The organism is Stenotrophomonas sp. ZAC14D2_NAIMI4_6 (assembly GCF_003086875.1).
Taxonomy (GTDB): domain Bacteria; phylum Pseudomonadota; class Gammaproteobacteria; order Xanthomonadales; family Xanthomonadaceae; genus Stenotrophomonas.
In genome coordinates, this window is record NZ_CP025996.1 from 3,349,940 (window position 1) to 3,580,625 (window position 230,686).

At 67.3% G+C, this 230,686-nt stretch carries 196 protein-coding genes, 1 tRNA gene, 1 other RNA gene, 1 pseudogene and 1 riboswitch (1 of these 200 only partly in view); of the genes and pseudogenes, 83 read left to right on the plus strand and 116 right to left on the minus strand.

Annotated elements, in window-relative coordinates:
- From C1933_RS15390 to C1933_RS15410, 5 genes are all read left to right on the plus strand, one after another.
- Positions 1-132: integrase core domain-containing protein (locus C1933_RS15390; protein ID WP_159094004.1), on the plus strand; the 132-nt coding region annotated here is incomplete at its 5' end.
- Between the two features lie 181 nt (positions 133-313).
- Positions 314-1,072, plus strand: a complete 759-nt coding sequence (gene otsB / locus C1933_RS15395; protein ID WP_108753952.1) for a trehalose-phosphatase — start codon at positions 314-316, stop codon at positions 1,070-1,072.
- Positions 1,073-1,111: 39 nt separating this feature from the next.
- Complete coding sequence (locus C1933_RS15400; RefSeq protein WP_108753953.1) at positions 1,112-2,893, plus strand: glycoside hydrolase family 15 protein; 1,782 nt, start codon at positions 1,112-1,114, stop codon at positions 2,891-2,893.
- A complete protein-coding gene (otsA, locus tag C1933_RS15405; RefSeq protein WP_108753954.1) occupies positions 2,890-4,254 on the plus strand; it encodes an alpha,alpha-trehalose-phosphate synthase (UDP-forming) in 1,365 nt (454 codons plus the stop codon). Before C1933_RS15400 ends, otsA begins: the two co-directional genes overlap by 4 nt.
- A 279-nt stretch (positions 4,255-4,533) precedes the next feature.
- On the plus strand, positions 4,534-5,838 hold the full coding sequence (locus C1933_RS15410; RefSeq protein WP_108753955.1) for an OmpA family protein: 1,305 nt from the start codon (positions 4,534-4,536) through the stop codon (positions 5,836-5,838).
- A 151-nt stretch (positions 5,839-5,989) separates the two neighbouring features.
- On the opposite strand, the gene C1933_RS15415 is transcribed toward C1933_RS15410, so the two are convergent.
- The 3 genes from C1933_RS15415 to rluD form a co-directional block, all read right to left on the minus strand.
- Complete coding sequence (locus tag C1933_RS15415; protein WP_234414739.1) at positions 5,990-6,388, minus strand: thiol-disulfide oxidoreductase DCC family protein; 399 nt, start codon at positions 6,386-6,388, stop codon at positions 5,990-5,992.
- 110 nt (positions 6,389-6,498) lie between these two features.
- Positions 6,499-7,266 (minus strand): peptidoglycan editing factor PgeF, encoded by a 768-nt coding sequence (gene pgeF / locus C1933_RS15420; RefSeq protein WP_108753957.1) that lies wholly within the window; start codon positions 7,264-7,266, stop codon positions 6,499-6,501.
- The gene (rluD, locus tag C1933_RS15425; protein WP_108753958.1) at positions 7,266-8,255 is read right to left on the minus strand and encodes a 23S rRNA pseudouridine(1911/1915/1917) synthase RluD; all 990 of its coding nucleotides are present in this window, start codon (positions 8,253-8,255) and stop codon (positions 7,266-7,268) included. Before rluD ends, pgeF begins: the two co-directional genes overlap by 1 nt.
- A 112-nt stretch (positions 8,256-8,367) precedes the next feature.
- Between rluD and C1933_RS15430 the strand changes: the two genes are divergently transcribed.
- Complete coding sequence (locus C1933_RS15430; RefSeq protein WP_108753959.1) at positions 8,368-9,255, plus strand: outer membrane protein assembly factor BamD; 888 nt, start codon at positions 8,368-8,370, stop codon at positions 9,253-9,255.
- 184 nt (positions 9,256-9,439) lie between these two features.
- Here the strand turns inward: C1933_RS15430 and C1933_RS15435 are convergent, their stop codons facing one another.
- The 3 genes from C1933_RS15435 to sucC all read right to left on the minus strand — a co-directional run bounded on the left by C1933_RS15435 (position 9,440) and on the right by sucC (position 13,325).
- Positions 9,440-11,074: an NAD+ synthase gene (locus C1933_RS15435; RefSeq protein WP_108753960.1), complete on the minus strand. Its 1,635-nt coding sequence runs from the start codon at positions 11,072-11,074 to the stop codon at positions 9,440-9,442.
- Between the two features lie 184 nt (positions 11,075-11,258).
- The gene (gene sucD, locus C1933_RS15440) at positions 11,259-12,134 is read right to left on the minus strand and encodes a succinate--CoA ligase subunit alpha (protein ID WP_005410793.1); all 876 of its coding nucleotides are present in this window, start codon (positions 12,132-12,134) and stop codon (positions 11,259-11,261) included.
- A 21-nt stretch (positions 12,135-12,155) separates the two neighbouring features.
- Positions 12,156-13,325 (minus strand): ADP-forming succinate--CoA ligase subunit beta, encoded by a 1,170-nt coding sequence (sucC, locus tag C1933_RS15445; protein WP_108750894.1) that lies wholly within the window; start codon positions 13,323-13,325, stop codon positions 12,156-12,158.
- Positions 13,326-13,788: 463 nt separating this feature from the next.
- Here sucC and C1933_RS15450 point away from each other — a divergent pair, with 463 nt between their 5' ends.
- Positions 13,789-15,402 carry an ATP-binding protein gene (locus C1933_RS15450; RefSeq protein ID WP_108753961.1) on the plus strand — a complete coding sequence of 538 codons (1,614 nt, stop codon included), beginning with the start codon at positions 13,789-13,791 and terminating at the stop codon, positions 15,400-15,402.
- A gap of 53 nt (positions 15,403-15,455) precedes the next feature.
- Positions 15,456-16,838: a sigma-54 dependent transcriptional regulator gene (locus tag C1933_RS15455; RefSeq protein ID WP_108753962.1), complete on the plus strand. Its 1,383-nt coding sequence runs from the start codon at positions 15,456-15,458 to the stop codon at positions 16,836-16,838.
- 104 nt (positions 16,839-16,942) lie between these two features.
- Here C1933_RS15455 and pilB read toward each other — a convergent pair whose 3' ends face one another.
- From pilB to C1933_RS15470, 3 genes are all read right to left on the minus strand, one after another.
- Positions 16,943-18,670 carry a type IV-A pilus assembly ATPase PilB gene (gene pilB / locus C1933_RS15460; RefSeq protein ID WP_108753963.1) on the minus strand — a complete coding sequence of 576 codons (1,728 nt, stop codon included), beginning with the start codon at positions 18,668-18,670 and terminating at the stop codon, positions 16,943-16,945.
- A 105-nt stretch (positions 18,671-18,775) separates the two neighbouring features.
- Positions 18,776-20,773 carry a sulfatase-like hydrolase/transferase gene (locus C1933_RS15465; RefSeq protein ID WP_159094005.1) on the minus strand — a complete coding sequence of 666 codons (1,998 nt, stop codon included), beginning with the start codon at positions 20,771-20,773 and terminating at the stop codon, positions 18,776-18,778.
- Between the two features lie 154 nt (positions 20,774-20,927).
- Positions 20,928-21,326, minus strand: a complete 399-nt coding sequence (locus C1933_RS15470) for a prepilin-type N-terminal cleavage/methylation domain-containing protein (RefSeq protein WP_108753965.1) — start codon at positions 21,324-21,326, stop codon at positions 20,928-20,930.
- A gap of 354 nt (positions 21,327-21,680) precedes the next feature.
- On the opposite strand from C1933_RS15470, the gene C1933_RS15475 reads away from it, so the two are divergent.
- Genes C1933_RS15475 through coaE form a run of 3 tightly spaced genes read left to right on the plus strand, consistent with a single transcriptional unit; the run spans position 21,681 to position 24,431 of the window.
- Positions 21,681-22,940 carry a type II secretion system F family protein gene (locus tag C1933_RS15475; RefSeq protein ID WP_108754866.1) on the plus strand — a complete coding sequence of 420 codons (1,260 nt, stop codon included), beginning with the start codon at positions 21,681-21,683 and terminating at the stop codon, positions 22,938-22,940.
- 8 nt (positions 22,941-22,948) lie between these two features.
- Positions 22,949-23,812: an A24 family peptidase gene (locus C1933_RS15480; protein ID WP_108753966.1), complete on the plus strand. Its 864-nt coding sequence runs from the start codon at positions 22,949-22,951 to the stop codon at positions 23,810-23,812.
- A 10-nt stretch (positions 23,813-23,822) separates the two neighbouring features.
- Complete coding sequence (coaE, locus tag C1933_RS15485; RefSeq protein ID WP_108753967.1) at positions 23,823-24,431, plus strand: dephospho-CoA kinase; 609 nt, start codon at positions 23,823-23,825, stop codon at positions 24,429-24,431.
- Between the two features lie 220 nt (positions 24,432-24,651).
- Here the strand turns inward: coaE and C1933_RS15490 are convergent, their stop codons facing one another.
- The 5 genes from C1933_RS15490 to rimK all read right to left on the minus strand — a co-directional run bounded on the left by C1933_RS15490 (position 24,652) and on the right by rimK (position 29,154).
- Complete coding sequence (locus C1933_RS15490) at positions 24,652-25,038, minus strand: hypothetical protein (RefSeq protein ID WP_108753968.1); 387 nt, start codon at positions 25,036-25,038, stop codon at positions 24,652-24,654.
- A 479-nt stretch (positions 25,039-25,517) separates the two neighbouring features.
- Complete coding sequence (locus tag C1933_RS15495; RefSeq protein ID WP_108750905.1) at positions 25,518-26,888, minus strand: HAMP domain-containing sensor histidine kinase; 1,371 nt, start codon at positions 26,886-26,888, stop codon at positions 25,518-25,520.
- Positions 26,851-27,528 carry a response regulator transcription factor gene (locus C1933_RS15500; RefSeq protein WP_005410804.1) on the minus strand — a complete coding sequence of 226 codons (678 nt, stop codon included), beginning with the start codon at positions 27,526-27,528 and terminating at the stop codon, positions 26,851-26,853. Before C1933_RS15500 ends, C1933_RS15495 begins: the two co-directional genes overlap by 38 nt.
- A 25-nt stretch (positions 27,529-27,553) precedes the next feature.
- Positions 27,554-28,156 (minus strand): hypothetical protein, encoded by a 603-nt coding sequence (locus C1933_RS15505; RefSeq protein ID WP_159094006.1) that lies wholly within the window; start codon positions 28,154-28,156, stop codon positions 27,554-27,556.
- Between the two features lie 119 nt (positions 28,157-28,275).
- Positions 28,276-29,154 (minus strand): 30S ribosomal protein S6--L-glutamate ligase, encoded by an 879-nt coding sequence (rimK, locus tag C1933_RS15510; protein WP_108753970.1) that lies wholly within the window; start codon positions 29,152-29,154, stop codon positions 28,276-28,278.
- A gap of 351 nt (positions 29,155-29,505) precedes the next feature.
- Here rimK and C1933_RS20145 point away from each other — a divergent pair, with 351 nt between their 5' ends.
- The 6 genes from C1933_RS20145 to C1933_RS15535 all read left to right on the plus strand — a co-directional run bounded on the left by C1933_RS20145 (position 29,506) and on the right by C1933_RS15535 (position 34,388).
- A complete protein-coding gene (locus C1933_RS20145) occupies positions 29,506-29,658 on the plus strand; it encodes a hypothetical protein (protein ID WP_159094007.1) in 153 nt (50 codons plus the stop codon).
- Positions 29,659-29,723: 65 nt separating this feature from the next.
- On the plus strand, positions 29,724-30,203 hold the full coding sequence (locus tag C1933_RS15515; RefSeq protein WP_108753971.1) for a hypothetical protein: 480 nt from the start codon (positions 29,724-29,726) through the stop codon (positions 30,201-30,203).
- A gap of 3 nt (positions 30,204-30,206) precedes the next feature.
- Positions 30,207-31,364 (plus strand): FtsX-like permease family protein, encoded by a 1,158-nt coding sequence (locus C1933_RS15520; RefSeq protein ID WP_108753972.1) that lies wholly within the window; start codon positions 30,207-30,209, stop codon positions 31,362-31,364.
- Between the two features lie 21 nt (positions 31,365-31,385).
- Entirely contained in the window at positions 31,386-32,564 is a 1,179-nt protein-coding gene (locus C1933_RS15525; RefSeq protein ID WP_108753973.1) for an FtsX-like permease family protein, read from the plus strand.
- 295 nt (positions 32,565-32,859) lie between these two features.
- Positions 32,860-33,672 carry an efflux RND transporter periplasmic adaptor subunit gene (locus C1933_RS15530; protein ID WP_159094008.1) on the plus strand — a complete coding sequence of 271 codons (813 nt, stop codon included), beginning with the start codon at positions 32,860-32,862 and terminating at the stop codon, positions 33,670-33,672.
- A 26-nt stretch (positions 33,673-33,698) separates the two neighbouring features.
- A complete protein-coding gene (locus tag C1933_RS15535; protein WP_108753975.1) occupies positions 33,699-34,388 on the plus strand; it encodes an ABC transporter ATP-binding protein in 690 nt (229 codons plus the stop codon).
- A 45-nt stretch (positions 34,389-34,433) separates the two neighbouring features.
- Here C1933_RS15535 and C1933_RS15540 read toward each other — a convergent pair.
- Both C1933_RS15540 and C1933_RS15545 read right to left on the minus strand, forming a co-directional pair.
- A tRNA-Gly gene (locus tag C1933_RS15540) sits at positions 34,434-34,507 on the minus strand.
- A gap of 155 nt (positions 34,508-34,662) precedes the next feature.
- Positions 34,663-36,495: an autotransporter domain-containing protein gene (locus C1933_RS15545; protein ID WP_108753976.1), complete on the minus strand. Its 1,833-nt coding sequence runs from the start codon at positions 36,493-36,495 to the stop codon at positions 34,663-34,665.
- 206 nt (positions 36,496-36,701) lie between these two features.
- Here C1933_RS15545 and thiS point away from each other — a divergent pair, with 206 nt between their 5' ends.
- The 4 genes from thiS (at position 36,702) to C1933_RS15565 (ending at position 40,452) form a co-directional block, all read left to right on the plus strand.
- A complete protein-coding gene (gene thiS, locus C1933_RS15550; protein WP_108753977.1) occupies positions 36,702-36,902 on the plus strand; it encodes a sulfur carrier protein ThiS in 201 nt (66 codons plus the stop codon).
- A gap of 146 nt (positions 36,903-37,048) precedes the next feature.
- A complete protein-coding gene (locus C1933_RS15555; RefSeq protein ID WP_108750910.1) occupies positions 37,049-37,843 on the plus strand; it encodes a thiazole synthase in 795 nt (264 codons plus the stop codon).
- A complete protein-coding gene (trmB, locus tag C1933_RS15560) occupies positions 37,843-38,577 on the plus strand; it encodes a tRNA (guanosine(46)-N7)-methyltransferase TrmB (RefSeq protein ID WP_006387461.1) in 735 nt (244 codons plus the stop codon). The genes C1933_RS15555 and trmB overlap by 1 nt, the downstream gene beginning before the upstream one ends.
- A 27-nt stretch (positions 38,578-38,604) precedes the next feature.
- Positions 38,605-40,452 carry an SLC13 family permease gene (locus tag C1933_RS15565; protein ID WP_108753978.1) on the plus strand — a complete coding sequence of 616 codons (1,848 nt, stop codon included), beginning with the start codon at positions 38,605-38,607 and terminating at the stop codon, positions 40,450-40,452.
- A gap of 452 nt (positions 40,453-40,904) precedes the next feature.
- Here the strand turns inward: C1933_RS15565 and C1933_RS15570 are convergent, their stop codons facing one another.
- Positions 40,905-41,243 carry a Rieske (2Fe-2S) protein gene (locus C1933_RS15570; RefSeq protein ID WP_108750913.1) on the minus strand — a complete coding sequence of 113 codons (339 nt, stop codon included), beginning with the start codon at positions 41,241-41,243 and terminating at the stop codon, positions 40,905-40,907.
- Positions 41,244-41,420: 177 nt separating this feature from the next.
- On the opposite strand from C1933_RS15570, the gene C1933_RS15575 reads away from it, so the two are divergent.
- The 4 genes from C1933_RS15575 (at position 41,421) to C1933_RS15590 (ending at position 44,643) form a co-directional block, all read left to right on the plus strand.
- Positions 41,421-41,705 (plus strand): hypothetical protein, encoded by a 285-nt coding sequence (locus C1933_RS15575; RefSeq protein ID WP_108753979.1) that lies wholly within the window; start codon positions 41,421-41,423, stop codon positions 41,703-41,705.
- A gap of 70 nt (positions 41,706-41,775) precedes the next feature.
- The gene (locus C1933_RS15580) at positions 41,776-42,492 is read left to right on the plus strand and encodes a fumarylacetoacetate hydrolase family protein (protein ID WP_108750915.1); all 717 of its coding nucleotides are present in this window, start codon (positions 41,776-41,778) and stop codon (positions 42,490-42,492) included.
- 54 nt (positions 42,493-42,546) lie between these two features.
- Positions 42,547-42,951: a large-conductance mechanosensitive channel protein MscL gene (gene mscL, locus C1933_RS15585; protein WP_108753980.1), complete on the plus strand. Its 405-nt coding sequence runs from the start codon at positions 42,547-42,549 to the stop codon at positions 42,949-42,951.
- A 270-nt stretch (positions 42,952-43,221) separates the two neighbouring features.
- Positions 43,222-44,643, plus strand: coding sequence for a M28 family peptidase (locus C1933_RS15590; RefSeq protein WP_108753981.1), 1,422 nt, complete (start codon positions 43,222-43,224; stop codon positions 44,641-44,643).
- Between the two features lie 152 nt (positions 44,644-44,795).
- Here the strand turns inward: C1933_RS15590 and C1933_RS15595 are convergent, their stop codons facing one another.
- From C1933_RS15595 to C1933_RS15640, 10 genes are all read right to left on the minus strand, one after another.
- Positions 44,796-46,247: an alanine/glycine:cation symporter family protein gene (locus C1933_RS15595; protein WP_108753982.1), complete on the minus strand. Its 1,452-nt coding sequence runs from the start codon at positions 46,245-46,247 to the stop codon at positions 44,796-44,798.
- Between the two features lie 11 nt (positions 46,248-46,258).
- Positions 46,259-47,245, minus strand: coding sequence for a hypothetical protein (locus C1933_RS15600; RefSeq protein ID WP_108753983.1), 987 nt, complete (start codon positions 47,243-47,245; stop codon positions 46,259-46,261).
- Positions 47,246-47,453: 208 nt separating this feature from the next.
- Entirely contained in the window at positions 47,454-48,296 is an 843-nt protein-coding gene (locus tag C1933_RS15605) for a TrmH family RNA methyltransferase (protein WP_108753984.1), read from the minus strand.
- The gene (locus C1933_RS15610) at positions 48,297-49,805 is read right to left on the minus strand and encodes an alanine/glycine:cation symporter family protein (protein WP_108753985.1); all 1,509 of its coding nucleotides are present in this window, start codon (positions 49,803-49,805) and stop codon (positions 48,297-48,299) included.
- A 227-nt stretch (positions 49,806-50,032) separates the two neighbouring features.
- Entirely contained in the window at positions 50,033-50,629 is a 597-nt protein-coding gene (locus C1933_RS15615) for a GNAT family protein (RefSeq protein WP_108753986.1), read from the minus strand.
- Complete coding sequence (locus C1933_RS15620; protein WP_108753987.1) at positions 50,622-53,747, minus strand: efflux RND transporter permease subunit; 3,126 nt, start codon at positions 53,745-53,747, stop codon at positions 50,622-50,624. Before C1933_RS15620 ends, C1933_RS15615 begins: the two co-directional genes overlap by 8 nt.
- Entirely contained in the window at positions 53,744-54,850 is a 1,107-nt protein-coding gene (locus C1933_RS15625; protein WP_108753988.1) for an efflux RND transporter periplasmic adaptor subunit, read from the minus strand. The genes C1933_RS15620 and C1933_RS15625 overlap by 4 nt, the downstream gene beginning before the upstream one ends.
- Before the next feature lie 299 nt (positions 54,851-55,149).
- Positions 55,150-57,216, minus strand: a complete 2,067-nt coding sequence (locus C1933_RS15630) for a TonB-dependent copper receptor (RefSeq protein ID WP_108753989.1) — start codon at positions 57,214-57,216, stop codon at positions 55,150-55,152.
- Between the two features lie 72 nt (positions 57,217-57,288).
- Complete coding sequence (locus C1933_RS15635; protein WP_108753990.1) at positions 57,289-57,726, minus strand: DUF2946 family protein; 438 nt, start codon at positions 57,724-57,726, stop codon at positions 57,289-57,291.
- A 685-nt stretch (positions 57,727-58,411) separates the two neighbouring features.
- Positions 58,412-59,395, minus strand: a complete 984-nt coding sequence (locus C1933_RS15640; protein WP_108751644.1) for a LysR family transcriptional regulator — start codon at positions 59,393-59,395, stop codon at positions 58,412-58,414.
- Positions 59,396-59,602: 207 nt separating this feature from the next.
- Between C1933_RS15640 and cysK the strand changes: the two genes are divergently transcribed.
- Both cysK and C1933_RS15650 read left to right on the plus strand, forming a co-directional pair.
- Entirely contained in the window at positions 59,603-60,562 is a 960-nt protein-coding gene (gene cysK / locus C1933_RS15645; RefSeq protein WP_108753991.1) for a cysteine synthase A, read from the plus strand.
- 270 nt (positions 60,563-60,832) lie between these two features.
- Positions 60,833-61,429, plus strand: a complete 597-nt coding sequence (locus C1933_RS15650; RefSeq protein ID WP_108753992.1) for an O-acetyl-ADP-ribose deacetylase — start codon at positions 60,833-60,835, stop codon at positions 61,427-61,429.
- Between the two features lie 6 nt (positions 61,430-61,435).
- Here C1933_RS15650 and C1933_RS15655 read toward each other — a convergent pair whose 3' ends face one another.
- The 8 genes from C1933_RS15655 to gap form a co-directional block, all read right to left on the minus strand.
- Complete coding sequence (locus tag C1933_RS15655) at positions 61,436-62,476, minus strand: ABC transporter substrate-binding protein (protein ID WP_108753993.1); 1,041 nt, start codon at positions 62,474-62,476, stop codon at positions 61,436-61,438.
- A 124-nt stretch (positions 62,477-62,600) separates the two neighbouring features.
- The gene (locus C1933_RS15660) at positions 62,601-63,605 is read right to left on the minus strand and encodes a class I fructose-bisphosphate aldolase (RefSeq protein ID WP_108753994.1); all 1,005 of its coding nucleotides are present in this window, start codon (positions 63,603-63,605) and stop codon (positions 62,601-62,603) included.
- A gap of 203 nt (positions 63,606-63,808) precedes the next feature.
- On the minus strand, positions 63,809-65,275 hold the full coding sequence (gene pyk / locus C1933_RS15665; RefSeq protein ID WP_108753995.1) for a pyruvate kinase: 1,467 nt from the start codon (positions 65,273-65,275) through the stop codon (positions 63,809-63,811).
- Between the two features lie 212 nt (positions 65,276-65,487).
- Positions 65,488-66,156 carry an HAD hydrolase-like protein gene (locus tag C1933_RS15670; RefSeq protein ID WP_108753996.1) on the minus strand — a complete coding sequence of 223 codons (669 nt, stop codon included), beginning with the start codon at positions 66,154-66,156 and terminating at the stop codon, positions 65,488-65,490.
- Entirely contained in the window at positions 66,156-67,331 is a 1,176-nt protein-coding gene (locus C1933_RS15675; RefSeq protein WP_108753997.1) for a phosphoglycerate kinase, read from the minus strand. Before C1933_RS15675 ends, C1933_RS15670 begins: the two co-directional genes overlap by 1 nt.
- 632 nt (positions 67,332-67,963) lie before the next feature.
- Positions 67,964-69,340 (minus strand): DUF3999 domain-containing protein, encoded by a 1,377-nt coding sequence (locus C1933_RS15680; RefSeq protein ID WP_108753998.1) that lies wholly within the window; start codon positions 69,338-69,340, stop codon positions 67,964-67,966.
- On the minus strand, positions 69,337-71,985 hold the full coding sequence (locus tag C1933_RS15685) for a DUF2339 domain-containing protein (RefSeq protein WP_108753999.1): 2,649 nt from the start codon (positions 71,983-71,985) through the stop codon (positions 69,337-69,339). Before C1933_RS15685 ends, C1933_RS15680 begins: the two co-directional genes overlap by 4 nt.
- 128 nt (positions 71,986-72,113) lie before the next feature.
- Positions 72,114-73,118, minus strand: a complete 1,005-nt coding sequence (gene gap, locus C1933_RS15690; protein ID WP_019660012.1) for a type I glyceraldehyde-3-phosphate dehydrogenase — start codon at positions 73,116-73,118, stop codon at positions 72,114-72,116.
- A 193-nt stretch (positions 73,119-73,311) separates the two neighbouring features.
- Between gap and C1933_RS15695 the strand changes: the two genes are divergently transcribed.
- Positions 73,312-73,941 carry an OmpW family outer membrane protein gene (locus C1933_RS15695; protein WP_108754000.1) on the plus strand — a complete coding sequence of 210 codons (630 nt, stop codon included), beginning with the start codon at positions 73,312-73,314 and terminating at the stop codon, positions 73,939-73,941.
- Positions 73,942-74,074: 133 nt separating this feature from the next.
- Here the strand turns inward: C1933_RS15695 and C1933_RS15700 are convergent, their stop codons facing one another.
- The gene (locus C1933_RS15700; protein ID WP_108754001.1) at positions 74,075-75,202 is read right to left on the minus strand and encodes a GGDEF domain-containing protein; all 1,128 of its coding nucleotides are present in this window, start codon (positions 75,200-75,202) and stop codon (positions 74,075-74,077) included.
- A 126-nt stretch (positions 75,203-75,328) separates the two neighbouring features.
- On the opposite strand from C1933_RS15700, the gene C1933_RS15705 reads away from it, so the two are divergent.
- On the plus strand, positions 75,329-76,147 hold the full coding sequence (locus tag C1933_RS15705; RefSeq protein WP_108754002.1) for a S1/P1 nuclease: 819 nt from the start codon (positions 75,329-75,331) through the stop codon (positions 76,145-76,147).
- Positions 76,148-76,156: 9 nt separating this feature from the next.
- On the plus strand, positions 76,157-76,957 hold the full coding sequence (locus tag C1933_RS15710) for an MBL fold metallo-hydrolase (RefSeq protein ID WP_108754003.1): 801 nt from the start codon (positions 76,157-76,159) through the stop codon (positions 76,955-76,957).
- 57 nt (positions 76,958-77,014) lie between these two features.
- Here the strand turns inward: C1933_RS15710 and C1933_RS15715 are convergent, their stop codons facing one another.
- Genes C1933_RS15715 through C1933_RS15725 form a run of 3 tightly spaced genes read right to left on the minus strand, consistent with a single transcriptional unit; the run spans position 77,015 to position 79,147 of the window.
- A complete protein-coding gene (locus C1933_RS15715) occupies positions 77,015-77,578 on the minus strand; it encodes a hypothetical protein (RefSeq protein ID WP_108754004.1) in 564 nt (187 codons plus the stop codon).
- A complete protein-coding gene (locus tag C1933_RS15720) occupies positions 77,575-78,789 on the minus strand; it encodes a TonB family protein (RefSeq protein ID WP_108754005.1) in 1,215 nt (404 codons plus the stop codon). The genes C1933_RS15715 and C1933_RS15720 overlap by 4 nt, the downstream gene beginning before the upstream one ends.
- Positions 78,782-79,147, minus strand: coding sequence for a BlaI/MecI/CopY family transcriptional regulator (locus C1933_RS15725; protein WP_108754006.1), 366 nt, complete (start codon positions 79,145-79,147; stop codon positions 78,782-78,784). Before C1933_RS15725 ends, C1933_RS15720 begins: the two co-directional genes overlap by 8 nt.
- Positions 79,148-79,265: 118 nt before the next feature.
- Here C1933_RS15725 and C1933_RS15730 point away from each other — a divergent pair, with 118 nt between their 5' ends.
- From C1933_RS15730 to C1933_RS15745, 4 genes and pseudogenes are all read left to right on the plus strand, one after another.
- Positions 79,266-79,823 (plus strand): flavin reductase family protein, encoded by a 558-nt coding sequence (locus C1933_RS15730; RefSeq protein WP_108754007.1) that lies wholly within the window; start codon positions 79,266-79,268, stop codon positions 79,821-79,823.
- Positions 79,824-79,857: 34 nt separating this feature from the next.
- On the plus strand, positions 79,858-81,810 hold the full coding sequence (locus C1933_RS15735) for an acetyl-CoA hydrolase/transferase C-terminal domain-containing protein (protein WP_108754008.1): 1,953 nt from the start codon (positions 79,858-79,860) through the stop codon (positions 81,808-81,810).
- Positions 81,811-81,909: 99 nt separating this feature from the next.
- Positions 81,910-82,458: an NADAR family protein gene (locus C1933_RS15740; protein ID WP_108754009.1), complete on the plus strand. Its 549-nt coding sequence runs from the start codon at positions 81,910-81,912 to the stop codon at positions 82,456-82,458.
- Positions 82,459-82,580: 122 nt separating this feature from the next.
- Positions 82,581-82,700, plus strand: a pseudogene (locus tag C1933_RS15745) (IS110 family transposase); the annotation flags it as partial.
- 76 nt (positions 82,701-82,776) lie between these two features.
- Here C1933_RS15745 and tkt read toward each other — a convergent pair.
- The 14 genes from tkt to C1933_RS15815 form a co-directional block, all read right to left on the minus strand.
- Positions 82,777-84,774 carry a transketolase gene (tkt, locus tag C1933_RS15750; protein WP_108754010.1) on the minus strand — a complete coding sequence of 666 codons (1,998 nt, stop codon included), beginning with the start codon at positions 84,772-84,774 and terminating at the stop codon, positions 82,777-82,779.
- Positions 84,775-84,900: 126 nt separating this feature from the next.
- Positions 84,901-85,323: a hypothetical protein gene (locus C1933_RS15755; RefSeq protein WP_233614725.1), complete on the minus strand. Its 423-nt coding sequence runs from the start codon at positions 85,321-85,323 to the stop codon at positions 84,901-84,903.
- A 77-nt stretch (positions 85,324-85,400) separates the two neighbouring features.
- Positions 85,401-86,720, minus strand: a complete 1,320-nt coding sequence (locus C1933_RS15760; protein ID WP_108754011.1) for a dicarboxylate/amino acid:cation symporter — start codon at positions 86,718-86,720, stop codon at positions 85,401-85,403.
- A 57-nt stretch (positions 86,721-86,777) separates the two neighbouring features.
- Entirely contained in the window at positions 86,778-88,478 is a 1,701-nt protein-coding gene (locus C1933_RS15765; protein WP_108754012.1) for a BatD family protein, read from the minus strand.
- Entirely contained in the window at positions 88,475-90,277 is a 1,803-nt protein-coding gene (locus C1933_RS15770) for a VWA domain-containing protein (RefSeq protein ID WP_108754013.1), read from the minus strand. The genes C1933_RS15765 and C1933_RS15770 overlap by 4 nt, the downstream gene beginning before the upstream one ends.
- Positions 90,274-91,278, minus strand: coding sequence for a VWA domain-containing protein (locus C1933_RS15775; RefSeq protein WP_108754014.1), 1,005 nt, complete (start codon positions 91,276-91,278; stop codon positions 90,274-90,276). The genes C1933_RS15770 and C1933_RS15775 overlap by 4 nt, the downstream gene beginning before the upstream one ends.
- Positions 91,275-91,724: a DUF4381 family protein gene (locus tag C1933_RS15780; protein WP_108754015.1), complete on the minus strand. Its 450-nt coding sequence runs from the start codon at positions 91,722-91,724 to the stop codon at positions 91,275-91,277. The genes C1933_RS15775 and C1933_RS15780 overlap by 4 nt, the downstream gene beginning before the upstream one ends.
- On the minus strand, positions 91,721-92,635 hold the full coding sequence (locus C1933_RS15785) for a DUF58 domain-containing protein (protein WP_108754016.1): 915 nt from the start codon (positions 92,633-92,635) through the stop codon (positions 91,721-91,723). The genes C1933_RS15780 and C1933_RS15785 overlap by 4 nt, the downstream gene beginning before the upstream one ends.
- A gap of 8 nt (positions 92,636-92,643) precedes the next feature.
- Positions 92,644-93,669, minus strand: coding sequence for a MoxR family ATPase (locus C1933_RS15790; RefSeq protein ID WP_108754017.1), 1,026 nt, complete (start codon positions 93,667-93,669; stop codon positions 92,644-92,646).
- A gap of 163 nt (positions 93,670-93,832) precedes the next feature.
- Positions 93,833-95,809, minus strand: a complete 1,977-nt coding sequence (locus tag C1933_RS15795; protein WP_108754018.1) for a type IV pilus secretin PilQ family protein — start codon at positions 95,807-95,809, stop codon at positions 93,833-93,835.
- 21 nt (positions 95,810-95,830) lie between these two features.
- The gene (locus C1933_RS15800; protein ID WP_199911376.1) at positions 95,831-96,367 is read right to left on the minus strand and encodes a pilus assembly protein PilP; all 537 of its coding nucleotides are present in this window, start codon (positions 96,365-96,367) and stop codon (positions 95,831-95,833) included.
- Positions 96,364-97,029 carry a type 4a pilus biogenesis protein PilO gene (gene pilO / locus C1933_RS15805; protein WP_108754019.1) on the minus strand — a complete coding sequence of 222 codons (666 nt, stop codon included), beginning with the start codon at positions 97,027-97,029 and terminating at the stop codon, positions 96,364-96,366. The genes C1933_RS15800 and pilO overlap by 4 nt, the downstream gene beginning before the upstream one ends.
- On the minus strand, positions 97,026-97,928 hold the full coding sequence (locus tag C1933_RS15810; RefSeq protein WP_108754020.1) for a PilN domain-containing protein: 903 nt from the start codon (positions 97,926-97,928) through the stop codon (positions 97,026-97,028). Before C1933_RS15810 ends, pilO begins: the two co-directional genes overlap by 4 nt.
- Positions 97,928-98,986 (minus strand): pilus assembly protein PilM, encoded by a 1,059-nt coding sequence (locus C1933_RS15815; RefSeq protein ID WP_108754021.1) that lies wholly within the window; start codon positions 98,984-98,986, stop codon positions 97,928-97,930. The genes C1933_RS15810 and C1933_RS15815 overlap by 1 nt, the downstream gene beginning before the upstream one ends.
- A gap of 219 nt (positions 98,987-99,205) precedes the next feature.
- Between C1933_RS15815 and C1933_RS15820 the strand changes: the two genes are divergently transcribed.
- Both C1933_RS15820 and C1933_RS15825 read left to right on the plus strand, forming a co-directional pair.
- Entirely contained in the window at positions 99,206-101,626 is a 2,421-nt protein-coding gene (locus tag C1933_RS15820; protein ID WP_108754022.1) for a penicillin-binding protein 1A, read from the plus strand.
- Between the two features lie 223 nt (positions 101,627-101,849).
- The gene (locus C1933_RS15825; RefSeq protein WP_108754023.1) at positions 101,850-102,494 is read left to right on the plus strand and encodes a hypothetical protein; all 645 of its coding nucleotides are present in this window, start codon (positions 101,850-101,852) and stop codon (positions 102,492-102,494) included.
- Positions 102,495-102,531: 37 nt separating this feature from the next.
- Here C1933_RS15825 and C1933_RS15830 read toward each other — a convergent pair whose 3' ends face one another.
- The 18 genes from C1933_RS15830 to C1933_RS15915 all read right to left on the minus strand — a co-directional run bounded on the left by C1933_RS15830 (position 102,532) and on the right by C1933_RS15915 (position 126,925).
- Positions 102,532-103,335 carry a hypothetical protein gene (locus tag C1933_RS15830; protein ID WP_159094009.1) on the minus strand — a complete coding sequence of 268 codons (804 nt, stop codon included), beginning with the start codon at positions 103,333-103,335 and terminating at the stop codon, positions 102,532-102,534.
- A 3-nt stretch (positions 103,336-103,338) separates the two neighbouring features.
- Positions 103,339-108,024 carry an ESPR-type extended signal peptide-containing protein gene (locus tag C1933_RS15835; protein ID WP_108754025.1) on the minus strand — a complete coding sequence of 1,562 codons (4,686 nt, stop codon included), beginning with the start codon at positions 108,022-108,024 and terminating at the stop codon, positions 103,339-103,341.
- 67 nt (positions 108,025-108,091) lie between these two features.
- Positions 108,092-108,790, minus strand: coding sequence for a pilus assembly protein (locus C1933_RS15840; protein WP_108754868.1), 699 nt, complete (start codon positions 108,788-108,790; stop codon positions 108,092-108,094).
- Between the two features lie 17 nt (positions 108,791-108,807).
- The gene (locus C1933_RS15845) at positions 108,808-109,941 is read right to left on the minus strand and encodes a CfaE/CblD family pilus tip adhesin (protein WP_108754026.1); all 1,134 of its coding nucleotides are present in this window, start codon (positions 109,939-109,941) and stop codon (positions 108,808-108,810) included.
- On the minus strand, positions 109,938-112,658 hold the full coding sequence (locus C1933_RS15850; RefSeq protein WP_108754027.1) for a TcfC E-set like domain-containing protein: 2,721 nt from the start codon (positions 112,656-112,658) through the stop codon (positions 109,938-109,940). The genes C1933_RS15845 and C1933_RS15850 overlap by 4 nt, the downstream gene beginning before the upstream one ends.
- Positions 112,659-112,711: 53 nt before the next feature.
- The gene (locus tag C1933_RS15855) at positions 112,712-113,215 is read right to left on the minus strand and encodes a CS1 type fimbrial major subunit (protein ID WP_108754028.1); all 504 of its coding nucleotides are present in this window, start codon (positions 113,213-113,215) and stop codon (positions 112,712-112,714) included.
- Between the two features lie 267 nt (positions 113,216-113,482).
- Positions 113,483-115,075 carry a protein kinase gene (locus C1933_RS15860; RefSeq protein WP_159094010.1) on the minus strand — a complete coding sequence of 531 codons (1,593 nt, stop codon included), beginning with the start codon at positions 115,073-115,075 and terminating at the stop codon, positions 113,483-113,485.
- A 73-nt stretch (positions 115,076-115,148) separates the two neighbouring features.
- Positions 115,149-115,427 (minus strand): hypothetical protein, encoded by a 279-nt coding sequence (locus C1933_RS20150; protein ID WP_159094011.1) that lies wholly within the window; start codon positions 115,425-115,427, stop codon positions 115,149-115,151.
- Positions 115,428-115,479: 52 nt separating this feature from the next.
- The gene (locus C1933_RS15865) at positions 115,480-115,761 is read right to left on the minus strand and encodes a hypothetical protein (RefSeq protein ID WP_108754030.1); all 282 of its coding nucleotides are present in this window, start codon (positions 115,759-115,761) and stop codon (positions 115,480-115,482) included.
- Between the two features lie 629 nt (positions 115,762-116,390).
- Entirely contained in the window at positions 116,391-117,668 is a 1,278-nt protein-coding gene (locus tag C1933_RS15870) for a citrate synthase (protein WP_108754031.1), read from the minus strand.
- A 296-nt stretch (positions 117,669-117,964) separates the two neighbouring features.
- Positions 117,965-118,207, minus strand: a complete 243-nt coding sequence (locus C1933_RS15875; RefSeq protein WP_079223041.1) for a type B 50S ribosomal protein L31 — start codon at positions 118,205-118,207, stop codon at positions 117,965-117,967.
- A gap of 88 nt (positions 118,208-118,295) precedes the next feature.
- Entirely contained in the window at positions 118,296-119,234 is a 939-nt protein-coding gene (locus C1933_RS15880; protein WP_108754032.1) for a nucleoside hydrolase, read from the minus strand.
- 877 nt (positions 119,235-120,111) lie between these two features.
- Positions 120,112-122,223 carry an ATP-dependent DNA helicase RecG gene (gene recG, locus C1933_RS15890; RefSeq protein WP_108754033.1) on the minus strand — a complete coding sequence of 704 codons (2,112 nt, stop codon included), beginning with the start codon at positions 122,221-122,223 and terminating at the stop codon, positions 120,112-120,114.
- Between the two features lie 7 nt (positions 122,224-122,230).
- The gene (locus tag C1933_RS15895; RefSeq protein WP_108750974.1) at positions 122,231-122,617 is read right to left on the minus strand and encodes a RidA family protein; all 387 of its coding nucleotides are present in this window, start codon (positions 122,615-122,617) and stop codon (positions 122,231-122,233) included.
- A 113-nt stretch (positions 122,618-122,730) separates the two neighbouring features.
- On the minus strand, positions 122,731-124,887 hold the full coding sequence (locus C1933_RS15900) for a bifunctional (p)ppGpp synthetase/guanosine-3',5'-bis(diphosphate) 3'-pyrophosphohydrolase (RefSeq protein ID WP_108750975.1): 2,157 nt from the start codon (positions 124,885-124,887) through the stop codon (positions 122,731-122,733).
- 105 nt (positions 124,888-124,992) lie between these two features.
- Positions 124,993-125,292, minus strand: a complete 300-nt coding sequence (gene rpoZ / locus C1933_RS15905) for a DNA-directed RNA polymerase subunit omega (RefSeq protein WP_108750976.1) — start codon at positions 125,290-125,292, stop codon at positions 124,993-124,995.
- Between the two features lie 110 nt (positions 125,293-125,402).
- The gene (gmk, locus tag C1933_RS15910; protein ID WP_108754034.1) at positions 125,403-126,068 is read right to left on the minus strand and encodes a guanylate kinase; all 666 of its coding nucleotides are present in this window, start codon (positions 126,066-126,068) and stop codon (positions 125,403-125,405) included.
- On the minus strand, positions 126,065-126,925 hold the full coding sequence (locus C1933_RS15915) for a YicC/YloC family endoribonuclease (RefSeq protein WP_108754035.1): 861 nt from the start codon (positions 126,923-126,925) through the stop codon (positions 126,065-126,067). Before C1933_RS15915 ends, gmk begins: the two co-directional genes overlap by 4 nt.
- 128 nt (positions 126,926-127,053) lie before the next feature.
- Here C1933_RS15915 and rph point away from each other — a divergent pair, with 128 nt between their 5' ends.
- The 7 genes from rph (at position 127,054) to pepQ (ending at position 134,187) form a co-directional block, all read left to right on the plus strand.
- The gene (rph, locus tag C1933_RS15920) at positions 127,054-127,779 is read left to right on the plus strand and encodes a ribonuclease PH (RefSeq protein ID WP_108750979.1); all 726 of its coding nucleotides are present in this window, start codon (positions 127,054-127,056) and stop codon (positions 127,777-127,779) included.
- A complete protein-coding gene (locus C1933_RS15925; RefSeq protein WP_108754036.1) occupies positions 127,776-128,165 on the plus strand; it encodes a VOC family protein in 390 nt (129 codons plus the stop codon). The genes rph and C1933_RS15925 overlap by 4 nt, the downstream gene beginning before the upstream one ends.
- The gene (gene rdgB, locus C1933_RS15930; protein WP_108754037.1) at positions 128,162-128,758 is read left to right on the plus strand and encodes an RdgB/HAM1 family non-canonical purine NTP pyrophosphatase; all 597 of its coding nucleotides are present in this window, start codon (positions 128,162-128,164) and stop codon (positions 128,756-128,758) included. Before C1933_RS15925 ends, rdgB begins: the two co-directional genes overlap by 4 nt.
- A 27-nt stretch (positions 128,759-128,785) precedes the next feature.
- Positions 128,786-130,018 carry a radical SAM family heme chaperone HemW gene (hemW, locus tag C1933_RS15935; RefSeq protein WP_108754038.1) on the plus strand — a complete coding sequence of 411 codons (1,233 nt, stop codon included), beginning with the start codon at positions 128,786-128,788 and terminating at the stop codon, positions 130,016-130,018.
- A 105-nt stretch (positions 130,019-130,123) separates the two neighbouring features.
- Positions 130,124-132,409: a DUF1631 family protein gene (locus tag C1933_RS15940; protein WP_108754039.1), complete on the plus strand. Its 2,286-nt coding sequence runs from the start codon at positions 130,124-130,126 to the stop codon at positions 132,407-132,409.
- A complete protein-coding gene (locus C1933_RS15945; RefSeq protein WP_108754040.1) occupies positions 132,406-132,780 on the plus strand; it encodes a PilZ domain-containing protein in 375 nt (124 codons plus the stop codon). Before C1933_RS15940 ends, C1933_RS15945 begins: the two co-directional genes overlap by 4 nt.
- A gap of 75 nt (positions 132,781-132,855) precedes the next feature.
- Positions 132,856-134,187 carry a Xaa-Pro dipeptidase gene (gene pepQ / locus C1933_RS15950; protein ID WP_108754041.1) on the plus strand — a complete coding sequence of 444 codons (1,332 nt, stop codon included), beginning with the start codon at positions 132,856-132,858 and terminating at the stop codon, positions 134,185-134,187.
- Between the two features lie 498 nt (positions 134,188-134,685).
- Here pepQ and C1933_RS15955 read toward each other — a convergent pair whose 3' ends face one another.
- A complete protein-coding gene (locus C1933_RS15955; protein ID WP_108754869.1) occupies positions 134,686-136,008 on the minus strand; it encodes an aminopeptidase P N-terminal domain-containing protein in 1,323 nt (440 codons plus the stop codon).
- Between the two features lie 5 nt (positions 136,009-136,013).
- Positions 136,014-136,562 carry a UPF0149 family protein gene (locus C1933_RS15960; protein WP_108750985.1) on the minus strand — a complete coding sequence of 183 codons (549 nt, stop codon included), beginning with the start codon at positions 136,560-136,562 and terminating at the stop codon, positions 136,014-136,016.
- 151 nt (positions 136,563-136,713) lie between these two features.
- On the opposite strand from C1933_RS15960, the gene C1933_RS15965 reads away from it, so the two are divergent.
- The 8 genes from C1933_RS15965 (at position 136,714) to C1933_RS16000 (ending at position 140,965) form a co-directional block, all read left to right on the plus strand.
- Positions 136,714-136,935, plus strand: a complete 222-nt coding sequence (locus C1933_RS15965; RefSeq protein WP_079223080.1) for a TIGR02449 family protein — start codon at positions 136,714-136,716, stop codon at positions 136,933-136,935.
- On the plus strand, positions 136,932-137,228 hold the full coding sequence (locus C1933_RS15970) for a cell division protein ZapA (protein WP_108750986.1): 297 nt from the start codon (positions 136,932-136,934) through the stop codon (positions 137,226-137,228). Before C1933_RS15965 ends, C1933_RS15970 begins: the two co-directional genes overlap by 4 nt.
- Positions 137,229-137,325: 97 nt before the next feature.
- Positions 137,326-137,511, plus strand: a non-coding RNA gene (gene ssrS, locus C1933_RS15975) — 6S RNA.
- Between the two features lie 83 nt (positions 137,512-137,594).
- Complete coding sequence (locus C1933_RS15980; protein ID WP_108754042.1) at positions 137,595-138,188, plus strand: 5-formyltetrahydrofolate cyclo-ligase; 594 nt, start codon at positions 137,595-137,597, stop codon at positions 138,186-138,188.
- Positions 138,185-138,664 (plus strand): EVE domain-containing protein, encoded by a 480-nt coding sequence (locus C1933_RS15985; RefSeq protein ID WP_108754043.1) that lies wholly within the window; start codon positions 138,185-138,187, stop codon positions 138,662-138,664. Before C1933_RS15980 ends, C1933_RS15985 begins: the two co-directional genes overlap by 4 nt.
- Positions 138,665-138,686: 22 nt before the next feature.
- Positions 138,687-139,334: a ribose-5-phosphate isomerase RpiA gene (gene rpiA, locus C1933_RS15990; RefSeq protein ID WP_108754044.1), complete on the plus strand. Its 648-nt coding sequence runs from the start codon at positions 138,687-138,689 to the stop codon at positions 139,332-139,334.
- A gap of 21 nt (positions 139,335-139,355) precedes the next feature.
- Positions 139,356-139,802 carry a DUF192 domain-containing protein gene (locus C1933_RS15995; protein WP_108750990.1) on the plus strand — a complete coding sequence of 149 codons (447 nt, stop codon included), beginning with the start codon at positions 139,356-139,358 and terminating at the stop codon, positions 139,800-139,802.
- 317 nt (positions 139,803-140,119) lie between these two features.
- A complete protein-coding gene (locus C1933_RS16000; protein WP_108754045.1) occupies positions 140,120-140,965 on the plus strand; it encodes a SirB1 family protein in 846 nt (281 codons plus the stop codon).
- 35 nt (positions 140,966-141,000) lie between these two features.
- Here C1933_RS16000 and C1933_RS16005 read toward each other — a convergent pair whose 3' ends face one another.
- The gene (locus C1933_RS16005) at positions 141,001-141,225 is read right to left on the minus strand and encodes a rubredoxin (RefSeq protein WP_108750992.1); all 225 of its coding nucleotides are present in this window, start codon (positions 141,223-141,225) and stop codon (positions 141,001-141,003) included.
- A gap of 34 nt (positions 141,226-141,259) precedes the next feature.
- Between C1933_RS16005 and thiE the strand changes: the two genes are divergently transcribed.
- Both thiE and hemL read left to right on the plus strand, forming a co-directional pair.
- A complete protein-coding gene (gene thiE / locus C1933_RS16010) occupies positions 141,260-141,886 on the plus strand; it encodes a thiamine phosphate synthase (protein ID WP_108754046.1) in 627 nt (208 codons plus the stop codon).
- A 16-nt stretch (positions 141,887-141,902) separates the two neighbouring features.
- The gene (gene hemL, locus C1933_RS16015; protein ID WP_108754047.1) at positions 141,903-143,192 is read left to right on the plus strand and encodes a glutamate-1-semialdehyde 2,1-aminomutase; all 1,290 of its coding nucleotides are present in this window, start codon (positions 141,903-141,905) and stop codon (positions 143,190-143,192) included.
- A 165-nt stretch (positions 143,193-143,357) separates the two neighbouring features.
- On the opposite strand, the gene azu is transcribed toward hemL, so the two are convergent.
- A complete protein-coding gene (gene azu / locus C1933_RS16020) occupies positions 143,358-143,807 on the minus strand; it encodes an azurin (protein ID WP_108750995.1) in 450 nt (149 codons plus the stop codon).
- A gap of 109 nt (positions 143,808-143,916) precedes the next feature.
- Between azu and C1933_RS16025 the strand changes: the two genes are divergently transcribed.
- Positions 143,917-144,525 carry an HAD-IA family hydrolase gene (locus C1933_RS16025; RefSeq protein WP_108754048.1) on the plus strand — a complete coding sequence of 203 codons (609 nt, stop codon included), beginning with the start codon at positions 143,917-143,919 and terminating at the stop codon, positions 144,523-144,525.
- Positions 144,526-144,635: 110 nt separating this feature from the next.
- Here the strand turns inward: C1933_RS16025 and C1933_RS16030 are convergent, their stop codons facing one another.
- A complete protein-coding gene (locus C1933_RS16030) occupies positions 144,636-145,862 on the minus strand; it encodes an acetylornithine transaminase (RefSeq protein ID WP_108754049.1) in 1,227 nt (408 codons plus the stop codon).
- Positions 145,863-145,925: 63 nt separating this feature from the next.
- Here C1933_RS16030 and C1933_RS16035 point away from each other — a divergent pair, with 63 nt between their 5' ends.
- Complete coding sequence (locus C1933_RS16035) at positions 145,926-146,798, plus strand: ion transporter (protein WP_108754050.1); 873 nt, start codon at positions 145,926-145,928, stop codon at positions 146,796-146,798.
- A gap of 42 nt (positions 146,799-146,840) precedes the next feature.
- Here C1933_RS16035 and C1933_RS16040 read toward each other — a convergent pair whose 3' ends face one another.
- The 3 genes from C1933_RS16040 to C1933_RS16050 all read right to left on the minus strand — a co-directional run bounded on the left by C1933_RS16040 (position 146,841) and on the right by C1933_RS16050 (position 149,877).
- Entirely contained in the window at positions 146,841-147,791 is a 951-nt protein-coding gene (locus C1933_RS16040; RefSeq protein WP_108754051.1) for a YiiG family protein, read from the minus strand.
- Between the two features lie 162 nt (positions 147,792-147,953).
- Positions 147,954-148,961 (minus strand): YiiG family protein, encoded by a 1,008-nt coding sequence (locus C1933_RS16045; RefSeq protein ID WP_108754052.1) that lies wholly within the window; start codon positions 148,959-148,961, stop codon positions 147,954-147,956.
- Positions 148,962-149,058: 97 nt separating this feature from the next.
- The gene (locus C1933_RS16050; RefSeq protein WP_108754870.1) at positions 149,059-149,877 is read right to left on the minus strand and encodes an NAD(P)-dependent oxidoreductase; all 819 of its coding nucleotides are present in this window, start codon (positions 149,875-149,877) and stop codon (positions 149,059-149,061) included.
- A 107-nt stretch (positions 149,878-149,984) separates the two neighbouring features.
- Here C1933_RS16050 and C1933_RS16055 point away from each other — a divergent pair, with 107 nt between their 5' ends.
- On the plus strand, positions 149,985-150,665 hold the full coding sequence (locus C1933_RS16055) for a hypothetical protein (protein WP_108754053.1): 681 nt from the start codon (positions 149,985-149,987) through the stop codon (positions 150,663-150,665).
- 148 nt (positions 150,666-150,813) lie between these two features.
- Here the strand turns inward: C1933_RS16055 and C1933_RS16060 are convergent, their stop codons facing one another.
- Together C1933_RS16060 and C1933_RS16065 are read right to left on the minus strand one after the other, a co-directional pair.
- Positions 150,814-151,320, minus strand: coding sequence for a DUF2867 domain-containing protein (locus C1933_RS16060; protein WP_108754054.1), 507 nt, complete (start codon positions 151,318-151,320; stop codon positions 150,814-150,816).
- On the minus strand, positions 151,317-151,979 hold the full coding sequence (locus C1933_RS16065; protein WP_108754055.1) for a serine/threonine-protein kinase: 663 nt from the start codon (positions 151,977-151,979) through the stop codon (positions 151,317-151,319). Before C1933_RS16065 ends, C1933_RS16060 begins: the two co-directional genes overlap by 4 nt.
- Before the next feature lie 85 nt (positions 151,980-152,064).
- Here C1933_RS16065 and C1933_RS16070 point away from each other — a divergent pair, with 85 nt between their 5' ends.
- The gene (locus tag C1933_RS16070; RefSeq protein WP_108754056.1) at positions 152,065-154,059 is read left to right on the plus strand and encodes a bifunctional DedA family/phosphatase PAP2 family protein; all 1,995 of its coding nucleotides are present in this window, start codon (positions 152,065-152,067) and stop codon (positions 154,057-154,059) included.
- Between the two features lie 313 nt (positions 154,060-154,372).
- Here the strand turns inward: C1933_RS16070 and C1933_RS16075 are convergent, their stop codons facing one another.
- The 3 genes from C1933_RS16075 to C1933_RS16085 form a co-directional block, all read right to left on the minus strand.
- Positions 154,373-154,951, minus strand: coding sequence for an LON peptidase substrate-binding domain-containing protein (locus C1933_RS16075; protein ID WP_108754057.1), 579 nt, complete (start codon positions 154,949-154,951; stop codon positions 154,373-154,375).
- On the minus strand, positions 154,948-156,312 hold the full coding sequence (gene mpl / locus C1933_RS16080) for a UDP-N-acetylmuramate:L-alanyl-gamma-D-glutamyl-meso-diaminopimelate ligase (RefSeq protein WP_108754058.1): 1,365 nt from the start codon (positions 156,310-156,312) through the stop codon (positions 154,948-154,950). The genes C1933_RS16075 and mpl overlap by 4 nt, the downstream gene beginning before the upstream one ends.
- 329 nt (positions 156,313-156,641) lie before the next feature.
- Entirely contained in the window at positions 156,642-157,205 is a 564-nt protein-coding gene (locus tag C1933_RS16085) for an adenylate kinase (RefSeq protein ID WP_108750628.1), read from the minus strand.
- Between the two features lie 136 nt (positions 157,206-157,341).
- Between C1933_RS16085 and C1933_RS16090 the strand changes: the two genes are divergently transcribed.
- Positions 157,342-158,598 carry a 6-phosphofructokinase gene (locus C1933_RS16090; RefSeq protein WP_108754059.1) on the plus strand — a complete coding sequence of 419 codons (1,257 nt, stop codon included), beginning with the start codon at positions 157,342-157,344 and terminating at the stop codon, positions 158,596-158,598.
- 59 nt (positions 158,599-158,657) lie between these two features.
- On the opposite strand, the gene C1933_RS16095 is transcribed toward C1933_RS16090, so the two are convergent.
- The gene (locus C1933_RS16095; protein WP_108750626.1) at positions 158,658-159,161 is read right to left on the minus strand and encodes a hypothetical protein; all 504 of its coding nucleotides are present in this window, start codon (positions 159,159-159,161) and stop codon (positions 158,658-158,660) included.
- Between the two features lie 294 nt (positions 159,162-159,455).
- Here C1933_RS16095 and C1933_RS16100 point away from each other — a divergent pair, with 294 nt between their 5' ends.
- Positions 159,456-161,483 carry a sodium-translocating pyrophosphatase gene (locus C1933_RS16100; protein ID WP_108754060.1) on the plus strand — a complete coding sequence of 676 codons (2,028 nt, stop codon included), beginning with the start codon at positions 159,456-159,458 and terminating at the stop codon, positions 161,481-161,483.
- Positions 161,484-161,638: 155 nt separating this feature from the next.
- Here the strand turns inward: C1933_RS16100 and C1933_RS16105 are convergent, their stop codons facing one another.
- The 5 genes from C1933_RS16105 to C1933_RS16125 are packed head-to-tail and all read right to left on the minus strand — an operon-like array spanning position 161,639 to position 164,565.
- Positions 161,639-162,358 (minus strand): energy transducer TonB, encoded by a 720-nt coding sequence (locus C1933_RS16105; RefSeq protein ID WP_108754061.1) that lies wholly within the window; start codon positions 162,356-162,358, stop codon positions 161,639-161,641.
- Positions 162,355-162,780, minus strand: coding sequence for a TonB system transport protein ExbD (gene exbD, locus C1933_RS16110; protein WP_108754871.1), 426 nt, complete (start codon positions 162,778-162,780; stop codon positions 162,355-162,357). Before exbD ends, C1933_RS16105 begins: the two co-directional genes overlap by 4 nt.
- Positions 162,781-162,787: 7 nt before the next feature.
- The gene (gene exbB / locus C1933_RS16115; protein WP_234414547.1) at positions 162,788-163,498 is read right to left on the minus strand and encodes a tonB-system energizer ExbB; all 711 of its coding nucleotides are present in this window, start codon (positions 163,496-163,498) and stop codon (positions 162,788-162,790) included.
- Positions 163,485-163,946, minus strand: a complete 462-nt coding sequence (locus tag C1933_RS16120; protein WP_108754062.1) for a YbaN family protein — start codon at positions 163,944-163,946, stop codon at positions 163,485-163,487. The genes exbB and C1933_RS16120 overlap by 14 nt, the downstream gene beginning before the upstream one ends.
- A 31-nt stretch (positions 163,947-163,977) precedes the next feature.
- On the minus strand, positions 163,978-164,565 hold the full coding sequence (locus C1933_RS16125; protein ID WP_108754063.1) for a biliverdin-producing heme oxygenase: 588 nt from the start codon (positions 164,563-164,565) through the stop codon (positions 163,978-163,980).
- Between the two features lie 104 nt (positions 164,566-164,669).
- On the opposite strand from C1933_RS16125, the gene C1933_RS16130 reads away from it, so the two are divergent.
- The gene (locus tag C1933_RS16130) at positions 164,670-164,927 is read left to right on the plus strand and encodes a DUF2789 domain-containing protein (protein WP_108754064.1); all 258 of its coding nucleotides are present in this window, start codon (positions 164,670-164,672) and stop codon (positions 164,925-164,927) included.
- Between the two features lie 66 nt (positions 164,928-164,993).
- Here C1933_RS16130 and C1933_RS16135 read toward each other — a convergent pair whose 3' ends face one another.
- The 5 genes from C1933_RS16135 to C1933_RS16155 all read right to left on the minus strand — a co-directional run bounded on the left by C1933_RS16135 (position 164,994) and on the right by C1933_RS16155 (position 170,705).
- Positions 164,994-167,915, minus strand: a complete 2,922-nt coding sequence (locus C1933_RS16135) for a TonB-dependent receptor (RefSeq protein ID WP_108754065.1) — start codon at positions 167,913-167,915, stop codon at positions 164,994-164,996.
- A gap of 194 nt (positions 167,916-168,109) precedes the next feature.
- The gene (locus C1933_RS16140) at positions 168,110-169,051 is read right to left on the minus strand and encodes a FecR domain-containing protein (protein ID WP_108754873.1); all 942 of its coding nucleotides are present in this window, start codon (positions 169,049-169,051) and stop codon (positions 168,110-168,112) included.
- Between the two features lie 103 nt (positions 169,052-169,154).
- Entirely contained in the window at positions 169,155-169,655 is a 501-nt protein-coding gene (locus C1933_RS16145; protein WP_108754066.1) for an RNA polymerase sigma factor, read from the minus strand.
- An 82-nt stretch (positions 169,656-169,737) separates the two neighbouring features.
- The gene (locus C1933_RS16150; protein WP_234414551.1) at positions 169,738-170,208 is read right to left on the minus strand and encodes a hypothetical protein; all 471 of its coding nucleotides are present in this window, start codon (positions 170,206-170,208) and stop codon (positions 169,738-169,740) included.
- Positions 170,209-170,213: 5 nt separating this feature from the next.
- Complete coding sequence (locus C1933_RS16155) at positions 170,214-170,705, minus strand: hypothetical protein (RefSeq protein ID WP_108754068.1); 492 nt, start codon at positions 170,703-170,705, stop codon at positions 170,214-170,216.
- A gap of 184 nt (positions 170,706-170,889) precedes the next feature.
- Here C1933_RS16155 and ppa point away from each other — a divergent pair, with 184 nt between their 5' ends.
- Together ppa and C1933_RS16165 are read left to right on the plus strand one after the other, a co-directional pair.
- Positions 170,890-171,426 (plus strand): inorganic diphosphatase, encoded by a 537-nt coding sequence (gene ppa, locus C1933_RS16160; protein ID WP_108754069.1) that lies wholly within the window; start codon positions 170,890-170,892, stop codon positions 171,424-171,426.
- Positions 171,427-171,577: 151 nt separating this feature from the next.
- Positions 171,578-172,699: an HDOD domain-containing protein gene (locus tag C1933_RS16165; RefSeq protein ID WP_108754070.1), complete on the plus strand. Its 1,122-nt coding sequence runs from the start codon at positions 171,578-171,580 to the stop codon at positions 172,697-172,699.
- 144 nt (positions 172,700-172,843) lie between these two features.
- Here the strand turns inward: C1933_RS16165 and C1933_RS16170 are convergent, their stop codons facing one another.
- From C1933_RS16170 to ggt, 6 genes are all read right to left on the minus strand, one after another.
- Positions 172,844-175,777, minus strand: a complete 2,934-nt coding sequence (locus C1933_RS16170) for a TonB-dependent receptor (RefSeq protein WP_108754071.1) — start codon at positions 175,775-175,777, stop codon at positions 172,844-172,846.
- Between the two features lie 49 nt (positions 175,778-175,826).
- On the minus strand, positions 175,827-176,726 hold the full coding sequence (locus C1933_RS16175; RefSeq protein ID WP_108754072.1) for a helix-turn-helix transcriptional regulator: 900 nt from the start codon (positions 176,724-176,726) through the stop codon (positions 175,827-175,829).
- A 115-nt stretch (positions 176,727-176,841) separates the two neighbouring features.
- Entirely contained in the window at positions 176,842-179,145 is a 2,304-nt protein-coding gene (locus C1933_RS16180) for a winged helix-turn-helix domain-containing protein (protein WP_108754073.1), read from the minus strand.
- Between the two features lie 259 nt (positions 179,146-179,404).
- Positions 179,405-180,076, minus strand: coding sequence for an ion channel (locus C1933_RS16185; protein WP_108751624.1), 672 nt, complete (start codon positions 180,074-180,076; stop codon positions 179,405-179,407).
- A gap of 104 nt (positions 180,077-180,180) precedes the next feature.
- Positions 180,181-182,025: a phosphomethylpyrimidine synthase ThiC gene (gene thiC / locus C1933_RS16190; protein ID WP_108754074.1), complete on the minus strand. Its 1,845-nt coding sequence runs from the start codon at positions 182,023-182,025 to the stop codon at positions 180,181-180,183.
- Between the two features lie 83 nt (positions 182,026-182,108).
- Positions 182,109-182,209: riboswitch (TPP riboswitch) on the minus strand.
- 22 nt (positions 182,210-182,231) lie between these two features.
- The gene (ggt, locus tag C1933_RS16195; RefSeq protein WP_108754075.1) at positions 182,232-183,950 is read right to left on the minus strand and encodes a gamma-glutamyltransferase; all 1,719 of its coding nucleotides are present in this window, start codon (positions 183,948-183,950) and stop codon (positions 182,232-182,234) included.
- 1,193 nt (positions 183,951-185,143) lie between these two features.
- Here ggt and ilvC point away from each other — a divergent pair.
- The 9 genes from ilvC to leuB all read left to right on the plus strand — a co-directional run bounded on the left by ilvC (position 185,144) and on the right by leuB (position 194,802).
- Positions 185,144-186,118 carry a ketol-acid reductoisomerase gene (ilvC, locus tag C1933_RS16200; protein WP_108754076.1) on the plus strand — a complete coding sequence of 325 codons (975 nt, stop codon included), beginning with the start codon at positions 185,144-185,146 and terminating at the stop codon, positions 186,116-186,118.
- A 40-nt stretch (positions 186,119-186,158) separates the two neighbouring features.
- The gene (gene ilvG / locus C1933_RS16205; RefSeq protein WP_108754077.1) at positions 186,159-187,895 is read left to right on the plus strand and encodes an acetolactate synthase 2 catalytic subunit; all 1,737 of its coding nucleotides are present in this window, start codon (positions 186,159-186,161) and stop codon (positions 187,893-187,895) included.
- Positions 187,879-188,130, plus strand: a complete 252-nt coding sequence (locus C1933_RS16210; protein ID WP_108750606.1) for an ACT domain-containing protein — start codon at positions 187,879-187,881, stop codon at positions 188,128-188,130. The genes ilvG and C1933_RS16210 overlap by 17 nt, the downstream gene beginning before the upstream one ends.
- Before the next feature lie 96 nt (positions 188,131-188,226).
- A complete protein-coding gene (locus C1933_RS16215; RefSeq protein ID WP_108750605.1) occupies positions 188,227-189,327 on the plus strand; it encodes a threonine dehydratase in 1,101 nt (366 codons plus the stop codon).
- Positions 189,324-190,907: a 2-isopropylmalate synthase gene (locus tag C1933_RS16220; RefSeq protein WP_108754078.1), complete on the plus strand. Its 1,584-nt coding sequence runs from the start codon at positions 189,324-189,326 to the stop codon at positions 190,905-190,907. Before C1933_RS16215 ends, C1933_RS16220 begins: the two co-directional genes overlap by 4 nt.
- 10 nt (positions 190,908-190,917) lie before the next feature.
- On the plus strand, positions 190,918-191,694 hold the full coding sequence (locus C1933_RS16225) for a class I SAM-dependent methyltransferase (RefSeq protein ID WP_108754079.1): 777 nt from the start codon (positions 190,918-190,920) through the stop codon (positions 191,692-191,694).
- A gap of 60 nt (positions 191,695-191,754) precedes the next feature.
- Positions 191,755-193,173: a 3-isopropylmalate dehydratase large subunit gene (leuC, locus tag C1933_RS16230; RefSeq protein WP_108754080.1), complete on the plus strand. Its 1,419-nt coding sequence runs from the start codon at positions 191,755-191,757 to the stop codon at positions 193,171-193,173.
- Positions 193,173-193,751 (plus strand): 3-isopropylmalate dehydratase small subunit, encoded by a 579-nt coding sequence (gene leuD / locus C1933_RS16235; protein ID WP_108754081.1) that lies wholly within the window; start codon positions 193,173-193,175, stop codon positions 193,749-193,751. The genes leuC and leuD overlap by 1 nt, the downstream gene beginning before the upstream one ends.
- The gene (gene leuB, locus C1933_RS16240) at positions 193,741-194,802 is read left to right on the plus strand and encodes a 3-isopropylmalate dehydrogenase (protein ID WP_108754082.1); all 1,062 of its coding nucleotides are present in this window, start codon (positions 193,741-193,743) and stop codon (positions 194,800-194,802) included. The genes leuD and leuB overlap by 11 nt, the downstream gene beginning before the upstream one ends.
- 106 nt (positions 194,803-194,908) lie before the next feature.
- On the opposite strand, the gene C1933_RS16245 is transcribed toward leuB, so the two are convergent.
- The gene (locus C1933_RS16245; RefSeq protein WP_108754083.1) at positions 194,909-195,682 is read right to left on the minus strand and encodes an SDR family oxidoreductase; all 774 of its coding nucleotides are present in this window, start codon (positions 195,680-195,682) and stop codon (positions 194,909-194,911) included.
- A 117-nt stretch (positions 195,683-195,799) separates the two neighbouring features.
- On the opposite strand from C1933_RS16245, the gene C1933_RS16250 reads away from it, so the two are divergent.
- A complete protein-coding gene (locus tag C1933_RS16250) occupies positions 195,800-196,705 on the plus strand; it encodes a LysR family transcriptional regulator (RefSeq protein ID WP_108754084.1) in 906 nt (301 codons plus the stop codon).
- 334 nt (positions 196,706-197,039) lie between these two features.
- Here the strand turns inward: C1933_RS16250 and C1933_RS16255 are convergent, their stop codons facing one another.
- Together C1933_RS16255 and C1933_RS16260 are read right to left on the minus strand one after the other, a co-directional pair.
- A complete protein-coding gene (locus C1933_RS16255; protein ID WP_108754085.1) occupies positions 197,040-200,201 on the minus strand; it encodes an efflux RND transporter permease subunit in 3,162 nt (1,053 codons plus the stop codon).
- Between the two features lie 3 nt (positions 200,202-200,204).
- Complete coding sequence (locus tag C1933_RS16260; RefSeq protein WP_108754086.1) at positions 200,205-201,326, minus strand: efflux RND transporter periplasmic adaptor subunit; 1,122 nt, start codon at positions 201,324-201,326, stop codon at positions 200,205-200,207.
- Positions 201,327-201,447: 121 nt separating this feature from the next.
- Here C1933_RS16260 and C1933_RS16265 point away from each other — a divergent pair, with 121 nt between their 5' ends.
- The 3 genes from C1933_RS16265 (at position 201,448) to C1933_RS16275 (ending at position 204,289) form a co-directional block, all read left to right on the plus strand.
- Entirely contained in the window at positions 201,448-202,140 is a 693-nt protein-coding gene (locus tag C1933_RS16265) for a TetR/AcrR family transcriptional regulator (protein ID WP_108754087.1), read from the plus strand.
- Between the two features lie 126 nt (positions 202,141-202,266).
- A complete protein-coding gene (locus C1933_RS16270) occupies positions 202,267-202,914 on the plus strand; it encodes a protein-L-isoaspartate O-methyltransferase (RefSeq protein WP_108750596.1) in 648 nt (215 codons plus the stop codon).
- Positions 202,915-202,930: 16 nt separating this feature from the next.
- Positions 202,931-204,289, plus strand: a complete 1,359-nt coding sequence (locus C1933_RS16275; protein WP_108754088.1) for a TolC family outer membrane protein — start codon at positions 202,931-202,933, stop codon at positions 204,287-204,289.
- Positions 204,290-204,365: 76 nt separating this feature from the next.
- Here the strand turns inward: C1933_RS16275 and C1933_RS16280 are convergent, their stop codons facing one another.
- Both C1933_RS16280 and waaA read right to left on the minus strand, forming a co-directional pair.
- Positions 204,366-205,577 carry an amino acid transporter gene (locus C1933_RS16280; RefSeq protein WP_108754089.1) on the minus strand — a complete coding sequence of 404 codons (1,212 nt, stop codon included), beginning with the start codon at positions 205,575-205,577 and terminating at the stop codon, positions 204,366-204,368.
- A gap of 204 nt (positions 205,578-205,781) precedes the next feature.
- A complete protein-coding gene (waaA, locus tag C1933_RS16285) occupies positions 205,782-207,080 on the minus strand; it encodes a lipid IV(A) 3-deoxy-D-manno-octulosonic acid transferase (protein WP_108754090.1) in 1,299 nt (432 codons plus the stop codon).
- Between the two features lie 60 nt (positions 207,081-207,140).
- On the opposite strand from waaA, the gene C1933_RS16290 reads away from it, so the two are divergent.
- Positions 207,141-208,058: an LpxL/LpxP family Kdo(2)-lipid IV(A) lauroyl/palmitoleoyl acyltransferase gene (locus C1933_RS16290; RefSeq protein ID WP_108754091.1), complete on the plus strand. Its 918-nt coding sequence runs from the start codon at positions 207,141-207,143 to the stop codon at positions 208,056-208,058.
- A gap of 42 nt (positions 208,059-208,100) precedes the next feature.
- Here the strand turns inward: C1933_RS16290 and C1933_RS16295 are convergent, their stop codons facing one another.
- From C1933_RS16295 to C1933_RS16310, 4 genes are all read right to left on the minus strand, one after another.
- Positions 208,101-208,442, minus strand: a complete 342-nt coding sequence (locus C1933_RS16295) for a transposase (protein WP_325051504.1) — start codon at positions 208,440-208,442, stop codon at positions 208,101-208,103.
- 227 nt (positions 208,443-208,669) lie between these two features.
- Entirely contained in the window at positions 208,670-210,001 is a 1,332-nt protein-coding gene (locus C1933_RS16300; RefSeq protein WP_108754092.1) for an O-antigen ligase family protein, read from the minus strand.
- A complete protein-coding gene (locus tag C1933_RS16305) occupies positions 209,982-211,097 on the minus strand; it encodes a glycosyltransferase (RefSeq protein ID WP_108754093.1) in 1,116 nt (371 codons plus the stop codon). Before C1933_RS16305 ends, C1933_RS16300 begins: the two co-directional genes overlap by 20 nt.
- Before the next feature lie 15 nt (positions 211,098-211,112).
- Positions 211,113-211,310, minus strand: a complete 198-nt coding sequence (locus C1933_RS16310; RefSeq protein ID WP_108750589.1) for a zinc-finger domain-containing protein — start codon at positions 211,308-211,310, stop codon at positions 211,113-211,115.
- 394 nt (positions 211,311-211,704) lie between these two features.
- On the opposite strand from C1933_RS16310, the gene C1933_RS16315 reads away from it, so the two are divergent.
- Together C1933_RS16315 and C1933_RS16320 are read left to right on the plus strand one after the other, a co-directional pair.
- Entirely contained in the window at positions 211,705-215,049 is a 3,345-nt protein-coding gene (locus C1933_RS16315; protein WP_108754094.1) for a GH92 family glycosyl hydrolase, read from the plus strand.
- Positions 215,050-215,053: 4 nt separating this feature from the next.
- A complete protein-coding gene (locus tag C1933_RS16320; protein WP_108754095.1) occupies positions 215,054-215,791 on the plus strand; it encodes a basic secretory protein-like protein in 738 nt (245 codons plus the stop codon).
- 158 nt (positions 215,792-215,949) lie between these two features.
- On the opposite strand, the gene C1933_RS16325 is transcribed toward C1933_RS16320, so the two are convergent.
- Both C1933_RS16325 and C1933_RS16330 read right to left on the minus strand, forming a co-directional pair.
- Positions 215,950-218,241: an NADP-dependent malic enzyme gene (locus C1933_RS16325; protein WP_108754096.1), complete on the minus strand. Its 2,292-nt coding sequence runs from the start codon at positions 218,239-218,241 to the stop codon at positions 215,950-215,952.
- Positions 218,242-218,469: 228 nt separating this feature from the next.
- On the minus strand, positions 218,470-219,825 hold the full coding sequence (locus tag C1933_RS16330) for a dicarboxylate/amino acid:cation symporter (protein WP_108754097.1): 1,356 nt from the start codon (positions 219,823-219,825) through the stop codon (positions 218,470-218,472).
- 321 nt (positions 219,826-220,146) lie between these two features.
- On the opposite strand from C1933_RS16330, the gene C1933_RS16335 reads away from it, so the two are divergent.
- The 3 genes from C1933_RS16335 (at position 220,147) to C1933_RS16345 (ending at position 224,942) form a co-directional block, all read left to right on the plus strand.
- On the plus strand, positions 220,147-221,313 hold the full coding sequence (locus C1933_RS16335) for a porin (RefSeq protein ID WP_108754098.1): 1,167 nt from the start codon (positions 220,147-220,149) through the stop codon (positions 221,311-221,313).
- Between the two features lie 80 nt (positions 221,314-221,393).
- Complete coding sequence (locus C1933_RS16340; protein WP_108754099.1) at positions 221,394-224,042, plus strand: PAS-domain containing protein; 2,649 nt, start codon at positions 221,394-221,396, stop codon at positions 224,040-224,042.
- Between the two features lie 63 nt (positions 224,043-224,105).
- Positions 224,106-224,942: an ankyrin repeat domain-containing protein gene (locus tag C1933_RS16345; RefSeq protein ID WP_108754100.1), complete on the plus strand. Its 837-nt coding sequence runs from the start codon at positions 224,106-224,108 to the stop codon at positions 224,940-224,942.
- Positions 224,943-225,135: 193 nt separating this feature from the next.
- Here the strand turns inward: C1933_RS16345 and C1933_RS16350 are convergent, their stop codons facing one another.
- The 4 genes from C1933_RS16350 to C1933_RS16365 are packed head-to-tail and all read right to left on the minus strand — an operon-like array spanning position 225,136 to position 228,963.
- On the minus strand, positions 225,136-225,783 hold the full coding sequence (locus C1933_RS16350; RefSeq protein ID WP_108754101.1) for a response regulator transcription factor: 648 nt from the start codon (positions 225,781-225,783) through the stop codon (positions 225,136-225,138).
- Positions 225,784-225,843: 60 nt separating this feature from the next.
- Positions 225,844-226,899 (minus strand): ABC transporter substrate-binding protein, encoded by a 1,056-nt coding sequence (locus tag C1933_RS16355; RefSeq protein ID WP_108754102.1) that lies wholly within the window; start codon positions 226,897-226,899, stop codon positions 225,844-225,846.
- On the minus strand, positions 226,896-228,281 hold the full coding sequence (locus tag C1933_RS16360) for a sensor histidine kinase (RefSeq protein WP_108754103.1): 1,386 nt from the start codon (positions 228,279-228,281) through the stop codon (positions 226,896-226,898). Before C1933_RS16360 ends, C1933_RS16355 begins: the two co-directional genes overlap by 4 nt.
- The gene (locus tag C1933_RS16365) at positions 228,274-228,963 is read right to left on the minus strand and encodes a response regulator transcription factor (RefSeq protein ID WP_108751623.1); all 690 of its coding nucleotides are present in this window, start codon (positions 228,961-228,963) and stop codon (positions 228,274-228,276) included. The genes C1933_RS16360 and C1933_RS16365 overlap by 8 nt, the downstream gene beginning before the upstream one ends.
- A 273-nt stretch (positions 228,964-229,236) precedes the next feature.
- Between C1933_RS16365 and C1933_RS16370 the strand changes: the two genes are divergently transcribed.
- Both C1933_RS16370 and C1933_RS16375 read left to right on the plus strand, forming a co-directional pair.
- Complete coding sequence (locus C1933_RS16370; RefSeq protein ID WP_108754874.1) at positions 229,237-230,373, plus strand: porin; 1,137 nt, start codon at positions 229,237-229,239, stop codon at positions 230,371-230,373.
- 57 nt (positions 230,374-230,430) lie between these two features.
- Positions 230,431-230,686, plus strand: partial view of a CitMHS family transporter gene (locus C1933_RS16375; protein WP_108754875.1) — the 5' portion only. 1,073 nt of this gene lie beyond the right edge of the window; 256 of the gene's 1,329 nt are visible here — the first part of the coding sequence; it begins with the start codon at positions 230,431-230,433; its stop codon lies off the right edge, out of view.

The window sequence follows — 230,686 nt, forward strand, 5'->3', positions numbered from 1 at the left end:
CCGGACCAACGCAATTCCGTGCTGACCCAATGGCTGCACCACTACAACTGGCACCGTCCCCATATGGGGATCGGCGGCCAGCCACCTATCTCCAGAGTGCCGCTGAACAACGTAGTGGGTTTACACAGTTAGTCGACTGCTGTGGGCACCCCGCGAAAATCCCGCGCTACGCGCGATAGTCGACTGACAGTCGACTCTACCCCCATCACCCCCATCGCCCCCGTCCCCCGCTACAACCGTCGGCACCCACCATGGCAGGGCCGTAGCCTGCCCTCGACCTGGCCTACACGCCGCCGCTGGCACCCTGCGGGGCATGGCTGAACCGCTCCCCCTGCGTCCGCCACCGCCGTTGCTGGACGACGCCTGCGCGTTGTTCCTCGACGTCGATGGCACGCTTATCGAATTCGCCGCACGGCCCGATGCCGTGCACCTGCTACCCGACGTGCGTGAGGCCATCGGCCGCATCAGCGACCGCCTGGAGGGCGCCGTGGCCCTGATCAGCGGGCGCCCACTGGAACAGCTGGACCAGCTGTTCGCCCCCCTGCAACTGCCCGCCGCCGGCCTGCATGGCCATGAGATGCGCAGCGCCGATGGCCGCGTGCTGCGCGATGACCACGACGATGACACCGGCGAATGGCTGCATGCCCTGCACCAGCAGGCCATGCGCTTCGCCCACGGCTACCCCGGCGTGCTGGTGGAGGAAAAAGGCGTGGGTCTGGCCCTGCACTGGCGAGGCGCACCGCATGCCGGCGACGACGTGCGCGCGTTCGCCGAACGCCATGCGCGCGGCCGGCCGAGCTACCGCCTGCAACCCGGCGACCATGTGGTCGAGTTCGTACCGGTGGGCACCGACAAGGGCCGCGCCCTGCGCCGCATGATGCAGTACCTGCCCTTCCGCGGCCGCCTGCCGGTGTTCCTGGGCGATGACCTGACCGACGAATACGGTTTCGAAGCCGCCAACGGCCAACACGGCTGGAGCGTGCTGATTGGCGAACGCGAGCCCAGTGCCGCGGTGTTCGCCCTGCCCGACATACGCAGCGTGCACGCCTGGCTGCGTGAGAATGCCTATTGACCCCCGGCCCCCACGGCCATAACCGGATATTTCTGCGTGATGACCCAACCCGATCTTGATCTGGGCGTGGTCGGCAACGGCAGCTTCGGCGCCCTGGTCGACAAGCATGCCCGCGTGGTGTGGAGCTGCCTGCCCACCTTCGATGGCGACCCCACGTTCTGTGCGCTGCTGTCGCCGAACCAACAGGAAGGCGGCGATTTCGCCATCGAACTGGAGGATTTCGCCAGCAGCGAGCAGAGCTACCTGACCAACACGGCGATCCTGCGCACCGTGCTGCACGACCACCACGGCGGCGCGCTGGAAATCCTCGACTTCGCCCCGCGCTGGCGCCAGAACGACCGCTTCTACCGACCGGTCAGCCTGATCCGCCAGGTGCGCCCGCTGGCCGGCAGCCCGCGCATCGTGGTGCGTGCACGGCCGCTGGCCGACTGGGGCGCACGCGTGCCCGAATCGACCTGGGGCAGCAACCACGTGCGCTGGATCCTGCCCGACCACGTGCTGCGCCTGACCACCGACGTGCCAGTGCGCTTCGTGCGCGACGGCCTGCCCTTCGTGCTCAACCACCCCATCCACCTGGTGCTGGGCGTGGATGAATCGCTGAACCGTTCGATCAGCGGCTACGTGCAGGAAGCCTTCCAGCGCACGCGCGACTACTGGCGCGAATGGGTGCGCTACCTTTCCATTCCGCTGGAATGGCAGGACGCGGTGATCCGCAGTGCGATCACCCTGAAGCTGTGCCAGTACGAAGACAGCGGCGCGATCATCGCGGCCATGACCACCTCCATTCCCGAAGCGCCCGGCAGCGTGCGCAACTGGGATTACCGCTACTGCTGGCTGCGTGATGCGGCCTTCGTCGTGCGCGCGTTGAACCGTCTGGGCGCTACCCGCACCATGGAACAGTTCCTGGGCTACATCTTCAACCTGGCCACCACCGACGGCACGCTGCAGCCGCTGTACGGCATCGGTTTCGAGGCCAAGCTGGACGAAGACGAAGTGCCTACGCTGTCTGGCTACCGCGGCATGGGCCCGGTGCGCCGCGGCAACCTGGCCTGGGTGCAGCGCCAGCACGATGTCTATGGCAGCGTGGTGCTGGCTTCCACCCAGCTGTTCTTCGACCGCCGCCTGCAGGACCCGGGCGATGCCCACACCTTCGCGCGGCTGGAACCGTTGGGCGAACAGGCCTTCGCCCTGCACGACGTGCCCGATGCGGGCCTGTGGGAATTCCGCGGCCGCACCGAAGTACACACCTACACCAGCGCCATGTGCTGGGCCGCCTGCGACCGCCTGTGCAAGATCGCCGTGCGCCTGAAGCGCGATGACCGCGCGCAGTACTGGCGCGAGCGCGCCGACACCATCCATGCGCGCATCATGGCCGAGGCCTGGAGTGATGAACACGGCCACTTCACCGACACCTTCGGCGGCCACCGCCTGGACGCCTCGCTGCTGCTGCTGGCCGATATCGGCTTCATCGATGCAATGGACGCGCGCTTCATCGCCACGGTGGAAGCCATCGGCCGTGATCTGAAGCACGGAAATTCGTTGTACCGCTACGTGGCGCCGGACGACTTCGGCGAACCGGAAACCAGCTTCACCATCTGCACCTTCTGGTACATCGACGCGCTGGCTGCGATCGGCCGCATCGACGAAGCACGCGAGATGTTCGAGCTGCTGCTGAAGCAGCGCAACCATCTGGGCCTGCTATCCGAAGACCTGGCCTTCGATGGCGGCGAAGCCTGGGGCAACTTCCCGCAGACGTACTCGCACGTGGGGTTGATCACCGCCGCCATGCGCCTGTCGCGGTCCTGGCAGGAGGCCTCGTGAGTCGTCTGGTTGTTGTTTCCAACCGCGTGGCCCTGCCCGGCGAAAACCGCGCCGGCGGCCTGGCAGTGGGCCTACTGGCCGCACTGAAGGAGCGCGGTGGCCTGTGGTTCGGCTGGAGCGGCAAGAGCGTGCGCGAAGGTAGCGGCACCCTGCACCAGCAAAAGGACGGTGACATCGAATTCGTCACCCTGGACCTGAGCAAGCGCGAGGTGGATGGCTACTACAACGGCTTCGCCAACCGCACGCTGTGGCCGCTGCTGCACTTCCGCCTTGACCTGGTGGACTACGACCGCGGCACGCGCGAGACCTACCAGAAGGTCAACGCCCTGTTTGCCGACAAGCTGGCACCGCTGCTGCGCGAAGACGATATCGTCTGGATCCACGATTACCACCTGATTCCGCTGGGCGCGCTGCTGCGCGAACGTGGCATCGGCTGCCGCATCGGCTTCTTCCTGCACATTCCCATGCCCTCGGCGGATCTGCTGCAGGCCATGCCCGACCACCTGCGCCTGTTCTCGGCGCTGTACGCCTACGATCTGGTCGGCTTCCAGACCCAGCGCGATACCGACCGTTTCCAGACCTACCTGCGCCTGTTCGGCGGCGGCAAGGTGCTGGGCGACGGCCAGCTTGAAGCGCCCGGCGGCCGACGTTTCCGCGCGGCCGCCTTCCCCATCGGCATCGATACCGCGCTGATTGCCCGACAGGCCGGCACCGCCGCCAGCAAGGCCGCAGTGAAGGACCTGCGCAGCAGCCTGCGCGACCGCCAGCTGGCCATCGGCGTGGACCGCCTGGACTATTCCAAGGGCCTGCCCGAGCGCTTCCGCGGTTTCGAACGCTATCTGGAACGCCACCCCGACCAGCGCGGCTCGCTGACCTACCTGCAGATCGCCCCGGTATCGCGCGGCGATGTGAGCGAGTACCGCCATCTGCGCAGCACGCTGGAACAGATTGCCGGCCACATCAATGGCGGCCACGCCGCGCCGGACTGGACCCCGCTGCGCTACGTCAACCAGAACTTCACCCATGCCACCCTGACCGGCTTCTACCGCGCCGCCGCGGTCGGCCTGGTCACGCCGCTGCGCGATGGCATGAACCTGGTGGCCAAGGAATACGTGGCCTCGCAGGACCCGGACGATCCTGGCGTGCTGGTGCTGTCCCTGCTGGCCGGCGCCGCCGACGAAATGAAGCAGGCACTGCTGGTGAACCCCTACGACCTGGATGGCATGGCCGACGCCATCGCCACCGCCGCCACCATGTCACTGCGCCGCCGCAAGGAACGCTGGCACGCCATGATGGAGCACCTGCGCACCTACGACATCAACCACTGGCGGCGCAGCTATCTGGAGGCGCTGGAGGGGTAACCGCCGCCCCCTATGCATGTCGTAATCGGCACGAAAACGATTGCGCTTGAAACCATTCGATTGACGGTCCCCGCAGGCTCCAACGCCGTGTCGCATTCGGCACGGTTTGCCTGTAAAGCTGGCTTGGCACAAGGCGTTCGTCGTCCAGGGCTGTGCGCTCAGCGCAGCAAACGAAAGCGCCCCTCACCGACACATTTCATTTTGCGTTGACGCTTTCTGCCCAAAGTGACGCCCCCTGAAGCTCCTGCATCACGCCGGGGCACCTTGGGGATTCACCGCATGTCCGCCTACGACCGTTTCATCGCTGCAGCCACCACCCGCCTGGACCTGGGCCACCGTACCCGCTGGGTCGTGGATGTCCTGGTCGGCTGGATCGCATCGCACCCACTGGGCATGGACGGGCTGCAGCAGCAGTTCGAACAGGCCGGGCTGGGGGCGCGCTTCCAGTCCTGGCAGCGCCCCGACGCCGTCGCCCTGCCCGTGGTGGCCAGCGAACTGGAACGCGCGCTCGGTGCACATGCAATGAACGGCCTGGCGCGCCGCAGTGGCCTGTCACCGGGCGCATTCCGGGTGACCGCCTGCGATCTGCTGCCGGGGCTGATCCGGCTGCTGTCATCGTCGGCCGGGCAACCGCTGCTGCGCCGCCCTGCCCGCCGCAGCGCGCCGGCGGGCACGCCCCAGCGCATGATGGGGACCGCGCCATCGCATGCGATGTACGGCATGGCACTGCGCAGCGTGCTGTGGCTGCTGGCCGTCGGCGCCGTGCTGGCCGTCACCACCGGCCTGCTGTGGAAGGCGCGCACACCGCTGTGGAGCGCCACGACCATCGTGCCCGAACACGCCGCACGGCTGCGGCTGGAGCAGCAGGGCAGCCAGGTGCAGGTGGATGGCTGCCTGCCCACCGAAGCCGATCGCCGCCGCGTCTGGAACGCACTGGTGGCCGTACACGGTCGCCACAACCTGCGCGGTGGCATCACCCTGGACCCGCGCGCGCAGGCACCGAACTGGCTGGACCGGTTGATCACCCGACTGCCGCAGTGGCAGGGCGATGGCCTGCGCCTGGCGTTCGATGACCAGCAATTGCTGATCGATTCACAGCGCTTGCCGGACGCGCAGCGACGGGCACTTTCCCAGCAACTGCGGCAGGACTTCCCGGCACTGCAGATCAGCGGCCTGTGGGGCCCGGGCCTGGCGGCACTGGCCCAGCTTCCGCCCACTGCCGACAGCGCACAGCACGTGGCAGCGCTGAACCTGACCACGCTGAAGTTCCACCAGGGCACGAGCACCTTGACCGCCGATTCGCACGAAACGCTGGGCGCCGTGGCGACCACGCTGCGCAACGTGGCGCCGGGCGCACGGGTGGAAGTGGCCGCGCATACCGACAGCCACCACGGCACGGCCAGCGACAACCTGCACCTGAGCCAGCAGCGCGCCGACGCGGTGGTGCAGGCGCTGCAGGAACGCGGCGTGCCCGCCAGCATGCTGGTGGCCAGGGGCTACGGACAGGACCAGCCCATCGCCGACAACCGCAGCCATGACGGGCGCGCGCAGAACCGGCGCATTGGCTACCGGCTGCTGGAATGATGGGGGGCGATGCCGCCGACCGGTTGCTCGACTGCTGTTGGTAGAGTCGAGCCTTGCTCGACTGCTGTTGGTAGAGTCGAGCTTGCTCTACTGCTGCACAACCAGTCGAGCATGGCTCGACTCTACAGACAGATCAGTCGAGCAAGCTCGACTAATCCAGGAAGCGCGCGGCCTGTTCCGCGCTGGGCAGGAAGCAGGCATCGTGGCGCCCGAACCAGCGGTAGCGGTTGCGCGCCAGCACGCGGTACGCGCGGTCGCGCCACGCCTGCGGCAGCACGCGCAGCGCGCCGGCCAGCCGCCACGGCCCGCCCAGGCCGGCCAACACCCGCAGGATCGCGTCGGTGTCGGTCCAGGCGCCCTGTGCGTCCACCAGCAGGAAGGACAGCGGGTCGTTCGGGTCCAGCCCGTGCGCGCGCAACAGGCCACTGCCGTGCGCGCCCTGCATGGCGGCGAAGCGGTAGCGGCGGTGGCGGTCGAAGCGCAGCAGGAAGCGTACCCAGCGGCTGCACAGCGCGCAGACGCCATCGAACACGATCACGGCTGGCGGGATGGGGTCAGAGCCCTTTTCTGCCGAAAAGGGATCTGACCCCGCCGCGACCAAGGGGTCGGATCCCTTCCCGCCAGGGAAGGGCTCTGACCCCGTAACGGGCTCACCCCGGCTCATGCCATCCACACCAGCGTGGCCATGCGCCCGGTACGGCGATCGCGACGGTGCGAATACAGATCCGGGTCGGCCATGGTCGACACCGTGCCACCATGGATGTTGGCCGGATCCATGCCTGCGCTCTGCAAGCGCTGGCGCGCCAACGCGAACAGGTCCACCTTCCAGTGCCCCTGGCGGGTGGCCACGAATGCGGCCGCGGCCGCCGGGTCGTGGCCGACGAAGGCGTGGTACACCTCTTCGCCGATCTCGTAGTCCTGCGGTCCGGCCGCCGGGCCCAGCCAGGCGCGCAGCTGCGCCGGGGCGGTGGTCATCGCGGCCACCGTGTGTTCCAGCATGCCGTCGGCAAGCCCGCGCCACCCGGCATGGGCAGCGCCCACTTCGCTGCCATCGGCGGCGGTAAACACCACCGGCAGGCAATCGGCGGTCAGGATGGCCAGCACCACGCCACGCTCCGAGGTGACCGACGCATCGGCCACTGGTTCGCTGGCGCCTGCCTGCGGCGGCGCGTTGAAGCGCAGCACCGTGCTGCTGTGTACCTGGCGCAGCCAGTGCGGCGCCGACGGCAGGGCCAGGCCCTGCTGCAGCAGCTGGCGGTTGTGCTCCACGTTGGCCGGGGTATCGCCATCGGCAGCATGCCGGTTGCCCAGGTTGAACTGGTCGAACGGCGCCGGCGAAATACCTGCGCCGTGGCGACGGGTGGTCAGCGCCCGCACTCCCGGCGGTGCCGGCCAGTCAGCCTGCAGCAGCGGCAGTGCGGCGGCCATTACCAGCGGTCCCGTTCGCGCGCAGCGAAGGCTTCGCTGTCTTCGCGCAGCACCTTCATCAGGTGCAGCATGTCGGCCGGCACCGGCGCACTGTTGCGCACCGGCTGGCCAGTGATCGGGTGCACGAACTCCAGGGTTTCAGCGTGCAGCGCCTGGCGCTTGAAGCCGCGCAGCGCGGCCACCAGTTCGTCGCTGGCGCCCTTGGGCAGCTTCAGCGCGCCGCCGTACAGCGGGTCACCCACGATCGGGTGGCGCAGGTGCGCCATGTGCACGCGGATCTGGTGGGTGCGGCCGGTTTCCAGGCGGCATTCCAGCGCGGTGTGGGCGCGGAAGCGCTCGCGCAGGCGGTAATGGGTCACCGCTTCCTTGCCATCTTCGCGCACGCCCATCTTCAGGCGGTCGCGCGGGTGGCGGTCGATCGGGGCATCGGCGGTACCGCCGGCCACCAGCGCGCCCATCACCACGGCCAGGTACTGGCGGTGCACATCGCGCGCGGCCAGCTGTTCCACCAGCGCGGTCTGCGCTTCCAGGGTACGGGCCACCACCATCACGCCGCTGGTGTCCTTGTCCAGGCGGTGCACGATGCCGGCGCGCGGCAGCACGGCCACCGACGGGTCGCGGTACAGCAGGGCGTTCACCAGGGTGCCGCTGTGGTTGCCGGCACCGGGGTGCACCACCAGGCCCACCGGCTTGTTGATCACCAGCAGGTGCTCATCCTCGAACAGCACGTCCAGCGGGATGTCTTCGGGCTGGGCGTCGGTCTGGGTGTCCAGCACCACGGTCAGGCTCACCACCTCGCCGCCGCGCAGCGGGTCGCGCGGGCGGGCCTGGGCGCCGTCCAGCAGCACATCGCCGGATTTGATCCACTCGGTCAGGCGCGAGCGGGAATATTCGGGGAACAGTTCGGCCACAACGGCGTCGAAACGCCGGCCGGCGGCGGTATCGGGAACGATGGCCTGGCGGGCCGATTCGGAAGTTTGTTCAGACATGGCAAGGGGGATCTTTGAAATTTTGGGGTCCGGGCGGCCGGTTTCAGTCGCAGGACAGGACACTAGGCTATCATCGACCCTTCGTATTCCAGACGCGTCCCGCCTTGACCCCATGATCCGACGCTCCGCCATGCTCTCCGCGCCCGTCCGCCTCACCGCCCTGCTGCTGGTGCTGGTCATCGCCGCCACCGGTTGCCACCGCGGTGCCAAGAAGGGGGATCGCCCCGATGAAGGCACGCCTGTCGAACAGCTGTACGACAAGAGCCACGCGCTCATGAAGGGCGGCAACTGGAGCGGCGCCGAAGCCAGCTTCCGCCGTCTGGTGGCCCAGTACCCGTACGGCCCGTACACCGAACAGGCGATGATCGAGACCGCCTACGCCCAGTACAAGGCCGGCAAGCACGATGACGCGGTGTCCAGCATCGACCGCTTCATCCGCACCTACCCGACCCACCGCAACATCGCCTACCTGTACTACCTGCGCGGTCTGGCCAACTCCAATCGCAATACGGTTTTCCTGCGCCGCGTATGGTCGCTGGATCCCAGCCGCCGCGATCTGTCCACCCCGCACCAGGCCTATGCCGACTTCAACATCGTGGTGGACCGTTACCCGAACAGCCGCTACGCCGCCGATGCGCGCCAGCGCATGATCGTGCTGCGTGACGTGTTCGCCCAGCACGAGCTGGACAACGCCCTGTACTACCTGCGCCGCGAAGCCTATGTTTCCGCCGCCGGCCGCGCCAACTACCTGCTGGAAACCTACCCGCAGAGCGCGTACCAGTACGACGCCGTGGCGGTGCTGGGTGAAGCCTACACCCACCTGGGCAACAAGACGCTGGCCGACGATGCCCGCCGCGTGCTGACCCTGAACCAGCCCACCCACCCGTGGCTGGAAGGCAAGTGGCCCAAGTACCCGTGGATGATCCGCAAGCTGAACCCGTTCGCCGGCGAGAAGTCCGCCAGCACCGGCCAGCGCAACGCACGGCTGGAAAAGAAATAAGAAAGCGAAGGGCCCCGCAAGGGGCCCTTTCCTTTTGTAGCGTCGAGCCATGCTCGACGGCGCGCGGCGTTTGGGCGCTGGGGATGCCCCATCCACGCATGGCGTGGATCTACCGGAGAGCCTCGCCGAACACCGTGCGGACCAAGGTCCGCACCTACCGGGGAAGGGGTGGCGCGGGCCGCCCTTATCCCTTGAACCCGTTGCTGATCGGGTACCGGCGCTCGCGGCCGAATGCCCGGCGCGACACCTTCGGCCCCGGCGCGGCCTGGTGGCGCTTCCACTCGCTGATGCGCACCAGGCGCAGCACCCGGTCCACCACGGCCGCGTCGTAGCCGGCCGCCACGATCTCCGTGCGCGACTGCTCCTGGTCCACGTAGCGGTACAGGATGCCGTCCAGCACGTCGTAGGCCGGCAGCGAATCCTGGTCCAGCTGGTTCTCGCGCAGCTCGGCCGACGGCGGGCGGCTGATCACCGCCGGCGGAATGACCGGCGCGCCGCCCACGGTGTTGCGCCACTTCGACAGCCCGAACACCTCGGTCTTGTACAGGTCCTTCAGCGGCGCATAGCCACCGCACATGTCGCCATAGATCGTGGCGTAGCCCACCGCGTATTCGCTCTTGTTGCCGGTGGTCAGCAGCAGGCCGCCGAACTTGTTGGCCAGCGCCATCAGGATCACGCCGCGGCTGCGCGACTGCAGGTTCTCTTCGGTCACATCCGGCGTGGTGCCTTCGAACATCGGCGCCAGCGATTCCATCAGGCCCTTGAAGGCCGGCTCGATCGATACCGCTTCCAGCTTCACGCCCAGCGCCTGGCACTGCTCGGCGGCCAGATCGTTGGACATGCCGGCGGTGTAGCGCGAGGGCAGGCGCACGGCGGTCACGTTCTCCGCGCCCAGCGCATCCACGGCCAGGGCCAGAACCAGCGCCGAATCGATGCCGCCGGACAGGCCCAGCCACACCTTCTTGAAACCGTTCTTGCGGCAGTAATCCTGGATACCGCGGGTCACCGCGCGCCAGGCCAGCGCATCCATGCTCTCGTCGCCATCGTCCATCCACACATGCGGCAGGAAGCGGCGGCTGGCGCCGTCGTAGTCCACCACCAGCCACTGGTCCATGAAGGCCGCCGCGGCCGGGTGTACCGTGCCATCGCCATCGGCCACCACCGACGCACCGTCGAACACCAGGGCGTCCTGGCCGCCCACCACGTTCAGGTAGGCAATGGCCGCCCCGCTCTCGCGGGTGCGCGCGGCCAGCACGGCGTCGCGCTGGGCATGCTTGCCGCGCTCGTAGGGCGACGCGTTGGGCACCACCACCAGCTGCGCGCCGGCCTGCACGGTGTCGGCCATCGGCTCGGCGAACCACAGGTCTTCGCAGATCAGCAGGCCCACCGCAATGCCGTTCACTTCGAACACGCAGCTGCCGCCATCGGGGTCGACATCGAAGTAGCGGCGCTCGTCGAACACGGCGTAGTTGGGCAGCTCGCGCTTGCGGTAGGTCTGTTCCACCAGGCCATCGCGCAGCACGCTGGCGGCGTTGTAGACCACCGCGCCGGCGGCCTGCGGCCAGCCCACCACGGCGGTGATGCCACGGCAGGCGGCGGCGATGCGGGTCATCGCCTGCTCGCATTCGTACAGGAAGCCCGGGCGCAGCAGCAGATCTTCCGGCGGGTAGCCGCTGACCGCCAGCTCGGGGAACATCACCAGCTCGGCGCCGTACTCATCGCGCGCCTGGCCGATCATCTCGATGATGCGTTCGGAATTGCCGGCAACATCGCCGACCGGGAAATCGAACTGCGCCATCGCGATACGGATCGAAGCCATGGGGGTCCAGCCTGTGGTTGCAATGCACCCATTGTAACGCCGGGGTCAGATCCCGTTTGCGCCGCAAAGGGGCTCTGACCCCGCCCCGGACGCACAAAGGCCGCCCGGAGGCGGCCTTTGTATCAAGCAAGTCGAGCATGGCTCGACTCTACAAAATCGTGCCGGCCAGAGGCCGGCGACGATCTTATTTGACCAGCTTGGCGATGGCGGCGCCCAGGTCGCCCGGCGAGCGGACGGTGACGACACCGGCAGCTTCCATGGCGGCGAACTTGCCTTCGGCCGTGCCCTTGCCGCCCGAGGCGATCGCACCGGCGTGGCCCATGCGCTTGCCGGCCGGAGCCGACGCACCGGCGATGAAACCGACAACCGGCTTCTTCACGTGGTTCTTGATGTACTCGGCGCCGGCTTCTTCAGCGTCACCGCCGATTTCGCCGACCATGATGATGCCTTCGGTCTGCGGGTCTTCGTTGAACAGCTTCAGGCAGTCGACGAAGTTCAGGCCGTTGATCGGGTCACCACCGATACCGATGCAGGTGGACTGGCCCAGGCCGACTTCGGTGGTCTGCTTGACCGCTTCATAGGTCAGGGTGCCCGAACGCGACACGATGCCGATCTTGCCCGGCTGGTGGATGTGGCCCGGCATGATGCCGATCTTGCACTCACCCGGGGTGATGACGCCCGGGCAGTTCGGCCCGATCAGCACGGTGTCCGGATGCGAACGGGTCAGCACGTTCTTCACGCGCAGCATGTCCAGCACCGGGATGCCTTCGGTGATGCAGACGATGACCTTGATGCCGGCAGCAGCGGCTTCCAGAATCGCGTCAGCTGCGTACGGCGGCGGCACGTAGATGACCGACGCGTTGGCGCCGGTGCTCTGCACGGCGTCGGCAACGGTGTTGAAGACCGGCAGGTCGATATGGGTGGTGCCACCCTTGCCCGGGGTCACGCCGCCAACGACCTGGGTGCCGTACTCGATCATCTGAGTGGCGTGGAAGGTGCCCTGCTGGCCGGTGAAGCCCTGCACGATCACCTTGGTGTTCTTGTTGATCAAAACAGACATGGTAATTCCTTGGTGTCGGTATCAGGCGGCGTTCTTGACAGCTTCAACGATCTTCTTGGCGCCATCGTTGATGTTGTCAGCCGGGATGATGGCCATGCCGCTGTCACGCAGCAGCTGCTTGCCTTCTTCCACGTTGGTGCCTTCCAGGCGCACCACGACCGGAACCTTGACGCCCACTTCCTTCACGGCGGCGATGATGCCTTCGGCAATCATGTCGCAGCGGACGATGCCGCCGAAGATGTTGACGAAGATGCCTTCGACCTTGTCCGAGGACAGGATCAGCTTGAACGCTTCGATGACGCGCTGCTTGTTGGCACCGCCGCCCACGTCCAGGAAGTTCGCCGGCTCGCCGCCGTTGAGCTTGATGACGTCCATGGTGGCCATGGCCAGGCCTGCGCCGTTGACCATGCAGCCGATGTTGCCGTCCATGGTGACGTAGTTGATGTCCAGTTCCGAAGCGATCACTTCGGTCGGATCTTCCTGGGTCTTGTCGCGCATGGCGACCAGGGCCTTCTGGCGGAACGCGGCGTTGTCGTCGCTGTCGAACTTGCCGTCCAGCGCGTACAGGTTGCCGTCGTCCAGGATGGCCAGCGGGTTGATTTCAACCAGGGCCAGGTCCTTTTCATTGAACAGGCGGTACAGGTTCACCATGATGCTGGCGAACTGGCCGGCCTGCTTGGCGGTCAGGCCCAGCTTGAAGCCGAAATCGCGGCCGTGGTAACCCTGCACGCCTTCGACGAAGTCGACGTTCAGCGAGTGGATCAGCTCCGGGGTTTCAGCAGCAACCTGCTCGATCTCCACGCCGCCTTCCGAAGAAGCGATGTAGGTGATGGTCTTGGTGCCACGGTCAACCAGCACCGACAGGTACAGTTCCTTGACGATCTCGCCGGCGGTGGTCACCAGCACCAGGTTGACCGGCAGTTCAACGCCTGCGGTCTGGTAGGTGGCCATCTTGGTGCCGAGCATCTTGGCCGCAGCGGCCTTCACATCGTCGGTGGTCTTGCAGAACTTGACGCCGCCAGCCTTACCGCGGCCGCCAGCGTGGATCTGCGCCTTGACCATCCAGGGGCCCTGGCCCAGAGCGTTGGCAGCGGCAACCGCCTCGTCCGGGGTCGCAGCGACCTTGCCGGCCGGGACCGGAATGCCGTATTCGGCAAGCAGTTGTTTTGACTGGTATTCGTGGAAATTCATGCGTCACCGTGGGAATAGGAACGACCGCACGCAATTCCTCAGGGGCCCCGGCGGGGCGCCGGCATGGACCGCGGCGGGCCCACTATTGTGGCCGAGCCGGCGCCGGGGCGCAAAGAAGTATGGACAAATGGCCAGACCCGGGCAGATTTCCGCCGTCATTCAGGCAGTTGCGGGCGCCGGGCGGGCCCGGCCACGCGCCCACCCGGGCCCGATTGCGCAGGAAATCGCTTCCACAGGCCTATACTGGACCCGGTAGCGTCGAGCTTGCTCGACGGGTGATCTGTAGCGTCGAGCCATGCTCGACGGGCGATCTGTAGAGTCGAGCCATGCTCGACTGCTTTGCCGAAGCAGTCGAGCATGGCTCGACTCTACAATGCGGTTCCGATGATCGGGGGAACATCGGCTACGCTGCAGGCCACCGCCGTCAAACCCAGTTCCAGGCAGCCAGAAGGGGAGTTCCGGCGTGTCACCCAGTGCTTCATTGATCGACCGCATCGAATCGATACCGCGGCGTGAGCTGTACTTCTTCGCCCTGTACCGGGTGCTGATCGCGTCGGTCATCGCCGCCCTGCTCTACAGCCCGTTGTCGGCCATGGTCGGCGAAGCCCACCACCCGCGCCTGGCCTATGCTGTGGGCGGCGCGTACCTGGGCCTGTCGCTGCTGTGGTTGCTGATCGGCCGCAGCGAGCGCTGGCTGCGCCCCACCGTGGTCGGTGGCGTGCTGCTGGATATCGTCGCCGCCAGCCTGCTTGCGCACGCCCTGCCCGGCGCCAGCGCCGGCATTTCGATGTCGCTGCTGTTCAACATCGCCGCCGCCGCCACCCTGCTGCCGCTCAGCTGGGGCCTGTGCCTGGCGCTGGCCGCCAGCGTGGCCACCGCCGCCGAATACCTGTGGAAGGTGCTGGAAGGCGGCGACCCCACCCGCACCCTGGCCGAACTGGCCATGTTCGCCACCAGCTACCTGGCGCTGGCCTTCATCAGCTACCAGGTGGGCAACCGCGCCCGTCGCAACCAGCAGCTGGCCAACCAGCGCGGCGACGAAGTGGCCAACCTGTTCCAGATCAACGAACTGATCATCCGCCGCATGCGCACCGGCGTGCTGGTGGTCGATGGCGAAAACCGCATCACCCTGGCCAACGAAGCGGCCTCGCTGCTGCTGGGCGACAACGATGGCGTGGGCGAAACCGGCCGCCTGGACCTGACCAGCATCGCCCCGGAACTGGCGCGCCGCCTCAACCGCTGGCGCAACGGCTGGACCCAGGACGAACTGCCGCTGCAGCTCAACCCCGACCAGCCGGAAGTGCAGCCGCGCTTTGCCCGCCTGCTGGCCGGCAGCGATCTGGCCCTGGTGTTCCTGGACGATTCCAGCGTGGTCTCGCGCCGCGCCGAATCGCTCACCCTGTCGGCCATGGGCCGCTTCTCGGCCAGTCTGGCCCATGAGATCCGCAACCCGCTGGCCGCCATCAACTACGCGGTGCAGCTGCTGGAAGAAGGCACCGGCTTCAACGAAAGCGACCGCCGCCTGCTGCAGATCATCCACCAGCAGTGCCAGCGCACCAACAGCATCGTGGAAAGCGTGCTGGGCCTGGCCCGGCGCGAACGCGCCACCCCGGAAAACGTCGATCTGGCCGCCTTCGTGCGCCGCTTCGTGCTGGAGTACAAGCAGGGCCAGACGCTGGAAACGGACAGCATCGAACCGATCATCACCGACACCTCGGTGCCGGCGCAGGTGGACACCCGCCACCTGTACCAGGTGCTGACCGTGCTGGTGCACAACGCGCTGAAGTATGGCCGCGTGGGCCAGCAGCCGGCACGCGTGCGCCTGCGCGTGGCCCTGCACGAGCGCAACGCGGTGATCGACGTGATGGACCGCGGCCCCGGCATTCCCGAAGCGGTGGCCGCGCAGTTGTTCCGCCCGTTCTTCACCACGTCCGAGCACGGCACCGGCCTGGGCCTGTATATCGCCCGTGAGCTGTGCCGCGCCAACCAGGCACGCCTGGATTACATCCCGGTGCCGGCCGGCGGCTCGTGCTTCCGCCTGGTCCTGCCGGGCCCGCACACCCTGCTTCCCACCTGATCCAGCGCGTCAAGTATTTGTCGCCTCCGCCCCCCTCGGCTATCTTTCCGCCCATGAACGAAACCCGCAGCGCTCTCATCGTCGACGATGAACGCGACATCCGCGAACTGCTGGTGCTGACCCTTGGCCGCATGGGCCTGCGCATCAGCACCGCCGCCAACCTTGCTGAAGCGCGCGAGCTGCTGGCCAGCAATCCCTACGATCTGTGCATTACCGACATGCGCCTGCCCGATGGCAACGGCATCGAGCTGGTGAGCGAGATCGCCCACCACTACCCGCGCACCCCCGTGGCGATGATCACCGCCTTCGGCAGCATGGATCTTGCGGTGGAAGCGCTGAAGGCAGGCGCCTTCGATTTCGTCAGCAAGCCGGTGGATATTTCGGTGCTGCGCGGGCTGGTGAAGCACGCGCTGGAACTGAACAACGCCGAGCGCCCTGCTACCGGCCCGGCCGCCGAACAAGCCGCGCGCCTGCTGGGCAGTTCGCCGGCCATGGACGTGCTGCGCACCACCATCGGCAAAGTGGCCCGCAGCCAGGCCCCGGTCTACATCCTGGGCGAATCGGGCGTGGGCAAGGAACTGGTGGCACGCACCATCCACGCCCAGGGCGCCCGCGCGGCCGGCCCGTTCGTGCCGGTGAACTGCGGCGCCATTCCCAGCGAGCTGATGGAAAGCGAGTTCTTCGGCCACCGCAAGGGCAGCTTCAGTGGCGCCCACGCCGACAAGCCGGGCCTGTTCCAGGCCGCCCATGGCGGCACCCTGTTCCTGGACGAAGTGGCCGAACTGCCGCTGCAGATGCAGGTGAAGCTGCTGCGCGCGATCCAGGAAAAATCGGTGCGCGCGGTGGGCGCGTCGAACGAAGAACCGGTGGACGTGCGCATCCTGTCGGCCACCCACAAGGACCTGGCCGAGCTGGTCGAAGACGGCCGCTTCCGCCACGACCTGTACTACCGCATCAACGTGATCGAACTGAAGGTGCCGCCGCTGCGCGAGCGCCGCCAGGACCTGCCCGACCTGGCCGGCTCCATCCTGGCACGGCTGGCCCGCAGCCACGGCCGTGGCACCCCGCTGCTGGCACCGTCGGCGCTGGACGCACTGGCCCAGTACGGCTTCCCTGGCAACGTGCGCGAACTGGAAAACATCCTGGAACGCGCCCTGGCACTGGCCGAAGAAGACCGCATTGGCGCCGACGACCTGCGCCTGCCGCAGCACGCCCCGCGCACCGCCGCGGGTGGCCAACCGGCCGTAGTGGCCGAAGCCGTGGCCGACCTGCAGCCCGGCAATGCCGCCCTGCCCTCGTACATCGAGCAGCTGGAACGCAGCGCCATCCAGCGTGCGCTGGAAGAGAACCGCTGGAACAAGACCCGCACTGCCGCGCAGCTGGGTATCACCTTCCGCGCGCTGCGCTACAAGCTGAAAAAGCTGGGAATGGAATAAGGGCCGGAAGGCCCCGGGGTCGGATCCCTTTCCGCAGGAAAGGGCTCTGACCCCATTGGGCTTGCGTTATCCACGCGTGGCGTGGATCTACCGGGCCAACCGCGTCAATCCTTGGTAACGCGGTTGATCTCAGCCAGGCTGGTCACACCCGCCGCCACCTTCTTCAGGGCCGACTGGCGCAGATCATTCACGCCGATCGCCTGCGCGGCTTCGGCAATCTGCAGGGCGTTGCCGCCGGCCAGCACGATGGTGGAAATTTCGTCGGTCATCGGCATCACCTGGTACAGGCCGGTACGGCCCTTGTAGCCCTCGGTGCATTCATCGCAGCCCACGGCTTCATGCAGCTGGATGCCCGCATCCAACTGTGCCTGGGTGAAGCCTTCGGCCAGCAGCGCGTGTGCCGGCAGTTCAGCCGGACGCTTGCAGTTGTTGCACAGCCGGCGCGCCAGACGCTGCGCGATCACCAGGGTGACCGAACTGGTGATGTTGTACGGGGCAATGCCCATGTTCATCAGACGCGCGATGGTCTGCGGCGCATCGTTGGTATGCAGCGTGGACAGCACCATGTGACCGGTCTGCGCCGCCTTGATCGCGATTTCCGCCGTTTCCAGATCGCGGATTTCGCCCACCATGATGATGTCCGGATCCTGTCGCAGGAACGAGCGCAGGGCCGCCGCAAAGGTCATGCCGCGCTTGTTGTTCTGCTGCACCTGGTTGACGCCGGGCAGACGGATTTCCACCGGGTCTTCGGCGGTGGAGATATTGCGCGTTTCATCGTTCAGGATGCCCAGCGCGGTATACAGCGAAACCGTCTTACCCGAACCGGTCGGGCCGGTCACCAGCACCATGCCGTAGGGCTTGTGGATGGCTTCCAGGAACAGCTTCTGCTGGTCCGGCTCGTAACCCAGCTTGTCGATACCCAGCTTGGCCGCGCTGCCGTCCAGGATACGCAGCACCACCTTTTCGCCGAACAGGGTCGGCAGCGTGCTGACGCGGAAGTCGATCTGCTTGCTCTTGGACAGGTTCAGCTTGATGCGACCGTCCTGCGGCACGCGCTTTTCGGCGATATCCAGCTGCGCCATCACCTTCAGGCGGGCGGCGATGCGCTGGTTCAACTTCACCGGCGCGCGCGCCACCATCTTCAGCAGACCATCGATGCGCAGGCGCACGCGGTAGTCGTCTTCGTAGGGCTCGAAGTGGATGTCCGAGGCGCCCTTGCGGATCGCATCGACCAGCACCTTGTTGACGAACTTCACCACCGGGGTGTCGTCGCCCTTGGCGTCTACGCCGCTGTCGCCGGCTGCGGCATCTTCTTCACCACCGCTGATATCAAGGTTGGCCAACGCATCATCGTCGCCCCCCAACGAATCGCCCAGAGTGTCGTGGCTGGAATGCCACTGCTCCAGGGTGCGGCGGATCTGGTCTTCATCGACCAGGATCGGCTCCACCACCAGGTTGGTGTGGAACTTGATCTCATCCAGCGAATGGGTGGGGTTGCTGGTACCCACGAACAGCTTGCCGCCGCGCTTGAACAGCGGCAACACGTTGTGTTTGCGTAGCAACTCCTCGCTGACCAGGCTCATGGCGTTCTGGCTGCTGTCGAACGTGGATACGTCGAACAGCGGCATGCCGAACTCAACCGAATTGGCCGCTGCCAGCTGGGCGGCCCCCACCACCTTGTTCTGTGCGAACCAGCTCGGCAGCGGCTGTTTGGCGGCCGTCGCCTTGGCCATGGCATCGCGGGCGCCGGCTTCGTCCAGGGCGCCGTCCTGCACAAGGCGACGGGCCAGGCCGGTGATGCCGACGAGATTGGCGGTGGTGGCTGTATTCATGGAAGCTTCCGATCTGGTGATGAACGATGCCGCCGAAACGGACACGGGCTGTCTGGACTAGGCGATCAGCACTGCAATCTAAACAACACTCCACCCATGTTACAGCTAGTGCAGCAGACTGGCCGTAGTTGGACCCGCACTGAGCATTGCAACATCGGATCCGCAGAACAGAGCCGCAGTGTCATCCATGCTCCAATGTTCACACCATGCCTTGCGGAGTTCCTGTACAGGGGCCTGCTCCGGCGCATCCTTGAGCTTCCAGCCTTTCTGGTCTGCGCGATTAATCAGGAGCAGCCCATCTTCCGGAATCTCTGCGGCCATCAACACCCAGCCATCCAGATAAACAGCTCGCTGCCTGCGGCTGATCTGAAAGTCTTTCCACTTCGGCTTCACCTCGACACGCCCGAGATCGTTGACCTGATACATGGACGCCATCTCTCGCAAGACTGCAGCTTCGTCAATGCTCGACTTACGCAACGAGCCCGGAAAGTATGATGACTCGACAAAGCGCAACCGCCTGCCGGGCATCGTAACTCCGTCATCCAGTAAATTGTAACCATCGCGCGCCACATGGTCCCGCACCCCCGCCCTGCTAATCAGCGTCGGCGCGATGTCAATCAAGCTCGCGGGCTCTGTACGCACGGCAGCGGCAATGGACTGCCTTCCGAATCCGGCGAATGAAAGCAGCACTGAAGTCTGAGGGGAACGAATAGCGGACCCACCATGCCCATTGACGATGCCACCTGGAACCTCTACCTCGCCGGGCGGCCATACATCCTTGCTCATGTCGAAGTCTTCGCCATGGTCAGACATCAGGACCACGATCGCATTATCCAGCCGCCCCGCTCTGCGCAGGTCATCCAGAAGCCTTCCTGCTTGGCGGTCGGCCGTCGAAATTGCGCGAAGGTAATCATGATTCGAGTCCTGAAACTGCCCTGCGGGTAGTTTTTCGAACTGATCATGCTCAAAAAAGCCGATTGGCTCGTAAGGCCAATGCCCCATGCAGAAATGCACATACATGAAAAGCGGCTTGTCAGCGGGAGTCTGCCGCACACCTCGACTGAGCAGACGACTGAACGCCTCAGGTCGGTACACAGATGCATGTGCTCGATTCCCGTACACATTTGGAGTCAGCAATCGCGACACAGGTGCAGCCATCATCAAGTTGCTCAATACATTGTCGCCAAGCACGCCCAACAGCATTTCGCTCACGCCCATCCTTGGAGACAGAATGCGCTGGAATCCAAAGGCCTGATCAATGTTCGCAAATCGCGTCTCATCCATCGCAAAGACAGTGTCATAGCCAGCCGCATCAAAGGCAAATGCCATACTCTTCGAGGTCAAGGCAGTATTGACGGGAAAGAGGTTCCCGCGGGCGCCGCTATGAGCGGGCCACTGACCGGTCAGCACGCTCATGGTGGCCGGAGATGTATGCGGCTGCGGAGTCAACGTGTCTTCAAAAATCACAGACCGATCAAGCACTGCCTCCAAGTTAGGCATGATTCGGAATGGGGCGTGGTTCCGGTGCAGATGATCAGGGCGAAGGGAGTCAATTCCAACGATGATCACGTCCGGCTTCTGCACGGACGGGGCACGCCCGCGTCCGGGAAAGGCATTTAATGCCGGAAGCAGTGCCAGAGCCACAACGGAAGCGAGTCCTGCTCGCATCCAGCCCGATCGTCGGCAACCAATGACCAACCAAGTCGAGAAGTAGGCAATGCAGACAAGCGCAAGCGCTATCGCAGTTGTGCGAGCACTCGCGCGGAGGAGCACGAGTCCCAGCGCATCCCCCGCCACGGACTCCGGGTACAACCAGGCCGCGACGAACGAGATCGTCATTGAGACCAGAAACAATTGAATGAGAAGCGCGGGAAGGCGCCGCCCAGCTCTCAAGCGTGGGGACAGTAACGCGTTGAACGCGGAAGCATTTGCCCAAGCAAAAGCGACGTGCAAGAGCAGCATCACGATGAAGTAAGGGGCCATTCCAGCAATGGCGATGGACAAGGGAAACCCCGCAAGTCCGCTACTACCCGCCTGTGGGAGTCCATTGATCAGTTCATACTGCCGCTGATAAAGCAGCACGATCTGGAGGATCAGCCACATCCCGGTCCATACGAAAGAAACTGCATACATGGGCAATCCCAAGCACCTTCAAATCCACTGAGGCTCTATGCAACCAGCTCAATGAAATAACAATCAAAACGAAAACGGGGAGGCAAAAGCCTCCCCGTTCATGCCATGGCAATTGCAGAGCAGATTAGCCCTGGCAGGTGCCCGGACGATACTTCTTCTCGACGGTGCCACCGCAGACCCAGGTGACCTGCGAGTTCGACTTCAGGCTGGCTTTCAGAGTGATGTCGCCGGTGGCGCCCGGAACGGTCGAGGACGCGGTGATGGTGCTGCCGTCCCAGGTTACGCCAGACACGAAGTCAGACTTCTGCACTTCCGGAGTCCAGGAGGCCGGCGGCAGAGCGCCCGAACCAGCTGCGTACTCCGAAACAGCGGTACGCACGGCGGAAGCGGCCAGGATTACTTCAGAGACCTTGGCCTTCTTGGTGTAGTCACTGTACGCCGGCAGAGCGATGGCGGCCAGGATGGCAATGATCGCGACAACGATCATCAGTTCGATAAGGGTGAAGCCCTTCTGGTTCTTCATATTCGTACATCCCCAAGATAGTGGTGGTTGATGTCAGTGCCCAGGAGCGGTCCAGCCAGCGGCCGGGTGAGCGGGTCCTGTGCCCTGCGGGTGGATCAACGCAGGTTGCGTGCCAACCCCGGCACGCCTCCCCCTGAATTTCCCCGGTGCCAATGATGGCAGCTATTTCGCGGATGGGAACCCCCCGGTGAGCATTCTGCGACGGAGGCGGCAATGTGACGCAGTGCGTCACCTTTGGTCGGCGGTCGGCACGAATTCGCATTCCGGTCGGCCTGCCCGCTGCCCAGATGGCGTTTAACCCGCTAACATCGGACACTGGATGCCCGCCTGGGGATGGCGGGCCGGGGAGCCTACATGTCTGTCAGTCGCAGTGCGATCAAGAAAGAGCCCGTGGCCCGCGCCACGATGGAGCTGCAGCCGTTTGTCTGGGAGGGGACCGACAAGCGAGGTGTGAAGATGAAGGGAGAGCAGTTGGCGAAGAGCGCCAACATGCTCCGGGCGGAGTTGCGTCGGCAGGGGATCAACCCTGGTCAAGTGAAGCCAAAGCCCAAGTCCATCTTTGGCGCCGCCGGAAAGCCGGTCGGTGCGAAGGACATTGCCTTCTTCAGTCGCCAGATGGCGACCATGATGAAGTCCGGTGTGCCGATCGTTTCGGCACTCGAGATCATCGGCAGCGGGCACAAGAACCCCCGCATGAAGAAGATGGTCGATGGCATTCGTACAGACATCGAGGGAGGCTCGTCGCTGTACGAAGCAGTGAGCAAGCACCCCGTACAGTTCGACGAGCTCTATAGGAACCTGGTTCGCGCAGGTGAGGGCGCCGGTGTTCTGGAAACAGTTCTGGACACGGTTGCCACGTACAAAGAGAACATTGAGTCGCTGAAGGGAAAAATCAAAAAGGCCCTGTTCTACCCGGCCATGGTTGTTGTTGTGGCCTTGCTGGTCAGCGCCATCATGCTGATTTTTGTGGTCCCTCAGTTCGAAGAGGTCTTCAAGAGCTTCGGCGCAGACCTCCCAGCGTTCACGATGATGATCGTGAATCTTTCCCGATTCATGGTGTCCTGGTGGTGGCTGATGGCCATCGTGTTGATCGGATCTACCGTAGGCCTCGTAATGGCTTATAAGCGATCCCTCAAGATGCAGCACGCCATGGACCGATTGATCCTCAAGGTACCGGTCATCGGCCAAATCATGAACAACAGCGCCATCGCGCGCTTCGCCCGCACCACGGCCGTCACCTTCAAGGCCGGCGTGCCCTTGGTGGAAGCACTGGGCATCGTCGCCGGGGCCACGGGTAACAAGGTCTACGAAGAAGCCGTCTTGCGCATGCGCGATGACGTTTCGGTCGGCTACCCTGTCAACATGGCCATGAAGCAGACCAATATCTTCCCGCACATGGTCATCCAGATGACCGGCATCGGCGAAGAGGCCGGCGCACTGGATACGATGCTGTTCAAGGTTGCAGAGTATTATGAGCAGGAAGTCAACAATGCCGTGGATGCCCTGAGCAGCCTGCTGGAACCGATGATCATGGTCTTCATCGGTGTCGTCGTAGGCGGCATGGTCATCGGCATGTACCTGCCCATTTTCAAGCTGGGCGCCGTCGTCGGATAAGAATAAACATGGCATTTCTCGACCAGCATCCCGGCCTCGGCTACCCCGCCGCGGCCGGCCTGGGGCTGCTGCTGGGCAGTTTCCTGAACGTCGTCATCCTGCGTCTGCCCAAGCGGCTGGAATGGCAGTGGAAGCGCGATGCGCGCGAGGTTCTGGAAGAACCGGACTACTACGAACCTGCCCCGCCGGGCATCGTGGTGGAGCCTTCGCACTGCCCGCACTGCAAGCACAAGCTGTCCTGGTACGAAAACATCCCCCTGTTCAGCTGGCTGATCCAGGGCGGGAAGTGCCGTCACTGCAAGGCCCCCATTTCCATCCAGTACCCGCTGGTGGAAGCGCTGACCGCGGTGATGGTGCTGGCCTGCGTGTGGCAGTTCGGCTTCGGCTGGCAGGGCTTTGGCGCCATCGTGCTGACCTGCTTCCTGATTGCCCTGTCGGGCATCGACCTGCGCACCCAGCTGCTACCGGACCAGTTGACCCTGCCGCTGATGTGGCTGGGCCTGATAGGCAGCATCGACAACCTGTACATGCCGGCCAAGCCCGCCCTGCTGGGCGCGCTGCTGGGCTACCTGTCGCTGTGGTCGGTGTGGTGGCTGTTCAAACAGCTGACCGGCAAGGAAGGCATGGGCCACGGCGATTTCAAGCTGTTGGCGGCGCTGGGCGCCTGGTGCGGCATGAAGGGCGTGCTGCCCATCATCCTGATGTCCTCGGTGCTGGGTGCCATCATCGGCTCGATCTGGCTGTACAGCCGGGGCCGTGACAAGGCGACCCCCATCCCGTTCGGTCCCTACCTGGCGCTGGCCGGCTGGCTGTTCTTCATGTGGGGCGAGCCGCTGCTGAACCAGTATCTGGTCATGAGCGGGCTGCGCTGACGGCACCGCCATGAGCCGCTACGTGGTGGGCCTGACCGGCGGCATTGCCGCCGGCAAGAGCGAAGTGACCCGGCGCTTCGAGGCGCTGGGGATCGTGGTGGCCGACGCCGATCTGGCCGCCCGCGCCGTGGTCGCCCCCGGCGCACCGGCCCTGGCCCGCATTGCCGAGCGCTTCGGCGCCGACATGCTGCTGGCCGACGGCACCCTGGACCGGGCGCGGTTGCGCGCCCACATCTTCGCCGACCCGGCCGAACGCACGGCACTGGAAGCCATCACCCATCCGGCCATACGCCGGCTGATGCAGCAGCAGTGCGAGCAGGCGCCCAGCCCCTATGCGATTGCCGCCATCCCCCTGCTGACCGAAGTGGGCGGACGCACGGCCTACCCGTGGCTGGACCGCGTACTGGTGGTGGACGCCCCCGAGGCCGTGCAGCATGCCCGGCTGATGCAGCGCGATGGCATCGATGCCGCGCTGGCCGACCAGATGATTGCCGCCCAGGCCAGCCGCACACAGCGGTTGGCGCTCGCCGACGACGTGGTGGTCAATGATGGTCACCCGGATGACCTGCAGGCGCAGGTGGAAGCGCTGCATGAGCGGTACCTGCAGCTAGCGCACTGAACGTGCGTAGAGTCGAGCTTGCTCGACTGAACAGTCTTTCCGCACGCCTGATCGGGGTCAGAGCCCTTTCCGCAGGAAAGGGATCTGACCCTGGGCGACTGACTGATCTGGGGTCAGAGCCCTTTCCGCAGGAAAGGGATCCGACCCTGGGAGGCTGACTGATCCGGGGTCAGAGCCCTTTCCTGCGGAAAGGGATCTGACCCCGCCGGTTCCCTGCCCTTCAGCCCAGTTGGCGGCGGGCGTACTGGGCCAGTTCGCGGGCGGCCAGCAGCAGACCTTCCACGACGTCAGGCGGCAGCTGTTGGCCGGCGCTGCCTTGCACGCGGGCGGCTTCGGCGGCGTGCAGCATCTGGATCAGGGCGTTCAGACCGGCCAGGGTGCGGCTCAGGCTGGCCAGAGTGACGGCCTGGGCCGGCGTCAGGCCAGTGGCCTTCTGCGGCTGGCCTTCGGCAGTGTCGCGGCCATCCATGCGGGCCAGCAGGTTCGGCAGCAGGTCGGTGGGTTCAGAGAGGACGTCTTCAATGCGTTCGGCAATCTCGGCCGGAAGCTGGTCGATGGAATCGCCAACCAGGCGATGCAGGTTGGGATAGGCGGTGCGCTGTGACATGGCGATGCTCCTCCGCAGACGGCGGGGCCACCTGCGGATGCAAGGTGGCGGACGGTGCGGGTTGGCGTACCGGATCACAACAATCAACGAAACACTCCGGCGGATTCCAATGAATCCCCACGCACCGTCCGCCAGAAGCGGGCACACGGTGCATATTCCATGATGGCCAGCGGCACATCAGAGGTTTGTTGATTGTTGGGTAGATTTCAGGACGCCAATCCCGGCCAAGGCACCTGCCCCGGCCGGGCCATCAGGCCATCGCATGCCTCGGCAATCACGAGGCAAAAGCGCCACCGCCCCGACTCCGCAGCCCATTCGTGCCGCCACGCACAGCCGCTGCGCGATACCGATCACATCACCACGGTGTCGGGGCCGCAGAGAACGGCGCAACATCACCCACGCACACGCCAGTCGCGTCACATCGCGCGCAGTACGCGCGCCGACCAAGGTCGGCGCCTACCGGGTTTCCGTTCGCCCGATTACAGCGGCTTCGGCGAGAACGTCAGCGTGGCGATCACGCCGCGCTGGCCGCCCGGCCGTACGCTCACCTGCCAGCCGTACAGATCGCACAGACGACTGACGATCGACAGGCCGATACCGCCGCCCTGCGAATGGCCGGCATGCGTGCCGCGATAACCGCGCTGGAACAGCTTGGCGGCATCTTCCTCGCTCAGGCCCGGGCCGCTGTCGGTTACCGACACCGCATTGCCGCCCACGTGCACGCGCACGTCGCCATCCTGCGAATATTTCACCGCATTGCCGATCAGGTTGCCCAGCGCCACCGACAGCGCGGCCTCGGGCGCGTCGATCACCAGATCGCGCTCGCCTTCCAGCACCAGCTCCAACGGCTTGCCGCCCAGCTGTGCGCGGTGTGCATCCAGCAGCTGCTCGGCCACACGGGCCACGTTGCTGGTGCCCTGCCCGCGCTCGTTGCGCGACAGCAGCAGCAGAGCGCCAATCAGGTCGCTGCACTGCTGTTCAGCACGCTGGATGCGCTGCAGACGCTGCAGCACCTTGTCGTCCAGACCCGGGCGGGTCAGCAGCAGTTCGGTGGCACCGCGAATCACGGCCAGCGGCGTGCGCAGCTCGTGGCTCACGTCGGCATTGAATTCGCGGTCGCGCTGCACCACTTCGGTCAGCCGCGATGAATAGTCGTCCAGCGCCTGCGCCAGCTGCCCCACTTCGTCATCGGGGAAGCGCGGCGCCAACGGCTCGGGGTCGCTGCTGCCGCCGCGATAGGCGCGCAGGCGTGCGGCCAGGTCGGACACCGGCTTCATCACCTTCGAGGCCGACCACCAGCCCAGCACCAGCGACAGCAGGCTGAACACCAGGACCGACAACACCAGCGCGCGGCTGAGCTGCTGCCCACCGCGCACGCTGTCGGTCATGTCATAGGCCAGGAAGAACCAGGCGTCGTCGGCCTTGCGCACCGCAAGTTTGTAGGCGTACGGCTGGCCCTGCTCGTCGGTGCCGCTCAGGTTGTAGTTGCCGTTGGGCAGCGCGGCCCAGTCCGGCTGGTTCTCGCGCACCCGGTCGAACTTGTCGCGCGAGTACGCATACGCCTTGATCTGCTGCACCGGCACTTCCGGGTTGCGCCCGGGGTGTTCGTAGAAGCGACGCGCGTACTCGTTGATGTTGCGGTTCATCACGTCTTCCACCAGCTGGTTTTCCACGCGGATGCGGGCCCAGTTGGTGGCGAACGCGAACAGGGTTGTCAGGCAGAAGCCCAACAACACGAATGACACGATGATGCGGCTGCGCAGGCGCCGCCGATAAGGCGTGCGCCGACGCTCCCCTTTCGCCGCCACCGAATCAGGCTTCCGGTGTGGCGATGCGGTATCCGATGCCATGGCGGGTCTGGATCAGCGGCACTTCGAACGGCTTGTCCACCACTGCACGCAGGCCGTGGATATGCACGCGCAGCGAATCGGAATCGGGCAGCTCTTCGCCCCACACGCGGGTTTCCAGTTCCTGGCGGGTCACCACGGCCGGGGCCGCTTCCATCAGTGCCTGCAGGATCTTCAGGGCGGTGGGGTTGAGCTGCAGCAGCTTGCCCTGGCGGCGCACTTCCAGCGTGTCCAGGTTGTACTCCAGATCGCCGGTTTCCAGCACGCGGGTCTGCACGCCCTTGCCGCGGCGCGACAGCGCGTTCAAGCGCACTTCCACTTCCTGCAGCGCGAACGGCTTGATCAGGTAGTCGTCGGCGCCCGAATCGAAGCCGGCCAGCTTGTTGTCCAGCGAGTCGCGGGCGGTGAGCATGAGCACCGGGGTCTGCTTGCGCGCTTCATTGCGAAGCTTGCGGCAGACCTCGATGCCATCCATGCCGGGCAGGTTGAGATCCAGCACGATCGCGTCGAACTCATGCACCACGGCCAGGTGCAGCCCGGTCACACCGTCGGCGGCGAAATCGACGGTGTGGCCACGGTCTTCCAGGTAGTCCCCCAGATTGGCCGCGATGTCACTGTTGTCTTCGATTACCAGAATTCTCACTGTAGCCTCTTGAATGTTTGGTGTTTTAGCGTTCCGGCAACGGTCGGTTGCGCTGGACGTCGTTCAGGTCGCGCTGGCTGTCGCGGCGCAACGCGCGGCGCTGGGCCACGGTCATGCACTGCGAGGTCACCATGTTGCTGCCCACCGCGCGGGTGCGCTTGCAGATCATGCGGCTATCATCCTTGGCGCGGGTCAAGACCGTGTTGACGATCTCCTGGTCGTTGAAGACAGAGACCTGCTGGCTGGTGGAAAGTTCAGCGCCGCCGCTGCGGTCAATGGCGGTCTGGATGCGGGTCAGCGCATCGCTCACCTTCGCCTGCTCGCCGGCAGAAATCTCGGAATAGAGTTCACCCTTGGCCAGATCGGCGCGGATGGTGGAAATCTGGGTGTTGACCAGATCGGCCGGGCGGCTGACATCCAGCGGGCCGGCCGTGCCACTGCTTGCCGCAGCGCTGGCGGAGGCCAGGACGAACAGGACAGCACATGCAACCTTACGCATCACATTCCCCTCCTTAGGTGTGCCGGTAGTGGCCCAAGCATGTTCAGCCAAGACCCCGCCGTGCGCAAGTTGCTGCGCGGCAAGAAAAAAGCCCAGACGGCGCTGCGCCGCCTGGGCTTGAAGTGTCATCCCGATTACCGATCCTGCTGAGAGGCAGAGCTGCGGTGAAATGGAGACTACGCCCCGGCCGATTAAAGCGGTGTTAAACCCGTCCCTGCCAGCTGAACGAAACCGTACGCCATTGAATATCAAGGTTTTTTAAGCTTTTCCACATGCGCGATGATGCGCTCGGCCACGTCCACCCCGCAGGCGGCCTCGATGCCCTCCAGGCCCGGGGTCGAGTTCACTTCCAGCACCAACGGCCCGCGCTGGGAGCGGATCAGGTCCACCCCGCAGACCGACAGGCCCAGCGCCTTGGCCGAGCGCACGGCCATCTGCTGCTCGGCGCGGCTGGCCTTGGCCGGCTGGGCGGTGCCGCCGGCGTGCAGGTTGGAACGGAAGTCGCCCTCGGCGGCCTGGCGCTGCATGGACGCCACTACCTGGTCGCCCACCACGAAGCAGCGCAGGTCGGCACCCTTGGCCTCGCCAATGAATTCCTGCATGAGGAAGTTGGCGTACAGGCCACGCAGGGCCTCGACGATGCCGCGCGAGGCGCTGGCCTTCTCAGTCAGGATCACGCCCCGCCCCTGGGTGCCCTCGTTGAGCTTCACCACATGCGGGGCCGGGCCCAGCATGGACAGCAGGTCCACGGTGTCGTCGGGGTTGTCGCCGAACACGGTGACCGGCATGTCGATGCCCTTGGCCGCCAGCAACTGATGCGCGCGCAGTTTGTCGCGCGAGCGCAGGATCGCGTCTGACGGGTTGGGCGTGCGCGCGCCCATCAGTTCGAACTGGCGCAGTACGGCGGTGCCGTAGCGGGTGATGGAGGCGCCGATGCGCGGAATGACCGCATCCACGCCGGTCATCGGCCGGCCCTTGTAATGCATCGAAAAGCCATCGGCGGCAATGCGCATGTAGCAGCGCAGCGGGTCCAGCACGCGCACGGTGTGCCCGCGCGCGCGCGCGGCCTCGACCAGCCGACGGGTGGAGTACAGGGAACTGTTGCGGGACAGGATGGCGAGCTTCATCGCGGGGGCATCGGGCGGCAGGCGCGCAGCATAGCGCGGGCGTGTGGCGGCGGGATGATGCTGGTGTGGGTTGCGTTCACAGCCCCCTGTCTCTTTCGAGGGCAGAACCTGACGCTGGTGCCTGCCTGGCAAGGCACGCCCATCGGAGTCCACCCGCACGGGCAGGCCAGCGGCGACTCCCAGAGGGGCATCTTCGGCCGCCAAATGTCGTGATTTCCCGCCGATGTCTGAGAATTTTACGAAAAGCGGGCCGACGCCTTGCAGTCGTATCGATCGCATTCCTACATTGCACTGGCCCAAGGCGCCGAGGGCGTGGAAGTCCAACACTCATCCACTGAAATGGAGTTTTGCATGTTCACGAAGATCCGCACTTCGATGCTTGCCACTGCACTGCTTGCTGCTTCTGTATTCGGTTCCAGCAACGCTCTCGCAGCTGAAAGCGCACCCGCGACCGATGTCATCGTCATCTGCGACGCCAATCTCTGCGTGATTGTCGTTCTCTGATTCTGATCACCCGGGGGAGATTTGCGCGCCCGGGCCATCGCGCTCCATTGAAAGCAAGGAACACCATGAAGATCTCCATGGGGGTGGCGGCTGGTCTCGCCTTGATGTGCGGCCTGCCCTTCGCTTCATACGGCTCTGAGAACGCGACGGCAGGGAAAGCGGATGTACGTGCGTTCTTCCAGGCCTATCTTGCGGCTGCCAACGAACCGGTTCCAAACGTACAACTGCCGGCCATCTGGGTTTACTCGCCAGCAGGCCATCTGGTCGCCCGGATCGACAATGCCGACGACCTTGACGCGGCCAAGGCCATCCTGGCCGCGCCGCAGGCAGCGCCACTATCGACCATGCGGCTCACTCAGGTGACCGGCCTGCTGAAAACCCTGGGTGTGGACACGGGAGCAGTGCCAGAGGGGGCGTGGACCCTGCTGCTGCTGAGGAGCGAATCCTGTGCCCAGCCGTGCCAGCCATTCCATGCGGCAATGGCGTCGCTTCAAGCCAGTCAGCCCGGTGCCGTCAGGGCCGTGGACCTCGCCTTCAACCGCTGAATCATGGCCAACGCACTCAGCGCTTCTTTCTTCCTGGCCGTGGTGCGCCTACGCGAACAGCAGTTCAGGGGGTTGTATCTGGTAGCGACACTGGCGGTCACTGTGCTCGCATGGGTCGTTCTGTCTGCCTTGACCGATCCATTCCTGGTATCGCGGGCGGGGGGCAGCATCAATGCAGGTCTGGCCATCTCCAACGCGCGGGCGCAGGCAGACGCCTACCCGCTTCGCTACATGCACGAACTGGAACGGCATAGCGGGGTCGCCGGTACCACCTACCTCAGTGTCACCGCACTCCCCTGCGGCGCAGGCCGCAGCGTCATACCGCTCAACGCCATTGGCGGCTCCGGCACTGTTGCCAGACTCCGCTCCAGCGGGGTTCCGGGGGAGATGATCGAACGCTGGCGCGGCACCGAACAGGGAATACTTATCGGCGCAGAACTTGCCGAGCGCTGCAACCTGAAAGCCGGAATGAGCCTGCAACCCGCAGAGCTCCTCTCAGGCATCGTGATGCCAGTGACGATTATCGATGTGCTGCCACTGACCCAAGCACAACTGGGCAATCGCATTGCCTATGCGCACTATGACTACATCAACAGGCTGCTTCCCGTGGCGCAGCAGAATCGGGTCATGCGCGGCACAGTAACGGCACGAGACGCTGCCACCATCGAAAGCTTGGCCGATGCCATTAACCACAAGTTCGCCAGCCGCGACCCGCCGTTGCTTGCCGAACCCAGTACGGCTGTCCAGAGTGCGCTGGGTCGATTCGGTCAGGTCCAGGATCTGCTTGGCATCGTCATGCTCGCCATGGCCGCCTGCGCTCTGTTGGTGTTCGTCACGGTCTTGGCCCATCTGGTCGCGCTGCGGCGCGCCAGCATGGCGGGGCTGCTGGCACTGGGCTTCGGTCGCCGGCTGCAGTTCGCAGCACTGAGCGCCGAACTCGGGACCCAGCTTGTACTGGGAGTGTTGCTGGGTCTGCTGGGTGGCATTGCCGTCATGTCGGCAGTGAATCCGCAGGTCGAGTGGCTAGTCGGCCAACTGCGGGTGCCCGACTGGGCGCTGCTGTGGCTACCCGCAGGACTGGGGCTACTGGCCGTGGCTGCGCTGGCCCTGCCCGCCTACCGCATTGCACGCCTGCGGCCAGTCGATCACCTGCAGCCGTGACACCCCCCGGAGAAACCGTTCATGCGTACGACCGGACACGTCCGCCAACTGCTCTTCATTCTGCTATCGATGCATCGCACCCGCCCCCACGATGCGCTGATGATCTTCACCGGATTCGCCATAGCCGCCTCAACATTGACGGTCATGCTGTCCATTCCGGCGGGCATTGACCGCATCACGCGCCAGACGGGGCAGTCCGACATCGCACTGGCGATGGCCGCCAACGCCGTGGACGAATCCAGCAGCAGCCTTTCACAGGGGCAAGTGGCCCAGCTCTCACAGCTTCCACAGGTTGCGCGTGATGTCGATGGCCGGCCAAACGTGGCGCTCCAGTTCCTTGCCACCGCCCGGCTGCCCCGCACCGATGGCCAACCCGGGACCGTGCAGCTTCGCGGGATTGATCGCAATACCTGGGCACTCCTAGACAATGCGCCGATTCATGCAACCGGACGTTTTGAACCTGGTCAACGGCAGTGGTTAGGGAGCGCCACGCTGGCAGGACAGTATCCAGCGCTGAACCAGGCCACCACCGAGCTGCTGGGGGCGACGTGGCGACGGGTGGGTCTGCTGGAGGCCGGTGGGAACTTATGGGAGTCGGAGATCTGGGTAGAACAGTCAGCGCTGCAGGCAGCATCGAATCGGCCGTCCGGCGTTTCCTCCGCATGGATCAAGTTGACTGGCCCCGATCAGCTGGGCGAGCTGATCGCAGCGGGCCAGGCTGATCCCCGGCTGGAAGGGGTCCGGTTCGTAGGACAGGTGGACTACTACCAGCAGCAGATGGGGTTTCTGACTCGTCTGGTCACTGCAGCTGCGCTGGGGGTATCCCTGTTGCTGGGCGCGGGAGCCGCACTTGCCATCACAACAGCGCTGGACATGGTCCTGGACAAGCGTCGCCGCCAGCTGGCCACGCTGTGGGCGCTGGGCTTCAGCCCAGCATCCATCTGGCTGGCCGTCCTGACCGAGGTGGCAATCGTCGGAGTGCTGACGTCCCTGATGGCCGCCGCGCTGGTCCATGCCCTCCTGGACGGTACCCACTTTGGCACGTCGGGCGCGAGCCAGGCCGTATATGCAACGTTCGTCGTCGATTCCACCGTGGTTTCCGCGGTGCTGGCGTATGCCCTGCTTCTCGCCCTACTGGGTTCTGTACTGCCGCTGCGTCGCACCCTCAGCCGTGGCTTGGCGCAGGCACTGAAGAACTGACCCGAACACTTCAACAGGCTTGCTGAAGGCATACCCCATGACTCCGAAAACGCCCCCTTCTCGCAGCGATCTGCTCCACCAGCTCCGACGCGGCACGGCCGCCGGGGCCGTTGGGCCCATCTCTGGCATACGGCCGTCGGTGCGATGGCAAGTCTGGACTGTGCTCGTTCTACTGGCGCTCGGCATCGGTGCGTGGGTACTGGCAGGACACGGCAGCCCCCCTTCAACCTCCTTCGATCGCAACCGCGCCGCGGTCACTACGCTCCCTTCCCTCCCTGCCGCAGATCCGTCATCCATGGGCCTGGACGCCAGCGGCTATGTCGTGGCGCGTCGTACCGCCACTGTGTCGGCACAGACCATCGGCATGGTGACCGAAGTGCTCTTCGAAGAGGGGGAGGAGGTCGAGACCGGCCAGATACTGGCCCGATTGGATGGACGGTCCGCCCGTGCATCGCGGGACATAGCAGCACGCCAGTACGCCGCGGCCACGAAGCTGGCGCAGCAGTACCAGACGCAGCTCGATCAGGCTCAACGCGATGCCCAACGCGCCATCGAGCTTGCAGATCGTAAGCTGCTGGCCCATCAGGATGCCGAACAGGCACTGGCCAAGGTGGCAAGCCTGCGTGCGCAACTTGCCGCCCAGCGGAGCACGGCCGAGGCCAGCAAAGCACAGGTCGAGGCGGCGCAGGTACTGCTGGAGCAGACCGTCATCCGCGCGCCCTTCGCTGGCGTTGTCACCTCCAAGGCTGCACAGGTAGGCGAGATCATTTCGCCCAGCGCAGCCAGCGGCTTCACCCGCACGGGCATCGCAACCATCGTGGACATGCACTCGCTGGAAATCGAAGTGGATGTTGGCGAGGCCTACATCAGCCGGATCGCAGCTGGAATGCCAGCCCTAATCCGGCTGAACGCCTACCCCGAACTGGACCTGGCGGGGAACGTCATCGCCATCATCCCCACGGCTGACCGGGGCAAGGCAACCGTGCGCGCCCGGATCGGCCTGGACACACACGACCCGCGCATCCTGCCCGATATGGCCGCCCGTGTCAGTTTCCAAGGCAGGGCACTGCAGTCGACTCCCGCCACTGCCACGCCGTCGTCCTCGTGACTTCCGCCAAGGCTACTGGAGCCAACATGTCCTGCACCATTTCGCTTTCCGGCGTCAGCAAGTCCTACCAGCGTGGCAATCAACACATCCAGGTACTGCAGGCCATTGACCTGGTGGTACGCGCCGGTGAGTTCGTGGCCCTGATGGGACCCTCTGGATCAGGCAAGACCACACTATTGAACCTGATGAGCGGCGTAGATGAACCCAGCGCCGGAAGCATTCTTGTTGATGGCACCCGCGTTGACCAACTGGGGAGCAGCCAGTTGGCGGCGTGGCGCAGCCGCAGCGTTGGTTTCGTTTTCCAGTTCTACAATCTGATGCCCAGCTTGACCGCCTTGCAGAATGTGGAACTGCCGCTTCGGCTCACGCCACTTCCCGGTGCGGAACGGCGTCGACGCGCCGCGATTGCGCTGGAGCTGGTCGGGCTTGCCGACCGTGCGCGCCACCGCCCATCGGAATTGTCAGGGGGCCAGCAGCAGCGTGTGGCCATCGCGCGGGCGATTGTGACCGACCCCGACTTTCTGATCTGCGATGAGCCCACCGGTGATCTTGACCGGCAGTCAGCCGTAGAGATCATGGAGCTGCTGCAGCAGCTGAATCATGAATACGGCAAAACGCTGGTGATGGTCACCCACGACCCCAAGGCTGCCGAGTATGCCTCGCGCGTGTTGCATCTGGAGAAAGGCGAGCTGATGGCATCTGCAGCCCAGCCCTGAAAAAAACCCCGGCAACGGGCTGACCGTTACCGGGGTTTGGAATGCTGGAGCGGGCGATGGGAATCGAACCCACGTCAGTAGCTTGGGAAGCTACAGCTCTACCATTGAGCTACGCCCGCATTGCAGGGGGGAATCTTATGCGCAGCGGCCTGTATTGCGCAATGGTGGCCGCCGCGATGGGGTCAGAGCCGTTTCCGGGCGGAAACGGATCCGACCCCGGCGCAATGGGGTCAGATCCCTTTCCATGAGGAAAGGGCTCTGACCCCGCGTTGCATCAGAAGCTGCCGCTGAAGCTGGCGAACAGCGTGGCGTCCATTGCACGCTTCTGCAGCGTGGTGGCGCTGATGCCCACGTTGCTCTGCAGGCCGAACAGTTCCATGCGCGCGCCCAGGATGGCGGTGGCATAGTTCTTGTCGAAGTTCATGCCCGGCACACGGTACATGCCCACGTCCGGCAGGCTCTGCACCCAGGCGCTGGCCTGCTTGGTGTCTTCGAACTCGTGGTCGTAGGTCAGCTGCGCGTACGGCTTGACGGCACCGCCGTCGAAACGGGCCTGCCAGCCGATACGGCCCACGGTGGAATCGACATCCTGCTGGCCGTAGCCCAGGCCGGTGGCCAGGGTGTTGGCGGTGGCGCTTTCGGTGTAACCGTCGATCTTCACCTTCTGCCAGATGACCGAAGCGATCGGGCCATGGCGGAAGCCGCCTTCGGTGCCGAATTCGTAGCCGGCGTTCAGCGCCGCGGTCAGGTTGCTGCCGTCCGGCGAGCCGCCGTGTTCGCGGGTGGCCGGGCCCAGCTGCACCTTGCGGTTCACGTCGTAGGACAACCAGGTGTAGCTGACCTGGCCGTTCACCCACACGCGCTCGCCGTACCAGCCGGCGAACAGACCGGCGGTGGTGTCCTTCTGGGTGAAGTCGCCACGGTTGTTGCCGAAGTCGGCGTCCATGCGGCCGAAGCCGGCGAAGCCGCCCACCACCATGCCGTCACGCGCCCAGTCGATACCGGCCAGGCCGGCCGGGGCCATGCCGTCGTACACGTCGGCGTGGTCGTAGCGCTGCATGTCACCACGCAGGCCGCCCCACCACGACAGGCCATCGGCCGGACGACCGCTCTGGTGCAGGCTGACCTGGTCGGCACGCGAACGGCCGATGGTCTGCGCCGAATGGCTCAGCACCTGCTGCAGGCGCGGGCCTTCCAGGATGGAAATGGCGTACTGGCCCAGCATCTGGTGGGCAGCGCTGGTCGGGTGCACATCATCGGCGAACAGGTAGGTGCTGGCTGCGTCCGGGCGCGCGTAGGCCAGCGGGCTGCAGGTCAGCGACGAGGCCACCAGACAGGCGCGGCCGGTGACATTGCTGAAACCGTACATGCCCGGGTTGGCGATGATTTCGTGCAGCAGGGTGTAGGTATCGAGCGGAATGAAGTCGATGCCCGCCTGCTTCAGGCCGCCGTACAGGGCGCTGTTGTAGGCGTTGGACAGCGAGGTGCCCAGGGCCTGGCCAGCGGCGCCGCGGTCGATGAACCCCGGGGTGATGCCCACGTCGGGCAGGTTCGGCACCATCACGTACTCGGCGCCGGCCTGCTTCAGCGAGGCCACGATGCCGATCTGGTCGGTCACTGCCGCGCCGATGACGGCCGGGGCCTGGGTCGGGGTGGTGATGGCGAACAGATCGTTGGCGCCGCCCCACACGGTGTACAGCGCATTCGGGTCGGCCTTGCCGCCGTTGGCCGCCAGGTAGGTGGCGGTCTGGGTCTTCAGCGACGGCACCGGCACGTTGCCGAAGGCCGGCTGGGTCAGGTCGGTGCCCACGCGGGCGCCGCCCACGGCGTAGTTGTCGCCGCTCTGGCCCAGACCGTTCGGGGTGGCGTTGGTGCCGTAGTAGTCGGCCACGAACTGCGCCCACACCCAACCCGGGTTGGTGGTGAACTGGCCCGCCACCGGGCGCGCATCGGCCGGCAGCAGCGGACGGTAGTAACCGCTGTCGGTCAGGCTGTCACCGAAGAAGACGGTGCTGTTGAATGCGGATTCGCCTGCCATGGCCGGCAGCGCGGCCAGCGCGATCGCGGCCGCCATGAGGGAGCGGATCGGGCGTTTGCTGAGCAGCATGTAAAAACTCCTGGGGGAAAATGTTGGGGACCCGGCACACGTACGCCGGCGCACGGTGAATGGTTTCACCGTACCGCCGATTGCTCACGCTGCGCCGCCGCATGAATTGTCGCCCGGACCACCCCGGAACAACTGTGCCGGAGGTGGCGTTGCGACAGATTTGCAACGGTTCCGATCCAACCTGGCCATAAGCGACAATGCCGGGCATGAACATTCAGCTCAACGGCGAACCCCGCACCCTGCCCGCCCCGGCCACCGTCCACGATCTGCTTGCCGCCGAGCAGCTGCTGCAGCGGCGGGTGGCGGTGGAAGTAAACGGCCAGATCGTCAGCCGCAGCCGCCATGGCGAACACGCCCTGGCCGAAGGCGACGTGGTGGAGATCGTGCACGCCCTGGGCGGTGGTTGAGGCCAAGGGGTCGGATCCCTTCGCACCGCGCAGGGCTCTGACCCCACGCATCGCTCCACGGCTCAGAGCCCTTTGCCGCTGGCAAAGGGATCCGACCCTGCTCCCGGCGTGACCCCATCTTCAGGCGGATAGGCGATAATCGCGGCATGAACGTTCATGTCTCCCCCGATTCGCTGGTGATCGCCGGCAAGACCTACGGCTCGCGGCTGCTCACCGGCACCGGCAAGTTCAAGGATCTGCAGGAAACCCGCCTGGCCACCGAGGCCGCTGGCGCCCAGATCGTCACCGTGGCCATCCGCCGCACCAACATCGGGCAGAACCCCGGTGAACCGAACCTGCTGGACGTGCTGCCGCCGGACCGCTTCACCATCCTGCCCAACACCGCCGGCTGCTATACCGCCGAAGACGCCGTGCGCACCTGCCGCCTGGCGCGCGAGCTGCTGGACGGCCACAACCTGACCAAACTGGAAGTGCTGGGCGACCAGAAGACCCTGTACCCGGACGTGGTGCAGACCCTGAAGGCGGCCGAGCAGCTGGTGAAGGATGGCTTCGAGGTGATGGTCTATACCTCCGACGACCCGATCCTGGCCAAGCGCCTGGAAGAGATCGGCTGCGCGGCGGTGATGCCGCTGGCCGCGCCGATCGGTTCGGGCCTGGGTATCCAGAACAAGTACAACCTGCTGCAGATCATCGAAGACGCCAAGGTGCCGATCATTGTCGACGCCGGCGTGGGCACCGCCTCCGATGCGGCCATTGCCATGGAACTGGGCTGCGACGGCGTGCTGATGAACACCGCCATTGCCGGCGCGCGCAACCCGGTGCTGATGGCCAGCGCCATGCGCAAGGCCGTGGAAGCCGGCCGCGAGGCCTTCCTGGCCGGGCGCATTCCGCGCAAGCGCTATGCCAGTGCGTCTTCGCCGGTGGAAGGGGTGATCGGCTGATGACCAATCCCTTCGACAGCGCCGGTTCCAAGGCCCCGCCCAAGCCCTTCACCGTGAGCGAAGGCCGCCGCGAGGTGCGCAGCTTCGTGCTGCGCCAGGGCCGCTTCACCCCCGCCCAGCAGCGCGCGTTCGACGAACGCTGGCCGCGCTTCGGCATCGACTACAACGGCCAGCCGCGCGACCTGGACGCCACCTTCGGCCGCCCGGCGCACAAGGTGCTGGAAATCGGCTTCGGCAACGGTGCGGCCATGCGCTTCGCCGCCCAGCACGATCCGTCGCGCGATTACATCGGCATTGAAGTGCACGCCCCCGGCGTGGGCCGCCTGCTGAACGCGCTGGCCGATGACAATGCCGACCACGTGCGCCTGTACCACCACGATGCGGTGGAAGTGCTGCAGAACGAGATTGCCGACGGCGCGCTGGACGAAGTGCGCATCTACTTCCCCGACCCGTGGCACAAGAAGCGCCACAACAAGCGCCGCCTGCTGCAGCCGGCGTTCGCCGAGCTGATCGTGCGCAAGCTGCGCCCGGGTGGCCGCCTGCACTGCGCCACCGACTGGGAAGACTACGCCGAGCAGATGTGGGACGTGCTGGACGCCACCGCCGGGCTGGTGAACCGTGCCGGCCCGCGTGGCAGCGTGCCGCGACCGGACTGGCGCCCGCAGACCCATTTCGAGACCCGCGGCCAGAAGCTGGGCCACGGCGTCTGGGATCTGCTGTACGACCGCACCTGACCGCCCACCGAGGAACCTGCGCCCCACATGGATACCGCGCTGACGCTGACCAACGACATGAAGCTCGTGCTCGGGCTGGTTGGTTTCACGATGGCGATGTTCCTGTTCGAGCGCATCCGCGCCGACGTGGTGGCGCTGGTGGTGCTGGTGGTGCTGGGCGTGACCGGCCTGATCGCCCCCGAAGAAATCTTCGGGGGCTTTTCCGGTAACGCGGTGATGAGCATCATCGCCACCACCATCCTGGGCGCGGGCCTGGACCGCACCGGCGCGCTGAACCGGCTGGCGGCGTGGCTGCTGCGGCGCGGACACGGCGTGGAGCAGCGGCTGCTGATGATGACCACCGCCATTGCCGGCTTGAACTCCTCGTTCATGCAGAACCCCTCGGTGATGGCCTTGTACCTGCCGGTGGCCTCGCGCCTGGCCGCGCGCACCGGGCTGACCCTGCAGCGCCTGCTGCTGCCCATTTCCGCGGCGATCGTGATGGGCGGCGCGCTGACCATGGTCGGCAATTCGCCGCTGATCCTGCTGAACGATCTGCTGGCCTCGGCCAACAACAATCTTCCCTCCGGCCTGGCCACCATCGAGCCGCTGCGCATGTTCGCGCCGTTGCCGATCGGCGTGGCCCTGCTGGTGGCGTCGCTGCTGTACTTCCGCTATTACGGCGACCGCAAGCTGATCGAGGAAGAGAACCTGGTGAACGACGGGGTGACCCCGGCGCGCACCGAAAGCTACTTTGCCAAGACCTACGGCATTGAAGGCGATGTCTTCGAGCTGGTGGTGACCGCCGAGAGCCCGCTGGTGGGCATGACCCTGGGCGAGGCCGAGAACCTGCACGACGCACCGCTGCTGCTGGCGCTGAAAACCGGCAATGACACCCGCCTGGCGCCGCCGGCGGAAATGCGCATCTGGGTGGGCAGCGTGCTGGGCGCGATGGGCCCGCGCGCGCAGATCAACGATTTCGCGCAGAACCAGTTCCTGCGCATGTCCTCGCGCCTGAAGCACCTGGGCGACCTGTTCAACCCCAGCCGCGCCGGTATTTCCGAAGCGGTGGTGCCGCCCACCTCGAACGTGATCGGCAAAAGCGCGGCCGATCTGCGCCTGCGCAAGGAACGCGGCATCAGCCTGCTGGCGATCAACCGCGACAAGCAGGTGATCCGCGAGGACGTGCGCGATGTGCAGTTGCGCGCCGGAGACATGCTGGTCTTCCACAGCATCTGGACCGACCTGGCGCAGGCCGCGCGCAGCCGCGACTTCGTGGTGGTGACCGATTACCCCACCGGCGAACAGCGCCCGCACAAGTTCAAGATCGCCATGGCGATCTTCGCGCTGACCATCCTGATCGCGCTGACCAGCAAGCTGCCGGTGGCGCTGACCCTGATGACCGGCGTGGCCGGCATGCTGCTGACCGGCGTGCTGCGCATGGACGAGGCCTATGCCTCGATTAACTGGAAGACAGTGTTCATGATGGCCGGCCTGATTCCACTGGGCTGGGCGATGGATTCCAGTGGTGCCGCCGCATGGGTGGCCGGGCACACCATCGACAAGCTGCCCACCGGCATTCCGCTGTGGGTGCTGGAAGTGGCACTGGCACTGCTGACGACCGCGTTCTCGCTGGTGATCAGCCATGTGGGCGCGACCATCGTGATGGTGCCCATTGCGGTGAACCTGGCACTGGCGGCCGGCGGCAACCCGACCGCGTTCGCGCTGATCGTGGCGCTGTCGGCGTCCAACAACCTGATGACGGCCTCCAACCCGGTCATTTCGATGATCACCGGCCCGGCCAACTACACCCCGCGCGAGATGTGGCGCGTGGGCGGACCGCTGTCACTGATCTACACCTGTGTGGTGGTGCTGATGATCAACCTGATGTTCTGAGGTCGCACCCGGCTCTGGTGGGTGTCGACCTTGGTCGACACGGATTTTGTAGGGTCGAGCCATGCTCGACTGCTGCCGGCCCGATGGGGTCGGATCCGTTATCCTGCGGAAAACGGATCCGACCCCGGACCTGAGGCCGCAGCCGGCTCCGGTAGGTGTCGACCTTGGTCGACACAGCTTTTGTAGAGTCGAGCCATGCTCGACTGCTTCCGGCCCGATGGGGTCAGAGCCGTTTTCCTACAGAAAAAGGATCCGACCCCGGACCTGAGGTCGCACCCGGCTCTGGTAGGTGTCGACCTTGGTCGACACAGCTTTTGTAGAGTCGAGCCATGCTCGACTGGATCCGACCCCGGACCTGAGGTCGCACACAGCTCTGGTAGGTGTCGACCTTGGTCGACACAGCTTTTGTAGAGTCGAGCCATGCTCGACTGGCTCCGACCCCGGACCTGGCCTCAGGCCAGGTAAACCTGCCCGTCGCGCACATCCACCGGCACTGCGCGCAGGCGATCGCCCTTGCACGGGCCCGCCACGCAATCGCCGCTGTCCAGCGCGAACGATGCGCCATGCGCGGCGCACACCAGATGGCCTTCGCGGCTTTTCAGGAACTGCCCCGGCGCCCAGTCCAGGCGGCGGCCGGCATGCGGGCAGATGTTCAGGAAGGCGCGCACCTGGCTGCCGTCCCGATACAGCACCACCGATTCGGCATCGCCGTCCACCAGCGCTTCAACCTCGGCAAAGGCCCCATCAGCAAGGGCTTCCAGAGCAATGAGGGCGGCAGCGGGGGTCGTCATGGCGAAGGCTCGAACGTAAAGCGCCATTGTCGCACGCGCGCTCAGGTCACTGGCTCTCACATGAACACAAGTCATTGATTGGTAATAAGCCGGGGCTATATTTAACGACTTTTTCACTCAATGACAGTGGCGCCTCCGGATACTGGCGGTTCGCTGATTTCAGCCTATCGAGCCGCCATGTTTACTCGCGCATCCGCCGTCCACCACTTCCGTACCCTGTTCGCGCCGCGCAAGCCGCGTAACCCGCTGGTGCGCATTGCCGTGGGCCTGCTGGGCCTGGCCATCCTGGCCGCCATGGTGTTCGTGGGCGTGTTCGTGGGCGCAGCGATGATCCTGATCGGGCTGGCGTGGAAGCTGCTGGCCTCGCGCAAGCCGGCCAGCGTCGGCAGTGCCGCCGACCCCAACGTGGTGGAAGGTGAGTACCGCGTGGTGCGTAAATCGGCGCTGTCCTCGCCGCGTTGAAGGCTGGCACCCGCTGACGGCGGGTAGCGTTAAGTTCTAGACTGCGGGCACGCCCTTCCTGGATGTCCGCATGTCCGATGTTTCCGATGTGATTGCCGCCCCCGCCGTGCCCCGCGTTCCCGTGGTGGGCGGTGGCAGCTTCCCCGTGCACCGCGTGTACTGCGTGGGCCGCAACTTCGCCGACCACGCACGCGAAATGGGTGCCGCAGTGCCGGCCGCCGATGATCGCGGCCGGCCGATGTTCTTCACCAAGCCGGCCGATGCCATCGTGGTCGGCCACGACGATGTGATTCCCTACCCGCCGGCCACCGCCAACCTGCACCACGAGGTGGAGCTGGTGGTGGCGATCGGCCGCGATGCACCGGCCGGTGAGCTGGCCGTGGCCGATGCCGACGCACTGGTGTACGGCTATGCCGTGGGCCTGGACCTGACCCGCCGCGACCTGCAGGCCGCCGCCAAGGAAAAGGGCCACCCGTGGGATTCGGCCAAGGGCTTTGATGCCTCCGCGCCGATCAGCGAGATCGTGCATGCCGGCGAAGTGGGTGATCTGGCCGCCCTGAATCTTTCGCTGGAAGTGAACGGCGAAGTGCGCCAGCAATCGCTGCTGGACCAGATGATCTGGAACGTGCCGGAAATCCTGCATGAGTTGTCCAAGCTGTGGCAGCTGCGCGCCGGCGATCTGGTGTTCATGGGCACGCCGTCGGGCGTGGCCGCACTGAAGCCGGGCGACCGTTTCAGCGCACGCCTGGAAAACGTGGCCGAGCGCCACGGCGTCATCGCTGGCTGACATCTGCTGCGTTACCCTGCGCCCTGTCCCCTCGCCCTCTGGAGAAGAACAACAATGGGAATGCTTACCGAGTTCAAGGAATTTGCGATGCGCGGCAACGTCATCGACCTCGCCGTGGGCGTGGTGATTGGCGCAGCCTTCGGCAAGATCGTCACCGCGCTGGTGGAAAAAATCATCATGCCGCCGCTGGGCATGCTGATCGGCAAGGTGGATTTCTCTGACCTGGCGTGGGTGCTTTCACCGGCCAGCATCGGCCCGGATGGCAAGGAGATTCCGGCGGTGGTGATCGGCTACGGCGATTTCCTCAACACGCTGGTGCAGTTCGTCATCGTGGCCTTCGCCATCTTCCTGGTGATCAAGGTGATCAACCGCCTGTCGCGCAAGAAGGAAGCCGCCCCGGCCGCCACGCCGGAAGACGTGCTGCTGCTGCGCGAAATCCGCGACAGCCTGAAGAAATAACGTGCCGGGCGCCGGTGCGCGCCCCGCCCGCCCGTAGAGTCGAGCTTGCTCGACTTCGCTCTTCAGTAGAGTCAAGCTTGCTCGACTGGCCCTTCCAAAGCAGTCGAGCAAGCTCGACTCTACGACAGCACGAAAGCCCCGCCCCGGCGGGGCTTTCGCTTTGCCGCTCATGGCCGGAAAACAGCATTCAGCCCCGGCATGACCTCCCACCCATGCGCGGCGCTGAACGACTGTTAAGCTCCAAGGCTTACACCCTTCCCGGAGCTGTCCATGCGTCGCCGCATTCTTGCCATCGCATCGTCCCTCGCCCTGTTGGCCGCGCCTGCGTTTGCGGCGCCCCGCACCACCACCCTGCCCCCGGCCTCGCTGGCCACGGCCGCGCAGCTGCGCGACCAGGCGCTGGCCGATGACACCGGCTGGAAGGTGGTCGAATCGCTGACCACCGAAATCGGCCCGCGTATTGCCGGCAGCGAGGCCGATGCCCGCGCCGTGGCCTGGGCCGAAGCCAAGTTCAAGGCATTGGGCTTCGACAAGGTCTGGAAGGAACCGGTGACCTTCCCCAAGTGGGAACGCCGCAGTGAACACGCCGCGGTGACCGGCAAGAACCCGCAGCCGCTGCAGATCACCGCGCTGGGCGGCAGCCCCGGCGGCACCGTGGAAGCCGAGGTGGTGCGCTTTGCCGACCTGGCCGCCCTGCAGGCTGCGCCTGCCGGTTCGCTGAAGGGCAAGATCGCCTTCGTCGATTACCAGATGCTGCCGTTCCGCGATGGCCGCGACTACGGCCGTGGTGGCGCGATCCGCAGCAAGGGCCCGTCCGAGGCCATCCGCAAGGGTGCGGTGGGCTTCCTGATGCGCTCGGCCGGTACCGATTCGCACCGCGTGCCGCACACCGGCATCACCCGCTTCGACGATGGCCTGACCCCGGTGCCGTCGGCCGCGCTGTCGGTGCCCGATGCCGACCAGCTGGCCCGCCTGCTGGCCCGTGGCAGCACCACGGTGAAGGTGGCGCTGGACTGCGGCTGGGATGGCACGGCCACCTCGTACAACGTGATCGGTGAGATCACCGGGCGCAGCCTGCCCAAGGAAGTGGTGGTGATTGGCGGCCATCTGGATTCGTGGGACCTGGGTACCGGCGCGGTGGATGATGGCGCCGGCGTGGGCATCACCATGGCCGCCGGCCATCTGATCGGCCAGCTGAAGCAGGCACCCAAGCGCACGATCCGGGTGATCGCCTTCGCCAACGAGGAACAGGGTCTGTACGGCGGCAAGGCCTATGCCGAAGCACACGCCAAGGACGTGACCCTGCACCAGCTGGCTGCCGAGAGCGACTTCGGTGCCGGGCGCATCTATGCGTTCAACACCGGTTCGCCGAACCCGGAAGGGTCGCGCGAGGCGACCAAGCAGATTGCCGAGGTGATGAAGCCGCTGGGCATCGAGTACCAGGCCGACAAGGGCGGCCCGGGCCCGGACGTGGGCCCGCTGGCGGCCAAGGGCGGCGCATGGGCGTGGCTGGCACAGGATGGGTCGGACTATTTCCACCTGCACCACACCGCCGACGACACCCTGGACAAGATCGACCCGAAGGCGCTGGCGCAGAACGTGGCCGCGTACACCGTGTTCGCGTACCTGGCCGCCGAAGCCGATGGCAGCTTTGGCAGTGAGGCCAAGGCGACGGTTCCGCCGAACGAGTGATGCGGTAGCGCCGGGGCAAGAGCGGTGCGAACCAAGGTTCGCACCCACCAGGCAAGAGCATGGCCCGACGGTAGCGCCGGGCCATGCCCGGCGATCACCGCGGCAACAGCCGTGCGAACCAAGGTTCGCACCTACCAAGCGATTGCGTGGGATCAGCCTTCCCAGACCCGCGTGTTGCGTACGCCGATCTTCTGCGGGTTGAACAACGGATCGCGCTTGTTGCGCTTCTGCAGCTCGTAATCGCGAAGGGCGGCCAGCGCGGGCTTCTGCAGCAGTACGATGGCGATGATGTTCAACCAGCTCATCATGCCCACGCCGATATCGCCCAGCGACCAGGCCACGGTGGCGCTGTTCATGGCCGAATAGCCGGTGGCGGCCAGGAACAACAGTTGGAACACCCCCATCACCCACGGGCTGGGGCGGTCGCGGCACAGGTAGCTGACGTTGGTTTCGGCCATGTAGTACAGCGCCAGGATGGTGGTGAACGCGAACGGCAGAATCGCCAGCGCCACGAACGAGCGACCGAAGCCAGGCAATGCCGATTCCACCGCGTGCTGTACGAAGCGCGGCCCGGCCTCCACGCCCGGCAGATTGCCCAGCAGCAGCCGCGCCTCATCGGGAATGCCGTTCACCGCTGGGTCGTACACGTTGTACAGGCCGGTGGACAGGATCAGGAAGGCGGTAGCGCTGCACACCACCAAGGTGTCGATGTAGACCGAGAACGACTGCACCAGGCCTTGCTTCACCGGATGGGACACCTCTGCGGCAGCGGCCGGATGCGCGCCACTGCCCATGCCCGCTTCGTTGGACAGCACGCCACGGCGCACGCCCCACTGGATGGCCGTGCCGATCATCGCGCCGAAGGCCGCATCCACACCGAAGGCGCTGCGCACCACCAGCAGGATGACCTCGGGCAGCTTGTCCGCATTGATGACCATGACCACGGCGGTCACGCCCAGATAGGCCACGGCCATGATCGGCACTACCCATTCGGCCACGCGCGCAATGCGGCGCACGCCGCCGAACAGCACCACGGCCAGCACCACCAGCAGTACGCCCGTGGTCGCGGCCACCGGCACGTTCCAGGCTTCGTTCACCGCGCTGGTGATGGCGTTGGACTGGGTACCGGCCAGCATCGCCCCGGCCATCACCGTGACCACCGCGAACAGCACCGCATACCAGCGCTGGCCCAGGCCCTTTTCGATGTAGTACGCCGGCCCACCGCGGTACTGGCCCTTGCCGTCGCGGTCCTTGTAGATCTGCGCCAGGGTGGATTCGATGAAGGCGCTGGATGCGCCCAGGAACGCCACGATCCACATCCAGAAGATGGCCCCCGGGCCGCCGAACGCGATGGCCATGGCCACACCGGCGATGTTGCCCACGCCCACCCGGCTGGACAGCGACAACGACAAGGCCTGGAACGGCGACACGCCTGCGTCGGAACGTTCATGGCGGAACATCAGGCGCAGCATGTCCGGCAGCGCGCGCAGCTGGATGAAACGGGTGCGGATGCTGAAGTACAGCCCGGCCAGCAGGCACAGCATCACCAGCAGCGGGCTCCAGACCACGCCCAGCACGCTGTTGACGATGGATTCGACAGTCATGGCGTGCCCCCTTAGAAGAACATGCCCAGGGCGACCTGGGGGCTGATGATGCGGCCGCTGTTGCGCCCGGCCACGGTCACTTCCACGCCGGCGATCAGCCCCAGCGAGGGGCTGAAGTGGTACTCCACCGCCGGCGCCAGGGTGAGGTTGCGGCTGGCCGGGCGACGCTCGTCGATGCGCCGCACCTGACCATCGGCGCCGGGTGCAAAGCCGGTCAGGCGCTGGCCCGATTCGCGGCTGGCCGCGAACTCCATGACCCCGACCCAGCGCGAATTGAAGCTGTACTCGGCACCGACCGACAGGCCCAGCACCGAGCCTCGCGCGATGTGGCCCTGGAAGCCACGTTCAGTGCCATACACGCTGGCGCCGGAAATGGCCGTGCGCGACGGTGCAGGGCCGGCACTGAACTGCGCGCGCCAGCGCAGCGGCCTGTCGTTGGCCATCCATTCCACCTTCTGCACGCCCAGCGCCAGGGTGGTGCGCTGCACGCCATCGCCCTGCGCATCCAGCGCATTGCCGGTGATGCGGTCGTGGCTGCCGGTGCTGAAGCGCTGCACCAGCGCCAGCGAAACGGCCGGGGTAGTGCCATCGGCACTGGGGGCCTGCAGCAGGTACTGCAGGCGCGCGGTGGTATCGCCGGCGCGGAAGCCGCTACTGTGGGTGCTGCCCGATTCGGCGCGCGAGGCGCTCAGGTTGACCTGGCCGGTGACCCGTTCACTGAAGCCGTAGGCAATGGGCACCACCACCGCCCAGGCGCCGCTGCGTTCATTGCTGCGGTGGCGATCGCCGCTGTCGTCGAAGTACGCCGTGCTGTCCACGCGCACCAGATAGGGTTCGATGTACCAGTGCCCGGCCGCCATGCCGGCGGGATTGGGGGTGATCAGCGGGCCGGTGAAGTTGACGCCTTCCAGGCTGTGTTGCTGGGCCAGCACACTGGCGCTGTGCAGCGTGCAGGCCAGCAGCAGGGCAACGGCAAGGGTAGAACGCGGGTGATGCATGACAGCCACTCCTGGACAACGTGGGATGGACTTCCACCCTGCGTCGCCAGGAACAGCGGACCAATAAGGAAAATTTCAAATCGTCATGCGTGCTTGACGCATTGGCGTGTGGGGCAAGTCTGCAGCCTTGGGGTCAGAGCCCTCGCCTGTGGCGAGGGATCCGACCCCGATCACAGAGGGCCTGCGCGGGCCCCGACCCCATCAGCGGTCAACCGCGACGGCTGGCCCACTGCGCCAGCAGCACTGCCGTGGCGGATGCGACATTCAGGCTTTCCACCGCGCCGCTGCCCGGAATCGACACCTGCTGGTCGCACAGACCGGCCAGTTCGCGGTCCATGCCCTCGCCTTCGGCGCCCATCACGTACACCAGGCGCGACGGCAGGCTCGCACGGAACACGTCTTCGCCGCCGTCCACCAGGGTGGCGGCCAGGCCGAAACCGGCCGCACGCAGCTGCGCCATGGCCTGCGCATCGTCGGGCAACTGCACCAGCGGTACGGCTTCGGCACCGCCTTCGGCCACGCGCGCGGCGGCGCCGGACAGGGCCAGCGTGCTGCCGGCCGGCAGCAGCAGCGCCTTCACCCCGAAGTGCGCGGCCGAACGCAGGATCGCGCCCAGGTTGTGCGGGTTGCCCACGCCATCCAGCCACAGTGCCAGCGCCGGGCCATCACCCACCTGCTGCAGCCACTGCGCCAATTCCAGCGCGGGTGCGCGCAGCACGTCGGCGACCACGCCTTCGTGGTGGGTGGTGCCGGCCAGCTTGTTCAGATCGCCGTCTTCCACCACGCGGTAGCCCACGCGGTTGGCCACGCACCACTTCAACAGCGGCTGCAGGCGCGGAATACGCGCCTCCAGCAGGTACAGCTTGCGCAGTGCCTGCGGGCGGGCTTCGAACGCGGCCAGCACGGCATTCAGGCCGTACAGGCGCAGTTCGTCATTACCACGCCCACCGGCGCCTGCACCACCGCCGCTGCCCTGCCCTTCCGGGCGCGGCAACGGAGTGGCACGCGGCGGACGGGCGGACGGGCGGCGGTTGTTCCAGGGGTTGTTCACTTACACGGTCTCCTGCTTGCGCTGGCGCCAGAAATCGGCGTTCTTGATCCCCAGTGCATCGGGGTCGAACACCGGATCCAGGCCCAGCTTCTTCTGTCGTTCGTAGTCACGCAGGGCCAGCATGGCCGGCTTCTGGATGATGAGGATGGCGATGATGTTCAGCCAGGCCATCAGGCCCACGCCGATGTCACCCAGCGCCCAGGCCAGGGTGGCGTTGTGGAAGGCACCGAACACGACCATGGCCAGGATGCCCAGGCGCAGCACCAGCACGGTGAGCGGGCGCTTCTTGTTGTGGTTCACATAGCTGAGGTTGGTCTCGGCCATGTAGTAGTACGCCATGATGGTGGTGAAGGCGAAGAAGAAGATGGCGATGGACACGAAGGCCGAACCCCAGCCCGGCAGCACCGCTTCCACGCCCGCCTGCGCATAGCCGGCGCCTTCGGGAATGCCGGCCAGGCCCTGGAAGATCGGGGCGGCGCCTTCCACCGGCGAATAGACGTTGTAGGTGCCGCTGGCCAGGATCAGGAAGGCGGTGGCGGTGCACACCATCATGGTGTCGAAGTAGATGGCGAAGGCCTGCACGTAGCCCTGCTTGGCCGGGTGCGAGACTTCCGAGGCCGCCGCGGCGTGCGGGCCCGAACCCTGGCCGGCTTCGTTGGCGTAGATGCCGCGCTTGATGCCCCACTCGATGGCCAGGCCCATCATGGCGCCGAACGCCGCATGAGTACCGAAGGCGCTGTCGAAGATGATGCCGAACATTTCCGGCACGCGGTCGGCGTTGATGATCATGATGACGATGGCCATCAGGATGAAGCCGGCGGCCATGAACGGCACCACCACTTCGGCGAAGTTGGCGATGCGCTTGACGCCACCGAAGATGACCACGCCCAGCAGCAGGGCTACCACGATGCCGATGCCCAGCTTCAGCGCCTGCACCTGGTCCATGCCGAAGGCCTGGCCATCCAGCGGACCGCACAGCGCGGTGCCACGGCAGGCGTTGATGACGCTGTCAGCGATGGCATTGGCCTGCACGCCCGGCATCAGGAAGCCGGCCGCGATGATCGTGGCACCGGCGAAGGCCAGGGCGTACCACTTCAGGCCCATCGCCTTTTCGATGTAGTAGGCCGGGCCACCGCGGTAGCGGCCTTCGGCGTCCTTGGTCTTGTAGATCTGCGCCAGGGTGCATTCCACGTACGAGGTGGACGCGCCGAGGAAGCCCATCACCCACATCCAGAAGATCGCACCGGGGCCGCCGAAGGCGATGGCGGTGGCCACGCCGGCGATGTTGCCGATGCCCATGCGGCCGGCCATGGACATGGCCAGGGCCTGGAAGGACGACACGCCGGCGTCGGATTTCTCACCCTTCACGGTCAGGCGGCACATCTCGAAGAAGCCGCGCAGCTGCATGAAGCGCGTGCGCAGGCTGAAGAACAGGCCGGCGCCCAGGCACACCACGATCAGTGCCTTGCTCCAGATGATGCTGTTGATGAAATGTACGGTTGCTTCCACGCGCGCTCTCTCCAGTCGGCGGGTTGGGGGACGTCCCGTCGGCTGGAAGGGACGGCACCGATTCTCCCTGATCGCGGACCGGGGCGATAGCGGCAGAAGCAATCCGCCGGGCATGGCCCGGCGCTACCCGCGGCGGAATCGGTAGCGCCGGGCCGTGCGCGGCGAGCGCAGCGGCTAGAGCGGTGCGAACCAAGGTTCGCACCCACCAGACGGTGCCCCCTGGCCGTTCAGGGCAGCTGGCTGCGCACCCGGGCGAAACGGCGCAGGTCGTGCAGTTGGCCGCGCTTGTAGACCGCGCAGCGGGCCGTGCCCTCTTCGCTGAAACCGTTGGCCAGCAGCACGCGGGCCGAGCCTTCGTTGAAATCCAGGACTTCGGCCTGCAGTCTGAACAGGCGCAGCTCGTCCATCACCCAGGGCGCGAACAGGGCCACCACGCGGGTCATCACGCCCTGCCCCCAATGCGCCCTGCCCAGCCAATACCCCAATTCGGCACTGTGCCCGCGTTCTGCGCTGCCCGGCTGGGCGCCCACGCTGCCGCAGGCCTGGCCGTCGATTTCAATGGCCAGGTTCAGCGTGCTGGCCGCCAGCACGCGGCCGGCCAGGAAGGCCAGGCCGTCGTCGCGGGTGTACGGGTACGGGAAGCGGTCGCGCAGGCCGCGCGATACCTCGGGGTCGTTGGCGTGCTGCAGCAGCGATTCCAGGTCGTTGGGGTGCCAGGGGCGCAGAACGAAACCTTGCCCTTCCAGGCATGGGGTCAGAGCCCTTTCCCGTTGGGAAAGGGATCCGACCCCGTCCGGCACCCCGTCGGCGTGCCGGTCAGGCATGGCCGCCGACCGAGGGCGATTCGGCTTCCTGCTTCTCCAGTTCGCGCTTCACCGCTTCCGGCGAACGGGTGTACGGGGCCAGGCGCGCATAGAACGCCGGCACCACGAACAGTGACAGGAAGGTGGACAGGGTGACGCCGAAGATGATCACGATGCCGATGGTGCCACGGCTGGCCGAGCCGGGGCCACCGGCCACCACCAGCGGAATGGCACCGACCACGGTGGCGATCGAGGTCATCAGGATCGGGCGCAGGCGCACCATGGCCGATTCGATGATGGCCTGCCGCACGGTGCGCCCGTCATCGCGCAGCTGGTTGGCGAATTCCACGATCAGGATGCCGTTCTTCGCGGCCAGGCCGACCAGCATCACGATGCCGATCTGACTGAACAGGTTCAACGTGCCGCCGCTCACCCACAGGCCGACGAGCGCGCCGAGCACGCCCAGTGGCACGGTCAGCATGATGGTGAGCGGATGGATGAAGCTTTCAAACTGCGCGGCCAGCACCAGGTACACCACCAGCAGGGCCATGGCGAAGGTGAGCAGCACCGCGCCGCCGGCGCTCTGGTATTCGCGCGATTCGCCCTTCCAGTTGATCTGCGCGTACTGCGGCAGTTCTTCGCGGCTGACCTGCTGCGCCCAGGCGATGGCTTCACCCAGCGGGTAGCCCGGCGCCAGGCCGGCGCTGATGGTGATCGAGCGCAGGCGGTTGAAGCGGTTCAGCGTGCCCGCTTCGGCCACTTCGCTCAGCGTGACCAGGTTGGACAGCGGCACCAGTTCGCCGGAGTTGGCGCGCACGCGGATCGCGGCCAGGTCGGCCGGGCTGGCGCGGCCCTCGCGGCCGGCCTGCACCAGCACGTCGTACTCTTCGCCGTTGTCAACGAAGGTGGTGACGCGGCGCGAACCCATCATGGTTTCCAGCGCCGAACCAATGGCGGTGACCGGCACACCCAGGTCGGCCGCACGCTGGCGGTCGATGTTCACCCGCATCTGCGGGCGGGTTTCCTTGTAGTCCGAATCGGGGCCGACCAGACCGGGGTTGTCGGCCATGCGCAGCAGGATGCGGTCGCGCCACTGGGCGATTTCCGCGTATTCCGGCCCGCCCAGCACGATCTGGAACGGCTGCCCGCCACTGCGCACCAGGCCGCCACCGACCTGGGTACGCACGCGCACGCCACGCAGGGTGTCCAGTTCCTTCTGCAGTTCGTTGGCCACGTCCACGGTGTTTTCGCTGCGCTGGCGCCACGGCTGCAGGAACACGCTTACGCGGCCGGTGTGCATTTCCTCGCTGGCACCGAAGCCGCCGGGCACGCGCGGGTTGGCACGGGCGATGGTCTTGTCGGCGCCCACGTGCGGGGCCAGCAGCGCTTCCACCTGCTGCACCTGCTGCACGGTGTAGTCGTAGCCGGCGCCTTCGGGGCCGTCGATCATGATCTGGAACGAACCGCGGTCTTCGGCCGGTGCCAGTTCCGAGGGCAGGATCTTCATCAGCCCCCAGGTGGCCAGCAGCGCAGCGGCCATCACCACCAGGTAGATCCAGGTGCGATCCACGTGATGATCCAGCACGCGACCATAGCCGGCGGCCAGGCGGTCCAGGTTGCGGTTGATGAAGCCATGCAGGCCGCGCGGTGCCTGCCCGGTATGCGGCTTCAGCAGCTTGGAAGCCATCATCGGGGTAAGCGTGAGGGCCACGAACGCCGACAGCGCCACCGCCGCGGCCAGCGCCACCGCCAGTTCACGGAACAGGCGCCCGGTATTGCCTTCCAGGAAGCCCACCGGCAGGAACACGGCCACCAGCACAGCGGTGGTGGCGATGACCGCGAAGGCGACCTGGGTGGTGCCGCGCTTGGACGCCACCAGCGGTGGTTCGCCCAGGTCGATGCGGCGCTGCACGTTTTCCACCACCACGATCGCATCGTCCACCACCAGACCGATACACAGCACCAGCGCCAGCAGAGTGAGCAGGTTGATCGAGAAATCGAAGGCGTACAGCGCAATGAACGCTGCGACCAGACACACCGGCACCGTCACCGCCGGAATCAATGCGGCACGGAAGCTGCCCAGGAACAGCCAGATGACCGCCAGCACCAGCAGCATCGCTTCCACCAGCGTGGCGTAGACGCGGTCCACCGCCGCTTCGATGAAGGTGGTGTTGTCGAAGGTGACCACGATCTGCGTGCCTTCAGGCAGCGTGGCGGCGACCTTTTCTGCTTCAGCGCGCGCGGCGCGGGCCACGTCCAGCGAGTTGGCAGTGGAGGTTTTGACGATGCCCAGGCCCACGCCCGGTTCGCCGTTGCTGCGGAAATAGGCGCGGCGTTCGGCCGAGGCCAGTTCGATCTTGGCCACGTCGCCCATGCGCACCACGTAGCCGTCGGCGCCCTTGCCCAGCGGGATGGTGGCGAAGTCTTCGGGTTTGACGTAGTTGCGCTCCACGCGCAGGGTGAAATCGCGGTCGGCCGATTCAATGCGGCCAGCAGGCAGTTCCACGTTCTCGTTGCGCAGGGCGGTTTCCACATCGCCCGTGGTCAGCCCGCGCGCGGCCAACTGGTCGCGGTCCAGCCAGATGCGCATGGCATAGCGCTGGCGGCCACCAATACGCACCTGGGCCACGCCGTCCAGGCTGGAAAAGCGATCAACCACGTAGCGGTCGGCGTAATCACTCAGTTCCAGCGTGTCCATGGTGGTGGAGGACATGTTGAACCAGATGATCGGATCGGCATCGCTTTCCACCTTGGCGATTTCCGGCGGGCGCGCCTCTTCGGGCATGCGGTCGGCCACCCGGCTTACCGCATCGCGCACGTCGTTGGCGGCCGCTTCGATATCGCGGTTGGAGGTGAATTCGATGCTGACCTGTGAGCGCCCGTTGGTGCTGCGCGCGTTGATGGTGTCGATACCTTCGATACCGGCCAGCGCGTCTTCCAGCACCTGGGTGATGCGGCTTTCGATGACCGCCGCCGACGCGCCGGTGTAATCCACCGACACCGAGACGATGGGCGGATCGATGGCCGGCAGTTCGCGCAGGGTCAGGCGAGTGAAGGACATGATGCCCAGCACCAGCAGCAGCAGGCTCATCACCACGGCAAACACCGGCCGCTGGATGGAGATGTCCGAAAGCTTCATCCGCCCTGGCCCTCGGCGGCGGCCGGGGTGGTTTCAGACGGCGCCTGCGCATCGTTGGCGGCGGCCGCGTTGGATGCCGCCACCTTCAGACCCGGGCGCAGCTTGCCGGTGCCATCAACCACGATGCGCTGCCCAGGCTCCAGGCCCTGGCGGATTTCCACCACGCCCGAGCGGCGCGCACCGATCACCACGTCGGCACGTTCCACCGTGTCGTCGCTCTTCAGGCGGTACACATACGAATCGCGCCCGACCTGCACCACCGCGATTTCCGGCACCACCAGTGCCGGGCGCTCGGGGCGGAACAGGCGCACATCCAGCAGCATGCCGGGACGCAGCGCGTGGTCGGCATTGGCAAAATCGGCGCGCACGGTCACCGCACGGGTGGCCGGATCGATGCGCGCATCGATGGTGCTCACCTCGCCTTCGAAGGTGCGGCCGGGCCAGGCCACGCTGGTGGCGCTGACCTTGTCACCCGTGGACAGCGCGGCCAGCTCCACTTCCGGCACCTGGAAATCGACGTGCATGCGCTCGATGTCATCCAGCGTGGCGATGACCGTGGTGGGCGTGACCAGCGAGCCGGGGCTGACCTGGCGGATGCCGAGCACGCCGGCAAACGGTGCGCGCACGCGGCGGTCACCGATTTCCGACTGCATTTCCGCCACGCGCGCTTCGGCCGCATCGCGGATCGCTTTCTGCGTGTCCAGCGTGGCACTGGACACCAGGCGCTGGGTGGCCAGTTCACGCTGGCGCTTGTACAGCTGGTCGGCTTCGGCAAACGTGGCCTGGGCCTGGCTGAGCGCAGCCTGCTGGGCCTGGCCGCGCAGGGTGACGATGGGCGCACCGGCGGCCACCTGCTGGCCGCTTTCGAAATGCACGCGGTCCACGATCTCGCTGACCTTGGCGGTCACACTGATCGATTCGCGCGCCTTGGCCGTGCCCAGCGCCTGCAGCGTGTCGTTCCACTGCGTGGGCTGCACCACCTGCGCGGTGACCGGTACGGCTTCACCCTGCCGGCGTGCGGCAGCCTCCGGCTTGCCTGCACAGCCGGCCAGAAGGGCCAGGCCGAGGCCAAGGGCCAGGGGGGAAGCGATACGAGCCAACATGCACAGTCCTGATTGATCCACGGCCGCCGAGTGTAGGCACCGCCCCATGAAATCGGTATGTGCCAAGCGTTTACCGGCGTGAAACCTGCCGCGCGATAGCGCCGGGAACCCGTTCCATGCAAGGGTTGCCGCGGCGGTGTCGGTGTATGTCGGGATGTATCCAGCCCGCCCGCACGTGCCGGTGCCATCGTACAGTCAAACCTGCCTGGCTGAGGGCGCCAGGCGGGGGTCGGCCCTGGCGGGGTCCGACCCCGTTTTTTTGCCCGGTGCTTGGGTAGCGCCGGGCCCTGCCCGGCGGATCAATACCGGTAGTTCACCTTCATCCACAGGCTGCGCCCGGGCTCGTTAATGCGTACCGGATCGGCCGGGAAGCCGAAGTCGGCGCTGCCGGCCAGGTTCAGGTGTTCGCTGTAGGCGCGATCAAACAGATTGTCTACGCCAGCACTGAGCTGCAGTTGCGCGCTGAAGCGATAAGCGGCATTGAGCGCGAAGGTGGCAAAGCCCGCGCTGGGGCCCAGATCCTGCGCCACCACATTGCCCTGCCCTGCGGCCACCCGATGCTGGGCGGTGACCGCACGCAGCAGGGCGCCGGCACTCCAGCGCTGGCCCTGCCAATCGGCGCTCAGGCGCGCTTCCAGCGGCGGCATCTGCGGCAACGGGCGGTGTGCATCGCGATTTTCGCCCCAGGCATACGCCAGGGTACTGCCCAACGACCACTGCTCGTCCAACTGCAGTTTCAGCCCGGCTTCGGCACCGGCGATGCGCGCATCGACGTTGTCGGCCTGGCTGCTGCTGCCCATCATGCCGCCACTGCGGTAGGTGAACAGGATGTAGTCCTGGATCTGCCCGGCGTAGGCCGACACCCAGGCCTGCACCCGCGGCCCGTTGTACTGCACACCCACGTCGAGCTGGGTGGTGCGTTCGGGCTGGATGCCGGCGAAGGCATTCACGCTGCCAGCCGGTCCGGCATCGGGCGAGAACAGTTCCCAGTAATCCGGCATGCGCTCGCTGTGCCCCAACCCGGCGTAGGCAGTCAGGCCCTGGGCCAGGTCCTGTTCGTAGCGCAGGAAGCCGCTGCCCAACCACTGCCGGCGCTGCTGCCCGGCGGTGGGGTTGGGCATGTCCATCATCATGCCGCTGATCTGCGCGCGCGTATCGCGCACGCGTGCACGGTCGATGCGCAGGCCGCTGATCCAGCGCTGCGCGGTGTCGGCGCCCAGGGTCAGTTCGGTGAACACGCCCTGCCGCTCGAAGTCGGCATCACGGCTCCAGGCCGCGTTCTGGTAGGTGTTGCGGCCCATGCCCACGCGGCCGCGGTGACGGCTGTCTTCGGCATCCACGCCGGCCACCAGCTGCACGTCCTGCCAGCGCCATTCGGAACTGATGCGGCCGCCCTGGGTGCGCCGGTCGACATTGGAGGCCATCGGCATGGGCATGCTGCTGTGCGGATTGGGCGTGCGCAGCGTGTAGTTGTCCATCACGTGGTCGGCTTCGTTGTAGTACACGTTGGCCTGCAACGTGTCCCACGCACCGGGCAGGTTGCGCTTCTCGAAGCGCGCACCGAAGGTGGTGCGCTCGAAGGCGGCACCGTCCATGCCGCGGCCGGCATAGCGCGCGATGGCATCGCCGGCGCCGGCGGACACTTCCAGCAGCGTATCGGCATCGGGCGTCCAGCCCAGCGCCACATCACCGTTCCACTTGCGCCACTTCGAGGGCACTACGGCACTGTGGCCATCCTTGTAGTCATCGGCTTCGGAACGGTTGCCGCTGGCGCGCACATAGCCGCTGGGGTTGCCCACGGTCAGGTCCAGCACCTGGTCGTTGCGGTTGCGCGAGCCGACCAGCGCACTGGCATCGGCGCGCAGGCCCGGCGCCTCGAAGCGCGGCGTATCACGTTCGAAACGGATGGTGCCGGCCGAGGCGCCCGCACCCCAGCGCACGCTCTGCGGGCCCTTGATGATGGTCAGCCGGTCGAAGCTTTCCGGCGCGATGTAGGACAGCGGATTGTCCATGCGCGAGGGGCATGCGCCGATCAGGTTGCCATCGTTGCTGAGGATGTTCAGGCGCGAACCGAACATGCCGCGCAGCACCGGGTCGCCATTGGTGCCGCCGTTGCGGATGGCGGAAAAACCGGGAACGGTCTTCAGGTAATCGGCACCATCACTGGCCGGCACCGGCTGCCGCGGCAGCCGCGGATCGGTCACCCAGTGCAGTGGCGAAGAGGGTGCAGCGGCGGTCACCACCAGGGTATCGAGGGTGCGCGCTTCATCGGCGGGCGCGGCATGGGCCAGCGAAGCGGCCACCGCGAGGCCAAGGGCAACCGGCAGGCGCGCGGATGCGCCCGCGGGGCGGGACAGGTTTTTCATGCAGACAACTCCAAGGTACGCACGCGCGCACGGCGCCCGGTCAGGCGTCGTGCGGCGGATTGATTGGGAAATTCAGCGGACGATGGAGCGCAGCGGTGGGCCGCGCGCGGCATGCGCGGGCCAGTGTTGGAGTGGTAGCAGGGGCAGCAGCGGCGCGAACAGCATGCGCGGCCGCCACAGCAGTGGCACCAGCAGAAGTGCTACGGCCAGCCACGGCAACAGACGCATGGCCAGCACGCAGTACTCGCAGGCCTCGCCGTGCATGGCATGTGGATCGGCCGGCGGGGTTGAATCCGGTTGCGCATGCAGCGCGCCGTGTTCTTCAGCCAGGCTGCCGTGATGCATATGGGCATGCATGGCCGGCGACATCTGATCCATCTGCGCATGCGCAGGCGCATGATGCTCGGGCGCCTGCAGCGCGCGGCTGACCAGCGGCGCAAGCACCATCAGCAGCGTTGCCACGAAGGCAAGCTGCAGCAGGAGGCGTTGCGGGCGCGACAAGCGGTTCACCGCGCTAGTGTAGAGCCCGGTCCAGGGTTGGCCGTGCGACGAACCGTCGCAGGTGCTGGGGGTTTTTGGCAGGGCTGCGCCCTGCACCTGCTTGATGCAACGGCAACGGCAACGTCAACGTCAAGAGCGGGCATTCCGTGGGATGGCGGGGTGGGTCCGGTTGCGGGGGACGCCGCAAGTACGTCCTTGCAGGCTTGGCCGCGGCTTGCTCGTGTGCGCTTTCCTGCACACACGGCAAGACTGGGGTTGGGCGTCCTGCCCAACCCGCCCGAGGCATGCCTCGGGCCCATGCCGCGGACACCCCCGCAACCGGACCCACCCCGCCTTCGACAGTTGGCCGCGATCTGGCGGAAGGGCACGGCGCTCTGCCCCGGTAGGTGTCGACCTTGGTCGACACGGATGAATCCATTCGGTATCTGACAGATGTGTCGACCAAGGTCGACACCTACCAGAGCAAAATGCGGTTCCGGCAGATCGCAGGAACCTGTCAGAGGCGGGGCGGTGTGGGTGGGCAGGACCGCAGGCGCCATGGATGGCGCCTACGAGCCCCCATGGACGGGTTTACGGCGTGTCCTGCCCACCCACACCGCCCCGCCATCCCACGGAATGCCGCTTTTGACGTTGAAGTTGACGTTGAAGTTGACGTTGAGCGGGTGCAGGGCGCAGCCCTGCAATGCCCCAACCCTTAGACCGTGATGGTCTGGGTCAGCGATTCCCAGGTGGGGGGCTGCGGCCATGCGGCGGCCTGGTTGCCGTCCAGCACGCGGCGCAGGTCGCGCGGATCGATCTGGGGGGCCAGCACGTGCACCAGTTCCAACGCGTAATCGCGCAGCACACGATCACGCGGCAGCACCGCCCACGCAATGCACTCGGTGATCGGCTCCGGCGCCGGCCACGATTTCAGATCTTCGTCGTAGGCACTGACCGCCATCTCCGCCAGCAACCCCACGCCCAGACCCGTGCGCACATAGGTCTTGATCAGGTCCGCATCCAGCGCCGTCAGTGCCAGATCGGGCACCAGCCCCTGGGCGGCGAACGCACGCTGCAGCGACGAATTCGGACGCGTGGAGGATTCGTAGCTGATCAACGGCTGGCGCGCCAACGCGGCCAGGTCCGGCGCGCGGCCGGCGCGGTCCAGCGGGTGGCCCTTGGGCACCACCACCAACCGGCGCCAGCGGAACAACGGCACGGCAATGCCGTCGGTCGGTTCGCTGCCGGCGGTACTGATGATGGCGATATCGGCATCGCCCTGGTTGAGCCGGTCCAGCGCGTCCGCTTCGCCGGCCTGCTGCAGATGCACGCTTACCTGCGGGTACGCCTGCTTGATCGCCGCCACCGCCGGCGGCAGCACGAAGCGCGCCTGGGTGTGGGTGGTGGTCAGGATCAGCTGGCCCTGGCTTTCGCGCCGCTGGTTGGCGGCATAGGTGCGGATGTTGTTGGCCTCGGCCAGCACCGCGCGGGCGCGGGTGATGACCTCGGTCCCGGCCGGGGTGACCGATTCCAGGCTGCGCCCCTTGCGCACGAACAACAGGAAACCCAGCTCGTCCTCCAGCTGCTTCAGCTGTTTGGACAGGCCGGGCTGGGTGGCGTGCACGCGCGAGGCGGCGAGCGTGATGTTCAGCTCGGCATCGGCGATGGCGACCAGGTAGCGCAGCTGGGTGAGCGTCATGGCGGGTAGGCGGCGGGGGCGGAGGTCCACTCTAGGGTCAATTCCCGTCACCAGCTTATAACCAAAGGTTGTTTAAGAAAGGTATCTGGTCATTTCCGGGTGTCATATGCCGGCGCTACGGTCAGCCGGCAGCCGCTGGCCTGGACGGCCAGCCCTCCCCTCTTCCGCCCGCCGCAGCCCGGCGCGGCCTGCTTCTGGAGCGCTTCCATGGCCCTGTACGACTCCATCCTGGACACCATCGGCAATACCCCCATCGTCAAGCTGCAGCGCCTGGCGCCGCAGGGCGTGACCCTGTACGCCAAGGTCGAATCGTTCAATCCGGGCGGTTCGGTGAAGGACCGCCTGGCGCTGGCCATCATCCTGGACGCCGAAGCGCGCGGCCTGCTCAAGCCCGGCGACACCATCGTGGAGGCCACCTCGGGCAATACCGGCGTGGCACTGGCCATGGTCGCTGCCGCCCGCGGCTACAAGTTCGTGGCCACCATGGTGGAAACCTTCTCCATCGAACGCCGCAAGCTGATGCGCGCCTACGGTGCCAAGGTGATCCTGACCCCGGCCGCCGAACGCGGCAGCGGCATGGTGCGCAAGGCGCGCGAGCTGGCCGAACAGCATGGCTGGTTCCTGGCCAGCCAGTTCGCCAACCCGGCCAACCCGGCCTACCACCGCAACACCACCGCCGCGGAAATCCTGCGCGACTTCGCTGGCAAGCGCCTGGATTACTTCGTGAGCGGCTGGGGCACCGGCGGCACGCTTACCGGTGTGGGCGAAGTGCTGAAGGTGGCACGCCCGCAGACGCGCATCGTGGCCACCGAACCGGCCGGCGCCGCGTTGCTGAAGGGCGATGACTGGAGGCCGCACAAGATTCAGGGCTGGACGCCGGATTTCGTGCCCGATGTACTGAACCGCGATGTGGTGGATGAACTGCTGACCGTGGAAGACGAACGCGCCATCGCCACCGCGCGCCGTCTGGCCGCCGAGGAAGGTCTGTTCGTGGGCATCTCGGCCGGTGCCACCGTGGCCAGCGCGCTGGATGTGGCCAGCCGTGCCGAGGCGGGCTCGGTCATCCTGGCGATGCTGCCCGATACCGGTGAACGCTACTTCTCCACGCCGCTGTTTGCCGATGTGAACGAAGGGTCCGACGACGACTGGCTGGCCGGCCTGCCGTAAGCGGTGCGGGGTCGGATCTCTTTCCCGCAGGGAAAGGGCTCTGACCCCACCGGCGTGGCGCAATGATGGGGGTCAGAGCCTTTTCCATGCGGAAAAGGATCTGACCCCTTTCTGCTTCAGCCTGCGTGAAGGTAATTGCCGCCATCGTGCGTGAAGACCGGATCGCAGGTTGTGAGACGGTCATGACGCAGCATCCATGCCCTGTGCCCTACCGTGGGTACAGCCAGCGCGGAGGATGCGCGGAACAACCGACAGGCAGGAGACGGACGCATGAAGATCGAAGTGTGGCAGGGCGACATCACGACCCTGGCGGTGGATGCGATCGTCAACGCGGCCAATGAATCGCTGCTGGGCGGCGGCGGCGTGGATGGTGCGATCCACCGCGCGGCAGGCCCGGGCCTGCTGCAGGAATGCGAACAGCTGCCGCAGCTGCGGCCCGGCGTGCGCTGCCCCACCGGCGAAGTGCGCGCCACCGCCGGCCATGCGCTGCCGGCCAAGCATGTGCTGCACACCGTGGGCCCGGTCTGGCACGACGGCCAGCGCGACGAACCGGCGCTGCTGGCCAACTGCTACTGGAAATCGCTGCAGATGGCCGAATCGCTGGGCGTGCAGTCCATTGCGTTTCCCGCCATCAGCTGCGGCGTGTACGGCTATCCGCTGTACCAGGCCGCGCAGGTGGCCGTGACTGAAACGCTGGCATGGCAGCGCAGCCACGCACAGCCGATGCGCATCGTGCTGGTGGCCTTCAACACCGCCACCGCCAAGGCCTACCAGCAGGCGCTGGCCGCCGCCGGCCAGGCGGTAGAGGCCGAGCGCATCCTGCCGCTGCCGCCGGTGGGTGATGCCGGCTTCGCGGCCGCGCACTGAGCGCGATCAGCGCACCTTGATTTCCACCAGGCCGCTGGTTTCGCTCAGGTTGCTCACGTCCACCGTGTAGTGGCCGGCCGGCAGGGTTTCCTGCAGGTGCGCGTCGGTTCCGTTGCCACCGTCGTCATCGCTGCGCTCGATCTCACCACCGACCAGGCGCAGCACGGTGTCGACCTGGCTGGACAGCGCATCCAGCTGCACCTCGGCCGGTTCGTCCAGGGTCAGCAGGAAACGTCGGCGGCCTTCGCCTTCCAGCAGCGTGTAGACGCTGCCGTTTCGAGGCAGCGTGGTGCCATCGGTATCGACCAGGTTGTCAGGCATGGCGCTGCGCTTGGCCTCCAGGCTGAACGCGCCTTGGTCGCCGTCGCCCAGCCCGCGCACGGTAAGCGTGTACTCGCCGGGCTGCAGCGGCAGGGTGATGCGCGAATCGGTGCCCTCGCCGCCATCATCGTTCTCGCTTTCCTGGCCGTTGCCCTTCAGCGACAACAGCGTATCGAAGGCGTCCGAACGCAGCTGGATCTCGTACAGGCCGGGGCTGTCCACCTTCAGCGTGTAGTCCTGTGTTTCGTCCAGCAGCAGATCGTCGATGCGGCCGGCGCCGACGATCGGCGTGCCGTCATAGGGCTGCAGTGTTTCGGCGCGCAGCCGGAACGGCCCGAACGCATCGGGACCTTCGGCGTTCACCGCCACCTGGTAGGTGCCGCTGCCGTCGGCGCGGAACGCCACGGAGACTTCGTCGCCACTTTCATAGCCGCTGCGGCTGCTGGCCACCAGGGTGCCGTTGTCGAACACGCTGATGGAGCCGTTCAGCGTGCCGGTCAGCTTGATGCCCACCCGCTGCTTGTCCTGCAGGGCCAGCGCGTAGACCTGGTAGTGGCTGCCATCGTTGTAGTTGAGTGCGCTGCGCGCGGTGATTTCACCGGACAGCGGCTTGTCCAGCGCCAGCGGCGGGGCCTTGCCGGCCTCCACACTGCTGCCGGGAAGACGGTTGCAACCGGCCACGGCCACGACGGTGGCAATGGCGATCACGATGGCGGCCTTGCGCATGTGCTGCTGCTCCTTTCCCTGGAAACCGGGCGCCGACACGGCACCCGCTGCAGCGCAACGATACCCGCAAATGAAGACGCCGGCACAGGGCCGGCGTCCATTACTGCTCAGGCGGTGGTGCGGCTCAGCCGTTCCACTTGCCCAGGGCGGCCAGGCCGTTGTCCTTGGCGCGCTCGTACACGGTCTTCTGTGCAGCGGCGTAGTTGCCCTTCATGTCCTTGGCCCAAAGCTTCAGCGCGGCCTGCTGCATGGCACGGCCGTAGGAGAAGCTGAGCGGCCACGGCAGGTTGCCCAGCTGGTTCATCGCGTTCAGGTGCTCGGTGGACTGCTCGTCGCTCTGGCCACCGGACAGGAACACCACGCCCGGCAGGATGGCCGGCACGGTGCTCTTCAGGCACATCACGGTCGATTCGGCCACTTCTTCCACGTCGGCCTGCTCATCGCAGCCCTTGCCCGAGATGACCATCGAGGCCTTCAGGATGGTGCCTTCCAGCAGCACGTTCTGCTGGTACAGCGCATCGAACAGCGAACGCAGGGTGGCTTCGGTCACTTCGTAGCAGGTTTCGATGTCATGGTCGCCGTCCATGATCACTTCCGGCTCGACCATCGGCACCAGGCCGCATTCCTGGCACAGGGCTGCGTAACGGGCCAGCGCGTGGGCGTTGGATTCGATGCAGGTGCCCGACGGGGTGTTGTCGCCGATGTTGATGACCGCGCGCCACTTGGCGAAGCGGGCACCCAGCTTGTAGTACTCCTGCAGGCGCTCGCGCAGGCCGTCCAGGCCTTCGGTGACCAGCTCGCCCGGGCAGCCGGCCAGCGGGTGCGCACCCTTGTCCACCTTGATGCCCGGAATCATGCCGTGGTCAGCCATGTACTTGGCGAACGGCACGCCGTCCTTGGTGGCCTGGCGGATGGTTTCGTCGTACAGGATGGCGCCGGAAATGTGCTCGTTGAGCTTCGGCGTGGTCAGCAGCAGCTCGCGGTAGGCGCGACGGTTTTCCTCGGTGTTCTCGATACCGACGCCGGCGAAACGCTTGGCGATGGTAGCGGTGGATTCGTCGATAGCGATGATGCCCTTGCCCGGGGCGACCATGGCCTGGGCGGTTTCGGCCAGCTGTTCGATGCTCATGTATTTCCTGTGGCGGGTGCGGGAAAAACGCAATTATAGCCCCGCCACCCGTTGCCCCGACGTGGAGGACAGGATGGAAACGATTCCAGATGTGCGCAGGACAATTTCTGTCCTGCGACCTCGGGGCAGAGCGGGGTCAGAGCCCCTGCGGGGATCTGACCCTGTGTGGCGTGACCCTGTGTGGCGTGGCCCGGCGGCTGCGCTTACAGGTCGCCCAGACCGCTGGCGCGGCCGTCTTCGCCCACTTCCAGCAGACGCAGGGTGTTGGTGGCACCCAGGGTTTCCATGTGCTCGCCACTGGTGAACACGACACGATCACCGGCCTGCAGCAGTTCCGATTCCACCAGCAGGCGGATGCTGCCACGCGCGGCTTCGCGCGGGGTCAGGCCGCGGCTGTCGAAGTTGATCGGGTAGACATCGCGCATCAGCGCCATCTGGCGGCGGGCGCCGTCGTGGCGGGTGACCGCGAACACCGGCGCCTTGGCGCGGAAACGCGACAGGTAACGGGCGGTGCCACCGGATTCGGTCATCGCCACGATGGCGCGCACGCCCACGTGCTGGGACAGGAACATGGTGGCCATGGCGATGGCCTGGTCGGCACGTTCCAGGTTGCGCGGCGAGGCATTGAAGTCGGTTTCGGTCTGGAACTGGCGTTCGGCACCCAGGCAGATGCGCGCCATGGCCTCCACAGCCTTCACCGGGTAGGCACCGGCGGCGGTTTCGGCCGACAGCATCACCGCATCGGTACCGTCGATGACCGAGTTGGCCACGTCCAGCACTTCGGCGCGGGTCGGAATGGGGCTTTCCACCATCGACTGCAGCATCTGCGTGGCGGTGATCACCACCTTGTTCTGCGCCAGCGAGGCCTTGATGATCTTCTTCTGCAGGCCCGGCAGTTCGGCATCGCCGATTTCCACGCCCAGGTCGCCACGGGCCACCATCACCACGTCGCTGGCCTCGACGATTTCTTCCAGGTTCTCAATGGCTTCGGTGCGCTCGATCTTCGACACCAGGGCAGCATCGCAGCCGTGCGAACGGGCGATGTCACGCGCGTCGTTCATGTCCTGCGCGTTGCGGCAGAACGAGACCGCGATGAAATCCACGCCGATCTTGGCAACGATGCCGATCAGTTCCTTGTCGCGCTCGGTCAGCGCGCCCAGCGACAGGCCGCCGCCCTGCTTGTTCAGGCCCTTGCGGTCGGACAGGGCGCCGTCGTTGAGCACGGTGTTGATGATGCGCTCGCCCTGCACTTCCACCACCTGCAGCTGCATCAGGCCGTCATCGAGCAGCAGCACGTCGCCGGGGCCCACGTCCTGCGGCAGGCCCAGGTAGCTCACGCCCACCTGGCTGGCATCGCCGGGGCCGGCGTTTTCATTGGCGATCAGGTCGAAACGGTCACCGGCCTTCAGGAAGACTTTGCCTTCGGCGAAACGCTCGATGCGGATCTTCGGGCCCGGCAGGTCGGCCAGGATGCCCACTTCCACGCCCACGCGGGCGGCAGCGGCACGCACGTCGGCGGCGCGCTTGGCCTGGCCGGACGGGTCACCGTGGCTGAAGTTGAGGCGCACCACGTTCACGCCGGCGCGGAACAGATCCTCCAGCACGCCCGGCGGGTCGGTCGCCGGACCGAGGGTGGCAAGGATCTTGGTGCGACGCTGACGCTCGAACATGGTGAATGGGCCTCTCCCGTGAAAGGGGGAAAATTAGCACATCCTTCACGCCCCATGTATACGGTTACACCCTTGTGGCGCCTGACTCTTCGGGACATGGAGCGGACATGCTCCGGACAGGCGACGGATGTAATCGGTTCCCGCGCTTGTACTCGCCCGGCCAGCGGGGTCAGAGTCCTCTCCCTTGGAGAGGGGTCCGACCCCTGGTTCGGTCAGGCCAGCAGGGTGAGCAGCTGCGCCGGTTCGCGGGCCAGATGTCCGGCGCCGGCCTCGGTCAGCTCGGCTTCGCCGCCGAATCCCCACAGCACGCCCACGTTGCGCACGCCATGGAAGCGCGCACCTTCGATATCCATGCGGCGGTCGCCGATCATCCAGCACTGCGCCGGGTCCAGCTGCAGCCGCTGCAGGGCCTCGCCCACCAGTTGCGGCTTGCTGCTGCGCGAGCCATCGGGGGTAGAGCCGATCACATCGTCGAACAGGTGGCCAAACGGCAGATGTTCGGCGATACGGCGGGCATGTACCTCGTTCTTGGCGGTCACCACGGCCAGGCGATGGCCCCGCGCATGCAGCGCACGCACGGTGTCTTCGATGTCCGGATAGACCGTATGCTCACGCCAGCCCTGCACATCGAAGCGCTCGCGGTACAGCGCCACCGCCTGCTCCACCCGCTGCGCGTCTCCGAACAGCGGGGTGAAGGTGGTGCGCAGCGATGGGCCGATCCACCCCAGCAGGGTTTCCTGCGGCGGAACCGGCTGGTCCATCTTCTGCAGCGCATAGGCAATACAGGTGGTGATGCCCACTTCCGAATCGATGAGCGTGCCATCCATGTCGAAGAAGAGCGTGGCACGCCCTTCCTCGATCTGTTGCGGCTGGACCGACATCAGTTGCCGCGCGCAGCCAGCGCGGCCACCGCCGGCAGGGTCTTGCCTTCCAGGAATTCCAGGAACGCACCGCCGCCGGTCGAGATGTAGCTGACATCACCGGCGATATCGAACTTGTCCACCGCCGCCAGGGTGTCACCGCCGCCGGCGATGGAGAACGCGTTGGAGCGGGCGATGGCGCGGGCCAGGGCTTCGGTGCCCTTGCTGAAGGCTTCGAACTCGAACACACCTACCGGGCCGTTCCAGACCACGGTGCCGGCCTGTTCGATCAGCTGCGCGTACTGCGCGGCCGTCTGCGGGCCGATGTCCAGGATCAGATCGTCTTCGGCCACGGCATCGACGGCCTTCACTTCCGCCGCGGCGTCGGGCAGGAACTGCTTGGCAGTGACCACGTCCACCGGCAGCGGAATGGCTGCGCCACGGGCCTGCGCGTCGGCCACGATCTTCCTGGCGGTATCCAGCAGGTCCGGTTCGTACAGCGACTTGCCGACCTTGTAGCCGGCCGCGGCGATGAAGGTGTTGGCGATGCCGCCGCCCACGATCAGCTGGTCCACCTTGTTGACCAGGTTGGCCAGCAGTTCCAGCTTGGTGCTGACCTTGCTGCCGGCCACGATGGCCAGCAGCGGCTTGGCCGGGGCATCCAGCGCCTTGGCCAGCGCGTCCAGTTCGGCCATCAGCAGCGGGCCGCCGGCGGCCACCGGGGCGAAGCGGATCACGCCGTGGGTGGAAGCCTGCGCGCGGTGCGCGGTACCGAAGGCATCCATCACGAACACGTCGCACAGGGCGGCGTACTGCTTCGACAGGGCTTCGTCATCCTTGCCTTCGCCGACGTTCATGCGGCAGTTTTCCAGCAGCACCAGCTGGCCCGGCTGCACGTCCACACCGTCCACCCAGTCGCGCACCAGCGGCACTTCACGGCCCAGCAGCTCGGACAGGCGCGCGGCAACCGGTGCCAGCGAATCGGCTTCGCTCCAGACGCCTTCCTTCGGGCGGCCCAGGTGCGAGGTGACCATCACTGCGGCGCCCTGTTCCAGCGCGCGCTTGAGCGTCGGCAGCGAGGCGGTGATGCGCTGTTCGGAGGTGATGCGGCCATTCTCGATCGGCACGTTCAGATCCTGGCGGATCAGCACGCGCTTGCCGGAGAGGTCGAGGTCGGTCATGCGGACGATGGACATGGGCAACTCTTTGGCTCAGGGACGGGATGCCGGTGTACGGCAGACGGGCATTGTATCGGCTGGTGGGGGGCCGATGCCTGCGGCAGGCAGAAGCGCACGGCAACTACAACTGCCAGAGCCAGAGCAAGAGCCGAAGCGATGGCGCTTCTTGGTGCTGTGGGTGGGCCGGGGTGGTGTGGGCTGGCAGGGGACGCCGTAAACCCTTCCATGGGGGCTTGGCTGCGGCATCCATGCCGCGGACACCCCTGCCAGCCCACACCGCCCCGGCCTCGACAGGTGCATGGCGGAGCGGACGGCAACGGCCGAAGCAAGAGCGGTCTGTGATGTCGGTTGGGAAGAAGGGGTCAGAGCCGCTTTCCTGCGGAAAACGGATCCGACCCCGCAGCGAGTGCGCGCAGCGCGCGACCCGCTGTTGCTCTTCTTTTTTCCTTTCCGTGGGTGGCCGCCCCCGGAAACTGTCAGAGGCCGGGCGGGGTGGGGCCGCGGGGGTATCCGCCGCATGGATGCGGCGGACAAGCCTCCAGGGATGGATTCACGGCGTCCCCCGCGGCCCCACCCCGCCCGGCCAAGCGCGGCTTCTGCTCTACGCGACCAACCGACCACCCACGAGGGGCTGCGCCGTTGGCAGGACACTACGCCGAAGGCGCGGGCTTCTGCTTCAGCAGGCTGATCGCCAGACCACCGACCACCAGCACGCCCAGCCCCAGCAACGCCCATAGCAACCATGCCTTCCAGTCGCGCTGCGGCTGCAGTGCCGCGTCACCGGCCAGCACTTCCGGGCTGCCTTCGAAACGCGCCAGCGTGGGCTGCCAGGCCGGGTCGTTACGCTGCCTTAGTTCTTCGATCAACACGGTGATCGGCGCTTCGGCACGACGCGCGGTGGCGCTGCCCACGGCCAGCGCATACGGCGCTGCACCCTGGCTAAGGAACACCATCACTTCAGGCTGGTAACCCAGGCGCAGCGTCGGCGTGCCGCCGGTCTGAGCGGGGTCAGCCACCAGCTTCCAGTAGCGATCGCGCCAGGTGCCCGCCAGCGGCTGCGAGGCCGACTGCTGGCGCTGACCCGCCGCGCCCTGCTGCAACTGATAGGCGATCCACGGCGCGCTGCGGCGCTGCCATTCGGCATCGGCATCGTCGCGGCTGTACAGGGTCCACTGCACCAGGCTGTTGCCGGTGCTGGCCACATCGGCGCGCGACACCGGGAAACGGCCATCCAGTTCAAAGGTGAATTCGCCCTTGCCCTGCGTGCGCGGCTGCAGCGGCACCCATTCCCAGGGCACGGTGGCCGGTGCCGGTGGCAGTTCGGCCAGCACGCTGCGCAGCGCCGGCAGTGCGGCACTGCCCTGCGGCAGGATGCGCAGGTAGCGGGTGGTGCCATCAATCTGCAGGCGACGCTGCAGCAGGCGCTTGCCGGCGCGCTGCAGGTCCACCAGGGGCACGTCACGGGCAACCGAACGCCAATGCTGCAGATCGTCGCTGGCATCGACCTGCACCTGCGCCTGCAGCGGCTGGCCGCTGTCGGCCCAGTCCAGCACCAGCGCCGCCAGCGGCTGCTGGCCCAGCACGCTGGCATCGACCAGCCAGCCGCCCTGCCCGCTCGCGGTCGCGCCAGCGCCCACGCGCGCTTCCACCCGACGCACGCGGCCATCGGTGTCGCGCTCGGTCAGCAGCTGCAGATCGTTGCGCTGTGCGTCGGCCAGCGGCGGCAGTACGAACCAGGGCAGTTCGCGCTGCACCGGCGCCTGCGCCAGCGGCTGGTCCGGCGCCAGCAGCGCCGACGGCAGTGCCTGGCCGGCGGCGTTGAACACCTGCAGGTCGGCCAGGTCGGCCGTTCCTGCACGGCGATAGATGGCCGGCTCCAGCACCACCCGGTACGCACCGGACTGCGCGCTGGACAGGCTCAACGGCCATTGTTCGGCGTAGTGCTGGCGGTAATCGGTTGCCTGTGCGGCAACGCTGCCGGTGACGGCCATCAGCAGCGGCAGGACCACCGCGCTCCAGGTTTTCATGCGTTTTTCTCCACGGTTGGCGCCGCCGGCGGGGCCGGTGCCAGATAGCCCACGACCGTGCACAGCAGGCCGTAGGCAATGAACGATGCGATGCCCAGCAGGTTGCCCAGGTGCTGGCGGTCGATCAGTACCAGCTTGGCCAGCACAACGCCCATCAGCACCGCGCCCACCATCCACAGCACGCGCTGGCCGCGCTTGGAGCCCCACACCCAGGCGATCACGCCCAGCACGCTCCACAGCACGGTCAGGCTGGTCTGGGCCAGGCTGGAACGGGCCATGCTGGCATTCCACGGCAGGCCGCCCCAATGATGCACGGCGTGCAGCACGGTGCTGGTAAGCGTGACGAAGCCGACCACGGCCAGCAGCGGCACCCGCAGCTTCCGCAGTTCGATCGGCCCTTCAGCGCTGTACAGCCAGTAAGCCCCCAGCAGCAGTGCCAGCCATTGGGTCAGCTCGGCCGGGTTCAGCACGGGCAGCCAGGCCAACGGCGCTGCATCGCCCGGCTGCAGCAGTGCGCCCAGCCAGGCCAGGGCCAGTGCTGCGAACAGCGTGGCCTGCAACGGCGCGCGTGCGGCCGCGAAGCGCTCGCCCAGCGGCCAGCTCACCGCGTTCCAGCGCCACAGCGACAGCGCCGCCAGCAGCAACCACGGCAGGGTGACCAGCAAGGTGGTCCAGCCCTGCGCCAGCGCGGCGGCATCGCCGCCCCACAGGGCCAGCAGCGACAACAGGCAGGGCCACAGCAGCAGCCACAGGAACTGCGCGATGCTGGCCACCCAGCCGTTGCTGCGGCGCAGGCACAGCAGGCTACGCACGCCCAGCACCGCAAACACCGCCCAGGCCAGCGCGCCGTAACCGGCGAACGGCTGGGCATGGGCATCGTTCTGCCACAGCGCCACCGGGAAGGCCAACGCCAGCATGCCCAGCGCGGTCAGCCCCAGCGCGCGCGCAGGACGACGGTGCTGCAGTTCGGCGGCCAGCCAGCCGGTCACCGCCACCAGCACCAGCAGCGCATCGGCCTGCGACAGCAGCGGCAGGAAGCGCGCGATGTCATGGGCAAACCCGCCGAACCACCACAACAGGCCCCACAGGTAATAAACCAGGGCTACGTCATGGCGGCTGCGCTGCTGGTAGCTCCATGCCGAGGCAAACCCGGCCAGTGCCAGCAGCAGCGCGCCAATGGCGGTGGGGTTCAGCAGGAAGCGGCCATCGGCGTGCCAGTAATCGGCGCCCACCACGAAGGCGAAGGCCGCGCCCAGCTGCAGCAGCGCGCCGGCCACCTGCGGCAGCCAACGCTGCTGGCGCAGGCCCAGCCAGGCCAGGCCCGCCCCTTCCAGCGCGAACACCGCGCCGGTGGCACGCGCCGACAGCGCCAGCGGCACCGCCAGCGTGGCAAAGCCCACCGCCAGCACCGCGTGCGACTGCGCCAGCACCGTGTACGACGCACGCGCCAGCAGCGCGCGGGCCAGCACCGCATAGATCGCCGCCAGGCCCAGCGCACACAGCGCCAGGGTCATCGGCTGGGTGTGCAGCATGCCGGCCTGCAGCGAGAACGCCACCAGCGGCGTGCCGAACACCAGGCTGCCATCGACCAGGTCACGCCGCGCCGCCGGCTGGCGCCGCGCGTACAGCAGCGGAATCAGCAGGTAAAAGGCGAAGAACAGCAGCAGGAAGGGTTCGGTACTGGCGAACTGCTCCGGCCGGTACTGCAGCACGCCCCAGAACGTGCCGATGCCGAAAGTGAAAGCGAAGCCAAGCAGGTTCAGCGCGCGCCAGGGGCGGAACCAGGCAATGGCGAAGATGCCGGCATTGAGCACCGCGTAGTAACTGAACAAGCCCACGTGGTTGCCGCTGCCGGTGGACAGCCACAGCGGCGCCATGAAGCCGGCCAGGATGCCCAGCACCGCCAACGTGCGCGAATTCTGCAGCACGGCCAGCACGCACAGCCCGGCCACCAGGGCGATGGAGCTGCCGAAGGCAAACCCTGCGTTGAGCAGTTCGTAGCGCTTGAATGCGGCGAACACGGTCAGCAGCAGTACGCCGATCGCCCCGCCCTGCAGCGCCAAGGCGAACATGCGCCGCCGTTCGCGCTGCTGCCAGCCAAAGCCCAGCAGGCCCAGCGCGGCCACGGTGATGCCGGCCAGGCGCAGTTCGATCGGCACCACCAGCCAGCCCTGGTCGCTGACGTACTTCAGCAGCGCGGCAACGCCGGCAAGCAGCACCAGCATGCCGATCTTCACCGGCACGTTGCCTTCGGTGAACCAGCGTTTGACGGCGGCGGCAGCGCGCTCGATGACGTTCGGCAGCGCAGGCTCGGCCGGCAGTGGCGGCAGCACGGGTTCAGGGGGCAGCGGCGGCGGCGGTGCGGGTCTGTGCGGCGGCAGCACGGGCGCCGGCTCGGGCGCGGCCGTGGCAGCGGCCACAGGCGCGGGCACCGGCTCGGTCAGATCGGCCGCGGGTGTATGCGGCGGCACGGCGACGGGGGCGGCCACCGGCGGGGCCGTAGGCGACATCGCGGGCGCCGCGGCCACGGCCTGTTCCAGTGCCGCCACGCGGCGGCGCAACCCGGCAATCATCACCAGGGCCACCACCAGCAGCAGCGGAACGGCCAGCAGGGCCAGTACCGCCAGAACAATCAAGGCTTCCATTGCGTGTCTTTCCTCCGCACCCGCGCCCCAACGGCAGCGGTCGACCCCGCCCATGCTACGGCATGCCCGGACCCCATAAACGACGAACCCCGGCCAGGCCGGGGTTCGTGCGGCGATCTGCGCAGGCCTTACTTGGCCGCGACGACCTTGGCCATTTCCAGGCACTTGTTGGAATAGCCCCACTCGTTGTCGTACCACGACACGAGCTTGACGAAGGTGCCGTCCAGGGCGATACCGGCATCGGCATCGAACACCGAGGTGTGGGTTTCACCGACGAAATCGGTGGCCACCACCTTGTCTTCGGTGTAGCCCAGGATGCCCTTCAGCGCGCCTTCGCTCTGTGCCTTCACTTCGGCGCAGATCTCGGCGTAGGTGGCTTCCTTTTCCAGCTCGACGGTCAGATCGACCACCGACACGTCCGAGGTCGGCACGCGGAAGCTCATGCCGGTCAGCTTCTTGTTCAGTTCCGGAATGACCACGCCCACGGCCTTGGCCGCACCGGTGGACGAGGGAATGATGTTTTCCAGGATGCCACGGCCGCCGCGCCAGTCCTTGTTGGACGGGCCGTCAACGGTCTTCTGGGTGGCGGTTGCCGCGTGCACGGTGGTCATCAGGCCACGCTTGATGCCCCACTTGTCGTTGATGACCTTGGCCAGCGGGGCCAGGCAGTTGGTGGTGCACGACGCGTTGGAAATGATGGCCTGGCCGGCGTAGGTCTTGTCGTTCACGCCGAACACGAACATCGGCGTGTCGTCCTTGGACGGGGCCGACATGATCACCTTCTTCGCGCCCGCATCGATGTGCTTCTGCGCGGTTTCCTTGGTCAGGAACAGGCCGGTGGCTTCCAGCACCACGTCGGCGCCGACTTCGTCCCACTTCAGGTTGGCCGGATCGCGTTCCTGGGTCAGGCGGATCTTCTTGCCGTTCACCAGCAGGTCGTTGCCCTGCACGGCCACGTCGGCCTTGAAGCGGCCGTGCACGGAGTCGTACTTGAGCATGTACGCCAGGTAGTCCGGCTCCAGCAGATCGTTGATGGCCACGATTTCGATGTCGTCGCCGAAGTTCAGCACCGCCGAGCGCAGGACGTTGCGACCGATGCGACCGAAACCGTTGATACCAACCTTGATTGCCATGTTCTCAAGCTCCTGCGGCCGCGACAGGTGCGGCGGGATGGATAGGGCCCACAAGTCTAGCAAACCGGGCCTGACCACCGTGGGCCAGACCCCCTGCTGGCAGGGGCCGCCGGGGGGATTTGATCCGGATCAAAGCGTTAGCGCGGCGTGAGGCCGACACTGGCCCCATCAACCCCGCAACGAGAACACCCCCATGCGCACGCATTCCCCCCTGATCCTGGCCAGCCTGGCCGCCGCCCTGTCACTGGCTGCCGCCCCGGCCATGGCCCAGTCCAAGGGCGACTGGACCGTTTCGGCCGGCGTCCACCAGGTCGCGCCGAAGTCCAACAACGGCTCGCTGGCCGGCGGCACCCTGAAGGTGGACGTGGACAATGATGTGAAGCCGACCATTACCGGCGAATACTTCATTGCCGACAACCTGGGCATTGAAGTGCTGGCCGCGCTGCCGTTCAAGCACGACATCAACATCAACGGCCTGGGCCGTGTGGGCAGCAGCAAGCAGCTGCCGCCGGTGGTCACCCTGCAGTACCACTTCAACAGCAAGGGCAAGGTGTCCCCGTTCGTGGGTGCCGGCCTGAACTACACCACCTTCTTCAGCGAAGACACCACCGGCGCGCTGGCCGGCAGCAACTTGAAGCTGGAAGACTCCTGGGGCCTGGCCGCGCATGCCGGCGTGGACTTCGCCATTGGCGAAAAGGGCGCCCTGCGCGTGGACATGCGCTGGATCGACATCGACAGCAAGGTGAAGCTGGACGGCGAGAAGATCGGCACGGTGAACATCGATCCGCTGGTGTACGGCGTGTCGTACGTCTTCAAGTTCTAAGGAATGTTCTGAGTGCGGGGGCTTCGCCCCCGCTCCCCCGTCTCAAGCAGCAACCCACCAAGCAAAGACGCTCGCAGCATGTTGCCCCGGTGTGTGTGCCGGGGCTTTTTTGATTGGGCGGGGCGGGTGGATTTCATTGGTCTGCGGCCACTTCCACCCGGTTGCGGCCGGCGGCCTTGGCGCGGTAGAGCGCCTGGTCGGCCCTGGCCAGCGCCTGTTCCAGGGTGTCGCCGCCGTCGTCATGCCAGCGCGCCACGCCAATGCTGACGCTGACCACTGGCGCCGCATCGGAATCGGCATGGGCGATCGCCAGCGCCTGCACCTGCTGGCGCAGCTGTTCGAACGGTGCCGACTGCGGCTGGCCCGGCTGCCAATGGCCCAGCGCCACGAACTCTTCGCCGCCATAGCGCGCCACTACCGAATCCACGTCGCGCAACTGCGCCGACAACGCTGCGGCCACGGCATGCAGCACGGTGTCGCCGGCGGGGTGGCCGTGGTGGTCGTTGTAGCGCTTGAAGTAATCGATATCGATCATCGCGATGCGCAGCGCACCGCGCGGGTGTGGCGTGCGCAGGTAGTGCTGGAAGATCTGCCGGGCACGGCGGTCGAAGGCGCGGCGGTTCAGCAGGCCGGTCAGGCCATCGTGGTTGGCCAGCGCGTCCAGCCGCTGTTCGGCAATGAAGGTGGCGCGTGCCTGGCGTTCGGAGATGTAACAGCCCACCATGCCCGCCACGTGGGTGGCCAGTACGAACATCAACGCCTCGGCCAGGGCCGGCCCGGCCGGCAGCACGTTCACTTCGGCCAGCACGAAGGCGGCGCTGATGACCGTGCCGTTGAAGGTGGCCACCTTGAAGCGCAACCCGCACAGGAAATAGTTGAACAGCAGGAACAGGCTGACCCCTTCGTAGGGGTAGCCACTTTCGGCGTGGTGCGCGGTCCACACCATGGCCACCAGGGCCAGCCCGCTGCACAGCACCATGGCCCCGCCGATGTACTGCAGGTAGCGGCGCCACGCCGGCAGATAGGTCATCACCACGCCCACCAGCAGCGCCGGCAGCAGCACGCCCAGGCGCCAGCGCAGCACCACGGCGCCGATGTCGGGCGGCAACCATTGTCGGTCCAGCGCGATGAACAGCAGCGAGAAGCAGGCCGCCACGGCGCAGGCCCAGCGCATGCGCCACAGCACCTGTGCGTCGAAGGCAACGGCAAATCCGGATTCGTCGATCGGTACTGCGGTAACGCGCCTGTCGGTGCTGGTCATCGCCGTCCCCATGCGTGGCCGCGCCAGCCTAGCGGCAAGCAGATCAACGCGGCGTCGGCAGCGGGCCGCCGGCGACGCGCCGCGTTGCGTCAATTCCCTGCCCGGCGGCGCCGCTAGAATGGGCGGATGAAAGCCCTGCACTCCCTGTTCCTCGCCGCCGCGCTCGCCCCGGCCCTGCTGACCCTGTCCGCGCCCGCCCATGCCTGGGGCGCACAAGGCCACCGCCTGGTGGCCGAGGTGGCCGAAACCCGCCTGAACCCCACGGCCCGTGCCGAAGTGGACCGCCTGCTGGCCACCGAACCGGGCGCCACCCTGGCCAGCATCGCGCCCTGGGCCGACCAGCTGCGCGCCAAGGATCCCGGCCTGGGCCGCCGCTCGGCCGGCTGGCACTACGTCAACATCGCCGAAGACGGCTGCCATTACGAAGCCCCCAAGCACTGCAAAAACGGCAACTGCATCGTGGAAGCCCTGAAGGCGCAGAGCACGATCCTGGGCGACCGCCAACTGACCGATGGCGAGCGCCTGCAGGCGCTGAAGTTCGTGGTGCACCTGGTGGGTGACGTGCACCAGCCGATGCACGCCGGCTACGGCCACGACAAGGGCGGCAACGATTTCCAGCTGCAGTTCGGTAACCGCGGTACCAACCTGCATTCGCTGTGGGACAGCGGTATGCTCAACACCCGCAAGCTGGATGACAGCGGCTACCTGCCGGTGCTGCGCGCACTGCCGGCGCCGAAGCTGGCACGCCAGTCCAACCCGCAGCAGGATCCGCAGCGCTGGGCCGAAGCCAGCTGCCGCATTTCGGTGCAACCCGGCGTTTACCCCGCTTCGCGCAAGATCGGCGATGAATACACCGCGCGCTATCGCCCGGTGGCCGAGGCGCAGCTGCGGCTGGCCGGTGAAAACCTGGCCCAGCTGCTGAACCGCGTGCTGGGCACACGCTGAGGAGGTTCCATGTCGGTCCAGGTCCAATCCTTCTTCCACCGCGACAGCAATACCTTCAGCTATCTGGTCAGTGATCCGGCCAGTGGCGAGGCGGCGTTGATCGATCCGGTCCTGGATTACGACCCGGACACCGACGCCAGCAGCGACGCGCCCGTGCGCCCGCTGCTGCAGGCCATCGAACAGCAGGGCCTGCAGCTGCGCTGGCTGCTGGAAACCCACGCCCACGCCGACCACGTGTCGGCCGGGCGCCGGTTGAAGGCGCGGTTCCCGCAGGCCACGCTGGCCATTGGCGAGGGCATCCGCGCGGTGCAGGCCACCTTCGCGCCGCGCTACGGCCTGGACCTGCCAGCGCAGCACGCGCACTTCGACCATCTGTTCAGCGATGGCGAAACCTTCGCGCTGGGCACGCTGCAGGGCCGCATCATCGCGGTGCCGGGCCACACCAGCGACAGCATCGCCTACCTGATCGACGATGCACTGTTCACCGGCGACTCGCTGTTCATGCCCGATGGCGGCACCGCCCGCTGTGATTTCCCGGGCGGTGACGCGGCGCAGCTGTACCGCTCCATCCAGCGCCTGCTGGCGCTGCCCGATGCCACCCGCGTGTTCGTCTGCCACGACTACGGCCCGGGTGGCCGTGCGATTGCCAATGAAACCAGCATCGGCGCGCAGCGTGCGCACAACATCCACGTGCACGACGGCGTGGACGAAGCGGCGTTTGTCAGCGTGCGGCAGGCACGCGATGCCTCCCTGGCCGAACCGAAGCTGATGCAGCCGGCGGTGAAGGCCAATATCCAGGGCGGGGCCTGAGAGCGGCGGCGAGGACACGCCGGGCATGGCCCGGCGCTACCGTGTTCCTGTCAGGCGCTAGCGGCCCTGGGTGCGCACCACGTGCTGGCCTTTCACGATTTCGAAGGTGAAGGCGTACTGCAGGGTGACCGCCACCGGTTCGATGCTGTCGGCGCCCTTGCAGTCACTGCGGTCTTTCGGCACGTTGCCCGCTGCAAAATGACAGACCGCCGCCGGGGAATACTTCCACTGCGCGACCGCATCCTGCGCGGCCTTCAGCAGCGGGCCATTCTCCGTCGCTGCACCCGCGCTGCATTCCTTCCGGTCGGTCAGCGGCATGCTGCGTTCAACCCCGCCCTGCGCGTCCACCACCACCTGCAGGCAGACCGTGGTGGGCGGCAACGCGGTGCGTGGGTCGCGCTCGCCCACCACCGGGTCCGGTGCCGCATACAGCTGCGGCATCCGGTAGCCCTCGCTGGCAGCCAGCGTGTATGGCTGGACCTGCCCCGCACCACCGGCCGCATTGGGCTGCAGGCGCTGGTGGCCGACGCTCTCGTTGCGCGTATCGACCGTGGTCAGGCGTTCATGGCTGGCGCACCCGGCCAGCAGCGCCGCCAACAGCCACAGCGGCAGGCCTCTCACTTCCGGCCACCGTCGGCCTCATCGTCATCCATGGCGAAGGTGATCGGCACCTTCACCGCGGCCGCCACGGGCACGCCGCCCTTCAGTGCCGGACGGTAGGTCCAGCTGCGCGCGGCAGCCTTGGACACTTCGTCGAACACGCCCGGATTGGTGGCGCTGAGGATCCGCACATCGGTCAGCTGGCCCTGTGCATCCACCTCCAGGCGCAGCGTGACCACGCCGGTCTGGCCTTTTTCAAACGCCGAGCGCGGATAGCTGGGCGGGGGCATCTTGTCGATCTGGATATCGCGATTGCCCGCGCCCGCTGACGCAACGCGCTCTACACCACCGGCCCCCTGGCTGGCCCACGCCAACGCCGCCCCACCCATGCACAGACCCACCAGCAACAGCTGGCCCGACAATTTCGGCAATGCCTTCCGTTTCGACTGCTTCAACATGGCGATACGCTCCTTCAACACGGGTTGGCTGCGCCAATGGCAGGCCATCGGCGCAACCGGGTGGACCAGCTGCGCCTTCAGCAGCGTGCTGGCGTAGAGACGGCGCTGCGAGGGCTGCGCGGCAACGGTGCGTGCATCGCAGGCCAGTTCCTGGTCGCGCAGGAAACGGCGCGCGGCCCAGGACAGCAACGGGTGGAACCAGAACACCGTGCGCGCCAGCAGCAGGCCGCCATTGGCCCAGTGATCGCCGTTGCGGCGATGGCTGCGTTCGTGCAGCAGGATCAGGGCCTGCTCATGGGCATCGAACTGTTGGTCGAAGTGCGGGCCGACCACGATGCGCGGCCGCCACAGCCCCACCAGCGCGGGCAGGCCGGGGTCGGCGCTGGCCTGCCAGCTGCCATCGGCACGCGCCTGCAGGGGGCCCAGCGCCTGCTCGAAACGGCGTTGCGCACGTAGCGCGCGCAGCAGCTGCAGGCCGGCACCCAGCGCCCAGGCCACGGCCAGCAGCCACAGCCACAGCGGCAACTGCGCGGCAGGCCCTTCCAAGGTGCCCGGCACCACCTTGAATGGCAGCGTGGGCACGTGCTGCAGCACTGGCAAGGCCGGCACGGGCAGCAGCAGGGCCAGCAACAGCAGCGGCAGCAACCACCAGCTGCGATAGGCCAGTTCCGCACCACCCAGCGCTACCAGCACGGGCCGCGCGGCCGCCAGCAGCAGCACGCCCAACGCCAGCCCCAGGCTGGCCTGCCACAGTCCATCGAGCAGCTCATTCATCGTCCATCTCCTGGATCAGCTTCTTCAGTTCGGCAATGTCCTGTGCCGTCAGCCGCCCGCGCTCGCTGAAGTGGGCGACCAGCGGCGCCACCCGGCCATCGAACACGCGGCCGATGAAATCCTGGCTCTGCATGTCCACCCACGCCTGGCGTTGCAGCAGCGGCAGGTAGAGGTAGCGACGGCCGTCGCGTTCGGCGGCAATGGCGCCCTTGGTCAGCAGGCGGTTGAGCAGGGTCTTGATGGTCGGCTCGGCCCAGTCGCGGTGGGCCAGCGCGGCGACCACATCGTCTGCGCTGCGCGGCGACTGCTGCCACAGCACTTCCATCACGATGGCTTCGGCTTCACTGATCGGGCTCATTGTTTACATCCGTAATCGACAATTCGATTACGCGCGTAATCGAGCGTGCTGTCAAGCCCCTCGACATGCGGTTCATCTGCCACGGACCAGCATCGAAGCCACCGCCCACGGAGCTTGCATGAAGCCCCTGCGCAAGAAGGACTACCCCGTCGAGGACGCACGCCGGTTCCTGGAACCGGGCCCGATCGTGCTGGTCAGCACCGCGGCGCAGGGCCAGCGCAACCTGATGACGATGGGCTGGCACATGGTGATGGGTTTCACGCCGTCGCTGGTGGCCACCTACCTGTGGAGCGAGAACCACAGCTTCGCCCTGGCCCGGGACAGCGGCGAATGCGTGATCAACGTGCCCGGCGTGGAGCTGCTGGACACGGTGGTGGATATCGGCAACTGCAGCGGCCGTGACATCGACAAGTTCGCCCACTTCGGCCTGGACGCGCTGCCGGCGCGCGACGTGGCTGCGCCGCTGGTGGGCCAGTGCCATTCCTGCTTCGAGTGCCGCCTGTACGACGACAGCCAGGTGCAGTCGAGCAATCTTTTCATCTGGGAAATCGTGCGCGCACACGTGGCGCCGCGGCCGAAGCTGCCGCGCACGTTCCACTACCGCGGCGATGGCCAGTTCATGCTGTCCGGCGCCGAAGTCTCGCGTCGACGGCGGTTCAAGCCCGACATGCTGTAATGCCCGCACTCCCCCGCACGCAGGACCTTGCCGCATGACCGAACACCTGACCGACCTGGACGCCGCCGTTGACTGGCTGTTCGCGCGCGTGGACGGGCCGCTGCGGGTGGGTGCGCCGCTGGCGCTGGGCAAGCCGCACCGGCTGTTGAATGCCTTGTATGCGCGGGTGGAAGCAGATCCGTCGCGACCACTGCAGCTGTACACCGCGCTGTCGCTGAACCCGCCCAAGGCGCGCGGCGATGGCCTGGAGGCGCGCTTCATGGCGCCGTTCGTGCAGCGCCATTTCGGCGAGGATTTCCCGCGCCTGGCTTACGCCGATGCCATCGCCCGCGATGCGCTGCCGGCACACGTGCAGGTGGAAGAGTTCTACATGCAGTCCGGCGCGCTGCTGGGTTCGCGGCAGGCGCAGTCCAGCTATACCAGCCTGAACTACACGCACGCGGCCGATGCGGTGGCCCAGCGCGCGCCGCAGGTGATCGTGCAGAAGGTGGCCATGCGCCCGGATGATCGCCGGCTGTCGTTGTCCTGCAACAACGACATCACCCAGGACACGCTGGATGCCATTGCCGCACGCGGCCTGCCGCGCCCGTTGCTGGTGGCCGAGATCGACCCGCAGCTGCCCTACCTGGGCGGTTCGGCCACGGTGGATGTGTCCTTCTTCGACCTGGTGATCACCCCGCCGCCGCCCTACCCCGCGCTGTTCGGCCTGCCGCGGCAGCCGGTGGCCGACGCCGACTACGCCATCGGCCTGTATGCCAGCACCCTGGTGCGCGATGGCGGCACGCTGCAGATCGGCATCGGCACCCTGGCCGATGCACTCAGCCACGCGCTGGTGCTGCGCCATATCGACAATGCGCGCTACCGCCGCGCTCTGCATGCGCTGGACCCACAGCTGGCCAGCCATCCGCTGGTGCAGGAAATCGGCGGGCTGGAACCGTTCGAGGTCGGCCTGTATGGCTGCAGCGAAATGCTCAACGAGGGCTTCCGCCGGCTGGTGCAGACCGGGGTGATCAAGCGCAAGGTGCACGACGATCTGGCCCTGATGCAGCGCATCGAGAACGGCAGCACGCTGTCGATCGACCACGCCACGCTGGCCGCCGAGGGTGAATACCTGCACGGCGCGTTCTACCTGGGTTCGCCGGAATTCTACGAATGGCTGCGCACCCTGCCCGAAGACGAATGCCGCGCGATCGGCATGCGGCGCATCAGCGAGATCAACCAGCTCTATGGTGGCAACGAGACCCTGGAGCGCCTGCAGCGCCGCCATGCGCGCTTCTTCAATTCCTGCATGATGGCCACCGCGCTGGGCGCGGCAGTGTCGGATGCGCTGGATGATGGGCGGGTGGTCTCGGGTGTGGGTGGCCAGTACAACTTCGTGGCCATGGCCCATGCGTTGCCGGAAGCACGCAGCATGTTGATGTTCCGCGCCGCGCGCGACGACAAGGGCCAGCGCGCCTCGAACGTGCGCTGGAACTATGGCCACACCACCATTCCGCGGCACCTGCGCGATATCTATCTGAACGAGTACGGCATTGCCGATCTGCGCGGTTTGACCGACGAGGACTGCGTGCAGGCGATGACCGCCATTACCGAAGCGCCGTTCCAGGCAGCACTGCTGGAGCAGGCGCACGCGGCGCGCAAACTGCGAGCCGCGCAGCAGCCGGATCCGCAGCGACTGCAGCGCAACACGCCTGCCGCGTTGGCGGCGGCGCTGGCACCCTTCCGCAGTGATGGCACCCTGCCCGACTACCCGCTGGGCAGTGATTTCAACGAGATCGAACAGGTGCTGGTGAAGGCGCTGGGCTGGCTGAAGGCCAATACGCAGACGCGCGGCGCGACGCTGCGCACGGCGTGGGCCGCGCTGCGCCAGCCGGCCGGCGATGGGGATGCGGTGTACCTGCAGCGCATGGGTCTGCAGGCGCCGAAGGATTTCGGCGAGCGATTGAACGCGCGGCTGCTGCGGCTGGCGTTGGCGCGCACCGCGTAATCGTGCGTACGGTGGCGCCGGGACATGCCCGGCGGAACGGCTTCAGTGCCAACCAAGGTTGGCACCTACCAGAGCATCACGGCACGCTATGCTTTGCCGATGAATGACGATTCCCGTTTCCTGCACGACCTGCAGCAACGCCAGGCCGCAGGCGAAGACCTGCGCTATCTGTGTTTCTGGGGCCACCAGCCGCCGCGCAGCGGTGTCTCTGCATCCTGCTTCAGCCAGTGGTACGACGCCGGCTTCGACATTGATGGCGTGCACTACCGCACCGCCGAGCATTACATGATGGCCGGCAAGGCGCGGCTGTTCGGCGCAAGCGTGCTGCTCGACAAGATCATCGCCAGCGCCACGCCGGACAAGGCCAAGGCGCTGGGCCGCCAGATCGAAGGCTTCGATGAAGCGCGCTGGGTGCAGGCGCGCTACGACCTGGTGGTGGCCGGCAACCGCGCCAAGTTCAGCCAGAACCTGGAACTGGGCGCCTTCCTGCGCGCCACGGCGGGTTGGGTGCTGGTGGAAGCCAGCCCGGTGGATTTCATCTGGGGCATCGGCCTGGCCAAGGACCACGCCGACGCGCACAACCCCGCGCAATGGCGCGGGCTGAACCTGCTGGGCTTTGCATTGATGGATGTGCGCGAGGCGATGTAGCGCTCATCCACGCATGGCGTGGATCTTATCTCTTGCCGATCTGGCACCTTGGGTGCCGAGAGCCCGGCGTGGGCGACCGTGTGGATCCAGGTCTTGCGACCGTGAAGTAGCTTGGGTCCCCACGCCGGATTCAAGCCAAGGGTAAGGCGAGCAAGGTGGCCCTCGTTGCGGTCATGCGCAAAATGCTGGTGATCCTCAATGCCCGCAAGCGGGACGCCGAGGTGGCCCTCGGCAGCCCCTGACAAGACAGTTGCTACTGCGCCGAACAAGAAAGGCCGGCTTGCGCCGGCCTTTCCCTTTCCTGCTTCGCGGGGCCGCTTACAGCGCCTTGGCTGCTTCCACCACGTGCGTGGCGGTGATGCCGAAGTGCTGGTACAGCTTTTCGGCCGGGGCCGAGGCGCCGAAGGTGTCGATGCCGATCACCGCACCGTCCAGGCCGACGAACTGGCGCCAGAAGCCGGTCACGCCGGCTTCCACCGCCACGCGCTTGCGCACGGCGTTGGGCAGCACCGATTCACGGTAGGCCGCATCCTGGCGCAGGAACACGTCGGTGGACGGCATGGAGACCACGCGGGTCTTCAGGCCGGCGGCATCCAGCTGCGCCTTGGCTTCGGTGGCCAGAGACACTTCCGAACCGGTGGCGATCAGGATCACGTCCGGGGTGCCGGCCGCATCGGCCAGCACGTAGCCGCCGCGTTCGATCTGCGCGATCTGCCCGGCATCGCGCGGCTGGTGCGGCAGGTTCTGGCGGCTGAACACCAGGCAGCTCGGGCCGTCCTGACGGGTGATCGCAGCCTTCCAGCTCACTGCCGATTCCACTGCATCGCAGGGGCGCCACACATCGTTGTTCGGGATGTAGCGCAGCGAGGCCAGGTGTTCCACCGGCTGGTGGGTCGGGCCGTCTTCGCCCAGGCCGATCGAGTCGTGGGTGTAGACGTGGATGGCATGGGCCGGGATCAGCGCGCTCATGCGCACGCCGTTGCGGGCGTAGTCGCTGAACACCAGGAAGGTGGCATCGAACGGAATGAAGCCACCGTGCAGGGCCAGGCCATTGGCAATGGCGGTCATGCCGAACTCGCGCACTCCGTAGTACACGTAGTTGGCGTTGGCGTCGTCGCTGGCGACCGACGTGCTGCCCTTCCACAGGGTCAGGTTGGAATGTGCCAGGTCAGCCGAGCCGCCGACGATTTCCGGCAGCAGCGGGGCGAAGGCTTCGATGGCCAGCTGCGAGGCCTTGCGCGATGCGATCGTCGGGCCTTCAGCCGCCACCTGGGCGATGTAGGCATCGGCCTTGGCGACGAAGTCGGCCGGCAGTTCGCCGTGCGAGCGACGGGTCAGTTCGGCCGCTTCGGCCGGGAACTGCGCGGCGTACTTGTCGAACTGCTGTTCCCACTCGGCCTGGCGCAGGGTGCCGGTACCGCCAGCACGCCAGCCGGCGTAGATCTCTTCGGGAATCTCGAACGGACCGTAGTTCCAGCCCAGCTGCTTGCGGGTGGCTTCCAGTTCGTCCTTACCCAGCGGCGCACCGTGGCTGGATTCCTTGCCGGCCTTGTTCGGCGAACCGAAACCAATCGTGGTGCGGCAGCAGATCAGGGTCGGCTTGTCGTCCTGCGACAGGGCCGCTTCGATGCCGGCCTTGATGCTTTCCGGATCGTGGCCATCGACATCGCGCACCACGTTCCAGCCATAGGCCTCGAAACGCTCGGGGGTGTTGTCGGTGAACCAGCCTTCGACGTTGCCGTCGATGGAGATGTGGTTGTTGTCCCAGAAGCAGACCAGCTTGTGCAGGCCCCAGGTGCCGGCCAGCGAAGCGGCTTCATGCGAAACGCCTTCCATCAGGCAGCCATCGCCCATGAACACCCAGGTGCGGTGGTCGACGATTTCCAGCTCCGGGCGGTTGAAGCGCTGTGCCAGCAGCTTCTCGGCCAGGGCGAAGCCCACGGCGTTGGCAAAACCCTGGCCCAGCGGGCCGGTGGTGGTTTCCACGCCCGGGGTCTCGTGGCGTTCCGGGTGGCCAGCGGTGTGGCTGCCCAGCTGGCGGAACTGCTTGAGCTGTTCGATCGGCAGGTCGTAGCCGCTCAGGTGCAGCAGGGCGTACTGCAGCATCGAGCCGTGGCCGTTGGACAGCACGAAGCGGTCACGGTTGAACCACTGCGGGTTGTTCGGGTTGTGCCGGAGATAGTCGTTCCAGAGGACTTCGGCGATATCGGCCATGCCCATGGGCATGCCGGGGTGGCCGGACTTTGCGGTTTCAACCGCATCGGCGGCAAGGAAGCGGATGGCGTTGGCCAACTGGCGACGGGTAGGCTGCGTCATGGTTCTGTCGGAATCGGGAGGCGGCCGCGGACGTGCGGGCCCCCCATTGTCCCACAGACCCGGGGCCGGGTTCAGGCGTAGGGCCAGATCCCTTGCCAGAGAAAGGGATCTGGCCCCGCCCGCCGCTTACTTCGGGGCGGCGGCCTCGATCACGGCGCACATCGACTTCTTCTGGAAGTCCTCGCCGGTGGCGTAGGTGGCCGGGGTGGTCTTGGTCACGGTGATCTTCGAGCCCTTGCCCTCGGCCTCGATCAGCACGTTCCACGGCAGGGTGGTCTGGCCACCGTTGAACTGGACGTTCTGCTCCATGGTGAGCATGCCCAGGTCCTTGTCCACGGTGGCCACCTTCAGGCCCGACTTCACGCCTTCGATCTGGATGCGCTTGAGCGCGTCAGCCGGCGTCGCGTTGGGCACTACGTCCCAGGTGGTGAAGGTGCGCCCGGCGAAAAAGCTGCCGGTCTTGGTGTAGTTGGTTTCACAGGCCTTCTGGGCACTGGCGTCGAAGGCCAGCAGGCCCAGGGCGGCGACCATCACGTACGAAATCCTCATTTCTGCTCCCGTTCGCACGGCGCCAATCCCGACGCCTTCCATGCGTCGGGATAGTATCCATGGCATTCAGGGCGCGTTCAATCGCGCGGCGCAGCCGGCTCCGGGCCATCGTGCGCTTCGCCCTTGGCCACCAGGGTGGTCAGGGCCAGGTCGCCGGTCACGTTCAGGGCGGTGCGGCACATATCCAGGAAGTGGTTCACGCCCAGGATCAGGCCGATGCCCAACGGGTTCACCCCGACCATGGCACAGATCATGGCCACCACCGGCAGCGAGCCGGACGGCACGCCGGCCGTGCCGATGCCGCCCAGGATGCACACGGCCATGACCATGACCTGCTGGCCGATGCTCAGGTCCACGCCGAAGAACTGGGCCAGGAAGATGACCGTCACACCCTCGAACAGTGCGGTGCCGTTCTGGTTGGCGGTGGCGCCCACGGTCAGCACGAAGCGCGACACGCGCTGCGGCAGGCCCATCTGGTCGGCCACGCGCAGGGCGGTGGGCAGGGTCGCGTTGCTGGAGGCGGTGGAGAAGGCCATCACCGTCGCTTCCTGGGTATCGCGGAAGAACGACAGCGGCGAACGGCCCGACAGCCACACGGCGGTACCGTAGGTCACCACCATGTGCAGGCCCAGGGCCAGCACCACCACGCCCACGTAGGCGCCCAGGCGGATGATCAGCTCGAAGCCGAACAATGCGGCCAGGTTGAACATGAAGCAGGCCACCGCATACGGGGCCAGGCGGATGACCAGGTTGATCAGGGTCATCGAGATTTCGAACACGCCCTCGATGGCGCGGCGCAGCGGCGCAACCTTCTCATCGTCGGTCAGCACCATGCCGATGCCGAACATCAGTGCGAAGAACATCAGCGACAGGATGGCGCCGTTGTCCGAAGCGGCCTGCAGCACGTTGCTGGGCACGATCGACAGCAGCATGTCCATGCCCTTGGGCGTGCCATGGATGCCGGCCACGATTTCCTTGCTGCGCTCGGCGTTTTCCGAAAGCATCAGCGCGGCGGTCTGCGGGTCCACGCCGGCGCCGGGCTTGAGCACGTTCACCAGCACCAGGCCGATGCCCACGGCAATGCCGGACAGCAGCACGGTATAGGCCAGGGTCTTCCAGCCGATACGGCCGAGGGCGCGGATATCGCCCATTTCCGACACACCCATGATGAGTGCCGAGAAGATCAGCGGCACGATCAGCATGAAGATCAGGTTGAGGAACAGGCCCGAGGCGGGCGTGGTGATGTAGTCCATCACCCACTTGGCGCCGGTCTGCAGGCCTTCCACGCTGCCACCCAGGGCGTGCACGATCAGTCCCAGGACCAGGCCGATCGCGAAGCCGATGCCCATCTTCCAGTGCAGGGGCAACTTCTTCTTGCCGGCAGCAGCTGCTGTCATATGCGGGGTTCCTCGAAAAATGAATCTACTCTAACAAAGCGCGCAGGCCGCGCTGGTTCAGGGTTGCCGCGTGGGGTACAGCGGCGCCAGCCCAGTGTCGCCGGCCGCGTGCGGGGCCGACCAGTGCGGTCCGTCACGGAAGGCCACCCGCAGGCGCGCCCGCAGCGCACCCAGTTCGCCCTGCCCGCCCCAGCGCGCCTGCTGCAGGTCCTGCAGCACCTGGCGCTGTTCGGCGTCGGCCAGGCGTTCGATCACCTGCTCCAGGCGGTCCACGCCGGCCATCTTGCACAGCTGTGCCTCTACCTGGTCGAAGCCGTCGGCATCCAGCGCGCGGCGCAGGTCGGCCGTGCTGCCGCCACCACGGCGGACCGGGGACGCCGCCGCGCCCGCCGGGGCACCGGCAGGCGCCGCTGCCCTGCGGCCACGGCGCCAGCCCCACAGCAGGGTCAGCAGCCACAGCACGACCAGCCCCACCACGGCGGCCACCCACGGCCATGCCGGCAGCGCGCGCGCCGTCGCGGCCAGGGCCGTCTGGGTCGCCGGGGTCGCATCCTGGCCGGGCAGGGCCGATTGCGTGTCGATCGGCTGCGGTGCAGGCACCCCGCCACGCCCGGCGCTGACCGCCAGGCGCAGTTCGGGCAGGCGCGCCTGCTGGGCCGTGCCACTGTCCACGTTCCACCAGGCCACGCTGGGCCCGGGCACCACCAGCTCGCCCGGTGTGCGCGGCACGATCGAATAGCGCCGGGTGATCTTCAGCCGCGGCGTGCTGCCGGTGAAGGTTTCATCGTATTGCGCCGGTTCGGCGAACACCTGCGCCGTATCGCCCAGGTCGGGCACCGGCAGGTCGGTGAACTGCGCGCGCGTGGCCCCATTGGCCACCGCTTCAACGACAACGGTGGCGGCCTCGCCGGTACGCGCGGTGGTCGGCGCACTGGTATAGCGCAGCTGCAGGCCGTGCAGCGGCAGCCAGGGCTGCGGCGCCTGCGCCGGTTGCTCGCGCACCTGCAGGGTGCGCTCGGGCGCGACGGCATTCATGCGGCCATCGCCGCCGTTGCCGAAGAAATCGTCGAAGAAGCCGCCGGCGCTGCGGCCGCTGAAGCGTGCGCCCGGCAGGCGCAGCGCACCGCTGCGTTCGGGAATGAGCAGGAAGCGCCGTTCAACCACGTTGTAGCGACGGCCATTGATCTGCCGCACGTCGGTGCGGTCCTCGCCCACCCGCTGCAGCGATGCGCCCTGCGGCGTATCGAGCACCAGCTCGCCCGAGGCCAGCTGCGAGGCGAAATACAGCCTCACCACCACGCCTACGCTCTGCTGCACGTAGGGCGTGTCATCGTCCACCTCGGTTTCGACGAAGGCGGCGGCATTGGTCTGCGCCGTCGCTACTGCCGCGGCATTCACCTGCAGGGTGAGCGGCACCGTGCGTGCGGCGCCGACCTGCAGCGAGGGGACCTGCAACGCGCCGGTGCGGCGCGGCGTCAGCAGCACCGTGTACACATCGCGGCGCTGCATGCCGCCATTGCTCCACTGCACCTGACGGCTGCTGCTCTGTGCGCCCAGCGCGAAATCGACGTTCAGCGGCGTGTAGTCCGGCGTGCCCTGGTCGGTTTCCACATTCAGGGTGACCGAGTCGCCGGCGGCGATGGTGTCCGGTTCCAGCCACGCACGGGTCTGTGCCATCGCGGCCAGCGGCAGCCACAACAGCCAAAGGGCCAGCGCCGGCAACGCCCAACGTTCATGCACGCGTGCCCTGCGCTTCATCGCCCTTCCCTCTTTCTACGTTCGTTTTCCAACTGGAACTTGGTGCGCAGCAGCGCTCCCGGATCATCGGGAACGCGGCGCATCCACGCTTCCACGGCCTGTTGTTCCTCGCGCTGCTGCGGGGTGCGGCCGTCGCTGCGCGCGGCCACCTTGCCGGCCTGGTCGGCAGGCTGCGCCTGCTGCAGGGACTGCTGCATGCGCTGGCGCTGCTGGGCATCGGCCTGCGCCTGCGCCTTGGCGTCGGCAGACTGTGGCGGTTGCTGCGAATCGCCCGCGCCCGAACCGTCCTGCTGCTCACCCGGTTTGCCGTCCTGCGGACGTTGCGGCTGGCCCTGCTGGCCTTGTTGACCCTGCTGCCCCTGTTGACCCTGACCCTGCTGGCCCTGCGACGGCTTGGGCTGCTGCGATGGGTTCTGCGACTTCGGCGGCTGTTTGCCCTGCCCTTCGTTCTTGCCCGGTGGCGGCTTGCGCTTGCGCGCGGCATCGACCACCGCGCGGTTGGCCACCGCATCAGCCATGCCCGGGTGCCTGGCCAGCGCCTTGTCATACGCGGCGATGGCGCCGTCATAGTCGCCCTGGCGTGCCAGCGCGTTACCCAGGTTGTACCAGCCGGCATCGCTGTCGATGCCTTCGAACTTCTGCCGGGCCGCCGCGAAATCGCCGTTGTGGTACGCCTGCACGCCTTCGGCCAGACGCTCGTGTTCGCGCTGGTCGCCGCGTTGCCACAGCGTGCCGTGCTCTGCGCGGGTGGGCGCGGCAGGCGGCGCGGCCTGCACCTGCCCGCTCAGCGGCAACAGGCCCACGGCCAGCACGGCGGCCAGCAGTGCGCGGCGACGGAACGCCAGCAGCGCCAGCAGCATCACCGGCGGCAGCAGCCAGTAGCCTTCGTCCTGCCACTGCCGGCTCTGGCCGGGACGCGCCTGTGCCTGCGCGCCGCTGCCGTCAAGTACATCCAGCGCCTGCAGGTCGCGATCATCGGCGGCAATGCGCTGGTAACGACCGCCGCCGGCCGTGGCCACTGCGCGCAGCCCCGTTTCGTCCAACGCGGCCTGCGCGATCTGGCCGCTGCTGTCGCGGTAAGCGGCACCGGCGGGCGTGCCCAGGCCCAGCACCGACACCTGCAGGCCGAGTGCGCGCGCCTGCGCCGCGGCCAGTGCTGCTTCGCCGTTGGCCTGGTCGCTGATCAGCAGGATGCGTCCGCGCAGCGCACCGGTCTGCCGCAGCAACTGGGTGGCCCAATCAATACCGCGGTCGGCACGCTGGCCATCACGCGGCATCACATCCGGCGCCAGCGCATCCAGGTACAGCGCCACGTTGGCCACATCGTCGGTCAACGGCGCCACCGTATAGGCATCGTCGGCGTAGACCACCAGGCCCACCTGCCCGCCCTGACGCGCCCGCAGCAGAGCGCCGATCTTGGCCCGTGCCTGCAGCAGGCGCGACGGCGGCAGGTCGGTCGCGGTGATGCGGCTGGACAGATCCAGCACCACCACCAGAGGCGCGCTGGACTGGAACAAGGGCTGTGTCTGTTGCCGCCAGCTGGGCCCGGCCAGGGCCAGCACGGCCAGCGCCCAGCCCAACACGATCGCCCACGGCAACCGCAGCCGTCGGCGCCCCTCGGCCGCCAGCAGGTGCGGCAGCAGATGCGCATCCACCGCCTGCCGCCAGCCTTCGCTGCGGCGCTGCCGCCACAGGGCGAAGGCGATGATCACCGGCAGCGCCAGCAACGCCCACAGCCAATCAGGCCGCAGGAAATGCAGCGCGTTCCAGTCCGGTAGGGCCAGCGACAGGGCGATCATCGGCGGCGCTCCGGCCACAGCCAGGCCAGCGAACCCAGCAACAGCGCCAGTGCCAGCGGCCAGGCGTAGCGTTCGTCGCGCGGGCGCGTGCTCGGGCCCTTGCCGGCGATCGGCTCCAGCCGGTCCAGTTCGGCATAGATGCCCACCAGTTCATCGGTATCGCGCGCACGGAAGAAGCGGCCGCCGGTCTGCTCGGCGATCCGCCGCAGCGTGGCCTCGTCCACCGGGTCACGATCGGCGGCGATGGGAATACCGAACAGGCGCATGCTGCCGTCGCCACCGAAGGCCACGGTGTGTACCCGCACGCCTTCGGCCTTGGCCAGCTCGGCCGCGCGCAGCGGTTCCAGCACGCCGGCATTGCTGACACCGTCGGTCAGCAGGATCAGCACCCGCTGCCCTTCCGGCTGCGCGCGCAGGCGCTTGACGGCCAGTGCGATGGCATCGCCGATGGCCGTTTCGCGCCCGGCCAGGCCGACCACGCTGTCGCGCAACTGGTCGCGCACGCTGGCCAGATCGGCGGTGATGGGGGTAAGCGTGTAAGCGCGGTCGCCGAACACCAGCAGGCCGACGCGGTCGCCGGCACGGCGGTCCAGGAAGTCGGCCAGCACCGCCTTGGCAGCGGTCAGGCGTTCCACCGCCTGCGGGCCCAGCACCATGTCCGGTTCGCTCATGCTGCCGGATACGTCCATGGCCAGCATCATCTGCCGGCCCTGCTGCGGCGGGGTGATGGCTTCGCCCAGCTGCTGCGGGCGGGCCATCGCCACGCACAGCGCGGCCCAGCCCAGCCACAGCAGCAGGGTGCGCAGCCACGACGCATTCACCCGCCCACCACCGGCCAGGGCCTGCAGTTCGGCGGCGGCATACGGCACGCGCAGCGCCGCGCCCGGCAATGCGCGGCGCGGCCAGAAGTGCATCAGCAGCGGCAGCGGCAGTGCCAGCAACGCCAGCGGCCAGGCCAGCTGCAGATCCGGCCAGGGCCAGTAGGAGGCCAGCAGGTTCATCGGCGGCGCTCCTGCAGCAGCTGCAGATAGCGCTGCCGCGCCCACGCGCGAACATCGTCCAGCTGCGAGGTTTCTATCTGCGGGCGGTACGGGCCTTCGGCCAGCAGGGTGCGCTGCGCATCGGGCAAGGCGTTGTGCGGATCGATGCGCGCCCACCAGGCCGCATCCTGCAGCGCTTCGCTGCCCGGTTGCGCCTGGCGTGCCGCACGTCGCAGCAGACCGCCAATCGCGGCCAGCTCGGCCGGACCAGTGCCGGCCGCCCGCAGTTCCTGGTCGAAGGCGTGCAACCAGCGCTGGCGGCGACGGCGACGCCGGACCACGATCACCACGATGACCGCCAGCACCAGCACCACGGCGGCGATCACCATCAGCCAACCCGGCGCAGGCGGCCACCAGGCCGGTGCAGGCGGCAGCGCAACGTCGCGCAGCGGCAGCGCGGCGCTCATGCCGGCACCTCGGTGGCCGCCGGGGCCAACCAGGCATCGCTGGCGGCATCGGTCGAGAGCAACTGCACATCGATGCGGCGCGCCACCAGGTGCCGTCGCAGCGCGTCCACCGGCGCGACGAAATGGGCATGCCAGTGCGCCTGCACATCGCTGCGGCGCAGGTCCAGACTGACCCGCTGCTGTGGCGACAGGAACTGCAGCGCGGCCGATGGCGGCTGCATTTCCAGCGGATCCACCAGCAGCAGCAGCGTCACGTCGTGGTGTTGGGCCAACGCGCCCCAGCGCGCAGGGGCGATGCGCAGGGCTTGCTGCGGATCGGCCAGCACCAGCAGCCGCGCACCGGGGCGCAGCACGCGGCTGGCGTGGTCCAGCGCGCGCTCCAGGCCCAGATCGTCGGCGGGCGGCTGCGCGTACCAGCGGGTAAGCGCGTCGAGCACGCGCAGCACGCCGCGCGGCCCGCCAGCAGGGGCTACCGGCGGTTCGCGGTCACTGCCGCGCAACGCCCCGATGCGGTCGCCACGGCGCTGCGCCGACCACGCCGCAATGGCGCCGGCACGCGCGGCCTGCACCGACTTGAAGCGCACGCGGGTGCCGAAATACAGGGCCGGCGCGGTGTCGGCCACGATCAGCGTGACCCGCTCGCGCTCGGCCTGGAACAGCTTGGTATGCGCGCGCCCGCTGCGGGCGGTCACCCGCCAGTCGATATGGCGCGCGTCATCGCCGGCCACGTACTCGCGCGACTCGGCGTATTCCATGCCACGGCCGCGCAGCGGCGACGGTGCCTGACCGGCAAGACCGGTGCGACCGCGACGCGGTGCCGGCGGGCGTTGCGCCAGGCCACGCAGGGCCACCAGTTCGGCCAACTGCGGTCGCAGGCCGTCGCCGGCGCTGGGCGTGGGAAGATCGGTCATGCGCGGACTCAGGGCGCGGGCACGCGGGCCAGCAGTTCCTGCACCAGGCGCTCGCCGTCCCAGCCTTCGGCGGTGGCTTCATAGCTGGGCAGCACCCGGTGGCGCAGCACGTCGGCGGCCACCGCCCGCACGTCGTCGGGGGTGACGAAATCGCGACCGGCCAGCCAGGCGCGCGCACGCGCGCAGCGTTCCAGGGCGATGGACCCGCGCGGGCTGGCACCCCAGGCGATGCGGCGGCCCAGTGCCGGGTCGTAACGGCCGGGATCGCGCGAGGCCAGCACCAGTTCCACCAGGTAGCGTTCCAATGCCGGCGCCATGTGCAGATCCAGCACCTGCCGGCGCGCATCGAAGACATCCTGCATCGGCAGCTTGTCCGGTGCCGGCGCCGCTTCACCCAGCGCACCACGCGCACGCTCGCGCGCCAGCCGCAGGATCTCGGCTTCGGCGGCCTGGTCGGGGTAGCCGATGCGCACGTGCATCAGGAAACGGTCCAGCTGCGCTTCCGGCAGCGGGAAGGTGCCTTCCTGCTCGATCGGGTTCTGCGTGGCCATCACCAGGAACAGCGACGGCAGCGCATAGGTGTGCCGGCCGACGGTCACCTGGCGTTCGCCCATGGCTTCCAGCAGCGCCGACTGCACCTTGGCCGGGGCACGATTGATCTCGTCAGCCAGCAGGATGGGATGGAAGATCGGGCCGGGCACGAATTCGAAACGGCCTTCCTGCGGGCGCCAGATCTCGGTACCGGTCAGGTCGGCCGGCAGCAGGTCGGGGGTGAACTGCACGCGCGCGAACTCGGTTTCCAGGCGTGCGGCCAGCGCGCGGATGGCGGTGGTCTTGGCCAGGCCGGGCGCGCCTTCCACCAGCAGATGGCCGTCGGCCAACAGCGCGATCAACAGGCGCTCGACCAGTGCGGCCTGGCCGACGATCTCCGCCGACAGCGCATCGCGCAGGGCGGTGAAGGCGGCATGCAGCCGCGAGGTGGCCGGCGCAGGCGGCGGGGAGATGGATTCGGGCATCGGCGGTGGCAGGTTCATGGGGGCCTTTGACCGGCGCAGGACGGCACGGGTTCCCCACATCATCGCAGGCTGGTCCGGGGATTGGATCAAGGATGGATGAATGGCCCTGCGCGCAGGGCGTGGATCCACAACGAAAAGGGGCCGCACATGGCGGCCCCTCTCGTACATCCGGTGGCACCGATCAGCTGCGCTTGGCTACGCGCAGCACCTTCGGGGTCACGAACACCAACAGTTCCGCCTTGTCCTTGTTGCGGCCGCGCTTCTTGAACAGATTGCCCAGGAAGGGCACGTCGCCCAGGAACGGCACCTTGCTGACGCTGTTGCGGTCGGTGAACTCGTACACGCCGCCGATCACCACGGTCTGGCCGTCTTCCACCAGCACGGCGGTGTTGACTTCGCGACGGTTGATGTTCGGCACCTGGCCGTAGCCTTCCAGCACGATGTAGCTTTCGACCTCGTCCTTCTTCACCGCCATGTTCAGGAACACGCGGTTGTCGTCGGTGATGGTCGGGGTGACCTTCAGCTCCAGCACCACTTCCTTGAACTGCACGTTCGGCGTGGCCGCAGCACCGACACCACCACCGCTGATGGTGACGTAGCCGATTTCCTTACCCTGCTTGATCAGGGCTTCGCGCTGGTTGGTGGTGACCACGCGCGGGTTGGAAATGACTTCACCACGCGACTCTTCCTGCATGGCCGACAGTTCCACGTCCAGCAGGTAGCCGGCGTTGAGGATCGACAGTGCCAGCGAACCGGGGTTGCTGGTGGAGGCCACCGGCAGGTTCCAGTTCAGACCGCGGGTGATGGACGAACCGACCGCGACAGGACGGGGGCCCACGCTTCCGCCCGCAACCCAGTCACGAACGGCCTTGGCATTGGTTTCCGCTGCGTCAACCTGCGACTTGCGGGTCGCGGCATTGGCATCCAGATCACCACTGAAGTACACGTTGTCGCGGCTGCCGCTGATGCCGAACTTCGCACCCAGTTCGCGGGCAAAGGTATCGGTGGCGATCACGATGCGGCTTTCGATCAGCACCTGGTCGACCGGGCGGTCGATCACCCCGATCAGCTCACGCATGCGCGCGATCTTCTTCGGAATGTCGCTGATCATCAGCGTGTTGGTGCGCTCGTCGGCCACGATGCGGCCGCGCGAGGACAGGAAACCACTCTCTTCCTGCGACGACGAACCACTGCCGCCACCACCCTGGCCACCACTACCGCCGCCGCCGATGCCCTTGGCTTCGGTCAGCGCTTTGAAGATCTGCGTGGCGCTGTGGTAGTTGATCTGCACGTAATCGGTCACCAGGTCTTCGCGGTTCTCGATCGCAATGCGCGCGTCTTCCTTTTCCTGCTCGAACTTGGCCAGTTCGGCCTGCGGCGCAACCCAGATCACGCTGCCGTCGCGACGCTTGTCCAGGCCCTTGGCACGCAGCACGATGTCCAGTGCCTGGTCCCACGGCACGTTGACCAGGCGCAGGGTCACGTTGCCCTGCACCGAATCGGAGGCCACCACGTTCAGGTTGGATTCTTCGGCGATCAACTGCAGCACGGTGCGCACCGGCACGTCCTGGAAGTTGAAGGTGACCGGCTTGCCGCTGTAGCCGCGCTGCGGCACGCCCTTGGCGGCCTGGCTGACGCTGCCGGCGCTGACCGCACCCACCGCGGCCGGAGCCTTGCGCGGGGTGATCTCGACCACGTATTCGTTGCCGCTCTGGTAGGCCAGCGATTCGACCGCACCGCCGGTGCTGAGCACCAGCTGGGTGCCGGCACCGGACGGCTTGGCGTCGATGCGCTGCACCGGCGTGGCGAAGTCGGTCACGTTCATCGGCTTCTGCAGGTTCGCCGGCAGGCGTGCGTTGCCCACATCCACGATCACGCTGTTGTCCTGCGTGCGCAGATCCGGGATGGCGCCCTGGCCGTCGAACTGCACGATCAGGCGGCCGCTGCCGTCGTCACCGCGCTTGAAGTCGATGCGCGACACCGCCAGGCTGGCCGGCGCGGTGGCCGGTGCAGCGACGGTGGTGCTGGCCGGCTTTGCAGCCGGTGCGGCAGCCAGCGCCGGAGCGCAGGCCAGCATCAACGCGACTCCCAGCGCGCTGATGCGGTTCAAGGTAGAGCGCCGGATGGGTCGCAGCCCCTTGGCTTGGTGAAAAGTCATCGTGCTATCCCCAGTAAACGATCATTGATCTTCCAGCGCGAGCGTAGCCGGACGTTCCAGCCAGCCACCCGCGCCATCCGGCACCAGTTCGATCAGCTCCACGCGGTCTTCGAAGACCGCGGTGACCCGCCCGTCGCTCTGCCCCAGGTAACCGCCCGGGCGTACCCGGTAAGTCACCTTGTCCGGCCCCATCACCAGCGCGACGGTACCGCCGCCGGTGCCGATGGTGCCGACCATGTCCAGTGCATCCAGCGGGAACCCTTCCAGGGGTTCCTTGCGCCGGTTCGGATCCGGGCGCAATCCGCCAGTCCCCTGCTGCGGATTGGTCCAGGCATCGGTGAACGGATCGCGCATGCCCTGCGCGGAATATTCGAAGGTCTCGAACTGCTGCATGACGGGCAGCGGCTCCAGCGGCTGCGCCGGTCGGGCGCGTTCGCTCTCGACCCACTTCTCAAGGTTGGGGGCATCGCCCGGCGTGCTGGTCACACCGCGGCCGCAGGCGGCCAGCAGCAGTACCGCCATCGCCATGCCACCGCGTGCAATGAAGGAACGGATCACTTCTGCGCCTCCTTGCCTGCTTCGCCTGCTTCAGCCTTCTGCTGTTCCGCCACCTCGGTTTCATCCAGGTAACGGTAGGTCTTGACCGTACCGGACAGCACCAGCGCACCGGCGCGGATGTTGCCGTTGGTCTTGTCGGCCGGCTTCAGGTTGATGTCGTGCATGGTCAGGATGACCACGCGCGGCAGCGAGGCCACGCCACTGACGAACGCACCGAACTGGTGGTAGCTGCCCACCATGCTCAGCTTGATCGGCTTTTCGGCGTAGAACTCCTTGACCTGCTCTTCTTCCGGCTCGAACAGCTGGTTGGCCAGGCCGCTGGACAGCGCGGTCTGCGAGATGTCGATGATCAGATCGGGCATCTCGGTCTTGCTGGGCAGCTGGCGCAGCATCTGCTGCAGCACCTGTTCCATCTGTGCCAGCTGCTGCTTCAGCGGTTCCAGGTTGACCGCGCGTTCCTGTTCCTTGGTGAATTCCTGGCGCAGGATGGTTTCCTGGCTTTCCAGGGTCTGCAGCTCTTCGCGCTTGCCGCTGATCAGCAGCATCCACAGCACGAAGATGATGACCAGGGCGATCAGCGAGCAGAAGACAATCTTGGCGTTGCGCGGCCAGTTGCCGATGTCGTTGAAATCAAGGTTCTTCAGTTCGACTTTCTTGCTCATGCGCGGTCCCCCTGCGGCAGGGCATGGAAGGCCTGCGGCGGCTGGGCCAGGCGGCTACCCTCGTTCTTCGGTGCGGCGGCCGGCGGTGCCGGTTGCGCTGCGGGGGTGGCCGGTGCGGCCGGGGCCTGCGGTGCAGGTGCCGGTGCGTTGCCCGGGGCCGGTGCATTGGCCGGCGCCGGGGCTGCGCCCGGTGCGGCCGGAGCAGCCGGTGCGGCGGCATCCGGGCCCGCACTGAGCGGGGCCACGGTGGGTGCAGCCGGTGCGCCAGTTGCCACGCTGCCGTCGGCGTTCAGGCCCGGAGTGGTCGACTCCTCGCTCTGTGCCGGCAGCTTCACCGTCACCTTGAACACATACGGCAGGGCCTTGATGTCAGCCACCGGACCCACCGGTGCGGCGTCCTTGTCTTTCTCAGGCTCGCTGGCCTTGATAATCGACAGTTCCGGGTTGGTCATCCAGCCGGACACTTCCAGGTTGCGCATGTAGGCGGACACGCGCGCATTGGACTGCGTGCGGCCTTCCAGGGTGAGGGTGTCGCCATCCTGCTGCAGGGCGGTCAGCACCACGCCATCGGGAATGGTGCGGACCAGGGCGTCGAACAGGTGAACCATCTGCGAGCGCTTGGCCTGCAGCTGTTCGATCACCGCCTTGCGGGCCAGCAGACGGTTCTTCTGCTCGTCCAGACGGTCGATCTCGGCGTTCTGCGCCTTCACCTTGGTGATCTCGGCCTGCAGGTAGGCATTGCGGTCCATCTGGCCGCTCACCTGCATGTCGTAGTAGAACCACACCAGCAGCGACAGCAGCACACCGCCGAGTGCGGCCATGCCCAGCATGACCCCGAACTCGCGCTGGCGTTGCTTGCGCCGTTCGGCGCGCCAAGGCAATAGATTGATGCGTGCCATCAGTCGAAGCTCCTCAGTGCCAGACCGGTGGCGATCATCAGCGCCGGGGCATCCTGGGCCAGCGCCTGGGCCTGCACCTTCGGGCCCAGGGTCATCTGTGCCAGCGGGTTGGCGACTACGGTCGGCACGCCCAGCTGTTCTTCGACCATTTCCGGCAGGCCTGCCAGCGCAGCGCAGCCGCCGGCCAGCACGATGTGATCAACCCGGTTGAATTCGCTGCCCGCGTAGAAGAACTGCAGCAGGCGGCTGATCTGCTGCACCGTGGCTTCCTTGAACGGTTCCAGCACTTCCATTTCGTAGCTTTCCGGCAGCCCACCCTGGCGCTTGGCCAGACCGGCTTCCTCGTAGCTCAGGCCGTAGCGGCGCATGATCTCGTCGGTCAGCTGCTTGCCACCGAACACCTGTTCGCGGCTGTACAGGCTGCGGCCACCGCGCAGGACGTTCAGGGTGGTCATGGTCGCGCCGATGTCCACCAGGGCCACCACGCCATCGCTGGACACCGGCAGTTCGCTGGCCACCAGGGCGAAGGCGTTCTCGACCGCGAAGGCCTCCACGTCCATCACCTTGGCCTGCAGGCCACCCAGTTCCAGCGCCGACTGGCGCAGTTCCACGTTTTCCGAACGCGATGCGGCCAGCAGCACCTGGACCATTTCCGGGTTGTTCGGGATCGCCCCGATCACCTCGAAGTCCAGGTTCACTTCCTCGATCGGGTACGGAATGTAGTTGACCGCTTCCAGCTCGATCTGGGCTTCCATGTCGTTTTCGTCCAGATCGGCCGGCATCGGGATCACCTTGGTGATCACCGCCGAGCCGGCCACGGCAGCGGCGGCCAGCTTGGCCTTGCTGCCGGAGCGGTTCATCGCGCGGCGGATGGCCTCACCCACGGCCTCCACTTCCACGATGTTCTTCTCCACCACCGCATTCGGCGGAAGAGGTTCCACGGCGTAATGTTCCACGCGGAAACGGCTACCGCTGCGGGAAAGCTGCAAGAGCTTCACCGCAGTCGAACTGATGTCGACGCCTATGAGTGGCGACTGACTTTTTGGGATAAGCCCCACGGTTTCTCCCCTGCCGACGGGCACTTGGACACAAGAACTGTGTCCGCGCATTAATAACGTATTCTTAGCAAATGGCAACCACCCTGCTGTGAAGTCCCTCACAGGTTCACGATGCAGCCCCTGGCGTTTGTCGTTGCGTCCCCTGGTAGCGACCCCAGCCGCCACCGTGCGTAATCTATACTCTGCGACCACGAAATTCGCAATCGGAATCTGAACCCGATGACTCGACTCCGCCGCTGGCTGCGCTGGATCTTCCTTGTTGTACTGGTCCTGGCGCTGGTCGGAGCGGCCGCCGTGGGCGGCCTGTACTACGCCGTGTCCTCCAAGCTTCCCGACGTGCAGACCCTGCGCGACGTGGAAATGCAGGAGCCCATGTACGTCTACGCTGCCGACGGCAAGCTGATGGCCGTGTTCGGCGAGACCCGGCGCACCCCCATCACCATGAAGGACGTGCCGGACAAGCTGAAGAAGGCCTTCCTGGCCACCGAAGACGCCCGCTTCTATGAACACGGGGGCGTGGACTACAAGGGCATCGGCCGTGCGGTGTGGCTGCTGGCCACCACCAACGACAAGCGCGTGCCCGGCGGGTCCACCATCACCCAGCAGGTGGCCCGCCAGTTCTTCCTCAGTTCCGAATACAGCTACACCCGCAAGCTGGCCGAGATCCTGCTGGCCCGCAAGATCGAGTCGGAGCTGAGCAAGGACGAGATCTTCGAGCTGTACCTGAACAAGAGCTTCTTCGGCAACCGCGCCTACGGCGTGGCCGCCGCGGCCGAGTTCTACTACGGCAAGAAGCTGAACGAGCTTGACCTGGATGAAATGGCCTCGCTGGCCGGCATCCCCAAGTTCCCCTCCTCGGGCAACCCGATCTCCAACCCGGAACGTGCCCGCCAGCGCCGCGACAACTACGTGCTGCAGCGCATGGCAGACCTGAAGTTCGTCACCCAGGCCGAGGCCGACGCGGCCAAGGCGGTGCCGATGCACGCCACCGCGCATGAACCGCCGGTGCAGGTGGAGGCGCCCTACGTGGCCGAGCTGGTGCGCCAGGAAATGATCGCCCGCTTCGGCGGCGATGTGGTCAACAAGGGGTACCACGTCACCACCACCATCGATGCCACCCTGCAGACCGCGGCCAACCTGGCCGTGCGTGACGGCCTGCTGCTGTACGACCACCGCCACGGCTGGCACGGCGTGGAAAAGCAGGTGACGCTGGGCGCCGGCGACGATGCCGCGGCCCTGGCCGAGCACCTGCGCGGCATGTACGGCCAGGCCGGCCTGCTGCCGGCCATCGTGGCCAGCACCGGCGCCGATGGCAGCGCCACGGTGGTGCTGGCCAACCGCAGCGAGATCGTGCTGCCGGCCGGTGCCGCCAAGTGGACCAACAAGACCCCCGGCAAGCTGGTGCAGCGCGGTGACATCGTGCGCGTGCGTGCCGGCGCCAAGGAAGGCGAGTGGCTGCTGGACCAGATTCCGCGCGGCCAGTCCGCCCTGGTCTCGCTGGACGCCCACAGCGGCGCGCTGAAGGCGCTGGTGGGTGGCTTCAGCTTCTCGGGCAACAAGTTCAACCGTGCCACCCAGGCCCGCCGCCAGCCCGGTTCCAGCTTCAAGCCGTTCGTCTACGCAGCCGCCTTCGACAAGGGCTACAACCCGGCCTCGATCGTGCTGGACGCCCCGGTGGTGTTCCGCGACCGCCGCGGCAAGACCTGGGCACCGCAGAACGACGGTGGCGGTTTCCGCGGCCCGATGCGCCTGCGTGAAGCGCTGGTGCAGTCGCGCAACCTGGTGTCGGTGCGCCTGCTCGACGGCATGGGCGTGGACTATGCGCGCAAGTACATCAGCGAGTTTGGTTTTGCCGAATCGGAGCTGCCGCCGAACCTGTCGATGTCGCTGGGTACCGCCTCGCTCACCCCGCTGTCGGTGGCCCGTGGCTACGCCGTGTTCGCCAACGGCGGCTCGCGCGTGGACACCTGGTTGATCGACCAGGTGAACGACCGCGACGGCAACCTGGTGTTCAAGGAAAACCCGGCGCTGGCCTGCCGCGAGTGCGCCGGCAGCAGCGACCAGCCGGTGAACCAGGTGGTGGACGGCTTCAACTTCGGCGCCCCGGCCCCGAAGGTGGACCCGACCGCTGCCGCCAAGCCGGCCACCGAGACCCCGGCCGCGCCGGCCAACCCGGATGCCCGCACCGCCCCGCGCGCGATCGATGCCCGTACCGCCTACCAGCTGGTGTCGATGATGCGCGACGTCGTGCAGCGCGGCACCGGCACCGCCGCCAAGGTGCTGGGCCGTGAGGACGTGGGTGGCAAGACCGGTTCCACCAACGACCACCGCGACGCCTGGTTCTCCGGCTTCGGCGGTCCGTACGCCACCACCGTCTGGGTGGGCCGCGACGACTTCCGTTCGCTGGGCTACCGCGAGTACGGCGGCAAGGCCGCCCTGCCGATCTGGATCGACTACATGCGCGTTGCGCTGAAGGACACCCCGATCGCCCAGAACGAGCCGCCGGCGGGCATGGTGCAGACCACGTTGAACGGCGCCACCGAGTGGGTGAAGGTGGAAGACATGGACCGCCTGACCGACTACGACCTGGACCTGCAGAGCACCCCGCAGGCCGACGCCGCCGCGTTCGATATCTTCTAAGGGACGGATGGGTGGGGGCCAACCTTGGTTGGCCCTGCGTGCCGACCAAGGTCGGCACCTACCAGAGCAAGGTAGCGGGCCAACCTTGGTTGGCCCCACGCAGCCCGTTGGTTGGCCCTTCGTGCCGACCAAGGTCGGCACCTACCAAAGCAAGTGCCCACCAAGCACGCGCATGTCACATCCCTGCGCTACTCTGTACCCAGGTCGCAACAGGAGTCATCGCATGCATCGCGCACGCCAGCATGCTGCCAGCCAGACCCGCGAGCGACGCCATCGCCTCGCCCACGAAGCCGCCCGCCTGATGGCCGAAGGCGGTATCCGCGACTACCACCAGGCCAAGTTGAAGGCCGCCAGCCGGCTCGGCATCCACGACGATGCCTCCCTGCCCCGCAATTCCGAGATCGAAGACGCCCTGCGCGAGCACCAGCGGCTGTTCGCCGGCCCCCAGCACAGCAGCCAGCTGCAGCGCCGCCGCGAGGCTGCGGTCAACGCGCTGGATTTCCTGCACGGCTTTGCCCCGCGCCTGGTCGGCCCCGTGCTGGACGGCACCGCCGATGCCAACAGCCCCGTGCAGCTGCACCTGCACAGCGATGATGCCGAGGCCGTGCACCGCTTCCTGGACGAGCACCGCATTCCCGCCGAATCGCGCACGCGCCGCCTGCGGCTGGACCGCGAGCGCAGCCTGGACGTTCCGGTCTGGGTATTCAGTGCCGAAGAACTGACCTTCGACCTGGCCGTACTGCCCTACGACGCTCTGCGCCAGGCGCCGCTGTCACCGGTGGATGAGAAGCCGATGCGGCGCGCGTCGGCGGCGCAGGTGCGGCAGCTGCTGGCCGAAGACGAAGCCAGCAGCTACTTCGGCACATGAGGCAGCGCCGGCCGCGACCGGCGCCACCCTCGCCCACCTACCACTGGCTGTACGGTAGCTGGTCGCGATACATCACCCGCCCCATCAGCGGCCAGGGCTCCCGATAGCTGGACTGGTACATCATGTTGGCGTGCATGCGCCGCAGGTCATGCAGTATCCACAGGTGTGCGTGCACATCGCCGAAGTCGTCCGCCCAGCCGTGAGCCAGGCGACTGCGCTCCCCCTCCAGTTCCGGCACCACGTCCTCCGGCACCTCCAGTACCGGCTGCAGTGCCTGGTGCACCTGCATGCTGCGTTCGCTCGCCTCGTGCAGGGTCTGGATGTACTCGCTCACCTTCTCGCAGGGGTACGGCGCGCACACACCGGCCATGCCGATGTAATCGGCAATGTCAGCCAGCATGTCCGACTGCAGTTGCAGCGACACCGGCACCTGCAGGGCCTGCCGCACCTGCATGGCCCGCTGCGCACCGGCCACGATGCGCGCATGGGTAGTGAACGGCGTCAGCCCGCGGCCATCGGCATGGCGCACGGCCCCCATCCGTCGATGCGCCTCGTAGGACAGCATCTCCATGCGCACCTGCGCCGCCTGCGGGTGGACGCGCGGCACCGTGGGGTTCATCGCGCGCCAGCCTACCCAGACCGTCGTGGCCAGACACACGCCCATGAAGACCACCACGAGCGTGACCGAATTGAGGTAACGCCGGTAATAGTGGAACTTCGCGCGCAGCGTGTAATAGCGCCGGTAGCTCATGAAGCGGCTCACGTAGCGATAGCTGCGCATTTCCTTTTCCAGCATGCTGGAACGCCGTCCCGGTTCGGGGTTCTGCTTGTCAGTGCTCATGGTTCACCAGCCAATGCCCAGGCCCACGCCCATGGTGCGTTCACCGCTGTTGGTGAAGGCGCCATTGAGGCTGAAGGTGGCCGAGCCTTTTTCGTTGAGGACACGCTGGTAGCCCACCGCCATGGCCGATTCGCCATCGCTGTAGCCCACGCCTGCGCCCAGGCGGTTGTAGGTGTTCAGGCCCGCGGTGTTCATCGCCATCGCACTCTGCGCGCTGCTCATGGCCGCCATGCGGTTGAAGCGCTTGTCCATCTTGTCCAAGCGCGCATCCACCTCGCGGGAGATGCCATCGCTGTACTCGTTGGCGCGGGCCAGCATCTTCTCCAGTTCCGCGGTGTCGACCTGCGGGGTGGGCTCCTTCGGCGTTTCCGGGGTGGCGTTGGGGGCCTTTCCGGTGTCGGCCACGGTCGGCGTTTCGGCTGGCGGCTGCGGGGCTTCCGGCGTGCTGGCAAAGCGTGCCTGCGGCTGGCCGTCGATGCGCTGTTCCAGGCCATCCATGCGCCCGTTGAGCTGCTGCTGCACGTCGTGCAGCTGGCCGCCATTGACCGCGTCGCGGCTACCAGCAGCCACCAGACCGTTGGCCACGTTGGAAATGACCATGCCCTGCGCACCGGCCAGGGTGAGCTGGTTCAGGCCGTCGCTGCGGGTGGTGGTGTCCTGGAAGACGGAGCGGAGCTGGGTTTCCACCTTGTCCACGCGCGAGCCCTGGGTGGTGACAGCGCCATCGAGCGACTGCAGTGCATCGTTGAGGGTGGACTGCTGCTGGCCTTGCACGGTGAAGTGTGGGCCGATGATGTTGCCGTTGCTGTCTATGTGAGCGCCGCCACCGAGGGTGGCCAGGGTGGCGTTGAGCTGGGCGACGGTGGTGGCGTCCTGGGCATTGCGGCCGTTGGCTACGTTGGTTAGACGGCGCTTTGCACCGTCACTCCCGAACGAGACCGTGTGTGATTCCGTCGCAACTGATCCATAGCCAATGGCCACGCTATTAACTGCCCCAATCGCCACACGGCTTTCTGTTCCCAATGCGATTCCATTCTCCTGAAGAACTGAAGAGCCCGTACCCAAAGCAAAAGCGTTACCCGCATTCCGATCGACGAAAGCAGCGCGACCGAGTGCAACACTGTTCTTTGCAAGCGATCGAGCGTAGCTGCCGACCGCCACCCCCCCTTCACTGTCCGGCGATGCCTCAGCAGAATCACCAATGGCGACACCAACAAGACCAGCTCTAGCCGCTGCGTCCTCACCACCTCCGCCTATCGCGAGGAACCGCGCACTTCCCTCTACACCGTCAAGTCGCTCACTAATCGCAAACAGTTGTCCACCATTAACGACGTCCTTGCTCCGAGCGGAAAGCTCTCCATCCGCCACGCCGGTCACTGTCGCGCCACCGAAGTCAATAACGCTCCCCGTCTCAGCCGCAGACGAGCGCGTAAGATCGTTACCCGTCACCTGAGAATCGCGCAGCGCATCCAGATCGCTGCGATTGCGGGCGATCTCCTGCTTGGCATCGTGCAACTGGCTACCCGTCACTGCATCGCGACTGCCCGCTGCGATTCGACCATCAGCCAGATTGGTCAGCACCGCCCCCTGTGCGCCGGACAGCGTGAGTTGGTTCAAACCATCAGCGCGGATCCCGGTGTCCTGGAACGCCGAGCGCAGCTTGCCTTCCAGCGAGCCGACCCGTGCATCGGTCACAACCACCGCACCATCCAGCGCGGTCAGCGCATCGCCGACGGTGTTGTGGTTGCTCCCCTGAATCGCGTAGGTGGGCGCGATGATGTTGCCACTGGCATCGAGGCCGGCACCACCTCCAAGGGTTGCCAGAGATTCCCTGAGTTGTGCAACTGTAACTACGTCATTCTCAGCGTGGCCTCGACCCACATTTACGATCCGGCGTTGCCGCCCCTTTGTCCCGACAGAAACCGTATTCGTCTCGTCAGCGATTGCCCCATACCCAAGGGCTACAGCACCTTCTGCGTCAGCGCCGACAACTGCACGAGCTCCCAAGGCAACGCCCCCACTAGCCTGAACGTGCGAGCTAGAACCTAGCGCGAAACCCTCGGTTGCCTCTTCTACTACCCACGAAGCCCGCCCCAATGCAACCGAGTTAACGCCGAGCGCTTTCGAGAAGCTGCCCACAGCGGTGCCACCTTCACCAGTCGGTGACGATTCTGCGGAATCACCGATGGCGACACCCAACCACCCGGCAGACGCATCCTCGCTAAACTCGTCGTAGCCAACCTGCAGGAAGCGACTGCCCTGCTCCATCTGCTCAATCCGGGCATTGGTGGCAAACAACTGCCCACCATTCACCGCATCCGTACTGGCAGCCGAGCTGATATCCCCCGGACCGACACCCTTCACCACGGCACCTTCAAGGTCAACCAGGGTCCGGTCAGCATTGAACTTCACCACGCCTTCCAGATCCGGTTCGAAGCCATCGAAGTCGGCGCGCAGGCGGTCCAGATCCACACGATGGTCAGCCAGACGATCAGCGTGATCCACCAACTGCAGATCCTGGGCCTCGTTCCGCGCCTCTGCCGAGCCTACGCGCTCGTTGGTGGCAAACAGCTGCTGACCGGTCACCGCATCGGTGCTCGATGCGCCCAGGATGCCGTTGGCGATGTTCTGGATGCGGCGGCGCGCGCCGTTCTTGTTGGACACGTCCAGTACGGTGCCGGTGTTCTCGGCACCCAGGCGAACCTGGCCGCTGGCCGACACCTGCCCGATCAGACCGGCCACGGTACCTACCTGGCTGATGGCGCTGTCGGACGCCGTCTTCGCGGCGGTTGCCGTGGACTGCGCGGTGGTCACCGCCGAGTTGGTGGCATGCAGCTGCTGACCGGTCACGGCCTCGGTGCTGGAGGCACTGAGCGTGGCATTGGCCACGTTGCTGATGCGGCGGCCAGCACCATTCTTGTTGGCTACATCCAGCACGGTGCCGGTGTTCTGCGCACCCAGGCGCACATTGCCGCTAGCAGACACCTGCCCGACCAGACCGGCCACGGTGGTCACCTGGCCGAGGGCATTGTCTGCGGTCGTCTTCGCGGCGGTTGCGGTGGACTGCGCGGTGGTCACCGCCGTGTTGGTGGCATGCAGCTGCTGCCCCGTCACAGCATCGGTGCTGGAGGCACTGAGCGTGGCGTTGGCCACATTGCTGATGCGGCGGGCAGCACCATTCTTGTTGGATACGTCCAGCACGGTGCCGGTGTTCTGGGCACCCAAACGCACATTGCCGCTGGTAGAGACCTGCCCGACCAGACCGGCCACGGTGGTCACCTGACCGAGGGCATTGTCTGCGGTCGTCTTCGCGGTGGTTGCGGTGGTCTGTGCGGTGGTCACCGTCGTGTTGGTGGCATGCAGCTGCTGGCCGGTCACGGCATCGGTGCTGGATGTACTGAGCGCGGCGTTGGCCACGTTGCTGATACGACGAGCGGCGCCATTCTTGTTGGATACATCCAGCACGGTGCCGGTGTTCTGGGCACCCAAACGCACATTGCCGCTGGCCGAGACCTGCCCGACAAGACCGGCCACGGTGGTCACCTGGCCCAGCGCGCTGTCCGCTGCGGTCTTTGCCGCCGTGGCGGTGGTCTGCGCGGTGGTGACTGCGGTGTTGGTGGCATGCAGCTGCTTGCCGGTTACCGCTTCGGTGCTGGTGGCGCTGAGCGTTGCATCGGCCACCCCGGTCAGCTTGCGGTTAGCGTTGGACTTGTTGCGGATGTCCAGCTGGATGCCCGTGTTGTCACCACCCACGCGCACTGCACTGCTGGCCGAGGTCTGCGTAACCAGTCGCGTGTTGACCAATGCCTGGTCGGCAGCGGTCTTGGCGGCATTGGCCGTGTTGGTCGCGGCGGTGACGTTCTGGTTGGTGGCGTGGAGCTGCTTGCCAGTTACCGCGTCGGTACTGGTAGAGGACAGTCGGGCGTCTGCCACGTTGACGACCCGGCGCTTCGTACTGCTGCTGCCCACCGATACCGAGTTGGATTCGGTCGCCTCCGAATTCAGCCCCAGTGCCACACTTCCGACCGCCAATGCTTTGGCGTGATGACCTACGGCTACGCCGTTGTATTCAGCGCGTGCATTTCCACCCAGGGCCACTGCACCCGAGTATCCTGCTGTACCTGCAAAGGCATTTCCGCCGATAGCTATCCGCGCAACGCCCGCGGAGCTTTCGACGGTGCGCGCCCCGCTACCCACGGCAATCGAATTCTGGGAGTACGCCTTGGCATTGTTTCCCATGACCGTGGTACCAATTCCATTCCCTTGGGCATGGGCCCCCACTACCGTCGAGTAGCCCTGTAGTGCTTCGGCTCCGTACCCAAATACGGACGTATTGTCTCCCAGACCGCGCGCCTTGTTCCCAAAAACCGTCGCGTAGCTCCCGTCCACATAGGCGCCAGCACCCATGACAAAGAAGAAACCACTTCGCAAGGACGCGTCGGCATGGCTCACCGTGTCATGGCCAAGGAACGGGGCACACCTTGTGAATCCAGACTCGTTGCTACCGCAGCCAAGAAAGACAGTGTCATTTGCGCTGGCAGTACCACAGGCGATCAAACCGGCGGCCACTAGAACCGAAGAAAAAGCTAGTTTGTGCTTGCTGGACTTCCCTTCGCAACGCGCCAACTCACTGGCCACGACCCAGCACTGCAGAGCCTTCGACCATAGACGACGATAGATCCGGTTCATGTTCACTCCTTAACAACCAAGGGAAAAGAAGCCCGTCGCTGCGTGCCGCCGCGACGGGTCGAGCGCTTCAGAGCGCGAGGGCCTGCACGTGTTCGCGATAGCCATCGCGGGTCAACCGATAGCGCAGCTGCAGGCGATGGCCAGGCTTCGGGGTAAAGGGCAATTGCAGGGATGCGCCGGGGTACAGGCTGCGTGAGACGTCATGGGCGGTGCAGGCACCGGTTGCATCGCAGTCGGCCACGCTGGTCAGGCCCACCCGCAGCGTTCCGGCATTGACCAGGCTGTCGCCCTGTATGCGCACGTCCACGCGTCCATTGGCCGGAACCACGTTTACCAGCGCGCCCCAGACCAGGCTCATGCCCACCGCGGCGCGGGTGGCCGGATCGTCCGGCTCGGCATCGTCGGGGCCGCGCACACCTTCGAAGTACACGCGGTAGGCGGTCTCCTTCTCCACCGGCTGCAATGGAATGACCCGGATCAGCCGATTGGCGCCACCCGCCAAGGCGAACTTGCCGGGTGTGATCGTGATCGCCGCGTCGGCCGGCTCGATCTCGACTTCCTGCTCGTCCCCACTGGCTGGATCGTCGATGCGAAGGATCGACGCCTGCACGTACTGCGCGGTAGTGGATTGCGAGTACACGCGGATCTGCGCGCCCTTGCCGGCCTCGACCGAGGTGCGCATGGGATGTACGGTCAGGTTGGCGTGGGCGGGCACCGCTGCAAGCAGCAACGCGCAGGCGAACAGGCAGGGCAAAGCAGGATTCATGGCGAACTCCATCAACATCAAGGGCGGGAAGTGGGCAGGCGCAGTTCGACCTTCAGATCGCCCTGGTAGGCACCAGAGCGCTTCTCGTCGATAGGGACGCGCGGGGTATCGAGGGTGAGCGGCGTGGGCACGCAGAACACCGGCTGGGTCATGCCCGGCAACATCACCAGGCGCAGGCGCGCGGTATCGATGTTGCGCAGCTGCTCTTCCACGCCATTGCGCATGGGAATGCGCGCGCCGTTGTGGTCGAGGGTGACGGTGTAATCCACACGCTGGCCGTCGTCGCTACCGCCATCGGTGTGCCAGACCGAATAGCCGGTGGGGCCGGGACGGCGCGTGCCGCTGTCGCGCACGGTGACGCCGAGGTACTCGCTCTGCGAACCGAGGCCGTCATACAGGCACATGTCCAGGTGCGCGCGGCCACCGACCGTTCGGGCAATGGGGTCGTAGCTCAGATTGAGGCCTACGGTGGGGGCGGCTTCCTGGAACTCGGGCAGGTAGATGGAGACCGCGTCGTAGTCGGTGATGGTGAGCGTGAAACGGTAGGTGTACGTGGCGAGGTTGCGGGCGTCGGGGGTGTTCGCGCGGAGTTCGAGCGTTGCGGTCCAGATGCCTGCGACGAGCTTCCCAAGTTCCGGCATCTCAAGAGCAAGCTGAGCGCCAATTCCCGCGGGTTCTGCCCCAGGGCAGACATTGAAGTAGGTCGACCAAGGCGCCATGATCCCGAGTTGCCAGTAGTCACCCAAGCAGGCGCGACTGCTGAGCGCCCGTTCCACCCCCCCTCGGATGCTCAACTCTGTATGCATTTGGCTGCGTTGCTCAACGAAAGTCAGAGCGATACTTCTGAGACCAGTATCAGGATCCTCGATCCCCTCAACCGGGCACCTACCCCTCTCCGCGCTGCTATCCGAAACACACGTCAGGTGCAGTTCGCCGTAGCGCTTTCCCAGATCCACGTGGTCATACGCCAGCAGCGTTCGCGGCGGCATCAACACAATGTCCCCCGGCATCGCAGACCGATCCCACGTCATCACGATGTCGCGATGCTCATCAGTCGGGTGCGTCTCCGGCGGCCGTTGCGCCATCGCACGCGGCGCCATCACCACCAGCGCACAGAACAGCACCAGCCACCACCACAGCCGCCGGCTCATCGCACACCTCCTGCTGCCGCCTGCTGGCTGCTGGCCATCAAGGCCTTTTCCTGCAGCAGCCGCGTCACCCGCGCCTGCTGGCGGATCTCTGCGGGCAACTGCGCCACGTTCAGCGGTTCGCACTGCACGGCCCCCACCAGCAGCACCACCTGGCGGCGCTCGCGTATCTGCAGCGGGCATTGCAGCAGGCGATCATCCTGCAGCAGGTAGAGCACGGTTTCGCGGCGCGGGAAGTCGGCCACGAAGCCGCCATTGCTGCCGGTGCCCGGCACCGGTGCGTTGAGGATGCGGGCGCCGCGCAGCGGCGTGCCGGCCAGGTCCTGCGCGTTGCCGATGAAGGTGTAGGTCACTTCAATCGGCACCGGCATGCGCATCAGCTTGCCGGGCGGCAGGAACAGCGGGCGCGCGCCGCCCACGCCGCTCACGCGGATGGAGGCGATGCTGTCCAGCGCGCTGGCGTCCTGCACTTCGGCGCGGTGCGATTGGTAGGCCGGCAGTGGCAGCAGGCGGCGCTCGCCCAGCTGCAGGCGCTGGCGGCGCAGGCCTCCCACCTGCAGCTCGGCGGCCACGCCGGTCAGCTCCAGGTCGTCGGTGCCATCGACTTGTACGGCCAGGCCCGCATCGGCGCCCAGGCCACCGCCCCAGTACAGCCCGCGCGAGCCCAGTGCGACGCCGGAACTATGGGTGGCGCTGTAGGCCATCTCGTCGCGGCCGCGCTGCTGGTAGCGCGACACCGTCGCGCCGGTGTGGCCGATACGGTTCTGCACCTGTGCGCTCAGCGTGGCGCTGTAGCGATCGCTGTTGTTGCCGCGCAGTTCGGCGGACAGTTCGCGGAACTGGTCGTCGTGGTCCTGGCGCAGGCTCTGCGCCACGCTGTAGGTCAGATCCGGGCGTTGGTGCTGCGGTTGGCGCAGATCCAGCCCGTAGCGGCGCTGCGCGTTGCCGCGCTCGCCCTGCTGCAGGCGGGTCAGGGCAAGGGTGAGGAACACGCCGCGATCGCGGCTGCTGCGCAGGCTGCCGTCGTTGTGCTGCTGCCACACGCCCACGCGGGTGGACGCGCTGAAATCGCCCCAGCGTTCGCTGCGGTTGTAGCTGGCCTGCCAGGTGCGGCTGAGCTGCGGTTCGCGGCTGGGCTGCGGCGCCCACGGCGGCAGCAGCGGGTCCAGGCCATGCAGCGGATCGTCGATATCGCCGGGCACGCCCACGCCCTGCCGCCAGGTCTGGCGCCGGGTATAGGCCAGGTAGGCATTGCCCCCGGCCACCGGCAGCGCCACCGAGGCGCTGAGCGAATCGACGCAACCCAACTGGTCGCGTGCATCGTCGCGGAATTCGCATGCCTTGCCGCGCATGCGCTGCTGGTACAGATTCCACGACGCACGGCGGCGGTAGGACAGCTGATACTGCTGCCCACCGCTGCCGTCGCTGCCGTGCATGCCGCTGAAGCTGGCGCGGATTTCCTGCGTGGCAAACAACCGGCGCAGGTCCACGCGCAGTTCGCCATAGCTGAAGCCGCCCAGGTCGGCCACGCCGGCGATGACGGTGGCGCTGCGCCCCAGCGGCACGCGCACGCCGCCCATTGCCGACATCTCGCCGTCGAACTGGTCGCTGCGGCGCTCGCTGCGGCGGCCGCCCTGCAGGAACCACTGCACGCTGCTGTCGGCCCAGTCGCCGCCCTTGTCGAAGGGCGCGTCTTCGCTGCGCACCAGCACGCCGTCTTCGTAGATGCGCAGGGTGACGGTGTAGTTGCCGAACGGGAACCGGCGCGTATCGATCTGGTTGATGCCGGCCTGCAGGTAGTAGGTCTGCAGCAGGCGCTGGCCATCGAAGGCATCGACGCGTGCATCGCGTGCCAGCAGCACGGTCAGCGGCGTGGCCTGCACCGCCGCCTCGCTGTCCACGTAGGCCTGGGTGGTGCCGATGCGCAGGCCCTGGAAGCGGTCCAGCGGCAGCATGCTGAAACTGAAGGTGCCGCCCTGCGGGCTGGACAGGTTGCGGCGGTCCATGCGCCCGGCCTGCAGGTAGTGCTCCGGGCCGATGTCATGCCGGTAGTAAGCGTTGTCCAGCTGGAAATCCTGCCGGGTGCGCTGGTTGCGGTAGCGCTGGTGGCTGAAGGTCCAGTTGGCCGAGACGTGGCCGCGCTCGAACAGGCCCAGCACGCCGGTACCCTGTGCGGCCAGCGCCTGGTAATCGCGGCCGCCGCTCAGGTTCACCGTCTGCTGGTGCAGGAAGGCGTTCTCGGCGTTGGCGCTGACCTGGTGGTGGCGCTGCGCGGCGGGTTCGCCGGGAATCCATTGGCGGGCGACAAACAGGCGCACCGCGCCCTCGCCCTCGTCATACAGTGCGCGCACGGCGGTGGGGTCCTCCGGGGGATCGAGATAGCCGCAACCGGCGGCGGCACCGCCGTAGCGGCAGGCCAGGTGGCTGTTGCGCGGCAGCGGCTGCGACAGTGCCGGCAGCAGCGCCGCCTGTGCTTCGGCGGGCAGCTGCAGCGCCTGCAGCGCTTCGGCGGGCGCTTCCAGCTGCACGTGGTCGAGGGTGACGCGCACGGGCATCAACCCGGTCGAACGGCCGAACAGGCGCACGTCCAGCTGCTCGGTCTGGCCTTCAACCAGATCCTCGAAGCCGGCGGGAACGCCGCGCGCGGCGACCATCGGCGCAGCCAGCGACAAGGCAAGCGCGAGCGCCAGCCGGGTAACGGCGGGGGCGGTAGCATTCATGGGGGGCAACCAGAAGCGGCCGGCCCAGCAAGCGGGCCGGCGCGGGGCGGAACTTACGGGCTGGCGGTCTTCTGCTTCATGGCGATGCTGACCATGCCCTGGAAGCTGTCAGCCACGGTGATTGCGCCTGGGGTCTTCTGGGCGATCTCCAGCGGCATGGCCACCGAGGCACCCGGCAGCGCGCCATCGAACAGATCAGCAGCCAGGTAGTCGGTGGCGGCCAGGCCCAGCTCACGGTTGTTCAGGCTGACCTTCAGCGGCACCGACGGCGTGCCGGCGGCATTGCCGATCAGCACCGGCTCGTTGATCAGACGGACTTCGATGTCCTTGTCGATGTCGTTGGAATAGATGCGCACCTGCCGCTTCCAGGCATCAAGACCCGTTCCCGGCTTGTGGACCATCTTGATCGCATCCGGCAGCGGGCTGCCGTCGGCCTGCAGCAGGGCCAGGGTCGGGTCGACGTCGGCCAGGATGGTGATGTGGGTTTCGGCGGCATTCGCGGACAGCGAAGCGGTGACCAGCGCTGCAGCCAGCGCGGCCTTCTTGAAGATGTGCATGGGTGTCTCTCTCGGACAATGAAATAGGGAAAGCTCCCCTCCCGAACGGAGATAAGGGAGGGGAGCGCCGCCCGCCTGGGTGGGGGTGGGCGACGGAGAGAATGGTAGGAATCCCTACCCCCGGCGGCTATTCAAGCATTCCTAAAACGTTGAACGTTAAGTGGAATTCTTGAATTCGCTCAATGTTCGAGAGTTATGCAAGTTTCCTCAGGTCGGGTTTGCAAGAATCCTCATTGCATAGATCGCGCAGTCGAGCATGGCTCGGCTCTACAGCTGTGGAGGCGGGCTCGCCTGCATCGGGTCGAGCAGCAGCATTTCCTGCACTTCATTCCACATCTTTTCGCGCACGCGCCGCACCAGGGCCGAATCGCGTTTGGCCGGAACCGGAACCGGCAGCACCTCGCGTGCGTACGCGGACAGCAGCGTTGCGGCGCTGGCGGCGGTGGGTCGCTGCAGGGGATCGGCGTGCATCAAGGCCGCTACCAGCTCGCGTATCGCGCGCGGCACGCCGCGGCGCAGCCGCCCCACACTGGGCCGCTGCTGGGCGCTGGCCGGTTCACCCGGCTCGGCCTCGTCGCGATGCATCAGCCACGAGGTCAGCAACTGGTGGATGGTCGCACCCAGCCCATACAGGTCTTCGCGCAGGTGGCTGCCCTGGAATGCGCCGTGGCGCGCTTCCGGCGGCATGTAGCTGGGCGTGCCCCAGGGCACATCGCTGGTGGCATCCACGCGCAGCGCGCCTTCGAAGTCCAGCGGGCGCAGGCGTCCGCTGCGGTCCACCATCAGGTTGGCCGGCTTCAGGTCGCGCCATACCCAGCCCGCCGCATGCAGTTGCGCCAGCACGGTGGCCACCGCCGAAGCGTAGGCCAGCGCGGTCTCCAGCGCGATCTTGCGCTGCGGGTCGGCGCAGGCCTGCAGCAGCGGTTCGCCATCGATGTGTTCCATCACCAGATAGCGGTGCTCGCCGATGCAGAACGCATCGATCACCGCTGGTGCAGCGAAGGCGGCACCGTGCGCGGCACGCAGGAAGGCTTCTTCGCGTTCGACGAAACTGCGGCCATCCAGGCCCAACCAGTTGGTCTCGCCGTGGCGGCGCCCTTCTTTCACCACGCACAGCCGCGCCGGGGACGAGGCGATGTCCACCGCGCGGTACACACCGCCCTTGCCGCGCTGCATGAAGGCGTCGTGGCACAGGAAGCGGGTCTGCAACGGCGTGGGCGGTGCGGCGGCATCGATCACTGGTGCGAACGGGCAGTCCACCCAGTCGGGCACGGCCTTGCCCGGTTCGCGCAGATCCGGCACCTGTTCGCCGCTGGGCAAGCGCAGCGCGCTGACCTTGCGCCCGTCGGCATCTTCCATTTCTTCATGACCGAACGCGCCGTAGCGGAAGTACACCGCACTGCCGCGCCGGTAGGGGCGGTCAAACGGTACGGCGGGCGCGGCCAGATCACGCGTGGCCTGGTCCAGCATTTCGGCCAGCGCCAGCGCGTGCGCCGCGTCGCGCGGGTAGACGGTGATGAACTTGCCGATCTGGCTGAAACCGAACGGAATGGCGCTGTTCAAACGGTTGAGGATGTTCAGGGTCTTCACCGATTTGAACGCCACGCCCTGCTCCACCAGCAACGGCGCGCAGCGGCGGAATACATCGATGGCATTGGGCAGAGTGGCTGAGACGTGCAGCTTCCAGCCCTGCGACGGGTGCTCGGCCTGCGGGGGGCGGTAGCGCCAGCCCGAACGTTGCGGCACCACCGGCAGGTACTGGTCCACCAGCGCGCGCCATTCCTGTTCACGATGCGCGGCCGGGGCCGGCGATGCGCCTGGTGCAGGCGCGTGGTCGATTGCGGTATCGATAGGCAGCACGGCAGCTCTCCTTGCAGCAACGACAGAAAGCGATGTGCGGGTGCGCAGCGCACACCCGCACATCGGCGCAACATCAACTACTGGTGGTGGTGGTCGTGGTGGTGCACAGCGGCGTGCTGGTGGTGGTGACCGTGCGGCTGTGGCAGGTGCACGCGGCCACCGAACTGTCGCCGGCCGACATCGCCTGCAGTTCTTCCGGGCTGGACGCGAACTGCGAGAAGTACGCCTTCCATTCGCTGCTGCCGGCGCCGGCATGGATCGCTTTCAAGCCCTGCGCGCGCAACTGGTCGGCGAAGGCCTTGTCATTGATCGCCTTCTGCACCACGTCGTTTGTCTTCTGCGAAAGTGCCATCTTCAACTCCTTGTGGATCGATGAGGACGCAAGGGACAGTGCCGCGATGTCGTCAGCCCGACCCGGTGGTGGTGGTGCCGGTGCAGATGGGGCTGGTGGTGGTGGTGACGGTGGTGCTGTTGCAGGTGCAGGCCGCGGCGCCCGCCTTGGCCCCCAGGGCCTGCAGCTTGGCCGGGTCGGTCGCCAGGCCGGTGAAGTGCTGGGCACCGAAATAGGTTTTCCAGGCGGGGCTTTCCTGCCCACCCACCACCGCCGCCAGGGCCTGGCTGCGGATCTGTTCGGCGAATGCGGGATCGGACAACAGTTTCTGTACGAACTCGGTCTGGACAGCCATGTGCGTATCTCCCTTTCCGTTGGAAGGAACAACGTGTGCCGGCGGCTGGCCGGTGGTGCTTCCGACGATGCGTGCAGGGTCACCGCGGCCATGCGCCGCGCGCCCTTGAACGGCCCCCCATCGTCAACGGGTGGTGGCGTGTGCCGCGCACATGACCGGGCACCGGCGCTCCTGCCAACGGCACAGGCACGGCACGCGGCAACGGTCGTCGACCGGCACGGCGGCATTCGTAGTTGGTTCGGGAACACCGGCGCAGGCCTGCGCGATATGCGGCCTGCAGCGGATGTTTACGTGCGTTGCCTCGTCTTCCCCATCGCAATCCCCTTGCGTTCCGGATCAGCACATCAGCGTTGGCGGGGCCGTCATGCGACGGCGGCACCGGGCGGGCGATACCCCGGCAGCCATCCAGCCCAGAGTGTGCGGTGCAGCGTCTGCCGCAACACCGGGCCGGTCAATGGGGTTTCTGCATGAGCACCCATTCACCATTCCGTTCTGCGCGGGCACGCACAGTTCCGCTTCGCAGGCGTTCTCATATTCACGCGCCCGGTTTGGGCAGCGTCGCCCGGTTCTGCGCAAAAAAAACGCCCCGCACAATGGCGGGGCGTCTTCATTGCAACCTGCCGGGGCGATCAGCCCTGGTAGTCGCGCACGTCGCTGCCGGTGTAGACCTGGCGCGGACGGCCGATCTTCATTTCCGGGTCAACCTGCTGTTCCAGCCAATGCGCCACCCAGCCGGAGGTACGGCCCAGGGCGAACATGACGGTGAACATTTCGGTCGGGATCTGCAGCGCCTTGTAGATGATGCCGCTGTAGAAATCGACGTTCGGGTACAGCTTGCGGGCGACGAAGTACTCGTCCTGCAGCGCGGCCTGTTCCAGCTTCACGGCCACGTCCAGCAGCGGATCCTGCACGCCCAGCTGCTTGAGCACCTTGCTGGTCATTTCACCGATGACCTTGGCGCGCGGGTCGAAGTTCTTGTACACGCGGTGGCCGAAGCCCATCAGGCGGAAGCCGGAGGTCTTGTCCTTGGCCTTCACCACGGCCGATTCGACGTTGTCGGCCGAACCGATTTCTTCCAGCATCTTCAGCACGGCTTCGTTGGCGCCGCCGTGGGCCGGACCCCACAGCGCGGTCACGCCAGCGGCGACCGACGCGTACGGGTTGGCACCGGTCGAACCGACCAGGCGCACGGTCGAAGTCGAGGCGTTCTGCTCGTGGTCGGCGTGCAGGATGAACAGCAGGTCCAGCGCCTTCACCACGTCCGGGTTCAGATCGTACTGGCCATCGGCCGACTCGAAGGTCTGCTTCAGGAAGCGGCTGACGTAATCCAGCGAGGTGTCCGGCTTGTTGGCCGGCAGGCCCTTGCCGTGGCGGTAGATCAGCGCCGACAGGGTCGGCACCTTGGCGATCAGGCGCACGGCGGCCTGGCGGCGCTGTTCGGCGTCGGACAGGTCCAGCGAGTCGTGGTAGATGGCCGACAGCTGCGCAATGGCGGCTGCCAGGATGGCCATCGGGTGGGCATCCTTGGCGAAGCTGGCGATCAGCGCGTTGACCGAATCGTCGACGTTGGCTTCGGCGGTCAGCTCATCGGTGAAGGCCTTCAGCTGCTCGGCGCTGGGACGCTCGCCGTTGATCAGCAGGTAGGCCACTTCGACGTAGCTCGACTTTTCCGACAGCTGTTCGATCGGGTAGCCGCGGTACAGCAGCACGCCCTTGTCGCCATCGATGTAGGTGATGGCCGACTTGCAGCTGGCGGTGGCGGTGAAGCCGGAATCGTAGGTGAAGAACCCCGTTTCCTTGGTCAGCTTCGCGATGTCGACGCAGTCGTTGCCAAGGGTGGGTTTGATGACGGGCAGAACGACCGACTTGTCGCCGGCGTTGAGCGTGACCTGATCAAGATCGGACACTGTGTGCGCTCCTTCATGGGAAGGCGCCTGCCCAAGCGCATTGGTCAGGCACGTGAATGACGTCCTCGGCCTGTGCCGGGGATCACGCCATTATCGCACAGCAGCATTTGCCGGGTGCTAGACAGAAGTCGTAGACGACAGGCAGCCGCAGGCCTGCCGACAAGCGGCCCGGATGGGCAAAGCGGCCAGGGGCTGAACGCACTGTTCCGTCCATCCAAACGCCCGTTGGGCAGGCGCCGGACAAAAACAAACGGCCGCGCAATGCGCGGCCGTCGGTTCCAAGCAGTAACGACGTATCAGCGCGCGTAGCGCTTCTGGAACTTGTCGATACGGCCCGAGGTGTCGATCACCTTGTGCTTGCCCGTGTAGAACGGGTGCGAAGCCGAGGAAATTTCGACCTTGACCAGCGGGTATTCGTTACCGTCGGTCCAGGTGGTGGTTTCCTTGGTCGCCATGGTCGAGCGGGTCAGGATCTTGAAATCGGAGGTGACGTCTTCGAAGACGACGTCGCGGTAGTTCGGATGGATATCGGCCTTCATGGGCTCACACCGTAAATGGGCTGGTGGTCAAGAGCGGCATTATAAGCACCGGTTGCCGCGCGGGGCAACCGGTGCGTGGGCATCGGCCTCAGACGGCGCCCAGGGCCTGGCGTACCAGGGCCTCGAAACGGGCCTGGTCGTAGGCCATCAGCAGATCGCAGTTGTCGGGCTGGCCGGTCTGGCGGTTCCAGTCGACGATGGTGGCGCCGCGGCTGAACGTGCCGTTCAGTTCCACGTTCAGCGGACGCGATTCCACCTGCAGCTGCCCTTCCGGGTTCAGCGCCCAGGCCATGGCCACCGCATCGGCGGTGTACCAGCGGCCACCCTTGGCGTCTTCGGACAGGGCGCGGGTCTTGCGCGAAATCAGTTCGTAGAAGCGCGCGCGGTCGGAATCGGCCTGCAGCCACTGCTCGGCCTGCTCCAGCGGCAGACCGTGGGCGACGGTGGCTTCCCAGTCCGACACCAGCAGGTGCTTGAACGAGGTGAACACCACGTGCGCCGCTTCCGGATCGAAGGCGATGTTGAATTCGGCTGCCGGGGTGATGTTGCCGTGGCAGGTGACCGCCCCGCCCATCACCACGATGCGCTTGATGCGCTGGGGCAGGGTCGGGTCCAGCTTCAGCGCCAGGGCCAGGTTGGTCAGCGGGCCCAGCATGACCAGCATCAGCTCGCCGGCGTACTGGTGCGACAGGCGCAGGATGGCCAGCGCGGCGTGCTCGGTTTCGGCCTGGCGGCTGGGCGGCGGCAGGTCCACGTCGCCGTAGCCGTCGCGGCCGTGCACGTGGGCGGCATCCACCGAGGGGTGCAGCAGCGGGTCGGGGCTGCCAGCGAACACCGGCACGTCGGTGCGGCCGACGATGTCGCAGAGCTTGAGGGCGTTGCGGACGGTGTAGTCGAGGCCGACATTGCCGGCGGCGATGGTCAGGGCGACCACGTCATGCCGTTCGTCGGCGAAGGCCATCAGCAGGGCCAGGGCGTCGTCCACACCGGGGTCGGTGTCGATCAACAGCGGGATCTTATGGGTCATCGTTGCCGTCTTCAGATCGGCAACGAAGTGTGGACCGGGTTGATGACCGTTGCAAGTATGGGGGGGGGTGTCTGGCAGGGCTGCGCCCTGCCCCGCCTGTAGAGTCGAGCCATGCTCGACTGAAGCAACGGCAAGAGCGGGCTATCCGTGGGATGGCGGGGTGGGTCCGGTTGCGGGGGACGGCGCAAGTACGTCCATGTAGCCTCGGTCGCGCCATCCATGGCGCTCACGCCCCCGCAACCGGACCCACCCCGCCTTCGACGGTTTCCTGCGATCTGCCGGAACGGCAGTGGGGTCGGATCCCGTTCTGGAGCCATTCGATGTGTCGCAAATGCCTTCGTTGGAATGGGCGTCGTGCGCTTGCACGGAATTCGAGGTTTCAAACTTTCCTCATTGAGGCGGCAAGGTCTTCGTGGAAAACATGGGGCGCCATCGACAACGGATGGCACGGGACTCCAATCCCGATTGATCTGAGGGTTGTTTACGCTTGCCTGTCGGCGTCGTTCGTTCTGGTCCGGACGGCGTCGGCAGGCAATCCGTCTGTGCGCTACGGCGGGCGGTGCGTGGAGGGCGTCATGCCCACCGGCTTTCTTCAGATCACCGGTATTGGAGCCACGCACCGCCTGCCACCGACCCAATTGATCCACGCCCCGCGTATATGGGCTTTTTGTAGAGTCGAGCCATGCTCGACTCACGTCCACCATGCAAATAGCAGCCAAGCATGGCTTGGCTCTACAAGGGTCTGCGGCAGAATCCAGCGCGCCTCGCCGCCGGGCATGGCCCGGCGCTACCTGGCAGATCCACGCCATGCGTGGATGGGCATCGCGAACCATGGGGTCAGAGCCCTTTGCTGCGCAAACGGATCTGACCCCGGGGCTTATGCCGAGGCGTAGCGTACGGCGGTGCCGATCCAGCGCTGCACCACGCGGTCGGCCAGCGCGGGCTGCTGGGCCAGCAGGCGCTCGGCCAGGTCGTGTACGCCCGGCAGCAGGCCGGCGTCGCGGGCCAGGTCGGCAATGCGGAAACCGGCCAGGCCGGTCTGCCGGGTGCCCAGCAGTTCGCCGGGGCCACGCAGTTCCAGATCCTTTTCGGCAATGACGAAGCCATCGTTGGTTTCGCGCATGGTCTGCAGGCGCTCGCGCGCCATCTGCGAAAGCGGCGCCTGATACAGCAGCACGCAGCGCGACACGGCCGAGCCACGCCCTACCCGCCCGCGCAGCTGGTGCAGCTGGGCCAGGCCCAGACGCTCGGCGTTCTCGATCACCATCAGCGAAGCGTTGGGCACGTCCACGCCCACTTCGATCACCGTGGTGGCCACCAGCAGATCGATCTCGCCGGCCTTGAACGCGACCATCGTCGCCAGCTTTTCCGCAGCCTTCAGCCGGCCATGCACCAGCCCCACGCGCACGCCCGGCAGCAGCGCCTGCAGCGACTCGTAGGTGGCCTGCGCCGGCGTGGCATCCAGCTCTTCGCTTTCTTCGATGAGGGTGCACACCCAGTACACCTGCCGGCCTTCCTGGCAGGCCAGGGCGATGCGCTCGATCAGTTCCGGGCGGCGGTCGTTGTTCAGCGCCACGGTCTGCACCGGGGTGCGGCCGGGCGGCAGTTCGTCGATGGCCGACACATCCAGATCGGCATATTCGGACATGGCCAGCGTGCGCGGAATGGGCGTGGCGGTCATCACCAGCTGGTGCGGCACGCTGTGCGCGCCTGCGCCCTTGTCACGCAGCGCCAGGCGCTGGTGCACGCCGAAGCGGTGCTGTTCGTCCACGATGGCCAGCGCCAGATCCTGGAACACCACCGCGTCCTGCATCAGCGCGTGGGTGCCGACCACCACCTGCGCCTCACCATTGGCCACCTGCTCGATCACCTTGGCGCGCGCCTTGCCGGTCACCTTGCCGGCCAGCCAGGCAATGCGCACGCCCAGCGGTTCCAGCCAGCCGCGCAGGTTGTTGAGGTGCTGTTCGGCCAGCAGCTCGGTGGGCGCGGCCAGCGCGACCTGCTTGCCCTGCTCCACCGCCAGCATGGCGGCCAGCGCGGCCACCACGGTCTTGCCCGAACCCACATCGCCCTGCACCAGCCGCAGCATCGGGCTGGGCCGCGCCAGGTCTTCGCGGATCTGCTTGAACACCCGTGCCTGCGCGCCGGTGAGGGCGAACGGCAGCTGCTTCAGCAGGGCCTTGGCCAACTTGCCCGGGCCTGCCAGCGGCGGTGCGTGGTGCGCCTGCAGGGCAATGCGCTGGCGGCGCAGGCTGAGGTGGTGGGCCAGCAGTTCTTCCATCGCCAGGCGCCGCTGCGCCGGGTGGGTGCCGGCGGCCAGCGCGGCCAGATCGGCATCCGGCGGCGGCCGGTGCACGGTCAGCAGCGCGCTGCGCAACGACGGCAGGCCCAGGCCATCGAGCCAGCCAGTAGGCAGCAGCTCCAGCGTGTCTTCTTCGGGAAGGCGGTCCAGGGCCTGGCCGATCAGCTTGCGCATCGTCATCGGCCCCACGCCTTCCACGGTGGGATAGACCGGGTCCAGGCGATCGCCGAGGTCGGGATCGTCATGGCGGCCCAGCACCTGGTAGCTGGGGTGGACGATTTCCAGGCCCAGGTGGCCCGGTTTCGGCGTGCCGAAGCAGCGCAGCCGGTTGCCCACCGCGAATTGGCCCACCTGCTGCTGGCGGAAGTGGAAGAAGCGCAGCACCAGGGTGCCGCGACCCTCGTCTTCCACCGCCACCTTCAGCATGGGCCGGTGGCGCATGCCGCGTTCGACCGCCACTACGCGCACGTCCACCTGCGCCGGCACGCCGTTGCGCAGGTCTTCGATCAGGGTCAGGCGGGTACGGTCTTCATAGCGCAGTGGCAGGTGCAGCCACAGATCCTGCAGGGTGGCCAGGCCACGCGCCTGCAGTTTGGCGGCCACGGCCGGGCCCACGCCGGCCAGCATCGCCAGGGATGCTTCGCCGGACGGTGACAGTGCCGGGGTGACCGCCGCCTTGCGTGCCACGTGGCGGTCAGTCGATGACCATCACCGCGTCGACCTCGAAGTTGGCGCCCTTCGGCAGGCCCGAGACTTCGATGGTGGAACGGGCCGGGAACGGGGCCTGGAAGTAGTCCTGCATGACCGCGTTGACCTTGGCGAACTCGCCCAGATCGGTCAGGTACAGGCCCAGACGCACGACCTTGTCCAGCGAACCACCGGCGGCTTCGGCCACGGCCTTCAGGTTGTCGAAGGCGCGGCGGGCCTGCGCTTCGATATCGCCGGCACCGACGATGTCACCGGTGGCCGGGTCCAGCGGAATCTGGCCGGAGAAGTACACGGTGTTGCCGGCGCGCACGGCCTGCGAGTACGGGCCGATGGCGGCGGGTGCCTTTTCGGTGTTGATGATCTGGCGGGACATGGTCGCTCCGGTGCTTTGGGAAAACAGAGCGGTGATTGTACCGGGTGGGCGCCGCAACGGCTTGGGGTCGGAGCCGTTTCCCAACGGGAAACGGCTCCGACCCCAGGTGTGCGTTATTGGCGGCGTACCGACTGCACCACCGACAGGCGGCGCAGGCGGCGCATCACTTCGGCCAGGTGGTTGCGGTCGCGTACCTGGATGTTGAACGCCAGCACGGCGGCGTTGAAGTCGCGGTCCAGGTAGTCCACCCGTTCGATGTTGGAGTGGCTCTGGGCGATCGCGGCGGCCAATTGCGCCAGCACGCCGGTGCCGTTCTCCACTTCCACCACCAGGGCGGTGTCGTAATCGCCGGACACGGTGGTGTCCCAACCGATCGGCACCCAGCGTTCGGGCGACTTGCGCAGCTCGGCCAGGTTCGGGCAATCCATGCGGTGCACCACGATGCCCTTGCCGGCGGTGTGGTAGCCCATGATCTCGTCGCCGGGAATCGGCTGGCAGCAGCCGGCGAAGGTCACCACGCCGCGCTCGCTGCCGTTGATCAGGATCTTTTCCTGCGAATGGTGGCGCGGACCGCCACGCAGTTCGGCGTAGGACATCAGCGCCTGCGCGGCCTGGGTCGGCATCCAGTTGCCCAGTGCCACTTCGGCCAGCAGTGCTTCCAGGCGCGGGTAGCGGTGCTCGGCCAGGAAGGCGTCCAGACGGCCCTTGGGCAGGCGTTCCAGCGACGAATCCATCGCTTCCAGCGCGCGGTCCAGCATGCGGTGGCCCAGCTGCACGGCGTCTTCGTGTTCCAGCTGTTTCAGCTGGTGGCGGATGGCGGTGCGCGCCTTGCTGGTCACCACGAATTCCAGCCACTGCGGCTTGGGCGTGGCCGACCGCGCGGTGATGATTTCCACCGACTGCCCCGACACCAGCTTGGTGCGCAGCGGCACCAGCTTCTTGTCCACGCGCGAAGCCACGGCCATGTTGCCCACGTCGGTGTGCACGGCGTAGGCGAAATCCAGCGCGGTGGCGTTGCGCGGCAGGGCCAGGATCTTGCCCTTCGGGGTGAACAGGTAGACCTCGTCCGGGAACAGGTCGACCTTCACGTTGTCGAGGAATTCCAGCGACGAACCAGCCGCGCGCTGCGAATCGATCAGTTCCACGATCCAGGCATGGGCCCGGCTCTGCGCGCTGTTGGGGGTGTCGCCGCCAAACTTGTAGGTCCAGTGCGCGGCCACGCCGCGTTCGGCGATCAGGTCCATTTCCTCGGTGCGGATCTGCACTTCGATGGGCGAACCGTACGGCCCGAACAGCACCGTGTGCAGCGACTGGTAGCCGTTGGCCTTGGGAATGGCGATGAAATCGCGGAAGCGCCCGTCAAGCGGTTTGAAGGTGGCGTGCACCGCGCCCAGCGAGTGGTAGCAGCTGGGCACGCTGCGCACGACCAGGCGGAAGCCGAACACGTCCATCACCTGGTCGAAGGATTTGTTCTCGTCGCGCATCTTGTTGTAGATGCTCCACGGGGTCTTGATGCGGCTGACCAGGCGGTGTTCCAGGCCTTCTTTGGCCAACCGCTGCGACAACTGCACTTCCACCTGCGCCATGGCCTCGCGGCGCACCACCGGCTGGCTGCGGATGTGTTTTTCGATGATCGCGTGGCGCCACGGGTACAGCGCCTTGAAGCCCAGGTTCTGCAGCTCGCTCTTGACCAGGCTCATGCCCAGGCGCTGGGCGATGGGCGCGTAGATTTCCAGCGTTTCGCGGGCAATGCGGCCGCGCGCTTCGCGGCTCTGTGCGCCCAGCGTGCGCATGTTGTGCAGGCGGTCGGCCAGCTTGATCATGATCACGCGCAGGTCGCGCGACATCGCCAGCAGCATCTTGCGGAAGCTTTCGGCGGCCGCTTCCTGGCGGTCGCGGAACTTCAGCTTGTCCAGCTTGGTCACGCCATCCACCAGCTCGGCCACGGCTTCGCCGAACTCGGCAGCCAGTTCCTCGCGGGTCAGCGGGGTGTCTTCGATGGTGTCGTGCAGGATCGCAGCGATCAGCGCTTCCACATCCAGGCCCAGCTCGGCCAGCACCTGGGCCACGGCCACCGGGTGGGTGATGTAGGGTTCGCCCGACTTGCGCGTCTGCCCAGCATGTGCCGACGCACCGACTTCCCAGGCCCGGCGCAGCAGCGGCAGCTGCTCGGGGGGCAGGTAGTGGGCGGCGCGTTCAAGCTGGAGGACGTAATCAGGTACGGCCGCGGCGGTGGGCGCGGCTACCTTGGCAGTGGGGCCTGGGTTCATGCCCGAAGCCTATTCCAGCGCGACGTTTACGGCAAACCCTGAATGCGAAACAGCCCGCACGGGGCGGGCTGTTCGGCTGTCCAGCAATGACCTTGATCGATGCGATCAATCGTCGTTCTTGGACATGTCTTCGTCGGCAACCACTTCGGCGGCGGCCCATTCCAGCGCTTCGCGCTCGGCACGCTCGCGCTCGGCCTTCTCGACTTCGTCGATCAGCGCGTTGTCGATCTTGCGGGCGGCGATTTCGCGCAGCGCCAGCACGGTCGGCTTGTCTTCGGTTTCGCTGTTGTCCAGCGTGGCCTGCACGCCATTGGCGAGCTGGCGGGCGCGCTTGGAGGCCATCATGACCAGGTCGAAACGGTTGTTAACGACTTCCAGGCAATCTTCTACGGTAATGCGGGCCATACGGGCTCCCGGCGACCGGTCGGCCGCTCAGTCGAATGAGGGAAAGGGGACGGAGTGTACGGCCAGGGGCTGGACAAAATCAAGCCAACCCCTGACGGAGCCTTTTGGAATCAGTCAGTTGCGCCCGAATCCGGGGTCAGCAGGGCCTGGATCAGGCCGGCGTGGCGGACCTTCTGGGCCTCCCGGCGCAGGCGGCTGGCGGTGAAGATGGCGCACAGCTCGTTCACTGCCGTGTCGAAGACTTCATTCACGATCACGTAGTCGAAGTCGTTGAAGTGCAGCATTTCCTCGCGCGCCGCACCCAACCGCTGGGCGATCACCGCCTCGCTGTCCTGGCCGCGCTTGCGCATGCGGTCCTGCAGGGCCTGCTTGGACGGCGGCAGGATGAACACCGTCACCGTGCCGGGCACCAGCTGGCGCACCTGCTGCGCGCCCTGCCAGTCGATCTCCAGCAGCACGTCCTGGCCGGCGGCCAGCTGCGGTTCCACCGACTGCCGGGCGGTACCCTTCCAGTCGCCGTGCACCCAGGCGTGCTCGAAGAAATCGCCGGCGGCGATCATTTCCTCGAACTTCTCCGCGCTGACGAAGTGGTAGTGCTCACCGTTCACTTCGCCCGGGCGCATGGCGCGCGAGGTGAAGGAGATCGACAGCGCGATCTGCGGGTCGCGTGCCAGGGTGGCGTTGACGATGCTGCTTTTGCCGGCGCCGGACGGCGCGGCCACGATGTACAGGGTGCCGCGCGCGGGCGCGCCGATGGGGGTGGGCTGGCTGCTCATTCGATGTTCTGCACCTGTTCGCGGATCTGGTCGATCAGCACCTTCAGTTCCACCGCCGCGTTGGAGGTGCGGCTGTCCACCGACTTGGAACCCAGGGTGTTGGCTTCGCGGTTGAATTCCTGCAGCAGGAAATCCAGGCGGCGGCCAACCGGCTCGCGCTGCTTCAGCACGCGGCGGATTTCCACGATGTGGCTGCCCAGCCGGTCCAGCTCTTCATCCACGTCCAGCTTCTGCAGCCACATGACCAGTTCCTGCTCAGCGCGGCCGGGGTCGACCGGGTGCGGCAGGTCGGCCAGGCGGGCAGCGAGCTTGGCGCGCTGCCCGTCGCGAATGGCCGGAATGAGCGTGCGCACTTCGGCGGCGATGCGCTCGATCGCGTCCACGCGCTCGGCAATGGCGGTGGCCAGCTTGTCGCCTTCGCGCTCACGGGCGGCCACGAAGCCGTCCAGCACCTGCTCCAGCAGGGCCAGCGCTTCCAGCTGCAGGGCGGCGGCATCGGTGGCCTCGCCCTGGGTCACGCCCGGCAGCTGCAGCAGCTCGGTGAAGCTGACCTGCAGGTTGGGGAAATCCGAGGTGAGGCGGTGCGCCAACTGGCCCAGCTGGCCCAGCAGCGCTTCGTTCACCTGCAGGCTGGCGGCGGCTTCGGGTGCGCGCAGGCGCATCACCAGGTCCAGCTTGCCGCGGCTCAGGCGCGCGGCGATGCGTTCGCGCAGCTGCGGTTCCAGCGCACGCAGTTCCTCGGGCAGGCGGGTGCCCACTTCCAGGAAGCGGTGGTTGACCGAGCGCAGCTCGCAGCCCAGCGTGCCCCAGGCCGTGGCGCGCTCGCCACCGGCATAGGCCGTCATGCTTCGAATCATCAGCGTTTCCGATGCTCTCAAAGGGGGAATGGTACCCTAGCGGCCCTATTCGAGCCTCCCTGCCTGCCCCTGACGGGTGCGGGCATGGCGGCGTACCTGCCTGTCTTACCCTCCAGGGAATTCGCACCATGTCCGATGCCCGCCCCAGTGGCCGCCAGCCCGACCAGCTCCGTCCGGTCGTCATCCAACGCGGTTTCACCCGCCACGCCGAAGGCTCGGTGCTGGTCTGCTTCGGTGAAACCCGCGTGCTGTGCACCGCCAGCGTGGAAAACCGTGTGCCCGGCTTCCTGCGCGGCAAGGGCGAAGGCTGGGTGACCGCCGAATACGGCATGCTGCCGCGCGCCACCCACACCCGCAGCGACCGTGAAGCCGCGCGTGGCAAGCAGGGCGGCCGCACGCTGGAGATCCAGCGCCTGATCGGCCGCAGCCTGCGTGCCTGCGTGGACCGCAACGCGCTGGGCGAACGCACCATCACCCTGGACTGTGACGTGCTGCAGGCCGACGGTGGCACCCGCACCGCGGCCATCACCGGCGCCTACGTGGCCCTGGTCGATGCGGTGAACGTGCTGATGAAGCGCGGCGACATCAAGCGCAACCCGATCCTGGGCGCGGTGGCTGCCGTGTCGGTGGGCGTGTACCGCGGCACCCCGGTGCTGGACCTGGATTACGCCGAAGACAGCGACTGCGACACCGACATGAACGTGGTCATGAACGATGGCGGCGGCTTCATCGAACTGCAGGGCACCGCCGAAGGCCATGCCTTCCGCCGCGATGAACTGGATGCGCTGCTGGGCCTGGCCGAAAAGGGCGTGGGCGAACTGCTGGCCGCGCAGCAGGCGGCGCTGTCGGCATGAACCGTCGCATCGCCCTGACCACCCTGGTGGTGGCCGACTACGACGAAGCCATTGCCTGGTACACCGGCAAGCTGGGCTTTGCCCTGCTTGAGGACATCGACCAGGGCAGCAAGCGCTGGGTGGTGGTCGGCCCGACCGACGGCAGCGCCGCCGCCCTGCTGCTGGCCCGCGCCAGCAACGAGGAGCAGCGCAGCCGCATCGGCAACCAGACCGGCGGCCGCGTCGGCTTCTTCCTGAACACCGACGATTTCCGCCGCGACCACGCCGCCATGCTGGCCGCCGGGGTGGAATTCCTGGAAGCGCCGCGCGAAGAACCCTATGCCACCGTTGCGGTGTTCCGCGACCTGTACGGCAACACCTGGGACCTGCTGGAGCCCCGCGCATGAAGACGCTCGTGCTTGCCAGCCACAACGCCGGCAAACTGGTGGAAATGCAGGAGATCCTGGCCGACCTGCCGCTGCAGATCACCTCGGCGGCCGAGCTGGGCCTGGGCGATGTGGACGAAACCGGCCTGACCTTCGTCGAGAACGCGCTGCTGAAGGCACGCGCCGCCTGCGAGGCCACCGGCCTGCCGGCGCTGGCCGATGATTCGGGCCTGATCGTCGATGCCCTGGGCGGCGCGCCCGGCCTGTACAGCGCGCGCTATGCCGGCCACCCGACCAACGCGGCGGCCAACAACGCCAAGCTGCTGCAGGCCATGGCCGAGGTGCCCGATGGCCAGCGCAGCGCGCGTTTCTATGCGGTGATCGTGCTGCTGCGCCACGCCACCGACCCGCAGCCGCTGATCTGCGAAGGCCGCTGGGAAGGGCAGATCATCCGCGAACTGCGCGGCACGAATGGTTTTGGCTACAACCCGGTGTTCCTGGACACCACCCACGGCCTGACCGCCGCGGAAATGGAGCCGGCGCTGAAGAACGCGATCAGCCACCGCGCACTGGCCCTGCAGCGGCTGAAGCTGCAGCTGGCTGCCGCTCTCTGACCCACACCCGCACGTAGTTCTGCCGTCATGTCCCACGCCCACGATCACTGCAACCACCTGCCCGGCGAAGCCTGCGACGGCGACCACGGCCACCCCGCACCGGTGCGGCTGGTGCCGCCGCCGCTGTCGCTGTACGTGCACCTGCCCTGGTGCGTGCGCAAATGCCCGTACTGCGATTTCAACTCGCACCAGGCCAAGGGTGAGCTGCCGTTCGAGGCCTACATCGACGCCCTGCTGCGCGACCTGGACCAGGATCTGCCGCTGGTCTGGGGCCGGGTGGTGCACAGCGTGTTCTTCGGCGGCGGTACGCCCAGCCTGTTCCCGCCCGAGGCCATCGATCGCTTCCTGCAGCAGGCCAGCGCGCGCCTGCGCTTCGCGCCCAATGCCGAAATCACCCTGGAAACCAACCCGGGCACCGCCGAACACGGGCGCTTCGACCGCTACCGCGCGGCAGGCGTGAACCGGCTCAGCTTCGGCATCCAGAGCTTCGACGATGCCGCGCTGAAGCGACTGGGCCGCATCCACGACAGTGGCGAGGCCGAGCGCGCGGTGAAGATGGCCCAGGACGCGGGCTACGACAACTTCAACATCGACCTGATGTACGCGCTGCCCGAACAGACCCTGGCCGGCGCCGAGGCCGACCTGGAACGCGCGTTCGCCCTGCAGCCGGCGCACATCTCGCACTACCAGCTGACCCTGGAACCGAACACGGTGTTCTTCGCGCGGCCGCCGCAGGGCATTCCCGATGAAGACAACGCCTGGGACATGCAGGAGCACTGCCAGGCCTTGCTGGCCCAGGCCGGTTACGGCCAGTACGAGGTCAGCGCCTATGCCCGCCCCGGTCGGCAGAGCGCGCACAACCTGAACTACTGGCGCTTCGGCGATTACCTGGGCATCGGTGCCGGCGCGCACGGCAAGATCAGTTCCGGCGCCGAAGAACACGTGCTGCGGCGCTGGAAGGTGAAGCACCCGCAGGCCTACCTGGACAGCGCCGGCACCCCGGCCTCGTTCGGCGGTGACGAGGTGATCGCCGCCGAGCGCCTGCCGTTCGAGTACATGCTGAACCTGCTGCGCCTGCACGAAGGCTTCAGCCTGCGCGATTTCGAATCGCGCACCGGCCTGCCACGCAGCGTGCTGGACGCCCCGCTCGCCCAGGCCCGCCAGCGCGGCTGGCTGCAGGTGGCCGACGGCCATGTGCAGCCCACCGAGCTGGGCCGGCGCTTCACCAACGATGTGGTGAGTCTGTTCCTGGAAGATTGATCGGGCGCTCTGGATGGCGCCAGGCAATGCCCGGCGGCTGGCGCCCTGCCCTGCCGACACGGTAGATTGCCGTAACGATCCGCGGGAATCCGGAACCCCTCGTCGATGTCTGCCGTTTTTTCATTGTCCAGCGCGGACACCGCGCGCCTGGCCGCCGCCGACCTGCCACCGCGGGTACGCGAGGTGCTGGGCGCGTTGATCGGCCTGTGCCACCACACCCTCACCGCGCCGTTGATCCTGACGGTGGAGGCGCTGGAACAGACCCTGCTGCACGACGCCGACCACGCGCGCAATCCGCAGCAGCAGGCCGACCTGCTGGCCCAGCGCGGGCAACTGCACGCCTTCGCCGGGCACTTCAGCGAGCGCATGCTCGATGCCCTGACCGATGCACTGGTGCGCTTGCGCGAACCAGCCGCAGCACCCGCGGCGCCGGCAACGCCGCCGCCGCTGCCGGCCATGATGGGCCTGTCGCTGGTTGCCGAACACGAGGTGGACCGCGACCTGCTGCTGGTCGAAATGGTGCGCAGGGAAACCCTGCGCTCGGCCAATGCGCTGAACCTGCTGGGCCAGCGCATGGGCGTGCTGGCCGCCGCGCCGGCCTTCGATGCGGAAACGCTGCCGCTGGCACCGCAGGCGCTGTGCGCGATGGTACGTCGCCTGGCTGAACGCGATGGCCTGAGCATGGAGGTGCAGCTGGCGCTGTACCGCAGCTTCGAGCGCCAGTGCCTGGAACGCCTGGGCGATACCCTGGACCGCGCCAACGCGCTGCTGGCCCAGCACGGCGTGCTGCCCGGCCTGGTCTACACCCCCTATCTGGCACGCTCGTCGGCCACCCGCCGGGTGATCACCCGCTCGGTCGGCCACGAACGCAGCGGACGCCCCGCGCCGCGCACGGTGACCCCGATGACCGGCTGGGGTGGTTCGGCACCGGCCGGTTCGTGGTCGAACCTGATGCAGGACGCCTTTGCCGGCGCCGATGCGGCGGCCGCCGGGCTGACCGTGCCGGCCAACACCGTTCTGCACGAACTGCTGCAGCAGGCCCGCCGCCTGCCGGCGCAGCCGCTTGCCCTGGAACCGACCGCGCTGCCCACCGCCGCGGTGGATGCCGTGCTGGCACGCCTGCAGGGCCAGGCCAGCGCCGCCACCAGCGTGACCGACCTGCAGGGCGCCCTGCTGGCCCAACTGCGCAGCGAACATGGCGCGCAGGCACAACTGGCCGGGCACGACCGCGACAACCTGGACCTGCTGCGGCTGCTGTTGCAGCAGGTCCAGCAGCAACAACGGCCCGACCCGGTGCCCGCGGCCCTGCTGGCGCGCCTGCAGGTACCGCTGGCCCGCGCCGCCATGGCCGACCCGGCCTTCTTCGTGCGCGACGAACACCCGGCGCGCGAACTGCTGAACACCGTGGCTGAAGCCGGCGCACGCTGGCTGGGCGACGACGACGTGGACCCGCAGCTGCTGCAGCGGCTGGCGCAGAGCGTGCAGGGCCTGCTGGGCCAGGATGCGCGCACGCCGGAAGCATTTGCCGCCGCCAACGAGGAAATCCAGCAGCACCAGCGCGCCGCCGCGCACCGCGCCGAACTGGCCGAACGCCGCCACGTGGAAGCCGCACGCGGCAAGGAACGGCTGGAACTGGCCCGGCGCGAAGCCACCACCCAGATCGACCAGTGGTGCCAGGCCACGCAGCCGCCGCGCTTCGTGCAGACCCTGCTGCGCCAGGCCTGGGCCGATGCCCTCACCCTTACCCGCCTGCGCCACGGCGAAGATTCGCCGCAATGGCGCGAGCGCCTGCAGCAGACCGAGCGCATCGCCACGGTCACCGCCGCACCGGCCAGCGCGGCCGGCATGACCGACGCACCGCTGGCCGCCGATGTGGAAGCGGCGCTGCTGCAGGTGGGCTACCACGCCGACGAAGCGGCCGCCGTGGCCCGTCGCCTGGCGACCCCGGGCGGCGAAGACGAAAGCACCTCGCGCACGGAACTGAGCGCGCGCCTGAAAGCGCGCGCCCGCCTGGGCGAACAGAACGACGGCAGCGCCGACAGCCAGGCCGACGCCGGGCGCAGCGCGCGCAGCGACAGCGAGGAAGCCTGCTACCAGCAGCTGGTCACCCTGCCCTTCGGCAGCTGGTTCGACATCGACGTGGGCGACGGTGCGCAACGGCGCCAGCGCTTGTCCTGGTACAGCCTGCTGACCGGGCACGTGCTACTGGTGAACGCCCGTGGCCAGAAGACCGGCGAAACCACGCTGGATACGCTGGCGCGGCAGATGGCCGGCGGCCAGGCCCAGCTGGTCACCGAAGAAAAGGGCCGCCTGGTGGACCGCGCCTGGCAGGCCAGCCTGTCGGCGCTGCGTTCGCTGGCCAGCCGCCTGAACCCGGAGCCCAAGGCATGAGCACGCAACCGCCCGTGGATACTCGCCGCGCCCCGCGCCGGCAGGTAGCCGACCTGGTGCCGGTGACCGACCAGATGCGCGACGCCGTGATCGGCCGGCTGGGCAATGTTTCCGAAACCGGCATGCTGATGCTGGCCAGCACCGGCCTGCGCGAGGATGCGCTGTACCAGCTGCGCTTCCCGTTGGCGCTGGGCGATGGCCGCAATGAAACCATCGACGTGGGCGTGCACCTGCTGTGGAGCGAGCCGGCGCACGTACCGGGCCAACACTGGGCCGGCTTCCGTTTCCTGACCCTGTCACGCGAGCACCGCCAGCTGCTGCGCGGCTGGATCGGCGAAGACAACGATCAGGCGCCGGTTTCGACAGGCTGAGTGCCGGTTCCGGCACAGCGGTTTTTCGCCGTATGCGGCAGAATCTAAGGCCGTTTTCCGTGTCGAGCCACCGCAATGATCCAGCAAGACCCCGGCGCCCTGTATTCCGACCACCTGGCCGTGCTGTGCCGACGCGCCGAACAGGCGCTGGCGCGCGGCGGTTTCGACCATCTGGTGGTGCCCAGCGGCACCCTGCATTACCAGGTGTTCGACGATCGTGACTACCCGTATGCGGTGAACCCGCAGTTCAAGGCCTGGCTGCCGCTTACCCGCGTGCCCAACAGCTGGGTGGTGTTCACCCCCGGCAAGCGCCCGGCGGTCATCTTCCACCAGCCCTTCGACTACTGGCACGTGGTGCCCGATGCCCCCAGCGGCTGGTGGGTGGAGCACTTCGACATCCACATCATCCGCACGCCGGACGAGGCGCTGGCCCTGCTGCCGGCCAACCCGGCCCGCTGCGCGATCCTGGGTGAGCCGCAGAGCGCGCTGGGCGCCTACGTGCCGAACAACCCGGCGCCGGTGCTGAACTACCTGGAATGGCACCGCGCCTACAAGACGCCGTATGAAGTGGCCCTGATGCGGCAGGCGCAGGTGCTGGGCGTGCGTGGCCACCGCGCGGCCGAGGCCGCCTTCCGCAACGGTGCCGACGAATTCAACATCCACATGGCGTACTGCCAGGCCGTCGGCCAGGATGCCAACGAACTGCCCTACGGCAACATCGTGGCACTGAACGAACACGCCGCCGTGCTGCATTACACCGAACTCGGCCGCAAGGCACCGCAGCCGCTGCGCAGCTTCCTGATCGATGCCGGCGCCAGCGCCCTCGGCTACGCCAGCGACATCACCCGTACCTACGCCGCGCACGGCCACGACGAGTTCGCCGCGATGATCGATGCGGTGGACGCGGCCCAGCAGCAGATGTGCGCGGCCGTGCGCGCCGGCTTCGACTACAAGCAGCTGCACGTGGACGCGCACCTGTCGCTGATGGGCGTGCTGAAGGACTTCGGCGTGATCAAGGTTTCGCCGCAGACCGCACTGGAAACCGGCGTCAGCGCCGCGTTCTTCCCGCACGGCATCGGCCATCTGATCGGCCTGCAGGTACACGACGTGGCCGGCTTCGCGGCCGGCGAAGACGGCGGCCGCATCGAGCGCCCGGCCGGCCACCCCTACCTGCGCCTGACCCGCGTGCTGGAACCGGGCATGGTGGTGACCATCGAACCGGGCCTGTACTTCATCGACATGCTGTTGAACGAAGTGAAGGCAGCCGGCCATGGCGATGCGATCAACTGGGACCGTGTGGATTTCTTCCGCCCCTACGGTGGCATCCGCATCGAAGACGAAGTGCTGTGCACCGAAGGCAACGCGGACAACCTGACCCGCCCGGAGTTTGCGGCAGCCAACGGCTGAGCCCCTCGTGGCTGGGCGCTGGGTGCGGCGGGATTACTGATATCTGGCCGGGCGGATGGGCTGCGCAGGGGACGCTGCAAGTACATCCATGTAAGCTCGGTCGCCGCATCCATGCGGCTCACGCCCCTGCGCACCCCATCCGCCCGGCCACGGACAATTTCCGTGCGCGTCCAGCCACGGAAAAGAAAAGAAAATCAAGAGCGGGTCGCTCGCTGCGCTCGCTCTGTGTCGACCAAGGTCGACACCTACCAACGGCCGCGTGAACCAACACCGCACGTTCCAAGAATCGCCGTTACCAACAGCCGCGTGAACCTGTCGAAGGCGGGGCACTGCGGGTTTGCGGGGTGTGAGCCGCATGGATGCGGCGACCAAGCACCCATGGACGGGTTTACGGCGTCCCCGCAAACCCGCAGTGCCCCGCCATCCCACGGAATGCCGCTCTTGCTTTGGCCGTTGCCGTTGCTTCAGTCGAGCAAGCTCGACTCTACGCAGTCCCGCTCAACCCGCCATCACCGCTTCGATCTCGTCGGCGCTGCGCGCCAGGCCTTCGGTCAGCACACGATGGCCGTCGTCGGTGATCAGCACGTCATCCTCGGTGCGGATGCCGATACCGCGCCAGCGCGGTTCCACCGTGGTGTCGTCCACGCCGATGTACAGGCCCGGTTCGATGGTGAAGGCCATGCCCGGCTCCAGCAGGCGCGATTCGCCGGCCAGCCGGTAGTCGCCCACATCGTGTACGTCCAGACCGATCCAGTGCCCGGTCTTGTGCCGGTAGAAACGCTGGTACAGCCCTTCGGCCAGGTTCTTTTCCAGCGTGCCCTTCAGCAGTCCCAACCGCAGCAGGCCCTCGGTCAGGGTCTGCACGGCGGCCAGATGGCCGGTCTCGTAGGCCACGCCCGGGCGCGCCTGCGCCATGGCGGCGGCCTGCGCCTGACCGACCAGATCGTGCAGCGCGCGCTGTTCGGCAGTGAAGCGACCGTTCACCGGGAAGGTGCGGGTGATGTCGCTGGCGTAGCCGCGGTATTCGGCGCCCGCATCGATCAGCACCAGTTCGCCGTCGCGCGAGCGCGCGTTGTTGTCGCGGTAATGCAGGATGCAGCCGTTGCGACCGGCACCGACAATGCTGCAGTACGCGGGAACGGCATCGCTGGCGCGGAACACCCGCTCCAGTTCGGCCTGCAGTTCGTATTCGTGGATGCCCGCCCTGGCCGCGTGCATCGCCGCCAGGTGCGCACGCACGCTGATCTGCGCTGCATGCTGCATCAACGCCACTTCGGCACCGGATTTGAACAGGCGCTGCTCGTGCAGCAGGTGGCCCAGCTCCAGGAACTCGTGCGGCGGCTGCGCGCCGTGGCGTACCTGCGACCGCACGCGGTTCACCCAGCCGATCAGCTTCAGGTCGAAATCCGCTTCGCGGCCGAAGTGGTAATAGACGCGCGAGCGCCCTTCCAGCAGGCCGGGCAGGATGTCGTCCAGATCATCGATCGGGTAGGCATCGTCCATGCCGTAGTGCGCCACCGCCCCGTCCTGGCCCGCGCGGCTGCCATCCCACGCCTCGCGCTCGGCATCGCGCTCGCGGCAGAACAGGATGGCTTCGCCGTGGCGGCGGCCGGGAATCAGCACCAGCACCGCCTCCGGTTCCGGGAAGCCGCTCAGGTATTGGAAATCCGAATCCTGGCGGAACGGAAAATGGGTATCCAGGCTGCGCACCTTCTCCGAGGCCGCCGGCAGGACCAGGATCGCATCGTCGCCGGCCATGTCCATCAGCTGGCGGCGGCGGCGCTTGTACTCGCCGGCGGCAATGCCGGTGCGCTGCTTGATATCCATCAGTTCAGGCGCTGGCGGTGGCGCGCGGCCAGCACCACATCGCCGTGCAGCAGCAGCACCGCCACGCGGATGAATTCCTCGATTTCCGACAGCGCCTCGTCATCGTCCTCACCGCCGGCCTCGAAATCCTCGCTGGAGGCACGCGCCAGGCTGGCCATGTCGGTCAGGGCTTCCTCGCCCTCTTCGGACAGGGTGGGACGGCGGCCGCCGCTGCCCAGGCCGAAGCCGCCCAGGAACGAACGGGTCCAGCTGAACATGGCATCGGCCTGCGCGGCCACGTCGTCGTTGTCGGTCAGCAGCAGTTCGAAGGCGAAATCGCGGTCTTCCAGCTGCTTGATGGTGGCTTCCAGCAGCTGCGCCAGCGCGCTGCCGGGGGCGACCGGGGCCAGATTGTCGTCGGCCAGCACGCGGGCCGGCCAGTCGTTGCCGGGGGCGCCGCCGGCGGCCAGCCAGCCGCACAGGCCGCCATGCAGCTCGGCAGCGGTGGCGCCCAGGCCCAGTTCCTGGCTGGCGCGGGAAACGTCGTCGACGGAGGGAAGTTCGGTCATCGTGCGGCTCGTTCGTAAGGGAAACCTGGGGCGCGCACGCGCGCGCCCGTGAGCCCTGTAGTGTAGCAACCCAACCGGGTCGTCCTCGTGGCAGTCCGGCCCTGCTGCGACAACGCTTGACCGCCCTTACCCGGCTTGCCTATCGTGCGGCATGGAACCCGCCGACCCCCTTGCCCAGCTGCAGGCTTTTGCCGCCCGCGTGGAAGCGCTGCTGGAGCGCAACCAGCGCCTGGCCGAGGAGAACCGCAGCCTGCGCCACCAGCAGGAACAGCTGGTGGCCGAGCGGTCCACCCTGCTGGCCAAGAACGAACAGGCCCGCTCGCGGGTGGAAGCGATGATCAGCCGGCTCAAATCCCTGGAGCAGCACACATGAGCGCAGAACCGGTCAGTGTCCGCATCCTCGATCGTGAATACACCGTGGGCGTGGGCGGCGATGAACGCGACAGCCTGATGGCCGCCGCGCGCCTGCTGGATGCACGCATGCGCGAGATCCGCGGCAGCAACCGCATGGCCGCTGTTGATCGGGTGGCGGTGCTGGCCGCACTGAACCTGGCCCACGAGCTGCAACTGCTGCGCGACGAGAACGCGCGCCAGGCGGTGGCCCTGCAGCAGACGCTGGCCGATCTGAACCGGCGCCTGGACCGCGCGATCGATAGCAGCGTGTGAGCAACGCGCACAACGCGTCTTCTCATATCTGAATTGGCACGGACTGTTGCCGACGAACGGCCTATCCAGATCGTGCACGCTGGCTATAATGGCCACGCGTTCTCTGCGGTACTCGACGGCATGTGCAAACATTCGCCTTGTCCCTTAAGAACGACACCGGGAGCGCGACAGCGCCGGGAGTGCAGGTCCGCCTTGTAGCGGGAAGCCCGATGGTTCTCCAGCGTTCCCACTTGAGCCCCCGGGTTCAAGGTCGTTTCGCATGCATCGACATTGCGGAGAATGCAATATTCCAGCAAGGGCGGCGTCTTCGGGCGTCGCCCTTGTTCTTTCCGGCACAATGGCCGCTGTTTCCTGCCGCCACCTGCCATGACCGACCCGCGCCAGGCCCTGCGCCACGACCTGCGGCAACGCCGCCGCGCACTTTCCGCGCCCATCCGCATTGCGGCTGCCGAATCGCTGGCCGACGCCCTGCTGGCCCTGCCGTTCGCCCCGCGCGAAGGCGCCGTGGCCGGCTACTGGGCGCTGGATGGCGAGATCGCCCTGCACCGCTGGCAACTGCAGTTGCCTGACACCGTGGCCTACTGCCTGCCGGTGCTGGCCGGCGATGTGCTGCGCTTTGCGCCGTGGCGGCCGGGCCAGCCCCTGACCAGCAACCGCTACGGCATTCCCGAGCCCGATGTGGCCGTGGCCGACACCCTGGACGCCAGCCAGATGGCGCTGGTGGTCACCCCGCTGGTGGGCTTCGACGCGCAGTGCCGGCGGCTGGGCATGGGGGGCGGCTGGTATGATCGCAGCTTCGCCTTCCGCCACGACCGGCCGGCACCGCCCTGGCTGGTGGGTGCCGCGTTCGCCGCGCAGCAGGTCGAGTCCTTGCCGGTGGCGTCGTGGGACGTGCCGGTGGATGCGATCTGCACCGAAGACGGCACCCTGTTCCCCTCCGCTGCCCCCGTGAACGCATGACCGCCCGCAAGCGCTATTGGCTGATGAAGTCCGAACCGGACGCTTTTTCCATCGATGACCTGGCCAAGGTGAAGGTCGAGCCCTGGAACGGCGTGCGCAACTACCAGGCGCGCAACTTCATGCGCGACGGCATGCAGGTGGGCGACGGCATCCTGTTCTACCACTCCAATACCAAGGTGCCCGGCATCGTCGGCCTGGCCACGGTGGCCAGCCCGGCCTACCCGGACGACACCCAGTTCGACCCGGAATCCGACTACCACGACCCCAAGAGCACGCGCGAGAACCCGCGCTGGATGCTGGTGGACGTGGCCTTCGACCGCAAGCTGCCGCAGGTGATCGCGCTGGACGAGATCAAGCTGCACGCCGACGAACTCGGCGAAGGCTTCCCGCTGGTTGCCAAGGGCAACCGCCTGTCGGTGTTCCCGGTCACGGCCCCGCAGTGGAAGCTGCTGCTGTCGCTGGAAAAGAAATCCTGATTCCCTGCCTGAGAGTTCTCCCATGTCCGAAGCCAAGCGCCTGGCCGCTGAAAAAGCCATCGAATACGTCGAAGACGGCATGATCGTCGGGGTCGGCACCGGTTCCACCGTGGCCTACTTCATCGATGCGCTGGCCCGCATCCAGCACCGCATCAAGGGCGCGGTATCCAGTTCGGAACAGAGCACCGCGCGCCTGAAGCAGCACGGCATCGAGGTGATCGAGCTGAACCACACCGGCAACCTGTCGCTGTACGTGGACGGCGCCGATGAGTGCGATCCGGGCAAGTGCCTGATCAAGGGCGGTGGCGCGGCGCTGACCCGCGAAAAGATCATCGCCGAGGCCAGCGAGCGTTTCGTCTGCATCGTCGATCCCAGCAAGCAGGTGCCGGTGCTGGGCAACTTCCCGCTGCCGGTGGAAGTGATTCCGATGGCGCGCAGCCTGGTGGCCCGACAGATCCGCGACATGACCGGCGGCCAGCCGACCTGGCGCGAGGGTGTGGTGACCGACAACGGCAACCAGATCCTGGACATCCACAACCTGCAGATCACCGATCCGGAAAAGCTGGAGCGCGAGCTGAACCAGCTGCCGGGCGTGGTCTGCGTGGGCCTGTTCGCGCGCCGCCGCGCCGATGTGGTGATTGTCGGCGGTGAACCGCCGGTCGTGCTCTGACCCCTGCGAAGGACCCTGACGATGTCGCTGTTGCGTTCGCTGCTGATGCTTCCGCTGCTGGCCCTGACCGGCTGTGCCACCGATGCCGCCCGCCACTGGGTGGAGCTGGACGGCGCCCGTTACAAGGTCGAGCTGGCCACCAACGATGACACCCGCGCCCGCGGCCTGATGTTCCGCGACCAGATGCCGGCCGACCACGGCATGCTGTTCGTGCACGAGCAGGAGGAGATGCAGGCGTACTGGATGAAGAACACCCGGATCGCGCTGGACATCCTGTACTTCGACAGCCAGCGCCGGCTGGTCAGCCAGCAGCGCGATGTGCCGCCCTGCTCGGCCGGCGACCGCTGCCCGCCCTACCCCAGCAGCGGCCCGGCCCGCTACGTGCTGGAGCTCAATGCGGGCCAGGCGGAAAAGCTGAAGCTGAAGGACGGCACCGCACTGACCTTCGGCCCGGGCATCGAGAACTGAGGGACGGCCGGGCTGCGCCCGGCACCCGCCGAATCAACATCAACGGCAAGAGCTGGGCGGCCGAGGGATGGCGGGGCGGTGTGGGCTTGCAGGACACGCCGTAAACCCATCCGTGGGGGCTCGTAGGCGCCATCCATGGCGCCTGCGGTCCTGCAAGCCCACACCGCCCCGCCTCTGACAGATTCCTTGTGCTGTTGGTAGGTGTCGACCTTGGTCGACACGGTAGGTCCACGCCATGCGTGGATAGGGCAACAACGACATGCGGAATTCACGCCGCACCGCTTGAAACCGCCTGCGATTGCCGCCAGTCTGTGGCCATGCAGGACCGGATCACACTCCCCGACTGGGATGCACTGGCCGACCTCGATGACGAGGCGCTGCCACTGTTGCCGACCGCGCTGCTGATCGCGCGCGATGAATACCCCGATCTTCAACCCGGCGTGTACGAGGCGCTGGTGCAGAGCCATGTCGATCACCTGCGCGCCGAAGTGGACACGATCGAGCGCTGGCCGATGAAGATGGCCGCGGTGAACCGCCACCTGTTCGACGAGCTGGGTTACAGCGGTGACCACCAGCAGTACTACGACCCCCGCAACAGCTACCTCAACCAGGTATTCGAACGGCGCCTGGGCAATCCCATCTCGCTGGCCCTGGTGCAGATGGAAGTGGCCCGGCGGCTGGGCATTCCGCTGGACGGGGTGTCCTTCCCCGGCCATTTCCTGGTGCGCCTGCCCGTGGACGACGGGGTGCTGGTGATGGACCCGTTCAATGGCGGTCGCCCGCTGGACGTGGACGAGCTGCGCGAACGCGCCAAGTCACACCTGGGCGGGCAGGCACCGGACGACCAGGTGCTGGCGCAGATCCTGGATCCGGCGCCGAGCCGGGCGATCCTGATCCGCATGCTGCGCAACCTGCATGGCGTCTATGCCGAAGCCGGCGAATGGGACCGTGCCGCGCGCAGTGCCGACCGCCTGCTGAAACTGGCCCCGGAACAGGACGATGCCCTGCGCGACCGTGGCCTGGCCTATCTGCAGCTGGAGTACCTGGTCGGCGCCCGGCATGACCTGGGGCAGTACCTGAAGCGCAACCCGGACGCCAGCGATGCGCAATGGCTGCGCGAGAAGCTGATCGACCTGGGCGGGCCGATGCCGCGGTTGCATTGACCGGTAGCGCCGGGCCATGCCCGGCGGCGCCCCAATCAATCGATCTCGACCATCTCGAAATCGTCCTTGGTCACCCCGCAATCGGGGCAGGTCCAGGTCTCGGGAATGTCCTCCCAGCGCGTGCCCGGGGCGATGCCCTCTTCCGGCAGCCCGTCCGCCTCACGGTAGATGAAGCCGCAGACCACGCACATCCAGGTGCGCAAGGTGGTGGGGGTGGCATCGCTCATCGGATAATCAACGCTGGATTCACTGGCCGTCATTGTCCCACCGCGGCCCTTCTACCGGTAGCCATCCATGAACGCAGCTTCCCCGGCGCCCCGCGGCGTCTACCTGATCACCCCGGACGAGGCCGATACTGCGCGCCTGCTGGCACGCACCGCGCCGCTGCTGGCCGCCGGCGCCACCTGGCTGCAGTACCGCAACAAGACCGCCAGCGATGCGCTGCGCCTGGAACAGGCCACCGCCCTACAGGCGCTGTGCGCCGGACACGGCGTGCCGCTGATCATCAACGACGACCCGGCGCTGGCCCAGGCCGTGGGCGCGGCCGGCGTGCACCTGGGCGGCACCGACGGTGACATTCCCAGCGCGCGTGCCCTGCTCGGCCCGGCCGCCATCATCGGTGCGTCCTGCTACGACCAGGTGGCCAACGCCGAAAAGGCCGTGGCCGCCGGCGCCAGCTACGTGGCCTTTGGCGCCTTCTTCCCCACCACCACGAAGATCACCAGCAGCCGCGCCCACACCGACCTGCTGCGGCAAACCGCCGCACTGGGCGTGCCGCGGGTGGCCATTGGTGGCCTGACCCCGGACAATGTGGGTCCCATCATCGACGCCGGCGCCGACCTGGTGGCCGTGGTCAGCGGCATCTATGCCGCACCGGACCCGGTCGCGACCCAGCGCGCCTTCCTCGCCCAGTTCGCGTAATGCCCAGGAAAGCCCCATGAACCACGACCAGTCCCACGCCCTGTTCTCCCGCGCCCAGCAACTGCTGCCGGGCGGCGTCAATTCGCCGGTGCGCGCGTTCAAGTCGGTGGGCGGCGAACCGTTCTTCGTCGAACGCGCCGACGGTGCCTACCTGTACGACGTGGACGGCAACCGCTACATCGACTACGTGGGCTCGTGGGGCCCGATGATCGTCGGCCACAACCACCCGGCCGTGCGCCACGCGGTGAAGCGGGCGATCGACAACGGCCTGTCCTTCGGTGCGCCGTGCGCGGCCGAAGTGACCATGGCCGAGACCATCACCCGGCTGGTGCCGTCGTGCGAAATGGTGCGCATGGTCAATTCGGGCACCGAAGCCACGCTGTCGGCCATCCGCCTGGCGCGCGGCGCCACCGGCCGCAACCGCATCGTGAAGTTCGAAGGCTGCTACCACGGCCACGGCGACTCGTTCCTGGTCAAGGCCGGCAGCGGCATGCTGACCCTGGGCGTGCCGACCTCACCGGGCGTACCGGCGGGCCTGAGCGAACTGACCCTGACCCTGCCCTACAACGATTTCGAAGCGGCCACCGCGCTGTTCGAGGCGCAGGGCAGCGAGATCGCCGGCCTCATCATCGAACCGGTGGTGGGCAACGCCAACTGCATTCCGCCGCGCGAGGGCTACCTGCAGCACCTGCGCGCGCTGTGCACGCAGCACGGTGCGCTGCTGATCTTCGACGAAGTGATGACCGGTTTCCGCGTGGCCCTGGGCGGTGCGCAGGCGCACTACGGCATCACCCCGGACCTGACCACCTTCGGCAAGATCATCGGCGGCGGCATGCCGGTAGGTGCCTATGGTGGCCGCCGCGACCTGATGCAGCAGATTGCACCGGCCGGCCCGATCTACCAGGCCGGCACGCTCAGCGGCAATCCGGTGGCGATGGCCGCCGGCCTGGCCATGCTGGAGCTGGTGTCGCAGCCGGGCTTCCATGCCGACCTGGCCGAGCGCACCGCACGCCTGTGCGCCGGCCTGGAAGCAGCGGCCGCCGAAGCCGGCGTGGCGGTGACCACCACCCAGGTGGGCGCCATGTTCGGTCTGTTCTTCACCAGCGAAAAGGTGGAGACCTATGCCCAGGCCATCGCCTGCGATATTCCGGCGTTCAACCGCTTCTTCCACGCCATGCTGGACCAGGGCGTATTCCTGGCGCCGTCGGCGTACGAAGCCGGGTTCATGTCCAGCGCGCACGACGATGCGGTGATCGAGGCCACGCTGGCCGCCGCACGCATCGCGTTCAAGGCCGCAAAGGGGTAAGCGGCCTCGGGGGGACGACCTCCCGCTCTCTGGTGGGTGCCAACCTTGGTTGGCACCGCTGTTGCCTGGTAGGTGCCAACCTTGGTTGGCACCGCTGTTGCCTGGTAGGTGCCAACCTTGGTTGGCACGCGTGCAGTCGAGCATGGCTCGACTCTACAAACGGCATCAACCGAAGACGAAGCTGCCCTTCATCATCGCGAAGTGCCCCGGGAAGGAACAGAAGAAGGTGTAATCACCGCCCTTCTGCAGGCCCTTGGTGGAAAACCGCACGCGCGTTGTCTCGCCGCCGCCGATCACCTTGGTATGCGCCAGCACCCGCTTGTCGGCCTTGGGCAGGTAGCTGTCGGCCAGGCTCATGCGCATGCCGGCCAGGGCCACCGGCTGGTAATCGGCCGTGCGGGTCAGCACCCAGTTGTGGCCCATGGCGGTGGCCGCCAGCTTGCCGGTGTGGCGCAAGGTCAGGTCCACTTCGCTGCAGTCGGCTGCCACCTTGATCTGCCGGCTGCTGAAGGTCATCTGGTCGGTGCTGTCGATGCTGACCGCACACACCCGCGCCATTGCCGCCGGTGCGAACAGCAGCGCACCCAGTCCAATTGCCACGCCCCAAGCCTTCATCAATGCATCTCCTGCCAAGTCGTCTTCATTCTAGGCAGTGACCGCGCGCACGTGCTGCGACAGGGTGTCGCATGCGGTGCGCAGGCTCAGGCTCAGGCATGCTGCAGGCATGGAGATTCGACTGTTGCTGCTGGATGTGGATGGCGTGCTGCTGCAGTACCAGCGCGCGCGCCGCGTGCTGTACCTGGCGCAGGCCCTGCAGCGCAGCACCGCGCAGGTGCAGGCCGCGCTGTTCGACAGTGGGCTGGAAACCGCCTACGACGCCGGGCAGGTCAGCACCGAGGACTATCTGGCACAGCTGGGCCATGCATTGGATGTCAGCGTGGATGTGCCGACCTGGATCGCCGCACGCCGGGCCGCGTGCCGGCCGCAGGTGGCGGTGGTGCAGCGCTTGCTGGCCTTGGACGACGGCCTGCCGCTGGCGGTGCTGACCAATAACGGACCACTGATGGCGCAGGTGCTGCCGGAACTGGTGCCGGACCTGCACGCGCGCCTGCAGCCGCGCGTGCTGTGCAGCGGCATGCTGGGCGGCCGCAAGCCGGACCCGGCGGTGTTCAAGCGCGCCTTGCAGCGGCTGGATGCCGATCCAGGCCACACGCTGTTCGTCGATGACCTGTTCGTCAACGTGCGCGGCGCACGCGCGGCCGGGCTGCACGCCGAGACCGTGCGCGACGGGCGCGGGCTGGGGAAGGTGTTGAAGCGCTACGGGATACGATGATCCGGGGTCAGAGCCCTCGCCGTGGGCGAGGGATCCGACCCCTGGGCCATGATCGGAGTCAGATCCCTCTCGTATGAGAGGGCTCTGACCCCATCATCAGGCAGTGCGACTCAGCGCGCGGCGACGAACGCGGCGATGGCCGCGCGCAGTCGCTTCAGGCCCTCGGCCACTTCTTCATCGGTGATGTTCAGCGACGGCACGAAGCGCAGCACGTCCGGGCCTGCCTGCAGGGTCAGCAGGCCCTGGTCGGCGGCGTGGTCCAGGATGGCACCGGCCTGGCCGGCGAAATCCTTGTTCAGCACGGCGCCCAGCATCAGGCCGCGGCCGCGCACATCGCTGAAGATGTTGAACTCCTCGTTGATGCGGGCGAACCCATCGCGCAGCGCCTTCGACTGGCGGCTGACGTTGGCGGCGATCTCGGCCGAACCCAGCTTGCGCAGCGCCACCCGCGCCACCGCAGCGGCCAGTGGGTTGCCACCGAAGGTGGTGCCGTGGGCGCCGAACTGCATGGTTTCGGCCACCTTCGGGCCGGCCAGCATGGCGCCGATCGGGAAGCCGCCACCCAGCGCCTTGGCCAGGGTGACCATGTCCGGCACCACATCGTCCTGCCAATGCGCGAACAGGGTACCGGTGCGGCCCATGCCGGCCTGGATCTCGTCCAGCACCAGCAATGCGTTGTGCTGGTCGCAAAGCTCGCGCACGCGCTTGAGGAAACCGGACTTGGCCGGCATCACCCCGCCCTCGCCCTGGATCGGCTCCAGCATCACCGCGGCCACGTCGCCGGCGGCCATCGCGGTTTCCAGTTGCACTTCATCGTTGAAATCGATGTACCGGAAGCCACCGGGCAGCGGCTCGTAGCCTTCCTGGTACTTCGGCTGGGCGGTGGCGGTCACCGCGCCCAGGGTGCGGCCGTGGAAGCTGCCGCGGAAGGTGATGATGACGCGCTTGTCGGCCGGGCGGCCCTGGCTGGACGCCCACTTGCGCACCATCTTGATCGCCACTTCATTGGCTTCGGCGCCGGAATTGCACAGGAACACGCGCTCGGCGAAGCGGCTGGCCTTCACCAGTTCTTCGGCCAGGTGCAGCGGCGGTGCGCTGTAGAACACGTTGCTGGTGTGCCAGAGCTTGCCGGCCTGTTCCACCAGGGCGGCGGTCAGGTCCGGGTCGTTATGGCCCAGGCCGCATACGGCAATGCCGGCGGCCAGGTCGATGAATTCACGGCCCTGGCTGTCCCACACGCGGGCGCCCTGGCCTCGCTCCAACACGACCTGGCGGGGCTTGTAGACCGGCAGGTAGTAGTGCGAAAGGGAGATCAGCGGATCGGTAGCGGCGGTCATGGCAGTGGGCACGATTCAGGAACCCCCATTCTCGCCCCCCAGACCCTGCGGCACAATGCACCGATGCGACCGTTTTCCGCCCCCCAACTGAACCCCGCCACCGCGTCCGGCTGGCGCCGCACCTGGTTCGACATCATCTACCGGCACGACACCCGGCCCTCGCGCAACTTCGACCTGATCCTGGTGGTGGCGATCATCGCCAGCATCCTGGTGGTGATGATCGACAGCGTGCAGCATCTGCACGTGGCCTGGGCCGATGGGCTGTACGTGATCGAATGGGTCTTCACCTCCCTGTTCACGATCGAGTACCTGCTGCGCCTGGCGGTGGTGAAGCGCCCGCTGCGCTATGCGGTCAGCATCTGGGGAATCATCGACCTGCTGTCGATCCTGCCCGCCTACCTGTCGCTGTTCGTGCCCGGCGCACAGAGCCTGCTGGTGGTGCGCGCGCTGCGCATCCTGCGCGTGTTCCGCATCCTGAAGCTGACCCGCTACATCGAAGAAAGCGGCATCCTTCTGCAGTCGCTGTGGCGCAGCCGGCGCAAGATCCTGCTGTTCCTGTTCACGGTCATCACCATCACCATCATCGCCGGCACCCTGATGTACGTGATCGAAGGCCCCGAGCACGGCTTCAGCAATATCCCGGCCAGCATGTACTGGGCGGTGGTGACCATGGCCACGGTCGGCTTCGGCGACATCGTGCCGCAGACCGTGCTGGGCCGTTTCGTCACCTCGGTGCTGATCCTGATCGGCTACAGCATCATCGCCGTGCCCACCGGCATCTACACCGCCGAACTGGCCAGCAGCATGCGCGAAGCCGAACTGGCTGCGCGCCGCGACGCTCGCGGTTGCCCGCACTGCGGGCTGGAAGGCCATGAACCCGATGCGCGGCATTGCCGCCGTTGCGGCCACGCCATTCCCGATACCTTCAACCGTTGATCGCAGCGGCCGGGCATGGCCCGACGCTGCTTGACGGTCTGGTCAGTGCATGCGGTTGCTGGTGGTGACCAGGTCGTTGTACGCCTCCATGATGGTCGACTGCGCACCTTCCGGATCGGAGGTGAGCCAGCTGCCGGAGGCCTTGCGCTCGGCGGCCAGCGCTTCGGCGGTAATCGGCTTGCCTTCACTCAGGCGCTCCACCCCGCGCCCGGCGCTGCGCACCAGCTTGTCAGCCGAACGCCGTACGTGGCCCCACATCGGGTTGTCCTTGCCGACACCAGCTTCCTCGATTTCCTTGATCAGGCCCTGATACTCGGCCAGGCGCGTGCGCAGCGCCGACAGGTCGGGGGCCTCGGCCTGGAAGGCCAGCGCCAGCTGCTTGCCGTCGCCGACGATGCGCAGGTGGTAGTAGGCCAACGACCGGCCTTCGCTGTCTTCGATCTGCTGCAGCTGCACGGCACGGCGTTCCTGCTCGCTCTTTTCCAGTGCAACATCCAGCGCGTCGCTGGCCTCGAAGAACCCTGCGTAAGCCTGCATCAACGGCCCGTGCTGGGCGCGCAGGCCCTCGCCACCGTCGCGCCGGTACTCCTCGCGGGTGAAGTAGCCATCGGCCTGTTCGATCAGCACGTTCAGCGCCTGGAACGACTGCTGGTAATCGCGTACCGCAGCGTCCATCGGCGTGGCCGGGGTCAACGCCAATGCGGCGGTCAGCGGCTGCGCGCAGTACTCCACCCGGTGCGACGGCACCTTGCCCGGCGAACGGGGCTGCTTTTCCTTGCCGGTCGGGCCGGCGGCGGCATCGGCCATCCAGCCGGTATAGGTCTGGAAGCCCTCGCGCACGGGTGCTTCGACGCCGTTGTAGCAGGCAATGTAGGCATTGATCTTGTCCACGCTCCGGTCGGCAACCAGAGCGCCGCCGCCGGGACCGCAGGCGGCAAGACCGATCATCGCGCCAGCCAGCAGCACGGGGGCGGAAACACGGGAAACACGCATGGAAACTCCTCAGGCAATACAGAAAAACGGGGCGCCAGCGTGCCCGGTCGCGGGCCGCGCTGCACCTGGATGACGCCCGATTGCTCGCAAACGCGGGCGCTGCGGGGATCACGCATCGAACTGACGCATCTGGCCGTGCCACATACGTCAGCAGGAAATCGTTTACTGCCGGTTGCTCTCATCCACCAGCACGTTGTACGCCTGCAGCAACTTGCCCGGCGAACCGCTGGGAATATCCGAACCCTGCGCCAGCCACTTCTTTTCGATGTCGGTAAAGGGACGCTTGCCGGACACGCGTTCCAGGCGCCACTTCGCATCGCGGCGGAACACTTCCGCCTCATGCTCGAAGCTGTTCCACTGCATGCGCCCCGGCTCCTGTTCGCCCACGGCGGCATGTGCTTCGTCGGAAATGCGGTTGAACGCATCCAGCAACGTCTGTGCCTGGGCGACGTCGAAGCGGTCTTCGGCCATCACGTCGATCAGCGCCTTGGCGTCGCGCATCATCGCCATGCGGTAGTACTCGCGGGTCAGTTCACCGCGCTGCTTCATTGCCTCCAGCGCTGCGTTCTGCTCGGCCATGTTCTGCGCTTCCAGCGCGTTGCTGAACGCCTGGCTGTGTTCGGCGAAGGTCATCAGCGCGGTCATCAGCGGCGCATGCATGTCCTTGCCACGGGCGAAGTCATCGTCCTGGTAGTCCTCGCGCGCATAGTAGTCGTGGCCTGCATGGGCCAGCGGCTGCAGCGCATGCAGGCTGTCCAGGTACTGCTGGGCGGCGGCATCCAGCACCGGCAGCGGCGGCTGTGCAGCCCGTGCGGTGGCGATCTTCGACTCGCAGTTCTTCAGGTCGGCGGCGGTCAGGTCCGGCGGGCCGATCGGGCGATCCTCGCGACCGCTCGGGCCGGCCTTCGGGTCGGCCATCCAGCTGGTGTAGTAGTCGATGCCCTGGTGCAGGCCACTGTCCACATCGTTGTAGCAGTCGATATAGGCGTTGAGCTTGGTGGTCATTGCCAGCTCGGCCGCGTCGGCGTCCGATACATCGGCCGACGCGTCCTCGGCATCGGCATGGCCGTTGTGTTCGGCAGGGCCTGCAGCGCCGGGCAACTTGCCGCAGGCGACCAGTGCCAGCGACAGGGCAGCGACCAGCGCTGCAGAACGCAGTGGCGTCTTCATGCAATCACATCCTTGTTGAAATCGGTTCCAGCCGGACATTCTAGCGATCCGTGGCAGGCGCGATCCTTGACGCCTGCCGCAGATCGGCTGCCGCGCGTCAGTCCAGGAACAGGTCCGGCAGCAGGGCGCGCGATGGATCGACCGCATAGCCGGACAGATCGGTCACGCCCGCTTCGGCCAGCACCTCGTCATCGAGCAGGAAGCGACCGTGGAAACCAGCCGCTTCCCGCACCAGCACCGCATGCGCGGCGTCGGCCATGATCTGCGGCGTGCGGCAGCCGGCCGCATCCACACCGGGAATCATGTTGATCGCATCGGTGGCGATGACGGTGCGCGGCCACAGCGCATTCACCGCCACGCCCTGCGGGCCGAACTCGGCGGCCAGGCCCAGGGTGACGAAGCTCATGCCCATCTTGGCCAGGGTGTAACCGGTGTGCGGCGCCCACCATTTCGGGTCCAGGCTGGGCGGCGGCGCCAGGGTCAGGATGTGCGGATTGGGCGCCTGCAGCAGGTACGGCAGGCAGGCCTGCGCGCACAGGAAGCTGCCGCGTGCATTGACCTGCTGCATCAGGTCGAAGCGCTTCATCGGCGTATCCAGGGTGCCGCGCAGCCAGATGGCACTGGCGTTGTTGACCAGGATGTCGATGCCACCAAAGGTATCCACGGCCGCGGCCACGGCGGCCTGCACCTGGTCTTCTTCGCGGATGTCGCACTTCAGCGCCAGCCCCTGGCCACCGGAGGCGGTGACCGCTTCGGCGGCGCTGTGGATGGTGCCCGGCAGCTTCGGGTTGGGTACCGACGACTTCGCGGCGATGGCCACGTTGGCGCCGTCACGCGCCGCGCGCAGTGCGATGGCCAGGCCGATGCCACGCGAGGCGCCGGTGATGAAAAGGGTTTTGCCCTGCAGACTGCCCACGTTCCACACTCCAGCGTATGCAATGAGCCGCTAGTATGCCGCGCCGACGCGGAGTTCACCGCACGTTGACGATACTGGCGCCCCGGTCAACGCACGAGGTGTACGCCATGCGCCGTTCCCGTCTGCTGCTGCCTGCCCTGGGCCTGGCCCTGCTTGCCGCCTGCCAGGGTCGCCCGCCGGAACCCGGCGCTGCATCGGCCGGCGACGACGCGCCTGCCGCCGCCAAGGCCGCCGATGGGTCGTTGCGCTGGAGCGAAGCGGTGGTGTGGGATGGCGACCTGAATGCCTGCCGCCAGGGCGACACCGCGGCCACCCGCGACTGCCTGGCCAAGGCCATGCGCGATGGCGGGGCCAGTGCCGATGCCGTTGCCGCAGCCGGCCAGCTGTCCAGCGCCGGCGAGCTGGCCTACGTGACCGCCTGGCATGAGCACGACGGCCTGGGCGTGGCCACGGTGGCCTACCCGTTCCGCGCCAATACCAACGAAGGCACGCGCCTGGTCGATGCATCCGGCAAGCGGATCGATGTGGATGCCGTGCAGCTGGATGATGCGCTGCGTGCAGACCCAGGCGTGCAGGCGGTGCTGCAGGCCAACCCGCAGGCCACCCCGTTCCCGCCGGCACAGGCCGCCGGCACCGCGCCATTGGACGGTGGCGGCATTCGTCTGCTGTACCGCACGCCGCTGCGCGACTGCCATGCCTGCCCTGACGTGGGCCATCTGCAGATCGGCTACGATTTCGACGGACAGCGCAACTTCATCGGCCAGCAGCTGGTACCCGCCGCCCCATGACATCGCCGGGCCGCGACGGGGCCGTAGAGTCGAGCTTGCTCGACTGCTGCACAGCATCCACGCATGGCGTGGATCTACTGCTGCATCCACGCATGGCGTGGATCTACCGAACCGCCGGGCATAGTGCGGCGCGATTGGGCATTCGCCGTCAGCGGTACGCCTGCACCTGCCGGCGCAGCAGGTAGGGCACGATCAGGCGGTGCACCGGCGCGACCGGCAGCATGTACACACGCCCGAAGGCGTTGTGGGTGTGCACCACGGCGGCCACTTCCAGCAGATCGCCCTGCCATTGCAGGGCCAGCTGCACGCGCAGGTGGCGATCGTCGTCTTCCAGTACGATGGCATCGTCATCCAGCGACTGCAGGGTGAAGATGCCCAGGCGCTGGCCCGGTCGTGGGGCTGCGGCGGCCTGCACCGCGCGCAGCGAGCCCAGGTCTTTCATGCCCAGCAGGGCCATGCCGCGGTTGCGCAGGGCCATCAGCCCATCGAACCAGGCGGGAATGGTCGCGGCCATGTCGCGGTAGGCCTGCAGGGCGGTGCGCCCGTTGCGCCGGGTGTGCGCCTGGCAGGCATGCACGAAATCGGCGCCGGCCAACTGCCCCGCGAGCACGCTGCCAGCACCAGGCGCGCGTGTCCGCACACGCGCTGCGGTCACGGCTTGGGCCCCTGCCCCTCGTTGTCTTCCCAATGCAGGATGCGCCGGGTCACGAACCGATAGACCGGTTTGCCGGTCGCAAACCACAGCTCGCGTACCCACGAGGTGCGCTTCAGTACGCGCTTTTCCACCGGGGTCAGCGCCTGGCGGCAATACATGCGCTTGTGCTTGAGCAGGTGGCGCAGGTCCTCGCGCGCCAGCAGGCGCATCCAGCGCGAGCGCGGGTGGCCGATTACCGCCAGCTGGAAGTCGATCAGCGCCGGTCGCCCGTCCTCGGTCACCAGCCAGTTCGCTTCCTTGGCCAGGTCGTTGTGCGCGACCCCACGGCGGTGCAGCTGCTGCAGCAGGCGCCGCGCGGCATGGAACCAGGCCACGTCGCCGCGCGGCGGGCGCTGGTACATGGCGTCGCCGGCCATGAAGCTGCGGTCCAGGTGGTGGCCGTTCCAGGCCAGCAGCTGCGGCACGTCGGCCATGCCGTGGATGTACTGCAGCGCGCGCGCTTCGCGACGGGCCAACCACCAGGCCGGCAGACGCAGCCACAGCGGCGTGGCGCGCAGATCGCGGCGCACGAAACGGCCCTGCGGCCCTTCAATCAGCAGGATGCGGCCGAAGCTGTCGGCCTTCAAAGCGTGTGATGGAGCGTCGGGCGTGTACGGCATGCGGCCATTCTAGGCGATGGCGGTGGTTGCAAACGGTCACGAAGCGGCTGGGAACCAGTCACCTTCACGCCTCTATAATCGTGCAATGGACTCTTCATGGATCGACGCCACGCTTGCGTGGATTGCCGCTCACCCCGTACTGGCGGGCGCGGTCATTTTTCTGATCGCCTTCTGCGATGCGGTCATCATTCTGGGCGCGATCGTGCCGGCGCTGCCGTTGCTGTTCGCGGTGGGTGTGTTCATCGGCCTGGGGCAGATTTCCGGGCCGTATGCGGTGGCGGCGGCGGCACTGGGCGCCTTCGCCGGTGACGGCATCAGCTATTGGATCGGCCGCCGCTGGGGCGACCGCCTGCGCGGCGTGTGGCCGTTCAGCCGCTACCCACAGTTGCTGGATCGCGGCGAGAACCTGTTCCGCCGCAATGCGTTCAAGAGCATCCTGGTGGCCCGCTACGTCGGCGCGATCCGGCCGTTCGTGCCGGCCATCGCCGGCATGATGAACATGCCAGCCAGCCGCTACGTGCAGGCCAGCGGCATCGCCAGCATTTCCTGGGCACTGCTGTTCCTGGCGCCCGGCTGGGTGCTGGGTGAAGCTTATGATGCCGTCGCTGCCGTCGCCGGCCGGCTGGTAGTGGTCATCGGCTTGCTGGTGGTGCTGATGGGCGTGGTCTGGGCGCTGGTGCTGTATGGCTACCGCTGGTCGGCCGCGCGCATGGACCACTGGCTGGCCCGTCTGCTGGACTGGTCCAACCGCCACCCCACCCTGGGCCGCTACACCGTGGGCGTGCTCGACCCCAAGCGCCGCGAATCGGTGCCCTTGGCCATGCTGGCACTGATGCTGCTGGTGCTGGGCTGGGGCTGGTTCGCGCTGTTGACGGTGGTGGTGGCACATGGCGAACCGTTGGCCGTCGATCTGTGGGTGCACCAGGCCATGCTGGCCCTGCGCAACCCGTTGGCCGACTACCCGATGGCCGCACTGGCCTCATTGGGTGCCTGGCAGGTACTGCTGCCGGCCACGGCCGCCGGCATGGGCTATCTGGTGTGGCGCCGGCGCTGGATGGCCGCCGCGCACTGGCTGGCGGCGCTGGCCTTCGGCCTGGCCCTGACCATGCTGCTGGGCGCCACGGTGGACGTGGTGCGCCCGCTGGATGCCAGCAGTGGCTTCGGCTTCCCGTCGGTGTCGGTCACCATGGCCACCATCACCTTCGGCTTCTTCGCCGTGCTGATCGCACGCGAAATGCCCGGGCGCACGCGCGTCTGGCCCTACTTGGTGTCGGGCATCGTGGTCAGCCTGATCGGCTTTGCCCGCCTGTACCTGGGCGCGCACTGGCTGAGCGATGTGATCGGCGGCATGTTGTTCGGCACGTTCTGGCTGCTGGTGCTGGGCATCGCCTACCGCCGCCGCTTCAACCGCTCGTTCTGGGTGAAGCCGGTGGCCTGGCTGTTCTACGGCGTGTTCGCGCTGGCGGCCATGTGGTACGCGCCGCGCAATATTCCGGTGAAGCTGCAGCGCTTTGAACCGGCGCTGCCGGCACCGCTGGCGATGGATCGGCAGGCCTGGTGGCAACAGGGCTGGGCGACACTGCCGGCGCGCCGCAATGAATTCGACGATGACCAGCGCTGGCCGCTGGATGTGCAGGTGGCTGGCCCGCTGGCACCGCTGCAGGCCCAGCTTGAAGCCCGCGGCTGGCAGGTGCAGGTCCATGCCGGCTGGGAAGAAGCGCTGCTGATGCTGGACAAGAACACCGGCGCCGAGCAGCTGCCGGTGCTGCCGGCCACGCTGGATACGCGGGTGGAAGCGCTGTTGATGGTGCGCCAGGGCGCGCGCCCGGATGAGCGCTACGTGCTGCGCCTGTGGCCGGCGCCGATGCAGCTGCAGCCCGGCGCGGTGCCGCTTTGGCTGGGCAGTGCGCAGACCCTGCGCTATGAACGGCACTTCGAGTGGATCGGCATGTGGCACCCGGTGCGCGGCGTCGATCCGGCGTTCAACGCGGTGAAGGACGCCGTGCAGGGCCTGCCGCAGCGCGAGGATGTGCACCGCGAAACCGGGTTGCCGGTGTTGAGATTGCAGACGCAGCCGTGATGGAGCCGCCGGGCATGGCAAAGCGTGCGCACCAAGGTGCGCACCTACCAAACGCAGGCCTCTACGGCATCCGGTAGATCCACGCCATGCGTGGATGGCAGGCCGAGCGTGCGCACCAAGGTGCGCACCTACCAAACGCAGGGCTTTACGGCATCCGGTAGATCTACGCCATGCGTAGATGGCACGCAGAGCGTGCGCACCAAGGTGCGCACCTACCAAACGCAGGCCTCTACGGCATCCGGTAGATCCACGCCATGCGTGGATGGCACACCGAGCGTGCGCACCAAGGTGCGCACCTACCAAACGCCGCGGTTTACGGCATCCAGCCCAGCAGCTGCTGCAGGCGCTGGTGCGGGTCGTCCAGCTGCAGCAGCTGCAGGCGCTGCTGTTCGGCCAGCGGCAGCAGTTCGGCCAGGCGCCAGCCCACCCAGCTGGCCTGGTCCAGCAGCGCCGGCGTGGCCGGTGCATAAGCCTCGCCGGCCTGTTCGATGATGTGCCCCAGCACGGTGGCCAGCAGCGCGTGCTGCGGCCGCAGCTCGTCATCGGGATCCTCGTCGCACCAGCGTACGTCGGCCACCACCAGGCCGTTGTCGCGCACCCGCGTGCGCTCGACGTGGAAGCGGCGGGTGCCACGCAGCCGCAGCTGCAGCACGCCGTCGGCGCCCACGTCGAAATCCTCGATGCGCACCTGCACGCCGTAGGCGGCCGGGATGGCCGGCTCACCCACTTCCTGGCCGTCCAGGATCAGGCACACGCCGAAGCCTTCGCCGCTGCGCCCGCAGTCGCGCACCAGGTCCAGGTAGCGCCGTTCGAACACGCGCAGGCCCAGCACCGCGCCCGGCACCAGCGCGGTGTGCAGCGGGAACAGCGGCAGCGCGGTATCGGCGCTCATCGGCCCTGCAGCGCGGCCAGCAGCCGGCGCGGCGCGGCGTCGAAGCCGCCGTTGGACATGAACACCACGTGGTCGCCGCTGCGCACGTCGGCCTGCAGGCGGGCCAGCAGCGCGTCGGTATCGGGCACCGCGTGCGCCGTGCCGCGCACCGCGGCGATCACCGCGGCGGCGTCCCAGGCCAGTTCCGGGCGGTGCAGGAACACCACTTCGTCGGCCAGCGCCAGCGACGGCGCCAGCGCCTGCGCATGGGCGCCCAGCCGCATCGAATTGCTGCGCGGTTCCATGGCCACCACGATGCGTGCATCGCCGACCTTGGCGCGCAGGCCTTCCAGAGTGGTGGCGATCGCGGTCGGGTGGTGGGCGAAGTCGTCGTAGATGGTGATGCCGTCGTGGCTGCCGATCACTTCCATGCGGCGCTTGACGCTGCTGAAGCGCGCCAGGGCCGGAATGACCTCGGCCGGGGCCACGCCCACGGCATGCGCGGCGGCCAATGCGGCCAGCCCGTTGAGCACGTTGTGGCGGCCCAGCAGCGACCACTGCACATCGCCCAGCGCTTGGCCGCGGTGGTGCACGCGGAAGGCACTGCCATCGGCGGCCAGCAGTTCGGCATGCCATTCCAGCGACGGGTCGAAGCCGAAGCGCTCGACCGGGGTCCAGCAGCCCATCGCCAGCACTTCGGCCAGGTAGCGGTCCTCGCCGTTCACGATCAGGCAACCGCGCGCGGGCACGGTCCGCACCAGATGGTGGAACTGGCGCTGGATCGCGGCCACGTCGGGGAAGATGTCGGCGTGGTCGTACTCAAGGTTGTTGAGGATGGCCACCAGCGGCCGGTAATGCACGAACTTGCTGCGCTTGTCGAAGAAGGCGGTGTCGTACTCGTCCGCCTCGACCACGAATTCGCGGCCCTGGCCTACCCGCGCCGATACGCCGAAATCTTCGGCAACGCCGCCGATCAGGAAGCCCGGCGCGCGCCCGGCGCTTTCCAGCAGCCAAGTGAGGATGGTGGTGGTGGTGGTCTTGCCGTGGGTGCCGGCCACGGCCAGCGTGTCCCGGCCCGGCAGCACCTGTTCGGCCAGCCACTGCGCGCCGGAGATGTAGCGCTGGCCCTGGTCCAGCACCGCTTCCACGGCCGGGTTGCCGCGCGACAGGGCATTGCCCACCACGACCTGGTCGGTGCCGGCGGGCACGCTGTCGGCCCGGTAGCCCTGGTCCAGGGTGATGCCCAGCTGTTCCAGCTGGGTGGACATGGGCGGGTAGATGGCCTGGTCGCTGCCGCTGACCGCGTGGCCCAGTTCCCGCGCCAGCGCGGCCACGCCGCCCATGAAGGTGCCGGCGATTGCAAGGATATGTACGTTGCTCATGAGCGGGGATTGTGACCGATCACGGCTGTATCGGGCCATTGTCAGCATCAGGGTCAGACAAGTCCTACATCCACTATGAGAAAAGTCCAATCGTCTGTCGGGGAATTCCTGATAGCGATGTTATGTGAACCCGTACACAATTCAGAACGCCAGCCGCAGTACCCGAACCGGTCCTACTCCCCAAGAGGCCATCCCCAAGGGAGCTCATGCTGCGGGGCCTTGAGCAAGCCTTCCGCTGGCGCCTATGAAACGACACAGGCCTGATCCGCAAGGATCAGGCCTGTGTTTTTGTACCCGAAGGGGCCGGCGGCATGGCCGGCCCGACGGATTCAGTGCTGGATCGCTGCCAGGATGCGGGCTTCGATCTCGTCCAGCTCGCCCACGCCATCGACGCGGGCCAGGGTGCCACGGCCGGCGTAGAAGTCGACCACCGGGGCGGTCTGGTCGTTGTAGACCTGCAGGCGCTGGCGCACCGATTCGGGGTTGTCGTCGGCACGGCCCTGCTCCTGGGCACGGCCGGCAATGCGCTCGACCAGCAGCTCGGTGGCCACGTCCAGCTGCACGACGGCGTCCAGCGGCTTGCCGATCTTGGCCAGCAGGCCGTCCATCGCATTGGCCTGGGCCACGTTGCGCGGGTAGCCGTCCAGGATGAAGCCCTTGGCGACATCGGCCTGGGTCAGGCGCGACTCGAGCATGCCCAGCAGGATGTCGTCCGACACCAGGTTGCCGGCATCCATCACCGCCTTGGCCTGCTTGCCCAGTTCCGAGCCCGCGGCGATTTCAGCGCGCAGCATGTCACCGGTCGAAATGTGGGCGATGCCCAGCTTTTCCTTCAGGCGCGTCGCCTGCGTCCCCTTGCCCGAACCGGGCGGTCCCAACAGAACCAATCGCATTGACCTGACTCCAACGTGTTGAAAACAAAGAAGGTTCGCGCACCGGACGGGCCGGTATCGCTGCACCGCAATAGCGCCACTTTACCGCATCCGGGTAATGTCCCTGCAATGTCCACTCGTACCAGCAGGTAGAAGCATGCGCAACGGCACCCTCCTCTACGCCCAGTCTGGCGGCGTCACCGCTGTCATCAATGCCTCGGCGGCGGCCGTGATCGAGCAGGCCCGGGCCAAGGGCATCAAGGTCCTGGCGGCGCGCAACGGCATCCTCGGTGCCCTGCGCGAAGAGCTGATCGACACCAGCAAGGAAAGTGCCGCGGCCATCCGCGCGCTGGCCCACACCCCGGGCGGCGCCTTCGGCTCGTGCCGCTTCAAGCTGAAATCCCTCGACGCCGACCGCGCCCGCTATGACCGCCTGCTGGAGGTACTGCGCGCGCATGACGTGCGCTGGTTCCTCTACAACGGCGGCAACGATTCGGCCGACACCGCGCTGAAGGTCTCGCAGCTGGCCAAGGCGTCGGGCTATGACCTGACCTGCATCGGCGTGCCCAAGACCATCGACAACGATCTGGCGGTGACCGATACCTGCCCCGGCTTCGGTTCGGCGGCCAAGTACACCGCCGTGTCGGTGCGCGAGGCGGCGCTGGACGTGGCGGCCATGGCCGAGACCTCCACCCGGGTGTTCATCTACGAGGCGATGGGCCGCCATGCCGGTTGGCTGGCCGCCGCCGCCGGCCTGGCCGGCAATGGCGAGGATGAAGCCCCGCACATCATCCTGCTGCCCGAGCGCGCCTACGACGAGGCCGCGTTCCTGGCCAAGGTGAAGGCGGTGGTGGAACGGGTGGGCTATTGCGTGGTGGTGGCCTCCGAAGGCATCGCCACCGCCGACGGCCGCTTCGTGGCCGATGCCGGCGGCAGCAAGGATTCGTTCGGGCATTCACAGCTGGGCGGCGTGGCCGCGCACCTGGCGGGCCGGGTGAAGGACCAGCTGGGCCTGAAGGTGCACTGGGCACTGCCCGACTACCTGCAGCGCTCGGCCCGCCACCTGGCCAGCAAGACCGACTGGGAACAGGCGCAGGCGGTGGGCAAGGCGGCCGTGCAGCTGGCGTTGAAGGGCCAGAACGGGGTGATGCCGGTGATCGTGCGCAGCAGCGATGCGCCGTACCGCTGGAAGATCGAAGCGGCGCCGCTGTCGAAGATCGCCAACCATGAAAAGAAGATGCCGGCCGGCTTCATCCGCCGCGATGGCTTCGGCATCACCGCCAAGGCGCGCGCTTACCTGTCGCCGCTGATCAAGGGCGAAGCGCCGCTGCCCTATGGCAGCGATGGCCTGCCCAAGTACGTAACGCTGAAGAACGTGGCGGTGAAGAAGAAGCTGTCCGCGTTCGAAGGCTAGAAACCCGTACCGAACCGGGGTCGGATCCCGTTGCCTGCAACGGGCTCTGACCCCGCGGTCTACGGGCAGGCCTTGCCTTCCATCTGCAGCTGCGCGGCGAACATCGTCACCTGCGGGATCTTGCCGGCGGCGGCCTGCTTCTTCGCCTCTTCCAGATAGATGCGCGACTGGCCCTGGCCATCCAGCGCCTGGGTGTTGTTCACCGGAAGGCGCCACACCCGCACCACGGCCTGCTGCGCCGGGCAGGCGGCATTGGGCACGCGGATCACATCATTGAGCTTCCAGCCCTTGTCTGCACTGGGTTGGGCCTTGGCGTAATCGACGAAGCGCGCGCGTGGCTGGCACTGCTCGCTGGTGCGCACGGCGGCGAAGCGATACGGCTCGGCCGCCTGCCCGGTGAAAGCGCCTTCCAGCCGCGCGCAGGCTTCGGGAATCTGCCGCAGCGTGTGCGTGGCGCCCACGGCCTGCGGTGCACCCACGGCGCGCTGCAGTTCCGGCGTTTCGGCCGCGAGCGCCGGCAATGCAGGGGCCAGCACGGCGATCATCAACAGGGGAAGGCGCATGGAAGTTCTCCTACGGGACTGTGCGCAGGCTTGCAGAGCGTGGCTTAACGGGGTGCAAAGGGCTTGGGCCTGCGGGTCACAACAAGCGCCGCTGCGCTCGCCGGGCATGGCCCGGCGCTACCATCCGGGCGCAGAGGGACGCATACTGCGGGCACCAGGGAATGCTGAACACCGCCATACGTTGGACGACCGCCATGGTCGGCACGGGTTGGTTCCAGGCTGCAGCCCGTCGTCCCCTTCGTGGTGAAGTTCATCGCCACTGGATGCTCATCATCCAATCTGCGGAGGGGTCTAATGCTGGAACGTCATGGGCTGTCACTGGCGCTGGGCTGCGCTGTCCTCGCCATCCTGTTTGGCATCGTCTCGGCGCGCTGGATCCTGCGCCAACCCACCGGCAACGAACGCATGGTCGCCATTGCAACGGCGATCCAGGAAGGCGCACGCGCCTATCTGAACCGCCAGTACCTGACCATCGGCGTGGCCGGCGTGGTGCTGTTCGTGCTGGTGGGCGTGTTCCTGAGCTGGTACACGGCCATCGGCTTTGCCGTCGGTGCGGTGCTATCCGGTGCGGCCGGCTACATCGGCATGAATGTGTCGGTGCGGGCCAACGTGCGCACGGCCGAAGCGGCGCGCCACGGCATCAGCGCGGCGATGGACGTGGCGTTCCGTGGTGGCGCGATCACCGGCATGCTGGTGGTCGGCCTTGGCCTGCTGGGCGTGGCCGGTTACTACGCGCTGCTGCTGCGGCTGGGGCTGCCGATGGACCAGGCCCTGCACGCCCTGGTGGGCCTGGCCTTCGGCTCGTCGCTCATCTCGATCTTCGCGCGGCTGGGTGGCGGCATCTTCACCAAGGGCGCCGACGTCGGCGCCGATCTGGTCGGCAAGGTGGAAGCCGGCATTCCCGAGGATGACCCGCGCAACCCCGCGGTGATCGCCGACAACGTGGGTGACAACGTGGGCGACTGCGCCGGCATGGCCGCCGACCTGTTCGAAACCTACGCGGTCACCGTCATCGCCACCATGCTGCTGGGCAGCCTGATGCTGAGCGAAGCCGGCGCCAACGCGGTGCTGTATCCGCTGGTGCTGGGCGGCGTGTCGATCATCGCGTCGATCATCGGTGCGCTGTTCGTGAAGGTCAAGCCAGGCGGCTCGATCATGGGCGCGCTCTACAAGGGCGTGATCGTGTCCGGCGTGCTGGCGGCCATCGCGTTCTATCCGATCACCACCGGGCTGATGAGCGACAACGTGCACGGGCCGATTGCCCTGTACGGCTGCGCGCTGATCGGCCTGGTGCTGACCGGCCTGATCGTGTGGATCACCGAGTACTACACCGGCACCCAGTACAAGCCGGTGCAGCACGTGGCGCAGGCCTCGACCACCGGCCATGGCACCAACATCATCGCCGGCCTCGGCATTTCGATGAAATCCACCGCCCTGCCCGTGGTAGCCGTCTGTGCGGCAATCTGGGGCGCCTACGCGCTGGCCGGCCTGTACGGCATCGCCATCGCCGCCACCGCGATGCTGTCGATGGCCGGCATGATCGTGGCCCTGGACGCCTACGGTCCGATCACCGACAACGCCGGCGGCATTGCCGAAATGGCCGAGCTGCCCTCGGAGATCCGCGACATCACCGATCCGCTGGACGCGGTGGGCAATACCACCAAGGCCGTCACCAAGGGCTATGCGATCGGCTCGGCGGCCCTGGCCGCGCTGGTGCTGTTCGCCGACTACACCCACAACCTGCAGGCGGCCAATCCCGGCCAGGAATTCCGCTTCGACCTGAGCGACCACACGGTGATCATCGGCCTGCTGATCGGCGGCCTGATTCCCTACCTGTTCGGCGCGATGGCGATGGAGGCGGTCGGCCGCGCAGCCGGCGCGGTGGTGGAGGAAGTGCGCCGGCAGTTCCGCGACATCCCCGGCATCATGCAGGGCACCGGCAAGCCGCAGTACGACAAAGCGGTGGACATGCTGACCCGCTCGGCCATCCGCGAAATGATCGTGCCCTCGCTGCTGCCGGTGGCCGTACCGGTGGTGGTCGGCCTGCTGCTGGGGCCACGCGCATTGGGCGGCCTGCTGATCGGCACCATCGTGACCGGCCTGTTCGTGGCCATTTCCATGACCACCGGCGGCGGCGCCTGGGACAACGCCAAGAAGTACATCGAGGATGGCCACTTCGGCGGCAAGGGCAGCGAGGCGCACAAGGCCGCAGTGACCGGCGATACCGTAGGTGATCCGTACAAGGACACCGCCGGGCCGGCGATCAATCCGCTGATCAAGATCATCAACATCGTGGCGCTGCTGCTGGTGCCGCTGCTGTAACGCCCTGCGGGAACCGACGTGTAGAGTCGAGCTTGCTCGACTGCTTTTGGCCTTGCCAGCAAGAGCAGTCGAGCAAGCTCGACTCTACCGGCGGAAAGGGCTCCGACCCCGGCGGATCCGACCCCGTAGTAGATCCACGCCATGCGTGGATGCGGCTACCGCCCGCGCAGGAAAAACGACACCGGCACCATCACCTGCACCGGGTCGCCGGCCACCTCCGCCGGCGGCGCCGGAACCGGGCTGGCGCGCGCAACGGTGTCCAGCGTTTCCTGGTCCAGCAGCGCGTGGCCACTGCTGCGTTCAATGCGCGCCGCGGTCACCCGGCCATTGCGGAACACCGCGAAACGCACATACGCAACACCCTGCTGGCGCAGGCGTTCGGACTGCCGTGGATAGCGCCGGTGCTGCTGCAGATGGCCCAGCAATAGACCCTGCCAGGTGGCGTTGGCGGTACTGGGCTGCCCCGCCGTGGTCTGCGGCGCGGCGTAACGCGTCCCTGCATCGGCGGCGACCTGCGGCGGCGCGCTGGTCTGCGCGACGTTGGCATCGGCGGTGTCCGGCGACGGGCGTGGCTGCGGCGCGCGCGGCGGCGGCAGATCACCCTGCGGCTGCACGGGCACCTGCGGCTGTTGGTGCTGCACCGGCTTCGTTGCCTGCCGCTGCTGTTGCTGCTGCAGCGGCCCGCTGGCGACCTCGCGCGGCGGCACAGGCGGGGCCTGTGCCATCGGCGCCAGTTCCAGCATCAAGGCCGCCGGCGCCGCCACGGGGGGCTGCACCGATACGCGTGCCGCCCACCAGCAGGCCACGCCGATCAACAGCGCATGTGCCAGCAGCACGATCGCCAGGCTGGTCGCCCAGCGCCGCAGTCCGCTCATCGGGCGCCCTGCTCCAGCCCGACCAGCGCCACTTTCAGGTAGCCGGCAGCGCGCAGCGCATCCAGCGTGGCCATCAGCTCACCGTAGGCCACCTGTTTATCGGCGCGCAGATGGATGCGTTGCCCGGTGTCACCCCCGGTCGCGGCCTGCAGCGCCGCTGCCAGATCCTCGCGCGTGACCGCCTGCTCGCCCACGCGCAGCGACAGATCGGCCTGCACGGTCACATACACCGGTGCCTGCTCGCTGGGCGCGGCCTGCGCGCTGCTGGTCGGCAACTGCACTGGCACCGACACGGTGGCCAGCGGTGCGGCCACCATGAAGATGATCAGCAGCACCAGCATCACGTCGATGAAGGGCGTGACATTGATCTCGTGCGCCTCTTCAGGCGTGTCGTCGCGCTCGGACGCGGTCCTGATCGCCATGCCCGCCTCAGCCGATGCCGCGCTGCGCAGCGCGGTCCAGATCACGCGAGACCAGTTGCTGCACGCCCGCCGAAAGATCGCCCAGCAGGCCGCGCAGGCCGGCCAGCACGCGACTGAAGTGGTTGTAGACCAGCACCGCCGGGATCGCGGCCACCAGGCCGAGCGCGGTGGCCAGCAAGGCCTCGGCAATGCCCGGTGCCACCACGGCCAGATTGGTGGTGTTGCTGTGGGCAATGCCGATGAAGCTGTTCATGATGCCCCACACCGTGCCGAACAGACCCACGAAGGGGCCCACTGCACCAATGCTGGCCAGCACGCCGATACCGCGGCGCTGCACGCGCGCGGTGTCCAGTTCGATGCGGTCCAGGCGCGAGGCCACGCGTTCCTTGATGCCTGCGCGGTCCGCCAGCCCGGTGGACAACTGCAGTTCGGTGCGGGCGGCCAGCAGCATGGCGGCGGCCGTACCCTGCCCCAGCGTGGCGTCGTCATGCGAGTCTGCAGGCAGCTGCGGCGCAGACAGCAACCGCGTACGCGCCGCGCGCAGCGCGCGGGCCTGTCGCTGCAGTTCCCAGCCCTTGGCCAGCAGCACGGTCCAGGTGGCCAGCGAGGCCAGCGCCAGGGCGATCATCACCGCTTTGACCACCATGTCGGCGGCCAGGTACATGGCCCAGGGAGTCAGCGCGGAAGGGGCCATCGGGGCCAGGTCAGCAGGCAGCATCGTCATTACGTCCATCAGCATCAGGGGCGGCGCGGCGGCGGCCGGCACGCAGGTCGGCCGCGTCCATCTGCAGGCGCGGCGTAGGATCGGGGCGCGGCGCCGGGCGGCTGAGCACATAGCCGGCGCTGACCGCGAAGAACAGGCCGACGCCCAGCAGCAGGCGCCAGGAGGGGTGTGCACCCCAGCAGAACACGGCAAAGCCCACCGCCATGCCGGCGCTGGCAAAGGCCTTGCCCTTGCGCGACACCGCGCCCTGTTCACGCCACAGGCGCAGCGACGGGCCATAGCGCGGGTGGGCCAGCAGGCGCTGCTCGAACTTCGGCGAACTGCGTGCGAAACAGCCCACCGCCAGGATCAGGAAGATGGTGGTGGGCATCACCGGCAGCAGCGCGCCGATCACCCCCAGCCCCACCATCAGCCAGCCCAGTGCGAACCACAGCCAGCGCATCAGGCGCTGGCCTGCAGCGGCCGCCCAGGCATCAGCAGAACTCCCGTTCGACGTGGCCATGCACGCTGCGGAACGCCGTGTCGGCGGCGTCGATCACCTGCTGCTCCTGCTCGGCGGTCAACACCACCGCATCCAACGCAGCAGTGAATTCGCGCCAGTGGCGCGCCGCGCCGTCGGGGTGTGCGGCCAGGTGGCGCGCGCCGAAGTCGCGGTCCAGCCCCAGCGCAGCGGCCATCTTGTACAGCACCGTACCGCCCAGGTTGGACCCCTCGGCCACGTACAGCCAGCCCAGCGCGGCCGGCAGGGAAAGGTCATCGCCCAGCGCGGCGATATCGGCACCGGGCAGCGTCTGTTCCAGATCCTGCAGGTCGCGGCGCACCTGCTGCAGGCGGCGGCGCTCGTGCAGGTCCGGCAGCAGCGCATCCAGCGCGGGGTTGGCATACAGCGCGTCGATGCTGCGGTGGAAGCGGTACTGCACGCGCAGGAAACGGGCGAAGTTGCTGCGATTGGCGAAGATATCGCCGGCCATGATGCGCTTGTCCAGCGCACCGTGGCTGTCACGGGTGGCGGTCTTGAGCCGCACGCTGCGGCTGGTTTCGGAGGTCACGGAGGCGGTCATGCAGGGAACCCGGGGAAGCGTCGTGCAGTAGACGTCTGAACGGGGGATTTCCCCAAGCGCGCAAGCGTCGATAATGCAGGTTCCCAACCCGCCAGGTAACGACCATGATCACCACCGAACCGCGCATGACCAATCTGTTCCTGCAGCTGGGCCTGGATGCCAGCGCCGAAGGCATCGCCCAGTTCATCGGCAGCCACCAGCTGGCCACCGAAGTGGAAGTGGTGGACGCGCCGTACTGGAATGATGCGCAGCGCCAGTTCCTGGCCGAATCGCTGGAAGCGGACGCGGCCTGGACCACCGTGGTTGACGAGCTGAACGAGGCGCTGCACGAAGATGCGGTGAAGGCTGCGCGCGGTCTGTAAGCGCGCAGGCCGGGGTCAGAGCCCTTTCCGCAGGAAAGGGATCCGACCCCGATGTTGCCCGGCCGGTCAATACCGCCAGGTCACCGCCAGGCGTGCGGTGCGGCCCGGGGCCGGCATCACGCCCAGGGCAAGCGGGTCCAGGTAGTAGCGATCGGTCAGGTTGTCCACGTTCGCTTCCACCGACAGCTGGTCGTTGAACGCCCAGCTGGCGAACACGTCCACCAGGGTGGTGGGACGGTACAGCTGCTGGATGGCCGACAGGCCCACGTTCCATTCCTTGTCCAGCTTGCTGATCGGGCCGGCGTTGTGCACCACGCGGGTGCCGAACGTCAGGCGCTCGTCGAACAGGCGCGAGCCCAGGGTCAGGTTGACCATGTAGCGCGGCGGGTTCTGCGTATTGGTGTAGGACCCTTCGAAACCGCCGTCGACGCAATCGGGAGTGGCCGCCAGTTCGGCGTTCTTCCGCTGCACGCCATAGGCGCGGCGTTCGGCGGCAATGTCCGGCGCGCAGGTCTTGGCCTTGAAGTAGTAATGCGCCGACAGATCGGCAAACAGCGTGCCGCTGTCATAGCTGGACTGGAACTCCAGGCCCGACACCTTGAAGCGGTCGATGTTGCGGATCAGCCCGGCCGACAGGGTGCGGTAGTCGCGGGTGATCAGGTCGTCGATGCGGGTATCGAAGTAAGCCAGCTTCAGCGCCAGGCGATCGCCGGCGGTGAACAGGTCGTGGTGGATGGTGCTGGCGCCCAGCTCCCAGCTGTGTGCGGTTTCCGGCTTCAGCTCCGCCACCGGACGTGCGGCGGTGAACAGCCCCAGCGTGGTTTCGAACAGGCTGGGCAGCTTGGTGCCTTCGGCGTACTTCAGGTAGATCATGGCGTCTTCGCTGAAGCGGAACGCCACGCTGGCGGTGGGCGAGAACGCGCTGTCACGGCGGCGGATCGGCTGCGACCAGGTCCAGCTGACCGGCACTTCGTAGTCCTCCGGGGCGTCGGCATCGTAGAAGTTCCAGCCGCCCAGATCGGCCACCGTGCCCTTCTTGTAGGGCGAAGCCAGCAGCGAGGCCTGGGTGAAGTTGCCGTTGGCGTCCGGGTACCAGTTCAGCAGCGCGATGCGCTGCGCGCGCCACGACGGCAGCGCCGGGTTGCCGTTCAGCAGCTCGGTGTAGCGGTACTGGCCCTGCACTTCATAGGCATCGACGGTGGCCAGGCGATTGCGGTCGTGCACGTCCACGCGGTTCCAGCGGCCGCCGGCCATCAGTTCCCAGTGTTCGTTGGGCTCCCACTTCAGCGCGGCCACGGCGCTGTATTCCTTGCGCCAGGCATTGCGCAGGAAACGGTTGTTGACCAAGTCGTCCTGCATGATCGGGCCGGAGCTGCCCGGCGCGATGTCTTCATCGCTGTAGGACAGGCCGTAGTCCAGGGTGAAACGGCCCGCGCCGGTTTCGAAGAGCGAGGTGTTGCTGGCGTCCAGGCCGAAGCGCTTCTGCCGCAGCGGGTTGCGGTAGGCATCCTTGTAGCCGGGGTTGCCGCTGAAGCTGGGCGCGTCGTACCACTCGGTGTGGCGGTCGAAGTACCACGGGGTGATGCCGGTCAGGCTGTTGTACATCACGCTGTCGGCGTCGGTGTACCAGGCGTTCACGCGCAGATCGACCTTGTCGCTGTCCGGGTTGAAACGGTAGCGCGCGCTGTAGCTGTCCATGTCCACGTGGCCCGGGTCCCACTGCGGTACGCGGTCGCGGTCCACGCGGATGATCTGCGAGGCCATGATCTCGCCGGCGGTGCCCTCGTAGCGGCGGTAGCCCAGTTCCAGGGTCTGCGCATCATCAATGCGCCAGGTGCCCTTCAGCAGCGCCGATTCCGAGCGCGAGGAGGTGTTGAAGACTTCGGTGCGCGGCGGGTTCAGCGGCGCCAGCGTGCGCCGGGTCTGCGGGAAATCGTCGTAGCCGTGCTTGCCGGAGAAGTAATTGCCATTGTCGCGGTAGGCGTACGCGGCCACCAGATCGAAGCGATCCCAGTGGCCGGCCGCGGCCACGTTGAAGAACTGGCTGCCGGTGGCGCTGCGGTCGCTGCGCGGGGCGGCATCGTAGGCCGGCAGGTTGTTGGCGCTGCCGTTGGCCAGGCCGCCGCGCACGCGCACGCCCACGTCGCGGCCTTCGCGCAGCACGTCGTCCACGTTCAGCGTTTCCATTTCCACCACGCCGCCGATGCCGCCGGAGGCATTGGCCTGCAGGCTGGGGCCCTTGGTGATGGTCAGCCGCGAGATCAGGTCGGGGTCGAGGTAGGTGCGCTGCGACTGGCCGGCATAGCCGCGATAGGTATCCATGCTGGACTGGCCGCCGTCGATGATGACCGGTACCCGGCTCTGGCCCTGGATGCCGCGGATGTTGACGTCGAAGCCGTTGCCGACGCGCGGATCACCGGCGGTTACGCCGGCCACGCCCTTTACGATGTCACCGGTGGAGGTGCCGCGGAAGCGTTCCAGCGTGGTGCGGTTGATCGTGCTGGTCGAGCCCACCGTGCGGTAGCTGTCGAGCAGGCGTGCTTCATCACTGACCGCACCGCCCTGCACCGGGTCGCCGGCCACGCTGAGCGTGTCGGTCAGGATCACATCATCGCCGGCCTGCAGCGGCGCGCCAGCTTCCAGGATGACCGCATCGGGGCTCACCGGGCGCGCCAGCAGACCGGTGCCCTGCAGCAGCTGCGACAGCGCCTGGCTGGCCGGCAGGTTGCCACTGACCGCCTGCGAAGTGCGCCCGGCGGTGAGCGCTGCGGCATAGGCCACCTGCACGCCGGACTGGCGCATGTAGCTGCGCAGTGCTTCATCCAGCGACTGGGCAGGAATGTCGAAGCGCTGCACGGCGGAGTCGGCGCCGCGCGGTGCGGACTGGGCAAAGACGGCAGGCGCGGTGGCGGCCAGGCCGGCAGCCAGCAGCGCGATGCACAGGCGGGACGGACGCGGCCGACGGCCACGGCTTGAGAAGTCGTACATGGGAAACCTGTCAGGAGAGCGTTACCGCGGACGCGGCGTCATCCGCACAGCGCGCGGACACAACGACGTACGTGGCGGCGGCGGGTACGTTCGTGGAGTAAGACGGATGGGGTGAGCGGAACCCCAAGGTGAATTCATCCACGCCGTGCGTGGCTGCGGGGTTGTCGGCAGGTTCATCCACGCATGGCGTGGATCTACGGATGGACGATGGCCACGCCCAGCGGCCAGCGGGTCACCCGCAGGCCGGCGGTGGCCGCCAGCGTGTCCAATGCCTGCTCGGGGCGGTCGATGCGCAGGGCCGCGCTGATCGGCGGCAGCGATGACAGATCGCCGCGTACGAAGGTCGGGCCGCTGCGGTAGCGGCCCAGGCGGTCAATCGCCTCGGCCACCGGGGTCTGTTGCAGCAGCAGTTCGCCGCGGCGCCAACTGCCAATGCTGTCGGTATCGGCGTCTGCCAGGCGCTGCACGCCGCTGTGCCCGCCATAGGACGCGCGCTGCCCGGCGCGCAGGTAGGTCCAGCCACCATCGGCGGGGCTGGCCACGCGCACCTGCCCCTGCCCCACTTCGGTCTGCGCACCATCGCCCTGCCGTTCCACGGTGAATGCCGTGGAGATGTCCTCCACCACGCCATTGCCGGCCGACACACTGAAGCGTCGTTGGGCATCGGCCGCCACCTCGAACCACGCACGGCCACGCAATAGTTCGATCTGCCGTGCCGTCGCGTCGAAGCGCACGGCAATGGCGCTGTCGGCATCGAGTACGGCGCGACTGCCGTCGGGCAGGCGCACGTCCTGCACGAACTGCTGGCTGCGGTGGTCGGCCTGCAGGCGCAGCCAGGCATCGGGCCACACCACCAGCAGCGCCACCGCGGCGGCGGCGGCCATCGCCCAGCGCAGACGCCGCGGGCGCCGACGCGGCAGCGCGACCGGCGCGCACACCGGGGGCGGCCCCAGGCTGCGCCACAGCCGACGCTCGTGCTCGAACGCACGGCGATGGCCCGGCTGCTGCAGCCAGTGCTCGAAGGCCTGCATGCGCGCATCACACAGCTCGCCGGCCGCCAACCAGGCAATCCAGTCGCGGGCCTGCTCGGCCAGGGCAGCATCGTGGGCGGAAGATGTCGGCAGGTGCGGGCTCATGGGCTGGCGGGTGGGCGCGTTCACGCGCGTGGCAGGGTGCAGGGTGGCAGGCACGCCACTGCAGGGAAGACGTCTGCGGGCGGGCCGGCCCCAAGCCGATCCATCATCGGCCTTCGCGGGCCCAGGCCAGCCGCTGCAACGCGGAGCGTATGTGGTTCTCGACGGTGGTGACCGACACCGCCAGGCGCCGGGCGATTTCGGCCTGGGTCAGGCCCTGCAGGCGGTTGAGGCGGAAGATGGTACGCGTGGGCTCGGGCAGATGGCCGGCCGCTTCCAGCACGCGCTGCAGTTCGTCCTGCGCCATCACCTGCGATTCGGTGGACACGGTGTCCTCGTCCTGCCACAGGTAGTGATCGGCCAGCAGACGGTTGCGACGGGTGGCCTCGCGGCCGTGATCGGTGGCCAGGTTGATGGCCAGCCGGTACAGATAGGCGCGCGGGTTGTTGATGGTCTGCTGGCTGTCCACGCCGCGGGCCTTGAACCACACGGCCTGGATCACGTCCTCGGCGCTGCTTTCGCTGCCCAGGATGCGCTGCACGCGGCGCAGCAGCGCCGGCCGTTCGCGGATCAGCAGTTCGGTAAGCGTGGCGGCATTGGAGGGCATGCGCGGTGGGGGCAGACAGGGGCGGCGCGCATGCTACTCCGTTGATGCGAATAAATCACGTTTGCATTGCCGGGCACATCAATCACAGGCAGTCGGTCAGTGCCTCGTACACGCTGCCGGGCATGCCCGGCACCGGCACATGGATGGCCTCTCTGGCCGGTGCCGCCTCCCAGGCGCGCAGCACATCTTCCAGCCGCGTACCGGCTGCGATCGGCAACGCGCAGGCAAAGGCGCCCTGGTCCACGTCGAAGCGGCCGTCGCCGCGCACGCGGGTATCGCTACCGGCAAAGGTCCAGATGCAGCCGGCCAGCAGGCCGGAGCCGGAATGCACGGAGCAGCGCAGGCGCATGGCCCAGAGGTTGTAGTACTGCCCCTCGCAGAAGGTATCGCCACAGACGTCGTCGAAACCGCGTTCGAGCGCGCGTTCGGCGGCCAGGAAACGCTCGTGGCCGGCCGCAGACGTCGGGTACTGGCGTGCATCAACGTAGGGCCCGGCGGCCTGGACAGGGCCAGCCAGCAGCATTCCCGCGCACAGCGCAAGGGCAAGCAGCATGCGCATCAGCCCACCCTTCCCTGCCGCTGCAGGCAGGCAGCCAAGCCCTCGAACAGGCCGTGGCCAACGCCGGGCAACGGCGCGGTCAAACCACCCGGCGCCGCCAGCGCGGCATGGAACGCTTCCACGGGCACGCCCGGCTGCAGCGGCACCGTGCAGGCCCAGCGCCCGTTGTCCACCTGCACCAGGCCGGTATCGGCCTGCACTGACAGTTCGCTGGCGGCAACCACCCAGACGCAGCGTTGCACGGTGCCGCGCGCGGCCAGCACCGCGCAGCGGAACTGCATGACCCGGTAGTTGCTGTAGTCGCCCTCGCACAGGGTATCGGCGCACAGCGCAGAGAACTCGCGGGCCAGCGCGGCTTCCAGATCGAAGGCACGGTCCCAGTTGGCTTCGGGATGGGGGTAGTCGATCAGATCCACATGCAGCCCGCGCGCCAGGCCGGGCAGCGAGGCAGAGAACAGGAGGGCGCCGCAGCACCCGATCATCCATCGCATGTCAGCACTCCAGGTGAACGAGGCTCCAGCCTGCGCCCGCCCGTTACGACCGCCCATCGGGGAAACCCGCGCCGGCCGGTGGGCGATGCACGCCGCGGCAGGTGGGAACCGCCCCCCCTGCACAGCGCCCGGCAAAGGCATAAAATGGGGGGCTAACCGTCTACACCCCCACCTGGAGCACACCATGGGTCTGGAACTCGTCTCGCCCGGCAAGAACCCGCCGGAAGAAATCAACGTCATCATCGAGATCCCGAAGGACTCGGAGCCGGTGAAGTACGAAGTGGACAAGGAAACCGGCGCGATCTTCGTCGACCGCATCCTGTCCACCCCGATGCGCTACCCGTGCAACTACGGCTACGTGCCCAGCACCCTGTGCGGCGATGGCGACCCGGCCGACGTGCTGGTGGTGCTGCCGCTGCCGCTGGTGCCGGGTTCGGTGGTGCGCTGCCGTCCGGTGGGCGTGCTGAAGATGAGCGATGAAGCGGGCAGCGACGAAAAGATCCTGGCGGTGCCGGTGTCGAAGATCTTCAGTGGCTACGCCCATGTGGAAGACATCGCCCAGGTGTCCAGCCACTGGCTGGAGCGCATCGGCCACTTCTTCGAGCACTACAAGGATCTGGAAAAGGGCAAGTGGGTGAAGCTGGACGGTTGGGGTGGCGCGGCCGAGGCCAAGCAGATCCTGATCGAGGCGCACCAGCGCCACTTGGACAACAAGGCCTGATCCTGAACAGGATCGCTCCGGCGCAGCCCGCAGGAGCGATCCTGGTCACGTTTCATGACGGCGGTCCATCACTGTTGGCGCCGTATTAGGTAAATTGCGTCACTTCACACGTCTTCGACGCCCATCGTCGAGACAGCCAGGGGAATGTGTCGTGCGTATTCTGCTTGTAGGGGATGCAGCCAGCCTGCCGGCTGAGCTGTCCGAATTCATTGCCGATCTTGGGGAAGACTGGCAACCGTTGACCGCCACCGATGGCCACAGCGCGATGAGCGTGGTGGCTGCGCAGGGCGTGGACGCGGTGATCGTCTGCCCGCAGCTGCCCGATCTCAATGCCACCACGTTGCTGGGGCAGATCCGTACGCTGCGCCCGGAAACCATCCGTATCGCGCTGGTCGATGCCCAGCAGGGCAACCGGCCGCCGCCGGCGCGCCTGATCGGCGTGGCCCACCGCTTCCTGCCGCTGCCACTGGCGCCGGAAGTGCTGCTGGAAGCGCTGACCAGCCTGGAAGAGCTGCGCGAAGTGCTGGACAGCCCGCGCCTGCGCGATGCCATCGGCCGCATCGAGAAGCTGCCTTCGCCGCCGCACCTGTACCTGAGCCTGACCCAGGCGCTGGAACACGACGACGAGACCGACAGCGCCGATGTCGCCAAGCTGGTGGCCGCCGACCCGGCCATTGCCGCCAAGGTGCTGCAGCTGTCCAACTCGGCGTTCTTCAGCCAGGGCCGCACCATTGCCGACCTGCGCACCGCGGTAACGCGGTTGGGCCTGGCCACGCTGCGTGACCTGGTGCTGGCCAGCGAGGTGTTTTCCGCGCCCACGCTGTCTGCGGCCGAGCGCAATTCACTGCAGCAGCGCGCGCTGATGGCCTCGCGCCTGGCCGCGCGCCTGCTGCCCGAATCCAGCGCCGAGCTGGGTGCCACCGCCGCACTGCTGGCCGATATCGGCCTGCTGCTGCCGGGGGTGCGCAACGAGCGTACCGACCCGTCGCTGGGCGGCGATCCCCTGCCCGGCCATGCCGAGGCCGGCGCCTACCTGCTGGGCCTGTGGGGCCTGCCGATGCCGATCATCGAGGCCGTGGCCTTCCACCTGCAGCCGCAACGTTCGACCACCCGCAGCTTCTGGGTGACCGGCGCGGTGCACGTGGCGCTGGCGCTGGTGAACGGCGACCCGGTGGACGAGGACTACCTGCAGCGTGCAGGCGTGCTGAACAAGCTGCCGCAGTGGCGCGAACACGCCAACGGCCTGATGGGGCTGGTGCCCAGCGAGGCCTGAGCGCCGCACAACAAGGCAAACCGAGGGCAGGCCGCAGGGCCTGCCCTTTTTTCATGCCGCCTGCAGACCCGGTGATCGCGCAAAGAAAGAGGGCGGACCTTGCGGTCCGCCCTCCTTGTACTGCGTGTTCCAGGCTTCGATGGATCAGAAGCGCTGGTTGTACTGCACGAACAGGTAACGATCGTAGTCCAGCATCGGATCGAGCTGCACGGCGCTGGCGTTGGTCACCGCGTAGGTGATCGGCGGGGTCTTGCCGAACACGTTGCGGGCACCGACGGTCACGCTGCCGTTCCACGGAGCCTGCCAGGTGGCCGAGATGTCGTGATAGACGATCGCGCCCTTCTTGTTGGCACCCAGGCCACCGGCCCAACCACCGTTGTCGGTCTGGTAGTTCGGCTGGTTGCACTCGATACCGGCTTCCTGGTCGTAGCAGAAGTCACGGAAGCCACCGTAGTAGCGCATGCTCCAGTTGGCCGACAGGTCACCCTTGGTCCACGTGGTGGTCAGGGTGCCGCGGACGCGCGGGTAGTTCCAGTAGCCTGCGTAGTCATCCCACTCGGCACCCTTGGTGGCCTGCTGGCGGAAGCTGACCAGGTAGTTGGTGTCCAGGTTGAACGACAGGGTGCCGAAGGCGTATTCCGGCAGGCGGTAACGCACGCCGAAGTTGTAGCCTTCGGTTTCCAGCGAGCCCAGGTTGGCGTTGCCGCGGCTCAGGCTGGTGACCTGACCGGTGGTGGCGTCACGGCTGAACTGGTTGCAGAACGCTTCGTTGTTGTTCTGGTAGCACTGGTTCAGCACGTAGTTGGCCGACACAGCGGTGATCACGTTGTCGACGGTGATCTTGTACCAGTCCAGCGAAACATTCAGGCCATCAACGAAGCTCGGGCTGTAGACCAGGCCCGCGGTGCGGGTCTTGCTGGTTTCCGGCTGCAGCGTTTCGTTGCCCACGCCCGAGTTGAACGGAGCGTTGCCCTGCACGTCACGTGCGGTGACCGGACGGCCAGCGGCGTCGGTCTGGCGGAAGTCCGAAGCCAGGCCCTGGCCGGCGCAACGTGCGGCAACGCCGGCGTTGGCGGTCTGGCCGAACACGGCATCACACGGGTCGGTGAAGGTGTCGAAGGTCTGCGAACCGCCACCGAAGGTGTCGTCCAGGGTCGGTGCACGGAAGCCTTCACCGTAGGTGGCACGCACCAGCAGGTCTTCGATCGGCTTCCAGGTGACGCTGAACTTGCTGTTGACGGTGTTGCCGAACTTGTCGTAATCCGAATAACGGCTGGCGATATCCAGCGACAGTTCCTTGGCACCCGGCATGTCACGCAGCAGCGGGACCATCAGCTCCAGGTAGACTTCGTTGGTCTTGTACTTGCCGCTGGTGGCCTGTGCGGCCAGGTCGGTGGTGTAACCGGCCGAGGACAGCGCGTCCGGGTTGTCGAAGCCGGACACTTCGCGGTGCTCGTAGCCAGCAGCGAAGGCGAACTCGCCTGCGTCACCCGGCATGTCGAACAGCGAACCGGTGATGTTGGCGAAGTACTGCTTGCTCTTGCTCTGGCCGGTCGAGTTCAGGATCGTGTTGATGTACGCCAGCGCGTCCGGGGTAGCGCCCGAAGCGCCGCCCAGCACGTTGAACGGGGTGCACTGGCCGGTGCCGGTGCCAAGCGCGATCGGGTTCTCAGCGGTGCCGCACTGGGCGACGCCGGCGGCGTTGATGAACGACGGGCCCAGGGCCTTCTGCAGGGCCAGCAGGTTGATGTTGCCCGAGCTGATCTGGGTCACATCGTACTGGTTGTAGTTGATGCCCACATCCCAGTCGAACGGACGGTTGTTGAAGTCGAAGTTGCCTTCCAACGCCGCGTCGAAGTGCAGCGACTTGACGTTGTTTTCAGTGATGCGCGGCAGTTCGAAGATACGACGGCCCCAGCCGGAGATGTCCTGGCCGGTCGGGTTGTACAGGCTGTCCTTGCTGATCACGACCGGGAAGGTCGGCTGCGAGGTGCCGGTGAGCGGGTAGCCGGCGATCTGGCGCTTGGAATCGCGCTCGGAGTACATCGCGGTCGACTTCAGACGCAGGTTGTCGTTGATGTCGTAGCTGGCCGAGGTGAACATCGACTTCTGCTCGCCACCCTGGTTCAGCATCATCTGCTGGGAGGCGTTGTAGTAGTCGTCTTCACCGATCAGGTGGTAGTTGTTCCAGTCGCTGGAATCAGCGCCGACGCCAACCGGGGTGTCCCACGAACCGGTGTGGTTGACCACCCAGGTGTTGGGCTGCCAGACACCCTTGGAGTTGTACGAGCCTGCACCTTCGGTGCCAGCGGCACGCGGATCGGTGAAGCGGCCCCACGGGCCGGCCGGGCTCAGGCCGTCTTCCTTGTGGTTCTGGCCGTAGCTGTAGCGGGTCAGGCCACGGTCCTTGGCCCACACCGGATCTTCCTTGGTGTAGTTGGCGCCGAACACGATCGAGGAACGCTCGCCGGTCGAGCCCAGGGTCAGGCTGTACTGGGTCTTGGCACCGTCGCCACGGCTGTTCTGGCCGTAGTAGACGCTGGCTTCCGCGCCGTCGAAGTTCTTGCGCAGGATGATGTTGACCACGCCGGAGATGGCGTCGGAACCGTAGATGGCCGAGGCGCCGTCCTTCAGCACTTCCACGCGATCGATCAGCGAGGTCGGGATGGTGGACATGTCGGTGAAGCCAGCCAGGCTGGTGCTCCAGCGCTTGCCGTTGACCAGCACCAGCGTGCGCTGCTCACCCAGGTTGTAGAGGCTGACGTACTGGCCGCCCTGCTCCGGGTTGGAGGCCAGCACGGCCGCCTTGCTGAAGGTCTGGGTGCCGGCAACCGACAGGTTCTGCAGCAGGTCGCCAACGCTGACCAGACCCGAACGCTGGATTTCCTCGTGGCTCAGGGTCAGAACCGGCTGCGAGGTCTCCACGTCCACCGAGCGGATGCGCGAGCCGGTGACTTCCAGACGATCGAGGGTGGTGGCAGCAGTTGCTTCCTGGGCGGAAGCGAAGGCCGGGGTCAGCGCAATCGCGATGCCGGCCGGCAGCAGGCCCAGCCGCAGGGCGGGGTTGCGAACGTTCATCAATCTCTCCAAGGTACGTGTTAGTAGCGTGTTAAAACACCCCAGCACGTTACGATTGCGTTGCAGCGCTGTATTTGCGCGAACCAACGAGAGACTTTGCTGATTTTGGCGGGAGCTTCGCGCCCTCTTCACGGAACCGCGAAGCAGACGTGCCATAGCGGGCGCGGAAGGCCCGCGCGAAGCTGCAGCAGTTGTCGAAACCACTGGCGGCGGCGACTTCGCCCACCATCATGTCGGTGTCGCGCAGCAGGTCGGCGGCACGCTCCAGGCGCAGGCGCGCCGAAAGCGACTGCGGGCTTTCTTCATACAGGCTCTGGAACGTCTTGGACAGGTACCAGCTGGAGAAGTTGGTCAGCTCGGCCAGTTCGCCAATGCGCACCACGCGGTGGCTGTTGCCTTCCAGGTACAGGCGGGCACGCTGCATGCGGCCGAACACCTGGCGCTTGCGGCTGCGCGAGCGGCCCGGGCAACGCTGCACGTTGTCGGCCAGGCCACGCTGCAGGCCCGCCAGGTGCAGCAGCAGCGGACGCAGCGACTGCGCCGGCTGGCCGCTGGCCAGGGCGTCGCGCCACAGGCGCAGGGCCACGCGGGCGTCGCCGCGGCTCATCTGGCCACGACCGGCATACAGGCCGCAGTCGGCCATCTCGGCCAGCGCGCGCAGCGCTTCGATGTTCAGGTTCAGGCCAACGCACAGCCCATTGCGGCCGGCCTGCACCAGCGGGCGGGATTCCTTTTCGAAGGCGATCCACTCGCCCTGGCGCAGGCGGAAGCGCCCTTCCTTGGCCTCCACCCACGAGGTGCCACGCACCTGCATCCATACGGTGAAGCTGCTGCCTGCGGTCTGCAGGCTGCCCAGCCGGGCAACACCCAGGCAGGTCGGGGCCACGTCATCGACAGCCTTGTCCAGCGAGACGGTTTGGCCACGATCGGCCAGCGAGAGTTGACGCATGGGAGCACCACGGATTTGCCAAGTACAGGCCACCGTTTTGCCAAATCAGGTGCATGCCGGTCAGGAAGAACCGCCGAGATCGCCACGAAATCGCTACGACTTCGCCACGAAAGAGTTACGAAGGCCCTTTGTCGTTGAAAATCAGCAGCTTGGAAAACGCTGGAAACAGCGTGGGCGCTGCTGCCGGCAGGTGCATCACGCCAATGTCGGCACCGTCGGACACCGCCAGGGCCAGATACAGGTCGCTTCCGTCAGCACTGGCACTCAGCCCATTGCCTGCGCTCAGCCGCTGCGCGTCCAGGCAACGCTCCGGTTCGGTCGCCCCGCCCTGCATGCGGGTGAGCGTGGTGGAACAATCGGCCGTGCTGCCCAGGTAATCGATGCGGCCATTGCCGGCCACCGCCCAGGTGCGATAGCGCCAGCGGCTGGGCCAGCCGTCGCTGACCTGCTGCACGCTGGCCGCGTCCAGGTCGGGATTGATCGACCACAGCCCGCTGGCGGCCAGGCGGGTGTACAGCACCCGGCCACTGCTGCGGTCCAGGCGCGCCTGCGATACGCCGTCCAGGCTGGCCAGGCGGCGCCACGGCTGGGTGGTGCGATCGAACAGGCTCAGCCGCACCCGCTGCTGGTCATCGCGTTCCAGTACCAGCACCTGTTCCGGCGTGGCCCCGTACAGCGCCTGCAGCGGTTGCTGCACCGGCACCGGCAGTACCTGCAGGCGCTCGTCGCGCGGGGCGATTTCGTAGACCACGGCCTGTCCGTGCGCATCGCGCCCGACCACCAGCAGCTGGCGGCTGTCGGTGGACCAGTCGGGGGCCTGCCGCGCTTCCGGCCGCAACCCTTCAATCGGGCGCAGCGAATCGGGGCGCTGCATGTCTGCCCACCACAGCGCAAAGCTGCCCGAGCGGTCTGAACTGAACACCAGTTGCCGCCCGTCCGGGGCCACCATCGGCTGGCCATCGCGCCCACTGGAGGCGAACAGGCGCTGTGCGCTGCCGCCCTGCACCGGCATGCGGAACATGCCGAACTGCGCGCGGCGATGGACGAAGGCCAGCATGTCGCCGCGCCGCGAAACCGCCGGCCACTGCGCATCGTCCAGGCCGGCATCGCGCAGCGTGCGCCGTTCCACGTCCAGGTAGTACAGGCGCGCCTCGCTGTCCACGCGGCGGCCGAACACGATGTGCCGTCCATCGCCCAGCCAGGCCCAGCCACGCAGCTCGGCGGCCTCGTTGGTCAGCTGTTCCGGGGTGCCGCCGTTGGCCGGCATGCGCCACAGATCGCCCAGCTGCGGGTTGCGCACGAACACCAGCCAGCGCCCATCGGGCGAATAGCGAGGCGCGTAATCGAAATCATCTTCGCCGGCACCGTACTGCAGCGCGCGCCACTGCCCACTGGGCAGGTCCAGCACGCGGATGCCGCGATGCGCATAGCGGCCCACCATGCTGCCGAACACCAGGCCACGGCCATCGGGGGTCCAGTCGAAGCTGAGCAGCTCGGTGCCATCGCAGCGCGTGGCCTGGCGCAACGCGCCGCCGGTGGCGCTGGCAATCAGCACCTGGCAACTGCCGTCAGCAGCGAAGCGCGCGAAAGCGATCTCGCGCCCGTCCGGCGACCAGCTGGGGAAACGGTCGCTGGCACCGGCCGGCGGTTGCACCAACTGACGTGCCGGCGCGTTGCCCGAGGTCTGCACGCGGATGGCGCCACCGTTCTGGCTGTCATCGTTGGCGCCTTCGTAGGCCACCTGCGAGCCATCGGGCGACAGGGTCGGGTAGGTCTCGAAACCGGCGGTGGCGGTGATCAGCCGATACGGGCGTTCGGGGCTGCCGATGACCCGCGTGCCGTCTTCCACCACTGCATCCAGCGGCGAGGACGGCGCAGGACGTTGTGCCAGCAGCACGCTCAGCACCAGCAGCGCCAGCAGCATGGCCACGCCCACCGCCAGCAGCAGGCGACGACGCCACAGGCGCCAGCGGCGCCGGCGCGCATCCTGCGGGTCTTCCACTGGCGCGTCGACGGCGGTCTCCACCGGCGCGCTGTCCTGCGCCTCCGGCTGCGGTTCGCTGTCGTGCAGCCACTGCACTGGCACCAGCAATCGATAGCCGGTCTTGGCAATGGTTTCGATGTACGACTGGCCGCTGTCGTCGCCGATGGCAAAGGCCTTGCGCAACTGCGTGACCGCCTGGGTCAGCACATCGTTGGTAGGCAGCGTATCGGGCCACACTTCGGCGAACAGTTCATCGCGGGTGACCACGCGGCCGGGCTGGCGCAGCAGTGCGCGCAGCACGCCCAGCGCCTTGGGCGTCAACCGGCGCGGACGACGCGCACCCGGCACGTCCACTTCGCGCGACGACACGGTCACTACGCATTCGCCCACGCGAACGCGGTCACACTCTTGCGACTGGCTCTCGTTGCTGTTCATTGATTGCTAGACGTTTGAAACACGTTGCAGATACCACTGGGCAGCGTTGTGTTTCCGTCCCTGCAACCTCCAAAAGCCAGATTCCGCACAAACCATCGGCGCATACCGCAAAAAAAACGAAGCGCGCGAATACTAGCCTATGCAGGTTACCTCGCCTATCGCGTGGTGGACATCAGGCTCTCTCTCGCCGACGCATTCAGATAATAAGCTGCACCATTCGCGCCCTTCGGGGCGCGAAATTTTTATCTGGCGTTCATTTTCAGGCACGCCGCAGCATGGTCAGTCCGACCAGTCGCGAAACCACCAAAGCTACGTACATCACGCCGGAAAACTGCTCCAGCATGACCAATGCGCGTGCCTGTGGATGCAGGGGAACCACGTCACTCAGACCGACCCCGGACAGCAAGCTGAAGCTCAGATAAAGCAGCTCCATCCACGTGCGCTGCAGCCCCCCGCCGGTGCCCTGGAAACTGCCCGGATACCACTGCTGGCAGACCGCGAATGCGAACGCGAATCCCCATGCGAGTAATGTGAACGTAGCACCAACGGCAAACAGTTCGTCGCGGGTCACCTTGTGGTCCTGCAGCATGTACGCGGTCAGCGCACCGGCGGTGTAGAAGTACAGCAGGCTTTCAAGCAACTGCGCGGTGCTGCCCAGACCGGGGTGATCCAGCAGCGCAGCGGCAATGGAAAACACCACCGACGGAATGGCCAGCACCAACGCCAGCCAGGTACCCAGCGGGCTGCGCTGCACCACCCACAACGCCAGACCCAGCACTGCCATGCCGAACACCCCCAGCGCGGCGCGACCGCCGGCGGTTTCGTCCAGCGCCGGGTACAGCAGCACCGCCAGCAGCTGCGCCGCCAACAACCAGGCGGAAGGATGGCGGCGGGCAATGGCCAGCCAGCGGGTGGTCACGGCAACAGGCATGGTCTGCATCCCCTGGGTGATGCGGCGAGCATAGCCGGTGCCGGGTGAGCGCAGCGGTTCGTGTTTACCGCTGCGCTCGCCGGGCAGGGCCCGGCGCTACCGTTTCAGCCCTGCTGGTAGACCTGGGCACCGGCGGCGCGGAACTGCGCTGACTTTTCCTGCATGCCGCTCTCGGCGTATTCGCGCACGTCCTGGGTGATCTTCATCGAGCAGAAGTGCGGGCCACACATCGAACAGAAGTGGGCCAGCTTGTGTGCGTCCTTGGGCAGTGTCTCGTCGTGGAATTCCTTGGCCTTTTCCGGATCCAGGCCCAGGTGGAACTGGTCTTCCCAGCGGAACTCGAAACGCGCCTTGCTGAGGGCGTTGTCACGCACCTGTGCACCCGGGTGGCCCTTGGCCAGATCGGCGGCGTGGGCGGCGATGCGGTAGGCCATGATGCCGTCGCGCACATCCTGCCGGTTGGGCAGCCCCAGGTGTTCCTTGGGCGTGACGTAGCAGAGCATGGCAGTGCCGAACCACCCGATCATCGCCGCGCCGATGGCGCTGGTGATGTGGTCGTAGCCAGGCGCGATATCGGTGGTCAGCGGACCCAGCGTGTAGAACGGCGCCTCGCCACATTCGCGCAGCTGCTTGTCCATGTTTTCCTTGATCAGCTGCATCGGCACATGGCCGGGCCCTTCGATCATGGTCTGCACGTCGTGCTTCCACGCGATCTTCGTCAGCTCGCCCAGCGTTTCCAGTTCACCGAACTGCGCGGCATCGTTGGCATCGGCAATACAGCCCGGGCGCAGGCCATCGCCCAGCGAGAAGGTCACGTCGTAGGCCTTCATGATTTCGCAGATCTCCTCGAAGTGCGTGTAGAGGAAATTCTCCCTGTGGTGGGCAAGGCACCACTTGGCCATGATCGAACCGCCTCGGCTGACGATGCCGGTCACCCGCTTGGCAGTCAGTGGCACGTAGCGCAGCAGCACGCCGGCGTGGATGGTGAAGTAATCCACGCCCTGTTCGGCCTGCTCGATGAGGGTGTCGCGGAAGATTTCCCAGGTGAGTGCTTCGGCGCGCCCGTCCACCTTTTCCAGCGCCTGGTAGATCGGCACCGTACCGATGGCCACCGGCGAATTGCGGATGATCCACTCGCGCGTTTCGTGGATGTGCTTGCCGGTGGACAGATCCATCACCGTGTCGCCACCCCAGCGGATCGCCCACACCAGCTTTTCCACTTCTTCGGCGATGCCGGAGGACACCGCGCTGTTGCCGATGTTGGCGTTGATCTTGGTCAGGAAATTGCGGCCGATGATCATCGGCTCGCTTTCGGGGTGGTTGATGTTGTTGGGCAGCACGGCACGACCGCGGGCGATTTCATCGCGCACGAACTCGGGCGTGATGATCTTCGGGATGGATGCACCGAAGGATTCACCGGCGTGCTGCTGCAGCAGCGTGGCATCACGGATGTCCTGCAGACGCTGGTTTTCGCGGATCGCCACGAACTCCATTTCCGGGGTGATGATGCCGCGCCGTGCGTAGTGCATCTGGGTGACGTTGGCATCGGCCCGCGCGCGCCGCGGCAGGCTGCGTGCTGGGAAGCGCACCGCATCCAGTTTTGGATCGTGCTCGCGTTCGCGACCGAAGCGCGAACTGAGCGCGTCCAGTTGCTCGGTATCGCCCCGCTCTTCGATCCAGGCACGGCGCAGCGCCGGCAGGCCGGTGGTCAGGTCGATGCGCGTGTCCGGATCGGTATAGGCACCGGACGTGTCGTACACGGTCAACGGTGGATTCTCTTCGCCACCAAACAAGGTGGGCGTGCGGGTCAGGGCGATCTCGCGCATGGGCACGCGCAGGTCCGGGCGTGAACCGGCCACGTGGATCTTCCGAGAGCCGGCAATGGGCCGGGTCACGGAGGCGGAAAGTTGCTGGGCCTGCTGCTGCAGATCGGAAGGCTGTGCGTTCATCGGGCATCGTCCAGGAAGGTCAGGGACGAAGCGGCGGCGCACTGCGCACCGCGCCCGGACGGTCCTTGGGCGGACTCCGGGCACGGTTGCACTGCAAAGCTTCCCTACGCCGGTATGAACCGGATCAGGTTCCAAGGGACTGTCTCAACCGCGGCCACTGGCCACGGTACCCCCGCTTCTTGCTGCGTATTAGAGCACAGGCGGGCTCAGTAGCCCGCCGCCTGGCCATCCTTGCGGCTTTCCGAGGCGCCGAAGTACACACCGGTTTCCGGATCACGCAGGATCGCCTGGTAACCGCCATAGGGGCCATCGGCGAACACCACGCGGTGGCCCTTGCGCATCAGTGCGCGCACGGTCTCATAGGGGAAGCCGGTTTCCAGGTTCACTTCGCCACCATCGCTCATGGCCGTGGCCTGGCCGGTGGGCTCGGTGGACCCCTCATGCTGGATGCGCGGCGCATCGCCGGCTTCCTGCAGATTCATGCCGAAGTCCACCAGGTTCATCACGATCTGCGCATGGCCCTGCGGCTGCATCGCTCCGCCCATCACGCCGAAGCTGGCGTACGGCTTGCCGTCCTTGGTAATGAAGGCCGGAATGATGGTCTGGAACGGGCGCTTGCCCGGCGCGTAGCCGTTGGGATGGTTCTTCTGCAGCACGAACATCTCGCCGCGGTCCTGCAGGATGAAGCCCAGCCCCGGCGGTGCCATGCCGCTGCCCATGCCACGGTAGTTGGACTGGATGAGCGAGACCATCATGCCGTCGCTGTCGGCCACGGTCATGTAGATCGTGTCGCCCTGTTCGAGCTGCTTGGGCGTGCCCGGTTGCACTTCCTTCAGTGCCTTGTCCATCGAGATCAGCGCGCGGCGCTGCGCGGCGTAATCCTTGGAAATGAGCTTCTGCACCGGCGCCGGCTGGAAGGCCATGTCGGCATAGAAACGCGCGCGATCGGCGAAGGCCAGCTTCTTGGCTTCCACGAACAGGTGCACATGCTCGGGCGAGCCGAACGGAATCTTCGAGAAGTCGTAACCTTCCAGCACGTTGAGGATCTGCAGCGCGGCAATGCCCTGGCTGTTGGGCGGCAGTTCCCACACGTCATAGCCGCGGTAGTTGCTGCTGACCGGCTCGACCCATTCACCGTGGTGGTCGGCCATGTCCTGGTAGCTGAGATAACCGCCGTTGGCCTTGAAGTAATCACCGATGGTGCGCGCCACGTCGCCCTTGTAGAACGCATCGCGGCCACCGTCGGCGATTTTCTGCAGGGTGTCGGCCAGGTTCGGGTTCTTCCACATCTGGCCCTTGCGCGGGGCGTGACCGTCGATGGTGAACTGCTCGGTGAAGCCGGGGTACTTGGACAGGCGTGGCACCGAACGATCCCAGTAATAGGCAATCACTTCGGCCACGGGGTGGCCTTCGCGCGCGTAGCGGATGGCCGGGGCCAGATTGTCGGCCATCGGCTTGCGGCCGAAGCGGTCGTGCAGGGCGAACCAGCCGTCGACCGCGCCGGGCACCGATACCGGCAGCGGACCGGTGGCGGGGATCTCCTTGAGGCCACGGCGCTGGAACTCGGCCAGGGTGAGCGACTTCGGCGAACGTCCCGAGCCGTTGTAACCGTAAAGCTTCTTCGTCTTCGGGTCCCAGACGATGGCGAACAGGTCGCCGCCGATGCCGTTGCCGGTCGGCTCCATCAGCCCCAGCGCGGCGTTGGCGGCAATGGCGGCATCGACGGCCGAACCGCCGCCCTTCATCACGTCCAGCGCGATCTGGGTGGCCAGCGGCTGCGAGGTGGCGGCCATTGCGTGCGGGGCAATCACTTCGGAACGGGTGGCAAAGGTCTGGCCGGTGATGCGGTCGGCGGCACTGGACACGGCGGGGACCGCGGCCAGCACGGCAGCGGCAAGCAGGGAACGGGCAAGGCGTCGGGACACGGTTGGGGTCCGATGGAAGGGTGGTGTCCTGATCTTCGCCGCTTCGGGCGGCAGCCGGAATCGGGCAGAGGTCATGGGCGGCGGTACTTGGGTGGGTGCGGACCTTGGTCCGCACGGCCGTCGGTTTCGGTAGGCGCGGACCTTGGTCCGCACGGCCCTCGGTTTCGGTAGGTGCGGACCTTGGTCCGCACGGCCCTCGGTTTCGGTAGGTGCGGACCTTGGTCCGCACGGCCCTCGGTTTCGGTAGGTGCGGACCTTGGTCCGCACGGCCCTCGGTTTCGGTAGGTGCGGACCTTGGTCCGCACGGCCCTCGGTTTCGGTAGGTGCGGACCTTGGTCCGCACGGCCCTCGGTTTCGGTAGGTGCGGACCTTGGTCCGCACGGCCGTCGGTTTCGGTAGGTGCGGACCAAGGTCCGCACCTACCAGGGCAGGATGCCTGCACCGCTGCTGGCTTCGGGGAAGCCAGTGCGGACCAAGGTCCGCACCTACCAGGGCAGGATGCCTGCACCGCTGCTGGCTTCGGGGAAGCCAGTGCGGACCAAGGTCCGCACCTACCAGGGCAGGATGCCTGCACCGCTGCGGGCGTCGGTGAATCCAGGGCGCGGGGCGAAATCACCTGCAAATCCGCGCAAAAACCCCGCTGAAAAGAGTGAATTCCGGTTCACTGAAACACTTTCAGCGGCAACCATCCTTGTGCCGCAAGCCTTCTCGCCGGATACAGGCGAAACCGATGAAAAACCCGTTGCCAGGGTTGACACCGCCGAAATGGCTATGTTTCTCTCGATCCCATGCTGCAACGCCACCCGCCCCTGCGAACCGCTACTGAAGCCGCCGATTCCGGCGCCGCATCGCTGCGTTCGCTTCTCGTGCTCGTACTTATTAGCCAGCCCACAGGTGCGGGACGAGCCAGCGTGTAAGCAGACACCACACACCGGAACTCGATCAGAAACCCGCACCCACCCAGGTGCGGGTTTTTTCATTTCAGGACCTGGTTTCACACGCAACCACTCAGCCATCCAGCCACGACCATGCATACCGCCTCCCGCAAAACCCGGACCTGCACCACCACGCCCTGCCGTGGTGGCTGTGCCCGTGCGATGCGCGGCGCCTCCTCCCCCGTTTTCCCCTGACCGGCCGGTACGTCGCTTCGACTGCCGGCCGTCTTTTTTCTTCCCAGCCAAGGAACCTCCCCCATGAGCACCAACTCCCTGCCCCAGACCAAGATCGCCGTCATCGGTTACGGCAGCCAGGGCCGCGCCCACGCGCTGAACCTGCGTGAATCCGGCTTCGACGTGGTGGTAGGCCTGCGCCCGGGTGGCCCGACCGAAGCCAAGGCCCAGGCCGATGGTTTCACCGTGGTGGCTCCGGCTGACGCGGTGAAGGATGCCGACCTGGTGGCCGTGCTGACCCCGGACATGGTGCAGAAGAAGCTCTACAACGAGGTGCTGGCGCCGAACATGAAGCAGGGCGCCTGCCTGTTGTTCGCCCACGGCCTGAACGTGCACTACGGCATGATCGAACCGCGCGCCGACCTGGACGTGGTGCTGGTCGCGCCGAAGGGCCCGGGCGCGCTGGTGCGCCGCGAATACGAGATCGGTCGTGGCGTGCCGTGCATCTGGGCGGTCTACCAGGACACCAGCGGCCAGGCCGCGCAGCATGCGCAGGCCTATGCGGCCGGCCTGGGCGGCGCGCGCGCCAACCTGATCCAGACCACCTTCAAGGAAGAAACCGAAACCGATCTGTTCGGCGAACAGGCGGTGCTGTGCGGCGGTGCCTCGGCGCTGGTGCAGGCTGGCTTCGAAACCCTGGTGGAAGCCGGCTACCAGCCGGAAATCGCCTACTACGAAGTGCTGCACGAATTGAAGCTGATCGTGGACCTGTTCTACGAAGGCGGCATCTCGCGCATGCTGGAATTCATCTCGGAAACCGCGCAGTACGGTGACTACGTGAGCGGCCCGCGGGTGATCGACGCCGGCACCAAGGAGCGCATGAAGGAAGTCCTGAAGGACATCCAGGACGGCACCTTCACCAAGAACTGGGTGGCCGAGTACGAAGCGGGCCTGCCGAACTACAACAAGTTCAAGCAGGCCGACCTGGAGCACCCGATCGAAAAGGTAGGCAAGGAACTGCGCGCCAAGATGGTCTGGTTGCAAGGACAGGCCGCGTAACCACGCGGCCCTCCCCCACCCGCTTTGCAAGGTTCCCCCCATGAACTCTTCCACACACCGCAGCGCGCCGCCCAACGGCGCGCGCTGGCTGACCCAGGCGCTGGAGGCCGAGGGTGTCCGTACGCTGTTCGGTTACCCGGGCGGCACCATCATGCCGTTCTACGACGCGCTGGTGGATTCGGCGCTGAAGCACATCCTGGTGCGCCATGAGCAGGGCGCGGCGCTGGCAGCCAACGGCTTTGCCCGCGCCAGCGGCCAGGTCGGCGTCTGCGTGGCCACTTCCGGCCCGGGCGCGTCGAACCTGGTGACCGGCATCGCCGATGCGATGCTGGATTCGGTGCCCATGGTCTGCATCACCGGCCAGGTCGGCACGCCACTGCTGGGCACCGATGCCTTCCAGGAACTGGATGTGTTTGGCCTGACCATGCCCATCGTCAAGCACAGCTGGCTGGTGCGCAGCGTCGATGACCTGCCGCGCGTGGTGGCCGATGCCTTCCGCATCGCCCGCGAAGGCCGCCCCGGCCCGGTGCTGATCGACCTGCCCAAGGACGTGCAGCTGGCCGATGCCAGCCATCTGCCGGCCCATGTGCCGACCAGCGTTGAACCGCCGGCGGCCGCCGCCGATGCCACCATTGCTGAAGCCATCGCCGCGCTGGCCGCGGCCGAAAAGCCGGTGGTCTACGCCGGCGGTGGCATCGCCCTGGGCGAGGCCGTGCAGGACCTGCGCGACTTCGTCGAGGCCAGCGCCATCCCCACCGTGATGACCCTGCGTGGCCTGGGCGCGCTGCCCCCGCAGCACCCGCAGTCGCTGGGCATGCTGGGCATGCACGGCACCCGTGCGGCGAACATGGCCGTGCAGGAGAGCGATCTGCTGCTGGTGCTGGGTGCACGCTTCGATGACCGTGCCACCGGCAAGCTGGCCGAGTTCGCCCCGTTCGCCCGCGTGGTCCACATCGACGCCGACGCGTACGAAATCTCCAAACTGCGCAGCGCCGATGTCGCCGTGCCCGGCAACGTGGGCCATGCGATCCGCGCCCTGCGTGCGGCCTTCCCCTCCCCCAAGGCCCACCAGGACGCATGGCGCAAGCGCTGTGCACAGCACCGTGATCGCTTCGCCGCCCGCTACGACGCGCCGGGCCAGCACATCTACGCCCCGGCGCTGCTGAAGCGGCTGAGCGAACTGGCCCCGTCCGATGCGGTGATCGCCTGCGATGTTGGCCAGCACCAGATGTGGGTTGCCCAGCACTGCCGCTTCAACCACCCGCGCAACCACCTGACCAGTGGCGCACTGGGCACCATGGGCTTCGGCCTGCCCGCAGCGATGGGGGCGCAGTTCGCCTGCCCCGACCGTACCGTGGTGCTGGTGTCCGGCGATGGCAGCTTCATGATGAACGTGCAGGAACTGGCCACCATCGCCCGTTGCCGCCTGCCGGTGAAGATCGTGCTGCTGGACAACAGTTCGCTGGGCATGGTGCGGCAGTGGCAGGAACTGTTCTTCGCCGAGCGCTACAGCGAGATCGACCTGTCCGACAACCCGGACTTCGTGGCTCTGGCCAAGGTGTTCGGCATTGCCGCCACCCGCATCGACACCCGCGACGACGTGGAAGGTGGCCTGGCCGCGCTGCTGGCCGAGCCGGGCCCGGCCCTGCTGCACGTGGCCATCGACGCCCGCGCCAACGTATGGCCGCTGGTGCCGCCCAACACCGCCAACAGCACCATGCTGGAAAGCAATCCCGCCCACGCCCGCCAGGAGACCCCCAATGCAATACCGGCTTGACCTGGTGCTGCACCCGGCCGAGGGCGCGCTGCTGCGCGTGATCGGCATGGCCGAACGCCGCGGCTTCGCGCCGCGCGCGATCAGCGGCGCGCCAGTGGACAGCGACGAAGGCCGCTGGCACCTGCAGCTGGTGGTGGACGGGCAGCGCCCGGCCGAAACGCTGTGCCGGCAGATCGAAAAGATCTACGACTGCGTGTCGGTGCAGATCACCGCACTGGAAGGAGCCGCATCATGAACACCCGTATCGTAGAAACCACGGTGCCGGTACGGGGGCGTCTTCTTCGTCGCCCGTTCGCGCATGCGGCGCCGTGCCGCCGCCCGCAGGTGGCCCATGCCGGCCGCTGATGCCAGCACCGAAAGCGATGTCGGCGACGTAAGCGTTGCCGACGTTCTGGCTGCGCAGGCCCGCCTGCGCCGCTTCCTGCCGCCTACCCCGCTGCACCATGCCGAACGCTTCGGTACCTGGCTGAAGCTGGAGAACCTGCAGCGCACCGGCTCCTACAAGGTGCGTGGTGCGCTGAACGCGCTGCTGGCCGGCCGCGAACGCGGTGATACCCGGCCGGTCATCTGCGCCTCGGCCGGCAACCACGCCCAGGGCGTGGCCTGGGCCGCCTATCGCCTGGACGTGCCAGCCATCACCGTGATGCCGCACGGCGCACCGGCCACCAAGATCGCCGGCGTCGCCCACTGGGGCGCCACCGTGCGCCAGCACGGCAACAGCTATGACGAGGCCTATGCCTTCGCCGTGGAACTGGCGCAGCGCCACGGCTACCGTTTCCTGTCGGCGTTCGACGATGCCGACGTGATTGCCGGCCAGGGCACGGTCGGCATCGAACTGGCCGCCCACGCCATGGACGTGGTGATCGTGCCGATCGGCGGCGGTGGCCTGGCGTCCGGCGTGGCGCTGGCACTGAAATCGCAGGGCGTGCGCGTGATCGGCGCGCAGGTCGAGGGCGTGGATTCCATGGCCCGCGCGATCAGCGGTGACGTGCGCGAGATCGCACCGGTGCCGTCGCTGGCCGACGGTGTACGGGTGAAGATTCCCGGCTTCCTGACCCGCCGCCTCTGCACCTCGCTGCTGGACGACGTGGTGATCGTGCGCGAAGCCGAACTGCGCGAGACGCTGGTGCGGCTGGCGCTGGAAGAACACATCATCGCCGAAGGCGCCGGTGCGCTGGCGCTGGCCGCCGGGCGCCGCGTGGCCGGCCGCCGCAAGTGTGCGGTGGTGTCCGGCGGCAACATCGACGCCGGTGTGCTGGCCGGCCTGCTCACCGACATCCGCCCGCGGCCGCCGCGCAAACCGCGCAGGCGCCGCACCGACGCCAACCGTACGCCACCGCGCTCGCCCGCCAAGGCCAGCGTTCCCACCGCTTCCCCTTCCCCTTCCCACCTGCAAGCCGCAACGCCCGCTGTCGAGGAGATTTCCCTGTGACCACCATCGAACGAATTACCACCCCGCGCATCCGCATCTTCGACACCACCCTGCGTGACGGCGAGCAGTCCCCCGGCTGCAGCATGAGCCCGCCGCAGAAGCTGGTGATGGCGCGTGCGCTGGACGAACTGGGCGTGGACATCATCGAGACCGGCTTCCCGGCCAGCTCGCAGTCCGACCGCGAAGCGATGGCCCTGATCGGCCGTGAGCTGCGCCGCCCCAGCCTGACCCTGGCCGTGCTGTCGCGCTGCCTGCAGGCCGACATCGAAACCTCGGCGCGCGCCCTGGAAGCTGCGGCCAACCCGCGCCTGCACGTGTTCCTGTCGACCAGCCCGCTGCACCGCGAACACAAGCTGCGCATGACCCGCGAGCAGGTGCTGGAATCGGTGCGCAAGCACGTGACCCTGGCGCGCTCGTACATCGACGACGTGGAGTTCTCCGCCGAAGATGCCACCCGTACCGAGCTGGACTATCTGATCGAGGTCTCGCGGGTGGCCATCGCCGCCGGTGCCACCACCATCAACCTGCCCGACACCGTGGGCTTCACCACCCCGGAAGAAATCCGCGCGATGTTCCAGCAGGTGATCGCCGGCGTGGCCGATGTCCCCAACGCGGCCAACGTGATCTTCAGCGCGCACTGCCACAACGATCTGGGCCTGGCCGTGGCCAACTCGCTGGCCGCCGTCGAAGGCGGCGCACGCCAGGTCGAGTGCACGATCAATGGCATCGGCGAGCGCGCCGGCAACTGCTCGCTGGAAGAGATCACCATGGCGCTGAAGGTGCGCCAGGCGTTCTACGAGCAGGACACCGCCATCAACACCCCGCGCATCGTCGGCACCTCGCAGCTGCTGCAGCGCCTGGTCGGCATGCCGGTACAGCGCAACAAGGCCATCGTGGGCGCCAATGCCTTCGCCCATGAATCGGGCATCCACCAGCACGGCATGCTGCGCCACCGCGGCACCTACGAAATCATGCGTCCGGAAGACGTGGGCTGGGAAGATTCGCAGATGGTGCTGGGCCGCCACAGCGGCCGCGCCGCCGTGGAGTCGCGCCTGCGTGCGCTGGGCTTCTGGCTGGAAGAAGACGAGCTGAAGCTGGTGTTCGAGCAGTTCAAGGGCCTGTGCGAGCAGCAGCGCGTGGTAACCGATGCGGATCTGCAGACCCTGATGCAGGGCGGGTCCAACGCGCAGGGCTATCGCCTGGCTTCGATGACCATCAGCGATGTCGGCAGCCGCGCCAACGCCCTGGTGGAACTGTCCGACCCCGAAGGCAACCGCGTGGCCGAGACCGCGCAGGGCGATGGACCCGTCGACGCCCTGTTCGGCGCGCTGTCGGCCGCCACCGGCGTGCAGCTGATGCTGGACAGCTACCAGGTGCACAGCGTGGGCATCGGCGCCGATGCGCGCGGCGAGGCCAACCTGAGCGTGCGCCATGAAGGCATCGAGTACGACGGTACCGGCACCAGCAAGGACATCATCGAAGCCTCTGCACTGGCCTGGTTGGATGTGGCCAACCGTCTGCTGCGCCAGCGCCAGGCCGCCGCCAGCACCACCGAAACCGCGACCCCCGCCACCGCCTGAGGACTGTGACATGAGCGCCTTCGACACCCCCACCACGGCCTCGGCCGGCCAGCAGTGGAATGCCCAGGACTATGCGATCGACGCCGGCTTCGTGCCGCTGCTCGGCGGTGCGGTTGCGCGCCTGCTCGACCCGCGCGCCGGCGAGCGCATCCTGGACCTGGGCTGTGGCGATGGCGTGCTCACCACCGAACTGGCACTGAGCGGCGCCCGCCTGCACGGCGTGGATGCCTCGCCCGAGCTGGTGATCGCCGCCCGCGCGCGCGGCGTCGATGCGCAGGTGATGGACGGCCACGCGCTGGCCTTTCACAGTGAATTCGATGCGGTGTTCAGCAACGCCGCGCTGCATTGGATGGGCAACCCCGACCGCGTGCTGGAAGGCGTGCGCCGGGCGTTGCGTCCTGGCGGCCGCTTCGTCGCCGAGTTCGGCGGCCATGGCAACGTGGCCACGATCATCGCCGCGGTGCAGGCCGCACGCGTGGCCCATGGCCATGGCGCCAGTGCGTTCCAGTGGTACTTCCCCACTGCCGATGCCTACGCCGACCGCCTGCGCCAGCACGGCTTCCAGGTGCAGTTGATCGAAACCACGCCACGCCCCACCGCACTGCCGACCGGCGTGGCCGGCTGGCTGCGGGTGTTCGCCGCGCCGCTGCTGGACGACCTGCCAGCCGACGCCCGCGCCACCGTGCGCGACGCCGCGGCGGCCCTTCTGGACGACCTGCCGCGTGACGCCGCTGGCCAGCCGCTGGCCGACTACGTGCGCCTGCGCGTGCTCGCCCGCCGTCGCTGACTTGACCGTTTCATACTCTTTACTGATGTTCGCTATCTCGTACTTCTGCCAGGCATACGCATGACTTCCGCACCCCGCACCCTGTACGACAAACTGTGGGACGCCCACGTGGTGGTTCCCGAATCCGACAGCGCCCCCGCGGTGCTGTACATCGACCTGCACCTGATCCACGAGGTCACCTCGCCGCAGGCCTTCACCGAGCTGCGCGCGCGCGGCCTGGCGCCGCGCCGCCCGGACCGCACCAAGGCGACGATGGACCATTCCACCCCGACCCTGCCGGCCGGTGCCGACGGCAAGCTGCCCTATGCCAGCGCCGCCTCCGAAGCGCAGGTGGCCACCCTGGCGCGCAACTGCGCCGAGTACGGCATCGAACTGTTCGACATGGCTTCGGACAACCGCGGCATCGTCCACGTCATCGCGCCGGAACAGGGCTTCACCCAGCCGGGCATGACCATCGTCTGCGGTGACAGCCACACCTCCACCCACGGTGCGTTCGGCTCGCTGGCCTTCGGCATCGGCACCAGCGAAGTGGGCCACGTGCTGGCCACCCAGTGCCTGCTGCAGCGCAAGGCCAAGACCTTGGCGATCACCGTCGACGGCGCGCTGGCGCCGGGCGTGGGCGCCAAGGACGTGGTGCTGCACATCATCGGCGTGATCGGCGTGAACGGTGGCACCGGCCATGTGATCGAGTTCCGTGGCAGCACCATCGAAGCGATGGACATGGAACAGCGCATGACCCTGTGCAACATGTCCATCGAAGCCGGCGCGCGCGCCGGCATGGTGGCCCCGGACCAGGTCACCTTCGACTTCGTGGCCAACACCCCGCGCGGCCCCAAGGGCGCCGACTTCGCTGCCGCCGTGGCACGCTGGCAGCAGCTGCGCAGCGATGACGGCGCACGCTTCGACAGCGAAGTGCGCATCGATGCCGCCGACATCCGCCCCACCCTGACCTGGGGCACCCACCCGGGTACCGCCATCGCGGTGGACGCGCCGATTCCGGCCGCCAACGATGCCGCCGCGCAGAAGGGCCTGGACTACATGCACTTCCAGCCCGGCCATGCCCTGGCCGGTACGCCGGTGGACGTGGTGTTCGTCGGCTCCTGCACCAACGGCCGCCTGAGCGACATGCGCGAAGTGGCGCAGGTGCTGCGTGGCCGCCACGTGGCCGACGGCGTGCGCATGCTGGTGGTGCCGGGTTCGGAAATCGTCAAGCGCCAGGCCGAGGCCGAAGGCATCCACGAGATCGTGCGTGCCGCCGGTGCCGAATGGCGCGAGCCGGGCTGTTCGATGTGCATCGCCATGAACGGTGACCTGGTCGCCCCCGGCCAGCTGGCCGTGAGCACCAGCAACCGCAACTTCGAGGGCCGCCAGGGCCCCGGTTCGCGCACCCTGCTGGCCTCGCCGATGAGCGCGGCCTGGGCCGCGGTGAAGGGCCAGGTGGCCGATACCCGCGAACTGTTCGCACAGGAGGTGGCGTGATGGCCGGTTTCCGTACCCTGACCTCGTCCAGCGTGGTGCTGGCGCAGACCAACATCGACACCGACCAGATCATCCCGGCGCGGTTCCTGTCCACCACCGAGCGCGCTGGCCTGGGCCGCAACGCGTTCAATGACTGGCGCTGGCAGGCCGACGGTGCGCCGGTGGCCGACTTCGCCTTCAACCAGCCGCACAACGCCGGCCGCAGCATCCTGCTGGCGGGCCGCAACTTCGGCTGTGGTTCTTCACGCGAGCACGCGCCTTGGGCGCTGACCGACCTGGGCCTGCGCGCCATCGTCAGCAGCGAGATCGCCGATATCTTCCGCGGCAATTCGCTGAAGAACGGCCTGCTGCCGATCGTGCTGGACGAGGCCGACGTGCAGGCGCTGATGCAGCGCCCGGACGACGAGCTGACCATCGATGTGGCCGCGCGCGAGCTGCGCACGCCCGATGGCCGGGTGTATTCCTTCCCGCTGGATGGCTTCTCGCAGACCTGCCTGCTGGAAGGCGTGGACCAGTTGGGGTATCTGTTGGGCCGTGTCCCTGAAATCGAACGTTACGAGAGTGAGCATGCACGCTGAGATTGTTGTTCTGCCCGGTGATGGCATCGGCCCGGAAGTGGCCGCCGCCGCGGTTGCCGTCCTGAAGGCCGTCGCCGAACGCTTCAACCACACCTTCACCTTCAGCGAGCACGATATCGGCGGCATCGCCATCGACCGCCACGGCGAACCGCTGCCGGCCACCACTCTGGCCGCCTGCCAGGCGGCCAACGCCGTGCTGCTGGGCGCCGTGGGTGGCCCGAAGTGGTCCGACCCCAATGCCAAGGTGCGCCCGGAACAGGGCCTGCTGGCGATCCGCAAGGCACTGGGCCTGTACGCCAACCTGCGCCCGGTGCGCACCCATGAAGCCGCACTGCACGCCTCGCCGATCAAGGCCGAGCTGCTGCAGGGCGTGGACTTCGTGGTGGTGCGCGAACTGACCGGTGGCATCTACTTCGGCGACAAGACCCGCGATGCGGACAGCGCCAGCGACCTGTGCCGCTACACCGTGACCGAGATCGAGCGCGTGCTGCGCAGCGCCTTCCGCCTGGCGCAGCAGCGTCGCGGCAAGGTCACTTCGGTGGACAAGGCCAACGTGCTGGAAACCTCGCGCCTGTGGCGCGACGTGGCCGCACGCATCGGTCGCGAGGAATTCCCGGACGTTGCGCTGGAGCACCAGCTGGTCGATTCAATGGCCATGCACCTGCTGGCCAAGCCGCGCGAGTACGACGTGATCGTGACCGAGAACATGTTCGGCGACATCCTCACCGATGAGGCCTCGATGCTGGCCGGCTCGCTGGGTCTGCTGCCGTCGGCGTCGCTGGGTGAACCGGGCGCGGTGGGCATCTACGAACCGATCCACGGTTCGGCACCGGATATCGCCGGCAAGGGCATTGCCAACCCCTACGCGACGATCTTCAGCGCGGCGATGCTGCTGCGCCATTCGCTGGGGCTGGAAGCGGAAGCCGCCGTCGTCGAAGCAGCCGTGCATGCGGTGCTGGACGACGGCGTGTTCACCGCCGACCTGGCCGCCAAGGGCCAGGCGGTGAGCACGGCGGCCGCCACCGACGCGGTGTTGGCGAAGCTGCGCTGACCCATCGGCAACACCTGTAGAGCCGAGCCATGCTCGGCTCATTCGACAGCAGTCGAGCATGGCTCGACTCTACAGGTAGCAGGCAGCCACGCTATGCGTGTCTGCTTTACTTGGTCGTGTACCCACCGTTGACCAGCACGGTCTGCCCGGTCATCCACCAGCCATCGGTCACCAGGAACCGGATCCACGGCACGATATCGGCAATGTCGGTCAGGCCGGTACGGGTGAACGCCGACAGCGCCGCTGCAGTCTTGTGATACGCCTGCGCATCGGCACTCTCTGCCGGGTAGAAGAACGGCGTGTCCATCGGGCCCGGACCGATCGCGGTCACCGAGATGCCGCGTTCGCCGAACTCCTTCGATGCTGCACGGGTGAAGTGCTCGACCGGCGCCTTGGTGCCGGCGTAGCTGGAGTAGAACGGCGTGTAGGCACCCAACAACGACGTGACCAGGGTGCAGATGCGGCCGCCGTCGTTGACGTGACGGCCGGCCTCCTTGAGGAAGAAGAACGCGGCCTTGGCGTTGACCGCGCTCATCTCGTCGTACTCCGCTTCACTGATCTCCAGCATCGGCTTCTTCAGCACTTTGCCAACCGTATTGATCGCGATATCGGGCCGACCGACCGCCGCCACGGCATCGCCAAACAGGCGCTCCACCGCTGCCGCCGAGGTCAGGTCACCCTGCAGGGCAATGGCCTTGCTGCCAGCAGCCTGCACGGCGGCGACAGTGGCCTCTGCGTCGGCCTGGCTGGCGGCGCTGTTGTAGTGGACCACGATGGCGCTGGCGCCCTGGGCGGCGAAATCGCGGGCAATCAGCCCACCCAGGTTCTTGGCGCCACCGGCGATCAGCACGGTCTTGCCCTTCAGGGAATGGTCGGTCATGGCGTCGGTCTCGGGAGGGGGCTGCCCGGGGTGGCAACCCTGCCCTGACGACGATATCGTGCGGAAAAAGCGGATAAAGCCCGCCACATTGACTTAACTTTCCAGAGCCAGCGAACAATGGACCGGATCGATCGCTTCCGCATCTTCACCCGGGTCGTTGAATGCGCCAGCTTCACCCGCGCCGCCGACCAGCTCGGCCTGCCCCGCTCTACGGTCTCTGCGGCGGTGGCCGAACTGGAACAGCGGCTCGGCACCCGCCTGCTGCAGCGCTCCACCCGCCGCGTATCCACCACCCATGACGGCGACGTATTCCATGCACGCTGCCTGCGCCTGCTCGCTGAAGTCGAAGACGCCGAATCACTTTTCCGCCAGGACGACGCGCAGCCGGTAGGCCTGCTGAAGATCGACGTGCCCAGCCGCATCGGCCGCCGCATCATCGCCCCGGCCCTGCCCGACTTTTTCGCGCGCCATCCGCAGGTGGAAGTGGACCTGGGCATGACCGACCGCGCGGTGAACCTGATCGAAGACGGCTGCGATGCGGTGCTGCGGGTCGGCCAACTGGGCGATTCCAGCCTGGTGGCACGCACGTTGGGAGCGCTGGATTTCGCCAACGTGGCGTCACCGGCTTACCTGCGCGAGAACGGCGTGCCGCAGCAACCTGCCGACCTGCAGCAGCACCGTGCGGTGAACTACGCCTCGCCGACCACGGCGCGGGTGGAACCATGGGAGTGGCAGGAGGGCAGCCAGCTGCGCACGCTGCCGATGCCCGGCTGGGTGCGGGTGAACAGCGCGGAGGCATCCATCGCCTGCTGCGTGGCCGGGTTGGGGCTGTTGCAGATTCCCCGCTACGACGTACAGGAAGAACTGCGCTCTGGCGCTCTGGTGGAGGTGATGCCGCAGTACGCGGCACAGCCTTTGCCGGTCACCCTGCTGCTGCCACATCGGCAGCACCGTGCGCAGCGTGTGCAGGTGTTCATCGAGTGGCTGCTGCCGGTATTACGGGAGGGTCTGCAGCTTCAGTAGATCCACGCCATGCGTGGATGCAGCCATGCGTGCCAACCAAGGTTGGCACCTACCAAGCGGTGGATCCACGCCATGCGTGGATGCAGCCATGCGTGCCAACCAAGGTTGGCACCTACCAAGCGGTAGAGCCACGCCATGCGTGGCTGCGGCCATGCGTGCCAACCAAAGTTGGCACCTACCAAGCGGTGGAACCACGCCATGCGTGGCTGCGGCCATGCGTGCCAACCAAGGTTGGCACCTACCAAGGCGGTAGGGCCACGCCATGCGTGGCTGCGGCCATGCGTGCCAACCAAGGTTGGCACCTACCAGAGGCGGTGGCCGAAAACCCGGGGCGTCATGCCCCGGATTCGTCCGGCTTCACCCGGAACCAGGCGGCGTACAGCGCCGGCAGGAACACCAGGGTCAGTACGGTGCCGACGATCAGGCCGCCCATGATCGAGATCGCCATCGAGCCGTAGAACGCGCTGCGCGACAGCGGAATCATCGCCAGCACCGCGGCCAGCGCGGTCAGCACGATCGGGCGGAAGCGGCGGACGGTGGCATCGATGATGGCGTGCCAGCGGTCGTGCCCAGCGTCGATGTCCTGCTGGATCTGGTCGATCAGGATCACCGAGTTGCGCATGATCATGCCGGCCAGCGCGATCGTGCCCAGCAAGGCCACGAAACCGAACGGTGCGCGGAACAGCAGCAGGAACAGCGTTGCGCCGATGATGCCCAGCGGCGCGGTGACCAGCACCATGGCCGCACGCGAGAAGCTGCGCAGCTGCAGCATCAGCAGGGTGGCCACCACGATCAGGAACAGCGGCATGCCGGCCTTGATCGAATCCTGGCCGCGGGTGGAGTCTTCCACCGAACCGCCGGTTTCCAGCAGGTAGCCACTGGGCAGCCCGGCACGGATGCCATCCAGGGTCGGCACGATCTGCTGCACCACATCCAGCGCCTGCATGCCATCGCTGATGTCCGCACGCACGGTGACCGTCGGCAGGCGGTTGCGGTGCCAGATGATGCCGTCTTCGAAGGCGTACTCCAGGCGCGCGACCTGCGACAGGGTCACGGCGGTACCGCCGCTGGTCGGAATGGCCAGGCTGCCCAGCAGGTCCAGCTGCGCGCGCTCGTTGTCCGGCCCCCGCAGCAGCATCTCGATCTGGCGGTTGCCTTCACGATAGGTGCTCACGCTCATGCCCGACAGCGAACTGCTGAGGAACTGGCTGACCTGGGCGCTGCTCACCCCCAGCGCGCGTGCACGGTCCTGGTCGATCACCAGCCGCACCACCTTGCTCGGCTCGCTCCAGTCCAGGTTGACGTTCATCACGTGCGGGTTCTCGCGCACCTTGGCCTCGACCTGGCGCGCGATGGCCTGCACCTGGGCGATGTGTTCGCCCGACACGCGCATCTGCACCGGATAGCCCACCGGCGGACCGTTCTCGAGCCGGGTCACGCGCATCTGCACGTCCGGGAACTGCTTGATCACGTCCTTCAGCATCCAGTCGCGGGTGCTTTCGCGCGCCTTGGCATCGTCGGTAAGCACCACGAACTGGGCGAAGTTGGTGGCCGGCAACTGCTGGTCCAGCGGCAGGTAGAAGCGCGGCGAACCGGTGCCGACGTAGGCCACGTAGTTGCTGATGCCTGCGCGCCCCTTCAGCAGTTTTTCCAGCTTGTCGGCCTGGGCCTGGGTGGCGGCCAGCGACGCACCTTCGGCCAGTTCGATGTCCACCATCAACTCGGGGCGGGTGGAATCGGGGAAGAACTGCTGCGGCACGAAGCGGAACAGCAGCAACGACCCGACGAACAGCGCGATGGTTGCGGCGATCACCCACCAGCGGTGGCGCAGGCAACGGTCCAGGAACGCGCGGAAGCGGGTGTAGAACGGCCGCTGGTACGGATCATGGTCGTGGTCGTGCTGCTTGGGCAGGATCCAGCGCGCCAGCGCCGGGTGGCGGTCGGCCCACTGCAGGCGGCGCGCATGCCAGCGTGCAGCCAGGCTGCCGGGCTTGGGCGGCTGCGGATTGAACAGGTCCGGCAGCATCTTGTCGCCCAGGTAGGGAATGAACAGCACTGCCGCGATCCACGACACCACCAGGGCGATGGTCACCACCTGGAACAGCGAGCGGGTGTATTCGCCGGTACTGGACGCGGCCGTAGCGATCGGCAGGAAGCCGGCCGCGGTGATCAGGGTGCCGGTCAGCATCGGGAACGCGGTCGATTCCCAGGCAAAGCTGGCCGCGCGCAGGCGGTCGTAGCCCTGCTCCATCTTGGTGGCCATCATTTCCACCGCGATGATCGCATCGTCCACCAGCAGGCCCAGCGCCAGCACCAACGCGCCCAGCGAGATCTTGTGCAGGCCGATGTCGAAGTAGTGCATGACGAAGAAGGTCATCGCCAGCACCAGCGGGATGGTCACGCCGACCACCAGACCGGTACGCAGGCCCAGCGAGAAGAAGCTGACCAGCAGCACGATCACCACCGCTTCGGTCAGCACCTGCACGAACTCGCCGACCGATTCCTCCACCGCATGCGGCTGGTCGGACACCTTGCGCAGCTGCATGCCGGCCGGAAGGGTCTTCTGCAGGCGCTCGAACTCGGCGTCCAGCGTGGCCCCCAGCTTGAGGATGTCACCGCCGTCCTTCATCGCCACGGCCAGGCCGATCGCATCCTGACCCATGAAACGCATCTTCGGCGAGGCGGGATCGGCGAAGCCACGCTTGATCTCGGCAATGTCGCCCAGGTGCACGGTGCGCTCGCCGGCCTGGATCGGGAAGCGGCGGATGTCGTCGATGGAATCGAACTGACCGGTCACGCGCAACTGCACGCGGTCGGTCGGGGTTTCGAAGAAGCTGCTGGCGGTCACCGCGTTCTGATCGGCCAGGGCCTGCTGCACCTGCTGCAGCGACACGCCCAGCGTGGCCAGCTTGGTGTTGGACAGCTCGATCCAGACCTTCTCGTCCTGCAGGCCAACCAGATCGATCTTGCCCACGTCGGGCACGCGCTGCAGTTCCAGCTGGATGCGGTCGGCGTAGTCACGCATCACTGCGTAATCGAAGCCTTCGCCGGTCAAGGCGTAGATGTTGCCGAAGGTATCGCCGAACTCATCGTTGTAGAACGGGCCGACGATCTCGCGCGGCAAGGTGGCGCGGATATCGCCCACGCGCTTGCGCACCTGGTACCAGAGGTCGGGAATCTGCTTGGAACGCAGGCTGTCGCGGGCCATGAAGATCACCTGCGATTCGCCCGGGCGCGAGTACGAGCGGATGAACTCGTATTCGCCGGTGTTCATCAGCGCTTTCTCGATCGGCTCGGTCACCTGCCGCGAAACCTGCTCGGCGGTGGCGCCGGGCCACATCGTGCGCACCACCATCGCCTTGAAGGTGAACGGCGGATCTTCGGACTGCCCCAGATGCTTGTACGACCATGCGCCGATGACGGCGAAGGCGAGCATGGCAAACAGCACCAGCGGGCGGTTGCCCAGCGCCCACTCGGAAAGATTGAAGCGGCGCATGGCTCAGTGTTCCTTGGCGGCGGGCGCAGTCGGTGCCAGCACCGGGCGGTTCTGCCGGTCCACCGGCGCCACCACCTGGCCTTCGCGCAGCAGATGACCGCCGGCGGCCACCACCCAATCACTCGCCGCTACGCCGGACAGCACCGGTACGGCCTGCGCACCGTAGGCGCCGACCTTGACCTGCGTCGCCTTCAGCGCGCCGGTGGCAGGATTGACCACCCACACGCTGGCCTGGCCATCGGCGCCGCGCTGCACGGCGGCCAGCGGCAACTGCAGCGTGCCGCTGCGGCCCGCCGTGGCGAACACCCGTGCGCTCTGGCCCAGTTCCACTTCGCTCAGCGCTTCCGGCGCCAAGCTGACGCGGGTGGCGTAGGTGCGGGCCTGCGCATCGGCGGCTGGGGCGATTTCACGCAGGGTGCCGGGCAACATCTGGCCCGGGCGGTTCCACAGTTCCACCTGTACGGCCTGGCCGACCTGGTAGTCGCGGATCGAGCTTTCCGGCAGGGCGATCAGCACCTCGCGGCCCCCGTCGGCGGCCAGGGTGAACACCGTCTGCCCGGCACTGACCACCTGCCCGGCCTCGGCCTGGCGGCTGGCGATCACGCCATCGGCCGGTGCCCGCAGCTGCGCGTACTCGGCCTGGTTGCGGGCCACGGCCAGGTTGGCCCGGGCGGCATTGGCCTGGCCCTGCGCCGCCTTGAAAGCGGCGGTCTGCTGGTCCAGCGCCGATCGGCTCACCAACTGGTCTTCGGCCAGCTTCGCGTAGCGCTTCTGGTCATCGCGGGCGCGCACCAGGTCGGCTTCGGCCGCCGCCAACTGGGCCTGCGACGCCGCTGCCTGCGAGGCGTAGTCGGCCACGTCCAGTTCGGCCAGCAGCTGGCCCTTCTTCACCCGTTCACCGGCATCGACGTGGCGCTTGACCAGGTTCCCGCCCACCCGGAACGACAGCGGGCTTTCCTGGCGCGCACGCACCTCACCGGGATACGCCGCCGGCGCCTGCCCGTCCTGGGTGACCGGGTGGACCACCAGCACCGGCAGGGCCGGCGCCGGCTCGGCCGCCTGCTTGCCACACGCTGCCAGCACCACGGCCAGCGCACCTACGCCCAACCAACGCATGTTCTTCATGGCGATACGACCTGAAAGGAAATCCGGAGGACCACGGCGGCAACACTCTGTTACGCCACGGACATTATTGAACCAGCCGGTATAGTATAAATATCGAACCGCGTGGTCTAGTATTACGGCAATGAGTTCCCCCACTTCCCGCAAGCCGTCGGCCAAGGCCACTGCCAAGGCCGCCGGGCCCGGGCGTCCGAAGGACCTGGGCAAGCGCGCTGCCATCCTGGAAGCGGCCAAAGTGCTGTTCATCGAACAGGGCTACAGCGGCGTCAGCATGGACAGCATCGCCGCCCAGGCTGGCGTATCGAAGCTGACCGTTTACAGCCATTTCGGCGACAAAGAGACCCTGTTCTCGCAGGCGGTGCAGTCCAAGTGCATCGAGATGCTGCCCGATGCGCTGTTCGTGGCCGACGCCGAGGGCCCGCTGCGCGACCAGCTGCTGGGCATTGGCGTGGCCTTCTTCGAGCTGATCACCTCGGACGCGGCGCTGTCGATCCAGCGGGTAATGATGGCCCCGGAAACCGACGCGCGCCTGCGCGAACTGTTCTGGCAGGCCGGCCCGCTGCGCACCTGCGAGGCGCTGGCCGAGTTCCTGCGCTCGCGCACGGCACGCGGCGAACTGCAGATCGACGACTTTGCCCAGGCCGGGCAACAGTTCCTGACCCTGGTGAAGGGCGAGGTGCACATGCATATGATGTGCGGCATGCCATTGTCCCCGGCCGAGACCGACGCCACGACCCATGTGGCCGCCAGCGTCGATTTCTTCCTGCGCGCCTACGCCCCGCGAGGGGCCGGAAACGACCGAAACGCACCAACCTGAACGAACCGGAGGTCGCGATGACTTCCGGCACTGCGACCCCGGCCACCCGGCAGCTGATGCTCTGGGCGCGCCGCCGGCCTCCGGCACCGGTAAAATGGCCGGCCCACTGCGCTGGATTTGAACCTCATGACGATTGATTACGCCCACGCCCGCGAACTGATGGTAGAACAGCAGATCCGTCCCTGGGACGTGCTGGACATCAAGGTGCTCGACGTCCTGGCCCGCCTGCCGCGCGAGGCCTTCGTCGCCGACGCGCGCCGTGCGCTGGCCTACACCGATGTCGAACTGCCCATCGGCAACGGCCAGAAGATGATGAAGCCGGTGATCGAAGGCCGCACCCTGCAGGCGCTGGATCTGCAGCCGGGTGATGAAGTGCTGGAGATCGGTACCGGCAGCGGTTTCCTGTCGGCCTGCATCGGCGCGCTGGCGCGCGACGTGTTGAGCCTGGAAATCGACCCGGAACTGGCCGCCGCTGCGCGCGCGCGCCTGGACGCTTCCGGCCTGGGCACCAACGTGCGGGTGGAAGTGGCCGATGCCCTGACCTGGCAGACCGATCGCCGCTTCGACGTGATCTGTGTCACTGGCGCAGTGGACGTGGTGCCGTCACAGTTCGCCTCGTGGCTGCGTCCGGGCGGTCGCCTGTTCGTGATCCACGGCCGTTCGCCGGCCATGGAAGCGCTGCTGGTGAAGGCCGACGGCAGCACCGAATCGCTGTTCGAGACCGATATCGATTACCTGCGCGGTGCCGCCCCGGCACCCCAGTTCCACCTCTGAGTCCAAGGAAGCCGCAATGATCCGCCGATCCCTCGCTGTTGCGCTGGCCACTGCCCTGCTGCCGTTGTCTGCCCATGCCGCCGACCTGCTGCAGGTCTACGAAATGGCGCGCAACGGTGACCCGCAGCTGGCCGCTGCCGAATCGACCCGGCTGTACGACAAGGAAGGCGCCGTGCAGGCACGCGCTGCCCTGCTGCCGCAGATCAACGGCACCGCCGCGCTGAACCGCACGCGCAGCGAAGCCAATGCCGATGCCAATTCCGGTTCGGTGATGAGCAAGCGCCGCAGCTACACGGTCGATGGCAGCCAGACGCTGTTCAACTGGACCCAGATCAGCAACCTGCGTTCGCAGCGCGAGCTGAGCAAGGCGGCGGATTTCACCCTCGATTCGGCCAACGACAGCCTGATCGTGCGCACCTCGGCGGCCTACTTCAACGTGCTGGTGGCGATCGAATCGCTGACCGCCGCACAGACCAATGAAGCGGCCGCGAAGAAGCAGTTCGACTTCGCCGACAAGCGCCTGGAAGTGGGCCTGGCGCCGATCACCGACGTGCACGAAGCGCGCGCCCAGTACGACCAGGCGCGCGCCAACACCATCGTTGCGCAGAACACCCTGGCCGATAACTACCAGGCCCTGACTGAACTGACCGGCCAGCCGGTGGTGAACCTGCGCGGCCTGCCGGCCGACTTCCGCCCGGAAGTGCCGGCCAACCGTGGCAACATCGACGAGCTGGTGACCCAGGCCAGCGGCCAGAATCCGGCGCTGAAGGCGCAGGAACTGAAGGTCAGCGCCGCCGAAGCCGGCGTGCAGGCGGCCCGTGGCGGTCACTACCCGACCCTGTCGCTGGGCGGCAGCTGGGGCAAGAGCGCGACCTGGGGCGACAGCACCGGCGCCGGCTCGCTGTCTCCCGATGCCCGCACCAACAGCATCGGCCTGACCCTGAGCGTGCCGATCTTCTCCGGCGGTGCCACCCAGTCGGGCGTGCGCCAGGCCCTGGCCCAGCGTGATATCGCCCAGGACACCTACGAACAGCAGAAGCGTGCGCTGGACCGCAACACCCGCAATGCCTACCAGACCCTGGTGCAGGGCATCAGCGAAGTGGAAGCGCGCCGCCTGGCCGTGGTTTCGGCACAGAGCGCCTACGACGCTTCGCAGGTCGGCCTGGAAGTAGGTACCCGCACGGTGCTGGACGTGATCCAGAACCAGCGCATCCTGTTCTCGGCGCAGCTGGATTACGCCCAGGCCCGCTATACCTTCCTGCAGAACCGCCTGCTGCTGAGCCAGTCGCTGGGTTCGCTGGACGTGGCCGAGCTACAGGACATCAACCGCCTGCTGACCCAGGACGCGGGCAACCCGTCGACCACCACGCGCTGATTGCAGGCGTTGCTGGCCGCACAGAAAAACCACCCGCAGGGGTGGTTTTTTTGTGCCTGCGCGGTGCTGCCCGCCCTTAGAACAGCCGCTGCAGAAGCGGCAGCAGGCACAGCGCGGTGGCCAGCGGCGCACGCACCCGGGCCGCGCCAGACTGCTTCATCTGGCCGGCACAGACCGCCGCCAGCGCGATCAGCGCCAGCGGACCCGGCAGGCTGGGCAGCAGCCCTTCGGGCAACCACACCGCCAGCAGCGCCGCCGCTGTCCCCAGCCACGCGATGACCGCAGCGCGCTGCAACGGCTGGCGCTCGCCGCCGCCCGCCCAGCGCTGCAGGCACAGCGTTGTGGCCAGCAGCACCAGCACCACCTGCAGCGCGGCCAGGCCGGCTGCGCCGGCAGCCGGCAGCAGCGGCAGCAGCCATTGCAGCTGCGTGACCCCCTGCAGGGCCACCGACAGCGGCCGTGTGCTGGCCAATGCCGGGAACGCCACCAGCCCCGACTGCAGCGCCGCCAGCACCATCAGCCAGAGCATGCCCGCCGGCACCGCCACGCCAACGGCCAGGACCAGTTGCCGCCGCGGCCGGGTGACCAGCGGCGCCACCACCAGCAGCAGGCCCGTGCTGGCAAACACCGCCAGCAGCGGCACGCTGGCGGCGACCACCCCACCCATACCGAAGCGATACGGGGCCACCGCGCTGGGCAACCACGGAATCCAGTGCGCGTAATGCACATGGCGCGCGGCCAGGACCAGCAGCAGTGCGCCAATGCCGAACTTGAGGGTCAACAGCGCACAGGCCAGCAGCACCGCGCGGCGCGGCCGCAGCAGCGCCATTGCCGCAGTGACCAGCACCAGCACGGCCGCGACCACCTGCACGGGTAGCCACTGCCGCGGCTCCACGCCCAGCGTGGCCGCGACCGCGTAGAGATGGCGCGCACCGGACTGCGCAGCACCGGCCACAGTGGCGGTCAGTTCCAGCACCAGGGCCAGCAGCAACAGATCGGCCACGCGCCGGCCCCAGGCCGCCCGCAGCAGATCGTGCAGGCCGCTGCCATCGGGTTGCGCACGCAGCGCATCACGCAGGCTGCACAGCACCAGCCACGCGCCCAGCGCTGCCAGCAGCAGGCTGAGCACGATTGCCGGGCCGGCCTGCGCTGCGGTGTGCTGGCCCACCAGCGCCACCACGCTGCCGCCCACCAGCAGCGCCAGCGCAAGCACCAGTACATGATCCGTGCCAAGTACACCGCCGGTTCGCACCCCACCCCGCGCGGTGCTGCCGCCATCGACGTTCATTGAAAGCTTCCTTGATGCCGACCAAGCGTGGTCGACAGCAGGCTGGCAGCGGCGACGACGCGGCGGTATCGGGAAACGGCGCGCAAGCGCCACGCTGTGATGGAAGACACGCGCACGGCCGCGCAGGCAGGCCAGCTACGACACCACCTCGGCCATCAAGCAGGCTTTATGCGGCTGTTTGCGTCAGTACGCCGCGGCGCCGCGTCAGTCGCGCGGCGGCGGCAGGTGCGGTTCCACCAGCGCCACGGTGCGCTGCAGCGCGCCGCGACCGTTGCTGACCAGTGTGCAGCCGGCATGGGCCATGTCCTCGCGGGCCTGCGGATCCTGCAGCAGGTGCTGCAGGTGGTCGCCCACGGCCTGCACGTCGTCGCCGATCAGCAATGCACCGGCCTCGCGCATGCGCCGCGAGATTTCCGCGAAGTTGTGCAGGTGCGGGCCGGTAACGGCGGCCGTGCCCAGCGCTGCCGGCTCCAGCAGGTTGTGGCCGCCGATGGCCTGCAGGCTGCCGCCGACGAAGGCCACCTGGGCACAGCCGTAGAACGGCATCAGCTCACCCAGGGTGTCGATCACGAACACGTCGGTATCGGCCTGCGGCCACTGCTGCGCGCGACGGGTGGCCACGCGCCAGCCCTGATCGCGGGCCAGCGCTTCCACCCTGGGGAAGCGTTCCGGGTGACGCGGCGCCCACAGCAGCAGCAGATCCGGATGCTGCAGGCGCAGCCGGCGGTGCAGGTCGATCACCGCCTGTTCCTCGCCCTCATGGGTGCTGGCGGCGATCCACACTGGCCGCTGGGCCGGAACCTGCTGGTGGAACTGGGCGATGAAGGGCTGCACTTCCGGCGTGGCGATGTCGAACTTCAGGTTGCCCAGTGCCTGCACCTGTTCCGGCGCGGCGCCCAGCTGCACGAAGCGCGCGGCATCATCCTGCGATTGCGCGGCCACGCAGGTCACGGTGCGCAGGGCACGGCGGATCAGCGCGGCCAGCACGCGGTAGCCGCGCAGTGAGCGTGCCGACAGGCGTGCGTTGAGGATGTACACGGGAATGCGGCGGTCACGGCAACCGAACAGCATGTTCGGCCACAGCTCGGTTTCCAGGATCAGCGCCAGGCTGGGCTGGAAGTGGCCGAGGAAGCGGTTGACGCTGCCGGGCACGTCATACGGCAGGTAGACGTGATCCAGCGCATCGCCCCACAGCGCGCGCACGCGCTCGGAGCCCGTAGGCGTGATCGTGGTGATGACCCAGCGGATGTCCGGGCGCTGCTTGCGCAGCGCGTTCACCAGCGGCGCGGCGGCGTTGACTTCGCCCACCGATACCGCGTGCAGCCAGACCCGGGGCTGGCCGGTCGGCTGCGGGTAGGAGGCGTAACGCTCATCCCAGCGCCGGAAGTATTCGCGGACCCGGAAGCCGCGCCACACCAGGTGGTACACGGTGATCGGCAGCAGGATGTAGAGCACGGCCGAATACAGGCCGCGCAGGATCCATTCGACAGGGTCTTTGCGCATGCGGCAAGGATACGGGACGCCCCCGGGAAAGACACGCGGCGGGGTTGGTAGAATGGCGGCATGTCCGATGCCTCTACCGCCGTCCGCCCGTCCCTGGCCGATCCCCGCAACTGGCCGATGTTCGCGGCGATGTTCGCTGCGTTCGGCATTGCCCGCCTGCCATGGTTCCTGCAGCGCGCGCTGGGGCGCGGGGTCGGCTGGATCACCTGGCGCCTGCTCGGCAGCCGCCGCCGTGCTGCCGAGGTGAATCTGAAGCTGTGCTTCCCGGAAAAGGACGAGGCCTGGCGCAACCGCCTGGTACGCGACAGCTTCGACGCGCTGGGCGTGGGCATCTTCGAATGCGCGCGTTCCTGGTGGGGCAGCATCGACAGCATCCGCCCGCAGGTGCAGATTGAAGGCCTGGAACACCTGAAGCAGATGCAGGCCGAAGGCCGTGGCGTGCTGCTGGTGTCGGGCCACTTCATGACCCTGGAAATGTGTGGGCGCCTGCTGTGCGACCACGTGGACCTGTCGGGCATGTACCGCAAGCACAAGAATCCGGTGTACGAATGGGCGGTGAAGTTCGGCCGCCTGCGCTATGCCAAGGCGATGTATGCCAACGAGGACATCCGTGCCACCGTGCGCCACCTGAAGAAGGGCGGCTTCCTGTGGTATGCCCCCGACCAGGACATGCGCGGCAAGGACACCGTGTTCGTGCCGTTCTTCGGCCATACCGCGGCCACCATCACCGCCACCCACCAGTTTGCGCGGATGACCGGCTGCGCGGTCATCCCCTACTTCCACCGTCGCGAAGGCGGGAAGTATTTCCTGAAGATCGGCGCGCCGCTGGAGAACTTCCCCAGTGAAGACGTGGAAGCCGATACCACGCGGGTGAACCAGGCCATCGAACAGATGGTGCGCGAAGCCCCCGACCAGTACCTGTGGATCCACCGCCGGTTCAAGCGCCAGCCCGGCGGCCGCAGCGATTTCTACAAGTAGATCCACGCCATGCGTGGATGATTTTCGCGCGATGCCACGGGATTACAACGGCCAACGGCACCATGCGCACGGGTATTCCCCCACCTCGCACGCCAAGCCTGCACGGACCGGGTTGGCCAGGAGGTACATGGCCTTCTCGTGAAGTGATTCATCGCTGCGCACCGCGTGGTCGTGGGAGCCCTGCTGCCATAGCGCACCGCGCCGGCCCAGCTGCTGGTTCAACAGGCGGCTGCTGCGGGATTTGAGCAGGGACATGCCCTCGGCCAGGGTGCCCTTCTGCAGCTCCATCAACCAATTCACGTGGTCGGGCATCACCACCCAGGCCAGGCTGTGGCTGATAACGGCGCGCTCCACGAAGCGCAGTGCATCGACCAGGACCGCCACGTTGGCAGCGTCGGCGAAGAAGGGTTCACGGCGCAGGGTCCCGTGGTCAGAACGTACACGTTGCCGGTGCGGGAGTAACGACCGTAGCGGAGTCTGGGGCTGGTGATGACCACAGCCTGCGCTGCCGAGGTCAGCAGGGGTATTGGGGAGTTGCCCGGGGTTGGGTCGGGAAAGCGCCATCCACGCATGGCGTGGATCTACCGTCTGCGTTGGGGGTGGGTGGGCGATTACATCGCGTTGGGCGGATCGTCGGGCTCACGCGCCAGCAGGGTGCCGACGAACAGCGCCGCCAGCAGCACGGTAACCCCGCCCCAGAAGGTGGAATAGAACGCCAGGTGGGTGTTCAAGGGAAACACGGTGACGGCCAGCGCCAGCATGGCCGGGCGTGCGCGCTCACGCGCCGCGGCCGGGGCGAAGCGCCAGGCGCGCCACGCCTGGGCCACGGCCGCCAGCCACAGCAACAGGCCCAGCACGCCGGTTTCGGCGAGGATTTCCAGCACGATCTGATGGGCGTGCAGGGCCGGCTCGGCGCCCCATACGGCGGGCGCCTGCTCGCGCACGCACGCGGGGTAGGCATCGCGGAAACCCCGCGCGCCCACGCCGTTGATCGGGTGTTCTTCGATCATGCACGCCGCCGCCGACCAGATACGCGCGCGGCCAGACAGCGCCTGGTCCACCCCGTCGTCGGCGCCGTCCCAGGCCATGGCGGTGCGCGCCACGCGCTCGCGCAGCTGCGGCACGCTGGCGGTCAACGCGGCCGCGCCCAGCAGGCCGGCCAGCGACAACAGCAGCAGGCGCTTCCAGCCGAACTGGCGCAGGCCGCTGTACACCAGCACCAGGCCAAAGGTGACCCAGGACGCGCGCGAGCCCGCCAGCAGCAGCACGATGCCCAGCGCGGCCGCGCCCAGCAGCCAGCCGGCATGGCCGAAACGGCGGGCCAGTGGCAGCAGCAGGAACGGTGACAGGCTGGCCAGCACCTGGCCGAACTTCAGGTTGCACGGCCCCAGCGCACCGCTGAGACGGTCGGCCAGCACCACCTCATCGGCCGGGCACAGGCCGTGCCCGCTGACCACATGCTTCAACTGGTCCAGCGACCAGAACCACGGACTGCTGCCGGCCAGCGCCTGCACCAGCGCGTCCACGGTCCACAGCCCGGTGATGAGCGCCAGCCCACCCAGCGTCAGCCGACGCCGCTGCGGGGTGGCCACCGCAATGGCCACCAGCCACATGAAGGGCAGATAGCGCAGGCCGGCGGCGGTCTTGGTCCAGGCCGCCGACGGATCGATGGCGTCCAGCGCTGAGAACGCCTGCGGCAGCCAGTAGCCCAGGAACAGGATGGACGTCAGTGCCCACGCGGCAGGGCTGAGCAGATGCGGGCGATGCTGCAGCCGGCGCAGCACCATCCGCGCGGCGGCGTACAGCGCGCCCAGGCCGAGCACGGTTTCGGCGATGCCCGGCAGCGGCCACAGTGCCACGTAGGCCAGCACCCACCAGGGCGCCCAGCGCCCGGCGCGATCATCGCGCAGGGTCGGCGTGGGGTCAGCCGGCAAGTTCGGCATAGAGGCGAAGGGTGTCACGCTGCATGGCCTGCAGGGTAAACGGGATCCGCCCCGGCAACGACGGCGGCTGAGCCAGCAGGTCCAGCGCGCGTTCACGCAGGGCCTGCGCATCGTTCAGCGGCACGGCGCCCGACGGCTGCAGCTGCTGCAGCAGTTCGCCCACGCCGCCGTGGTTCCAGCCCAGTACCGGGCGGCCGACCGACAGGGCCTCGACCACGGTGCGGCCGAAGGCTTCGGGCTTGTCCGACAACTGCAGCACCAGGTCGCTGGCGGCGTAGGCCTGGGCGATGCGCGCGGTAGGCACGCTGATGTGCACGGCCTCGGCAATGCCCAGTGCGGCCGCCTGCGCGCGCAGGCCGGCGACATAGGTTTCGCGGCCGGGCTCATCGGTGCCCAGCATCCACAGCTGCGCCGGTACGCCGGCTGCACGCAGGTCGGCCAGCAACTGCAGCGCATGCGCATGGCCCTTCAGCCGCGTACCGCGCCCCGGCAGCAGCAGCAGCGGGCCGTCCACCTGCGCCAGCCACGGGTAATCGGCCGCCAGGGCCAGGCGTGGGCGACGATCGGCACGTGCCACGCGCGGGAACTGGCCCACGTCCACGCCGCGCGGAATCACCTGCAGGCGCGCGTCGGGAACGGTCGGGTAATGGGTGTGCACATACTCGCGCACGGTGTTGGACACACAGATCACGCGTTCGCCGCTGGTCATCACCGCACTGTAGCGGCTGGGCGAATTCAGGCCATGCACGGTGGTGACCCAGCGCGGGCGCTGCGCGGGCGGCAATGCACGGATCGCATACAGGCCCAGCCAGGCCGGCAGGCGCGAGCGAGCATGCACGATGTCCGCGCCCACTTCGGCAAACAGGCGGCGCAGGGTCGGCATGTGGCGCAGGGTCAGCAGCGATTTGCGGCCGATATCCAGCGTGAGGTGCTCGGCACCGCTGTCCAGCAGCGGCTGCACCAGGCGACCGCCGGCGGACACCACCAGGGCACGGTGGCCGGCCGCCACCAGAGCGGTGGCGATTTCAAGGGTGGAACGCTCGACGCCGCCGGAGTGCAGCGCCGGCAGCAACTGCACCACGGTCAATCGGCGCATCGAACGGCCGCCCGATCAGTCGGCCAGCACGAAGGTGGAGCCGCAGTACGGGCACTGCGCTTCACCGTTGGGCTCGTCTTCGATCGGCAGGTACACGCGCGGGTGCGAGTTCCACAGCGCCATTTCCGGGGTCGGGCAGCTCAGCGGCAGGTCGGCGCGGTGCACGGTGTAGCGCTTTTCGGCGTTGGCGGGCGCAGTGGCGGTATGGCTCATGGCGGGTGTCGATGAACGGATTGCGAGGGCTGGGATTCTAGCATCTGGGCCGGGCCAGCATTGCGCCGCAACAGGCGGGTTGGCGTCTGCACACCTTCCGTCCCGACGCACAGACACCTACCTGGGCGGATTTCTTCAATCGATCCAAGCAGTTCCGGGCACCGCCCTGCACTGGCGAGGATTTTCCGCATTTGGATCGAACTAAATGGCACTTGTCAGGGTGCGGCCGCCTGTTGCAGCATCGGGACCCTCACAACCCGACCCGATCGCACGGCCCGCCCCCCACCGGACCTGCATCGCTTCCGCGCTGCCCCTGGGCGGCACGGGCGGTGCTGTCCTGGGTGTTCGCCGATGCGGGTCCTGCCAGCCGCCTGCCTTACCCGGGAGACCCTGCATGACCCTGACCGATCCGCGCCGCGCCCTGCTTCCCCTCGCCCTGGCCCTGGCCTGCGCGACCTCTGCGACGCCGGCACTGGCGCAGGGCCTGCAGACCTCGTTCGAGCCGGGCGAGCCGGCACCGCTGAAGGCCGCGGGCGCGCTGCAGGTGCAGATCGGCAATGGTCCGGCCGCCCCGTATGCCGCCAAGCGCAATGCCGGCTACACCGGCCTGCATGCCCTGCACTACCGCGGTGATGGCGGCCCTGCATCACGCGAACTGTTCACCACCGATCTGACCATTGCCGCCGACACCACGCTGTCGTGGCTGGTGCTGCCGGAGATCGTCGGCAGCGATACCGTGGCTTCGACCTATGTGTCGCTGGACCTGCGCCTGGACGATGGCAGCCGGGTGTCGGCCAGCGCCGCGCGCGACCAGCACGGGATCGCGCTGGGCGCCAGCGCGCAGGGCGATTCGAAGACGCTGTACCCGCAGCAGTGGGCGCGCAAGGCGGTGCGCCTGGGCGAAGTCCCGGGCCTGCTTGGGCGCCGGGTCGTGGCCATTGAACTGGCCGTGGCCAGCGCCGATGGCGCGCCGGTGTCGGGCTGGATCGACGATGTGCGCCTGGATGCGCAGCCGCGCACCGTACCGCAGCGCGTATCGGACTGGGTGCTGACCACCCGCGGCACGCAGGCCAACGGCACCTTCTCGCGTGGCAACAATTTCCCGGCCACGGCGGTGCCGCACGGCTTCAACTTCTGGACCCCGGTGACCGACGCCGGCGCGCTGAACTGGCTGTACCGCTGGAGCGAGCAGAACGATGCGAAGAACCGGCCGCAGCTGCAGGCGCTGGCGCTCAGCCACCAGCCCAGCCCGTGGATGGGCGACCGCCAGACCTTCCAGGTGATGCCCTCGGCCAGCCGCGGCGTGCCCGAGGCCGACCGCAGCAAGCGCGCCCTGTCCTTCGACCGCAGCCAGGAATCGGCGCGCCCGTACCGCTACGACGTGCGCTTCGACAACGGCATCGCGGCGTCGATCGCGCCCACCGACCATGCCGCCCTGTTCCAGTTTGAATTCCCGCAGGGCAGCGATGCCAACCTGCTGTTCGACAACGTGGATGCGCGCGGCGGCCTGACCCTGGATGCGGCCACGCAGACCCTGAGCGGCTACACCGACACGCGCAGCGGCCTGTCCAACGGCGCCACCCGCATGTACGTGGTAGCCCGCTTCGACCGGCCGTGGCGCAGCAGCGGCCGCATCGATACAGGCCGCCCCACCGGCTACATCAAGTTCGATACCGCGCAGGGCCGCACGGTGACGATGCGCATTGCCACCTCGCTGATCTCGCTGGAACAGGCACGGCACAACCTGGCGCTGGAAATCGCCGACGCCGACACCCTGGCCAGCGTGGCCGGGCGCGCGCAGGACGCCTGGGATGCGCGCCTGTCGCGCTTCGATATCGGCCAGGCCAGCGACGACGCCAAGACCACGCTGTATTCGAACCTGTACCGCCTGTACCTGTACCCCAATTCGGGCCACGAGAATGCCGGCACCGCCGCCGCACCCGACTGGCGCTATGCCAGCCAGGCCAGTGCGGAAGACAACAACACCGATGGCAGCGCCAGCCGCAGCTTCGCGCCGGTACGCGACGGCAAGGTGTATGTGAACAACGGCTTCTGGGACACCTTCCGCACCACCTGGCCGGCCTATGCGCTGTTCACCCCACAGGATGCGGGGCAGCTGGTGCAGGGCTTCATCGAGCAGTACCGCGCCGGCGGCTGGATCGCGCGCTGGTCGTCGCCGGGCTATGCGGACCTGATGGTCGGCACCAGTTCCGACGTGGCCTTCGCCGATGCCTGGCTGAAGGGTATCGGCGGTTTCGATCCGGCCGAAGCGTATGCGGCCGCGTTGAAGAACGCGACCGTGGTACCGCCGGACCGCCACGTCGGCCGCAAGGGCATGGACCGTTCCACCTTCCGCGGCTACGCCAGCGCCGATGTGCACGAAGGCATGTCGTGGACGATGGAAGGCGCGTTGAACGACTTCGGCCTTGCCAACATGGCGCAGGCACTGGCGACGAAGGCAACCACGCCGGCCGCGCGCGAGCGCTACCGCACCGAGGCCGAGTACTTCCGCTACCGTGCAGCCGGTTACGCCACGGTGTTCGACCCGGCGGTGGGCTTCTTCCAGGGCCGCCAGGCCGATGGCAGCTGGCGCGTGGATGCCAAGGACTACGACCCGCGCGTGTGGGGCCACGACTACACCGAATCCAATGGCTGGACCTTCGCCTTCACCGCTGCCCACGACGGCGAAGGCCTGGCCGCGCTGTACGGCGGCCGCGAAAAACTGGCGGCCAAGCTGGACACCTTCTTTGCTACCCCGGAAACCGCCGCGAAGGAATTCGCCGGTTCCTACGGCGGCATCATCCACGAGATGACCGAAGCGCGTGACGTGCGCATGGGCATGTATGCGCACAGTAACCAGCCGGCGCACCACATTCCGTGGATGTACCTGTACGCCGGGCAGCCGTGGAAGACCCAGCAGCACGTGCGCGAGATCCTGTCGCGGCTGTACGTGGGCAGCGAGATCGGCCAGGGCTACCCCGGTGACGAGGACAACGGCGAGACCTCGGCCTGGTACCTGTTCGCCTCGCTGGGCCTGTACCCGCTGCGCATGGGGGCGCCGGAGTATGTGATCGGTTCGCCGGCGTTCGCCCATGCACGGGTGGAACTGCAGGGCGGCGCGGTGCTGACCGTCAATGCCGAGAACAATTCGCCGGAAAACGTGTACGTGCAGTCGCTGAAGATCAACGGCAAGCCGTGGACGAAGACCTGGGTGCCGCACGCGCTGATCGCCCAGGGCGCCACCCTGGACTTCACCATGGGCCCGCAGCCGTCGCGCTGGGGCAGCGGTGCCGACGATGTACCGCCTTCGCTGACCGCGGTCGGCAAGCGCCCGCAGCTGCTGCACGACCTGCTGGGCAGCAGCGCGCGCGCGGCACTGGCCGATGGCCGTGCCCTGCCCGCCCTGACCGACGACGATGCGGACACCGCAGTGGCGCTTGGTGCGGGTGCGACCATCAGCCTGAGCGGCGGCGCCGATGGCGTGCCGACCCTGTACACGCTGACCAGTGGCGATGGCGCGATCCGTGGCGGCCAGTGGGTACTGGAAGCGCGCAACGGCAACGGAAGCTGGCGCTCGCTGGACCAGCGCGACGGCGAAGACTTCACCTCGCCGCGGCAGACCCGTCCGTTCCGCATTGCCACGCCGGCACGCTACAGCGAATACCGTCTGCGCGTGATCGGTCCGGGCCGCCTGCAGCTGGCCGAGATCGAACTGCTGGCACCGGCCACCGTACAATGACGCCATGCGCCTTCGTCTGATTCCCCTGCTCTTTCTTGCTCTGGCCTTCCCCGGTGTTGGCCAGGCGCAGACCCAGGCCTTCGATGGCCAGGTCAGCCGTGATGGCGTGACCCTGTACTACCAGGATGCCAGTGGTGCCCTGGCGGCACCGGTGCGCAAGCGCATCATCGACACGTTCTACTTCGCTTACCTGCGCGAGCGGGCGGACTTCCGCCCGACGGCGCCGAACGAAGTGCGCATCGTGATCGATCCGGCCTACAACGGCGTGGCCTACGTGGGTGACAAGGACAAGGCCAGCACGATCACCATCAATCCGGGCTGGCTGCTGAAGCACCCCGATGACATCGACCTGGTGACCCACGAGGCGATGCACATCGTGCAGGGCTACCCCAGCTACGGCGACAAGCGCGTGCCGGGCTGGCTGGTGGAAGGCATTGCCGATTACGCGCGCGACCGCTACGGCATGAACAACACCGCCGCCGGCTGGGCGTTGCCGGTGAAGGTGGAAAAGGGCCAGACCGAGGAAAGCGGCTACCGGGTGACCGGTGCGTTCCTGAAGTGGGCCGAGGGCGAGCACCCGGGGCTGGTGCTGGCGCTGGACAAGGCGCTGCGCGACGGACGCTACGTGCCCACGCTGTGGCAGAAGGAAACCGGCAAGACCCTGCCGGTGTTGTGGGCGCAGTACGCCAAGCCACGCAGCGACGCCCCGCCACCGGCCCCGGCGCGCCGCGGCCGACGCTGAGGGCGGTAGCGCCAGGCCATGCCTGGCGGAATCCCTGATCTACCGCGCTGCGCGCTCGCCGGGCATGGCCCGGCGCTACCCGGTCCGGGTCTGCGCTTTGCGCAAACAAAAACGCGCCCCGTAGGGCGCGTTTCTGCCGCTGTCGCTGGAAAGAAGGCTTACGCCTTCTTTTCCGCTTCCAGCTGCTTACGGATCTGTGCATCCACCGCGGCGATGGCGGTCATGTTCAGGATCCGGCGCGAGGTCGCGCTGGTGGTCAGGATGTGCACCGGCTTGTTCACGCCCATCAGGATCGGGCCGATCGCCACGCCATCGGTGAACACGCGCACCAGGTTGTAGGCGATGTTGGCCGCTTCCAGGTTCGGCAGCACGAACAGGTTGGCGCGGCCCTGCAGGGTGGAGCCCGGCAGCAGCTTCTGGCGCAGCGCTTCATCCCACGCGGTGTCGCCCTGCATTTCGCCGTCCACGTTCAGGCGCGGGTTGCGCTTGAGCAGCATCTCGCGGACCTGGCGCATCTTCAGTGCGTCCTTGGAATCGTGGCTGCCGAAGTTGGAGTGCGACAGCAGCGCCACCTTCGGCTCGATGCCGAACAGCTTCATGCGGTAGGCCGCCTGCAGCGTGGCTTCGGTGATCTGCTCGGCGGTCGGGTCTTCCTGCACGTGGGTGTCCACGAAGAAGAACACGCCCTGCTGGTTGATCACGCCGGTCATGGCCGAGGTCGAGGTGACCTTCGATTCCAGCGGCAGCACGCTGCGCACGTAACCCAGCTTCTTGTGGAAGCGGCCGACGATGCCGGTCAGCATGGCATCGGCTTCACCACGGGCAACCATCACCGCGGCGATCAGGGTCGGGCGCGAACGCATCAGGTTCTTTGCCGCGGCCACGGTCACGCCGCGGCGGCCGGTCAGGCCGTGGTAGTACTGCCAGTATTCGTTGAAGCGCGGATCATCGTTGATGTTGGTGATCTCGATGTTCTCGCCCACCTTCAGGCGCAGGCCCAGGCGTTCGATGCGCGCTTCGATCACGTCCGGGCGGCCGATCAGGATCGGGTGCGCCAGGCCTTCATCGACCACGTTCTGCACCGCCTGCAGCACCACTTCCTCTTCGCCTTCGGCGTACACCACGCGCTGCTTGTCGGCGCGGGCGCGGTCGTAGACCGGCTTCATCATCAGGCTGGTGCGGTAGACGAACTGCGACAGCTTCTGCCGGTAGGCATCCATGTCGGCGATCGGGCGCGCGGCCACGCCCGAATCCATCGCGGCCTGGGCCACGGCGGCGGACAGTTCCACCAGCAGGCGGCGGTCGAACGGGCGCGGGATCAGGTATTCACGGCCGAAGCTCGGTGCATCGCCGCCGTAGGCCGAACCCATGTCGGTGGCCGCACGGCGGGCCAGCGCGGCGATGGCGCGCACGCAGGCGATCTTCATTTCCTCGTTGATCGCGGTGGCGCCCACGTCCAGCGCGCCGCGGAACAGGTACGGGAAGCACAGCACGTTGTTGACCTGGTTCGGGTAATCCGAACGGCCGGTGCCGATGATCGCGTCCGGGCGGGCGGCACGCGCCTCTTCCGGCATGATTTCCGGGGTCGGGTTGGCCAGCGCGAAGATGACCGGGTCCGGCGCCATGGTCTTGACCATCTCGGCGGTCAGGATGCCCGGGGCCGACAGGCCCAGGAAGATATCGGCGCCGTTGACGATCTCGGCCAGGGTGCGCTTGTCGGTGTCGCGCGCATAGCGCTGCTTTTCCGGGTCCAGATCGGTACGGCCGGTGTGGATCACGCCCTCGCGGTCGAAGGCCAGGATGTTTTCCGGCTTCAGGCCCAGCTGCACCAGCATGTTCACGCAGGAAATGCCGGCCGCGCCCATGCCCGTGGTCGCCAGCTTCACTTCCTCGATCTTCTTGCCGGTGATGGCCATGGCGTTCAGCACGGCGGCGCCGACGATGATCGCGGTGCCGTGCTGGTCGTCATGGAACACCGGAATCTTCATGCGCTCGCGCAGCTTGCGCTCGACCACGAAGCATTCCGGGGCCTTGATGTCTTCCAGGTTGATGCCGCCGAAGGTCGGTTCCAGCGAGGCGATGATGTCGACCAGCTTGTCCGGATCGGTTTCGTCCACTTCGATGTCGAACACATCGATGCCGGCGAACTTCTGGAACAGCACGCCCTTGCCTTCCATCACCGGCTTGCCGGCCAGTGGGCCGATGTTGCCCAGACCCAGCACGGCGGTGCCGTTGGAAATGACCGCGACCAGGTTGCCGCGGGCGGTGAGTTCGCTGGCCTGCTGCGGATCGGCCTTGATGGCTTCGCAGGCATAGGCCACGCCCGGGGAATAGGCCAACGACAGATCACGCTGGGTCAGCATCGGCTTGGTCGCAGCGACGCGGATCTTGCCCGGCGGCGACATGCGGTGGTAATCGAGGGCGGCCTGTTTGAAATCTTCGTTGGACATCGATGTGGGTTACATGAATGGGCAAGAGGGACAGGGGATGATACCCCCGTTGGAGTGGCTGGACCTGTCGCTATCCTGTCGCAGCCATGCTGCGACCGCACAATTCCGTGCCGTATGCAACGATCCGGGTCCAGCGTGGGCGCCCTTGATGACAGCCAAGCGACGCCCTGAAACGCTGCGGGGCCGTGCCACTGTCGTGACCGGCCCCGCAGTACCACACACCTGGCGTCAGCCCTTGGCCGGCAGGGCCTCGGTCAGCACCGGGGCCACCGCATCGACCGGCGGCGGCAGCTCGCTTTCGCGGCCGTCCAGCGCCAGCTTCAGGCGGTCACGGTCCAGCGCGCCTTCCCAGCGCGACACCACCACGGTGGCCACCGCATTGCCGATGAAGTTGGTCAGCGAGCGGCATTCGCTCATGAAGCGGTCCACGCCCAGGATCAGTGCCATGCCGGCCACCGGCACTTCCGGCACCACGGCCAGGGTGGCGGCCAGGGTGATGAAGCCGGCACCGGTGACGCCGGCCGCGCCCTTGGAGCTGAGCATGGCGACCAGCAGCAGGGCGATCTGGTGGCCCAGGGTCAGTTCGGTGTTGGTGGCCTGGGCGATGAACAGCGCCGCCAGGGTCATGTAGATGTTGGTGCCGTCCAGGTTGAACGAATAGCCGGTGGGCACCACCAGGCCGACCACCGACTTGCTGCAGCCGGCGCGTTCCATCTTTTCCATCAGCGACGGCAGCGCCGATTCGGACGAGGACGTGCCCAGCACCAGCAGCAGCTCGGCCTTCAGGTAACGGGCCAGCTTGAACACCGAGAACCCGCAGAGGCGGCAGACCACGCCCAGGATGACGGCCACGAACAGGAAGGCGGTGAGATAGAACGAACCCACCAGCCAGGCCAGGTTGACCAGCGAGCCGACGCCGTACTTGCCGATGGTGAAGGCGATGGCACCGAAGGCACCGATCGGGGCGGCCTTCATCAGGATGTGCACCAGCTTGAACACCGGGGCGACCAGCGCTTCCAGGAAATTCACGATCGGCTTGCCCTTTTCGCCCACCGAGGCCAGCGCGATGCCGAACAGCACGGCCACGAACAGCACCTGCAGGATGTTGCCATCGACGAAGGCGCTGATCAGCGTCTTCGGAATGATGTCCATCAGGAAGCCGACCAGGGTCAGGTCATGCGACTTCTCCACATAGCTGTGCACCGCGGTCTGGTCCAGCTCGGCCGGGTTGATGTTCATGCCCGCGCCGGGCTGCACCACGTGCGCCACGATCATGCCCACGATCAGGGCCAGGGTGGAGAAGAACAGGAAATACGCCATCGCCTTGGCGAATACGCGGCCCACCGTGCGCAGGTGGGTCATGCCGGCGATGCCGGTGACGATGGTCAGGAAGATGACCGGCGCGATGATCATCTTCACCAGGTTGATGAAGGCATCGCCCAGCGGCTTCATTTTCTCGCCGATCAGCGGCTCGTAATGGCCCAGGACGGCGCCCAGGACGATCGCCACGATCACCTGGAAGTACAGCTGGCGGTAGAGCGGCAACGGCTTGCTGGGCACCGGTGCGGTGGTCGGGATGTGCATGGCGGACTCCGGAAGGGGCGGTTCTGGCGCATACGGTTCCCGCCGTGGCGGGACCGTCTCCGTGGATCTGGGCGCGGCCCGGCTGCGAGCGCCGGCGCGACCAATGGACGCCTTTGTACGCGCCGGGCACGCCGGCGCAGATAACCTATTGGTACTAGCCCCCCGGTTCAGGTGGCTGCGGTGCCTACACTGGCGCCGTACCGACGCCCCCGGGGACGCCGGTGGCCCGAGCTGAACGGTCGGGCACGTTCCCGCGCAAGTTCCGGCCATCGCGGCCGTTGTTGTCCTGTCCACACGCAATCTGAGAGAGCCGCACCACCCATGCGCCCGATTCCCACCTTGCTGGCCCTGTCGCTGGCCGCACTGCCCGCCTTCGCCTCCGCCGCCGATTTCGACAACTGGCCGACCAAGTACACCTTCGGCGACGGCACCGAACTGGCCGCCACGGCCAACATCGCCTACGACTACAACGATTTTTCCTCGGCCAGCGGCATCGAGGATGACGATGCGGTGCGCCGCAAGGAGTTCGGCGCGACCCTGAAGAAGAAGGGCGTGTACGACGCGATGGTCTACTACGACTTCCAGGCCGACACCTGGCTGGACGTGTTCGTGCGCTTTGAAAGCAAGGCGTTCTTCGGCCGCGACGTGGGTCGTTTCCGCTTCGGCTACATGAAGACCCCGGTCGGCCTGGATGCCAACACCTCCTCGCGCGCCGGCAGCTTCCTGGAAACCGCGTTGCCGGTGCAGGCGTTCTACGCCGGCCGCCGCACCGGTGTGGAATGGGTGCTGGAGCGCCCGCAGTACCTGCTGCAGGCCGGCGCGTACGGCGGCAAGGATCTGCAGGGTGACAACCCGGGCACCACCCAGGCCGTGCGTGCCGTGTGGACCCCGGTGAAGGCACCGGGCGACGTGGTCCACCTGGGCCTGGCCTATTCGCAGGAAAACCCGCGCGGCTACCACGATGGCCGCGACGTGCACCACGAAGCCAGCGCGCGCCTGCGTGCCCGCCCGGAAGCCGGCCTGACCGATATCCGCCTGGTCGATTCGGGTGCGCTGGTCACTGCCGACCAGATCCGCCGCACCGGCCTGGAAGGTATCTGGATCCGTGGCCCGTTCTCGCTGCAGGCCGAAGCCCTGCAGGCCACGGTGACCCGCAAGGGCCTGCCCGACTACACCGGCAATGGCCAGTACGCGATGGCCAGCTGGGTGCTGACCGGCGAATCGCGCCCGTACAACGCCGGCGCGGTGGCCAACATCAAGCCCGCCCACGATTACGGCGCGGTGGAACTGCTGGCCCGCTACAGCCGCCTGGACCTGGACGATGGCAGCATCCTGGGCGGCCGCCAGCACGACCTGACCATTGGTGCAAACTGGTACCTGACCAGCCACTTCAAGTTCCAGGCCAACTACGTGAAGGTCGACGCCAGCCGTCGCGGCGTGCACAGCACCCCGGAAATCTTCGAACTGCGCGCGCAGATGCACTTCTGATCCGTTCCCCGGCACTTCCTTCCACAGTGCCTGCGGCGGGCGTGCTCCCCACGCCCGCCGCCCCTGCGTAGACTGCCGCCATGTACTGGCTCAGCCGCCACCGCCTGCTGTTGCTGACCCTGCTGGTGATGATCGGCGGTACGGTGCTGTGCGCGGTCGCGGCCGGCCACTACGCCTGGCGCCGCGCGCTGGCCACCGAAAGCGCCCAGGTGCAGCGCCAGCTGCAGTTGTATGGGCAGGGCCTGCAACAGCGCATCGACCGCTTCGGCACATTGCCGCAGGTGATGGCCCTGGACCCGGACCTGCTGCAGGCCCTGCAGGCGCCGCTGTCGGCAACCGAGCGGCAGCGCCTGAACCTGAAGCTGCAGCGCGCCAACCAGGTCACCCGTACTTCCACGCTCACCCTGGTCGGCCGCGACGGCGTGGCCGTGGCCGCCAGCAACTGGAGCGAACCGGCCAGCAACGTGGGCGAGGACTACAGCTACCGCCCGTACTACCAGCAGGCCATGGCCCACGGCCGCGGCCGCTTCTACGGCATCGGCATGACCACCAACGTGCCGGGCTATTTCATGTCCGAAGCGATCGTGGATGCACACGGCCAGCGCATCGGCGTGATCGTGATCAAGATCGAGCTGTCGGCGCTGGAACAGGAATGGCTGAGCAGCCCCGACGTGGTGCTGGCCAGCGACAACCACGATGTGGTGTTCCTGGCCAACCGCGATGCCTGGCGCTACCGCCTGCTGCGCCCGCTGGGTGCGAGCGAGCGCCGCGAAATGCTGGCCGCGCGCCAGTACGCCGACCGTTCCCTGCAGCCGCTGCGGGTGCGTACCGAAGACGTACTGGCCGATGGCGGGCGCATGGTGCGCCTGCTGGACCCGGCGCTGGCCACGCCGATGCTGTGGCAGAGCTTGGCGCTGGAGGACGAAGACTGGAGCCTGCACCTGCTGCACGATGCAAGTGCTGCGGGCAGTGCCGGCCGCGGTGCAGCCATTGCCGGTGCCGCCGCCTGGCTGGCGCTGGGCTTCCTGGTGCTGTTCGTGCAGCAGCGCCGGCGCTTGTCCAAGCACCGCCAGCGCAGCCGCCGCGAACTGGAAACACTGCTGAAGCAGCACGCGCAGGAACTGCGCACCGCCCAGGATGGCCTGCTGCAGGCAGCCACCGATGCCGACAGCGGGCTCAGTCGCAGCCTGGAACACCTGCCGCAGGGCGTGGTGGTGATCGACCGCGAACAGCGCCTGGTGGCCTGGAATTCGCGCTACGTCGAACTGTTCCGCTTCCCGGCGGGGCTGGTGCGGGTGGGCCGGCCGATCGAAGAACTGTTCCGCTTCAATGCCCGCCGCGGCCTGCTCGGCCCGGGGCCGATCGACGAGGCCATCGAGCGCCGCCTGAACCACCTGCGCAGCGGCCGCCCGCACATGCGCGAAAGCGAGAAAGACGACGGTACCGTGCTTGAGATCCGCGGCAATCCCCTGCCCGACGGCGGCTTCGTCACCAGCTACGCGGACATCACCAGCTACAAGAACGCCGCGCGCGAGCTGCGCTCGCTGGCCGACGCGCTGGAACACCGCGTGGCCGAACGCACCCACGATCTGGACGAAGCGCGCCGCGAGGCCGAGCAGGCCAACCGCTACAAGACCCGCTTCGTGGCCTCGGCCGTGCATGACCTGCTGCAGCCGTTGAATGCCGCGCGCATGTTCGTGTCGGTGCTGCGCGGCCGCTTGAGCGGTGATGCACGCGAACTGAGCGAACACGTGGATGCGGCCCTGGCCGCGCAGGACGCCATCCTCAACAGCCTGCTGGATATTTCGCGACTGGAATCGCGTGCGCTGCAGACGCGGGTACGCGCGTTCGCGCTGTCGCCGCTGCTGGAAACCCTGGCCCGTGAATTCGGCATGGCCGCGCAGAGCCGTGGCCTGCACCTGCACTGGGTGGATACGCGCGCCATCGTGGTGAGCGATGAAGCGCTGCTGCGCCGCATCCTGCAGAACTTCCTGTCCAACGCGCTGCGCTACACCCCGCGCGGGCGCGTGCTAATCGGCTGTCGGCGCGTGGGCGAGCATCTGCGCATCGAAGTGCACGACCAGGGCCCGGGCATTCCGGAAAGCCTGCAGGGTGAGATCTTCGAGGAATTCCGCCGCTTGAACGACGGCGTGGAACAGGAACGGGGCGCGGGCCTGGGCCTGGCCATCGTTGAACGCATCGGCCGCCTGCTGGGCCACCGCATCAGCCTGCGCTCCACCCTGGGCAAGGGCAGCGTGTTCGCGGTCAGCGTGCCGCTGGGGCAGGCCGAAGACGTGGCGGCACCGGCGCCGGCACCGGTGATGGCCGCCGAGCTGACCGACGACAGCCCGCTGCGGCAGTGCCGGGTGTGGAGCATCGACGATGATCCGCGCGTATGCGCCGCCACCCGCGCCCTGCTGGAACGCTGGGGCTGCAACGTGGAACTGGCCGACGGCCCGCAGGGCGCGCTGGAAATCGCCAGCGCGCTGAACGTGCCGCAGCTGCTGTTGCTGGACGTGCGCATGGGCCAGTGGCACGGCCCGGATCTGTACGAAGCGCTATGCAGACTGTGGCAGGCGCGGCCACCGGCGATCTTGGTAACCGCCGAGCGCGATGAAGCCCTGAAGGCACATGCGGCCGAACAAGGCTGGGGCTTCCTGCCCAAGCCGGTGCGGCCCCCCGCCCTGCGCGCGTTGATGACCCAACTGTTGCTGCGCCATCGGGGGTAGCGTCGAGCTTGCTCGACTGCTTGCCTACAATCGGCGGTCTTTGCAACGTTTGAAGGATGGATCGTGCCGAAATCCCCCAAGGCCGAGCGCCCCGCTGATCTGTTTGCCGCCGCATGGGCCGCCGACACGCAGGCCACCGCAGCCTTTCTCGCCGCAGGCGCGGATGTACAAGCGGTGGATGCGTTTGGCTTCACCGCGCTGGAACGGGCCGCGTCCAGCCAGGACCGCGCGCCGATGGAACACACGCTCGCCACGCTGCGTCTGCTGGTCGATGCCGGCAGTCCGCTGGAGCACGTGGGCGCGGGTGGACGCACGGCGCTGTTCCTGGCGGCAGAATTCTCGCCAGACGGGCCCGAGGCAGTGCAACTGCTGGTGGACGCCGGCGCACAGCCGGATGTCCGCGACGCGCATGGCAACCACACCGTGGAAAACGCCTGGTCGCCGCAGGTGAAATCCCTGCTGTCCGCCCTGACCGGCCACGTTGTCCCCCCGGTGGTCGTGCGCAAGCCGGACCGGAAGATGTCCGCTGCGGCATGGAAGCTGGCGCAGGCGAAGATCGAGGCAGCGTTTGCCATCCTGGAATCGGCAGGCATCGTCACCACCCGCGGATGCGGCGATACCCGCGACGACGCTGCCGACGACACCAACGAACTGTTCTGGCGCCGCGGTGGAACAGAAGCAGGCCTGAAGGGTTTCTGCTTCTATTCCGGCGATGACATGAAGCGCGCCAAGCGCACCAGTGATCTATCCATTGGCTTCTGGGGCCCGCCCGACAGCGCGGCCATGGAGCGCATCGGCCAGGCCATCGTCGATGCCTTCGCCAGCGTCGGCCTGCCTGCCGAATGGGACGGCACCGAACGCATGCGGCCCAGCATCGACCTGCGGTCGCTCAGCGCCTGACGGGCGTAGAGTCGAGCTTGCTCGACTGCTTCGCCTCGTAGAGTCGAGCTTGCTCGACTGCTTCGCCTCGTAGAGTCGAGCTTGCTCGACTGCTGTTGCCCCCCCAGTCGAGCAAGCTCGACTCTACAAAAGCGGCTGATCAATGATCCTTGCGGCCGAAGGCAGGCCCACCGGACCCGCAAACCGCAAAAGGTCAGATCCCGCCCGCGTCGCCTTCCGGCTCCAGCGCCTTCACCAGCACGGCAGCCTGGGTGCGGCTGTGGCATTCGAGCTTCTTCAGGATGGCGGTCACATGCACTTTCACGGTGTTTTCGGCCAGGCCCAGTTCGTAGGCAATCTGCTTGTTCAGCAGGCCATCGGCCAGGCACAGCAGCACGCGGAACTGCTGCGGGGTGAGCTGGGCCAGGCGTGCGGCCAGCAGGGCGTCGGATTCGCTGCGCTCCGGCGCCATCGCCGGGAACCACAGGCTGCCGTCCAGTACCGCCTGCACCGCTTCGCCGATGGTTTCGGCCGGGGCGGACTTGGGAATGAAACCGGCGGCGCCGAACTGCTGGGCGCGGCGGATCACCCGCGGGTGGTCGTTGGAAGACAGGATGACCACCGGGATGTCCGGGTGTGAGCCACGTACGTGCAACAGCGCGGAAAAGCCATGCGCGCCGGGCATGGTCAGGTCCAGCAGCACCAGGTCCACATCCGGTTGGGCGTCGAGCGCCTGTGCCAGTGCATCGGCACTGGCCACTTCGCGCACCTGGGCCAGCGGCAGGCTCTGCCGCAACGACTGCACCACCGCCGAACGCAGCAGCGGATGGTCATCGGCGATCAGGATGGTGTATTCGCTCATGGGGCCATTGTACGGGCACTGCCGCGCATCCGCCGGGCATGTCCCGGCGCGCCCAAGGGCTCAGCGCCCGGCCGGTTCCACGCTGCTGCGCCAGGCATCCAGGAACTGGCGGCGCTTCAGCGCATCCAGGTAGACCAGCAGCCCCGGGCCAAGCTGGATCGGGCGGCGACTGCGGCCGGGCGCATCGTCGCTGCGCGTGTTGCCGGTCACGATCGGCATCAGCCGCGCCTCGCGTGACAGCACCTGCTGGCCACGCGGCGACAGCAGGTAATCGAGGAAGCGCCCGGCCTCTTCCGGGTGCGCGCCGGTGCGCGGAATCACTGCCGTGCGCAGCACCACCAGGGTGTAGTCCTCGGGTTCCACGATGGCCAGCGGCGCGCCGGCATCGATGCGCGCCTGCGCATACGAGCCCAGCACGTTGTAGACCAGCGACAACTGGCCACTGGCCACCTGGTCCAGCAGCACGCCGGTGCGTTCTTCACGCACCACCGCGTTGTCGCCGAGCGCGCCCAGCAGCGCGCCGGCGATGCTGCCACGCTGCGCATCCTGGGTGGCCAGCAAGTAGCCCACGCTGCTGCGTTCGATATCGTAGGTACCGACCTTGCCACGCAGCGGCAGGCCCTCGGCACGCAGCAGGTCCAGCAGTTGCCGGCGCGTGCGCGGCGCCTTGGCCGCCGGCAATGCACGCGTGTTGTAGACCATCACCACCGGTTCGTAGCTGATACCGAAGGCCTCGCTGCGCCATTGCGCCCAGGCCGGCAGTGCAGCGGTCTGCGCCGAGCGGTGCGGCACCGCGTGGCCATCGTTCACCAGCTTGGTCTGCAGGTCCATGCCGCTGGAAATCAGCAGGTCCGGCGAATCCGGGCCACTGCGGTCGTGCAGGTAACGCGCGTACAGGTCCTGGGTGATGATGTCTTCGTAGACCACCGTAGTGCCGGGATGCAGGCGCTGGTAATCGGCGATGACCTCGGCAAACACTTCGATATCGGTGGTGCCGTGGATGCGCAGCTGCGCGGTCGCCGCGCCCTGCGCGGGAAAGCGCCGTACATCGCCGGGCGCAGCCAGTACGGGGGCAGCCAACAACAGCGCCAGCGCGGCGGCGAACAGGCGGATCATGCGGTACTCCGGGGCAGGCGGATGGTGGCCACCAGGCCGCCCTGGGGGCGCTTGCTGAGGTCGATGTGGCCGTTGTGGCTGTCCACCACGCGCTTGACGATGGCCAGGCCCAGGCCGGCGCCGCCGGCCGCCGCGCCCTCGCCACGCGCAAAGCGTTCGAACACGCGCCCGGCATCGGCCGCGGCGATGCCGGGGCCATGGTCGGCAATGGTCAGCACGGCCTGCCCGCCTTCCACGGTCAGGGCGATCTGCAGCGCGCCGTCGCCACCGTACTTCAGTGCGTTGTCGACCAGGTTCTTGATGGCCTCGCGCAGCAGCAGCGCATCGCCTTGCACCTGCACCGGTTCGGCGGTCATGGCCAACTGCACGCGTGGCGCCGGCCCCGCCTGCGGCAGCGCTTCATGCAGGGCCTGGTGCACGGTCTCGGCCAGGTCCACGGCCGCAAAGCGCTGCAGGTGCGAGCGATGGATCACGCTGGCATCGCTCAGCAGCTGGTTCAGCAGGCGGCTCATGTGCGTGGCATTGCGTTCGATCGCAAGCAGGCTGCGGCGCATGTCCTGCGGATCATCATCGTCCAGCGCCAATTGCGCCTGCGCGCGCAGCGCCGCCAGGGGGGTGCGCATCTGGTGCGCGGCCTCGGCCATGAACGCGCGCAGCGTTTCGTTGCTGCTGGACAGGCGCTCCATGAAGCGGTTCAGGGCAGCGACCATCTGGTCCATTTCGCGCGGCACGCGCGCATCCAGAGGTTTCAGGTCGGACGGCTCGCGCCGCGACAACTCGCGTTCCACACGCACCAGCGGGCGGAACGCACGGTGCACGCCGAAGGCCACCAGGGCCAGCAGCAGGCCGGACAACACGCCGATGGCCAGCAGGGCGCGGTTGACCATGTCCTGCGCCAGCGCTTCGCGCGCACGCCGGGTCTGGCCCACCTGCACCTGCACATCGCCCTGCGCAGACGCCGCCGCGAAACTGCGGCTGACCACCACGAAGCGCACGGTTTCGCCGCTGTATGCGGCATCGAACAACTGCGGCTGCAGGCCCGGGCGGCGCGGCGGCGCGGGCAGGTCACCGTAGCCGGTGATCAGGTTGCCGCGGCTGTCGGTCAGCCGGTAGAACACGCGGTCCTCGGCGGCCATCGACAGCAGGTCCAGCGCGGCATAGGGCAGGTCCACCTGCCATTGGCCATCGACCAACGCCACCGAATCGGCAATCGACAGCGCCGAGGACACCAGCAGGTGGTCGTAGGAACGGTTGGCGGCGCGCTGGCCATAGTCGCGCGCGGCGAACAACAGGGCCACCGCGAACACCGCCAGCAATCCGCCCAGATACAACAGCAGCGTGCGCCGCAGGGAACCCGGCGCCGTGGCGCGCAGCTCAGCCATCGCCGTCATTGCCGCCGTCGGTGGGTTCCAGCAGATAACCCACGCCGCGCACGGTGGTGATGCGCACCGGTGCGTCAGCCAGCTTCCTGCGCAGGCGCCCCACATAGAGCTCGATGGCGTTCGGGCCGGCCTCGTCATCGAAGCCGAACAGGCCGTTGCCGATCTCATCCTTGCCCACCACCTGGCCCATGCGGCCCACCAGGATTTCCAGCAGACGGTATTCGCGATTGGGCAGTTCGATCGGTTCCCCGTCCAGGGTGACGCGATGGGCGGCGTTGTCGAACTGGAAGCCGCCCACCTGCACCACTTCGCTGGCCTGGCCGCGCGCACGGCGCAGCAGCACGCGGCAACGCGCTTCGAATTCGCGGAAATCGAAGGGTTTGCCCAGGTAGTCGTCGGCGCCCACGTCGAGCGCCTGTACGCGGTCTTCGATGCCATCGCGCGCGGTCAGCATCAGCACCGGGGTGCTGTCGCCGCGTTCGCGCATGCCGGCCAGCACACGCAGGCCATCCAGCTTGGGCAGGCCGATATCCAGCACCACCAGATCGAAGCTCTGGTAGCGCAGCACGCTGGCGGCGGCCAGGCCGTCGGCCTGCCAGTCCACGGCATGCCCACTGCGACGCATGCGGCGGATGATGGCATCGGCCAGGTCCGGGTTGTCTTCGACCAGCAGCAGGCGCATCGGCGGGAACAGAGGGACGCGGGGGGGAAGCGAATGCTACCGCGTGCGGCGCGATGGCGTGTGGCGGGTGCATTCCGCCGGGCATGGCCCGGCGCTACCGGGGGCGCGGCGGCCGCGTTTACGCTGCACCGCACAAACCGCTGACAGGACGATGACAGCTACCGCAACCCAGACTGCGGCCGCGCACCATCCGGTGCCCACGATTGCCGCGCGCCTGGCGCGCACCTGGGAGGGTTTGTGGAATTGAAGTTTGCCTGGCAGCGCCCCGCCGCCATGATGGCCCTGGCTGCGCTGGCCGCGCCGGCCTTTGCCGAGGACGACCGGCCGGTCACCGCCACCGTCGGCGGCCGCCTGCACCTGGATTTCGCCACGTTCGACAACGACGACCGCGGCACCCCGAACAAGGACGACACCGAAGTACGCCGCGCTTGGCTGGATGTGTCGGGCAAGTTCTTCGTGGTCGATTACAAGATGGAAGCGGACTTTTCCGGCGACCGCGTGGAGGCCAAGGACGTCTACCTGAGCCGCGGCTTCGGCAGCGCCGGCCGCCTGACCGTGGGCCAGTTCAAGCAGTACTTCTCGCTGGACGACCGCACCGGTTCCAACTACGGCAGCTTTCTGGAGCGTGGCAACGCCGGCACCACGCTGGCGCCGCTGTACCGCCTGGGCGCGTCCTGGCAGGCCAATCCGGGCGATTTCACCTGGGCGGCCAGCGTCTACAGCCTGGAAAGCATCGACGCCTGGCAGGTGAAGGGCCGCGCCGCCGGTGGTCGCGTGACCTGGGCCCCGGCCCCCCGCGATGGCGACGTGCTGCACCTGGGCCTGTCGCTGGCCCGCGAGGCCTACGACAACCCTGGCGCAAGCGGTGCCCCTGGGCTGAAGATCCGCCCGCGCCCGGCCGGCCACCTGTCCGATGAAAGCCGCCTGACCCTGGTCGACTTCTCCGCCGGCCGCGATACCGACGTCAACAAGTGGTCGCTGGAATACGCGCAGGTGCGCGGCCCGCTGTCCTGGCAGGGCGAATTCAGTGGCGCCACGTTCGATGACGGTGCGCAGCGCGGCGACGTGATGGCGGCCTACGGCATGCTGAGCTGGTTCGTGACCGGCGAAAGCCGTGCCTACGACCGCAAGACCGGCCGCTTCGCCCGCGTGAAGGACATCCGCCACAAGGCCGGCGCCTTCGAAGTGGCGCTGCGCTACGACCAGATGTGGGGCGCACAGCACCTGGATGGCGCGCCGGACCTGCGCCGCGGCAGCACCGAAGCCTGGACGCTGGGCGGTAACTGGTACCTGCGCGACAACCTGCGCTTCATGTTGAACGTGATCGAGAGCCGCAACCGCGACCGCCTGGCCGGCATCACGGTGGACCGCACGCGCGCGGTCACCGGCCGCCTGCAGTTCGACTTCTAAGCCTCCCCCTTCCCTTTCCCTTCCCCACGTCCTGTCTTCATTAGGAGTCCGCAGATGATGCTGAGCATCCTCGGCTTTGGCATGGTCATTACGTTCATGTACTTGATCATGAGCAAACGACTGTCGCCGCTGGTCGCCCTGATCACCATTCCGATCATCTTCGCCCTGCTGGGCGGCTTCGGTGCCAACATCGACGAAATGATGCTGGAAGGCATCAAGAAGATCGCACCCACCGGCGTGATGCTGATGTTCGCCATCCTGTACTTCGGGGTGATGATCGATGCGGGCCTGTTCGATCCGCTGGTGCGGGTGA

Bases quoted from the DNA above. Each gene is read 5' to 3' on its own strand.
- C1933_RS15525 (WP_108753973.1), top strand. From the start codon at position 31,386: ATGCGTACGACCGGACACGTCCGCCAACTGCTCTTCATTCTGCTATCG.
- C1933_RS15925 (WP_108754036.1), top strand. From the start codon at position 127,776: ATGAACCGTCGCATCGCCCTGACCACCCTGGTGGTGGCCGACTACGAC.
- rluD (WP_108753958.1), bottom strand. From the start codon at position 8,255: ATGTCTGAACAAACTTCCGAATCGGCCCGCCAGGCCATCGTTCCCGAT.
- C1933_RS15740 (WP_108754009.1), top strand. From the start codon at position 81,910: ATGAATGACGATTCCCGTTTCCTGCACGACCTGCAGCAACGCCAGGCC.
- C1933_RS16075 (WP_108754057.1), bottom strand. From the start codon at position 154,951: ATGAGCGCCGATACCGCGCTGCCGCTGTTCCCGCTGCACACCGCGCTG.
- C1933_RS15570 (WP_108750913.1), bottom strand. From the start codon at position 41,243: ATGACGACCCCCGCTGCCGCCCTCATTGCTCTGGAAGCCCTTGCTGAT.
- C1933_RS20145 (WP_159094007.1), top strand. From the start codon at position 29,506: ATGTTCACGAAGATCCGCACTTCGATGCTTGCCACTGCACTGCTTGCT.
- C1933_RS15785 (WP_108754016.1), bottom strand. From the start codon at position 92,635: ATGACCGATCTTCCCACGCCCAGCGCCGGCGACGGCCTGCGACCGCAG.
- C1933_RS15720 (WP_108754005.1), bottom strand. From the start codon at position 78,789: ATGAATGAGCTGCTCGATGGACTGTGGCAGGCCAGCCTGGGGCTGGCG.
- C1933_RS16070 (WP_108754056.1), top strand. From the start codon at position 152,065: ATGGACTCTTCATGGATCGACGCCACGCTTGCGTGGATTGCCGCTCAC.
- rpiA (WP_108754044.1), top strand. From the start codon at position 138,687: ATGTCCGAAGCCAAGCGCCTGGCCGCTGAAAAAGCCATCGAATACGTC.
- C1933_RS16275 (WP_108754088.1), top strand. From the start codon at position 202,931: ATGATCCGCCGATCCCTCGCTGTTGCGCTGGCCACTGCCCTGCTGCCG.
- C1933_RS15970 (WP_108750986.1), top strand. From the start codon at position 136,932: ATGAGCGCAGAACCGGTCAGTGTCCGCATCCTCGATCGTGAATACACC.
- C1933_RS16370 (WP_108754874.1), top strand. From the start codon at position 229,237: ATGATGGCCCTGGCTGCGCTGGCCGCGCCGGCCTTTGCCGAGGACGAC.
- C1933_RS15830 (WP_159094009.1), bottom strand. From the start codon at position 103,335: ATGAGCACTGACAAGCAGAACCCCGAACCGGGACGGCGTTCCAGCATG.
- C1933_RS16155 (WP_108754068.1), bottom strand. From the start codon at position 170,705: ATGCGATGGATGATCGGGTGCTGCGGCGCCCTCCTGTTCTCTGCCTCG.
- C1933_RS15855 (WP_108754028.1), bottom strand. From the start codon at position 113,215: ATGCACATCTTCAAGAAGGCCGCGCTGGCTGCAGCGCTGGTCACCGCT.
- C1933_RS16315 (WP_108754094.1), top strand. From the start codon at position 211,705: ATGACCCTGACCGATCCGCGCCGCGCCCTGCTTCCCCTCGCCCTGGCC.
- C1933_RS16035 (WP_108754050.1), top strand. From the start codon at position 145,926: ATGCGACCGTTTTCCGCCCCCCAACTGAACCCCGCCACCGCGTCCGGC.
- C1933_RS15945 (WP_108754040.1), top strand. From the start codon at position 132,406: ATGAGCACGCAACCGCCCGTGGATACTCGCCGCGCCCCGCGCCGGCAG.
- pyk (WP_108753995.1), bottom strand. From the start codon at position 65,275: ATGTTCGAGCGTCAGCGTCGCACCAAGATCCTTGCCACCCTCGGTCCG.
- C1933_RS15575 (WP_108753979.1), top strand. From the start codon at position 41,421: ATGTTTACTCGCGCATCCGCCGTCCACCACTTCCGTACCCTGTTCGCG.
- C1933_RS16140 (WP_108754873.1), bottom strand. From the start codon at position 169,051: ATGAGCCCGCACCTGCCGACATCTTCCGCCCACGATGCTGCCCTGGCC.
- C1933_RS15505 (WP_159094006.1), bottom strand. From the start codon at position 28,156: ATGACACTTCAAGCCCAGGCGGCGCAGCGCCGTCTGGGCTTTTTTCTT.
- sucC (WP_108750894.1), bottom strand. From the start codon at position 13,325: ATGAATTTCCACGAATACCAGTCAAAACAACTGCTTGCCGAATACGGC.
- C1933_RS16320 (WP_108754095.1), top strand. From the start codon at position 215,054: ATGCGCCTTCGTCTGATTCCCCTGCTCTTTCTTGCTCTGGCCTTCCCC.
- exbB (WP_234414547.1), bottom strand. From the start codon at position 163,498: ATGCTGCCTGCTGACCTGGCCCCGATGGCCCCTTCCGCGCTGACTCCC.
- cysK (WP_108753991.1), top strand. From the start codon at position 59,603: ATGGCCCTGTACGACTCCATCCTGGACACCATCGGCAATACCCCCATC.
- C1933_RS16335 (WP_108754098.1), top strand. From the start codon at position 220,147: ATGCGCCCGATTCCCACCTTGCTGGCCCTGTCGCTGGCCGCACTGCCC.
- C1933_RS16305 (WP_108754093.1), bottom strand. From the start codon at position 211,097: ATGCGCCGATTGACCGTGGTGCAGTTGCTGCCGGCGCTGCACTCCGGC.
- C1933_RS16125 (WP_108754063.1), bottom strand. From the start codon at position 164,565: ATGACCGCCTCCGTGACCTCCGAAACCAGCCGCAGCGTGCGGCTCAAG.
- C1933_RS15670 (WP_108753996.1), bottom strand. From the start codon at position 66,156: ATGTCGGTCCAGCCGCAACAGATCGAGGAAGGGCGTGCCACGCTCTTC.
- C1933_RS15895 (WP_108750974.1), bottom strand. From the start codon at position 122,617: ATGTCCCGCCAGATCATCAACACCGAAAAGGCACCCGCCGCCATCGGC.
- C1933_RS15835 (WP_108754025.1), bottom strand. From the start codon at position 108,024: ATGAACCGGATCTATCGTCGTCTATGGTCGAAGGCTCTGCAGTGCTGG.
- C1933_RS15985 (WP_108754043.1), top strand. From the start codon at position 138,185: ATGACCGCCCGCAAGCGCTATTGGCTGATGAAGTCCGAACCGGACGCT.
- C1933_RS16355 (WP_108754102.1), bottom strand. From the start codon at position 226,899: ATGATCCGCCTGTTCGCCGCCGCGCTGGCGCTGTTGTTGGCTGCCCCC.
- thiE (WP_108754046.1), top strand. From the start codon at position 141,260: ATGAACGCAGCTTCCCCGGCGCCCCGCGGCGTCTACCTGATCACCCCG.
- C1933_RS15765 (WP_108754012.1), bottom strand. From the start codon at position 88,478: ATGAAGCGCAGGGCACGCGTGCATGAACGTTGGGCGTTGCCGGCGCTG.
- pilO (WP_108754019.1), bottom strand. From the start codon at position 97,029: ATGAGCAAGAAAGTCGAACTGAAGAACCTTGATTTCAACGACATCGGC.
- C1933_RS15430 (WP_108753959.1), top strand. From the start codon at position 8,368: ATGATCCGACGCTCCGCCATGCTCTCCGCGCCCGTCCGCCTCACCGCC.
- gap (WP_019660012.1), bottom strand. From the start codon at position 73,118: ATGGCAATCAAGGTTGGTATCAACGGTTTCGGTCGCATCGGTCGCAAC.
- C1933_RS16215 (WP_108750605.1), top strand. From the start codon at position 188,227: ATGCCGGCCGCTGATGCCAGCACCGAAAGCGATGTCGGCGACGTAAGC.
- C1933_RS16330 (WP_108754097.1), bottom strand. From the start codon at position 219,825: ATGCACATCCCGACCACCGCACCGGTGCCCAGCAAGCCGTTGCCGCTC.
- leuC (WP_108754080.1), top strand. From the start codon at position 191,755: ATGACTTCCGCACCCCGCACCCTGTACGACAAACTGTGGGACGCCCAC.
- hemW (WP_108754038.1), top strand. From the start codon at position 128,786: ATGTCCCACGCCCACGATCACTGCAACCACCTGCCCGGCGAAGCCTGC.
- C1933_RS15840 (WP_108754868.1), bottom strand. From the start codon at position 108,790: ATGAATCCTGCTTTGCCCTGCCTGTTCGCCTGCGCGTTGCTGCTTGCA.
- C1933_RS15595 (WP_108753982.1), bottom strand. From the start codon at position 46,247: ATGACTGTCGAATCCATCGTCAACAGCGTGCTGGGCGTGGTCTGGAGC.
- C1933_RS15780 (WP_108754015.1), bottom strand. From the start codon at position 91,724: ATGAGCGCCGCGCTGCCGCTGCGCGACGTTGCGCTGCCGCCTGCACCG.
- C1933_RS15620 (WP_108753987.1), bottom strand. From the start codon at position 53,747: ATGAAGCTTTCGGACATCTCCATCCAGCGGCCGGTGTTTGCCGTGGTG.
- C1933_RS16245 (WP_108754083.1), bottom strand. From the start codon at position 195,682: ATGACCGACCATTCCCTGAAGGGCAAGACCGTGCTGATCGCCGGTGGC.
- rph (WP_108750979.1), top strand. From the start codon at position 127,054: ATGTCCGATGCCCGCCCCAGTGGCCGCCAGCCCGACCAGCTCCGTCCG.
- C1933_RS16360 (WP_108754103.1), bottom strand. From the start codon at position 228,281: ATGGCTGAGCTGCGCGCCACGGCGCCGGGTTCCCTGCGGCGCACGCTG.
- C1933_RS15770 (WP_108754013.1), bottom strand. From the start codon at position 90,277: ATGATCGCCCTGTCGCTGGCCCTACCGGACTGGAACGCGCTGCATTTC.
- C1933_RS15495 (WP_108750905.1), bottom strand. From the start codon at position 26,888: ATGGCATCGGATACCGCATCGCCACACCGGAAGCCTGATTCGGTGGCG.
- C1933_RS15760 (WP_108754011.1), bottom strand. From the start codon at position 86,720: ATGACAGCAGCTGCTGCCGGCAAGAAGAAGTTGCCCCTGCACTGGAAG.
- pilB (WP_108753963.1), bottom strand. From the start codon at position 18,670: ATGAATACAGCCACCACCGCCAATCTCGTCGGCATCACCGGCCTGGCC.
- ilvC (WP_108754076.1), top strand. From the start codon at position 185,144: ATGAGCACCAACTCCCTGCCCCAGACCAAGATCGCCGTCATCGGTTAC.
- C1933_RS16300 (WP_108754092.1), bottom strand. From the start codon at position 210,001: ATGCCGAACTTGCCGGCTGACCCCACGCCGACCCTGCGCGATGATCGC.
- C1933_RS15685 (WP_108753999.1), bottom strand. From the start codon at position 71,985: ATGGAAGCCTTGATTGTTCTGGCGGTACTGGCCCTGCTGGCCGTTCCG.
- C1933_RS15880 (WP_108754032.1), bottom strand. From the start codon at position 119,234: ATGACCCATAAGATCCCGCTGTTGATCGACACCGACCCCGGTGTGGAC.
- C1933_RS16065 (WP_108754055.1), bottom strand. From the start codon at position 151,979: ATGCCGTACACGCCCGACGCTCCATCACACGCTTTGAAGGCCGACAGC.
- C1933_RS15520 (WP_108753972.1), top strand. From the start codon at position 30,207: ATGGCCAACGCACTCAGCGCTTCTTTCTTCCTGGCCGTGGTGCGCCTA.
- C1933_RS16090 (WP_108754059.1), top strand. From the start codon at position 157,342: ATGCGCAACGGCACCCTCCTCTACGCCCAGTCTGGCGGCGTCACCGCT.
- gmk (WP_108754034.1), bottom strand. From the start codon at position 126,068: ATGAGCAGCCAGCCCACCCCCATCGGCGCGCCCGCGCGCGGCACCCTG.
- thiS (WP_108753977.1), top strand. From the start codon at position 36,702: ATGAACATTCAGCTCAACGGCGAACCCCGCACCCTGCCCGCCCCGGCC.
- C1933_RS15700 (WP_108754001.1), bottom strand. From the start codon at position 75,202: ATGACCAGCACCGACAGGCGCGTTACCGCAGTACCGATCGACGAATCC.
- C1933_RS16280 (WP_108754089.1), bottom strand. From the start codon at position 205,577: ATGAACGTCGATGGCGGCAGCACCGCGCGGGGTGGGGTGCGAACCGGC.
- rpoZ (WP_108750976.1), bottom strand. From the start codon at position 125,292: ATGGCCCGCATTACCGTAGAAGATTGCCTGGAAGTCGTTAACAACCGT.
- C1933_RS16250 (WP_108754084.1), top strand. From the start codon at position 195,800: ATGGACCGGATCGATCGCTTCCGCATCTTCACCCGGGTCGTTGAATGC.
- trmB (WP_006387461.1), top strand. From the start codon at position 37,843: ATGACCAATCCCTTCGACAGCGCCGGTTCCAAGGCCCCGCCCAAGCCC.
- pepQ (WP_108754041.1), top strand. From the start codon at position 132,856: ATGATCCAGCAAGACCCCGGCGCCCTGTATTCCGACCACCTGGCCGTG.
- exbD (WP_108754871.1), bottom strand. From the start codon at position 162,780: ATGGCGATCAGGACCGCGTCCGAGCGCGACGACACGCCTGAAGAGGCG.
- C1933_RS15810 (WP_108754020.1), bottom strand. From the start codon at position 97,928: ATGGCACGCATCAATCTATTGCCTTGGCGCGCCGAACGGCGCAAGCAA.
- C1933_RS16270 (WP_108750596.1), top strand. From the start codon at position 202,267: ATGACGATTGATTACGCCCACGCCCGCGAACTGATGGTAGAACAGCAG.
- tkt (WP_108754010.1), bottom strand. From the start codon at position 84,774: ATGACGCAGCCTACCCGTCGCCAGTTGGCCAACGCCATCCGCTTCCTT.
- C1933_RS15850 (WP_108754027.1), bottom strand. From the start codon at position 112,658: ATGAATGCTACCGCCCCCGCCGTTACCCGGCTGGCGCTCGCGCTTGCC.
- C1933_RS15435 (WP_108753960.1), bottom strand. From the start codon at position 11,074: ATGGCTTCGATCCGTATCGCGATGGCGCAGTTCGATTTCCCGGTCGGC.
- hemL (WP_108754047.1), top strand. From the start codon at position 141,903: ATGAACCACGACCAGTCCCACGCCCTGTTCTCCCGCGCCCAGCAACTG.
- C1933_RS16350 (WP_108754101.1), bottom strand. From the start codon at position 225,783: ATGAGCGAATACACCATCCTGATCGCCGATGACCATCCGCTGCTGCGT.
- C1933_RS16290 (WP_108754091.1), top strand. From the start codon at position 207,141: ATGTCCGATGCCTCTACCGCCGTCCGCCCGTCCCTGGCCGATCCCCGC.
- pgeF (WP_108753957.1), bottom strand. From the start codon at position 7,266: ATGGCCGCCGCACTGCCGCTGCTGCAGGCTGACTGGCCGGCACCGCCG.
- C1933_RS16365 (WP_108751623.1), bottom strand. From the start codon at position 228,963: ATGCGCCTGCTGCTGGTCGAAGACAACCCGGACCTGGCCGATGCCATC.
- C1933_RS15705 (WP_108754002.1), top strand. From the start codon at position 75,329: ATGAAAGCCCTGCACTCCCTGTTCCTCGCCGCCGCGCTCGCCCCGGCC.
- C1933_RS16040 (WP_108754051.1), bottom strand. From the start codon at position 147,791: ATGCGTGTTTCCCGTGTTTCCGCCCCCGTGCTGCTGGCTGGCGCGATG.
- C1933_RS15640 (WP_108751644.1), bottom strand. From the start codon at position 59,395: ATGACGCTCACCCAGCTGCGCTACCTGGTCGCCATCGCCGATGCCGAG.
- C1933_RS15680 (WP_108753998.1), bottom strand. From the start codon at position 69,340: ATGAAAACCTGGAGCGCGGTGGTCCTGCCGCTGCTGATGGCCGTCACC.
- leuD (WP_108754081.1), top strand. From the start codon at position 193,173: ATGGCCGGTTTCCGTACCCTGACCTCGTCCAGCGTGGTGCTGGCGCAG.
- C1933_RS16150 (WP_234414551.1), bottom strand. From the start codon at position 170,208: ATGCTGCTTGCCCTTGCGCTGTGCGCGGGAATGCTGCTGGCTGGCCCT.
- C1933_RS15675 (WP_108753997.1), bottom strand. From the start codon at position 67,331: ATGTCCATCGTCCGCATGACCGACCTCGACCTCTCCGGCAAGCGCGTG.
- ppa (WP_108754069.1), top strand. From the start codon at position 170,890: ATGGGTCTGGAACTCGTCTCGCCCGGCAAGAACCCGCCGGAAGAAATC.
- C1933_RS15490 (WP_108753968.1), bottom strand. From the start codon at position 25,038: ATGTCACAGCGCACCGCCTATCCCAACCTGCATCGCCTGGTTGGCGAT.
- C1933_RS16100 (WP_108754060.1), top strand. From the start codon at position 159,456: ATGCTGGAACGTCATGGGCTGTCACTGGCGCTGGGCTGCGCTGTCCTC.
- coaE (WP_108753967.1), top strand. From the start codon at position 23,823: ATGAGCCGCTACGTGGTGGGCCTGACCGGCGGCATTGCCGCCGGCAAG.
- rimK (WP_108753970.1), bottom strand. From the start codon at position 29,154: ATGAAGCTCGCCATCCTGTCCCGCAACAGTTCCCTGTACTCCACCCGT.
- C1933_RS15940 (WP_108754039.1), top strand. From the start codon at position 130,124: ATGTCTGCCGTTTTTTCATTGTCCAGCGCGGACACCGCGCGCCTGGCC.
- mscL (WP_108753980.1), top strand. From the start codon at position 42,547: ATGGGAATGCTTACCGAGTTCAAGGAATTTGCGATGCGCGGCAACGTC.
- sucD (WP_005410793.1), bottom strand. From the start codon at position 12,134: ATGTCTGTTTTGATCAACAAGAACACCAAGGTGATCGTGCAGGGCTTC.
- C1933_RS16045 (WP_108754052.1), bottom strand. From the start codon at position 148,961: ATGAAGACGCCACTGCGTTCTGCAGCGCTGGTCGCTGCCCTGTCGCTG.
- C1933_RS15735 (WP_108754008.1), top strand. From the start codon at position 79,858: ATGACCGAACACCTGACCGACCTGGACGCCGCCGTTGACTGGCTGTTC.
- C1933_RS15475 (WP_108754866.1), top strand. From the start codon at position 21,681: ATGTCTGTCAGTCGCAGTGCGATCAAGAAAGAGCCCGTGGCCCGCGCC.
- C1933_RS15820 (WP_108754022.1), top strand. From the start codon at position 99,206: ATGACTCGACTCCGCCGCTGGCTGCGCTGGATCTTCCTTGTTGTACTG.
- C1933_RS16310 (WP_108750589.1), bottom strand. From the start codon at position 211,310: ATGAGCCATACCGCCACTGCGCCCGCCAACGCCGAAAAGCGCTACACC.
- C1933_RS15865 (WP_108754030.1), bottom strand. From the start codon at position 115,761: ATGGCTGTCCAGACCGAGTTCGTACAGAAACTGTTGTCCGATCCCGCA.
- C1933_RS15600 (WP_108753983.1), bottom strand. From the start codon at position 47,245: ATGCATCACCCGCGTTCTACCCTTGCCGTTGCCCTGCTGCTGGCCTGC.
- C1933_RS15660 (WP_108753994.1), bottom strand. From the start codon at position 63,605: ATGAGCATCGAACAGCTGGCCGAAACCGCCCAGGCCATGGTCGCCCCG.
- rdgB (WP_108754037.1), top strand. From the start codon at position 128,162: ATGAAGACGCTCGTGCTTGCCAGCCACAACGCCGGCAAACTGGTGGAA.
- C1933_RS16210 (WP_108750606.1), top strand. From the start codon at position 187,879: ATGCAATACCGGCTTGACCTGGTGCTGCACCCGGCCGAGGGCGCGCTG.
- C1933_RS15980 (WP_108754042.1), top strand. From the start codon at position 137,595: ATGACCGACCCGCGCCAGGCCCTGCGCCACGACCTGCGGCAACGCCGC.
- C1933_RS16095 (WP_108750626.1), bottom strand. From the start codon at position 159,161: ATGCGCCTTCCCCTGTTGATGATCGCCGTGCTGGCCCCTGCATTGCCG.
- C1933_RS15455 (WP_108753962.1), top strand. From the start codon at position 15,456: ATGAACGAAACCCGCAGCGCTCTCATCGTCGACGATGAACGCGACATC.
- C1933_RS16005 (WP_108750992.1), bottom strand. From the start codon at position 141,225: ATGACGGCCAGTGAATCCAGCGTTGATTATCCGATGAGCGATGCCACC.
- C1933_RS15795 (WP_108754018.1), bottom strand. From the start codon at position 95,809: ATGACTTTTCACCAAGCCAAGGGGCTGCGACCCATCCGGCGCTCTACC.
- C1933_RS20150 (WP_159094011.1), bottom strand. From the start codon at position 115,427: ATGGCACTTTCGCAGAAGACAAACGACGTGGTGCAGAAGGCGATCAAT.
- C1933_RS16025 (WP_108754048.1), top strand. From the start codon at position 143,917: ATGGAGATTCGACTGTTGCTGCTGGATGTGGATGGCGTGCTGCTGCAG.
- C1933_RS16105 (WP_108754061.1), bottom strand. From the start codon at position 162,358: ATGAGCGGACTGCGGCGCTGGGCGACCAGCCTGGCGATCGTGCTGCTG.
- C1933_RS16185 (WP_108751624.1), bottom strand. From the start codon at position 180,076: ATGCCTGTTGCCGTGACCACCCGCTGGCTGGCCATTGCCCGCCGCCAT.
- C1933_RS15590 (WP_108753981.1), top strand. From the start codon at position 43,222: ATGCGTCGCCGCATTCTTGCCATCGCATCGTCCCTCGCCCTGTTGGCC.
- C1933_RS15515 (WP_108753971.1), top strand. From the start codon at position 29,724: ATGAAGATCTCCATGGGGGTGGCGGCTGGTCTCGCCTTGATGTGCGGC.
- C1933_RS15900 (WP_108750975.1), bottom strand. From the start codon at position 124,887: ATGAACCCAGGCCCCACTGCCAAGGTAGCCGCGCCCACCGCCGCGGCC.
- C1933_RS15725 (WP_108754006.1), bottom strand. From the start codon at position 79,147: ATGAGCCCGATCAGTGAAGCCGAAGCCATCGTGATGGAAGTGCTGTGG.
- C1933_RS15960 (WP_108750985.1), bottom strand. From the start codon at position 136,562: ATGACCGAACTTCCCTCCGTCGACGACGTTTCCCGCGCCAGCCAGGAA.
- C1933_RS15580 (WP_108750915.1), top strand. From the start codon at position 41,776: ATGTCCGATGTTTCCGATGTGATTGCCGCCCCCGCCGTGCCCCGCGTT.
- C1933_RS16000 (WP_108754045.1), top strand. From the start codon at position 140,120: ATGCAGGACCGGATCACACTCCCCGACTGGGATGCACTGGCCGACCTC.
- leuB (WP_108754082.1), top strand. From the start codon at position 193,741: ATGCACGCTGAGATTGTTGTTCTGCCCGGTGATGGCATCGGCCCGGAA.
- C1933_RS15915 (WP_108754035.1), bottom strand. From the start codon at position 126,925: ATGATTCGAAGCATGACGGCCTATGCCGGTGGCGAGCGCGCCACGGCC.
- C1933_RS15530 (WP_159094008.1), top strand. From the start codon at position 32,860: ATGGGCCTGGACGCCAGCGGCTATGTCGTGGCGCGTCGTACCGCCACT.
- C1933_RS15615 (WP_108753986.1), bottom strand. From the start codon at position 50,629: ATGCCTGACCGGCACGCCGACGGGGTGCCGGACGGGGTCGGATCCCTT.
- C1933_RS15565 (WP_108753978.1), top strand. From the start codon at position 38,605: ATGGATACCGCGCTGACGCTGACCAACGACATGAAGCTCGTGCTCGGG.
- C1933_RS16265 (WP_108754087.1), top strand. From the start codon at position 201,448: ATGAGTTCCCCCACTTCCCGCAAGCCGTCGGCCAAGGCCACTGCCAAG.
- C1933_RS16180 (WP_108754073.1), bottom strand. From the start codon at position 179,145: ATGAACAGCAACGAGAGCCAGTCGCAAGAGTGTGACCGCGTTCGCGTG.
- C1933_RS16085 (WP_108750628.1), bottom strand. From the start codon at position 157,205: ATGCGATTGGTTCTGTTGGGACCGCCCGGTTCGGGCAAGGGGACGCAG.
- azu (WP_108750995.1), bottom strand. From the start codon at position 143,807: ATGAAGGCTTGGGGCGTGGCAATTGGACTGGGTGCGCTGCTGTTCGCA.
- thiC (WP_108754074.1), bottom strand. From the start codon at position 182,025: ATGAACGCACAGCCTTCCGATCTGCAGCAGCAGGCCCAGCAACTTTCC.
- otsB (WP_108753952.1), top strand. From the start codon at position 314: ATGGCTGAACCGCTCCCCCTGCGTCCGCCACCGCCGTTGCTGGACGAC.
- C1933_RS15655 (WP_108753993.1), bottom strand. From the start codon at position 62,476: ATGCGCAAGGCCGCCATCGTGATCGCCATTGCCACCGTCGTGGCCGTG.
- C1933_RS15845 (WP_108754026.1), bottom strand. From the start codon at position 109,941: ATGAGCCGGCGGCTGTGGTGGTGGCTGGTGCTGTTCTGTGCGCTGGTG.
- C1933_RS15825 (WP_108754023.1), top strand. From the start codon at position 101,850: ATGCATCGCGCACGCCAGCATGCTGCCAGCCAGACCCGCGAGCGACGC.
- ilvG (WP_108754077.1), top strand. From the start codon at position 186,159: ATGAACTCTTCCACACACCGCAGCGCGCCGCCCAACGGCGCGCGCTGG.
- C1933_RS15875 (WP_079223041.1), bottom strand. From the start codon at position 118,207: ATGAAGGCCGATATCCATCCGAACTACCGCGACGTCGTCTTCGAAGAC.
- C1933_RS16170 (WP_108754071.1), bottom strand. From the start codon at position 175,777: ATGAACGTTCGCAACCCCGCCCTGCGGCTGGGCCTGCTGCCGGCCGGC.
- C1933_RS15710 (WP_108754003.1), top strand. From the start codon at position 76,157: ATGTCGGTCCAGGTCCAATCCTTCTTCCACCGCGACAGCAATACCTTC.
- C1933_RS15965 (WP_079223080.1), top strand. From the start codon at position 136,714: ATGGAACCCGCCGACCCCCTTGCCCAGCTGCAGGCTTTTGCCGCCCGC.
- C1933_RS15695 (WP_108754000.1), top strand. From the start codon at position 73,312: ATGCGCACGCATTCCCCCCTGATCCTGGCCAGCCTGGCCGCCGCCCTG.
- waaA (WP_108754090.1), bottom strand. From the start codon at position 207,080: ATGCGCAAAGACCCTGTCGAATGGATCCTGCGCGGCCTGTATTCGGCC.
- C1933_RS16325 (WP_108754096.1), bottom strand. From the start codon at position 218,241: ATGTCCAACGAAGATTTCAAACAGGCCGCCCTCGATTACCACCGCATG.
- C1933_RS16120 (WP_108754062.1), bottom strand. From the start codon at position 163,946: ATGCGCTGGCTGTGGTTCGCACTGGGCTGGCTGATGGTGGGGCTGGGG.
- C1933_RS15555 (WP_108750910.1), top strand. From the start codon at position 37,049: ATGAACGTTCATGTCTCCCCCGATTCGCTGGTGATCGCCGGCAAGACC.
- C1933_RS15775 (WP_108754014.1), bottom strand. From the start codon at position 91,278: ATGAACCTGCTGGCCTCCTACTGGCCCTGGCCGGATCTGCAGCTGGCC.
- C1933_RS15480 (WP_108753966.1), top strand. From the start codon at position 22,949: ATGGCATTTCTCGACCAGCATCCCGGCCTCGGCTACCCCGCCGCGGCC.
- C1933_RS15535 (WP_108753975.1), top strand. From the start codon at position 33,699: ATGTCCTGCACCATTTCGCTTTCCGGCGTCAGCAAGTCCTACCAGCGT.
- C1933_RS15400 (WP_108753953.1), top strand. From the start codon at position 1,112: ATGACCCAACCCGATCTTGATCTGGGCGTGGTCGGCAACGGCAGCTTC.
- C1933_RS16030 (WP_108754049.1), bottom strand. From the start codon at position 145,862: ATGACCGCCGCTACCGATCCGCTGATCTCCCTTTCGCACTACTACCTG.
- C1933_RS15625 (WP_108753988.1), bottom strand. From the start codon at position 54,850: ATGTTGGCTCGTATCGCTTCCCCCCTGGCCCTTGGCCTCGGCCTGGCC.
- C1933_RS16340 (WP_108754099.1), top strand. From the start codon at position 221,394: ATGTACTGGCTCAGCCGCCACCGCCTGCTGTTGCTGACCCTGCTGGTG.
- C1933_RS15410 (WP_108753955.1), top strand. From the start codon at position 4,534: ATGTCCGCCTACGACCGTTTCATCGCTGCAGCCACCACCCGCCTGGAC.
- C1933_RS15730 (WP_108754007.1), top strand. From the start codon at position 79,266: ATGAAGCCCCTGCGCAAGAAGGACTACCCCGTCGAGGACGCACGCCGG.
- C1933_RS15650 (WP_108753992.1), top strand. From the start codon at position 60,833: ATGAAGATCGAAGTGTGGCAGGGCGACATCACGACCCTGGCGGTGGAT.
- C1933_RS15545 (WP_108753976.1), bottom strand. From the start codon at position 36,495: ATGCTGCTCAGCAAACGCCCGATCCGCTCCCTCATGGCGGCCGCGATC.
- mpl (WP_108754058.1), bottom strand. From the start codon at position 156,312: ATGAGCAACGTACATATCCTTGCAATCGCCGGCACCTTCATGGGCGGC.
- C1933_RS16255 (WP_108754085.1), bottom strand. From the start codon at position 200,201: ATGCGCCGCTTCAATCTTTCCGAGTGGGCGCTGGGCAACCGCCCGCTG.
- C1933_RS16260 (WP_108754086.1), bottom strand. From the start codon at position 201,326: ATGAAGAACATGCGTTGGTTGGGCGTAGGTGCGCTGGCCGTGGTGCTG.
- C1933_RS15755 (WP_233614725.1), bottom strand. From the start codon at position 85,323: ATGAGGATTTCGTACGTGATGGTCGCCGCCCTGGGCCTGCTGGCCTTC.
- C1933_RS16225 (WP_108754079.1), top strand. From the start codon at position 190,918: ATGAGCGCCTTCGACACCCCCACCACGGCCTCGGCCGGCCAGCAGTGG.
- C1933_RS16055 (WP_108754053.1), top strand. From the start codon at position 149,985: ATGCGCCGTTCCCGTCTGCTGCTGCCTGCCCTGGGCCTGGCCCTGCTT.
- C1933_RS15995 (WP_108750990.1), top strand. From the start codon at position 139,356: ATGTCGCTGTTGCGTTCGCTGCTGATGCTTCCGCTGCTGGCCCTGACC.
- C1933_RS15465 (WP_159094005.1), bottom strand. From the start codon at position 20,773: ATGTGGCTGATCCTCCAGATCGTGCTGCTTTATCAGCGGCAGTATGAA.
- C1933_RS16135 (WP_108754065.1), bottom strand. From the start codon at position 167,915: ATGTACGACTTCTCAAGCCGTGGCCGTCGGCCGCGTCCGTCCCGCCTG.
- C1933_RS15470 (WP_108753965.1), bottom strand. From the start codon at position 21,326: ATGAAGAACCAGAAGGGCTTCACCCTTATCGAACTGATGATCGTTGTC.
- C1933_RS16145 (WP_108754066.1), bottom strand. From the start codon at position 169,655: ATGCCCTCCAATGCCGCCACGCTTACCGAACTGCTGATCCGCGAACGG.
- C1933_RS15630 (WP_108753989.1), bottom strand. From the start codon at position 57,216: ATGAAAAACCTGTCCCGCCCCGCGGGCGCATCCGCGCGCCTGCCGGTT.
- C1933_RS15790 (WP_108754017.1), bottom strand. From the start codon at position 93,669: ATGAACCTGCCACCGCCGATGCCCGAATCCATCTCCCCGCCGCCTGCG.
- C1933_RS16175 (WP_108754072.1), bottom strand. From the start codon at position 176,726: ATGCGTCAACTCTCGCTGGCCGATCGTGGCCAAACCGTCTCGCTGGAC.
- C1933_RS16130 (WP_108754064.1), top strand. From the start codon at position 164,670: ATGATCACCACCGAACCGCGCATGACCAATCTGTTCCTGCAGCTGGGC.